Genomic DNA, 230686 nt, shown 5'->3' with positions numbered 1-230686 from the left:
TGATAGCAGCTATTTTTGTCGACTATTCAAACAACACTGCAGTGCAAGCCCAGGTAAATACCGGCACGCGGTGAGACGAAAGTTATTTGAGGTCAATAAAGCCTAAATTTTCCTGCTCACAAACAACAGAAATCCCACAAACCTTGAAAAAATAGCCCCTACATGGCTAAATGTGCCGCCTTTAAAAGTTCCTACTTTTTAATTTTTGGCCGAGGATCGCTTATTTTGCGTATCAGAACGGCACACCTACAGGGAAATTCCTATGTCTGACTCCGTATATATTGTATCTGGCGCTCGTACCCCAATGGGCGGCATGCTCGGTTCACTTAGCTCTCTGACCGCCGTTGAGCTAGGCACGACAGCCATTACCGCAGCCGTCAAACGCGCAAATATTGATACCGCCAAAATCGACGATGTCATTATGGGATGTGTACTACCCGCTGGCTTAAAACAAGGCCCTGCTCGTCAAGCCGCAATCGGTGCCGGTATTCCAGAATCTACTGGCGCAGTAACCATTAACAAACTGTGTGGCTCAGGTATGCAAGCCACCATTTATGCTCACGACCAAATTAAAGCTGGAAGCTGTGACATTATTGTCGCTGGCGGTATGGAAAGCATGACCAATGCCCCCCACCTTGTCTTAAATGCCCGCAAAGGTGTCGGCACCGGCGGTAAAGGCTTTGAAGACCACATGTTTTTTGACGGTTTACAGGATGCCTACAGCGGCCGCATGATGGGCAGCTTTGCACAACAAACAGCTGACGAAAACAATTTCACCCGTGAAGAAATGGACGCTTACGCCATTGAATCAACAAACCGCGCCTGCAACGCCATAAAAAATGGCTATTTAACTGCAGAAACAGCGCCTGTCACGGTTAAATCCAGAAAAGGTGAAACCATTGTTAGTGACGATGAGCAACCTCTCAAAGCGTCGCTAGAAAAAATTCCAACACTTCGTCCCGCTTTCGCCAAAGATGGCACCATCACTGCAGCTAACGCCAGCTCCATTTCAGATGGCGCCTCGGCAATGGTGTTAATGAACGAAAAGGCCCTGAAAGACACAGGAGCCACTCCTCAAGCGCGTATTATTGCCCACAGTCGCCAATCTATGGCGCCAGACTTGTTTACTGTTGCTCCCGTTGGCGCAATGCAAAAACTACTCGCCAAAACAGGCTGGACCAAAGACGATGTTGATCTTTGGGAAATTAACGAAGCTTTCGCTATGGTAACCATGCTGGCTATTCGTGAACTGGATATTGACCACGCTAAAGTCAATGTACACGGCGGTGCTTGCGCCCAGGGCCATCCAGTTGGTTCTACCGGTTCAAGAATTATCATCAGCCTGGTGCACGCGCTACAACAATACGGCAAAAAACGCGGTATTGCCTCGCTCTGCATCGGTGGTGGTGAAGCCCTCGCCGTCGCGATTGAACTCATCTAATGCGACTCGTGGCCAGTGTTAGCACTGGCCACTCACTTTATTCATCGCAACCTACCAGCCCGCTTACAAGCGAAAATGACGTACTGGTAAACCCTAGCGTATAATCACTCATTATTCTTATCTGAAATAATGAGGACACCTCATGACCGCAATCGGTCGTATCAGCCGCCTTAAAATTCATCGCCATAGCCAAGCCGGATTTTATTTGGATGGTGGCAAGCTTGGCGATATTTTCTTAAGCCGTAAAAACGCTCCAGACAACTGCAATATCGGCGATACGCTAGATGTATTTGTCCTTCACCATAGCGATGGAAGTTTAATGGCCACAACGCAAACCCCGCTTGGCCAAGTCGGCGATGTCATCTCCTTAACCGTTTCACAAATTAATGATACCGGCGCCTTCTTAGATTGGGGCCTAGATAAAGAGCTATTGCTCCCCTATGCAGAGCAAATGGGTGAAATCACAGCCCAGAAAAAAGTATTAGTGAAAATCTATCTTGATAGAAGTTATCGTATTGTCGCGTCAATGAAGCTCGACGAGTTCATAGAAGACACCGCGCCGCAACTCCAGCGCGGCCAATCATTTATTGTCACTGTCGCGAATAAAACTGAACTAGGTTATAAAGCCGTTATTGAAAATCAATATTGGGGGCTGCTATACGATAGCGACCTCGTTCGCCCCATCCGTAAAGGTGAAAAGCTGACCGCCTATATTAAAAAAGTTCGTGATGACGGCCGCATAGATCTGAGTATCCAGCCCATTGCTACAGCCGGCAATACCGACATAGCTAGCAATATCATTCGCCAATTAGAAGCTAATAATGGCTTTCTTGAAGTCGGGGACAAAACCCCTCCAGAGAAAATTTACGCCCAATTTAATGTCAGTAAAAAGGTTTTCAAACAAGCCCTTGGTCGACTTTATAAACAACAACGTATCACAATAGAAAATAACGGAATTAAACTAGTCACCGAATCGTAAGCTAGCCTACACAACTAATAATTAAGGATACAAAAATGGACGCCATGACATTTCTGAGGGAACAACACAGCCCCATAAGGTTGGCGGTTATTGATAAAGATGGCTTTCCAATAGTGTGCTCGTTATGGTTTATGAGCGATGGTCATAAAATATTTTGTGCCAGTCATGCATCCGCTAAAATAATTCGCGTTCTGCGTAACAACCCCCATTGCGCCTTTGAAGTCTCGGTTAATGAACCTCCCTATAAAGGTGTAAGGGGAAAGGCGCTAGCAACGCTTGAAAAAGATAATAAAGGCTATGTTCTTGAGCAGTTAATTAACCGCTATATTGGCGACTCCCGCCCCCGCTTAAAAAGCTGGTTAATGAGCCGCTGCGCTGACGAGTATGCCATCCATCTATCAATAAAAACCCTAACAACATGGGACTTTAGCGAGAGGATGCAGAGCAGTTAAAACCTCTGCATCACGAATCCCCCCCCACTACGCCATTAGTTTTTTACTTTAAGCCGCTGCCCCAACGACGCCAGCAATACATAAAACAAAGGTACAAATACCGTCGCGACAAAAGTCGCTATTAACATGCCGCCAATCACACCAGTGCCTAATGACATTCGGCTAGCCGCACCTGCACCGCTAGAAATGGCTAGCGGTAAACACCCTAGTGTAAAAGCCAAAGAGGTCATCACAATAGGCCGAAAACGCAAGCGAATAGATTCTACCGCTGAATCTATTATGGTCATGCCCTGCCGCTGCTTTTGCATCGCAAACTCAACGATCAAGATAGCATTCTTACTCGCCAAACCGATCAAACACACCAAGCCTATTTGGAAATAAATATCGTTTTCTAGACCCCGCATCCATGTGGCTAAAATTGCCCCCAACAAGGCAAATGGCACCGCAAGAATAACCGCAGCTGGAATGACCCAGCGCTCATACTGAGCCGCCAAAATTAAAAACACCATCAACACAGCCAGTAAAAACGCCTGGCTACCAGAACCGTCAGACGCTTTTTCTTGGTAGGCACTACCAATCCAGCCCAAACTAAATTGTTGCCCTAGTGCCTGAGCCGCCACGCGCTCTAATGCCGCTAACGCATCACCTGAGCTGTACCCCTCTGCAGGGTTACCCAACACCTTAGCAGCCGGAAAACCATTGAAACGACTAACCGTGTCAGGACCAACGATACGTTCGATTTGAATAAGAGAGCGCAACGGCACCAAGCTACCTGAACTCGCTCGAACAAACACTTTGCCTAAATCATCTGGCGATGTTCTGAAATCTTCTTCGGATTGTAAGTTCACCTGAAAGCTGCGCCCATACAAGGTGAAATCATTAACGTACAAGCTCCCAAAGGTTGCTTGCATGGTGCTAAATACATCTGCGACTGGCACACCTAAACTCATTGCCTTTTCTCTATCGAGGTTTAAACGATATTGCGGCGTATTAATATCAAAGGTTGAGTAAACCCCTACCAGCTCAGGTTGTTGATTGGCTAGGGCAAGAAACGCATTCAATTGCTCATTCATTTGCACAAAATCTGCATCGCCACGATTTTGGACAAAAACTTCAAAGCCTCCCGTGGTACTCAAACCAATGATAGGGGGCGGGTTAAAGGCAAACATTTGACCATCTAACAAATCACCACCAAGTCTAGGCAAGCTAGCGGCTATTTTTGTTGAACTCTGTTCTGCTTCCTGCCGTTCTGACCAGTCTTTTAACATAATAAATGACACGCCAGAATTCGTTTTTTGAGCAGACGACAATAGATCAAAGCCGGAAAAAGTAATCAATCTACTCACGTCATCCTGCGCCAAAACACGCTCATTCATAACATCAGTGACCGCCTTGGTTCGCGACAAAGAGGCCGCTGGCGGTGTCTTATAGGCCATAATGACATAGCCCTGATCTTCGCTTGGCACCAGGCTCGTTGGAACAATCTGGAATAAATACCACAACAAGCCCATTAAGCCAGCAAACACACTAAGCCCAATAAAACGGTGCTCTATAATCGCCTTAGTAACAAATACATAGCCATTACGCATCACTCCAAACCAACGGTTGAAACCACCGAGAAACCCCGTAACGGCAGGCGGGTGCACCTTGTCCTTTAATAACATCGAACACAAAGCAGGCGTTAACGTTAAAGCGACGATGCCAGATAAAATAACAGAAACGGAAATAGACACCGCAAACTGGCGGTACATCTCTCCCGTTAGTCCATCCATAAAAATAACCGGTAAGAACACGGCACACAGCACTAATACAATGGCAATCAATGGCCCAGACACTTCTTCCATTGCACGCTTAACAGCCGTGTCTGCATCAACATGCTGCTCTTCCATTATTCGTTCAACGTTCTCGATCACAATAATGGCATCATCAACAACGATACCAATGGCGAGGATCAAACCAAATAAGGTTAACAAGTTGATCGAAAAACCGACAATATAGAGCCCGGCAAATGTGCCAATAATAGACACCGGAATAGCAAGCAAAGGAATAATCGTTGCCCGAACATTCTGTAAAAATATGAACATCACCAGAACAACCAGTACCAGCGCCTCAAAAAAGGTAACAATCACTTCTTTTATTGAGTGTTCGACAAACACAGTGGTATCAAAGGTTAAATTTAGCTTCACACCATCCGGTAATTTTTCACGCACTGTCTCAAGCACTTCCTGTGCTTGCTTAGCCGTTTCTAGCGCATTAGCTCCAGGCTGCAAATACATGGCAATAGGAACCGCTGGCTGACCATTGAATGCCCCCTGAAAAGCATAATCTTGTGCACCAAGCTCTACCCTTGCCACATCTCCGAGATGCAATGTTGCACCGGAGTTGTCAGTCCGCAATATAATGTCTTCAAATTCTGCAACCGTAGTCAAGCGCCCTTGAGTCGTAACGGTATAAGTGAAGGCTGCATCTTGAACAAGGGGTTCTGCGGCAAACTTACCCGCCGCAAAATTGGCATTCTGCTCACGAATGGCTTGCGCTACATCTGAAGGGGTTAATGAAAACTCAGCTAAACGATCTGGCTGAAGCCAAACTCGCATAGAGTAATCTTTTGCACCCAACAAGCGTGCATCACCAATACCGGGTAATCGCCGCAATTCATCGACAATATTCAATAAAGCATAATTACTTAAATAAATTGAGTCGTACTGTGGGTGATCCGCCGTTAAGGCATATATCATCAAAATACTCGTAGAGCGCTTACTTACCTGAATCCCCAAGCGGGTGACCGCTTCGGGCAAACGGTTTTCAGCCACTGCAACACGATTACTTACATTAATAGCAGCTTGATCGGGGTCGGTTCCAGTCGCAAACACTACGTTTATTGTTACAACCCCCGACGCAGAAGCCTGGGTGGACATATACAACATGTCATCCACGCCGTTAATCTGCTGTTCAAGTGGCGCGGCTACCGTGTCCGCAATGGTTTCTGCACTAGCACCTGGGTAGGTGGCAGTCACGACAATTTCTGGCGGTAAAAACTCAGGATATAAAGAGATAGGTAAGCGACCCATTGCCGTCGCACCACCCAACAAAATCATTAACGAAATAACAATTGAGAGTACGGGGCGGTCTATAAAAAAACGAGCATTCACTGGGGGCTGCCCTCGCTTTCAGACTCAGAAGCTGTGGGTGTATCACCTTCTTCTTGGTTTACTACTTTACCCTCAGCTTGCGAAGGTGGTTTTTTGGTTTCACTCGGCTCCAATACCGCCCCAGGCTGTATTCTCGATACTCCATCAACCACAACGACATCACCCGCGGTGACGCCCGATTCAATAATAACGCCGTCGACAGCATCCATCCCCAGTACCACATTCGCTATTTCAGCACGGTTACCTTCAACCACTTTATAGACATAGGTGCCTTGCGCCCCTTGTAAAATAGCGCGCTCAGGTAAAACAATCGCGTTTAAACTCATTAAGCCATGTAGTTTGACGCGGAGAAATTGGCCTGGAAGCAATTTTCCGTCAGGGTTTGGAATAATCGCACGGATTTGAACTGTTCCGGTTCGACTGTCAATGGCGCTTTCTGTGAAATTAATCTGTCCCAAGTATGGATATAAATCATCTGAACCCAGCATGACCTCAACTTCTTTTTTACCATCGGTGAAAGCCGCTTCGCCACGTTCTATCATCTCACGTATACCCAGCACCAACTTATCCGGTAGCGACACATTGATCCACAGAGGATCAAGCTGGGTAATGGTTGTTAGCAAACTATTGCTAGGCCCAACCAAGCTCCCTTCTGAAACTTCTTCACGGCTAGTCACACCTGCAATGGGTGCTCTCACCCGGGTATAACCCAAGTTAATATCCGCAGCCTGCACCTCTGCTTCTGCCAACTGCACTGCAGCTTTGGCAAACTCTAAATCAGACTCGGTATCATCAAGCTCTCGGCGGCTAATTGAGTTCGTCTTAATTAGCTCTTCCGCTCGATTCCAACGCCGCTGTGCCGCAGACAGACTTGCATTAGCCTGTGCCAATTGTGCCTTTGCTCTATTTAAGGCAACCTCAAATGGCGCTGCATCTATTTCAAATAATAACTGCCCCTCACTGACAGCCTGGCCCTCAGTGTAAGTACGTCGTATTAAAATCCCCTCAACACGGGCTCTAATCTGCACTTCTTTCGAACCCACCGTTCGCCCGGGATAATGGCCACCGATTGGCACCGTGCGCTCCGCAACAGTATGCACATTCACCTTAATGGGTGGCGGAGCAGCGCTAACTGGCAACTCATCCGTACAGGCGCTTAAAGTGAATACACCCAACACAGAAATCATTAGAAAAAATACACGGCACTGCCCTGAAAACGCTTGCACTTGAGACAACCTTTACTGATCAAATTTGATACCAAGTACTTTACATACATACACGCATGTATGTAAAGTACTTGGAATAGTAATCATAACAATCTCTAGGCTAGAAACATGAAACGATGTAAAGCGGATTCGGAACAGACACGATCAAGCATTCTTGATGCCGCTGGCGAAATATTTGCGCAAAAAGGCATCACACGAACCCGCCTTACTGACGTTGCTTCCGCAGCAGGTGTCACGCGAGGCGCTATATACTGGCACTTCAAAGATAAGGAAGCGTTAATAGAAGCGATGATGGACAGGGTCGGCGCGCCCACCGACGCAGCTCTAGAAGCATTAAGTAACCGTCAAGACAGCGAAATACAGTCTCTCGACATGCTCAGAGACGTGATCATTGAGGCATTCATACGCACCAACCAACTCCCCGCATTAGAACAAATCACACGGTTTGTTTTCCGTTACGCATTATGTAACGAGTCAGAATCATTGAATGCACGGATAGATCAAGATCGAGAGCTCGCCCTCGACCGCCTGCAACGATTTTTTAGCAAAGCTCAAAAAGCCGGATTGGTAAAAAAAGACATTAACCCTCAATGTTTAGCAATCCATATCCGTGCGCATATTCTGGGTATATTCCAGCATCACTTGAACACCACACCTACCGGCTTATCAGTAGAATATGTTGCCGCTTCCTTGGATTTATTATTTGAAGGTATAAAACCAAGTTAAACTTTGATTTATCCGCACAAACTGCTTAACAGCGCTACGATATTGATCCTGCATGCTCATCAAGTTGATTGATAGCCATCGGCAAGACAATCTCAAAACTTGTTCCTGACACGGCCTGATTCACAATAGAAATACGCCCTTTTAATTGACGATTAACAATATTGTAGACCACATGTAAACCCAAGCCGGTGCCACCACTACCGCGCCGTGTCGTATAAAATGGCTCAAACACTTTCTTTTGATTTAACTCAGAAATGCCAATACCATCATCACTAAATCTAATGACAACATTGTCTTGCTGACGAGTCACACTTAAATGAATATGGCCCTTTTCACTATGGGGAAAGGCATGAATCAAACTGTTATTCAATAAATTGATGACCACCTGTGCAATTCCACCAGGAACCGTTCGGATACTAATATCTGCTGGGCAATCAAGAACCACCTCATGGCCACTGCGCCGGTAATTGGGTGACAAGTGCATTAAGACATCGGTTAAATACTCATACAGATTGATCGATCTGGTTTCTGTCGTCGCCTGATCAACTGACACTTGCTTAAAGCTAACGATCAAGCCTCCTGCACGCTGCACATTCGCCAAAACAATTTGCGATGCTTCTCGCATCCGTGCCAAGACGCTACTGGTCTCCATATTGGCAGAACTTTCCAGCGACGCAGTTAATTTAGCAATATCATCCTGAAGTGTAGATTCCGCCGTAATTGCAATACCAAGCGGGGTATTAAGTTCGTGTGCAAAACCCGCTACCAAGCCCCCCAACGACGCCATTTTTTCTGACTCAACTAGGTGATCTTGAGTCTCGCGAAGTTGTGCCAACATTGCCTTTAACTCTTGCCCCGCCATCTCTGAGCTGTGCTTCTGCCCAGTTAAAACTAGAAATGTCATACCCAATAAGCCGGTAAACAATAGCCCTGCCACCAGCATTCCCCAGGGCGTAATTGATCTAGAGCCAGCTAAAAAGCGTTGCCCCGCCTCTAATTCAATCAAAAAATCAACGCCGCCAAAATGCAGAACACCATTACCAGCAAACACCCGGGAATCGGAAGTATCTTTTTGCGTTGAATAAATTACCCCTCCCCTCTCGGTTGAGACCGTCGCAGTTATATCTCCCAAATATGCCGGCGGCAACAATACCGCCATCAAGTCAGGAATACGAAAAACGCCGGATACAAACCCTCTTAAGCTGTCACTTTTAACGCTTGGGTCAGTCGATTTCACTGCCAAATACACAACAAACCCGTACCCGGCTTCTTGCTCCTGTATTAAGCGAATCACATCAGTGCCTTCTGGCCGACCCGACATGACTGCCCGAGTAAAGGCGGCCCGCGCAAAGCTATTAGAGCTTATATCGTATCCCAAGGCAGCGACGTTGCCCTGCAGCGGTTCAATATACCGAACCATCATATATTCACTTTGCTTGCTTTGCGGAAGCAGCTTATTACTTTGGTCACGTCGAGTAATATGCACATCTCGACCGTTTTCCGCACTCATTTCCAACTCAAGGTCAGCGCGATCTACATCCCTGACCAAAGGCGTCCAAGTCACTGCCTGAAAACCACTATTACGCTCTAGAAAACCGCCGACAAAAAATTTAAATTCCGCAGCAGAAACATGATCCGATACTTCCATTAACGCCCGTAGGGCATATAAATTTTCAATATAAGTATCAACAATGACCTGAGCCCGACTTAAGGTCTCATCACTGTAACTGTGAAATTCATCTTGCTGACGTGACAATTCCCAGCGGCTGCCGAGAAAAAACAAGGACATCACAATTAAAGAAACACCAATAAGTATCATCGGCAAAATGCGCCGCCGACTGCGCCACACATCTTCTGGCTGGCCAAAATAAACAAAAGCCAAAATTGTGGCGATCATCACACCTAGACCATCGCCAACCCACCACGTCAGCCAGTGAAATATAAAATTCTCGGCAGACACGATACCCGTCACCAAGAGGGTGATGGTTCCAACGCTCGCACTAACAACACAACTTAAACCACAGGCAAATACGATAAAACGCAGCACTTCACTAACGCTATCAAGCCTAAGCTGATAGCCAATATAGCGGCGCACCAACCATGTCCCGACTACAGCCTGTAATGCCGCCCCAGCGCCAATCACTAGAGGGACAACAAAGCTAGAAACCAAGTCTAATAAAGGCTGAGAAAAGTCGGGTAGAGCATAAACATTGACAAGAAAGGAGCCCAATAAAACACCAGGCCATAGACGATAACCTTTCAGCATTATTGCAGCCAAGGCGATACCAGCCGAAGGCCAAATTGCAGTAGCGTAGCCAGGAGGAATGGCAAGTAACAATGCCGTTTTACCAAGGACAAAGTACGACATCGCCAACAGGAATATCATCGGAATTACGCGTGCGGTCATTATTGAGCGATCGTCTCTAAAAAATTAGTTATTCCACTAGCTGAACTCAAGCCCCTACACCTCATTTAGAGTACAGTGTATTTCTATTCTCCTCCGCAGTGTAATGCGCCATAGAGATCACTCACCATAAGTAAAACTGCCTAAAACCACGATTATCTCACTCACTATTAGTAGGATATATGTCGCTATCACCTTAATTTATGGGGGATTTTGTTTTCAGTGACTACTTTGTTAATCCACACTTTTATCGCTTCTTTGAGCCAGTTGTAATATCCTACGCCGTTTATTCACAAATAAAATTGTTAACCACAACGGATCTACAAAGATGCTCATAGGAATCCCCAAAGAACTCGCCAGCGGTGAAAACCGTGTCGCGATCATTCCGACAGATGCCAAAAAGCTAATCAGGGCCGGTGCAACGATTCAAATCGAAGCAGGCTTGGGCTTAGGCAGCGGCTTTAGCGATGAGGAATACAGCGAGGCTGGCGCTTCGGTTATTGCAGATCGCAATACTGTTTTAGCCAGTGCTGACATTATTTTACGTATCAGCAAGCCCACCTTAGACGAAATTGGACAGATGAAGTCTGGCTGTATTCATGTCAGCTATCTTGATCCATTTAATGAACATGATCTTATTAAGGCCTTCCGTGATCAGGGTGTTAGCGCGATCAGTATGGAAATGATTCCCCGCAGCACCCGTTCACAAAAAATGGATGCATTAAGCTCACAGGCGAGCTTGGCTGGTTATGTCATGGTATTACTTGCCACCACCAAACTGCCCCGCATTTTACCGATGATGATGACCCCTGCCGGAACATTGAAACCGTCTACGGCCTTTATCATCGGCGCCGGTGTTGCTGGCCTTCAGGCCATTGCAACTGCCAAACGCCTTGGTGCCAAGGTTGTTGCTTTCGACACGCGCTCAGTGGTTGCCGAGCAAGTTCGCTCTCTAGGCGGCAAGTTCTTAGAAATCGATCTAGGTGAAACCGGCCAAACTAAAGATGGCTACGCGGTTGCACTCACCGAAGAGCAAATGAAGTTACAGCTAGAAGGTCAGAAGAAGCAAATTGCCGAATCTGACATTGTCATTACCACGGCACAGCTTTTTGGCCGTAAACCCCCCGTTCTGGTTACCAGCGACATGATTAAAGGCATGAAACCTGGCTCAGTAATTGTCGATATGGCTGCTGAAAGCGGCGGCAATGTCGAAGGTTCTGTTGCTGGCGAAACCGTCGTTGTTGATGGCGTCACTATTATTGGTGATGGCAACTGGTCTAATTTTGTTAGCCGTGACGCTAGCCAAATGTACTCAGCCAACCTTTTCAATCTTGTTGATGAAGGCTGGAACGGCGATGACAAGAAAATGGTTATCGACATGGAAAACGATATTTTGCAGGGCTGTGTCATTACTCACGGCGGCGAGATCGTTAACGAAACCATTAAAAACCTGATTAACTAGGAGAAGATGATGGAAATAGTCTTTCTGGCTTTCATCTTAATGCTGTCTATATTTTTAGGCTTTGAGCTGATTAACAAAGTCCCCGCTACGCTACACACGCCATTGATGTCCGGTTCTAACGCGATCTCGGGTATTACCTTGGTTGGCGCACTCACTTCGGCCGGCGCAGAACACACTGTTCTAGCCACAATTCTTGGCACCGCAGCCGTTGCCATGGCAACCATCAACGTGATTGGTGGCTATATGGTTACTGACCGTATGCTAGCCATGTTCAAGAAAAAAGGAGGCTCTAAGTAATGGGCATCGAATTACTGGTTAATCTGTCTTATGTGGCAGCGGCCGTCCTATTTATTTTTGGTCTTAAAATGCTGGGCTCACCAGCCACTGCCCGCAAAGGCAACTTGGTCTCTGCGCTGGGTATGTTTATTGCGGTCGTTATTACCCTACTTGACCAAAGTATTATTGATTACAAATGGATCATTGCCGGTATTATCGTCGGCGGTCTAATTGGTGCCACCATTGCACGCCGAGTTGAAATGACTGGCATGCCTGAAATGGTTGCTCTATTCAACGGCTTTGGTGGCGTAGCTAGCTTATTAGTAGGCTGGGCAGCGCTTTATGGCTTTGAAGCTAACACCTTTGAAATGATCACCATCATCCTGTCAATTCTCATCGGTGGTGTGACGTTCTCGGGCAGTATGGTTGCTTGGGGCAAGCTCAGCGAGCGCATCTCTGGTAAACCCATGGTCTTTGGTGGCCAGCGCGTGTTTAACATTTTACTGATCGCCGCCATTATTGCAGCGTCAGTTATGTTCACCGTTTACCCAGAAGCCCATATCTACCTGTACGTGGTAATTGGCTTGGCACTGCTGCTTGGCATCATGCTGGTCATCCCCATCGGCGGCGCAGATATGCCTGTTGTTATCTCCTTGTTAAACAGCTATTCAGGCCTAGCAGCTTGCGCAGCGGGTTTGGCAATCAACAACATTATATTGATCGTAGCCGGTGCACTGGTTGGCGCCAGCGGTATTATCCTTACTCAAATCATGTGTAAGGCAATGAACCGCTCACTCAGCAATGTATTGTTCAGCGGCTTCAGCGCAGTTGCAACGGGCGGCACTGCTGCCAAGATCGAAGGCGAAGCCAAACCTATGACGGCGGAAGATGCCTACTACGTTCTGGAAGCGGCAGCGAGTGTTGTTATTGTTCCTGGATACGGTATGGCTGTGGCGCAAGCACAGCACGTTGTCAAAGAGCTCCAAGAGCTACTTGAAAAGAATGGCGCAGAAGTCGTTTACGCTATTCACCCCGTTGCTGGTCGTATGCCTGGTCACATGAACGTATTGCTTGCAGAAGCTGACGTGTCTTATGACCTGCTACTAGAAATGGATGCAGTCAACCCGCGCATGGAAACCTTCGACGTGGCGATTGTTATCGGCGCCAACGACGTCGTTAACCCTGCTGCACGTGAAATGGAAGGTAGCCCAATTTACGGCATGCCGGTCATCAACGTCGATATGGCCCGTAATGTGTTTGTTATGAAGCGCTCTATGGCTTCAGGGTTTGCCGGCATCGACAACCCACTGTTCTTTAAAGAGAACACGCGGATGTTATTTGGTGACGCAAAAGAAATGCTGGGCAACATCATTAAAGCATTCAGCTAACACCTTATTGCAACATCAAGATAAAAAAAACGGGCTCTTATGGGCCCGTTTTTTTATGAGGAACAAAATCAAAGTTCGACGTCATTTCAGCTCTGCGGCCCGACTTAAGGCGGGTAACAAACGGCTCATAATTTCTTTAAGCTGGATTAATTCATCAGTCTCTACATCTAACTTACTCAACAAAGCCTCAGGAACACATTCGCAGTCACGCTGTAATTTTTTTCCCTTATCGGTTAAATGCAGCATAACCACGCGCTCATCATCAACTGAGCGCTGGCGAATGACAAACCCCAAGGACTCCAATCGTTTTAACAAGGGCGTTAACGTATTGGTATTCAATAAGGCCCGCTCACTCACCACTTTAATGGCGCACGGTGCCCTCTCCCATAAAATCATCATGACAATATATTGGGGGTAGGTTAAATCTAATGCTGCTAACTTTTCTTGATACAAGCGCGTAATCAGTCTCGATGCGGCGTACAAGGGAAAACATAACTGATTATCGAGCTCAAGCTGAGGCGGCAATTCACTTAGACCTTCAACACTCATACAGCCAGTGCCGCCTCAATATCTGCAACGAGGCTTTCCGGCTTTGCTGTGGGCGCAAAACGCTTTACAGCGACACCGTCTTTACCAATCAAAAATTTTGTGAAATTCCACTTAACAGCATTACTTAAGGTGCCAGGTGCCGCTTTTTTCAAATACGCAAATAAAGGGTGAGCATTCTTTCCATTTACATCAATTTTTTCTGTAATAGGAAAACTCACTCCATAATTCATTAAGCAGCTCCCCTCAATTGTTTTTGCGTCGCCCGGCTCCTGATTTGCAAACTGATTACAAGGCGCACCCAAGATCACCAAGCCCTTATCTTGATACTGATCGTAGAGGGCTTGCAAGCCCTCATACTGCGGCGTCAGACCACATTTACTCGCGGTGTTAACAACCAGTACAACTTTTCCTTTATAGGCTGATAAATCCAAGGGTTTGCCTTGAAGGTTAGAAATCTCAAAATCATACAAGTTAGTCATAATAAATCCTCTGGGTATTTTGATGTCATCAAATATATTTGCTCACTAAACATCATTAAAACAAAAATTTATGTCGTGTGCAAATATATCGTGCACGATATATAATTGAAAAGTTCTCAAGTGACGCGATTATTTACCGATAGAATGTAAGACTATATCCACCCAAAAAATCTGCAGAAGCATTGTTAAGTATGGTTATTATCAATCCAAGCTTTGCCACCCAACCTGCTGCCGTCAATCGGCCAGCGGGGCCCGCACCCGTATTGGCTATAGGCCGTGTACTCGCAGCAGTCGTTGCTGGCCAGCGCGCCGACCACCTCTACGAACTTGCCTCAGGTAACTTAAGGATGATGGCTGAAAGCCAAACTGCCCTGCGTCACGGAGAAAAACTCTTACTTCAAGTAACGGGTAAGGACCATAAACACCGACCTCAACTCCAAATACTTTCTCCTAGCAGCAAGCCAATTAACGACCAGCTGCGCGCCGCACTGCCCCAACAACAGAGTGTTGGCCAGCTTTTAGCCAACCTCAACAAATTGGCTAAGATGCCCCAACAATCAAATATCACAGAACTTGCTAGGGACTTTATCAGCGCTATAGCTGGAAAATCCCAAACCTCTGACCCCGCTGGCTTACGCCAGGCAATATTACAAAGTGGCCTTTTCCTGGAGAGTCAAATAGCCAAGGGAGAAATCCCCCCAAAGGATCTTAAGCGCGCACTGCTCAAATTAAGCCAGGATATCAGTCATCGCTTAAATGACTTAAACCAAGCGAGCATCAAAACAGGGAAAGAAACGCCCTTGCCTCGTGAATATTCACCTTTATCCCGCAGCAACCTTGCCAACACCCCAAGTATCACCAGTAATCTTGGTGCTGCGGCCTATCCCCAAACAACGACCAAGCCCAGCAGCACGTCTCTACCAGGCGAGCTGATTCCACAAAGCCGCCAAGCAGCAACACTAACCCCATCAGATACTGAGCTTGAGGTACTACAACAGCTATTGCGCGATGTACGTGGCAGCATTGCCCGCCAAGAATCGCACCAATTACTCCACTTACAACAAAGTGACAAATCACAAAGTCAGTATATGGTTGAAATACCGGTGCGCGATAATGATGATATTGATGTTTGGCAACTACACCTACAGAAATTCAATCGTGAGGACGCCAATGAACAGTCCCCACAAACTTCCCCCACAGCCGATAGCCAACAACATAAATGGACAATCACACTCAGCTTTGATCTTCCCGGCTTAGGTCCAATTCGTGCAAAAGTTAGTCAAAACCCTGATATCAACATTCAGTTTAGTGCTGAGAAAAAGGCAACATCGTCCCTAATAGAATCTCAATGTCATCAATTAATACAAAGCCTTAGTGATCAGGGCATCACTACCGAAAATATCCAATGCCGCAGTGAAAACATCACGGTAAATACCTCAGAGATATATGCCCATTCATTATTGGATACCCAAGCATGAATAAGTCGCCAGGAGAAATTGCCGTATCACTGCATTATGACGGGCACAAGGCCCCCGTGGTGAGCGCTAAAGGGGAAGGAGAAACCGCCAGACAAATCTTGGAGATAGGCACAGAATATGACATCCCCATTTACCAGAATAGTGAATTACTACAGTTACTTACACGGGTAGAACTCGACAACGAAATACCAAGAGAGCTTTACATCGCTGTCGCCGAAATTATTGCCTTTGCGTATCGCTTAAAAAACCAAACGCCCGAGAACTGGTAGTGAAGCACCACCCTCTTTTACTTAACGGGTAAGCTTCCATGTAAATCGCACTTGCGCCAATGAGCTAATCGCATTGCCATTCACTCTTTCTGGTTCAAATTTACACCGTGACAAAGCTGATAACGCGCGATAATCAAGGCGGCGCGTACCACTTGTTTCCACGATCTTGCCCTCGCTAGGCTGACCATTAGCATCAACCGTAAACGCCATTGTCACCGTGCCTTGCTGACCAAATCGAACCGACTCCTCTGGGTATTCAGGTCGTGCGCAACTATTCCAATCAATACTTGCCGGCACCCTATCTTCGACGGCCAGATCAGCAGCTCCGGACTTAGTCTTAGAATCCACCGCTGAAGTATTTGCAGCCAAAGCCTTCTCTTCAATCTTTGCCAGTGCTAATTGTCGCTGTTGTTCTGCGTTCCGTGCCCGAGCTTCAGCCACCTCTGCCGCCCTAGCGGCGGCCTCTGCTGACGCTTGCGCCATAGCAAGCGCTTCTGATTGCTGTTGCATCGTCACTAATTGGGCTTGTTGCCGCATATTTTGCTCACGCTGGCTAAATTCACCATCTAACCGTGCCTGCCACTCAGCTAACACCGCCTGCTCTTCTGTAAGTATCTGCTCCTCAGCCTGAACTGCCGTCACCTTTGCCAACTCACCTTGCTCAGATAGGGTTATTGTTGCCTCCTTCCCCGACAACAACCACGCCGCTATACCTGCCGCAGCACATACACATAACAAGGCAATGGCTATCACGGATTCAGCAGACTGCCCTAAACCCTGCTTTTGATCTGGCGTACTCATAGTATTGCTCATGCCGTGATCCCTTGATTACTCATGCCGTCAATCCAAACAAACGACCAATTCGTTGAAACACGCCACGACGATCTGACTCCGGAGGCGGTGGCGGCGTGGCCTCTGCGGCAATGCGTAAAGTTTGTGCTGGGTGTTTTTGCAAAATTTCAAATCGACGCATTGCTAAATTCACACTGCCACGCAATAAACCTTCACTAATGGGCTTACTCAAAAAACGATAGATTTGTCCTCTATTAATAAGATCAATGCCCTGCTCGGCATCTGACTGCGATGTTAAAACTATTGCGACTAAACTAGGGTAATGCTGCCGAAGTGCAGTCAGTAATTCAGTCACTGGCTCCCCGCCAACGCTAACCTCGGTGACAATAACACCCATTTTATGCCGCTCAAGCAGGTTGAGGGCCTCATCTAAGTTTGAGGCACAATAAACTGACCGCTCACGCCCTAAAACTCGCTGTAAGGTGCTTCTTGTTGCTTCGTCATCGTCCAATATCAAGGTGCCAACATCATCAACACCGGGAATATGAACGCGCTCAGTTAAATCCTCTTCGGGTGCCTCCGGCGCTTTAACATAATCAACAGTAGAAGCCTTTACTGCCGCTGCAATGGTTGAGCGCAAGTCAACATTGGACCAAGGTTTGTTAATAAACCTGAATATTTCACCCTCATTTATCGCTGCCAAAATAGCACTCAGGTCTGAATATCCAGTTAGCAAAACTCGGATAGCACGAGGGCGAAGATCTTTAGCTTTTCGAAGCACCTCAACACCGGTCATTTCCGGCATTCGCTGATCACTCACCACAACGTCGACATCGCCTTCACGCAAAATTTCAAGTGCCGCCTCGCCTGAAGCTGCAGTGACTACATCGTAATCACGCCGAAAGAGCGCCTTTAAGGCAATGAGAATTCGAGGTTCGTCATCAACAAACAAAATGCGAGCACGTTGCGGCTCTGCCCCAGTCTCTAAGCTTGTATTCATACTTTACGCATCTCCAAGTACAACTACATCTGGTGTCGATTGCCGGTCTGCATTGCTGCTATTACCGCCAACTGGTAAACGAATAATAAATTCTGTTCCTTTGCCTATCTCAGACTCTACCCGTATTGATCCACCGTGATCTTCAATGATTCGAAATACAATCGACAAACCTAGCCCCGTCCCTTTGCCGATCGGCTTAGTGGTGAAAAATGGCTCAAAAATATGAGCTTGGGTTTCTTCATCCATGCCGCTGCCGGTATCACTAATCGCCACTTCGACCTCGTCATCGATTAAACTTGTACGGATAACAATCTGCCCTTCACCGTCCATAGCCTGCGCGGCATTGGTAATAAGATTGAGAAATACCTGATTTAATTGCGATGGCGCACAGCTGATCTGCGGCAATTCGGCGAATGCTCGAGTTACCTTTACTCGGTCTTTAAGCTCGCTGTTACAAATTTTAAGTGCGGTATCAACACCCTCATTTAAATCAAAAAGCTGTGATTGTGATCGATCTACGCGACTAAAATCTTTCAGACTCATCACTAACTCGGCAATCTGCTTTAAACCAAACTCAGTATCGGCGAGCAACATATCGAACTCAGCGATACTCTCGGCGTCAAGCTCCTCGTCTGTAGCCTGCAAAGATTCTCGTACAATCTCTACATTGCTAGACGCGTAACCTAGAGGCGTATTAATTTCGTGCGCAACACCGGCGACCATTTGCCCCAATGAGGCCATTTTTTCTGACTGAATAAGCTGACCTTGCTGCATTTTCAGATCATCTAAAGCCTTACTAAGGGCCTGCGTACGCTTATCAACAATTTTCTCTAAATTGACATTCGCATCCTGTAACTCACTATTAAGCCGATCCAAGGCAGAGAAACTTGATCGTAAACGGACGGCAATCACACCAAAGGCCAGTAATAGCGCCACTGCATAAACCGCGAGTGTTTGCCGGTAACTTTTAGCCGTGGCTTGCAGATTATTGAAATGTTTCTCATACCCAGCCCGCAGATTATAGAGGGCCGTGCCAGTGGCAATCGTGTCAAACTGAACGGTTAGCGCTTGTAATTGGTCTGCTGTACTGCGCAATTCATCTACGGTGGAGAGTAAATGTCGCAGTGCGCCGCGCTCACTATCGCTATCCAGCTGATCTTCCGCAGCACGAATATTCCTTGCCAAGTCATCTAAGGTGTAGGCGTTGCTAGGCGTAGATTGAATTGCGTAAGCCGTAGCTTCCCGTAATAACGCCATCAAGTTCTCGCGTAAACTTTCTGAACGATTAACCGCGGGCACATTAAGCATTGAGATACCGGCTACACGCATTATTGAAAAATGCTGTGCCAAGCGCGCTAGTTTTGCCGAATATTCATTTAATTGGCTTAACTTGTCAGCGGCGGTTTTATCATACTGCGTTAAGTCACTATCAATCTGTAGAGACAAGCCCTGCAAACTTGCTTGACCACGGCTTATAGCTTCTTTGGCTGCAGAAAAGCGATCTCTTGCTAGCTCAATCCGTTGCAGGCCAGAGTCCAGCGACAATCGTCCACGAGCAATTTGTTGATTGAGCTCAGCATCCGCATTTTCAGCCGCGTCTAATTGCTCCAAACGTATAATATGCAAACCCGTTTCAAGCGGGTTACCTAGGGTTTTCCATAATAAAAAGGCAATTACCGTAAGCGCTAACACTACGGCCAAAAGCGCAAGCAAACGTTGCACAGCAAAACCTTGTGAATTGCGCCTAGACACACTCAATCGAAGCATAGAATTCTTCTTATTATTTTTGCATTACCAATGCCGCCCAGCTTGCCACGTAAAACGTGCAATCAATCAAAGGCAACGATGAAACACAGTTCTTTGTAAATGAAGCACCCGTCGTATTGTTATAATTTTAAGCAAGGCGAAGAATAAAAGCTGTTAGCGCAAATGTCTAGTATCTCAGGCCATATCTAACGAGTAATATTAGTGATTTTACAAGTACTTACCGCTAACATTTAAACCCAAACGCATCATTAACGTCGCTTTCGGCGATTTTTAAGCGTTGTAAAACGGCATTCAGAAGCAATTTGAATTGCAAAATGCAAAACCTCTTCCTATTTTGCCAAAATGGAAATTTATAAATTTAATTAAACCTTATAAAACAATAACTTAAAAACACAAAACACTGGCTCAATGATTGCTTTATAGTGTCCATCAAGCCGTAACAACGGTTAGCCATTATTGGAATCACACCATGAGTGAACACCTAGGATTCATAAAAAACCTGAGCTGGATTGCCGCCGGCGAAATGATGGTTCGCGTCTCTCGACTAGTGACGACACTCATACTGGCACGTTACTTGAGCCTCAATGACTATGGGGTGGCAGCACTTGCGGTGGCTAGCGCAGAGATTATACGAATTCTTGCCAGCAACGGTATTGGCAATCTCATTGTGAAAGCTGAAGATTCTAAACTAGCAACTATTAGCACTACCGTGTTTTGGTTAAATCTAAGCTTAGGGCTAGTCATGTTTGGCCTTCAATATTCGCTGTCCCCACATATAGCGACACTTTACGATGCGCCAGTACTTACCGATCTCCTACGCACCCTCGCCTTTACTCATCTCATTTACCCCTTTGCCATGGTGCAGTTCAATTTACTGCAACGCAGCAATCGCATGAAAGAGGCTGGGCTTATTATGGGGCTAACGGTAACGGCAGATAATATTATTGCCGCTGGGCTGGCAATATCAGGATTCGGCGTTTGGTCCGTAATTTGGCCAAAGATAGGGGCAGCATTAATCTGGGTAATCATTATTAATCGCCGTGTGAACTGGCAGCCTACATGGCAATTTGCCGTGGCAGAGCTGAAAGCAATGCGTCGCTATTCCGGCGGCGTACTCTTAGCCGAGTGCTTAAAAAATGGACGCAACCAAATCGATCTATTTATTCTTGGCCGCGTACTCACCCCGGATCTATTTGGTCTATATGCGTTTGCACGAAACGCAGGCCTTGGGATAAGCCTATCATTAACGCAAGGGTTTAATACCGCACTCCTACCTAAGTTATGCGATATTCAGCGTGCAGGTGGTAATCTTGTCGAAGGCTATATTGGCGCTTTAAAAACCGGCATGGCTTTTATCGCCCCTATCATTCTCCTTCAAGCCGCTCTTGCTCCCATTTACGTGCCAATTCTATTTGGTCAACAATGGGCCGATGCGAGTATTCTTATAAGCTGTCTATGCGTTTCTGCACTACCTCGCATGATATTCGAATCTGGCAGTATGTTCTTTAGGGCCAGCGATGACTTACGGAAAGAAAATATGCTCGCCACGGTCTTTACAGGCTTATTCTGCCTAGCCGTTGCCTGTGCAGCTCCTTGGGGGGCACTCACCGTATCCATGACCATGATCGTTCTCTACGCCCTAGCAGCAGTAGCATTGATCACCGTTATTATTTCATATCACCAAAAATTAGCGCGTGTAATTACCTAGCAACTACTTTAAGCATTCTACAGTTTTACAAATCACCCCTTCTTGAACACTTCCCTGGCGGGTGCCCCAGCACTCCGCCTTATCTAGCCTTTTTTGAGCCTCTATGGTGTTAATTTGCAGTTTAAAAACAAAATTTGTTTTATGCGTTGCAATTTGCAAATCAAAGTACTTATGAACATCAAAAGAAAACCTCAAAAATAAAAACAAATACTTCAATATCAACAACTTATAAAATAAAAACGCGCTGGCACAGCGGTTGCTCTATTAACAACAAAGGCAAGTTAACGGACTTGCCAACACATTGTTTATGGAGCTCAACCATGTTGCTAATTAAAAAACACTTTTCAATATTTCCACAAAACACGGTGAAACTCCTGATCGCTTTGGCGTCACTCCCTACTTGGGTTTTCCGTACTGGATACAAAAGAATTTACGACATTGCCGGTAGCTTCCTGCTCATCATCGCACTGTCTCCATTACTTCTAATAACCGCCATTGCCATCAGTTGGGAAAGCCGTGGCGGCGTATTTTTCCGGCAGCAACGTGTAGGCAAAAATGGCCAACTATTTGGCATGATCAAATTTCGCTCAATGAGTACTGATCAGGCTCTACACGAAAAAGTTGCCGCCATGGAAAGTGACCGTGATGGCGTCTGCAAAAAGTTCGTCAATGACCCACGAGTTACCAAAGTTGGCAATTTGATTCGCAAACTATCTATTGATGAGCTTCCACAGTTAATTAACGTTCTGCGCGGTGAGATGTCATTAATCGGACCGCGTCCAGCGCTCACCACAGAGGTTGAGCAATACACTGATTACGACCGTCGCCGCCTACAGGCTCTTCCTGGCATATCAGGCCTTTGGCAAGTTTCAGGACGCGCAGACCTAAGCTTTGCTGAGCAAATTGATCTCGACCTTCGTTATATCCGCGAACGCAATCTACTTACCGACATCACCATCACATTAAAAACCATTCCCGCGGTGCTATTAGGTGCTGGTGCATATTAATCGCTAACGAATAACAAAGAGGACAGGAACATGGATTTTATCAACAACGATTTCGCCAATAAACTTCAAACCGAGCTAGATAAGCTTACTAACTTGCCACTTGTTAGTGTTGTCATCCCTATGTACAACGCGGCAAAGTACCTCCCAGCATGCTTGGAATCGGTACTAACGCAAACGTATAAAAATTTGGAAATCATTTGTGTTGACGATGGTTCACCAGACAACTGCGCAGACATTGTTTCGTCATACAACGATGAGCGCATTAAGCTAGTTAAGCAAGCTAATAGAGGACTAGCCGGTGCTCGAAATACAGGTATTCGCCATGCAAACGGTGAATTTGTTGCCCTATTAGATGCCGATGACATTTGGTTTCCAGAAAAAATTGACGCCCATATCTCACACTTAATCGCTAATCCAAGTATTGGTGTTAGTTATAGTGGTTCACAATTTATCAACGAAGAAGGCGTCGATATGGGTATTGGCCAATACCCTAAAAACGACAACATCGAAGCTGATGAGATTTTTTGTCGCAACCCTGTTGGCAATGGCTCTGCACCAGTACTTCGTTGGGAAGTATTAAAGGCCATCAAATTTTTCCGCCCCGAACAAGGCCATACCGATGCCATGTATTTTGACGAGAGCTTCCGCCAATCGGAAGACGTGGAATGCTGGCTGAGAATCACATTATCAACTGAGTGGAAATTTGAAGGTGTTAATAAAGTCCTCACCTACTACCGTGTAAATGGCGGCGGACTCTCTGCAAACTGGCCTAAGCAACTCGCGGCATGGGAGCGTTCAGTAGAAAATAACAGAGGTATTAATCCCGAGTTTATCGCCAAATGGGAAGCACTGGCTCGCGCATATCAATATCGCTATTTAGCGCGCAGAGCAATCCAGTCTCGAGATGCTCGCAGTGCAAAAATGTTGAGTGCTTTGGCACTGAAAGCCGACAGTGGCATTTTACTGCGCGACTTTTCTCGCACTGCCGTAACCTTAGCTTGCACATTACTACTGTCCATTTTGCCCAAGCCACAATACGAAGCGCTAGAACGTCGAGCCATGGCAATAGCGGCCTAAAATCACCAATAAGGGCACCATATTATGATAATCATGGACAAGCCAATGGCACATGAAAAATTAATTATTCGTCGGCGTTCTGATATGACTAGCTACAATACCAAGCGACTACAACGACCATTAATTATCTGCGTCCTGGTTATTCTAGTGGCGGTTATCATTAGTCAAGCCACTGGGCTGAGTTTTGAAACCTTGAGCGAAGATGCCAGCATGTCAAGTTCGAGAACATGGTTAACAGGCGCGCTTTCCACTTTAGGTATTATTTTGTTTGCAATGGCAGCAGGCATTCTATTTTTTGCCGTTAGCATTCGTAAACGCATGGGTATATCCAAACGTAATAACCCCGCATTTTGGCTTGCGGTGTGCTCATTCCTACTTCTCTTAGATGACGCCTTTCAAATACACGAAACCCTATCCTCACATGTTTTTAATATACCCGACTGGGTCATCCAGATTGCTATCGGGCAAATAATCATTTTGACCTTAATAATTTTCCGCAGTGCAATACAAAGTTCTTTCGTCTTCGCTTTACCTGCAATATTTTGCTGGGCTGCCTCTGTACTGATCGATTTACTTTCTGATCAATTTGCATTGTCACTCATACTGCTAGAAGACAGTTTGAAATTACTTGGCATTTTCTTTTGGTTACAACTGGCAATTGATATTGGTCGGCGTAGCCTAGAAAACGCGATTAACAGTAATGCAAAACTGCTTGAGCCATCGTAAGGGGCAAGTAATATGTCGAAAAGCATGATATTTAGTTTAGCGCTAAACGGTTATCACTGGCGTTATCGCCAATGCCTTAAATCACAGCAACAATATGCCGCTCGCTTGGGCATTGAATATGAGGCCGTTCATCGCCCGAGTCTAAGCCGCCTTGGCGGCGAAGTAGCTTGGCTAAAACTATATCTCATTCGCGCGGCGCTACTTGCTGGCTACCAACACGTTCTGTTTATCGATGCCGACGCTGAAGTCAGTCAGTTTGCTCCGGATTTTCGTCAATTATTAAAAAATGATAAATCCATTTACGCTGCAAATGGATATTCCGGCCGAATAAACTCTGGCGTGCTTTTATTCAAAAACAGCCCAGCAGCCCTAGAGTGGTTAAATACAATTATTGCTGAAAAGAACCGCCCCATTCCCGACGACGACAATGTTGGTTGGGGTGAGAACGGTCACGTTATTCATTTTTTACGCAGTTTTGATGAGTTCGAATTACTTGATTCACGCTGGAACAATAATCACGATATCACTCTGCGTGATTTCATTCGTCATTATAGTGCAGGTCCTATACGCCATTACTTCAAGCCTAGCTTGCTCGAGCAAATGATGTTTAAAGCGATTCAATACGCTGTTAATAGCTATAAAAAGATCACCCTCCAACGGCATTCCGATAACGTCATGTTTAACCGTATTCTTGACGCCACATTAAACCACTACCCACAATTTACGCACTCATAGATAAGCCCCCGCTAGGCCTGACACCGTCCTTAACATTACGCCGTCAATTACCCCCGCCAATTCCTTGCTGCAAATGTCTTTGCAATTTGCAAATCGATATAAAAACCGGTCAACCTTAAATAATATAAGCTTTTGAATTTATTGACATTTCCTGTTGGCATCAGTTTTGCCACTCCATGCTTATTATTAGCACAAAACGGCACCGAGCCTACCGAGGAGCACCTAATGCCTACAAGGAATTTTACCAGCAACACACTACGACGCAGCCTGCTTGGCTGCGTAATTGGCAGTGCATCTATAGTCAGTTATGCATCACCATTTACCCAATGTCCCAGTGAAGCCTTCTTGGTGCAAGACCGCACAGCTCAACTCTATAGCGTCCAACTAGCTACCGGTTATAGTAGCAAAATTAACCCAAGCCCTTGGACCTCAGCCAAGTACAACGCCCTAGCCTTTAGTACGCACGACAGCTACCTCTACGCTTTTAATTACGAAACGGGCAGCTTGGTGAAAATTTCGTCAGATATGCAGCTGGAACAAATAAACGTAGATATGCAGGGTAAATCCTTTTATGTAGGTGACATCGCTCTTGATGACAACGCTTATTATCTTTATAAGTCTAATACCACCGGAGGGCTTTACCGAATTAGCTTAGACCCCACTGCAGACGACTTTCTCAAATTTGAAAAAGTGGTTAGTGGTAATAAGCTAGGCATAAGTATATTTGATATGGCATTTCACCCATATAACGGCTTACTTTATGCCGTCGATAAAAACGGTGTTTTGTGGCAAATAGACAAGTTAAGCGGTGAAAAAGTTAATTTAGGCTCGGTTGGCGAATCCGGCACCTTTGGCGCCGCCTATTTCGATGTGAATGGCTACCTTTATATGTCTCGCAATAATGACGGCAAGGTCTTCCAAATTGATGTGGAAGCATCATCACCGCAAGCTGTCTTTTATGCTGCTGGCCCAGCCTCATCTAATAATGATGGAGCACGCTGCGCCCTAGCACCCATTGTCTCTGAAGAATTACCCACCATTGATTTTGGTAATGCACCCGACAGCTATGCAAGTTTGCTTGAAAATAACGGGGCGCGTCATGACATGGGAGATGGCGAACTGTTTCTTGGCAGCAGCGTTAACTATGAACCCAATGCCGAAATTAACACCAGCCAAGCTGCGGATAACGATGGCGTAATATTTATCAACACGCCCATGGCGGGCAGCGCGGGGTTGCTAGAGTTAAGCACATCCAAAAACGGTGGCTATGCGAATATATGGGCAGACTGGAATCAAAATGGCGAATTCGAGGATGACGAGCAGATCGTCATAGGCCTTTCTGTTTCATCTGGTAGCAACTTACTTAATTACACCGTACCCAGCGATGCTCAAAGCGGTCAAACCTGGGTTCGAGTGCGCTTAAGTAGTATTCCAACCCTCACGTCGGATGGTGGAGCGCCAGACGGTGAAGTAGAAGATTACCAAATAGATGTAACAGCAACAGAAGCCAGCTACCGTTACTATCCATCAGAGTTTAGTTCTGCCACCTTGGTCTTTGAGGATAACTGGCCACTCATGGGCGATTACGATATGAATGATGTCGTTATTCAATACCGCTTATCGGTACAAGAGCTGTCAGGAAATATCCAAGAAATTACCATAGAAGGCGAAGTCGTCGCCCACGGTGCGAGTTATCACAACGGCTTTGCATTTAGATTGCCTGGACTACTTGCCAATGACATTGACGGCGAAAATATTGATTATCAAATTAATGATGTCGCACAAGTGTCTCCCCTTGAACAGGGTAGAAATGAAGCCATTGTTATCATTGCCAATGATATGCACGACTACACAACACCGGGCGAAGATTGTAAATACTATCGCACTGAGAAAGGCTGTGGATCGCAAATTCAAATGCGGTTTTCTATGACCATCCCTGTTTCCGGACGAGTGTCTGTAGATCAACTGGGCGACTTCCCCTTTGATCCCTTTATATTTGCCAGCCCCGGATATACTCGTAACTACTTATTCGGTGAAGCACCTGGACGTCGCTTTGAGATACATCTTAAAAACCAGGCTCCAACCGAAGCATTTCAAGATAACTTTTTCGGACGTGGTGACGATGCCAGCGAAATCGGAAATGGCGAGTACTTTGTCAACCAAAATGGCATGCCTTGGGCTCTCAATATCCCTACAGAATGGAACTACCCACTAGAGTACATGGATATTAAGTTTGCCTATCCTAATTTCCACAGCCACGTGCAATCCGGCGGTGAAGATCATCAAGACTGGCATATACGCAGCAACGCAATTATTAAAAACCTTTTTGTTAATTAAGTTTTGAGGATCAAGACAATGAAGATCAACACATTATATTTATCCACGCTGTTTTGCCTGAGCCTCTTAACTGCCTGTGGTGGAGGCGGCGGTAGCGGTGACAAAGACAGTGCAGATACATTGACTGACAACAGCAATGTCGTCGAACAAACAGAGCCAGAAACAACGGTTAATGATAACGAGATAACCACAGAGGCTGAGCGCACTGCGGAATTGCGTGTTCCCAGTGAGTTTGACCTTCAGCAGGACTACGAGTTAATTGTTGACACCATTGCAAGCAGTACAAACAAGGGAAAATACTTAACACTGTGTAGCGAATTTTCTAAAACGGAGACTGGCTACGAGATTAATCATCGTAGCTGTATACTCAAAACATACTTGACCGAAACTGCAAGTTACACCTTAAGAATTGCCAATACGACAACGCAATTACTTGCCACGGTCTGGGATTTATCTGCACAGGATGTTCCACAGTACAGTCTCTGGGAACGCAGCAATAATGATGCTTACCTAAGTATTCAATAAGAGATGACGCTGCCTGCCTTAAGGTAGGCAGCAATTTAATCTAAGCAGCAGTATCAGGGATAAAATAAAAAGTTACTATTTTTATAAAAATAATGAAACGATCTATTTGAGCAGCCGCTTTATTTCCCATTTAAGTCGTTTTAAAGGAAGAAGCCGCGTTCTTGAATCACGGAGTAAAACCAAGGCTGCCTCGTCATTACCCGCCAGAATATTTAATTGTGCAATATGCAATATATGATTCGCAGTTAGACGCAACATATCTCGCTTGCGTGGATCATTACTGTTATTCGCGGCCACTAATAAACGTTGACTAAACGGGCACTCTTCATTGGGTGGATTAGTAATACAGGCACGATTCTCTGCATCTTGTAAATAAAACGCGCTAACACGGCGCGAAAAGGCCATTGAGTAGCGATAAGCTATTCGCACCCACAAATCTTGGTCTTCCCCCATTGGCTCCCCTTCTGGAAAACCACCAACCTCTTCTAAGACCTTAGCTGGCACACAGGCACAGGAAGGCATTATAGGTAATTCACCACGGCTGGCCACGCCAAAGAAATCATATTCAAAATGCACTTTGCGTCGCTGAGAAAAACTAAATTTAGGCTCAATAACCTGATCATCACCGTGTAAATAACGATGAGCATAGGCCGTTGAATATGCCCCGCAGTGCGGGAAAGCGCTTAGCAATGCATCAAACTCGGACAATAAATGTGGCGCCCAGAGATCATCCCCATCTAAAAAGGCAATATATTCACCGTTGGCTTCCGCGATTCCTGTATTACGCGCTTTAGACACCCCGCCATTGGCTTGAGAAATAAGCCTTACTCTTTTTTCACGAAGAGCATAGTCACGCACAATGGCTGGACCATTATCAGAGGAGCCATCATCGACAACAATGATTTCAAAATCTGAGACCGTTTGTAAAAGGATCGAATCAATGGTGTCACTGATGTGAGCGGCCTTATTGTAGAGCGGCACAACAACACTATAACGTGGGCTAATTAGGGCTGTCATGACAAGGGGCTCCAATTACTCATTGCCTTTTCAGCAGCAGCACTTACAGGTAAATCAGGGTGGCTATAGTTGCCCGCTAATATTTTAGCAAGGCCCTGTCGTAATTTTTCAGCATCTAAATTAGCTGTCTCCACACTAAACTCCTCTCCCTGCCCGATGTCTCGACACCAGTTATTACACTTAGGGTGGTAATTTAAAGCAATCACGGGGGTATCGCTTAAATAACCAAAAACTGCGGCATGCAGACGCATTGCCAATATGCCACGTAAACGGCTTATCTGGTTTACGGCGTAAAACGGATCCGCAACATACTGGAGAATTTCGCAGGGTATACCGTCTAGTTTCTGTAGAAGATCATGGTGAACAATATGGTCTCCCAAAGCAGAGTGGCCGTTAAAATCTATTAGTCTGACCTCAAAGGCTTCCTGCTGGTACAAATTACGCAGCGTATCGGCAATTACTGTATTGCGATCCAGCTCTGCTTTTTCATTTCCCTTAAAGCGCTCTACTGGACACAATGCTACGCCTATCGCATTGTCGCGCTGCAATGCTAGGGAAGATTTAAACGCTGGTTCTAGGCTCATTCCTGGCGCCAAATCGAAGGTCAGCGCCACATTAGCATTAGGGGCAATACTACGCGCAATATTAAAACTATCCTGATCCCGCACACCGGTAAACGTGCACCGATTTAAAAACGTTGCGCAGGCACGTTCGGCAGCCGTATTAATAAATGGCCCTAAACCAACCCCCACAGCACAATGTGTTTGGCTTGCGGCAAGCTTTAAGTATTGCGTTTTTTGCTTTATATCTTTTTCGGTATGAAAAACTGAGCCACCACCAATGACAATATGTTGACTACGCTTTGCCGCAAGATACTTCAACAAGCGATCTTGCCCCTTAAACTTTTGCACCGAACTTTGAATTGCAGTCAAATTCAATGAGGTACATATCTCACTTCCCCGCGCTGCGGTAGCGGCAATTTTTTCTGCACCAAAACTACGTTTGGCTCCGGCCGCAGCCGCTGCCATTAACATATCATCTCCGGTATTGTGCATACCGTAATAGCCAACCAAGAGAGCATCATATCGTGTCATACTTTTGATATCCTTATACGCGGTTAATACCACTCGTTCGTTGCTGCTTAAGTATTATCGCCTTAGAGAGGGTGTCATTACGAAACGCAATACCAATCATCACTAGCGCCGGCCAAAAAAGGTAGGCCAGTATTTCTAAGTTCTCACCAAAACTAAACATAATTAAAATCAATACACTAGACAGTGCAGCTTGGGCCGTACGGCAATGCTGGGCTTGCGCCACTAATAACACCAGTGTCACCAACATGGGTATCAACAGCGCCAAAAAACCCACCATACCTTTAACAAATAAAAGACCATACCAACTGTGATGTGAACCTATAGGCATATACTCAACGAGATGAGGGCCACGTTCTACCACACCATGCCCCCACACCGGCGCCTCATCGCGCCAGCGTTGAATAGCAATGCGAGCTAATGCGGCTCTTACTCGACTTGAGCCAGCTCTCGCAGCCTTGAACTCGGCAACTGACGACTCCGCAAAATCCATAAGCTGTGTTGCAATCACCGCCATTGCAGATACACCAACACCGCCACTAATCCACAACGCAGGAGAATTTAATCGGGAAATAAAAAATACCGCGGGAGATACAAAAAGCATAGCCACTAAACCTGCGCGAGACTGACACATAAGCACCATGGCGATACTGCCCAGAATACCAATCCATCGCCAGCGTATATTTTTTTCTTTTAAGGCAAAAACAAAATAAAAGTTAGCAAGTAAACCCGCCGCGGGAGCCCACGGTGTAAAAAAGCGCCAGCGCGGTCCCAAAGACTCAGGATTAATTCCGTATAGCTGAAATTCAAAAAATTCCGGACCCGGCCCACCAATCACTTTAAGAGGTGAAATATATATCGTGCCGGGTATTGGAGTGTACGCGGCCACCACAAACAAGGGGATGAGTAATAAGGTATGTAAACAAATGACACAACAGGCTCGGTACACTAACTCAGGCCGTATGGGTAACGTAGCGCCAATCATTATAAATAATGCCAATAGCGCCCAGCCCTTAGCCCAACCAATGCTGGACTTGATCATGGCTGGAATACCCAGATAAAAATCCATATGCCCAATTAACAGGGCAATCTCCATGACAAGCATGCCCGCTAGCCACAACATAACGATCGGATGTGGCTCTACCTGAATACTTTTTGCCCGCAGTGGTTTAGGCAACCAAAAATTGTAGGCCCAGTACATAATTAACAGCCAGGCGAGCACCGGCGCAACAAGATAAACGGCACCCAGCATGTAAAATGGATAGGTTAGAATTAAAGCGTACCAAATCCACTTTTCGATAATATTTTCTGGATTAACTGTTTGCGTTTCCATAATAGGAATAGTCCGAACAGGGCCATACCACTTCCTAGCACACCACCTACAATTGCTAAAATTTTGTTTGGTGATGCAGGCCGCTGTGGCAAAGAAGGAGCCGCCAGTACTTGAACCAAGGGATAGGAGGCAAATATATCGGTCTTACTTGTGTCTATTTGAGTCACCGCGGAGGTATACACTGCTTCAGCAATTTGATAATTACGTTCTAACTCTTCAAGCTTAGCAGCCTCTTCAGCAAACAGCTTAAGATTGTTTTTATGATCCGCAATGGCAATATCTAACTGTTTTAATTTTCCAATTAAGCCTTCAATTTGGGCAAATGATACAAGTAAATCTTGAAACAATGAGCCCTGCTCGCTTGAGTCATTCATATTAATGAGTTTGATGGTGCTCATATCTTTATGGCCCACCAATTCAAAACTACGCTTTTGCAGTGCTGATAAAGTCCCATTTTGCCGAGCTTGTTCTTGCACAACCTGAGGATGGGCGTCGCCCCATTTTGAACGATACACCGCAAGCGTCGCGGTAGCATTTTGATAGTTTTCCAAGTTCTCACGAAACTGTTGATCGGCATTAAGTATAAACGCGCTAGCAGCAAGCTGTGGAGTAATCCCCAAATTACGAGACAGCTGATCTACGTAACCGCTGACTCTATCGCGTTCCGCAATACTACTCACCCTATCTTCTTTTATACGTTCAAGGCGTAAACTTAACTCTTCATATTGTCGGGCAGAGACATATTGCGAACGTTGTTTATGGTCGATTAATTCTAATTGCGCCTCTTCTAAACGCGTTTTATACACGGACAAAGCCTGTGATACGGCCTCCTCTCGACTCGCTAACTCGTCCATGCGGAGCATGGCAATTCGATCATTAAATGACTCAATCAACGCTGCAGCTTGTTGCTGTGCAAATTCCGGACTGTAGGCTTTCGTAGATACTTGAATGATGGCGGTTTCATCAACCAATTTTATGACGGGTTTCTTAAAATCTGCGTATTCAATATCCAAAGACTTTGAGGCAGCACCGATAACCGTTGCACTCAGTAGCATTTCCTTATAATTAACTCGAGGATTAATCCCCTTGGTACCAAAGGGCGAGGTACTACTGCTACTAGCCTCACCAATGCTCTCTAAATTCACTTTACTTGACCCAGATTTACCGGGCAAAACAAAGGCAAAATTACTGACATACTCAGGGGCAGAGCTTATATAAAGTCCGACCAAACCCCAGATAAGCACTAATGAGATAACGCCGACAATGAGATAACGCGTCCAGCGAGGCTTATCAGCAGCCTCTTTATAAAGCTGTATTTCGCGTTGAGGGTCGACGCCTTGTGTCATAAATTACTACTCCAGCAATTATCGTAGAATCGAAAAGGGTGATGCTACATCTACTATTGCTCTGGCTATATCACGTATATTAACAATGTCTGAGTCGTAACAGCTTACCGTATCGTTAGGAAGCAAATAAGGATTATTTCCAGGTGCGTCAGGGTTTCGCAATAACTCTTCAATATTTCGCTCAATAACTTCATTTTTACCCGTTAGAGGATTAACACCAACCAGCACTGCATAACGCGACGCATTGGTCATTCGTGTGCCACCGCTGCAGTTACCTGAAACCACAGCCTGAAGCAATCTAGACCCATAAGGCATACTACTAGCATACTTCCCTACAGCCGCTGCCGCGTTGTTCTGGGCGCTGTCTGTTAAGTTAGATATGAAGACTCGAATACCTTTGGGTGTTAGCTGGGTTGGACGAATCAGCTCCGCCTGCATACAACCTGCAGAGGGAACAATTATTTGATCACCTGCAATTAAGGGTACATCTGCCGCACTGTGGCCAGAAAACACCCCAGCAAGATTCACCTCTTGCTGCCAACCATCTCGAATTAAAATCACTTTATCAACGCGTGCATCAGGACGCACCCCACTTGCAGAGCGCAATGCTTCGCTTAAAAAGCGCTTAGTAGGATAATCACCACTGATATTGTTCTTATTTTCATCAACCTGTTGAGGCAAAAGATCATTGATCAAAACTCGACCTGGCTCATAAACCGCGCCAGACACGGATACCATAACGGGCGCCCACTGTAATGGACGAACACTGACTCGAAGCGTGTGCGCAAGGAAAATTTGTTTTGTAATCAGCATCATGCTCAAACGTGATTCAACTTCCTCGGTATCCAGACCAACAACATGTAAGGGTGACAAATATGGCAGTTCAATGTTGCCGTCATGGTTAACAAGGTATTCACCGCTAAACTCTTCGCCATCGTGAATGCGAATATCAATTTTATCACCGGGCGACAGGGGAAGTAGTCGACTACTAGTGGCATGCTGACTGCGCGGGGTACCGGGATTGCGAAAAGCTTGTGGTAAAGGCTCATTTACCGAGTAGTTGCTATGATTGCCTTCAAAATGGGTGGTATTGTCGGTACAGCTTTGTGCCTGTAAGCGCCCAGGGCCTTGTTCAGCCATAGTATCCATAGACATTTCACCTCGCGTAGAGGCCATTTGAAATTGGGTATGACGCTCTTCTGGGGTGCTTGCACAGGCAGTAACAAGGCTCAACAATAACCCTGTAGCCACTGCCGAAAACACCTGTTTAACAGGAAGACGCTGGTGATTTTTTTGGCTATTTGCATTCATCATTCTGATATTCCTAACAGGTTATCACTCACTAGACAGAAACTGCATTTCTCGTTTCCCTATTAATTGCAGTCGTCGTGCCAAGCCAGAAAAACCATTTAAAACCCTTACAAAACAATGAGTTAATAAAAAAATACAGCAAAACAAAGTTTGCATTTTGCGAAAAACACCACGCATTTGCATTTTGCAAATCATATTGCGTATTGGTTTGCGTAATAGCGAAAAGAGTAAGAAATGCAAAGCGGGAGTTTTTAAGACAAGACTGAACAGCAATTAGATTTTCAGTTGACTTGCAGTGCTGGTAATCCTGATACCAGCGCTGCTTTCATGGTGTTAATTAAGCCGCATTGCGCAAGCGTAATAAGAATAATGGATTACCAATAATGTAACGCTTCCACATCCGCCCTGGCTCCTGCATCAAACGCCATGTCCACTCCATACCTAACTCACGCAGCCAAATAGGTGCCCGCGATACTTTCTCTGCATAAAAATCAAACAAGCCACCCACAGCCATTACCACAGGCACCGTTAATTTATGACGATTTTTTGCCACCCAGTCTTCCTGAAGCGGCTGCCCCATACCGACAAGTAGAATATCTGCCCCACTGTTATTAATTTGCATGATCAAGTCGTCGCAATCATCCTTATCAAAGAAGCCATTGCGGGTGCCGGCGCTTTTAAGGTTTTGCTGACCACGCTGCATGGCAGCCATGGCTGACGCCGCTATACCTTCTTCACCGCCGAGCATGAAAATCTTTTGTCCTCGCTTGGCAAGCTGCGCGCATAGTAGTGGCAGCATGTCTGTACCGTTTATATTGCCTTTGCGACGAATTCCGGTTCTGCGGCAGGCAACTTCAATACCGCTACCATCAGGAAACACATAGTCCACGTCGTTCAGGGTGCTTCTAAACAACTGATCGTTATAAGCTAGGTTTAACGTGTGTGCGTTTGCGAAGAAAATTGTTTTTTGCGCATTAGCTTTAATATCTTGATCTATATGCTGTAAAGCCCCATCCATGCTGACGTTATCTATATTCACACCAAAGATTTCAAAACGATCGGCGTCACGAAGCTCAGTCTTAGAGCTATATAACATCCCAGCCAATAACGACTTAATAACAATAGCTAGGTCAGATTTTACACTCGATTTTTCGCAGTATTCTTGGTTGCACGCCGCTTCATCGATAAAATCTAAACCAGAGATACGACGTAACTCAAAGAGTGAGAACATACCAGGCAGCGATTCACCCACTGCAGGCGACGACGATGTATCGATAGCGGTTATACGGTGCCCCACTAGAGAAAAGTCACCACGAATAACATTAAGCAGTAATAGTACTCGGCTTAACGTTGCTCGATTTGGCAAGAAAATTCCACGTACCGGCGCATTTGATGCACTGCGCAGTGTATGAATATCAAACATTGCGCGACGTCGTAAAAGCTGGACAAGAATATGCGCTAAAATGAGTGGGCATAGAGCCACAAGGACGATTGCGGCAATAAGGCGTTCACCCATACTATTGGTGCTACGGCCTAAAGGTGATTCTTTCAAATTTGCTAAAGTAGTCATGGCGGCTCTCCGTGTTGTCTACTGACATGTATCGCAACCGGTGTGCCACACCACAAAAATGAATATAAGCAACTGATTTATATGGCTTATTTGAAATTTTTAGAAGATTTCACAAAGATAAATTTACGGAAAAATTGCGGGATGATTCGCAAAATGCGAAGCGAGCTGCGATACATCAACAAATCAGCCAATAATTATTGGCCGGAGCAACACAGCATTGACTGACGTAAAGCAGAAGAAACCAATAACTCAATCACAAAGCGCTTGGGAGTACGCATTCACACGCTCTGGAGCTGCAATTATTACGCTGACCCTGTTCGCCAGCCTGATTTGGGCGGGTTGGTTTCTTGAAGCCCAACAAACTAGCCGCCTACGGATAGAACAGGAAAATGAACTGCTTCGTGACCTTTCAATATTAAGGGCAAACTTAGAATCCGCGCTGAATGCCAAGCTCTACCTAGTACAGGGGATAAGCGCGATGGTTCACGCCAACCCCAAGTTTAGCGACGCAACATTCCAAAAATTTGCGCGGGAATTAGGTGATGGGGTGCATTCATTAAAAAGCTTACAACTTGCCAGTAAGGGCGTGGTTAGCCACGTATGGCCATATCCTGAAAACAAGCAAGCCATTGGTCACGATCTACTAGCAGACCCTGGCCGACGCGAAGCAGCAGAAAAAGCCATCATATCGCGCGATATTTGGCTGGCTGGTCCACTTAATTTACTACAGGGTGGCGAGGCCTTAATTGGTAGACTACCCATATTCCTTAATGAAAATGACCAAGACTACTTTTGGGGCTTTGCGTCCATCCTCATCGACTTCCCCTTACTACTCGAAGAAATTGGCTTATCTGAATTTGCAAACAAAAACCAAGTGGCAATACGCGGCCGAAATGGCAAAGGGGCTGACGGTGATGTATTTCTCGGCGATGCTTCTATTTTTAACAACGGCGCCTTACTTAGTACCATCCAATTACCCGCTGGACAGTGGCAAATAGCCTCACTGCCCAAGAACAACTGGAGTAAAGAAAGCCCAAACCTCTCCCGCAATCGCCAGCTAATCTTCTTTATATCTATGCTCATCTCACTTATTGCCTATTCTCTATTGCGTATTCCTAGCGTATTGAGGCGCGCGGTGAGTCGTGCCACTGAAGCTCTCAGCAAGAGCGAAAGACGGTTCCGAGATGCGATTGAAGCCCTCCCTGACGGCTTTGCCATCTTTGAGGCGGATCAACGCCTAGCGGTAACAAATAAACAATTAGAAAATCATTTTCACGCTATCGATCCCAATATTGGTATTGGCAACCGCTATGAAGACCTTTGGAATACAGAGGTTCGCAATGGGCAATATCGTTTCAAAAGCCCTGAAGAAGCCGAGACCTTCCTGACCCAACAGCTCGCCCAACATGCACGACGAGAGCAAAATGATAGTCAGCAATTAGAAAAGAGCGATGGAAGTTGGCTGCAAATCTCTGAAAGCTTAATGCGCGATGGTGGGCTTGTAGCCTACTACCGGGATATCACGGAGCTAGTCAAAAAAGAACAGCAGTTGATCGAAGAGAAAATCCGCGCAGAGACTGCCAACCGCGCTAAAAGTGATTTCCTTGCAACCATTAGTCATGAATTACGTACGCCACTAAATGCAGTACTCGGTTTACTAGGGCTATTAAAAGAAGACAACAACTTAAATACGGAACAGCAAGAATTTATCAGCACCGCTCACTCTTCCGCGACCCATCTTTTAAGCTTGCTAAACGAACTTCTTGATATTAGTAAAATGGAAGCGGATAAATTAGAGCTAGAAGAAGAGAACTTCAGTTTGTTAGACATTCTCTCAAATGCCGTGACATTGTTGTCGGCTAATGCAAAACAAAAATCCTTACTACTCGAATATACTGTGGACCCGCAGCTCAACCTGCCACTCATTGGTGACCAAGGCCGAATTCGTCAAATTATCCTTAACTTACTCGGTAATGCCATTAAGTTCACCGACACAGGTAGCGTAAAATTGAATGCCCGTTGTTTGCAACGCCATTCGCAGTCGATAAGCCTAGAAATTAGCATATCCGACACCGGCATTGGTTTTAACCCCGCACTCTCTAAGCAACTATTTGAGCCCTTTTCGCAAGCTGACAGCAGCGCCGTAAGGCGTTTTTCAGGCACCGGCCTTGGACTGGCCATTTGCAAACGTCTTGTTGAAAAAATGCAGGGGGAAATATGGGCTGATAGCACACCGGGGGAAGGCTCAGTATTTACCGTTCACCTAACCTTACCCCTTGCCGAAACGCCAATCGAGGTAATTAGCAATACCAGCGACACCGACGTATTTGCTACGCCTCGGGAACTTGGCTGGGGAGTAAAACGGATATTACTTGCCGAGGACAATGCGACAAACCAGCTGGTCATACAAGCAATGCTAAAAGATAGCGGCTACCAGATCGATATTGCCAACAACGGATTAGAGGCCATTCAAGCTGTGACAGAACAACCTGTTGATCTCATTTTAATGGATGTACAAATGCCCCAAATGGATGGTCTCACTGCCACAAAAGTTTTGCGTGGAAACCAAAAATTCAACAATATTCCCATCATTGGTCTCAGTGCAAATGCAATGTCGGGCTACAAAGAAGATATGCTCTCAGCCGGCATGAATGCCTACCTCACCAAACCGGTCAATAAACAAGCCCTCATCAACACCATGCATCGCTGCCTTTCTGACAAGGAGCCGGTCAATGGTGGACCCAGCGATTAGCCCTGCCCGCTATAGTTACCCCAATGATGTAATAAAATCATTTAGGGCTTTTAATCCAGAGCTAATCACGCTGTCTGCTTCATTGAGTAAGGCATCAAGCTCAGCGTCATCTTTTAAACCGGCCGCTATTTCAAGCTTCTCACAAAACTGCTGCACGACCGTCACGCCACAATAACCACAACTGCCCTTACTGGCGTGAGCTAACTCTCGCAGTTGAACGTAATTTATATTTTCCGAATCAAGCCCCTCAATTTCATCACGCAATTTATTAAGCTCATCAACAACCATTTGCATAATCATTTTAACGGCGTCTTCAGAGGTATCATTGAGTAGTTGATTGACGATAGAGATATTCAAGCCTGTCACGGGAGCCTCGCTATTTGCGCTAGCAGTAGAACTTGCTTCAGCATCGCCTTCGGCTCCCAGCCAACGCGCCATACACCTTAGTAATTCATCACGATTCACAGGTTTTGCCAGAAAATCATTCATACCCGCTTCTTTGCACCGCTCCCTATCACTGTCAAATGCATTTGCGGTCATGGCTATAATAGGAATATTGGCAGAAGCTAAATCAGATTCACGAATAATCTGTGTTGCCTGCAAGCCATCAAGTATCGGCATACGTAAATCCATTAGGACCAGTCCGTATTTGCCATTTTTCACCGCAAATACAGCTTCTTCACCATTACTCACAATATCCAATTCATAACCTGCCCGATTGAGCATTGTCTTGGCAACCAATTGATTAGCGCTATTATCTTCAGCCAATAAAATTTTATAATTTTCACCATCGCGCTTAACATGAGGAGCCGACATCATCGTATTTTCCCGCTGACTTGAATTATTTAAATGGTTCACAAAAATACTTGGACGAAACGGTCGATTTAATAGCTGTTGATAACCCGCTTGCCCAATGTGAAGTAAATCTGTAGTTGATAAATGTCTGCCGTAAAGTAGTGTTTGTTCATTGGTCAGACCATACTGTAATAGCACATTCAAACTGTCTTCCAATGATGCTAGGTTTGCGATATCAACAAATAAAAAAGCATCACGACTCAGGTCTGCACTCATGCCTGCACTTAGCTCGTCAAGCGAGCTCAGTATCAACGTAGACAAGCCCAAACAACGAGCCTGCTGCTTAATCGTTGCCTGTAAAGACTGGTTGTCAGTACAGACTATTAGCGTACGCCACGACTCTCGGCCGGCCTTCAAAGCAGGTTCATTTTGTGTATTTACATCAACCGGAATAATTGCTCTAAACAAACATCCCTGACCAACATCGCTTTCAACTGTAATATGCCCATTAAGTTGCTCAGCCAATTCACGGCAAATGGCCAAGCCCAAACCTGTTCCGCCATATTCAGTACTATCACTGCTATCGACTTGGGAAAATTCTTTAAACAACTTACTTTGTGATGCTTTCGGAATACCAATACCGGTATCTCGAACCTCAAAGAGAAGGTCTATATGCTGACTAGACGGGTCATTATCTCTGCAACACACCCACAGGCTTACCCCGCCTTTTTCAGTAAACTTTACGGCGTTGTCCAATAGATTAGTAAGAATACGTCGAATAAAACCCTGATCGCTTGCTATTGTCGCTGGGATAGTTGAATCAAAGCTCATGGAAATATCTAAATCTTTGCTCGTGGTACGAATCGTAATTACTTCAAGTAACTGCTCACACAATTCGAGCAAATTAAATTCTTCTATATTTACATTTAACTGGCCGGCCTCAATTTTAGAAAAGTCGAGTATATCTTCAATAATTCCCAACAAACCCTGACCTGCGCTTAGTGAGGTTTGCATTAAGGTCCGCTGCTCATCATTCTGCGCACTGTCTAGTAATAAATCCAAACAGCCAATAACAGCATTTAACGGTGAGCGTATTTCATGGCTCATATGAGCAAGAAAGCTAGATTTTGCTAAATTACTTGCCTCAGCAATTTTACGCGCCGACTCCAAAGCCTTCTCTTTGGCCTTGCGTTCGCTAATATCCCGAATAGTGGCAGTAAAAAACACCTCACCTTCATACGGGTCTGTAGACACTACCGTTAATTCACAGGGGAATTCACTGCCATCCCGACGCACCGCGTTTACTTCAATACGGGTATTTATCACTGGGCCAATATTGGTCTTATGGAAATGGCTCATCCCGTCGTGATGAGCCTGCCGGAGACTAGGAGGTATCACAATCTCGGCAACGTTTTGTCCAATTGCTTCCTCTCGTGAATAGCCAAATAACTTTTCGGCTGATTTACCAAACTCACGAATAATACTCTCACCATCTATGGTAATAATCGCGTCTAGGCTAGACTCATAAAGGGAGTGCGATATAAATTCAAATCTCTTTTCGCGCCGGTAAAGATGACTCAAACCCAACTCATCGGGGAATATATTTAATGTATACCGCGGTAATTCGGCTGAACCCGAACGCACATTAACAATTAGCTCATTGCTACCTAAACAAGCAGGAACACTAAGCATACCCTCCTCTGTCAGCAGGTTTTCACCCACGATAGTTAAAAGTAGATCCGGAAATACTGATGCAATATTTCCTCCCTCTGACAAAGCTGATAACTCAGATTGAATAGGACTATGGGCAACGCTGGACGACACAATCACACCCGCCCCATCGATTTCCACACAGGCATACAACTGTAAGCCGCTTGTAGCTTGTACTTTATCGCCCTGCATAACGCTCCGCCTGTGCCAAAAGAGTTCCCACCTAAGTAGTCTAAGTATTTGGCACCCTTAGCGCCGCGACAATTTTCATCCCGCTGTTACACCGTGGCTAATGCAAAATGATTTGCAATATGCAATACATCTTATATGCTCTACCTAAAAGCAGTGGATAATCAGCAGCTATTACTATACGGGTATTGATCATCCATACGGCAATTCTTCATAAAAAACGCAATATACAGACACTTTTTGTATTTTTTTAAGGCCAAGTAATCGCCAATTACAAGCGTAATATGCAGTTTCTTACAGGATGAGTAAATGGCAAACGCCAAGCTCCACAAATTGAACATTCTCATCGCTGACGATAGTCTTCCCAGCCTAATGGCGGTAAAGGCCATGCTAGAAAAAATAGGCCATAGTTGCACAATCGTCACTGATGGTATGCAAGCACTTAAAGAAGCTCAGCAACAGCCTTATGATCTTTTACTGCTAGATGAACAAATGCCCGAATTATTGGGATCATCGGTCTGCAAACAATTACGTAATCAGTCAGGGCTTAATCAACAGAGTCGTATTATCTCCCTTAGCGGAGAAACTCGTCCTGAAGCTAATATCGTCATGGCTGACGCTGGGTTTGACCACTTTCTAAAAAAACCTGTCACTAAAAAAGCGCTTGAAGCATATTTAGCCGATGCACTACCAAGTGAAACTATACCCCAAACTAACACGCCGCAAACCAACTTACTTAATCTCGCTGATCTTGAAAATTTGAAAAAAGACCTTGGTGTGGCGACTGCAATAAAACTATTACAACTTTTTGATCAAGAATTACAAGTGATGATAAACCGCTTGGAAAACGCCTTAAGCAACAAAGTATCCAGTGAAATATTGGCAGTCGCTCATATATTAAAAAATTCAGCGGTTTTGTACGGCGCAAACCTTCTAGCAACTGAGGCACGCAGTCTCAACGACCAAGACGGCAACAACGTCGACACGATCTTACTCGAAGGCCGTTTATTGCAGCTCCGCTGCACTCAGACCCAAACCGCTGTATGCAAGTACTTAGAGACACTAACATCAGATTAAAGGGATATAGGGACATACCATGACAATGGCATCAGAAAAGCTGGTTTATGTTGTCGAAGACAGTATATCTAGCGGCGCACTCTATAGTAGCTATCTAGAGCAAGCTGGCTACCAGACCCGTCATTTCACCGATGGCCACTCAGCCCTACTCGGCATTAAAGAGCAAATGCCCGATGTGTTATTACAAGACGTTTGTTTGCCGGACATAAGCGGCTTAGAAGTCATGCGGTTTGCCAAAGAACGTGGCGATGTTCCTGTCATTATCATCACAGCCAATAGCTCAATTGATATTGCCGTTGATGCGATGCGTCTTGGCGGTTTTGACTTCATAGAAAAACCTTTTTCAAAAGACCGCTTAATGACATCCGTGGCCAGTGCCTGTGAACAGATTCAAGCAGAACAAACAGGTAGACTCAAAAAAAATCGGAGCGGCTCAACAACGAATAAAATGAAATCCGTTCGCGATCATTTTGTTGGCGATTCCTCTACGATGAATGCCGTTTACAATTTGCTCGAAAGCGCCGCCCGCAGTAAAGCAAGCGTCTTTGTCACAGGAGAAAGTGGCACCGGTAAAGAAGTCTGCGCTCAATCACTCCACAGTGCCAGCGCAAGAGCTTCTGGCCCCTTTATTGCCATTAACTGCGCGGCCATACCCACCGAGCTCTTTGAATCAGAAATTTTCGGGCACGAAAAAGGCGCGTTTAGTGGCGCCGTTTCCCAGCGAATTGGAGCTGCAGAACAGGCTGATGGCGGCACACTATTTCTCGACGAAATATGCGAAATGGACCTGAGCCTTCAAGCAAAATTACTGCGTTTTTTACAAACAGGCTCATATCAGCGTGTTGGCGGGCAAAAGACGCTTCACTCTGATATTCGTATTGTGTGCGCAACAAATCGCGATCCCGCACAAGATGTTGCAGAAGGCCTCTTCAGAGAAGACCTATATTACCGTTTGAATGTTATCCGTGTGCAACTCCCACCATTACGGGCGCGCGGCAATGATGTAATCACGCTGGCCAATCATTTTTTACGTGAAAAAAATGACAGCAATGATAAACATTTCTTAGGTTTCACCAATGATGCCGAAGCTCAAATTAAAGCATATCCCTGGCCGGGCAATATTCGAGAGCTACAAAATGTTATCGAAAATATTGTTGTTATCCATGACGGAGATTATATTGAAGGTAGCATGCTTGAGAGCCTCAACAACGTGGCTCAACAACTCAATAACAGCCCAGGCACGCCCCCAGCTCCACCACTAGCGCAAACGATGCCCACCAGCATCAACGGAGTCCAAAACATTAAACCGCTATGGCAAGTCGAAAAGGAAGCGATTGAATCAGCAATCAGTCAATGCGGAGACAATATTCCGCTAGCAGCAGCCTGTCTCGGCGTAAGCGCATCAACAATCTATCGAAAAATTAAGGGCTGGGAAAATAGCCATTGAGGCTGAGTGTCTATGATCAATCAAACACGTATGTCTATCGGAGCAGTAAAACGGCCCCGTACCAAAAGAGATGATGGCAAACGTATTTTTTACACAGCAAGCTTGATCTAATCACTCGAGGCTGAACCAGCTATGTTTAACAAACTAAGCGGTCATGCGATCTCTACGAAGCAGCGTATAGAAGCCAAGTTAGTAACCCAAGTTCACAAAAAAACGTAAACGATGAAGCAAGCATGGTACTAATTATTGCGTTCAACGCTTTTGCCTCATTTTATATCGCTATACCTTTAGACTACGCTACCTAACTATCGATTGTTCACAGCGTGACTAGCCTTACGTACCGATAAGCAATGGGGCAAGCAGCATAAAAAACTATTTCCTTTCTCTTCGCCTACTCCGGTACCAATGAACGATACTATGCCCTAGGCAGCGCATAAATAAAGATAAGAGTATTGAGTCAAAATCGAACTCATCAAATTTCATTTTCAAAATCTCCGCAAAAGACAATACATATTTGTGTCTACATATTGAAACGCGGAAAACAATCGAAAGAAATATTGGATTTTACCTAAAGCACTGATCCATACCGGTAAGCGAAGCGATATAAGTATGAAACCAAAATCTGCAAGCCAATGATAAAAGAAACATTCGAGGTCTTGGTAAGTACCGTTAACGTGCGCTAGTGAGTAGGAAAATAGGTTATTCCCAGCTGCATATTCCACCGAAAACTTTGTAGAAGTGATTTAGATATTAATGACGTGCAAAACTGACATTGGATTAAAATATTGTCGGAACAGCAGGCCTCCTAGACAGCAAAGTACTCGTGCCAGAATTGTGCTTTAGTAATCGGCTGTGGATGAGTTCATCAAATCCTCGGGGGCAAAACCCGGAATGTAACAAAATGAACGACACCGTTTTAGACGAATTCTATTAATCGCTTACCCAACAACAACCCGCATAATCACTTTTAAAGATAAATGAGAGATATTCATGAGTCGTTATAACACAATGGCAATTCATCTGGACTTCCCCGAGTTAAATAGACAGCTCCGCGCTATTCTATGAGCACAGGAGAAAGCCCGATGAGTAGTCAACGTTATACCCCAGAATTTAAAGACGAAGCCGTTAAACAGGTAGTAGAGCGAGGTTATTCGGTCGCTGAAGTATCAGAACGTTTAGGCATATCAGCCCACAGCCTGTACAAGTGGATTAATGCTGTTAAACCCGATAAATCTGAAGCACAGGCTAAGGAGCTTCTTGAAGCTAAGAGCGAAGTTCTCAAATTACGCGCTCAACTCCGACGCGCCGAAGAAGAGCGAGACATCTTAAAAAAGGCGGCAAGGTACTTTGCCAGAAACCCCGAGTAAAGTACCACTTTATCAATGAGCATCGAACGCAATATAGCGTTCTTGTCATGTGTCGATTACTAGATGTCGCACGCGCTGGCTTTTACCAGTGGCTGCATAAGCCATTATCAGATCGGGCGATTGAAGACCTGCGATTGCTGGAGCTGATACGTGCCTCTTACGCTGCTAGTTCCGGCGTCTATGGCTCTCCTCGTATCTTTCTCGACCTTCGGGAGATAGGTGAGGAATGCGGTAAACACCGAGTCGCTAAAATCATGCGCAACCATAAAATAAAGGCCATTCGCGGGTATAAGGCACCGCGTAATATTGCTGGCCGCCCATCTATTATTGCACCGAATCATCTCAATAGAGAATTTACTGTTGCGCAGCCCGATCAAGTTTGGGTGACCGACATCACATATTTACGCACATGGCAGGGGTGGCTCTATCTCGCGGTCGTCGTCGATTTGTTTTCTAGAAAAGTGGTCGGCTGGTCGATGAAACCGAGTTTGGAAAAAGGCATTGTACTTGATGCCTTACTCATGGCCGTCTGGCGACGGCGCCCCAAAATCCGTGTGCTGGTGCATTCAGATCAGGGATCACAATATAGCAGCGACGCCTGGCAGCGCTTCTGCAAAGCCCATAACTTACAACCCAGTATGAGTCGTCGGGGAAACTGCTGGGACAATGCCGTCGCCGAGTCATTCTTCAGCAGCTTAAAAAAGGAGCGTATAAAGAAAAGAATCTATAAAACCCGCGATATGGCCCGCGCCGACGTATTCGATTATATTGAGATGTTCTACAATCAAAAACGTCGCCACAGCCATCTTAATGGCGTCAGTCCGGAGGCATTTGAAGCAGCCTCAAAAATGCAGCGCTGAGTATCTATGTTAGACAGGGAAGTCCACTATGAGCACAGGAGAAAGCCCGATGAGTAGTCAACGTTATACCCCAGAATTTAAAGACGAAGCCGTTAAACAGGTAGTAGAGCGAGGTTATTCGGTCGCTGAAGTATCAGAACGTTTAGGCATATCAGCCCACAGCCTGTACAAGTGGATTAATGCTGTTAAACCCGATAAATCTGAAGCACAGGCTAAGGAGCTTCTTGAAGCTAAGAGCGAAGTTCTCAAATTACGCGCTCAACTCCGACGCGCCGAAGAAGAGCGAGACATCTTAAAAAAGGCGGCAAGGTACTTTGCCAGAAACCCCGAGTAAAGTACCACTTTATCAATGAGCATCGAACGCAATATAGCGTTCTTGTCATGTGTCGATTACTAGATGTCGCACGCGCTGGCTTTTACCAGTGGCTGCATAAGCCATTATCAGATCGGGCGATTGAAGACCTGCGATTGCTGGAGCTGATACGTGCCTCTTACGCTGCTAGTTCCGGCGTCTATGGCTCTCCTCGTATCTTTCTCGACCTTCGGGAGATAGGTGAGGAATGCGGTAAACACCGAGTCGCTAAAATCATGCGCAACCATAAAATAAAGGCCATTCGCGGGTATAAGGCACCGCGTAATATTGCTGGCCGCCCATCTATTATTGCACCGAATCATCTCAATAGAGAATTTACTGTTGCGCAGCCCGATCAAGTTTGGGTGACCGACATCACATATTTACGCACATGGCAGGGGTGGCTCTATCTCGCGGTCGTCGTCGATTTGTTTTCTAGAAAAGTGGTCGGCTGGTCGATGAAACCGAGTTTGGAAAAAGGCATTGTACTTGATGCCTTACTCATGGCCGTCTGGCGACGGCGCCCCAAAATCCGTGTGCTGGTGCATTCAGATCAGGGATCACAATATAGCAGCGACGCCTGGCAGCGCTTCTGCAAAGCCCATAACTTACAACCCAGTATGAGTCGTCGGGGAAACTGCTGGGACAATGCCGTCGCCGAGTCATTCTTCAGCAGCTTAAAAAAGGAGCGTATAAAGAAAAGAATCTATAAAACCCGCGATATGGCCCGCGCCGACGTATTCGATTATATTGAGATGTTCTACAATCAAAAACGTCGCCACAGCCATCTTAATGGCGTCAGTCCGGAGGCATTTGAAGCAGCCTCAAAAATGCAGCGCTGAGTATCTATGTTAGACAGGGAAGTCCATTCAGGTGGTATAGATAGGCCTCAACATACTGGACTCTAAAGTCTTTCGGATACTGTTGATTTTTGAAATACATTTCGTAATTCAGTGGCTGAGCGTCTTCTCTAAATTTGAAAAACACCTTGGGCTATTCTACCTAACATAGACAGATCTGCATTGAAGCCTTAATAGCCAAGCAAGGTCTCACTTCACGCTAATCTTCATACGGGGTATAATGACCATTAATACAAATAATAATACTATTGTCATTGCAAATTTTCTTAGATTTCTTAGTGCATTTATCTGCTCGCTACAGGGGAAAGAAACATTGGAACTGATCGAGCTAGATGACCGTTGTTCACTCAAAGGACGACAGAAATGAAAACCGCTACGAGTCCAACAACGCCACTCTTTAATCGCTATTGCGTCACAGCCTAATGGAAGAAAATGCCCCTAAGTTAACGGCGATTTTGGGCCCTGAAGTCCGAGAGTCACTGCTCTCCAGCGAACAACGTAAGCACTTCAATTGTGGGCAAACCATTTACTATCAAGGTGACGAAGCCAAAACCATGATCGTGGTGTACTCAGGAAGCGTGCGAGTGGCTCGTATGACGGCAGACGGTCGTCAAGTGATCACTGGCGTATTCGGCCCCGGCCACTGCGTAGGTCTGGTTGGCTTGATGAGCGGCAAACGGGAACAGGATGTCATTGCCAACGGTGACACTACTGTAGGGTTTATTTCCCGAAGTACCTTCGACAAGATTCTGCAATCAAAACCTGAGTTTGCAGTGCAACTGCTGCCAGTGGTACTCAGCCGCTTTCAAGCAGCGCTGAATTTTATTGATGACCTGAAAAATCAATCAACAACCGTGCTTACCGCCATTATCATCGAGCAGTTCCTTGAATCATCAGAGCAACCCAATGTGCTTGCATGGAAGCAGGAAGACATTGCGCTTGCCGCAGGTAGCTCTAGAGTGTCTGTAGGCAAGGCCCTGAAAGAATTGGAACGCCGAGATCTTATCGAGCTCGGCTATGGTCAAATTATGGTGCCAGATGTGAAGCGTTTGACGGATTGGATCAAAGAACAGCGCGGTTAGCTTGCGCCGCTATGCTTTTCCGCGAGATTCGAGATCAGTACAAACATCCTCCAGATTCTCGGTGCTTTTCTTCAACGTGAAATTCAGAATGGAACGTGGGGCAAAGCTGCGTAAAAACTGCCAAGTCCCATGCCAGAATTCAGCGCGACCTAGTCGCTTCTCTGTGACCTTCCAGTCCTCAGCACTGAGATCTTTATCGGCGACAGCGATCGGTCCCGCAGTGAGTGCCTGCTGGATCAACACGTCATTCACCTGATCCACGTCCTGTGCAGCACCCTCAGGCTGATCGAACTGTATCGTCATAGCGCGCCGGTCTCTGTCCGCGCCAGCGCAGGCCGCATCTCGTAACAGAAGATCATGACGAGCTACACGGAACTTCGTATAGCCCCCACGTAACGGTTCGCCGACACCAACAATAGCCCGAGCGATAGCCCTTCGAATGGGCGAATTACTGCTACCAATAGAACCGTCGGCAAACACGGTATTGGCACCTACGCTCTCTTCGTCGCCCTCAGCAAACCAACGTAGCTCCCCCGTCTCTCTGTCTAGCAAGCCCATACCCGCAACCGCCGCGACAGTGATTTTCGTCCCTGGCAGCTTTGGACCAGCTCCCGCTTGAATCACCACACCATTGGCAACCGGAGAATTGTTTAACATCGCCATGTTGAACCAGCCCTTTGGCAGGTTCTCATACATATCAAGCTTCGTGACCCAGGCGATTTCGCCATGATCACCGCGGTCAATAATTTTTGCAGCCTGGTCGCCTGCGCCAATGAATATCTCATTGTTATCAACAGAAATACCCGGTGAAGCCACTGCAGGAGCACCCAAGCCCACAGTCCAAAGGGTTTCACAATTACTGGTGTCCACCGCAAGTGCTTCACCAAAGCCGTCAGACAAATAAATGCGCGTTCCATCTGCGTTCATACTGGCGGTTGTACCGGTACCCCCCGGAAAATCAGCTCGGCAGGCTATCTCTAATTCTAGCGACCCATCTCGGCGATGAACGTCCACGCCGTATAGCCCGCCATATTCGGATACGCCGTCCACCTTTCCGTCTACCTCGTCAGGCGATGTTCCTGCAAACCATATACGCCCCGTGCGTGGGTCAATAGAAAAGAAATTTGCAACTTGAATACTTGAACCAATGAGGATATCGATGAATTCACCGATGCTGAAATTTGGATCTAATGCAGCCCCTGGAATCAAAGGCTTCAACTCTTGATAAACCTTTTCAAGCACCGAAGGGGGTAAGGGAAGACTGGACTTTGGCGACGGCGAACCGGGAAGCTGAAATGGCTCATCCAAGAGGAGTTCGCCCGACACTCGGTCTACCATCCACACCAAACCGTCGCTTGTAACACTGATAAGAGCATCGAGTTGCCGGTGATAGTTTGGCCCCCAGTTGCGTAAATCACCCTCAATGCGCTTAATTTTGGATGCCGTGCGCCACAGTACCTCGCCTTCGGTGGTAAAGGCTACCGCTTCACCGCGTGTAGCACCGTATACGATTTCCCGCTCTGCGTTGTTAGGATCATTCATAATAAGCGGCACAGCACCCGCTCGGCCACCATCCTTGCTTGAGATCAAAAACCGCTGAGAGCCGTCCTTACCGTCCCAAGCTACAAAGGATGCTGCATCGCCTTCGCCAGGTAACAAGGGCGCGCCATACACATTGCCTTTACTGTCAACCGTCACGCCGGTGGTAACCATACGACCACCACTATAATCAGCAACATAGTCCATTTCGAACACCGGGCCGACCGCAATGGTGTACTCATCGGAGTTCCAGCTTTCTGAATGGCGGCTTCGGGTAAAACGGTGATCACCTTCCGCCGTATGGGTTGCCCGCACTCCCCGAAGTCCCTCCGGTTTCCACTGAGTACGCTCAGGTAGAGAGAATTCACGGAGATTCTGAGCTGTCGCAGATTGTAATGCCGCAAGGCCAATCGTTAGTGTTAAAGCAAGTTGGGTAAATGTTAACTTCATGATCAATGGTTTCCTTCCAGTCGAATGCGGTTCGCAACTCGATGGTTTTACTTTGTTAAAAGAGCCCAAATAGGGCCCTATTCGTTCTTAAAAGTAGGCCGCGACACTAACACCTACAGTACGTGGAGCGCCTGGATTACATCGCACCATTGTGCCCCCAGTTGCAGAATCGGTTACACCCAAAGCCGCACCAGAAGGCTGGTAGTAGCGCAGAGCGCAGTAATCTTCATCGGTTAAGTTATCGCCAAAGAGAGCAAGCTCGTATTTTGCTTGGGGAGAGATAAAGGTAAGTCGGCTAGATGTAAGTACATAACCGTCCTCTATCATCTGCGGGTTGTTGTCTATAGCGCCACCCAAAAACTGTTCGCCGATGTAACTTACACTCAAGTTGCCACGCCAGCGCCAGTTACCAAGGTCGCCTTCCAGATTGGCGCGCACATTCCCAGTGTACTCAGGAGCAAAGTGGTTTTCACCGCCGGTAAGATCCTGCACTGTACGATCCTCTCCAACAGGGCCACAGCCCGCAATATCAGGGCTGTTATCATCACAGCCAGGCAGTGCTGGGGCACCCACAAAGTCGGTAAATTCTGAATCCAAATACGCGAAACCGCCGGCAATGGTCAACATCTGCGATGCAGCCCAGCTCCATTCAGCCTCCAAGCCCTGATGACGAAGTTCACCAGCATTTCTGGTATTGAATGCACTGCCATCAAAACTACGTGCCTGAAAATCTGAAATTTCCATACGGTAGAGGGTCACCGAGGCATCAAACCGGCCAGCAAAGAAACGTCCTTTAAAGCCTAGCTCCATATTCGTCGCTTCTTCCGAGTCGAAGGTACGAGTCGACGCATCGCGAGCCACCACTCCGCCACCCGAGTCAAAACCGCCCGACTTGTAGCCAGTGGAGTAAGACGCAAAATAGAGCCGGTCATCCTTGGGCGTGAAGTTCAAACCAATACGGTAAGTTGGCGTATCGTCAGAGAAATCAAGGTCGGTATCTTCCAAACCTCGTAGCGCCAACGCGGCAAAGCCATTTTCAGCTTGCTGATAAAATCGCCCGCTGCGGTCATCCGATGTATAACGTCCGCCCACCTGTAGGGTCAGCGTATTACTCAGGTCGTAATCAGCTTGAAAATAACCCGCAAGACTCTCTGATGTCTGTGTGAAAACAAGATCCGTGGCGTCCTCCAAGGGGCCAGCCGAACACTGGGCTTGCAAAGCTGGCGGCGCAAAAGAATCGCAAAACAAGGTTGTCAAAGACAGTTGCTCACTAATCGTTGCGTCTTCTTCATAATAATACAAACCCGCGACATAGCTCAGGCGACCGTCAGAGAGACCTTCAGGCGAAATCAGGCGTAACTCCTGAGACCAACTTTCGCTTTGTAAACCTGAGGTGCGCCCCACAAGAGAGAAAGGCAGAAAAAATATATCCTCATCGTCCTGTAGGTTTTCATAATCACGGTAACCGCTGATCAAGCTCAGGGTAAAACCGTTATCGAGATCCCACGAAAGATCACTACTTATCCCCCATTGCTTGTCTTCAAGATCACCGCCCACCACATGATTTACACGAAAATCCGTGGGGTCACTCAGCTCGGGTAAATTTTGAGGGCCACCTACAACTTGCGTGAGGTTGGCAAGTCCGGCAGCGGAGAGAGAACTGCCAACCACTTCATTTGCGTTTTGGCCGTCTCCCGTTATGTTGGCGGCATCGACTCGCACATCCCAACTCACGTTATTATCAAAGTTGAAGGCGCCGCTGCCGCGCACGGTCCACGACTCCTCATCACCAAAGTTACTCCCGTCTGAAATCACCGTTCCATAACCGTCTCGAGACTGCGTTTGGGCAGCTAAACGGAAAGCTGCCTTATCGCTGACCACGACGTTTCCAATCACCTCGGCCAGTTTGGAATTGTAATTGCCTGCTTCCAGGCGACCCTGAAACTCATTATCCATGGTAGGCCGTACGGAATTTAAAATAATACCGCCAGCCGTCGTGTTTCGACCAAACAACGTCCCCTGCGGGCCACGCACAACTTCAACGCTCGCAATATCCAGGAAACTGGAATAAATCGCTGAGGGGCGCGCAATGTAGATACCATCTAAAAATACAGCAATGCTCTGATCAACTGCCGTGTTTCCCGCCGTGCCAATACCGCGCATAACAAAGCGCGTATTCGACACGGTTGAGCCGCGCGCGGCATAGAAGTTTGGCACCAATCGCTGTAGCTCCAAAGCACTGTCTACGCCGTTTTGCTGAAGGTCGTCAGCCGTAGCCAATACAATGGACAGCGGCACGTCCTGAATACTTTGCTCACGTTTTTGCGCCGTAACAAGGACTTCTTCCAGTGTGGGCGCAGTTTGAGACTGCGCAAATGTAGCGGTAGCAAAAGATGCTATCAGTGCCGTTATGGCCTTGATGCGATGTTTATCTATCATGGTGGAGCTCCTCGTTAGTATTCTTAGTTTATAAGCGGAGACTGGTTTTACTTATCGTAGTTACTTCCCCATACAAGGGAAAAAGGCTTCAACTTGGTTAGTCTGCAAATAGCGTGTGCGCGGCATATAGTCACCCATCACCTTTTCTATTTGATCCTGTGTTTCAATGCGGTCAATCGAATGGGCAAAGTTCTCGGCCGGCAGCATATGCCGTATCTGCACAATACTCACGTCGTCATCAAACATGCCATCACCGTCGGCCGCCATCGGTAGCCAGCCAATACCACACCCCAAATTGGCATTGCGAGGGCGATCTTCTGGCCGACTCACAACAACCGTGAAGTAACCGAGGGGATCACGGGGAAGCTCTTCGTCGTACAGACAGTCATTCACACGGGTATTTACAAAACTCTGATTAGAACAGATCGACCAATACCTGAGGTCTCCGTCCCCCATCGACTTATCGCCAGAAGCGGTATGCGGTGTTGTCGGCGCTTTAGCGCGCACTAAAAAAACCGGACCATGGCGGCGATTAACAATCGTGCGGATGTAAAAGTTGTCAGGATTAGGAAAGAACCCCCCCGTTGAACGGCGAGCGTCTTCATTGATTTCACCAGTATAAATGCCGAGAAGGCTTTTCCGGTCAAGCTGAATATGCCAAGAAGCAGGGTTCTTAGCAGGCCAAGTATCGGGCTTGTCCGGTTGATTTATCAGCGAACGATAAACCTCTGTTTTGATACCCATCGCGTCGGATGTCAGCAGTGCTAACTGGCTCGTGCGAAGCGCCTTACAGGCAGCCTCATTATCAAGCACACGCCCATCTTTCAGATGGAGGCGAGGCTGAGGTAACGCCACACCACCTGTGGGCGCCGTCCCCGTATCGGGAAGGTAAATTCTATAGAGAATAGATTGCTGCTTGCCTTTACCGTAGGGCGGTGTGAACAGGCGATTGTTGTCGCCGGTACTCTGCCTTGAACCAATTCCCCTTTCGGTTTCTCTCGCTTGCCCTACAATTTCTACGCGATAGCCACCATTAGCGGCAAAACGAGTCGAGCCAGACTCAAAGGGGTTCAAACCAGACTCAGGGTGAATAAGAAAGTCCGGAAGAGAATCCATCGGGCGGCCTCGCTCGTTGTACGATGCAAAGGACATATAGCGACTGGCGGGATAGTCACCGACCAACTCCAATCTGGCGCCTGGCGGCGTAGTAAATCCCGCCCCCCAGTAATACACATTGGCATCTGGATAGGCAACGTTAATGTAGGGATCAGCACCGAAGGGCCCCCTCTGCCAGAAGCAATTCCGGGGACCGGGAATGGAAAGTTCTGCATTGGACTCTAGAGAAGCCCCGTATGCTTGAGCACCCAGTTGAGTACTAACTAAAAACAGAACGATGAAGATTGTGTGAAGTTGTATTTTTAACATGGCTGATTATCATTTTATGGCTCACGAATAACAGCATGTTGTCATGGTCTACATTCAAACTCTGCCAAGTTTTTAGCATTCGTAGACTGAATACCATCCCTTCGAATTAACAGACTCGCCTCACCGCTTCACGCCCAAGCTCCTCCGTTCAGAAAGTTGGTTTCCGAACCAACCCACCGCAGCGAACATCTACAAAGCTATATTGAATAGGAACAGACAGTCGCCCAATATAATCCCCAGAGTCGCAGCGCCGTGAGCAAAATCGTCGCGCAGACAGCTCACAGTGACCAACAAAACACTGCTACTGAGTATAAGTAATGGCATCAGAAGGCTGCCACAACGAAATGGAATGATGTCTCGTAGAGCGTATGGTTTCAGAAACGTTGCGAATTACAGATTGAGAGTGTTGGCCCGTTGTGGATGGGGCGGAATAATCAACCGTTAAGGTTGTAGAGCCCTAGGACTTTGGAACGTTGCTGGACTACAACGAATTTGATAATGGTCGGAACGGCAGGATTCGAACCTGCGACCCCCACACCCCCAGTGTGGTGCGCTACCAGACTGCGCTACGCCCCGAATTTAGGGGCTGCATAATACCCCAAGATGACAGTTGAGTGAACTATCTTTTCAATAGTTTCATCACTTCTTCTAGCTCCCCCAGCATTTGCCGAATAACTTGCCGAGTCTGGGAGGATTCGTCTTTAGCCGTGTCACCCGACATGCGTTGGCGAGCACCACCAATGGTGTAACCCTGCTCATAAAGCAGGCTGCGTATTTGCCTAATCATCAACACATCCTGATGTTGATAATAACGTCGATTGCCACGTCGCTTGACGGGTGCCAGCTGAGGAAACTCCTGCTCCCAATAACGAAGAACATGAGGTTTTACACAGCATAAATCGCTTACTTCGCCAATGGTGAAGTAGCGTTTTCCCGGTATCGGTGGCAATTCATCATTATGACTTGGTTCCAGCATAGTCCTCTACCCTGGATTTGAGTTTTTGCCCTGGCCGAAACGTCACCACTCGGCGCGCGGAAATCGGAATTTCCTCGCCGGTTTTGGGGTTTCGACCTGGACGCTGACTTTTATCCCTAAGGTCAAAATTTCCGAAGCCAGATATCTTTACCTGCTCATTGTTCTCCAAGCAGTGACGAATTTGTTCAAAAAACAATTCGACCAGTTCCTTAGCCTCACGCTTGTTAAAGCCCAGCTCTTCGTATAATCGTTCAGCCATTTCTGCTTTGGTGAGGGACGTCATCACACTAGTTCCTTAAACTTGCGCCAAATGCCTCCTTCAAGGCCAGTACAACCGCGTCTACCGATTGACTTACCTCTTCTTCGTTAAGGGTGCGTGATGAATGACGGAAGGTCAAGCCCAGCGCCAAACTTTTTCGTTCAGGATCAATACCTTTTCCCTGATAAATATCAAATAGCTTCAAGTCGCTCAGCATTTCACCGGCCGTCTTTTTAACCACCGCCAACAGCTCGGCAGCAGCTAGTTCTTTATCGACAATCAGCGCTAAATCGCGACGTACTTCGGGAAAGCGCGATAATTCCATAAATTCAGGAACACGCTGATCTAACAATGGCTGCTGATCGATCTCAAACAGATATACAGGATTCACAAAATCCCACTCGGCTTGCAAGCTGGGATGTAACGCGCCAATACGTCCTACGCATATATCATTACAATAAATATCCGCAGTTTGCCCAGGGTGCAATGCGCTATATTTACCTGCAGAAAATGAAATATCCGCCGTTGATACTGACAATAAGCTTTCTAAATCCGCTTTCAAGTCATAGAAATCAACCAATTCCCCATTTTCTGTCCAGTTTTCTGGCTCTCGGCGTCCGGTAATTAACCCCGCAACAGTAGGTATTTGTTTTACGCCATCTTCCGATTTTAAAAACCGCAGTCCCGACTCAAATAGGCGAATACGAGATTGTTGGCGTTTAGCATTATGCATGGCTGTTTTTAACAAGCCTGGTAACAACGTCGTCCTCATTATCGACATGTCAGCCGATATTGGATTAAGCAGTTCCACACCAGCTTCACCCTCTGACATCGCCTCATGCATGGCAGGATCAATAAAACTATAGGTAACCGCTTCTTGGTAGCCTCGAGCAACAAGTTGTTGGCGAATCAGGGGCATTCCTCGCAAACTTTCTGGCGCTGGACGAATCGTAAGAGTGTCGTGAAGTGGTGTAACGGGTAAACGGTTATAACCATAAACCCTTGCCAGCTCTTCTAGCAGGTCTACCTCTATACCAATATCAAAACGCCAGCTTGGCGCAATAACACGCCAACCGCCATCTACCTCAGTTACCAGCATGCCTAGCCCAGTTAATATGGACACGACCTCGTCGCCGCTAAGGGCCATGCCCAATAATTTTTCTATGCGACTCTCTCGCAATACTATTGGTTCGCGTGCTGGCAACTCACCCTCAGCTTCGCTAATTGGTCCCACGTCACCACCACAGATCTCAACAATCAAGGCAGTAGCACGCTCAATCGCGCGTCTAGGCAATTCAAAATCAACGCCCCGTTCAAATCGATGCGAGGAGTCTGTATGCAAACCATAGGAACGAGCGCGACCGGCTATTTTTTCCGGTGTAAAGAACGCCGCCTCTAAAAACAAATGCGCCGTATTCGTCGTCACAGAGGACGGTTCACCGCCCATAATACCGGCCAAAGCAAGAGGCTGCTGCTCGTCAGCGATGAGCAATGCCCCCTCATTCACTTCGATAGTTTGGCCATCGAGTAAGCTGAGTGACTCTTTGGCATTGGCGTGGCGCACAACCACCCCACCTTGGATTTTATCAAGATCGAATGCGTGCATTGGCTGGCCGAGTTCTAACAAAATAAAATTCGTTACATCAACCACCGCATCAATACTGCGCAAGCCACAACGACGTAGCTTTTCTTGAAGCCACAAGGGACTAGGAGCAGACACGTCAACATTTTTAATAACACGACCCAGATAACGTGGGCAATCACTTGGGGCTTGAACTGTTATTGGCAACACATCACTAATTGTTGCCTGAACCTCACCGTTTGCAGGCTCAGTAAATGAGAGGTCACTTAATACAGCAGCTTCACGAGCAATACCGCGAACACTTAAACAGTCGGCACGATTTGGCGTCAAGCCCAGCTCAATGGTGGCATCATCCAAATTCAATAACTGACGAATGTCTTCTCCCAGTGGTGCGCTGAGGGGGAGCTCCATTAAACCATCAGATTTTTCGGCCAAACCAAGTTCTTCTTCTGCGCATAGCATCCCAAAAGATTCTACACCGCGCAGCTTCGCTTTTTTGATTTTAAAATTACCGGGTAATATTGCACCCAAAGTTGCCAGAGGAACTTTTATACCTGGTCTAGCATTTTTGGCGCCGCAAACTATTTGCACCTCTTCAGTACCGTTATTTACACGGCACACTTGAAGTTTTTCAGCATCAGGATGAGGCTCCGCAGCCACTATCTCAGCCACCACTACACCACTAAATTCTCCGGCCACAGGATCAATTGCATCAACCTCTAGACCCGCCATGGTCAACCGTGCGGCTAATTGCTCGGTATCGACACTTGGATTAACCCACTCACGCAACCACTGCTCACTGAATTTCATATTCTTTCCGTCTTAAAACTTTGGGGCAAAACTGTTCTTAGTAAATTACCCGTATCAAATTACGTTTACTTAAATTGACTTAAAAAATGAAGATCATTTTCAAAAAACAATCGCAAATCATTCACGCCATATCGCAACATCGCAAGACGCTCTACACCAATACCAAATGCAAACCCAGTAAATCGCTCTGAATCAATGTTTGAGGCTTTAAAGACACTAGGGTGAACCATGCCGCAACCAAGAATTTCAATCCATCCGGTATGGCTACACACCCTACAGCCATCGCCACCACACATCACGCACTGAATATCGACCTCTGCAGAGGGCTCGGTAAACGGGAAGTAAGAGGGTCTAAACCGCACGCTTAATTCTTTTTCAAAAAAGCTACGTAAAAAGGATTCGAGCATTCCTTTTAAATCCGCAAAACTGCTGTTTTCGCTAATTAACAAACCTTCAACCTGATGAAACATTGGCGTGTGAGTTAAATCAGAGTCACAGCGATAAACACGTCCAGGACAAATTAATTTCATCGGCGGTTCACTATTTTCCATCACCCTCACCTGTACTGGCGAAGTGTGGGTACGCAATACCGTAGACTCATCAACATAAAATGTATCGTGCATTGCCCTAGCAGGATGGTGCGCAGGAATATTTAAGGCTTCAAAATTATGGTAGTCATCCTCAATTTCTGGACCTTCCACAACCTCAAAACCAATGCTTCCGAAGAAAGCGCTAATACGCTCGATAGTACGAGTAACAGGATGGAGACCACCAGCCGGCTGCCCCCTGCCAGACAAGGTAACATCTATTTTTTCAGCTTCTAACCGCGCATCGACAGCAGCTTGTTCTAAGCGCTGTTTAGACGTGGCAATTTGCTCAGACAACGCCTCTTTAACACGGTTAATCTCTGCACCTGCCGCTGGCCGCTCTTGTGGCGACAACTTACCCAAGCCTTTTAATAGCGCAGTGATATGCCCTTTTTTACCAAGATACTCTACTCGCACTTGGTCTAGTGCCTGAGCATCTAACGCGGCGCTAATTTTTGCCGCTGCCTCCGCCGCCAAACCTTCAAGATTTTCCATTCTGCGCTCCCGCTCTCTGCGCTGCCATCACCACCAACAAGTCAATTTCGACAAAGCTTGGTAGCAACTTAAATTAGTGTCTTAAAAACAAAATAGGGAAAGGGCGCTAGCCCTTTCCCTATAAATAAACTAAGCATCAAGACCGCCACGCAACGGCCAATACTTTTAAGCTAAGGCTGATTTCGCGCGTTCTACGATCACAGCAAAGGCTTCTTTATCATGTACAGCCAAGTCAGCAAGTACACGACGATCCAAAGCGATATCCGCTTTTTTCAAACCGGCAATCAGGCGGCTATAGCTAAGGCCATTAGCGCGTGATCCAGCATTGATACGAGTGATCCACAATGCGCGGAAAACACGTTTCTTTGCACGACGGTCACGGTAAGCGTACTGACCAGCTTTAATTACAGCTTGTTTCGCAACACGATAAATACGTGAACGAGCGCCGTAATAACCTTTGGCTTGTTTCAAAATCTTTTTATGACGACGGTGTGCAGTCACACCACGTTTTACGCGGGGCATAGTATATTCCTCTTAATCTCGATGACGTTTATCAGATGGCGCGCAACATGCGGTCTACTAATACTTTGTCCGACTTATGGACAGCACTAGTACCACGCAGCTGACGCTTACGTTTGGTGGTCATCTTGGTCAAGATGTGGCTTTTATGGGCACTTTTACGCTTATAACCGCTACCGGTTTTTTTGAAGCGTTTTGCTGCCCCGCTGTGTACTTTTTGTTTTGGCATCGTTAGATACTCCGCATTCACAATGTAAATAAATTCAAGTAGGCCCTACGAGCTCACTACTTTTTCTTTTTCGGGGCGATGACCATGGTCAATTGACGGCCTTCCATTTTTGGAAACTGTTCTACTGCACCGTAATCCACAAGGTCTTCTTCAACCCGCTTCAACAGTTGCATGCCCAGTTCCTGGTGAGCCATTTCTCGACCTCGGTAACGCAAGGTCACCTTGGCTTTATCCCCGTGCTCTAGGAAACGTATCAGGTTGCGCAGTTTTACCTGATAATCCCCATCTTCCGTACCCGGGCGGAATTTTATTTCCTTAACCTGGGTTCGAACTTGGTTTTTTCGAGCCGCAGCTTGCTGCTTTTTGGCTTCGAAAACATGTTTTCCATAATCCATCACTTTACAGACGATTGGGTCTGAATCAGTAATCTGGACCAGATCTAATGTCGCTTCCTGTGCGGCTTGCAATGCTTGCGCAAGCGGGACAACGCCAACTTGGTTGCCTTCTGCATCAATTAAGCGAACTTCATTAGCTTCAATTTCGTGGTTTATCGGCGCTCTTTTGCTGCGCCCTTTTGCGTTATCGCGTTTAATTGCTAGTTCTCCGAATTTGCGCGGCTACGTTTAGCTACGCTGTCTGCGAGGAGTTTACTGAGATCTGCTATTGCTACCGACCCCAAATCTTCGCCACTACGTGCACGTACTGAAACCGTCTGAGTTTCGACCTCGTTGTCACCTACGACAAACAAGAACGGAACCTTCTGAATTGTGTGCTCGCGGATTTTAAAGCCGATCTTCTCATTTCTCAAGTCCGCATCGACCCTAAAACCACTATCTCTTAGTAAATCTTGCACATTAGTCACATATTCAGCCTGTTTATCCGTAATATTACAGACCACAGCCTGAACAGGTGCCAACCAAACTGGAAACGCACCTTCGTAATGTTCGATTAAAATCCCAATAAAACGCTCAAAGGAACCCAGAATAGCGCGGTGTAACATTACCGGCGTTTGGCGCTGGCCTGCCTCGTCAACATATTGAGCACCAAGGCGACCCGGCATGGAAAAATCGACCTGGATTGTACCTAACTGCCATACGCGACCGATACAATCCTTCAATGAAAATTCGATCTTGGGACCATAAAACGCCCCTTCTCCGGGAAGCTTCTCCCACGGCAAACCTTTACTATCCAAGGCTAGCGCCAACGCCTCTTCAGCACGATCCCAATCTTCATCGCTGCCCACCCGTTGCTCAGGGCGCGTCGATAAACGATAGATCACCTCACTAAACCCAAAATCTTCATACACCTCATGAAGAAAATCGATAAATGACGCAACTTCTGGTTGTATTTGGTTTTCGGTACAAAAGATATGGGCATCATCTTGCGTAAAACCGCGCACCCGCATAATGCCGTGAAGTGACCCCGAAGGCTCATTCCGATGACAAGAACCAAACTCCGCTAATCGTAACGGCAAATCACGATAACTACGTAAGCCCTGGTTAAACACCTGAACATGACAGGGGCAGTTCATTGGTTTAACCGCAAATTCCCTATCGTCGGCATGTAAAGTAAACATACCATCACTAAATTTATCGGCGTGACCTGATTTTTGCCACAAAGAAATATCCACCACCTGTGGTGTGCGAATTTCTTGATAATCATGCTTGCGCTGCTTATCACGCATATACTGCTCTACGGCCTGATAAATACTCCAGCCCTTTGGATGCCAGAACACCATACCTGGCGCCTCTTCCTGCATATGGAAAAGGTCTAATTTTTTACCGACTTTACGGTGGTCTCGCTTTTCAGCCTCTGCAATGCGGTTTAAATACGCCTTAAGCGCTTTTTTATTGCCCCATGCCGTTCCGTATATCCGTTGCAACATGGCATTAGCTTGATCACCACGCCAATAAGCTCCTGCAACTTTAGTTAACTTAAACGCGCCCAATTTCCCGGTACTTGGCACATGAGGACCACGACACAGGTCCATCCAATCGCCTTGCTTATATACCGAGATATCTTCGTCGCCAGGCAGGTCTTTAATGATTTCGACCTTATACTCTTCGCCCAACTTACTAAACGCACTCACCGCCTCTTCGCGACTCATCACCACTCGAGAAACAGGCAAATTTTCTGAAGACAACTCACTCATTCGCGCTTCAATTTTTGCAAGATCTTCAGGAGTGAAAGTACGCTCGTAGGCAAAATCGTAATAAAAGCCATCTTCGATAACTGGGCCAATGGTTACCTGAGCGCCAGGGAATAAATCCTGTACAGCCATAGCCAACAAATGCGCCGTAGAGTGACGAATAATATCAACACCCTCTTCGTCACGCTCTGTAATAATGCCAAGTTCAGCATCATCAGCCATGACAAAGCTGGTATCCACCAAAGCACCATTAACGCGCCCCGCAAGTGCCGCCTTTGCCAAACCGGGACCGATATCTAAGGCGACATCCGCGACAGAAACTGGGTGGTCAAAAACGCGTTGACTCGCGTCGGGAAGAGTAATAACTGGCATAACACTATCCTTTCAGTGGTGGCCCCTACCAAAGGTCACGTGACATATAAATACAGCTGTAAATCTGCAAAGAGTTTAGGCGCGCTATTATGGCTATAGGATCAGCGCTAATCAAGCCAAAACCTACCGTAAATCAAGTACTCAGCACAAAATACTCATTTGAACTTAATCTGAAACAAACAGACTTAATACAAGACAGCTCCTGCGTAAGTAGTGGCGAGAAATCCAGCTACCCACTATGCTAGACATCAAGCCCAAAAGCCCCATTCAATTCAAATGAGATTCCCTAATGAAAAAAGCATTATTCATCACGCTGCTTTGTTCCCTCAGCCTGCAAGCCAATGCCGGCTTCTGGGATAGTATTAGCAGCATTTTTGGCTCAAGCGAGACAGAAACCAAGGAGACCACACAAACGGACGGTGGCACTACAGCTAACACCACGGCAAACATCTCAGCAAACAGTGAGGTCAGCGTTAACAATGGCGTATCACTTAATGCCGCCGCCAACGCTAGCGGAGAGTCTGCAAGTAGCAGCATGATTCAAACCGGCATTCAACTACTCCCGCTTTTAACACAAACCTTGGGGATTAGTACCACACAAGCCACTGGCGGTATGGGCGCTCTTTTGCAAACAGCACAAAGTCTATTATCTGGCGGCGACTTCAGCGTTATAGCCAACGCCATACCCGGTGTTAGCGATCTACTCGGTGCCGCACCTGACGTTAGTGGGTCGGCTAACAGCAGCTTACTTGGCAGCGCAATGAGCATGGTAGGCGATGCCAGCCCCTCTTTAAAAGCGGGTGCAGAGCTTGTGTCCCAGTTTAAATCCCTTGGCATGGGTGCTGAAATGATCCCCAAGTTTACTGATGTAGGTAGCAATTATTTAGAACAAAACGGCAATACTGAAGCGAGTATTTTACTAGACGCGGCCATTTCCGGCGCACTGTAACTGACTTAAGCCGATAAACGGTGAGAGATTAATCAGCGCAGTTCAGCTCGGGTCTTAAATTCAGCGCCTCTTAGTTTTAAGACCTGGGCTGCTTTAGCAGCACAGCCCATCATCTTTTTAATGCTTAACCCACAAGCTTTAGCAAACTTTTCAATCTCCCCCATCCCAAGACCGATCATTCAAAAGTAGACAGCGAAAAGATTAAGATTGCAGCTTGTAGACAAATTATTTTTCGTCATCACAATCAAGTGGAAACTTTATTCCCATGAGCAAAAAGTATTACTGAGAATCCGGTTACTTTGTTGGTACTTCAAATATCCCCCCTATTACCAACAAACTTATCATTACCTATCGAGAGAACATGACTTCGTCAGCAGGCGGAACATAAAGCGCGAAAACTTGGCTATAAGCAATGAGGTAAATAGCAATACCAACTCAAAACAAAGCAAGAAGAAATAAACACTGGCGAACAGAGTCACCATATCGCATTTGTGAGCGATGGAATCATGTGCACAACTAACAACTTATACCTTTAACGCTAGCTATATTACGCACACAAAAAAGCCCGCTATTTAGCGGGCTTTAAAATTTGGTAGGACTACCCAGATTCGAACTGGGGACCTCTACCATGTCAAGGTAGCGCTCTAACCAACTGAGCTATAGTCCTAAAAAGGACGCGCATTATAATCACGCTAAACTCACAGCACAAGGCTTAATAAAGATATTACGCGGCAAAGAACCGCTGTTTTATTTCCGTTAATTTATCTCTGACATTGGCAGCCGCTTCAAACTCTAAATTTTTAGCGTGACGCTGCATATCTTGCTCCAAGGTTTTTATCAGTTTAGCCAGTTCGTTATTCGACATCCCCGCTGCATCTAATAAATAGTCACCAGAAGGCTCGGCCACTTTCTGAACATTACCACGCTGCTTTTTCTTGGAGCCAGGTATTGCGCCAGCATCAAGGATATCTTCCACTGACTTTTTAACACCAATAGGCGTTATATTATTTTTTAGATTGTGAGCAATTTGCTTTTCTCTTCGGCGCTGGGTTTCATCAATAGCCCGCTGCATTGAACCGGTAATACGGTCGCCATACAGGATGGCTTTGCCGTTTAAGTTTCGTGCCGCTCGACCTATAGTCTGAATTAAAGAACGCTCTGAGCGCAGAAAACCCTCTTTGTCGGCATCTAATATAGCCACCAGCGACACCTCAGGCATATCTAGACCTTCCCGCAGCAAATTGATCCCAACCAAAACATCAAACTTACCCAGCCGGAGATCACGAATTATCTCTACCCGCTCAACCGTGTCTATATCAGAGTGTAAATACCTAACTTTCACGCCATGTTCATCTAAGTATTCTGATAAATCCTCAGCCATCCGCTTTGTTAAGGTTGTCACCAACACGCGATCTCCAGCTGCGGTACGTAACACAATTTCCGATAACAGGTCATCGACTTGTGTTGTAGCTGGGCGTACTTCAATATCAGGGTCAACCAAGCCAGTCGGCCTGACAACCTGTTCGACCGTTCTCGCCGAGGTTTCAGCCTCGTAGTTACCTGGTGTCGCCGACACCAAGATAATCTGCGGCACAAGGCGCTCCCACTCGTCAAACTTCATGGGCCGGTTATCCAAAGCGGATGGCAAACGGAACCCATACTGAACCAAGGTTTCCTTCCGCGATCTATCCCCTTTATACATCGCGCCAATTTGCGGAATCGTAACGTGGGATTCATCAATAACCACAAGCGCGTCTTCTGGCAGATAATCAAATAAGGTTGGCGGTGCCTCACCGGGATCACGACCCGACAAATACCGCGAATAATTTTCTATCCCATTGCAATATCCCAGCTCACGAATCATTTCAATATCATAGCGGGTACGCTGCTCCAACCGCTGCGCTTCAACCAACAATTCGTTGCTACGCAGCTGTGTTAAACGCTCAACCAACTCCTCTTCGATAAAATCTACCGCTTTAAGCAGGGTTTCACGCGGTGTCACGTAATGACTTTTGGGATAGATAGTAATCCGCGGATACTTACCGTATGACTCTCCTGTTAAAGGATCAAACGCCGTAATGGAATCCACTTCATCATCAAACAGCTCAACACGAACCGCATTTTTATCGCTTTCTGCTGGGAAAATATCAATCACATCCCCCCTCACTCGGTAAGTACCACGCTGAAAGGCCATATCATTGCGGGTGTATTGCAGCTCAGCTAAACGGCGCAGTAATTTACGCTGATCAATTCGCTCACCGCGCACCAAATGCAATATCATTTTAAAATACTGCTCTGGATCACCCAAACCATATATCGCCGACACCGATGCCACAATAATCGCATCAGAACGCTCCATTAACGCCTTGGTAGCCGACAACCGCATCTGTTCTATATGGTCATTAATGGAAGAATCTTTTTCAATAAACGTATCAGAGGCAGGAACGTAGGCTTCCGGCTGGTAATAGTCATAATAGGAAACAAAGTACTCAACCGCGTTATTCGGGAAAAACTCTTTGAACTCACCATACAATTGAGCAGCCAACGTTTTATTGGGTGCCATCACAATGGTAGGCCGCTGCAAGGCCTCAACAACATTGGCAATCGTGAAGGTTTTACCGGAACCGGTCACCCCAAGCAAAGTCTGCGCGTGCAGACCCGCATTCACACCCTCAATTAATCCGGCGATAGCGCTAGGCTGATCACCTGCGGGGGCAAATTTAGACACAACCTGAAAAGGCTTACTCATGACTCTGCTCGCCACAAAAGCCCCCATAGTAACGCGCAGGTAATCCTGCCGCAAAATAAGTGCTTACCAAAATGATGCTAAACCGTGGAAATTGCTCATAAAATCATCAAAATAAGAAATTCTTCTGCCAGGGGTTGACGCCCCAAGGAAACATCCTTAATATGCGCGGCCTCAGCTGTTAAAGCTGTTCCGCCTTAGCTCAGTTGGTAGAGCAAATGACTGTTAATCATTGGGTCGCTGGTTCGAGCCCAGCAGGCGGAGCCAAACAAATCAAAGGGTTACCGAAAGGTAGCCCTTTTTTGGTTTTCAGAACCAAGCAAATAAACAAAGCCTCGTGCTACTCACATTTTGCACACACTGATCACTCTTCCTTAACGCTACCCCCCAAACCATTCTCCACCTTGTATCGCTCTCAATTAGTTTAAAAAAATCATAAATCAATAATTCAGGCTATGATTAACAGGCTCACACGCTGCGCTTTGAGCACTTAGCATCAATATTGAGGATCATGCTGTGCATGCAGAACAACTAGAAATTGCAGGCTTCTTACAACAACACCCTCCGTTTAATGAGCTACCGGAGCCGAACTTAAATCAACTCGCTCAACACATAGAGATTGGCTATTACCGTGCGGGACGAGATATTCTGCAATTTCGCGAGCCGATTCAGGACCTTTATGTGGTCCGCAGCGGGGTTGTGGAAACCTTTCGCCGCACAGGAGAGCTATATAACCGCTTAGGGGAAGGCGGGATTTTCGGCCACATGGGCTTAATGCTGAATCACCGTGTGCGCTTCCCGGTGAAAGCACTTGAAGACACACTTGTCTACTGTATCCCGGTGGCGCAATTCAACGATCTTTGCGAGCGCTTTGACGCTTTCGCCGACTTTTTTGAAACAGAAGATAATGCACTGTTGCGCCACGCCATTTCGGCACAAGCTGAAAGCAATGACCTCACGACCGTTAAAGTTAAGGCGCTGATCACCCGGGAGTTAGTCACGTGCAGCTCCAACACCTCGATTCAGGACGCCGCGCTGCAAATGACAGAGCAAGGCGTTTCAGTGCTATTGGTAACGAACGCTGAACCGCCCTCTTCTGGCGATAGCGACTCACACACAGTGGGGATCCTCACTGACCGCGATATACGCTCGCGAGTAATAGCAGAGGGCCTCAGTTTCGACAAAGCGGTCGGTGAAGTCATGTCGGAAAATCTCATCACCCTTGATGACAATACCTATGTGTTCGAAGCTATGCTCTCTATGCTGCGCTTTAACGTCCATCACTTGCCGATCATGCATGACCGACGCTGTATTGGCGTGGTTTCAATGTCGGATATTCTTCGCCATGAGTCACAAAGCAGTATCCTGCTGGCCCGTGGCATTTTTGCTCAACAGAACATTGAGGGACTACAACACTACGCCCAGCAGCTGCCAGCGGTATTTGTTCGCATGGTAAACGAAGATGCAAACTCCCATATGATCGGCAATGCAATGGCGGTGATTGGACGGAGTTTTAAGCAACGCCTACTGGAACTCGCTGAAGAGGAATTGGGGCCACCACCTGTACCTTATAGCTTCCTAGCCTTAGGATCGATGGCCCGTGACGAGCAGCTGCTCGTTACCGATCAGGACAATGCCATCATTCTGCACAACGACTTCCAAGAAGATCAACACGGTCGCTATTTTGAGAACATCGCCAAGTTTGTCAGTGATGGCCTAGCCGAGTGTGGTTATCCTTACTGCAGTGGTAATATCATGGCGACCAACCCGGAGTACCGCCTAAGCCTTGATGAATGGAAATATCAATTTAGCAACTGGATCGAAAAACCCCAACCCAAAACTTTGCTGAACAGTTGTATATTTTTCGACCTTGATAGCGTCTGGGGTGAAGAGAGCTTAGCGGATGAATTGCGCCGGTTTGTCGCTAACAAGGCGCCCAAGCATCGTGTTTTTTTGGCCAATATGGCGCGCAATGCCTTAAATCGAACACCGCCACTGGGCTTTTTCAAGGATTTTGTATTGGAACAAGATGGTAAACACAAAAAATCAATCAACCTCAAGCGGCGTGGAACAGCGCCCCTAACGGATGCCATCCGAGTACACGCACTGGCGATCGGCTCTAGAGCACAGAATTCCTTTGAGCGCATTGAGGATATCAAGCAGGCCGGCCTACTCCCAGCTGGTAAAGCACAAGATCTGAGCGACGCCCTCGAGTACCTCTCCATTGTTAGAGCACGGCACCAAGCACAGTCTATTCAAGCAGGGGAAGAACCCGATAATAATGTTCAACCCGATATGTTATCGAGTTTTGAAAGGCGCAATCTAAAGGAGGCGTTCAGGGTTTTGGACAACGCGCAAAACTTCCTGAAATTCCGTTACAAAGCTAGCGCCTTAGTTTAGGTATTTCATGAAACCGCGTGAGAGCAAACCAATAGATTGGGAAAGATACTTTAAGCAACTGCGGCAGAGTAGCCGCCATGAACACCTACAAACCTATTACAGCCAAGGTATGGTCAGCGGCGACACGCCAATGGATACAGTACCCCTCGTCGCCCTAGACTTTGAAACCACTGGGCTTAATAGCAAGCAAGACGATATTGTCAGTATTGGCCTAGTGCCATTTAGTATTCAGCGCATCCGCTGCTCCCAAACCAAGCACTGGATTGTAAAGCCAAACTGTCCACTGGAAGAAAAGTCAGTGGTCATTCATCAAATCACTCATTCCGACATTGTCAATGCACCGGATCTGACTCAGGTTCTTCGCGAGTTACTACACGCTCTAGCTGGAAAAGTTGTCGTAGTGCACTATCGTCACATTGAGCGTGATTTTCTAACTAGCGCATTGATGCAACGAATAGGTGAAGGCATTCATTTTCCGGTGATCGATACAATGGCACTGGAGCAGCATTTACTGCGAGGCAATCGCAGTCTAGTAGCAAAACTGTTGAATCAAGCCCTACCCTCAGTGCGCCTGCCGGACTGCCGGCAGCGCTATGGGCTTCCTACCTATCAACTTCACCATGCCACCATCGATGCCATCGCCACCGCGGAACTACTTCAAGCACAATTGGCGCATCACTTTTCGCCAGATGTACCAGTCAGTCAGCTATGGTGTTAGCGGCTATTAAAAATCCGACTAACACCATTCATCACTCTCCCGATTAATCATTTACTGACGCGACGACATCGGCTCTGTGCGAAAGCCCATAATCAGGCTGATGCACATAAGTAACAGCACAAAAGTAAAAGGTAGCCCAGTTGAAATTGAGCCTGCCTGCAAGGCCTGTATGGCCTCCGTGCCACCAATCCACAATAAAGCGGCGGCGATCAAACCCTCAATGCTCGCCCAGAAAATACGCTGAGGCACTGGCGCATCGATTTTTCCACCCGCAGTAATACTGTCTATAACCAATGAGCCAGAGTCGGAGGAAGTAACAAAGAACACCAAGATCAGTACCACCGCGATAATAGATAACACTGTACTCATCGGCAGCTCATCAAACATCTGAAACATAGCCAAAGGCACATCGGTAAGCCCCTCTTTACCCAAAGCACCAACGCCGTTTATCACCTGATCAATGGCAATACCGCCGTAGATTGACATCCACAACACAGTCACCAATGTGGGCACCACCAGTACCGCGATTAAAAATTCCCTAACCGTACGGCCAGACGAGATTCGAGCGATAAACATGCCGACAAAAGGAGACCAGGAAATCCACCATGCCCAGTAGAATACCGTCCAACCCTGTAGCCAACTCTCATCCTCGCGCCCGTGAGGGTTGCTCAGCGGAATGATATTTTGAAAGTAACCGCTTATCGTTGTGCCCAAATTACCCAAGGCCATAGAAAAGCCGACTAGCCCAACAAAGGCAAGTAGAACAAAGGCTATAAGCATATTTACGTTACTGAGTACTTTTACACCACCTTCAAGCCCTCTTACGACAGAGATAATTGCCATTAAGGTTACGCCGACAATTACTAAAATCTGAGAGCCAAGACCACTAGAGCTGCCAAAAACATGGTTAATACCCGATGCGGCCTGTTGTGCGCCCAAGCCCAGCGATGTTGCCAAGCCAAACAGAGTCGCCAACACGGCGAGAATATCAATGAAATGCCCAGCCCAGCCCCAGGTGCGGTCACCTAAAATAGGATAAAAAACGGAGCGAATGGAAAGCGGTAGACCTTTATTAAAGGCGAAAAAAGCCAATGACAATGCCACGACAGCGTAAATCGCCCAGGCGTGTAAGCCCCAATGGTACATGGTTGCCCCCATGGCCAAACTCGCCGCCTCAGGGGTATTAGGCGCAACTCCCAAGGGAGTTTCATACCATCCAGTGAAATAAGCTACCGGCTCGGCAACCCCCCAAAACATCAAACCAATACCCATACCTGCGGCAAACAACATCGCCAACCACGATAGTCGTGAGTGCTCCGGTTTTGCCCCTGCACCACCGAGACGAATTTGACCAAAGGGCGAAAAAATCAGAACTAAACAGAAAACCACAAACAGATTGGCAGACCAAACAAAAAAAGCATCAAATGTACCAATAATGTCCCATTTAAGGCCATCCAGCGCGGCTTTCGCAGTTGCTGGGTCGGTAGCCAACGCGGCGATTAAAAATAGCAAAATCAATCCCGCACTGATACCAAAAACGGGGTTGTGAACATCGAAACCCCATTTCTCAATATTGTCCTGGCCAACCGTATAATCAGTATTTTCTATGCTGTACTTATCGTCGTCATATGACATATTAACCTCTTTTTCGTGCAGCGTTGTCATTCAGAAATTTCAGATGAAGTGATCGCTCGAACTAAAAATAGAAATCAAAGGAGAGGTAAAGTGAGCGGAAATCGCCCTCCCCCACATCGCCAAAACTATTGATAAATCCATCCTGCCAGAGGTACTCAAGATAAAGCCAGCCAGGCCCATAGTTGTAGCTCATACCCGGTGCAAAAGCCTTAACCCTACCTGCTGGGTTGCCTGTAGTTTGACTCTCTGCAGCGGTCGCTTCCAAGTAAAATAGCCAGTTGTCCTTCTTGTAATCAATATGTGCCGCATGACGTTGATTCTCCACCTCCCCATTAGGGCAACGAAGAGCAGCAACACAAGCATCAAGTTCAGTGAAGTCACGCATGACATCAATAAAGCGGTATTTAAAGGTCACATTGTTATAGGTGTAATAATAATGTAAATCTACTGCTCGATGTTCGCCGTCGTCTGAAGTACTGTCATTGGCAGCGAAAGCAGTAAGATCTTCAAGCCGACCTTGTTGCAAAGAGATGCCAATGGTATGACCGCCCGCAAAGGGCAGATCAGCATTCACAACAAGGGTTTCACCCTTGCGGTAAGTTTCCGCGCCAGAGGCTGCACTGCCCCAATGGCCGTTGTCATCAACAGTATCAGTGCTGGTTTTTCCCCAATCATCCTGAGTGTAATAAGCAATATCATAGTGAATACCCGCCGACTGACCAGTCAATTTGGCGCCGATATCCATCTGATCCCCATAACCCCCTTGCAGCATATCGCCAGGCCAGAAGTTGCTGGTCTTCCAACCGAAAGGCACTTGGCTTTTACCAACTGTGACTTTATGATGCTCGTCCAGCTGATAGCTAATCCATGCCTTGTGCATGGTAAAGTTATCACCACTGTTATTACTCGCTGGGTTAGTGAACGAGCCAGTCCCAATGCGCATTTCGGCGCTGAACCCCCACGGGCCATGGCTACCATCGTCATCGCCATAAATAATCAGCGCAGGATCGGCAAACTCCCCATCTCCATCACCCTCTGAGGCATTCTGGTAGACCCACCATACACCCGCACTGATTTCAGCTCCCGCAACACTTGCACCAGAAACCATTAAAGCCAGAAAGCCTAAGACAAGCCCGTGTACCATCCTGCCATAATTATTCAAAAGCATACGCATCCCCCATCTACCCTGTTGATCATTATTTATAATCTTATATTTATTTTCTGTTAGCCTAGGCTATACAAAATTTGATGCATCTGCACCCTATCATTTTCGTTAGAATAATCTAAACAATAAGCACACTAATATTTGCTCACCCCACTCCCTTCGCAATGGCCCATACCCGTCTAAGCCAGCGGCTATGATTTACTGAGTATAGACGCTCAAGCAGCACCGTGTTAAAAGTCATAGACAATGACATCATCATTTTAATGTCATCACGTCCTTCCTCGGTTTAACACACGCTATAATGCTGAGCACCAGCTAACTGTAGAAATGTTTCACTACATGAATAACAACAGGAAGAGGTTATGAAAGCGCACACTATCGCTAGTGTTGTCATTATTATTTTACTTTTCAGTGTTTGCAGCACAGCGCAAATAAGAGACTTTAGCACCGCTCACAAGAAGATTGAGCGCGCCCTAGAAGGCAGAGCAGGGTTTCCTGGCAGCGACGCAATTTGGGTAGCTCATAACGTATTAGGCATCACCGTAATAAAAGATGTCATTAATGAAAAGAAATACGCTAAAGATGTTTGTAACTTTCTCGCTGAAAATGGATTTTCCAGCCAAAAAGTCACTGTTAATATCGTTGATCAAAATGAACTGCGCAGCTACAACCGCTGGTCACAGCTTGCTTCAGTTCAATGTAAAAACTAAAACGGCCATATAACGGGGGCTATTAACACGGTTACTACCCCCACAATGATTGTCAGCGGCACACCCATCTTAAAAAAGTCACTAAAGCGGTAACCACCGGGGCCATATACCATGAGGTTGGTTTGGTAGCCTATTGGCGTCGCAAAACTTGCTGAAGCTGCCATCATCAGAGTAACCGCGAACGGTAGCATGCTCACATCAAGTTGTTGACTGGCTGCCAGTGCAATGGGGAATACGATTACTGCGGCGGCAAGATTTGAAATTACTGCAGAAAAAACCGTCGTGACAACAAAAATAGCCGCCAAGGTAGCCATTGGCGAGCCCGATGCAAGCGCAATGATTTCGTGGGCGATTACCGATGCAGCTCCCGTTGACTCCAATGACCCACCCAATGCGATAGATGCAGCGATCACCAACAATATTTGCCAATCGACACTGCGGCGTGCATCTACCGCCCTAATACAACGCGTTACCACCATGAGTCCGGCTGCCAAAAAGGCTGCCTTGAGCATCGACAACCAACCCACAGCGACAACCAAGACCATTGCCGCCATTATTAACCCCGCTCGGCCACGATGCTCATGGCGAACGGGACGAGAATTTTCTATAGCACTAACTAATAAAAAATCACGTGAATAACGCTGGTTGGGAACAAAGTCCTCATAGGCCTCAAGTAATAAGGTATCCCCCGGCTCTAACTGTAAATCTCCAATCCGGCCCTTTAGGTGTTCACCGTTACGTGAGATAGCAATAATGGCAGCGCCATAATTATTTCTAAATCGCATTTCACGGATAACGCGACCTAAATGTGGGAAGTTCGGAGATATCACAACCTCAACCAAACAGCGCGACAAATTATTCCCACCCAATTTAAACGCTTGATCCTCGGCTAATCGCAAACCATGAAAATTCTTTAGATCCACCACAGAACGAACATCGCCAGCAAATATTAGTCTGTCGCCGGCCATCAAAATTTCTTTGGGCGACACCACCGTCATAAGCCGTTCGTCACGAACAATCTCAATAAGAAACATCGCCGGCAACTGTCTCAGGCCAGCCTCTTCAATTGACTGCCCAATCATTGGACTCTGCGGTTCAACCAACATCTCGACAATATACTGTCGAGTATCACCAAAACGTTCATCTTGACTATGGTTAATTGGCAGTAGATAGCGGCTGGTCAAAAGAGTAAAAATCAAAACTAAAATAACACAGGGCAAACCTATCCACGCTAAATCAAACATACCTAAAGTCTGATCTGGCAGACTTTCTATCATCATCCCATTCACGACTAAATTAGTGCTGGTACCCACCAAAGTGCACGTCCCGCCCACAATCGCGGCGTAACTTAATGGAATCATTAATTGCGATACTGCAAGTTGGTTTCGCTTAGCCCAATCACGTACAGCGGGAATCATCATTGCCACTACAGGGGTGTTATTTAATATAGAGCTGAATATTGCAACGGGTGCCATTAATCGAAACTGCGCCATACTCGTCGACTTAGGACGCCCTAAGACATTCAACGATATCCAATTAACAACCCCCGTTTCAGACAAGGCTTGGGCGACGATAAACAAGACCCCAACGGTAACCATACCCTCATTAGCCATTCCCGCCAGCGCTTCTTTCGGCGTTAACACTCCAAGCAGCAGCAGTATCACAACACCACCACACAAAACCATATCAGGAGGACGCCGACTAAAAATTAAGGTAAGCAAACATCCGGCAATGACACTCAGGGCAATCCATGCTTCAGTAGTGAACATAGTTAGTTAGACAAACCCCGATAGAACGACTGAAATTGCGTCACAAAATTATTTAGATTCGTGCCCGACAAATCATTAATACCCGCCGCAGCTGCGCGACCACCACCGGTAGGAAACTGTCGACAAAACTCATCAGCACCACGCTTGTTATTAAGCGGTGCACGAATACTAACTAGATAGTTGCCGTTATCCTTTTCAGTAAGCACCGCATGGGCCCGATCAGGAAAATCATTGGCTAAATCGTTGCTATATACACCACTAACCCGTCTGGCCCAGCGCTCATTTGGCAAGATAAATACAGCAGCTACATCGTCGGCATGTAATGCGGGTAACTGACTCGCAGCACGCATATCATTTTTATACCCTTCTTCAAGTTGAGAAAAGGTATCCGCCGCTTCCTTCATAAATTGTCGCGGGCTCGCATAAAGAGCAATTCGACGATATAAATCGGCGGGGTCAAAATGAAGATCGTCTATACTTGCCCCATAGCCATTGTAATTAAGATATATACCTAGGTTTTCAAGCTGTTCCAGCTCCACCTCGCTTAGTGCTAAATTCTTTGCGACTGCCATTGCGCTATTTCTGAGGTTATCTCCAAATGCACCAACGACCGCCCATTCGGCATATTGCCCCTTTAACATGCCATTAACGAGTAAGCTTGTACAAACGTCGGCGGCAGGATTGATATTTACGGTTAAATTATCATGCTCAGGGATTTCTCCAGCAAAATGATGATCAACGTAAACTACCTCAGCCCCAGCCTCTAATGCCAAGCCCAATCCATCACGGTTTTTATCCAATGACACATCTAACACTGTCAACTGATCACCCGGTTGCGCTTCTACACGAGCTAGTAAATTAATATCTCTCTTTACGCCGGTAACCAAAACACTGTCCTGTGGACTGGCATTACGCAACTGGACCAATGCACACAAACCATCAGCATCGCCATTAAATACATCAATTACTGCCATGGAAAATTCCTTTCTTTAAATGATTTATAACTAATTAATAGCCTAAGGAGGCGTTGATTTCTTTGAGAGTAGCCAGCGGGTCGGCACTGCGAGTAATCGGCCTACCAATCACCAAATAATTGCTTCCTTGAGCAAGCGCTTCAACGGGCGTTGCCACTCTTTGCTGATCTCCCCGCTCACTGCCCTCAGGTCTAATACCTGGGGTAACAAGCAAAAATTCCTTAGGAACAATATTGCGCAACACAAACACTTCTTGAGCAGAGCAAACAACACCATCTAAACCGCTTTCTGCCGTCAAGGATGCCAACCGGCTCACCTGGTCCACAGCCTCATTATTGACACCAACAGCCCGTAAGTCCTCGCTTTGCATTGACGTTAACACAGTAACTGCAATTAATAAGGGCGCATCATTTCCAAACGGGAGCAAGGCCGATTTTGCCGCCGACATCATCTTAGCCCCACCGGACGCATGGACATTCACCATCCACACTCCCAGATCTGCTGCAGCAGCAACAGCCGCGGCTGTCGTATTGGGAATATCATGAAACTTTAAATCAAGAAAAATCTCGAAACCACGTTGCTGAAGGTCTCTTACCACCTCAGGCCCATACAAGGTAAAAAGTTCTTTGCCTACTTTAAGGCGACATAAGGATGGATCAAGCTGCTCAACAAAGGCATCAAGCTCGGTGCGAACAGCAAAATCTAACGCAACAATGAGTGGAGATTTTTCAGTCATAATAATCGTTTAATCACCTTGTATACCACGAATGGGCGCAATGGTACCCCACTGCTCACAGCTCGGACACAGCCAGTGCAGCTTTTGCCCCGAAAAACCGCAATGTCGACACCGATAACTAGGCCGCTCTGCCTTAAGTTGTTGCAAAAACTGCTGGGTTAAAACAGTCGAACTTAGCTCATTCGGAGAACGCTCAAGCACCGCAGCCAATAAACCCGTAGTTGGGCGTTGCATTGATGCCTCGTGTAAATATCGCTCAGCAGCCTCTGACCCATCGCACTCAGCTATAACATCTGCGCATTCAATAATAAACGCCGTGCAGTTCACCTTCTCGACAATTCTTCGCAGAGCATGCAGGTATTGAGTTCGGTTACCGAGATGTGTAAAGGCCTCTCGAAATAAGGGTAGGACTTCACTTGCATACGCTGGCTGATTTTCTAGTATTGATTGAAGAAGGTCGAGAGCAAGTTGAGGCTTTTTTTCTTGAATCGCAATATGTGCAGACAACAGCAAAGACCTAACATTTTGATTATCGAAATAACGGGCGTCCTGCAGCTCTTTAGAAGCCAACTTAAAATCGCGCGAGTACACTAAACGTTGTGCTTTTTCACAATAATAATGACTCAACGAGCACTCTACGGCTCGATCTGCCGCGGTCGCAACAGCCTGTTTTTTAAGCCAATGCTTCTGCGGTAGACGTAAACGTGCCACTGCGATAGCTTGATCCCAGTCTTTTTCACTTTGATAAATATTTTGTAAATGCGTCAAAGCCTCAGAGCGATATAGCGTGGACTCATCCACGACATCCCTAAGTAAGCGCTCTGCACGATCAAATAAGCCCGCAGATATATAATCCCTCGCAAGCTCAAGGTGAACCTGATACAACTTATCTTTAGGTAAACTTGGTCGCGACAATAAATTCTGATGAATACGTATCGCCCCTTCTACTTCACCCTTGCTGCGCATTAAATTGCCTAGCGCAAGGTGCGTGGGGAGGGTTTCAATATTCACGGGTAATTCATTGATAACGGTCATCACCGCTGCGCCAGCTTGCTCGCTTAGCAAGTAATTCAGGCCCTTATAATACGAGCTTGCAGTGTCATCCGTGACCGAGCCTTTCTGTTTTGGACGATACCAATACCCTAGTAGCCACCCACTCGCCACCGCAACTAGAATGATAAAAAATTGAACTATTTCCTCACTCATCCCTGATTAGCTACTGGTCACCTGTGTTCGGGGTTTAGTTTTAGGAGCATTAACTAGACGACGTAAACGAAGCCGTGAAGCCTGTAAACGAAGAATAACAACCGAGCTAGCAGCTAGACCCGCAACCCCACCGACAAAGAACGCCAAAATTATCCAAGTAGATAAACGTTGCGCAGGAAGTTCTGCAACCAGTACGTTCAACGGTACAAGGGCATCATTTTGGATTGTAAACAACAAGCCAACAGCCAGTACCATTATCAAAAGGATTAGCACTAAAATCGTACGGATCAGGCGCATCTAATCACTTCCCAAAAAAAAACGATATGATCAATGACCATACCGTTTCTATAAACATAACGCTAGCAGCACTGGCATCAAGAGCCAGACTGCAGGCTCAAATTAACGCGTTCACGCAATTCCTTACCTGGCTTAAAATGCGGAACATATTTACCGGGTAGCTCTACCGTATCACCCGTTTTGGGGTTGCGCCCCATTCGTGGTTCTCGGTAATGCAGAGAAAAACTGCCAAAGCCTCGTATCTCAATACGATCACCAGTAGCCAAAACCGTCGACATATGTTCAATCATGGTTTTCACAGCCAACTCAACATCCTTATGGGACAACTGAGGCTGACGCTCGGTAATCAATTCGATTAATTCAGATTTGGTCATTGCTTGTTCCCGTTGTTTCCAACCCTCAAGCCTAGCTTAGCATTTTTTTGCATATAAGCCAGATAGTTACGAGCATTTAGTGAAACTAAATGCTCGTAACTTCAGTTCAGACCAAAGAGATTAGTCTTTGCTTTCCATCTGAGCTTTGATCAAGTCACCGATAGTTGCTGGAGCAGCAGTTTCGACTTCTTTCTCACGTAGTGATTTAACCGCTTCCTTCTCATCGTCAACATCCTTCGCCTTAATAGACAAAGTCATTGCACGATTTTTGCGATCCACACTGATGATTTTAACTTCAACAGCATCACCAACTTTTAAGACGTTACGTGCATCTTCAACTTTGTCACGGCTGATTTCAGACGCTTTTAGTACGCCCTCAACTTCTTCACTCAGCACAACAACAGCAGCTTTTGCATCAACTTCTTTAACAACACCATTTACAATGGCGCCTTTGTCATTTTCTGCAACGTAATTAGAGAACGGGTCATCTTCTAGCTGCTTAATACCTAGAGAGATACGCTCGCGCTCAGGGTCGATTGACAGAATAACTGTTTCAATCTCATCACCTTTCTTGAACTTACGTACGGCTTCTTCGCCAGTTTCGTTCCAAGAAATGTCTGACAAGTGAACCAGACCGTCGATGTTGCCATCTAGACCGATAAAGATACCGAAGTCAGTGATCGACTTGATCGCACCCTTAATTTTGTCACCTTTAGTGAATTGACCACCGAAGGCATCCCATGGGTTTTGTTGACACTGCTTGATACCCAAAGAAATACGACGACGCTCTTCGTCGATATCCAAAATCATCACTTCTACTTCATCGCCAACTTGAACGACTTTAGATGGGTGGATGTTTTTGTTAGTCCAATCCATTTCAGAAACGTGAACCAAACCTTCAACGCCTTCTTCGATCTCAGCAAAACAACCGTAGTCAGTAAGGTTAGTCACCTTAGCTTTAACACGAGAGTTTTCTGGGTAACGCGCTTTGATAGCAACCCAAGGATCTTCGCCAAGTTGCTTCAGACCCAATGATACGCGGTTACGCTCACGGTCAAACTTAAGAATGCGCACGTCAATTTCTTGACCTACTTCAACGATTTCACTTGGATGCTTAATACGCTTCCAAGCCATATCTGTAATGTGTAACAGGCCGTCAATACCACCCAAATCTACGAAAGCACCGTAGTCGGTCAAGTTTTTAACGATACCTTTAACAACCATACCTTCTTGCAGAGATTCCAGCAGCGCTTCGCGCTCTTCACTGTTTACACTCTCAAGAACGGCACGACGCGAAACAACCACGTTGTTGCGTTTCTGGTCCAGCTTAATGACTTTGAATTCAAGCTCTTTGCCTTCCAAGTGCGCGGTATCGCGAACTGGACGAACATCAACCAATGAACCAGGTAAGAAAGCGCGAATGCTGTTGATATCAACAGTGAAACCGCCTTTAACCTTACCATTTATAATACCGACAACAGTTTCTTCAGCTTCATAAGCTGCTTCAAGTGTGGTCCACGCTTCGGCGCGCTTAGCTTTCTCGCGTGACAGTTTAGTTTCGCCAAAGCCATCTTCTACAGACTCTAGAGCAACTTGAACTTCGTCACCAATAGCCAGAACGAATTCACCGCTCTCGCTCAGAAACTGCTCGCGAGGAATAACACCCTCTGATTTCAGTCCCGCATGGACAGTAACCCAATCACTGTCGATATCAATAACAACGCCGGTCACAATTGAACCGGGTTTCATATCAATGGTTTTTAAACTTTCTTCAAATAGATCAGCAAAGCTCTCGCTCATTAGTCATTACCTGAGTATTTAATAGTGGCAACGCCACCGTATCGCCGTGTATCCAGCTTACACGGGTCAATTCATATTGCCTCAATACAACGCCAGCTGGTATTTGCGCTGTTTGCGACGGTTTTTTAGTTTGCTTTTTTACAAACCAATAAGACGAGCGTTGACTTCCGCCAACACTCGATCAAACACTTCATCTATACCCAAACCACTGCTATCAAGCTGAACAGCGTCTTCTGCGGGCTTTAAAGGAGCCAGTTCGCGCTCGGAATCACGCTTGTCGCGCGCGCGGATCTCCCCTAAAAGGGCCGCGAGATTAACATCATCGCCCTTTGATTTCAACTGCAGATAGCGTCGATCAGCCCGCTCTTCGGCACTTGCCGTCAAAAAGATCTTGACTGGCGCACTGGTAAACACCACCGTCCCCATATCTCGACCGTCAGCAACCAAACCTGGCGCCTGTGCAAAATCGCGCTGGCGACCTAATAAAGCACTGCGCACAGCGGGCAATACAGCCACTTTAGACGCCAACATACCGGTGGTTTCAGTGCGTAAATCGCCGCTGACATCCTCACCTTCCAGCAATACCCGCGTGGGTTCTCCCGGTTCACCGGCAACAAACTCGACATCTAAATTTGCAGCCAATTTTGCGATAGCGGCCTCATCATCAAAGGCGCAGCCATGTTTATCTGCCGCCATCCCGACTAGACGGTATAAAGCACCGCTATCCAACAAATGCCAGCCCAAGTGCTGAGCTAACTTTTGGCAAAGCGTCCCCTTGCCAGAACCACTAGGACCGTCAATTGCAATTACCGGCGCAGACAATGAAATCTTTTCGCTCATGCTTGCACTTCTATGTTCATGCCCAAACCCGAGGCCAAGGCGACAAAGTTAGGAAACGAGGTTGCCACATTGTCGCAGCCTGTGACTTTAATAGGCGCTGTCGCGCGCAACGAGGCTACCGCAAAAGACATCGCAATACGGTGATCGTGATGACTATCAACCGTTGCCCCAGTAATTTGACCACCCTGAATGACAACGCCGTCGACAGTTGGCTCAGCACTAATACCCATCGCTTGCAGCCCGTCTGCCATTACTTGAATGCGATCGCTTTCTTTAACTCTCAACTCTTCGGCACCGGTGAGCACGGTTTGCCCCTCAGCACAGGCAGCTGCCACAAACAGCACCGGAAACTCATCTATTGCCAGAGGTACTTGATCTTCAGGAATATTGATACCCTTAAGCTGGGCGTAACAAATACGGATATCCGCCACCGGCTCGCCGCCGACCTCTCGCTCATTAAAGACGGTAATATCGCCACCCATGGCACGCAGAATATTAATCACACCAACCCGCGTTGGGTTAATTCCAACATGCTCCAAAGTTAAGTCTGCATTCGGTGTAATACTTGCCGCCACCATAAAGAAAGCCGCTGAAGAAATATCCGCTGGCACATCTATATGCACCGCACTTAAACGTCCACCACCCTGTAACTTCGCTACCGGGCCATCAACGTCAACTTTGTAACCAAATCCGCGCAACATACGCTCACTGTGATCACGTGTTGGCGCTGGCTCTGTCGTACGGGTCTCACCTTCGGCATATAAGCCCGCCAACAACACGCAAGATTTCACCTGCGCGCTCGCCATCGGCAACACATAATCAATCGCTTTTAATGACTGACCACCCCGTAAAGTTAGAGGCGGACGCCCACCTTCAGCGGTTTCTACCACTGCGCCCATTTCTCGCAAAGGCGCCGCAACCCGCTCCATCGGGCGCTTGCTTAATGACACATCGCCGGTCATCGTCACATCAAATTGCTGCCCCGCTAACAACCCCGCCAGCAAACGCATAGATGTACCGGAATTACCTACATAGATATCGCCAACCGGGGCCTTAAGCCCGTCCCTGCCCACACCGTGAATGACCACTCGACCATTTTCTGGGCCTTCAATTTCTACCCCCATTGCCCGAAAAGCATTAAGCGTTGACAAGGCATCTTCACCTTCAAGAAAACCATCTACCGTGGTCACGCCATCGGCAATCGAACCAAGCATAATGGAGCGATGAGACATTGATTTGTCACCGGGGACACGGGCCTTGCCACGTATTTGACCACCGGGTTGCATTAAGAAATCCACGTTAATATTCTCTTTAAATTAATCAGGAAATTACGATGAAGGCGATTTTTTTTGTCTAGCCAAATATTGGCCCAAAAAATGTTCATCACGAGCGCGCTTGGCACGATCAAAAGTAGCAAAAATAGCATCACCATCGCCTGAAGCAATAGCGGCACGAACCTTATTTAGATGAGCACTAAAGCCATCAATACCGTTCAATATCGCAGCTTGATTTGCTAAAGCAATATCATGCCACATGGTTGGATCACTAGAGGCAATTCGGGTAAAGTCCCTAAAGCCACCAGCTGCAAACCGAAAAATATCCGCGGCGGCTCCATTTTGGGCAAGTGCATCAACCAAAGTGTAAGCCAAAACATGAGGAAGGTGGCTCGTCGCCGCAAGCACTGCATCGTGCTCCGCCACATCCATACGAACGACCTCTGCGCCACAGGCCTCCCACATCGATTGAATAAGGGATAAGGCGGCACCGGATGTATTTTCTAGTGGCGTTAAAATAACCCGATGGTCAAGAAACAAATCTACGGTTGCAGCATCTACACCGCTTTGCTCTGAACCCGCGATAGGATGACCCAGCACAAAATTTGACGGCACTTCGCCAAAGATTTTCTCCGCTGCGCGCTCAATATTGCCTTTTACGCTCGCCACATCAGTCACGATCATATTGGGCGTCATCAATGGTGCCAATTCCAGCATGATTTTTTCAGCAATCAATGTGGGCGTGGCAATTACTACCACATCAGCGTCGGCAACAGCCTCCGCCATATCTAAACTATAAGAATCAATAACCCCAAGCTGCAAACCACGCTCAAGTGACTCAACACGACGTCCAGTTGCAACAACCTCGCTAACAGCTTGTTGCGCCTTTAGCGCTTTGGCCAATGAACCACCCATTAGGCCTAAACCAATTATGGTGAGTTTATTTATCAAAGCAGCCCTCATTTATTAGATTTTTTAATGCGGCAAGAAAACGCATATTTTCTTGTTCAAGACCAACAGAAACTCGTAAGTGTTTAGGCATTTGATACACCCCCACCGGCCTAACAATTACACCTTTCTGTAACAGCGCTTGGTAAACAGGCATGGCATCGCAGGGCAACTCAACGGCAACAAAATTACCCATAGATGGAATATAGGGTAATCCTAAGTCATCAAATCCCGCGCAAAGCTGTTTCACCCCAGCGGAGTTCACTTGCTGACTGCGACGCAAATAATCGTGATCATCAAGCACCGCCAAGGCCGCCGACATGGCAGGAATACTGACATTGAACGGTGCCCTGACACGGTTCAGTAAATCGGCAATTTGCGGACTGCTAACGCCGTAACCAATACGCAAGCCCGCCAAGCCATAGGCTTTAGAAAAAGTGCGGGTCACAATGACATTGGAATATTCAGCAAGAAACGTTAGCCCATCGGGAAAATCATCAACCTCAGCGTATTCAATATAGGCCTCGTCGAGAACAACGATGACATGCTCAGGCACCTTAGCCAAAAAAGCAGCCAAGGCATCACGATTAAGGTAGTTTCCGGTAGGATTATTTGGGTTAGCAATAAAGACGACTTTTGTGTCTGCCTCGATAGCCGCCGCCATCGCGTCTAAATCGTGGCCCCAATCTTTGGCAGGCGTAATAATAGCGCGAGCGCCAACAGCCTGCACAGCGATGGGATAAACAATAAAAGCGTACTGAGAAAATACCGCAGAACTACCTGCACTTAAAAATGTGCGTGCAATTAAATCCAAAACATCATTTGAGCCATTACCCAGCGTGAACTGATCCACGCCCACAGATAATTTTTCAGCAAGCTTATTTTTAAGCTCAAAACCACTCGCATCAGGGTATAAGTGCAGTTGTTTTAACGATGCCTGCGCCGCTGCCGCTGCCAACGATGATGGCCCGAGCGGGTTTTCATTACTGGCCAGTTTAACCACGCTGTCCAAGCCCAGCTCACGCTGAAGCTCTTCGATAGGCTTACCCGGCTGATAGGGATGCAAACCCTGAACACCTACATTTGCTATCGCAAACACATCGCACGTCACTCGCTCATACCCTCACAATTAAGCCAAACAACATCTTAAATGGCAGCCTTGGGATAAGAACCCAATACTTTAAACATAATAGAATGCTGCTCAATATCATTAAGAATATCAACAATGATGGCATCGTCACGATGACCTTCAAACTCAATAAAGAACACGTAAGTCCAAGGTTCGGTACGCGATGGTCGCGTATCGATGCGGGTCAGCATGACATTCGCTTTTTGAAAAGGCGCCAGCAACTTCACCAGCGCACCCGGCCTATTCCTAGCCGAAACAACTAATGAGGTCTTATCACGCCCACTGGCTGCGACATCTTCTCGACCTATGATCAAAAAACGTGTCGTATTATCGGCTTGATCTTCAATATTCGCGGTAAGCTGCAATAAACCATATTGCTGTTGAGCCATATCGCCAGCAATCGCCGCCACACCCTCTTCTTCGGCTGCCATCCGTGCCGCTTCACCATTGCTACTAACCGCAGAGCGCTCAACACCGGGATAATGGGCGTCTAACCAGCGGCGGCTTTGCGCCAATGCTTGTTGATGAGCACAAATACGTTTTATTGGCGTTTCTTTACCCTCTTTACCGACCAATAAATGCAGCTGAATCCGCAATTCCAATTCACCACAAATCTTTAGTGGAGAATTAATAAACGCATCCAAGGTATGAGATACCATGCCTTCGGTAGAATTCTCAACCGGTACGACTCCATAGTGGCAGCTACCATTGGCAACCTGGGCAAACACTTCATCAATGGACGCTTGCGGCACACTAACCACAGCGTGGCCAAAGTGCTTAAGCGCCGCGGCCTGACTGAAGGTGCCAAGCGGCCCCAAATAGGCAACTTCCATCGGCTTCTCTAAAGCCAAACAAGCCGACATAATTTCACGAAAAATAAACGCCACAGTATCATCTGCAAGTGGCCCTTTATTTGCCGCCTTAACTCGCGCCAAAACCTGCGCTTCCCGCTCAGGACGATAAAACAACAGCTGTTGTGAACTGCTGCTATCCGTGCTCGACTCAAACTGCTGGGCTAGGGCAAACTCCCGCAACTTGACCTCGGCCACTTGCTGCGCGCAAGTGGCACGACGATTCAGCAGATCGTGAATCTGAGTATCGATACTATCGATGCTTTGACGTAGATCATCAAGGCTTACTGGCGGCGTGTTAGATTCGCTCATAATCTCAGCTGTTTTCTTGTGCAAAGTCTTTCATGTAGGCAATCAATGCATCGACAGCCTCTTCTGGGACGGCGTTATAAACGCTTGCGCGCATACCACCCACCGAACGGTGGCCCTTCAAGTTCAGCAAACCCGCTTCGTCTGCCCCAGCAAGAAACGCTTTATCCAAACTGGCATCAGCCAACACAAAGGGAATATTCATCAATGACCGACTGGCAACCTCAACCGGATTGCTATAAAAACCACTGGCATCGATATAACTGTACAATTTTTCTGCTTTACGGCGGTTAATGACTTCCATCGCCGCTAAGCCACCTTGGGCTTTCAGCCATTTAAAAACCAAACCTGCCAAATACCACGCCAAGGTTGGCGGTGTATTGTACATAGAGTCATTATCAGCAGCCGTTTTGTAATCCATCATTGTCGGCGTCATTGCATTCGCTTTACCTAGCAAGTCCTTACGAACGATGACAATGGTTAAACCGGCTGGACCGATATTCTTTTGAGCGCCAGCGTAAATCAAACCAAATTTATTCACATCGATAGGACGCGACAAAATAGTGGAGGACATATCGGCAACCAATGGCACCTTGCTATCCGGCGTCCAGAAAAACTCTAAACCGCCGATGGTTTCATTTGGCGTGTAATGCAAGTAAGCCGCATCGTCGCTTAATTGCCAGCTATCAAACGCTGGGATAGTAGTGAAATTTGTGTCTTCAGATGACGCGACCACATTCACATTAGCATAGCGCTTTGCTTCTTTAATTGCCTTTTTTGACCATTCTCCGGTGTTGACGTAATCAACAACCTTACTCTCCCCCATCAGATTGAGAGGCACTGCAGAAAATTGGCTACTGGCACCACCCTGCAAAAACAACACAGCGTAATCGTCGGAAATGCCCATCAATTCACGCAAGTCAGCCTCAGCTTCCTTGGCAATCCCAACCACCTCTTCAGAGCGGTGACTCATTTCCATGACGGACAAACCACGCCCCTGCCAATCCAGAAGCTGCTCACTGGCTTCTGCCAATACTGACTCAGGAATTGAGGCTGGGCCTGCACAAAAATTAAAACGACGCGCCATTTTGAATCGTCACTCCGAACGTTTAAAAAACAAAAAATAAACGGCGCCAGCGGCGCCGCTACACGAAACTACCTAACGACATTACTGAATTACAAAAAACTCAGCAAAACAGCGTATAAATCACTCTTCACCACTGTCATCCGCTGGCGCAGCTGCATCACCTTCGCTGCCTGTCGCCTCTCCAGCAATCACATCTTCTGGCGACGCTGTTTCAGCATCTTCATCAATCTCAAGCAGCTTTTCATCTTCTTCATCAACGCGCTGCACGCCCACTAGATGCTCGTCTTCTTTTAGACGAATAACACGAACACCCTGCGTATTGCGGCTCAGAATCGACACTTCATCCGTGCGGGTACGCACTAAAGTACCTTGATCACTGATCAACATTAAGTCATCGCCTTCGAAGACTTGAACCGCGCCAACCAAAGGACCATTACGCTCACTCATTGCCATCGCGATAACACCGCGATTGCCACGGCCTTTCGCGGGAAAGTCCTCTACAACAGTACGTTTACCGTAACCATTCTCGGACACGGTAAGCACGCGACCCTCTTCCTGTGGAATAATCATAGAGATAGCACGCTGGCCTTCATCCATGCGAATACCGCGTACACCACGGGCGGTACGCCCCATAGCACGCACATCTTTCTCTGCAAATCGCGCGGCTTTACCCGCACTAGTTAGCAGCAAAATATCATTTTCGCCATTTGTGATTGCTGTACCAATAAGTACGTCGCCTTCATCTAATTCAATGGCTCGCAATCCTACACTGCGCTGACGAGAAAAGGCTTCTAATGGGGTTTTCTTTACGGTACCAAAACTGGTTGCCATAAAGATGAAATACCCTTCTGTGTATTCATTTACTGGCAAAATCGACGTAATACGTTCGTTTTCATCCAGTGGCAGTAAATTCACCATGGGGCGGCCACGTGAATTGCGGCCAGCTACAGGGATTTGGTAAGCGCGTAACCAGTACACTTTACCAATATTACTAAAGCAAAGAATCGTGGTGTGGGTATTCACAACGAGTAAATGCTCAACAAAATCTTCGTCTTTTACCGAGGTCGCCGACTTACCCATACCACCGCGCCGTTGCGCTTGATAAGTATCCAAGGGTTGCGACTTGGCGTAACCGCCGTTAGAAATCGTCACGACCCGATCTTCTTCTGGAATAAGATCTTCGTGATTAAGGTCAAGCTGTGAAGCGACAATTTCACTGCGGCGCTCATCACCATAATCGGCAACAACTTGCTCTAACTCACCGCGAATCACCGCAATCAACACATCTGGATTGGCCAGAATATTTAAGTACTCAGCAATTTCCAACAACCGCTCTTGATACTCACCTAGCAGCTTCTCATGCTCTAACCCCGTCAATTTCTGCAAGCGTAAATCAAGAATTGCCTGCACTTGAACGGGCGACAAGAAATACTCGCCATCACGTAGACCATATTGATCTTCAAGATCATCTGGGCGGCAGGCATTTTCGCCAGCACGCTCTAACATTCCCGCTACATCGCCCAATTTCCAAGAGCGCGAGATCAAACTTTCTTTAGCTTCTTGGGTTGTTGCCGATGCTTTAATTGTCGCGATAATTTCATCAATATTTGAAATTGCGACCGCCAAGCCTTCAAGCACATGGCCGCGCTCACGCGCTTTACGCAATAAATAAACCGTACGGCGTGTTACTACCTCACGACGGTGGCGAATAAAATACTCAAGCAGTTGCTTGAGATTCAAAATACGCGGCTGATTGTCAACCAAGGCCACAATATTAATGCCAAACACATTTTGCAGCTGGGTTTGAGCGTATAAGTTGTTTAGTACAACTTCACCACTTTCGCCGCGCTTCATTTCAATGACTACACGCAAACCATCCTTATCAGATTCATCACGAAGCTCAGAAATGCCTTCTATCTTTTTCTCTTTAACTAATTCAGCAATTTTTTCTATTAAACGCGCCTTGTTAACCTGATACGGCAACTCATGGACAATAATGGTTTCTCGATGCGTTTTTTCATCAACAATAACTTCTGCACGAGCACGAACGTATATGCGTCCGCGACCGGTGCGATAGGCCTCAACAATCCCTGCGCGACCATTAATGATCGCCGCGGTTGGGAAATCTGGACCAGGAATATGCTCCATTAACTGATCGACGGAAATATCCGGATCATCCAGCAAGGCCAAACAGCCATTAATAACCTCTGTTAGGTTATGTGGCGGGATATTTGTTGCCATACCAACCGCAATACCCGATGAGCCGTTAATCAGCAGCGCGGGGATTTTAGTGGGCATAACAGCAGGAATTTGTTCTGTGCCGTCGTAATTTGGCACCCAATCGACGGTTTCTTTATCCAAATCGGCCAGAATTTCATGGGCGATTTTACGCATCCGAATTTCTGTATAACGCATTGCCGCCGCGTTATCGCCATCAATAGAACCAAAGTTACCCTGACCATCAACCAACATATAACGCAGAGAAAAAGGCTGCGCCATCCGAACGATGGTATCGTATACCGCAGAATCTCCATGGGGATGGTATTTACCAATAACATCACCAACTACACGAGCGGACTTCTTATAACCCTTATTCCAGTCATTGCCTAATTCGCTCATAGCGAATAATACTCGGCGGTGAACAGGCTTTAGGCCATCGCGGACATCAGGTAGCGCTCGTCCCACAATGACGCTCATTGCATAATCAAGGTAGGACTGCTTAAGCTCGTCCTCGATATTTACCGGCAGAATCTCTTTAGCTAAATCAGCCATGAACGGGGTAGTTCCTTATTATGGATAGTCGTCACGCGGCAGTGTCGCCTCGAAATCGGCCTTATCCGGTATTTAACTCATCACTACAGCCATCTCCGCCGACGGCGTAGCTAATCTAAGCGGAAAATAAAACGGTAATCATAGCATAAACCTCAAGCCCGTAGACAGTTCAAAATCGCCGCAAATCAATGTACTACCGCAACAATTCAACCGACAGATGGGTCGTTAATAGGTATACTTAGGCCTTTTCGTAATTAGACACGGACAGCCCCATGCCTGCCCACAGCCAACAGCCCGTCGACACCTTGATATTTGCACGCTGGATAATTCCGGTTGCCCCAAGCTGCACGCCACTCGAAAACCATGCTTTAGCGATACGCAACGGGGAAATATGCGCAACACTTCCCGCCAGTGAAGCCGAAAATATTCATGCCGATGAGGTGCTTAGACTAAACAAACACGCACTACTTCCGGGGCTCATCAACACCCACGGCCATGCCGCAATGAGTTTATTTCGCGGGATGGCCGACGACAAACCACTTCACACTTGGCTAAACGACCATATTTGGCCTGCGGAGGGTCGCTGGGTAGACGAAACCTTTGTTCGCGATGGCTGCGAACTCGCTATTGCTGAAATGCTTCGTAGCGGCACCACAACGTTTAGCGATATGTATTTTTTTCCAGAAACTGTTGCCGGCGTAATCCGCAAAGCGGGTATTCGCGCCCAACTTAGCTTTCCGATATTCGACTTCCCCTGCGCATGGGGCAGCGGCCCCGACGAATACTTCCGCAAAGGCCTTGCACTGCGCGACGAGCTAAAGCATAGCTCATTAATTACCGTTGCTTTTGGTCCACACGCTCCTTATACGGTAAGTGACGACGTCATCCAACGCGTCGCCACCCTCGCCGCCGAAGCCGATATGGCCATTCAAATCCACCTCCACGAAACTCAACAGGAAGTTGACGACGCCTTAGCCAGCAGTCGTAAACGGCCCATTAAGCGCCTCGCCGAACTCGGTTTATTAGGCCCCAAAACGCAGTGCGTTCACCTAACCGCGCTCAACGACGAAGACATTGCCACCTTAGCTAGCTTTGGATGCCATGCGATCCACTGCCCAGAATCGAATATGAAACTCGCCAGCGGCTTTTCTCCTGTAGAAAAAATGCGCAGTGCCGGTATTAATGTTGCCCTCGGCACCGATGGCGCGGCCAGCAATAACGACCTTGATATGTTTAGTGAAATGCGCAGCGCCGCACTACTAGGCAAAGTGGTATCCGGCGATGCCAGCGCACTTCCGGATTACTACGCGCTAACCATGGCCACGCTGAATGGCGCAAAAGCACTGGGGCTTGATCACCTTGTAGGAAGCTTAGAAGTTGGCAAGCAAGCAGATATTATTGCCGTTGACCTATCTAACTTAGCCCAGCAACCCGTATACAACCCCGTATCCCAGCTTGTTTATACCAACCTCAGCCATGAAGTTAGTCATAGCTGGATACTTGGCCGCAAGGTACTGGATAATGGCCAACTAACAACGCTAGACAGCCGAGACATTATCACTCGCGCAGAACTCTGGCGCGCCAAAATTAGCGGAGAATAGAATGCAGCACGCAGAACAGCAACATAACAACAATGTAGACCCGGCCGAAATTGCCAAGTTTGAAGAGTTAGCCCACCGCTGGTGGGATCGTAATAGCGAATTCAAACCGCTGCACGACATCAATCCACTGCGCGTCAATTATATTGATGAGCGCTCGCCGTTGGCAGAACGCCGAGTTGTGGACGTAGGTTGTGGCGGCGGCATTTTATCAGAAGCCATGTTCCAACGCGGCGCTCAGGTCAAAGGCATCGACATGGGCGAAACCCCGCTTAGCGTTGCCCGCTTACACCAGCTTGAGTCCGGCGCAGAGGTAGAATACGTACAAACAACGGCAGAACAACTTGCCGCAGAGGAAGCCGGCAAATATGACATCGTAACCTGCCTAGAAATGCTGGAGCACGTTCCCGATCCTTCATCGGTAATTCGCGCTTGCGCAGCCCTATGCAAGCCCGGCGGCGACCTCTATTTTTCCACCATCAACCGCAACCCCAAGGCCTTTATGTTCGCCATTGTCGGCGCCGAGTATCTGCTAAAAATGCTACCCAAAGGCACCCATGATTTCAGCCGGTTTATTCGCCCCGCTGAACTGGGTAACTGGGTTCGCGATACCGGCTTGCAGATGCAAGATATGACCGGCTTAACCTATAACCCACTGCTGCGCCAATACAAGCTCAACGACAAAGATGTTGATGTGAATTACATGATCCACGTAAAGAAGCCCATCTAATGTTACAGGCTGTATTATTCGACTTAGACGGTACGTTATTAGATACCGCGGTGGACTTTACCACCGTGCTAAACCACATGCTCAGCGAGCGCGGGCAAGCACTGCAAGATTATGCCGCCGTACGTCAGCGTGTTTCAGATGGTGCACGTACTGTGGTTCAACTCGGGTTTCACCAACAAGATGACCTTGCAGGGCTTCTAGACGAATTCCTAGACCGCTACCTTAAACAAGTATCGGTAAGTACCACCTTATTTCCTGGCATGACCGACGTGTTAAACCATATCGAAGAACGCGGTTTAAGATGGGGAATTGTCACCAATAAACCTCTGAGATTTACGACACCTCTGCTTGCGGCCATGCAGTTAACTGAGCGCTGCTCAACCGTAATATGTCCAGACCACGTCACACATAAAAAGCCCCACCCAGAACCCATATATCTAGCGTGTAAAGAAATAGACTGCTTGCCAGTCAATACCATTTATATTGGCGATCACCAGCGAGATATTGATGCTGGGCGAAATGCCAACATGAGAACTGTCGCCTGCCGGTATGGCTACATCTCGGCGGCCGATAACTTAGATAGCTGGGGCGCTAATTACATCGTCGACACCGCTACAGATCTAATTCCATTGATTACTCAATTACATCAGTCATAAACCAGAGGATTTTTCGTGCCTTTAACTTTGCCGCAAGACTTCACTGCCACACCACAATGCCTAGCAGGAAAAGTAATTTTAGTGACAGGAGCCGGAGACGGCATCGGGCGCGCAGCAGCCCTAAGTTATGCACAGCACGGCGCAACAGTGATTTTACTGGGTAGAACCATCGATAAGCTGGAAGCCGTTTACGATGAAATTGAAGCAGCCAAATTACCGCAAGCAGCAATATATCCAATGCATCTTCGCGGCGCCGCAATGAAAGATTACGAGGATTTAGCCAACACGATAGAAAAAGAGTTCGGGCACTTAGATGGGCTACTCCACAATGCTGGGGTTCTCGGCGAACGCCGCACTCTAGCGCAAACCTCTGTAGATAGTTGGGATGAAGTGCTACAGGTCAATCTAAGCGCCCCCTTCATGATGACCCAGGCACTTCTTCCTTTGCTCGCTGCAGCAAAGAATGCCTCGGTTATTTTCACCTCTTCAAGCGTTGGCCGAAAAGGCCGAGCATTTTGGGGGGCTTACGCGATCTCGAAATTTGGCACAGAAGGCATGATGCAAGTTTTAGCGGATGAAGAATTTGCGCTTAACCAAACCCGCGTCAACAGTATCAATCCTGGCGCAACCCAAACTGTCATGCGCCGTACTGCCTACCCAGGAGAAAACCCTCAAGACAACCCGCTTCCTGAAGCGATTATGCCCCTTTACCTCTATTTAATGAGTGACGATAGTAATGCGGTAAACGGGCAACAATTTGATGCCCAAGCAAAATAAGTATCGAGTTAAACCACAAAGACCAAACCAAAATGTACCATAATGCAGCGCTTTAACTGCTTTAACCCTGCAGGGCCTGCTGCATGGCTTCAATTTGCTGGTGATAGCCGTCACTCATATCAGGGGTAACTGGCAACCCTAAACGGGTAAACGCGCTGACAGTAGACCAATCAACACTCGCCAAAGGGTGTTCGGTACCCACATAGCTGTGCAAATTAGCCACTGTAACCAAATCGACGTAATCGCCAGCAGCTGCCTCTCGATTAAAGTCCATATGTTGCATGGGCACGGCAACTAGCTCATCGGCAAATCCCCATGCCTCCAAGATACGGCTTCCCACTTCTGGACTTAAACTAATTAAAATTTGATCGAGAAGCTCCGGGTGATCTCGCAAAAAGCCTCGCCCTACGGCGTAAGATAAGACTGGCAAAGTGCCAACCTGATGAACAATACCAGCCAAGGTGGCCATTTCTGGCTTTAGCTGTGTCTGCGACTTGGCAAGGGTATGGCAAATGGCCGCAACATCGGTGCTGTGCATCCATATTGCCCGCATACGTTGATTTAAGGCTTCTTTCGTTGACAAGAAAATTTGCTGCATGGCCAAGGTCGTCACTAGCGTGCTGGTGTAACCCAAGCCAATACGGCCTATAGCAGACTTAACATCATCGATAGGCTGAAACCCACGCAGCAGGGAGCTATTGGCGATACGTAAAATGCGTGTTGCTATCGAGCTATCATTCTCAATAATTGTCGCCAGCATTCCCACATTCACATCGGGATCACTGGCTGCTTCACGAATTTCCAAAGCCACCTCCGGCAGCGTTGGCAATACGATAGAATCATTTTCAATCGCATCTAACAAATCTAGCCGAACTTGTTCGACCAAGGGATTGTTTACCGACACATTTATTAACTCTTTGCGGAACATTAACCAAGACTAGCAGAAGCCACTATCTGCGATTAGTGCTGAAACTACTTATGTCGCCAATGTAAAAATGCCGAGGTAGTAACACCTCGGCATTTTTACATGTGAGTCTTTTAAACTTTACACTCAGTTACTTCAATGCAGCCTCAGCTGCAGTCACCGCTTGCTCACCACTGCACTGATAACCTTGTTCAGTCATTGCCGCGGCAAGCGCCTTGAGCAACAAAGTAATATTTTCCATTCTGGCACTGTAACCCATCAAACCAATGCGCCACACTTTTCCGGCCAAATCACCTAGGCCAGCTCCAATTTCTAGGTCATATTTTGCTAATAAGAATTGACGAGTCGTTGCGTCATCCACGCCATCAGGAATATACACGCTATTCAGTTGCGGTAGGCGCTGCCCTTCCTCAACAACAAACTGGATACCCAGCACGTCTAGGCCTGCAGCTAAAGCATTATGCATTGACGCATGGCGTTGCCAGGCATTTTCTAAGCCCTCTTCTTGCAACATGACCAGTGACTCATGCAAACCATACAAGGCATTAACAGGGGCTGTATGGTGGTAAGCGCGCTTACCACCCTCCCCCCAATAGCCAAGAATAAGGTTCATATCCAAAAACCAGCTTTGAACCGGATGTTGCCGAGCTTTAATCGCTGCAACAGCAGCATCACTAAAGGTCACTGGTGACAAACCTGGCGTGCACGACAAACATTTTTGACTCCCTGAATACACGGCGTCAGCCTGCCACTCATCAACCAACAACGGCACCCCACCCATAGAGGTAACCGCGTCGACAATACTCAAAGCCTTATATTTTTTTGCTAAACCACAAAGGGCTTGGGCATCACTCAGCGCCCCAGTAGACGTCTCTGCATGCACAAAGGCCAGTACTTTAACATCCCCGTGCTCCTTCAGCGCCGCCTCAACCGCTGCTGGCTCAACAGCACTACCCCATGGAAAATCGACACGAACAGCCGTAGCTCCACAGCGTGTTACATTTTCAATCATACGATTTCCAAACACGCCATTAACACAAACTAAGACCTTGTCGCCCGGCTCTACAAGGTTAACAAAACAGGCTTCCATACCCGCTGAGCCCGGCGCAGAAATAGGTAGCGTCAATTCATTTCGAGTCTGAAAGGCATATTTAAGAAGTTCTTTAGTCTCATCCATCATCCCTACAAACAATGGATCTAAGTGCCCCAGAGTTGGCCGCCCAAGCGCACTTAAAATACGTGGATGCACATCGGAAGGACCTGGCCCCATCAGGGTACGAACAGGAGGATGAAATGAAGAAATTGCCATAATATATCTCTCGTTAATCTGCCGAAAAACCAATAAATCCAGCTTAAAGCTCGGCGCCATCAATAAAGTTGACGGCGATTATACCTGAATAATTACTGGGATTTGTAACCTATGCCAGCTATTTGATCGTCGTCATTTCCGAAAGGGGTATACACGTCAAACGGCTCATATTTCGATGAAACAAGCGGTAATGCTGATAGTCAAAGTCAATTCCCTGCTCACACTTTAGCCTTGCAGCTAAAACACCTATCCAGTCGCCGACGCCAGATTCAGCCTTATCAAGTTCACAAAACGCTTCTTGAACAGAGTCCCAATAATAGCTGCCGTAATAGCACCAGTGATTAACTAAATGCCATTCAACAAAGCCATTTCCATTGTCCTCGCGGATAACAATCGGCTCCTGAAATGGCCAAGGAATATACAGGTACTCTGTAAACGCGGCCAATAGCCGAGAGTTTAATTTAACGACGGCGTCTTCACTGTGCTCAGTACCCACATCGCCCGCTTCACAGGCGCTGCAGGTGCACTGATCTCGTTCTGACACTATATTCAATGCGTGCATACACAAGTCACACAGCCTCAGCTGTTCCTCAATGCATTTTTTAGCCTGCTGACGATCTCTGAATATTGCAAACGACTCACTCGCCAAATCAACTTTAGCGGGCAAGCCAGACCGCAACCGTAACCGTGTAACAGCGCCGGTTGTTGCCACAAAACGAACACTACACGGCTTGCCTAAAGTTTTCGCTCGCCGTTGCATTTGAGGCACGTGCTGACGAAGCAGAGGATTCAATCTAAGCCCCACTGATAACTCACCCGCAAGCAACTGCCACTCGACCCGCCCAACACGTCTCGCCAGCTTTGTCGCCTTGCTATCACCAGCACAGGATGAAAAATGAGCAAGCACCGCCTCCTGCAATGACGTAGCACCATCCATATAAAGCAACTCACCAATCTCACTCAGTAAGCGATAAATACCTGGCTGACAGGGAATAAGGTCTATATCACTCTGGGTCATTAGTGGCGGTAATACCGGGAATCCAAGCTGCAAACCCAGCTCAAAGTTAAAGACGGCCTCACCTTTATCTAAACGGGCGTAGTCAAAAAAAGCCTTCATGGCATCGACATCCGCCATAGCTCGGTGATGGACCTCGGAATGAAAGCCAATTTGCTCACAAATCGCCTCTAAACCATGTTTCGGCCATTCCGGATACAAGGTCCTGGCCAACTTTAAAGTGCACAATACTCGTGGCGAATATTGCCTCCCTTGGCGGGCGAAATTGGCACGTAAAAAGCCCGCATCAAATCGTGCGTTATGGGCGACCAATACCGCATCGTCTAACAACGCCCAAAGTGTATTCTGAACATCAGTAAAGGTAGGCTTCCCCTTTAGCATTGCCGGTGTAATACCGGTTAAACCCTGAATAAAGCGTGGTACACCACACATGGGGTCAAGCAAAGATTCCCAATGGTCGTTGACACCCTCGCCCACTAACCTCACTGCAATTTCCATTATCTGATCATGCGAAGCCTGACCACCGGTGGTTTCAAGATCAACCAGGGCAAAACAAACGTTATCTAACATGTAAAGTCCTAGAATTGGACAAACCAAACTCCCTTATTCAGAATTTCACAACCGCATTAAACATTGCCACACCCTACCATTGATCACTGCGTTGCTAACAACGTACAGTAAGGCAAGACAATCCCTCAATAACTTGGCCGTATCACGGCGGGGCCAGCATTTTTTTGCGAATGGGCCATGCAAGAAGGTAAGAGCTACCATGCTTAAAATGACAGCATTATTACTAACCTCCATTGCCACAATATCGACTGCAAATGCCGCTGGCAATGAATGGCAATGCCCTAGCAATTTAAAACAATCTCGCCCCACTTTAGAAGCAGGCAGACTGGATCTTTGTGACACGGTTAAACATACCAAAGCCCTGCTTGTCGTAAACACCGCAAGCATGTGTGGGTTTACGCCACAATTTTCGGGACTAGAAGCACTTTATCAGGAATTTAAAGATCGAGGTTTACTGATATTGGGTGTACCAACGGCAGATTTTGGCGGGCAGGAATATGATGACGCCAGCAAAACATCAAAAGTCTGCCATGCTAATTATGGCGTGAGTTTTCCTGTTTTTCACAAATCCTGTATCCATTGCGATAAACCAGACCCTCTCCTCACACTTGTCGCTACCGCTAGCGGTGTCACACCAGAATGGAATTTTTATAAATATATTTTCAATCCAAGTACAGGAGAATCAATAGGCTTTGATTCGGCAACCACACCAGATGCCAAACCACTGCGCGACGCAATTACCAAGTTCCTCGGTGAACACTAATGCTTACCGCCCCGTGGCGGCCCTTACTCGCCGCTGTCTTTGCCCTTGTAGTTATCGTTATTTGCTCTGGATGCTCCGACAAAAACCAATTAGAAAGTAACTGGCAAACCTACATCACGCGATTATCTCGTGTTCTCGACCGAAGCCCAGCAAGTAAAGCCTTAGATAGCCAAGCTTCCTTTCCTCGCCAACGTGGTTTGACGATGAGTTTTACTGCTATCAATATTAATCTTGTCGAGTTTTTGAGTATGCGACACTGCGCGTTGCGTGAAACCATTTCCCAACGCAATAGCATTTTAGGTAAACATGGAGATGCCAGCGCACGATTAATTTTCGATTTACGGTTTTTAAACCAAGCACAAGACTGCATTCACCAACTTACCGATGAAGGTAATCACAAGCTTGCCATAGAGTTACAACAAGCCGTAAAAATTAAAACCCGCGAATTACCTGCCCGCTTGTTTTCTGCAAGTATTGGCGGCCCCGAATTTCGCGAACTCTGGCAGCCGCCCCCAAGCTTAGACCACTATCCAACTAAGGGGGACGACCCTAGTATTATCGCCCTAGCTCGCTGGAGCCAATGGCAACACCAATGGCTCAATGGGAATTGGCAGCATGATAGCGACGCCATATTATCAACATTAGGCGAAATACGTTTAGGTGGTGGTGGTTCGTTACTAAAAGCACAGCGGCTGGCGGTCACCAAACTTCACGACGCAAGTAGTATTATTAACCAACGCATTTCAACACGCCCCTTGTGCCTAACAGGCTCACCAACGCCCGCAGCCAAACAATTCCAAAATGTTTTGTTGAGCCAATTTATTGCTAAGATTCAGCAACAAGCTAGTCTCATCAATCACCACCAGTACGCCTTAATGTCCCAAGTAGAATCCATTGAAGATGAGCTATTAAGTGCAATGCGAAAGCATGAACTGCATACGCCACCAAGTTATATTAGCTGGCAACACGAACGCAAAACCTTGCTAAAGGAGGCAATGCTTGCACATCGCCAACATGTCGAAATAGCAGGTGAATTACTTTCTCAATGCGGCCTATCGCCAGCTGACTAAAGTGAAAGCCGCTTAACGACGACGCTGCGCCATACGGCGTAAAAACACCTCCATGACAGAATCGTAAAGCCCGTCACCAAGAAAGAGGTCTTCAACCCCCGAATCTATACTCGGATTATCATTCACTTCAATGACCACCACGCGACCATCCGACTGCTTTACGTCCACCCCATAGAAACCGTCACCAATCAATTTACATGCTTTGATAGCAACATCTAATACTTTTTTGGGCACCTCATACGTTGGCATGGTATCAAACCCACCCGACTGACTTTTATTATTTCCGTGCTTATAAATCTGCCAGTGATTCCGCACCATATAATATCGACAGGCAAATAACGGCTTTCCGTCAAGGACACCAATTCGCCAATCGTAATCGGTGAACATAAATTCTTGGGCAAGCAATAAGGCAGATTTGTCTAGCAATCTTTGACTTTCAGAGCCTAAACTCTGCCAATCTTCCACCTTAACAACTCCCCGCGAAAAAGCCCCATCAGGTACCTTAAGGACAATGGGGTAGCCCAATGTAGTGGCAATACGTTCAAGCTCTTCAGGCTTGTCTCGACGCAAGAACTCCGTGCGTGGTGTAGGGACCTTGTGGCTAGCTAGCAAATCGGCCAAATAAATTTTATTAGTACAGCGTAAAATCGAACTTGGGTCGTCCATCACCACCAAGCCCTCAGCCGTCGCTTTTTTCGCAAAACGATAGGTGTGGTGATCCACAGCCGTGGTCTCTCTGATAAACAAGCCGTCGTATTCGGGTAAACGCAGATAATCCTTCTTGGTAATGAGCTCTGCCGATATCCCAACACTGCCAGCCGCTTTAATAAATTTTCGTAATGCAGCCTTATTACTGGGCGGTAATGCCTCTTCTGGATCAACCAAAATAGCTAAGTCGTAACGAAAAGATTTCCGCGCTTTAGGCTTGCGCCACATTTTGCTACTGAAACGTTCAAAGGTGGATGCAAACGCCTCTTGCTCAAGCCCAGGCTTTAGGGATTTAAGTGCAAGAATTTGCACCTTTTTAATTTGCCAACGCTGTTTATATTCTAGGCTAATCTCAAGCAAAGGCGCCGGAAAGCGCTCAAAGACCGCTTTTGCAATAGCGCTATATTTCGCGTCCAGGCACTCGCCAAACCAGCACCTCACAACGGTATTCAATTCGGTTGAAGCGGCCGCCAACTTAGCCAACTGAGGCTCTACACCTTCTAATAAAATATCAGATAGCGATTTACGAGCTAGCTCACTCAAGGTACTCACCGATGGTAAGACATTGTGGCTGCGCGCTTCTGCCAGCAATGAACAATAGTAACCCGTACCTAAATAACGGTAACTCCGACATAAATTGATAACCCGAACCCGCTCTCCACTTCCTTGGGAGATACGCTCAAGATAATCATCAAATGTAATAACATCCTGACTTGGGTAATACGGTGACCAGTCTTTAATATCATCAACCACAACAAAAAAACGCGACATCGGCCAGATCCTAGGGTGTAGATAATGAGCGGCATTCTGCGGCCAATTTATACCATTAACAATACGCTACTAATGATTGTATCTAGTAAATATTGCGCAGTATGATCCACACTTTAGCGGCGAGTATTACAGTCATGTCTTTTGTCATTTTTCTGGCTAGTTATCAGCATTTAGAACAATCGCCACACAACGTCGAAACCTTGTATGCGGCTGCCGCTGAATGACGCCAACGAGCACTATTCGCGCAGCTGTCCGCAGCGATCTTGACGCACTTGAAAACATAGAACAACGGTGTTTTAACAGCGATAAACTTTCACGCCGCAGTTTTACAAGCCTCATAAAACCGGGACCTCACTCAAGCTCAGTAATCGTTAACATGAACCGAGTTTGTGGTTACAGTATTGTGTTGTATCGGACGGGCACCAGTCTGGCAAGACTCTATTCTATTGCCTTAGAACCAAGCGTCCAAGGTCAAGGCCTTGCGCGGAAATTGCTTAACCATGCCGAATCCCAAGCTCGCAAGCAAGGCTGTCTATTTATGCGCTTGGAAGTTCGCGTTGACAACCCTAAAGCCATCGCCTTATATAAGAAACTTGCTTACTCCGTTCTAGATATCATCGACAACTATTACCAAGATGGCTGTGCTGCCCAACGTTTTGAAAAACGTCTACAGCTAGAACACGGCTCAGAGACCACCAAGCCACTCATATATTATCGACAAACTACCGATTTTAGCTGCGGCCCATCGGCTCTGATGATGGCATTGGCATCTATTGATAATCGCTACCAAACTAGTCGCCGAGAAGAGCTGCAAATCTGGCGCGAAGCCACTACCATATTTATGACCACGGGCCATGGCGGCTGCTCCCCGCATGGACTGGCACTGGCCGCCTTCAAACGTGGATTTTCTGCTCAGCTTTATATCAACCGTAGCGATCCGCCATTTATAGACAGCGTCCGCAGTGAAGAAAAGCGGCAAGTAATTCGTTTAGTGCATCAGGATTTTTGTGAGCAATTACAACAATACCCCAGTAGCTCTGAAATTAACCCCTTAGGTCCCACTCAATTTAAAGAGATTTTAGAGCGTCACGAGCATATCATCGCCTTGATTAGCACATGGGCCCTAAACCGTAATAGGGCACCCCACTGGGTTTATGTGAGCAAATCTGACCAGGACTTCGTCTATATCAGCGACCCAGACACCAATGATAGCCGCTGGCAAAGCGAAACAGACTTTACCCATGTTCCAATTACTATCGCTGCGTTCATTAATATGGCTTGTTTTGGACGAAATCGACTCCGATGCCTACTTGCCATTCACCCTAAAGACTTGGAGTAAAGCCGTGATAACGAGTATTAGTTCAGATCACCAATACCAAGCTTCGCTAAAAGCGCTTTCCGAATCATTAATTACCATACAACGGCCAATATTAATTCTTGATGCCATTAAATGGCCACAATCAGTAGAGAAACAATTCTTTTACGATAAAGCCAAAAAATTGCCCTCGGTTGACCGTGATTTCTACTTACAAAACCCCATAAGCTTCGACCCGAGCTCTAAACGAGCCGAGCTCAGCCACTTACATAAACAAGTTCATCAACGCCTTGGGACCAATGACCCATTGGGCAATATACTTGCCGAAACAATAGAGCAATACCTTACCGTCATTTCCTTGATTGAAAGCCGTGGCACACCAGGTTTTCTCACAGCTAGTCGTGAGCTATACGGTTCGGCTCGAGATCATTTACGAGGCGATAATCTTAGCCTCATCGAAATGGGGCAACGGCTTTGCCATATCTTTTCGCTTCCTGCTGCAAAACACTTAGCAGCCGCCTACCCCAAAAACATCAACGCCAAAACAGCCGTTGAACAGTTACAACATCGCCTAGACCCTTATTTCTCTGCCGATACTTTTACCGTAAAAGAAACCGACGGTATTGTTTCTGACGCCTCAGCTGGTGGTGACTGTATTAAGGTCAATACCCACTCCACTTTTTCAACGCTCGACTTACAGGTTCTTGAAGTTCATGAGGGCTGGGTACATGTTGGCACCACACTGAATGGCCGCAAGCAAACAAGTGCGACATGGCTAAGCGTGGGTTCCCCACGCATTACCGCGCTTCAGGAAGGGCTAGCAGTACTCGTTGAAACCTTAACGTTCAGCTCATTTCCCGACCGGGCGAGACGGATTAGTGATCGAGTTGTCGCAATAGACATGGCTGAGAACGGTGCCGACTTCTTAGAGGTATACCGGTATTTTAGCGAACAAGGTTTAAGCCAGCATGACAGCTACAAAGTCGCACAACGGGTATTTAGAGGTGGGATGGTCAATGGAGGTAGTTGCTTTACCAAAGACTTATCCTATGTAAAAGGCTTTGTCGAAACCGTCAATTTTATTAAAAGCGCCATCTTAGCTGACAAGCCTGAACTCTTACCCATGCTGTTTGTAGGTAAAGTCGCCTTAGATGACATCCCCATACTCCACCAATACCAGCAGATAGGGCTGATACAAGCGCCACACTACCTACCCCCCATGTTTAGAGACCTAAATGGTCTTTATGTCTGGTTTGGTTTCTCCAGTGGCATGTCGCTTTTGGATATAGAACGTGTGCAAGCACATTTCAAAAATTTATTTGATCAAGCAACTGTAAAAACTTAGTCCAATACAACAAAAGGCGGCCAAAGCCGCCTTTTGTTGCCACCATACTGGGGCATCTATCTACATTTTAGTGCAAACCAAAAATATAGCACTTTATCTTGATGCACCAATATGCCGCACTCAATATAACTTAACTTCCAACCCGAGTTATTGTTTGATCACCCTTATATGAGCTAGTCGTTTGTCCTGGGTATACAGGAGATTCAGTTACCACGTATTCGCTAACAGCAGGCTCGACAACGATAGTGCCGTTTGCATCTTTGTGTACGCTGCAACGGTAGGTATATGTACCAGGATTATCAAACTGAAGACTGTAGGTATTGGCCTTCCAGCCTTGAGTCCATATACGTGTACCATCAACGCCATCAAAACTAATATCGTGAGAAATCTCATCATAGTTAGTCCACGTAACTTGTGAACCCGCAGGGACAACCAGCTTGCTTGGAACCGCATGGAAAGTAGAGATATAAACATTGGTTGCTACTGGCTCAGAAAGCACTAACGTACCGACCATTTTCAACTCTACACGACGGTTAACTGCCCGCCCCTGTGACGTAGCGTTATCCGCTAGAGGCTCTGTTAAACCAAAGCCCTGCGCCATAAGCTGGTCAGGATTAACGCCAGCAGATACTAAATAATAGCGAACTGACTGAGCGCGATTTTGTGAAAGACTCATATTGTAATCAGCAGCACCAATTGAATCAGTATGCCCCTGTACAGCCACCTTAATGGTTGGATTTTGTTTTAGCTCACTGGCCACTTGGCTTAGGAAGTCAAAAGACGTTTCTTTAATGCGCGCAGAGTCCGTATCAAAATGCACTTCGCGTAAAATTAACGTATCTCCAGATTTACAACCATCAAGTTCCAAAGCAGCATTTGCCGTTGGCGCCTGGCAAACTCCATTTGCTGAAACACTGAAAGGCACTAAAGCCAGTATTCCCAACGCTATCATAAAACCATACTTTGTTTTCTTCATATGACCCCCGTCATGAGGCGCCGCCACAGATCATCATTAAAAATGCTAACCTGAAAAGCTGAACGCACTAAAAAGCTTCAATTAAATTGATGTTGAATGTGCGATCCAAAATAGATCACACAAGGGAATAGCAAAATACGAGCCGATTTCACAAATATATACGTATATGCCGTAATCATTTATAAAATCGGTTAAAACATGGTGGGATATAAACTGAGAAAAACAATAAGGTCAGGCCGCTGAGCGGCCTAGGGAGCAGAGCCTGCTTTACCCATACGTGCAAAGGTAGGCAGTATTTGTTGTGACTTTTAAATCAAAGTGGCTATTTTCAGGAACATCAAAACCCTGGCCTGCTGAAAATGTTTCCCAATTTGATTGACCGGGTAACAATACCGTCAAGGCACCCGTGATCACTTCCATTCTCTCAGCAGCCTCAGTACCAAAACGATACTCGCCAGCCGCCATTACACCCACTGATGCCGGTTTTGTATCTGTAGCAAAACCTAGAGACTGAACTTTATCATCAAAATAACTAGTGTGCTTAATCATTAACTTACCCTCACGGCGCCAAAAAACGCGCCATCATACGCGGCCGATGCTCACCACACCAGCGATTCTAATTACTGGCGAGAGCTTTCGCTGATTGATGCTGATGATCTCTTCCCAAATAGATATACATGGCGGGCACCACAAACAAGGTAAACAATGTACCGATGCTCATGCCTGACGCAATAACCATTCCCAATGAAAACCGCGAGGCAGCCCCTGGTCCTGTAGCAAGTAATAGCGGAACCATTGCCACGACCAAAGCCGCGGTGGTCATCAGGATAGGTCGCAAACGAATAGATGTAGCTTCTTCTATTGCATCACGCTTAGATAAACCCTGCTCTTGCAGGTTATTAGCAAAATCGACAATGAGAATGCCATGCTTAGAAATGACGCCAATTAACGTTACCAGACCGACCTGGGTATAAATATTTAAGGTCATACCTGAAAAGCTGGTCAGCTGCATACCGTTGGTCATGGAAAATATATTCAATGTCAGTAAAGCACCACAAATCGACATCGGCACGGTCACCAAAATAATCAGGGGGTCACGATAAGATTCAAACTGTGCCGCTAGTACCAGATAAATAATAATGATCGCAAAGCCAAATGTAGCCAACAACGCCGAGCCTTCCTGCATAAATTGACGAGAACTTCCTGCGTAATCAATTTTAAACCCTGCTGGCATTTCCTCGCGGGCGATTTCTTCCAACAAGGCAAGCGCTTCGCCTTGTGACACATCCGGTCTAGGTACAGCGACAATGGTGTTTGAACGCAATTGCTGGGCATGAGACAAAGAACGAGGTTTTACTTTTTCCGAGAAAGTCGCAATGGTAGATAGCGGCACCAGCTCGCCTGTGCCTGTGCGAACATAAAAATCTTCTAATTGATTGGGGTTTAACCGCGCCCCCCTCACTACTTGGGTAATAACTTTATAGGATCGACCTTGCAGTGCAAAACGATTTGCCTCTGCACCCGCCATCATTGCGGCTAAGTCTGAGCTCAGAGAGCTCATATCAATCCCTAAAAGGGCGGCCTTATCACGGTTAAGCTCAATCGCTGTCTCAGGTCTATCTATATTTAAGCCTGGCGCTGCAAAAAAGAAACGATTACTTGCCATTGCACGCGCAACAACTCTATCCCCAACATCAGCAATGGTTTGAGGATCAGCGGTAGATTTCAACACAAACTCTACGGGGTAACCCTGTCCCGGTGTAGGCAGTGGTGGCGGCTGGAATACTGCTGCACGTATACCAGGATTGCTTTGAAATTTTGCATTTACCTCATCAGTAATCTGCCCCATGGTTTTATCACGGCCACCCCACTCTTTCGCAATCATACCGATGAATGCCGAATTCGTGCCGCCGGTCATATCGGCGGTAAAGGCGAAGGTATGATCAATATCTTCATGCCCCAAAGCGGCATCTTGGTTTTGCTTCAAATACTGCTCTAAATAGTTTAGCGATGAATAGCCATCGGTCTCGTGTAAAGACCCTGCAAATCCAAAATCCTCTGCAGGAGCCAATTCTGATTGAGTGGACGCAAATAAAAAATAACAAGAAATTAAAACAATAAGCCCAAAGACACCGATCACATGATGCTGATCCAAGGCGCCATGTAATCTTTTACGAAATCCTTGCCGCCAGTGGTCAAATTTCTCATCAAGAAAACGAACCAAGCGACTTCCGGGTTCACCATCGCCTCGCCCTGGCTTTAATATTTTCGCGCACATCATCGGCGTTAGCGTCAATGCAATAACACCGGATATCAGCACAGCACCCGCCAGGGTAAATGCAAATTCAGTGAACAAGGTGCCCGTTATTCCCGTTAAGAAACCTATCGGCGCATACACCGCTACCAGCGTAATCGTCATTGAAATAACGGGGCCGACTAACTCACGCGCCCCTATCACGGCCGCCTTCGTAGGTTCTAAACCCTCTTCAATATGCCGATGAATATTTTCTAGAACAATAATCGCATCATCGACCACCATCCCTATCGCCAACACCATAGCAAGTAGTGTTAATAGGTTGATGGAGAAGCCTAAGCTAAACATGAGAAATAAAGCACCAACCAGTGACAATGGCACCGTCACTGCCGGTATGAAAGAACTCCTAAGCGAACCCAAGAAAAGGAAAATAACAACAACCACGATAACAACGGCTTCAATCAAGGTTGCTTGTACATCACTTATTGCATTGCGCACATAGACAGTACTGTCAAAGCCAATTTCACCCTCCAGCCCCTCTGGCAAAGCATTAAAAATGCCGGGTAAAACATCACGCACTTCTTCTATAACATCGAGTAAGTTAGCGGTGGGGCGCACGGTAATGGCCGCAAATAAGCTCGGGCGAGCATCCCATTTTGCACTACTATCATAGCTTTCCGAACCCAGAACAACATCGGCAACATCTTGTAAACGCACCAGCGTGCTACTGCTTGAACTTACCACCATGTCACGAAATTCATCAACGCTACGTAAATCGGTCGCCGCTGACAAACTAACTTTCACATAGTTGCCATTCGTGGTGCCCACTGCCGACAACACATTTTGTTTACGAATTTCAGCAAACACTTCGCTAGCGGTAAGGTTATAGGCAACTAGTTTTTCTGGTTTAAGCCATACCCGCATCGCATAATTTTGGGCCCCTAAAATTTGTATTTGCTCAATACCGGCTATCGCCGCTAGCTCAGGCTCAACCACACGAACTAGATAATCAGTGATTTGGCTTTCATTTAATGTCTCAGAGAAAAACGAAACATACATGGCAGCAGTACCACTGCTGTCCGCCAATTTTACAACCGGATCCTCAGAGCCTTCTGGCAATTGAGTTCGTAGCTTTCCAACTTTCGCAGATATCTCGGTTAAGGCTTCATTGGCATCTTTATCAAGGCGCAAATTCGCGGTAATTGTCGATGCGCTCTGTACTGACTGCGAGGTTAAAAAGTCGATACCGTCACTGGAGGCAATCTCACGCTCTAGGGGCGTAGTGATAAACCCCTCTATCAATTCCGGATCAGCACCGGGATAGGCAACAGAAACCGTAATCTGAGCATTTTGTAATTCTGGGTATTCTCGCACGGTCAATTCCATGCCGGCACGAAGACCCAGAAACAAAATAACCAAACTGACCACGACAGCCAATACTGGCCGTTTTACAAATATATCAGTGAAATTCATTGCATCTCTCAGCTGCTGCTTTTACGACCATGCTTGGATATTCTCTACTAACGATTAATCGCACGCTGTAGATCACCCCTGCGGTGGATTGGGGGCCACCTCGGGCAAGGGTGCATTGCTATTATCCACAATGACTGGTTGTTTATTTCTCAGCTTAAGTAAACCAGTACTCGCCACCTCATCACCCGCGCTAAGTCCCCTGCTAACAACAATAAAGTCGCCGCGCGCGTCACCTAAGGTCACGAAGCGCTGTATCACCTCTTGATCCGTATAAGGGCCAAACATGGGATTTGGTTCCTCAGGTGGCGGTGGCGCATCTGGGTTTTGCTGCACAACAAACACGGAGTCACCATACGACGTGTAATTGACAGCTGAGCGCGGAATAACCACTACTTCGTCATTGCTCGGCAAGCTAATTTCAACCGTCGCGAATAAACCTGGTTTTAAATGGCCATCCGCATTAGCTAAACGCGCCCGAACATCAACATTGCGTGTTTGCGAATTCACTTTTGGCTCTATGGCAAGAACCTCGCCTTCGTAAGTTTCATTATTGTAGGCGTCAACAGTGACCAAAACTTTAAGACCCGGCTCTAAAATAGACAGGTAACGCTCAGGAATCGAAAAATCCACATCAATGGGGTCTAACTTCTGGAGAGTTGCTATCGCAACACCCACGCCAAGATATTGCCCGATATTTACCCGACGAATACCAAGCTGGCCGTCAAAGGGGGCTTTAATCGATTTTTGTTCTAAACGCCCCTTCTGGGCCTGTACTGCAGCCACAGCCACATGCGTCTCGGCAATGGCAGTATCGTACTCTGCTTTAGAAATTGTTTTCCGCTGATACAAGGTCTCACTGCGGTTACTATTAAGCTCAGCAAGCTCAGCCTGGGCCTGCAAGCGCGCTAGCTCCCCCTGCTCACTTGCCGATGCCAGACTAAGTAAAAGGTCCCCACGCTTAACAATATCACCGGAATCAAAATAGATATTGGTTACAACACCATCCACCTCAGCGGTGAGATCGGCACCGTTAACGGCGACCAAGCTACCCACAGATTTTAATCGATTCTCCCAGGCAACATCCTTAGCCTCACTAGTGCTTATCGTTACCGCGGGAGTCGGCATAGCATTCAGAAACTCATTCATTTTCTGATTGCCAAACCACTTCATGCCAAATACACCGCCAAACAGTACCGTGCTCAGCAACAGCATAATTAACATCCGCTTACTCATAATATTTCCCTATGTAAATCTAGGATTGGGGCGTACGCACATGCAGTGCAATCCACCACAGACATAATCTGACAAACATGCACAAATCAGTAACTTAGCTGGGCGGAAAAAGTAGCATTGTCCCTGACAAAGGTCGAGTATTAACATTGAATATTACGGTAGCGTAATTGTTAATACCGTGTAACTAGCTTTATTGGAAAGAGAGCCGACTGCGGGTATTTGTCCACTGCGGCCAGCTGGAACAAAACCATTACAAATAAAAAAGCCCCAGTCTCTCAACTGGGGCTTTTTTATTTGTAATGGCGGAGAAGGAGGGATTCGAACCCTCGATGCAGGATTAACCGCATACTCCCTTAGCAGGGGAGCGCCTTCAGCCACTCGGCCACCTCTCCAAAATCTATCACTTTCTGATCTTACTTGAACAAGAAATGATCAAAAAGTGTAACGTTAATCAGAACATAGCTCTGTTCAACGAATCGGGCGGCATGATACCACACTGACAAAATAAGCAAAGACCTAGAGCATCTTTTTCGCTGTATTACTTATTTCCATCCTTTTCGGTCTGGATACGATCGTAAATTTCTTCACGATGAACAGCAATATCTTTAGGTGCATTAACACCCAATCGAACTTGATTGCCTTTTACCCCAAGTACAGTGACAGTTACTTCATCACCAACCATCAAAGTCTCACCAATACGACGAGTTAAAATTAACATTATGGCTTCTCCCTTTAAGAGCCCATCGCCTTACCCTGATACCAATCCCTGTAGTACAGTGTAGATAGCGCTTTAAATTAAATACTGGGCTCCGAATCCAAATCAAACGCTGTATGCAGCGAACGAACGGCCAGCTCCAAATACTTCTCATCGACCACCACCGAGATTTTTATTTCGGATGTTGTGATCAACTGTATATTGATTGACTCCTCTGCCAAGGTTTTAAACATTTTGCTGGCAATACCAGCGTGGGAGCGCATTCCTACGCCAACCAAAGAAACCTTAGCAATCTTGTCATCCGTTTTGACTTCTCGCGCACCGGTTTGTTTCACCAAATTACGCACAATGGCTTCAGTCTTTGCCATATCTCCTCGACTTACCGTAAAAGTAAGGTCGGTCGTATTATCTTCTGCCACATTTTGGACAATGACATCGACCTCGATATTAGCATCGCTAACTGGGCCGAGTATTTGATAGGCCAACCCCGGGGTATCCGGTACGCCTAACACAGTAATTTTTGCTTCATCACGAGTAAACGCAATACCCGAAATTGCCGGGTTTTCCATATCCGAGTCTTCCTCTAAGCTAATCAATGTCCCTGGGCCGTCTTGGAAAGCATGCAACACCCGCAAAGGGACATTGTACTTGCCTGCAAACTCCACTGAGCGAATTTGTAATACCTTTGATCCCAAGCTGGCCATCTCCAGCATTTCTTCAAAAGTAACACGGCTCAATCGGCGCGCTTTACTCACTACTCTTGGATCTGTGGTGTACACACCGTCAACATCCGTATAAATCTGACATTCATCTGCTTTTAAGGCCGCAGCCAACGCAACGCCGGTAGTGTCTGAGCCACCGCGGCCCAATGTCGTGATATTTCCGTTTTCATCGACACCTTGAAAACCGGCTACAACGACGACATTACCCGCTGCTAAATCTTTGCGAATTTTATCGTCATCAATATCCTGAATCCGCGCCTTGGTGTGCGCCTCATCCGTTAATATCCGGACCTGTGTGCCGGTGTAAGATTTGGCACCCTGCCCTAAATCATGTAAAGCCATACATAGCAATGAAATAGTGACTTGCTCGCCCGTCGAGACCAGCACATCCATTTCACGCGGCGTTGGCTGTTCTTGCATTGCCTTCGCCAATTCAATCAGACGATTAGTCTCACCACTCATTGCCGAAACAACAACAACGATATCGTGTCCCTGTTCGCGAAAGCCAGCAACTTTCTTTGCCACCGCCTTAATTTTGTCAACAGTACCTACTGAGGTACCGCCAAATTTCTGTACTATCAAACTCATGATTCAATTCTACTTAATAAACACCCAGTGCAGAGGGCGCTCATTAAACACCAGATCAAATTTAAAGGAAATGACTCAATGAAGGCTATACGTGATTTACGTAGTACCAGACTACTTTGCAAGGCAATAATCCCGAACTGATTGCAGTGCCGCCGGAATTGCGTCGACATCACTACCGCCACCTTGAGCCATATCCGGCCGCCCACCACCCTTACCACCAACAGCTTCCGCGGCTAATTTCATCATTTCACCAGCCTTAAAGCGAGTAGTAAGATCCTTGGTCACACCGGCAACTAAGGCTACCTTTCCACCCTCATCTGTAGCTAGCAATACAACGCCTGAACCCAGCTTATTTTTTAACTGGTCCGCCGCATCACGCAACGATTTAGCATCCGCGCCATCCAGCTTGGTAACTAACACTTTAATGCCGTTAATTTCTTCCAGCTTGCTCATCAAATCATTTCCCGCTGAGCTCGCTAACTTTCCCTTTAAGGCACTAACTTCTTTTTCCAATTGTTTTTGCTGCGCAAGAAGCTGCTGGACTTTAAGCCCAACCTTATCTCGACCAGTTTTTAATAACCCCGCCAGCTGAGCCATCTCATTTTCGGCTTGATCAAATGCCGCTAATGCCGCCGCGCCGGTTACCGCCTCAATACGGCGAACCCCTGCTGCAATCCCCGACTCGGCAGTAATACGCATCAATCCAATATCACCGGTTCGCTGAACATGAGTGCCACCACAAAGCTCTATTGAAAAATCGCCGCCCATGCTTAAAACACGCACACTCTCTCCGTATTTTTCACCAAACAACATCATGGCGCCGCGTTTGCCGGCACTTTCCATATCCATGATCTCGGTTTGAACGGCAGTATTAAGACGAATCTGTTGGTTTACCAAGGCCTCGATATCTGCAAGCTCTTGCTTGCTTACCGCTTCAAAGTGAGAAAAATCAAAACGCAGACGCTGAGAGTCAACCAATGACCCCTTCTGGCTTACATGCTCTCCCAGTATTTCACGTAAAGCTGCATGTAATAAATGTGTCGCCGAATGATTTAATGCCGTCGCCTGCCGAACATTGTTGTCGACCTCTGCGAACAAGGTTTCACCTTCAGCAATAACCCCTTCCAAGACAACACCGTGATGTAGGTGGTGGCCACCTGATTTGTGGGTGTCTCGCACCTCAAAGCGCACGCCTTCTGCGCTCAAATAACCGCTATCGCCAGCCTGGCCGCCAGACTCACCATAAAATGGCGTGCTAGCTAAAATAATGACGCCAACATCACCTTCTTTTAAAGATTGCACTCGCTCGCCATCACGCAGTATCGCGGTCACGGTCACGTCTTCAGCAAGCTCGGTATAACCATTAAAAACCGTTTCACCCTCTAACGCTAACTCATCACTCAATTCAACTTTAAAATTAGACGCTGAACGTGCACGCGTGCGCTGTGCTTCCATAGCGGTTTCAAAACCATCGAGGTCTAAGCTCAAGTCTTTTTCACGGGCAATATCAGCTGTGAGGTCAACAGGGAAACCGTAGGTATCATAGAGACGAAACACGATCTCACCGGGGATTTGCTGTGTATTCAAACCCTCTAGAGATTGCTCTAGTATTTTCATTCCCTGCTCAAGCGTCTTAGCAAATTGCTCTTCTTCTTGAAGCAATACCTTCTCAATTTGCGCCTGCCGCGTAACTAACTCTGGATAGGTCTCCCCCATTTCCAAGGCAAGCGGAGCTACCAATTTGTGGAAAAATGCGACATCGGCACCAAGCTTATTACCATGTCGCGCTGCGCGGCGAATAATTCGGCGCAACACATAACCGCGCCCCTCATTAGACGGCATCACACCATCTGACACCAAAAACGCGCAGGAGCGAATATGGTCAGCGATGACTCTCAGCGAGGTATGCTCTAAATCGCTGACATTCAATATTTTTGCTGTCGCAGTAATTAAATTCTGAAATAAATCAATCTCATAATTACTGTGCACATGCTGCATAACGGCTGAAATACGCTCCAAGCCCATACCCGTGTCGACAGAGGGTGCAGGAAGTGCTGTCATCGTGCCGTCAGCATCACGATTAAACTGCATGAAAACATTATTCCAAATTTCGATATAGCGATCGCCATCTTCATCGGGGCTTCCTGGGGGGCCACCAAAAACGTCTTCACCATGATCATAAAAAATTTCTGTACACGGACCGCAAGGCCCGGTATCACCCATCGACCAAAAATTATCCGAGGCGTATTTCTCACCCTTGTTATCACCAATCCGAACCATCCGTTCAGCGGGAACACCCACTTCCTGATGCCATATTTGGTAGGCCTCATCGTCATCGGCATAAACCGTAACCCACAATTTCTCGGCCGGAATTGCCATCCACTCTGGTGATGTTAAAAACTCCCAAGCAAACGTAATGGCATCTCGCTTGAAATAGTCTCCAAAACTAAAATTACCAAGCATTTCAAAGAAGGTATGGTGACGAGCGGTATACCCTACATTTTCTAAATCATTATGCTTACCACCGGCTCGCACACACCGCTGCGAGCTAACGGCACGAACATAATTACGTTTTTCACGTCCCAGAAATGCATCTTTAAATTGCACCATCCCCGCATTGGTAAATAACAAAGTAGGATCGTTACCCGGCACCAGTGAACTACTGGCAACATGGGTGTGTCCTTTGCCTTCAAAATAGCGGATAAAGGCTTCGCGAATGGCGGCGCTTTTCATTGAAACGATCTCACTCCGTGGGTACATTAAGTTTGTTAGTAATCATCACATGCCAAACATTTGCCACAGACTGATCTGCAGCGAAAAAACGTTAAGTATATCGAAACTACAAGTATTTGTATCTGATTTGAACGGATAGCGCAGCTATTAAACCGGCATAAAACTACGTAGGCAAAGACCAGATCAACCGAGTTTTTCATCGGTCGTCAGCACTCGCGCCTCTGACTCCAACATCACAGGAATGCCATCCCGAATCGGGTAGGCCAAGCCACTAGCACGACACAGTAATTCATTGCGCTGCTCATCGTAGTCTAATGGCGCCTTACTGACAGGGCACACTAAAATTTCTAATAATTTTTTATCGATCATCGCTATTTTTACACTCAATATACACAAATTTTCGGCATCAACGTGACGCCCACTAACAGCAAAGGGGGCCACCGTAGCTCACCGAGACTACAAGCCATCAAGCTCTGGCATAGACCCTATAATCAAAGCTGGGTCAAGGCGTTGCTCCAGCCAATTTATTCGCCAGTCCAAATGTGGCCCGGTTGCCCGTCCGCTTGCTCCAACCTTCGCAATGGCATCCCCTTGTTTCACCAACTGCCCTTCTTCAACCAGTATTTGGCTTAGGTGGATAAAAGTTGAGGACACACCAAGCCCGTGGTCAATAATTAACGTCCCACCGGAATAGAACATGTCAGAATGGGCTAATGTAACCACTCCATCTATAGGCGCAGACACTGTCGTTCCAGTTGGGCGAGCAATATCTAAACCATAGTGTGGGCGACCTGGGCTGCCATTATAGACACGCTGACTACCGAATACACCCGTGATCGGTCCAAGCAGTGGCCACGAAAACGTTTTAACAAAATCCTGTCTAGTAGAGACCAAGCTGCGAGCCTTGCTCACCATCGCCCCTTCACGTCGAATTCGATCTAAAACGCTAGCAGGAGGCGTCACTGTTTTTTGCGGCACACCATTAACTCGCTGAACATTGTACTGCCGCTGAGCGATCGCCAAAAGTTGATCTTCACAACCCCCATCAGGCTTACACACAGTGAGCGTGACCGAAGGCTTGGCATCTCGGCCAAAACCCGCCACAAACAAACCATTTTCGGCTACGACTAAGTCCCTATCGCCCAAGCTAACACGACTGCCCGGCTCTACCATCGCCCAAATCAGTCCACCTTGGGTTAAACTGCCATTCAAATCGAGAGCGCTGTAGCAAACCGAAGGTAATGCAAGCAAACCAAGAACGGCAAAACACCACTTATTCAACATCCCACTATCCTTTATTAGTAACAGCTGCGCTAATATAAGGCGCTATGATTCCTTAAAAATGCTTTAGATACCACCATATATGAGCCGTTATCGACCACCACGCCCCAAAGGGTCGTGCTATATCACCCCTGAAGGTGAAAAAGCCCTTCGCGACGAAGTCCGTCAACTATGGAAAGTTGAGCGCCCCCAAGTTACAGCCACCGTACACGAAGCAGCCAAAAACGGTGATCGCTCAGAAAACGGTGACTATATCTATGGCAAGCGTCGCCTGCGCGAAATAGACAGCAGGGTTCGCTTTCTCTCTAAACGCTTAGAAGAAATCACGGTGGTATTACACACACCCAAAGATCAAAATAAAGTCTACTTTGGCGCTTGGGTGACCGTTGAAGACGATAACGGAAAAGAAACGGAATACCGTATTGTTGGCCCAGATGAATTTGACTTAAATCAAAACAAACTATCAATGGACTCACCGCTTGCCAAGGCGATGCTAAGCAAGCACTTAGATGACGAGGTTGTGGTTAATACCCCAAAAGGCCAGCAAACCTACTATATCTGCGCTATTCGCTACGACAAGTAAAGTCTGAACAAGCATTAATATGACCTCTCTTGAAACATGCCCTGTGGAGATCCCCACAAAGTTACCCTATCATCATGACTAAAAATTTTGCTGCATCAATATAAACAGAGAACTGGCTATGCTGCTTTTATCACTTATTTGGGCTTGGACGGCGTGGAACGTCTACCACCCCTATAAATCAACACCAGAATTAATTGGCGTCTTCAGCTTCATTATAGGGATGATCACTGGCGAGCTCGCGCTGCACGTCATCACGTTAGAAGTGGGCTTAACCCTCCTTATTATTTTATTTGGCGAACTAAGCGGCATAGGAGACGCGCTCGGCCTAGGTATTGCCCTTTGTAGCTGGACGGCCATTGCGGTATTTTACTTTAGAGCCCAACGCGCTGATCCCATCATGGCGCAAGCTGTACGTTACGCCTTAGAAACTCCTTCTGAGCAAACAATAGATAGCAGTGAGTCGATATTGCTAGAAGCCACCGCAAAACGACTCGCCAAGCCCTTCAATTATCGCCTGGACAATGTAAGGCGCCACAAGAATATAGAGTACGCTCAATGCAATGGCCGCTCGCTACGAGTCGACATTTACCACAGAGGTGATACCCCAAAAAATGCGCCTGTACTCTTTCAAATGCATGGCGGAGCCTGGCTAGAAAAAGTCGGAAGCAAAAACGAGCAAGCCCTACCACTCATGAACCAAATGGCCACCAATGGCTGGGTCTGCGTCGCGGTAGAATATCGACTCAGCCCTGGCGCAACGTTTCCTGATCATATTATTGACTGTAAACGGGCGCTTTGCTGGATTAAAGAAAACATTGCTGAATACGGCGGCAATCCAAATTTTGTCATCGCCACTGGCGGCTCAGCAGGTGGACACCTATCCAGCTTACTTGCGTTAAGTGCCAACGCGCCAGAATTTCAACCAGGTTTTGAGCATATCGACACCACAGTACAAGCCTGCATTCCTTTTTACGGTGTCTACGACTTCCTTAACAGTCAGGGCCAACGTCATAGTGAATCGTTAAGCCAATGGATTTCAGCCAAGGTCCTCAAACAAACCAGAACAGAATCCCCCGAGCTATGGCGACAGGCTTCACCCTTATACTGGGTAAGCGACAAAGCACCTCCCTTCTTAATCATTCATGGCGAGGCCGACACACTGGTGCCAGTAGAAGAGTCCCGCGTGTTTTACAAAACCTTGCAAGCAGTTTCACAACAGGCCGTTAGCTACGCAGAACTGCCCGACGCGCAACATGCCTTTGACATTCCCGTGTCACTAAGGACGCAAATTGTTGTAAACCATCTCTGTGTGTATTTAAACGAGCTTTATCGACGCCATCAGCAAAATGTAGATAAGCAAACGGCATCAAACCAAGAAGACAGTGAACCTGAGCTGAGCGACAACTAAAAGACAGATAAACTAGAAATACAAACGGGGAGCAAGCTCCCCGTTGTACAAATTTATTCTAGTTCAGAAAGGTATCCATGATTTTTTCTGACTGTAGTGAACGTAACCAACACTAGCGCCCGCCCTCAAACCAACACCTGTTCTTATCGGTGCCAAAATTAGGTCGCCTGTCTGCTGATAATTCACACTGACACCCGCCACCACATAAAAACTACCATCGACACCAGGAATGCGCTGCATCAATTGCTGCATATCATCTAAATGATAAACAAGGGTAAAAACCTTAGACGCATTTGCCCCCATATCAAAGCCAACAGAAGGACCTTGCCAAAAGATCGGCGCAACATCACCACCGTGGCGCTGCACTTCGCCCTGCCCGTAACGGACACCCACCCCTATGGCTGCAGAAACCTCTTCACCAGTAATAATAGCGTTTGGGCTACCCTGCTCTTCAAAGACTTTTTCAATGGCTTTGGCCAACCCCGCTGTGGTTTCACCAAAAAAACCATTAGCTTTTTCCAGTACCTCTTCCTTTGTAAAGCCTACCGTTGATTTGGTCTCCGACTTTTCATCCTCTGCAAAAGCAGCGGGCACTCCTCCTAAAAGAAACACCGTTAACATCACACTCACGACAAACCTGATTTGAGCCGAAAAATAAGTCATTTACTTCCCCTTAATCGCTATAAAAAAGCCAGCAAGAATATTTAAATATTGCTTATAAAGCCTCTACACTTAATGATGCGAACACATCCTGCAAGCCCCCAGCACAGGTTAACGTTAACACCTGCAGCTTCAGTAACGCAGCAACGCTGATTCCGTCGGTAATACGACCATCCATTGCCATGGCAATCGCATCATCCAATGGTAATCGCAACACTTCCAAATCTTGCTCGGAAGACTCCAAGCGGGTCTCTCCTTGCTTTAATTCCTTCGCCAAAAACACTTCTGCGCGCTCATCCGTCACAGAATTTGAGGTGTGTAAATCCATTAACTTTACCCACCGATTTGCCGATAAGCCTGTCTCCTCTAGCAGCTCCCTTTTAGCGGTTTCTAATGGCAACTCCCCTAAGGGGCAACCACCCTCAGGTATCTCCCAGCTATCTTGCTCTAATGGGTAACGATACTGTTTGACTAAATAGGTATAGCCCTCATTGTCTATTGGCACAACACCTATCGCTATACTCTGAAAGCAAACTTTGCCATAAATTCCATTATCGCCACCAGGAGTCTTAACCTCGTGGTGCTCTAACTTTAGCCACGGATTTTGGTAGATCGTTTGACAGCTTAACTGCTGCCACGGGCCAAGCATTTTGCTCATGGGGTCTCCAATATTTCATTGATACGCAGCCGAAGCCGCGGCACCACAACTGACTCAAACCAGGGGTTACGCCGCAACCACATTTGATTTCGCGGTGAAGGGTGAGGTAATGGAAAAAAATAACTATCTGCAGGATGCTTTTCTACACGCTCAGTTAACGTTTTAAACTCGTCGTGTAAATAATATTTCTGGGCATATTGCCCAATCAGCAAGACTAGCTCCAGCTTAGGCATATGACTCAATAAATGTTGATGCCAAAGCGGGGCACACTCTTTTCGCGGTGGCAAATCGCCAGAACGGCCCTTGCCAGGATAACAAAAACCCATTGGCATAATTGCCAGGCGTTTATCATTGTAAAATTGGCATTTGTCCATGACCAACCACTGACGCAATCGATCTCCGGATGGGTCATCCCAAGGAATACCGCTATCATGGACGCGCGCACCCGGCGCTTGACCAATGATGAGAACCCTTGCAGCCTCATCAGCCACCACCACTGGGCGCGGTCCCAGCGGCAGACTTGCTTCGCAAGCACGGCAAGATCGAACCGCAGTTAGTAATTCCGGTAAAGATTCCATGCTGCATTTTGCGCCGCTCTAGCGGTTATCAGCAAGCATCTCTTTATACAAACTACACAAATCACACCACACTCATTGACTAGTCGTATTTAATCCCAAGGCTAGTAAGCGTCTCAGACGACAGCCGTCCTGTTGCCAAGCCCTGCTGCTTTTGAAAACCATGCACAGCAATTAAGGTGTATTTACCCAATATTCCATCAACCCCACCCGTGTCATAACCTCGCTGCTTTAATGCACGCTGCACGCTATAAACGAGCTCTTTGGTAATATCACGTTCACATGGCAACATACGCCAACCAAGCTCCGCGTCACTCACTTTTTCTCGATACTTATACTCTTTGTAAACCGGCGCAATTTGATGAACGATTTCACGCTCAGGCTCAACCACACGCTGTACTTGTACGGTTTTATACTTGGCTGGAATTCGCTCTTCGATAGTATGCTCTGCAACATCAACCACCTTCTTGCGAACAGTCTCATAAACCGCAGGCTCAACTACTTTTCGGTACTTGGCGGGTTCAACTAGCACTTGTTTTTTAATCTTCCGATATCGCGCAGGCACGCGTTGCTGGTGAACGATCTCACCCGTTTCCTCATCAATTTTCTCTATCTCACCGCGGCCAGGCTGCCATATCCACTCTTCAGGAGATTCAATCACTTCTTCAATAACAGTTTCATAACGGGCCGCACTCTCTAAAACCTGGTGACTACGCGAAGGCAATACCTGCGTTCGCTCTTCCAGCCACTTATACGTTGCCGGCACAACCACAAGCCGAACAGACGCCTCGCTAACCAGCACCTTCTCGTCGACCCATTCCAGCGTTGCCGGGATCATCTCCCTGCGCTCACTAGCTTCCTTAACAACACGACGTTCAACGCGATCAACATAGCTAGCTGGAACAAGTAATTTGGCGTAGCAACGTCCCGTTTCAGCATTAGGTGGAATAGCCGGTAAGCCATCACCACCTGCACTTGGCGTCCGGGCCTTCATTTTTTCTATTTCAATAAGCGCATCAGCCAGCGCAACCTCTAAAGACGATATGCGCTCTTCTTTTGGACCAGGCTCAGAGGCAATCTGGGTAATCTGAGGCCGAGACACTCCGGTACACGCCGAAATTACAAACAATGCTCCCAACAAAGTCACTACTCTAAGCATCTGAGAGTACTGCTTTTGATCTATCTTACTGCACTTTACCGGCTCCACGGACAACCTCTTAAACCTAGCGTTAGAGCCCTATATCTTATAATGCAAGCGCTAAGCTTATCGAGAGGGTAAATCACTAAAATACCCTTATTTTCAACGGCTAATGTACAAGAAATAATTATGTGCCTTACTGCTAAGCAACAATATGCAGGTCTAATACAAAAACGCTGCAAGCCATCCACAATACAAAAGCTGAATACATCGATTTACCAAGTGAATGACAATAACATTTTTCAGGAAAAATCTAGTTAAGCGCGAAATATTGCCAAACAAAAGAGAGCCGAAATATGATTTAATAACGCCCGAAAATCCGACGACGCAGGCACCCCTAGAATGACCCACAATCTTTCCAAACTATCGCAAAGTGATGACTTTCTAAACCGCCATATCGGCCCAGATGCGAGCCAAACCGCCGCCATGCTCCATACAATTGGCGCAAACTCTCTGGACGATTTAATTCAACAGACGGTTCCTGCCTCTATCTTACGCGGTGAAATGCCTCTTTCTGCACCACAAAGTGAAACCACAACGCTTAACCGCTTACGCAAGATCGCTGCTAAAAATCAAATTGCACGCTCCTTTATTGGCGCAGGCTACCACGGCACCATCACCCCACCAGTTATTCTCCGCAACGTGCTGGAAAATCCCGGCTGGTATACAGCCTACACCCCTTATCAACCTGAAATTGCCCAAGGTCGCCTAGAAGCCCTACTCAATTTTCAACAAATGATTATTGATTTAACTGGCTTAGAATTAGCCAATGCCTCTCTGCTCGACGAAGCCACTGCCGCCGCCGAAGCCATGGCAATGTGTAAACGCTCTGCCCGCAAGAATAAAAGTAACACCTTCTTTGTCGACCACAACTGCCACCCACAAACTATTGCCGTGTTAAAAACCCGCGCACTCTCTCTTGGCTTAGAAATAACAGTGGGTAACGCGGAAACCGAACTTGCCGACACCCCTTGTTTTGGCGTTCTTATTCAATACCCAGCCACACAAGGTCATGTTAGCTCACTAGCAGAGGTTGCTAGCCAAGCTAAATCACAAGAGGCAATGACCGTCGTTGCCGCTGATATTATGAGCTTGTTATTACTCACCCCTCCTGGTGAACAAGGCGCGGATATCGTTGTAGGGAGCGCCCAACGCTTTGGTGTGCCAATGGGATTTGGCGGGCCACACGCCGCCTTCTTTGCCACTAGAGATAGCTATAAACGCTCTATCCCTGGCCGCATTATTGGTGTATCCATCGATAGCCGTGGTAATAAGGCACTACGCATGGCAATGCAAACCCGCGAACAACATATTCGTCGCGAGAAAGCCACTTCCAATATTTGTACATCACAAGCACTACTCGCCATTATGGCGGTGTTCTATGCGATTTATCACGGCCCCGACGGCCTCAAAACAATCGCTCAGCGCATCAATCGTATCGCTGGTATTTTTGCCGCAGGCTTAAATCAACTGGGCTACAACACCAACACAACTTTTTTCGACACCATTTGTATAGCCACTGACTCCGCCAGTACCGAACTTGCCGACAAAGCAGAAGCGGCTTTGCTCAACGTTAGACGCGGCGACAAACAGCTGAGCGTCAGCTTTGACGAGACATCAACCGCCGAAGACATTGAACAACTGTGGCAGATCTTTGCTGGTGACCAAGCTATCCCGTCGGTAGATCAAATAGACAAGGAGCTCCAAAACCTTCCCGGCATCCCAACGGAGCTTCAACGCAACAGCTCTGTTCTGACCCACCCTGTCTTTCATCAATACCGCTCTGAGACTGAAATGCTGCGGTATATGAACCGATTGGAACGCAAAGACATCGCCCTAAATCACTCAATGATTGCGCTTGGCTCCTGTACCATGAAGCTTAACGCTACCACGGAAATGATCCCCATCACGTGGCCTGAATTTAGCAATATTCACCCCTTCGCACCCCGCAGCCAAACCACGGGGTATTTAGAACTAATTGACGAGCTCGAACAGCAGCTAATGGCCTGCACGGGTTACGATAAATTCTCAATGCAACCCAACGCCGGCTCACAGGGCGAATACGCCGGTCTTCTGGCAATTAAGCGCTACCACGAAAGTCGAGGTGACACCGCGCGCGACATTTGCTTAATCCCAAGCTCAGCTCACGGCACAAACCCCGCGTCTGCAGCCATGGCAGGCATGCGCGTTGTCATTGTTAGCTGTGACGCCCTAGGCAATGTCAATATTGACGATCTAAAAGAAAAAGCAGAACGACACGCCGATCAACTTGCCGCGTTAATGGTGACCTACCCCTCTACCCACGGTGTTTTTGAAGAAGGAATTCGCGACATCTGCGACATCACCCATCAATTTGGCGGGCAAGTCTATGTCGACGGTGCCAATATGAACGCCCTCGTCGGATTAGCCGCACCTGGTGAGTTTGGTGCAGATGTTTCTCACCTCAACTTGCATAAAACTTTTTGTATACCTCACGGTGGCGGTGGCCCTGGTATGGGACCAATAGGCGTTAAAGCTCACCTCGCGTCTTTCCTACCCAATCATCCGGTCTACCCAATAGAAGGGCTTGATCAAAACAACGACACCATTGCTGCAGCCACCTTTGGTAGCGCCGGCATCCTCCCCATCTCTTGGGCCTATATATCATTAATGGGGGCAGCCGGACTAAAACAAGCCACACAAGTCGCTATTCTAAGTGCAAATTATGTGGCTACTCGCTTGAACGAGCACTACCCAGTGCTCTACACGGGTCGCAATGGCCGCGTAGCTCACGAATGCATTATTGATTTACGCCCGCTAAAAGAAAGCACAGGCATTAGTGAAGAAGATATTGCCAAACGTTTAATGGATTATGGCTTTCACGCGCCAACAATGTCGTTTCCCGTGCCCGGCACATTAATGATTGAACCGACCGAAAGCGAATCGAAAGTGGAGCTAGACCGCTTCTGTGAAGCTATGATTCATATTCGCCGTGAAATCGGCCGAATTGAAAGCGGCCAGTTGCCAGCTGACAACAACCCACTAGTCAATGCGCCACACACACTCGCCGATATCGTTGGCGAATGGAACCGCCCCTACTCACGAGAAGAAGCTGGATTTCCCGTTACCAATCTATCTGAAAACAAGTATTGGCCAACCGTAAATCGCATTGATAATGTGTTCGGTGATCGCAACCTAATTTGCTCCTGCCCACCAATTGAGAGCTATTTACAAGACTAAGACCTCGCCCCCATTGGGGGCAAAACCCTTTCTAAATACAGGTTTTTACTGCCTTTTTTTGGAGCAAAAGCTTTTTTTTATAACTACTTCACAGAAATTTTCACATTTTTGCCTCTAACATGGCGACCTAGCTGTATAGAGTGTTGTTTTTAAACATTACATCCGTGAAACTACGTAAACTTAAATTTCCACCATTCCTGTAATTGTATTTCGGCTTATCTCTCCCGGAGGGAAATAAATGAAAACGAATACCCTAGCATTATCGTTAACACTAGCCGCGAGTCTTCTCGTTGCCTGCGGTGGCGGTGGCGACGCCCGCAGTCCAGACCGCCCAGGCGCTGGTCTTGACCCCGACTCTCTCCGGGTCGACTTTCCCCTTGGCAATCAATTAGCGGGAACAGGTACAAACTTCATTCCAGTACGTATGCTTGCCACCCAAACGGACGGTGTTGAAATCAATTTAGGCCCCGAGTTAAATGTTACCGCCGATACCCAGTGGTCACTAGGTGGCAGTGTAGGCAGCCCAGCGATAGCCGAACTCGCCGATGAGATACGTGATGCAGGTGAGCTACGAGATGTGCAAGATATTCTCAGCACAGTCCGTCTAGCCAGCACCGACACCCTCAAAAATTTGACCATTACCGGCCTTTATAACTTCCAGGGCACTGCGTATTCGGTCACAGAGCCATTCACGATAGTCCCTCCTATCGTCAGTGGCCCAAAATATATTAGCGGTCAAGACGTTATTGCATTAAATCCGTCTGACCCAACAGATACCGAAACAGTTAATTACCAGCTGCTACAAAATTTACAAGGTTTACCTGGCGTAACTGAAAACTCTACTGTAAATGCAACTTTCTGTGCGGATAACAGCCACTTTGTATTTGGAGAGACCCAGACACCCTCAACGGGTGCAGTGGCTCCCGCAACCATTACCAACCCTTTTACGAGCAGTGATCAAAATCAAATTGCGGTAACCGTTTTCGCCATTGAAAATGGAGAGAGCTGCACAGACGATACAGTTGATAAAATCGCATCACTTATCGTCACTTTAGTTCCTGCAACTGTCAGCGAGATGGCAATTTGCGCGGTAGCAAACCCGGCAGCCGATGCCTGTGACACTAGCGATCAAGTCTTTTTTAACACCGACTACTTAGATCAATGTAAGGGCTTAACTGAAGATTCAATTGATGTGCCCGCTGCGCAACGCCTGCAAATGGTTGCCAAGCTGACCTATACAAACCCCAGCAATCCAAACCAAGCACCCTTTGACAAGTACCAATGTTCAGGCCCCGGCATTTTGACATGGTCTGCGGATCCAACAACCATATTCGCTGAAGGCCCTGATGAGACTACCGGTGATGCCTCATTAATTAGCCAGGCAGATTATGAAGCAATCGCTGATCAAGACCCTGCTAGCACTGTTACTGGTATCTATGAAGATGACAGCAACGCCGCCATTCAAGATACATTAGAACTTAAGCTAGTTGATGCCGAAGTCACTGCCATTTCGATTGTTCGCGCCGACGGTACAACGCCAGCGGAAGACACAATCTACTTAAATGTATTTAATGATGGCATTGACTACGTAGCCATGTGTACTTTTGTTGATTTTGATAGCAGTGACACCATCGCCTGTCCTGCAGCGAATGTTAGCTGGACTATTGATCAAGGAACACTAGTTACCGTTGACCCGGCCAACAATAGCAATAGCACTACCGTTGACCCAATTAGCGGCGCAACCGTTGATGTACCGGTAGTTGCCACACTGACAGCCACTTACGAAGATGGTATCTCTGACGTTAGTGATAATCGCACAATAAATGTTGTAGCCGATGAAGTTGTCGAACTACACCTTTACCAAGTTTCTAACGCCAATTCACCAGACGATATCTACATTGATGAGTTCTCTTGTGTAGGTCGCACAGACTTAGTGGGTGACCTTGCCGATGGCGAGACCTATATACGCGGCAACCAACAGTTCTATGCCTACGCTGTATTTGAAAGCGGCATAGATGATGTGACCGATGCCTACCTAGCCAATCCTAAGCTGAATAGTGACTCACCCCTCAAAGACGTCACTGATCACGAGCGCACAATTTTTAGCGCTGTATCCGGCTACTGGTCTGGTAATGCAAGTGATTCACCTAGCTGCGTGTCTAGTGCGATTGAGATTCCCGGTGCAGACCAAATACCCGGTGCCGACGAAATCCCTGGTTTACCTGAAATATCTAGCGAACCCGCTGCAAGCTTTGGTCAAACTAAAGGATCCTTAGAGTCTCGTGGTCTCTTACGCCTTAGTACTGTATGTGTACAAGCCTTTATTGATAGCGATGATGACGGCTTTACCGAAGGTGACATAACGACTGAAGAAGGTTCCACCGTATTGGTATTACCTGCTGCCGACGATGACTTGCTAACTTACACCAATGAGTTATGTGAAATCTTGGAGCCGGTTCTTACCTTGGGCGGTAACTTCCCAGGTTTAGAAGGCCCTGGCTTAGTTCTTCCACTGGTGTATACAGTTAGTACCATTGTTGATCCTATCTTAAGTACACTGGCCACTAATGATGATGGTGGCTACATCCCTGTGGAAGGTCTAGTTGACGCGCTTATTACAGGTAACTTCTCCTCTATCAACGAAAACCTCCCTGATAGTCCAGTTGGCCTAGGAACAATAACAAGTGGCCTCATTGAAGGTGTCGATGCCGTTCCGGGTCTTGGCATCATCGTTGATACCCTTGATGCCTGTTTGCTGGCTCCTGTTACTTCAACAGTAGGAACCTTATTAAATGGCATTCTTGGCCTCAATCCAGAAGCATTTGGCGACTTAGCAAACATTAGCTTTGATGACTGCCAAGGCATATTTGGCAACCTAGCACCGTAGAAGTAACCCCCACAAACGCGACCGCAAGGTCGCGTTTTAATATATGCACACACATGGAGAATATGTTAATGAGTCAAATGCGTAATATAACGCTTGCTCTAGCTGTAGGGTGCAGCGCTTTTTCTGCCTTTGCTGCAGATGACGAAGTAGTAATCGATACGCGGTGGCGCATGCATGGCATGATAGGCTCCACGTTTGCGGACCAAAGTGATTTCGACTCTGGTAATGAGGGAAAAATTGGTCTTGGTAAACCAATAAGTTCCTACGTGATGATCGACAGCCATATCAACTACGGTGAATTTAAAAACTCCAAAAATGATACTTACACCCGTACTGCAGGTGGCCTAGACTTATTATACTTCCCTCGCGGCGCATTTATGCTTGACGCCGACGCCGTACAGCCCTACCTCGGGGTGGGTGTAACCTACCATGAAGTCGAGTACGAAGCGCCAGGTATTATTGCCGAGCAAACAGATTATGGTAGTGATTTAATCGGTGGTTTTACTTACGAACTTGATACCGTCGCAATTCGCGGTGAAGTACGTTATCAAATTGACAGCATTAAGCGTCAAGCACCACTCTTTCCCGATGACGACAATTTTTATACCTACGCTGTACTCATCGGTATTTCGATTCCCTTTGGCGACAAACCCCTGCCATACAACTATGACTCCGATGGTGACGGAGTTCCTGATCGCTTGGACAAATGCCCAAATACACCTCGCGGCACACCTGTTGACTCAACCGGCTGCCCACTTGATAGCGATGGTGACGGCATACCTAACTTCCGCGACCAATGCCCCAACACGCCTCCTGGCGCACGCGTAAACGTCAATGGCTGCTCTATTGATGATGACGGTGACGGTGTACCAAATGACATTGACCAATGTCCAAACACACCTCACGGCGTACCGGTTAATGCTCAAGGCTGCCCTCTCGATAGCGATGGCGATGGCGTACCAGATAAGATTGACCAGTGCCCAGGTACCTTACCTGGTCTGAAGGTGAATTCACGTGGTTGCGTGATATCACAAACGGTTGAACTAACTGGTGTACATTTTGAGTTTAACAAATCGCGCTTAATGCTCGACTCTCAGACCATCCTAAACAAGGTAGCTGAGTCTCTAGGCAATGAGCCGGATGTTAGTATCATTATTATGGGACACACTGACTCTATCGGCAGTGACAGCTATAACCAAACTCTATCGCAAGAGCGGGCGCAATCAGTAGTCAATTACTTGACTACTAAAGGCATTGCATCTTCTCGTCAGCAAGCGAAAGGGTACGGTGAAAGCAAGCCGGTAGCTGACAACAATACTGATGAAGGCCGTGAGCGCAATCGTCGTGTTGAGTTACAAGTTATCAGCCCTAATCAATAAGGCTGAACCACAATGAATAAGGGCGGTTTTTACCGCCCTTTTTTACGTCTTAAAGTTCTTACTCATCAAAGCTACACAGGATTTATTTAAGAAAATAAATCCAATTGTTCCTCACGGACCACCTTTGATACCGTGGTTTTTTCCACCTTAGAATCAAAGCGAACACCAAGCCCAATTAAACGTAATGGAGAGGCCATTCTCGGCCACGCTTCCTCTAATAATTGCTCAAACAATACAGTTGTTAATTCGCCTTGGTAGCGGCGATCAATGGTAGTTTGACGAAAATCGGCCGATTTAAGCTTAACAAAAACACCGGATAAGGGCTTATTCTCGACCCGAAGCAGTCGTTTCTCTAACTCTTTAAACAAATCCACCACTTGATTTTTTGCCGTCTCAATTCCCTCAAGGTCTTGAGCAAAAGTAGTTTCGACACTCAGAGACTTACGCTCTCGGTGAGGTTTAACGGACCGAGAATCCACACCACGCGCATAATCATATAACTGCTGACCAAACTTACCGAATAAGCCTTGCAGCTCCTCTAGGGTACGCAGCCGTAGATCGGCACATGAATATATCGCCTGATCCGCCATACGCGCTGTCATCACCTTACCCACTCCATGTATTTTGCTTACAGGAAGGCTAAGAACAAATTCATCAACTTGTGCCGGTGTAATCACCGTCAATCCGTCAGGCTTATCCCAGTCACTTGCCACTTTCGCTAAAAACTTATTGGGGGCTACCCCAGCCGAAATAGTAATACCCACCTCGTCACGCACATGCTGTCGGATTGCTTGAGCAATACGGGTTGCACTACCTTGAAAAGCATCGCAATCCGTCACATCCAAATAAGCCTCATCAAGAGATAAGGGTTCAATTAATTCCGTATAACGTTTAAATATACCCCGTATCTGCAAAGCAACTTCACGATAGGCCTCCATCCTCGGCGTAAGTACAATGAGGTTGGGGCAGCGCCTTAATGCACTCGCTGTCGGCATCGCTGAATGGATACCAAACGTTCGCGCCTCATAATTACACGTGGCGACCACTCCCCTTCGCTCTGCAGCGCCACCTACAGCGACAGGCAAGCCCTTCAAGCTTGGATCATCTCGCAGCTCAACAGAGGCGTAAAAACAATCACAGTCGCAGTGAATTATCTTGCGCAAACAGCACCACCCATCGCCCCAGCCTACATAACTGTATAAATAGCCAGCAAAATACCAAATACCATCACGCAAGTCACCTAGCAATGTGCGCTATAATGCCTGCACTGTATGCAATATGAGTTTTAAAAATGACAATCGGTAGCTGGATTCCTGAAACAGAAAAAACCACTATGACAATAGACCAAGAGTGGCTGAAACGCTGTATTACAATTAGTACGGAAGACCGCCTAGATGCATTGCCAACCCCCTTTACTACTGAAGAACAACAAAAATACAGTGTTGTTATGCGCCTTCCTCAACAACAGTGGCAAGACGCTGCCGTGGAGCTAAGCAATGACGATATTATTGCCTTGATACGTTTTTTTACCAAGGCAGAGAAGTTAATTGACGGTTGGGATGCTGGTAAAGAATCGCCCGCCATTTGGCTCAACAAGGTTTTGCGCAAACGCGGCGAAAAATTAGACCGGGAATTATTACTTTGGATTCGCAATAACACCGACAATAGATTTATTCCCAATGGCGGCCTTTAAGGCCGCACTAAGGTTAATTTAACACCTTATTCTTGTGGCTTATTTTTTGTAAAACTAGCAAGCTGCTCTGCACTCGCCTCTGCCTGAAACTCAGCTTTCCATTGTGGGTAGGGCATACCATACACCCGCTCCCGAGCGGCCTCGTATTCGACTCCAACACCCTCTTGTTCTGCTGCCGCAACATACCATTTTGACAGACAGTTTCGACAAAAGCCGGCAAGGTTCATAAGGTCTATATTTTGAACATCTTTTCGCTGATCCAAATGCGATAATAATCGACGAAAAACTGCCGCCTCTATCGCATCACTTTGTGCTTTATCCATTATTAGCCCCTTTACGCTCAAGTTTAACTGTGCATTATCGCAAAATTTGCTATGTTATGAAGGTTACTTGTAGTGAAGTTCGTCGATTAATGACAAATCACCTTTACTGAGGCTCGCTGATATGACAAATAAAAAAATGGATCCGGTCGCATTGATCCGCAAGGAAATGGAATCATTAGAATCAAAAGTTGAAATACTACGTGATCGCTTAATAGCCGATGCCCACAAAGCCATTGATAAAGCAAAAGCTCAAGCGGAACGCGCCAAAGACAAATTAAAAACCGAACAAACTAAGCTCAGTGATTTACAGAAAAAAGCCAAAGCCAAAATGGACAGCCGTATCCAAAAGCAAGTGGATCGAGCCCACTCTGCCGTTGATAGCGCCAAAGAGCTCGAGTTAGATGCTAAGGCGGTGATGATTATGGCCAAAAATCAGCTTACTGAACTAAAGGCCGATTATCAGCATGCCAAAGCCATGGCTAAAGCCGCACAAGAGGCCGCTAAAAAATTCGATTCCAAAAGTAAAGTTACAGCCAAAAAAGCGGCAGTGAAAAAAACCACTGCTAAAAAAGTGGCTGCAAAGACCACAGCGATTAAGAAAGCCCCAGCGAAGAAGGCCGCGGCTAAAAAAGCTGTCGCCAAAAAAACGCCAGCTAAGAAAGCCGTAGCGAAAAAGGCTGTTGAATAACAGCCGCTAGGTTATTCAATACGCTATTGAGTTGAAATGACTTAATAGCGTATTCAAGTAATGTAAAAGAATAAAAGCAGACTGGTCGGTCAAATCACATTTGCTGGCAGAGCAACCATCAATGTGGCAAATACTCGCCACCATTGACATCTAAAGCGGCGCCGGTAATAGCGCAAGCATAATCAGAGCCCAAAAATATCGCGGCTTTCGCACAATCGGCATCATCTGGAATATGACCAATAGGGATATTTTTTGATATTACTGCCGCTTGCTCCGTGACACTAGGGCCTCCTGCACTGGCATTCATTTGCAAGTATCCTTCCACCGCAGGGCCCCACATCCACCCCATATACGCTGAGTTAACACGGATATTGTAACGCCCAAGCTCTAAGGCTAAATGTGAGGTTGCATTGGCTAAAGCTGCCTTTGATGCCCCATAACCTCCCTGCGTATGAAGTGGCTTGCGAGTTACCATGGTATTAATCATGACTATCGCGCCACTACCTTGCTTTTTCATTTGTGGTATAGCTTCCAGCGTCAGTGCCATCGTGCCGAATAAATTCACATCCATTGCCGCTCGCCAACTATCTAAATTAGCAGACTCTATGGGACCAAACTCACCTGGGTTATACGCACTATTGAAGAGTACATCGATACGACCAAAACGCGCTACTGTTTGCGTAACCAAGTTTGCACACTGCTCTCGATCACTAATATCTGTAGCAACCTTGAGCACCTCGATTCCTAAATCTAAAGCAGCAATTGCGGCCTCTGCCTGATCTAGCTTACTCATTGTTCGTGCGCACATTGCCACTGACGCACCTTGTTTAGCGGCTTCTACCGCGAGCTCTTGCCCGAGCCCAGGGCCAATACCTGACACGATGACCACTTTGCCATTTAAAAGCATAATTAATATCCTGTTATTTTAATTTATGGGAATAATTTTGCTTAGCTTAACCAAGCTAGGTTTGTTCAACACCCCCCATATGGATGGGGTCAAGCTTAAAAGTTAGAACCAGGGAAAGTAAAAGAAGGAAACTTAGGCTTTCAATACAAGGACACGCCTAATATAAAATTGTGAGGCAGGATTAGTCGCTATTTTTCTCAATCTGTAATGACTTACGCATGTTGCCAGCGATCACCGTGGCTATTCGTTTCGCCTTTTCGGTATTTTCACCAGCAAAGCCACTATCCGCAGCTTCAATAAAATACATCAACCATTGATCAAAATTTTCCGCTGTTAAGCGTTGCTTGGCGTCAAGTTGGCGATGAATGTTCATTGTATGTCGCTGATACTGTCTATCCCCGAGTAACAGCTTCTGCCAGTATGCTTCTATCCTCGGAAAATGCTCGCGAATATTTATGGCGGCCACATCGGTAAACAGGGGCGCTAACGTTTCATCTTTTAGAAGACGGGCATAGAAAGCCTCAACAAACGTGGCAATATGTTCAGGCTTATCTAGATCAGGTTTTTTGCTTTCCGAAATTGGTAGAGACATTACGTAAACAGAAATAGTAGTGAATGAAGGCTATACCCCAGCATACAACTCAGCGCTTATTCATTATTTTTTCTTTCTCGCTGTTTTTGCCTTAGCAAAACGCATTAGGCGTTGCTTGCGTTCAATTTGACGCTTGCTAAGCTCATTTTTCTTTCCTTCAAAAGGGTTTTCCGAGGTTTTAAATTCAATTTTAATGGGCGTACCCATCATGTTTAATTCACGACGAAAAACCTTCTCTAAATACCGCGTGTAGCTATTAGGTACTTTTTCAGTCTGGTTACCATGAATAACAATAATCGGAGGATTTTGTCCGCCCGGATGAGCGTAACGCAACTTGATACGACGGCCATTTATCATCGGTGGCGAGTGATCGTGTACAGCACCCTCCAAAATCGTTGTTAGCATTCGTGTTTGTAACTGTCTTGTTGCTGATTCATACGCCTTTTCAACAGACTCGTACAAATGCCCAACACCTGTGCCATGCAAGGCAGAGATAAAGTGAATTTCGGCAAAATCGATAAATTGTAAGCGCCGATCCAATTCTTTCTTTATATGATCTTTTTGCTCTGTTGTCAGCCCGTCCCATTTATTAATGGCTACAACTACAGCCCGCCCAGAATCGACAACTTGTCCAAGCAAATGCAAATCTTGATCAACAATACTTTCCCGGCCATCCATGACTAGAATAACCACATTGGCGTCGTCGATGGCTTTCAAGGTTTTCACAATGGAAAACTTTTCAACGGTCTCAGATATATGCTTACGCTTACGAATACCTGCAGTATCTATCAAGGTGTAGGCTTCGCCTTCACGCTCATAATTTATATAAACACTATCCCGTGTCGTGCCGGGCTCGTCGTATACCACTACTCGGTCTTCACCTAGCATTCTATTTACTAATGTAGATTTTCCTACATTTGGCCGCCCAACTACGGCAATTTTTTTACCCGTAGCCAGCGATGCTTGCTTGTCTTCATCCTCTTGAGGAAATTCAGCAAGCACATCATCCATTAATATTCTGACCCCCTTACCTTGTGTTGCAGTCAGTGGGTAAATTTTCGCGGCGCCAGTTTTGTAAAATTCTGCCTTAGCGACTTCGGCATCAGTACCATCAACTTTGTTAGCAACAAAAAACACAGGCTTGGAGCAGCTGCGTAAATGCTTAATTAAGCCTTCATCTGCCGGCATTAATCCCGCTTTAGCATCTAGCATGAGTAAAACCACATCAGCTTCATCAATTGCCAACATGGACTGCTGTGCCATGGGGCCATCAATACCCACTTCATCGCCATTAACACCGCCGGTATCAATAACAATATAACGGCGTTTATTGTGGTTGGCCTCGCCATATTTTCGATCGCGAGTTAGTCCTGGGAAATTCGCCACTAAGGCATCGCGACTTTTTGTCAGCCGATTGAACAGAGTTGATTTTCCGACATTAGGTCGGCCTACCAAGGCAATAACAGGAACCATAATTCTATTTAACTCTGATCAGCGCACGGCTGAATAACAATAGTAATACTCAACGATCTTGTAGCTTATAAGCCACTAATTTGCCGCTATTCCCATAAACGTATAGCAGTTTCTCGTCAGCAATCATTGGGGCGCGCAGTCCATCACTGTCAACACGGGTACGCGCGACTAGGCGACCATCTTCCCGAGCGAGTAAGTGTAGATATCCTTCAAAATCACCAACACCAATAGTATCGATAAATACCACAGGCTCAGTCAGTTCACGGCGAGCCAATACAGTTTGGGTCCAAAGTGCACCCTGGCCATTATCATCAATTGCATTCACGCTACCATCAGCAGACACAATATATACTTTACCCAAACTATCAGCAGCGCCAACATAACTAGACGCCTCTTTTACCCACAGCGGGCGGCCACTGCGAATATCAATCGCCATTACTTGGCCTTGATAAGCTGTCGCCACGACGGTTTGGCCATCTTCCATGACCCGTAAACGGCCATCCACATCTACTAATCGCTCAATTTCTGTACTTCCCTGAGGCACAGAAATACGCTGATCCCAAAGCTGAGAACCGTTTTCAATATCAAAGGCAATAACGTGGCCGTTAGCAAACCCTATCATTGCAATATCTGAAACCACTGTTGGCGTACTTGTGCCGCGCATAGTCAAGCGTGGCAATTGCGAGGAGTAACTCCATAATTGCTCGCCATCAGCAAAATTAAGCCCACGCACTTCACCGCTATAAGTTTGCACGACCACGACTGAACCATTACTTTGAGGTGCTGAAAGTACCTCGCTGTTAAGCGAAACACGCCATACAATATCACCAGAAATTCGGTCTATCGCAACGACTTCACCATCTGAGGTGCCAACAAACAAGAAGGTACTTGAGACCCCAACACCACCAGAAATACGTAAATCGTAAGATTTTTTCCAAACTTTCTTACCATTCGATTTGTTAAGGGCAGCGATCTTACCGTCTGACGAGGCAATAAAAATTTCATCACCATCAACGGTAGGTGCAATGCGGTGATAAGCTTCTGCTTGGCCGTCACCAAGGGAATAGGACCACTCTTTCTTTAATTTTTTCTCTGCATCAAAACTTGTTAAATTGGCCGGCTCACGGCTAGTAGGCTCTGAAGCACACGCCACCAGTAACGCACTTGCCAACACCATACTTATTACAGAAACAAACTTCATTACTCAGCCCCTTCGACAGCCGCGGCAGACAAGTCATTTATCTTCATTTCAAGCATCGGGTTATTCACCGGTGCTTCCTGTTCACGCGCCAGTTGACGAGCACGCTGGTAAGCGGCTAAGGCAGCCGTTTTATCATTTTGGGCGAACGCAATATCACCCTCTAGCTCTGCAGCATCCGGCGCGTAACCCGTGTTTGCTAAAGAACTTAAATACGTTTTTGCTTGATCGTACTCTTCAGTCGCGTACAAAACTTGCGCCAAATGCATTTCGGCCTGTGCCTTAATTGATTGACTTGGGCCTTGATCCAACACCCACTCAAGTTCAGCAACCGCCGCCTCATAATCATCGGCATTAACAGCATATTTCGCTTTATATAATCCGGCAAATTGCCCATAACTTAGGCCCGCAAAACGGTCTTTTAAGGTATCTGCCAAGTGCTGGGCGGTATTCAAGCTCGTGCCATCACGTTGTACTGCTGAATCCGCAATCAATAAATTATCAAATATTGCAGATGCTTCTTGCGCCTGATCTAGCTGATGCCCCTGCCACCCTTTCCAGCCAAAAACGATAGCTAACGCGAGGGCAATACCAAAGACGGTCGATTTGCCATTTTCCTGCCACCATTTTTTTATAGCTTCGATTTGCTCTTCTTCTGTACGATACGTTTCCACTAACCTTCCTCTTCGACTTGTCTAGTCGCGTTTAAAAATAATTTTTTGAAATATGATTAACCAATTCAGTCAGCGCGACAAACTGTTGTTCACCCTGCCCAGCCCGTAGAGGCTTCACGGCCGCTTCACCACGTTGAAGCTCATCTTCACCTAAAACGACAGCAATGGACGCACCGGATTTATCTGCTTTTTTAAACTGACTCTTAAAACTGCCACCGCCGCAGTTAATAACCACTTTTTGCGCTGGTAGCGTATTTCGTAACTGCTCACCAATTTTTAAAGCCGCTATATCTGCTTGCTCACCCATAGACACAATAAAAATATCTGCCTGTGTGTGCTCCTTTGGCGTCACTTGCAAGGTCTCTAACATCAACACCAAACGTTCAATGCCCATAGCAAAGCCAACCGCGGGCGTTGGTTTTCCACCTAATTGCTCCACCAAACCATCATAGCGACCACCAGCACATACCGTACCCTGAGCACCCAATTTATCAGTTGTCCATTCAAACACTGTTAAGCCGTAATAATCCAGCCCTCTAACCAATTGAGGGTTGAGTCTGTAAGGAATGCCGACCGCATCTAATCTCGCACATAAACCGTCAAAATGCTGCTTTGAAACATCATCTAGGTAATCACTCAGCACAGGCGCATCCGCTAATAGCGCTCGTGTTTTTGGATCTTTGCTATCAAGAATCCGCAACGGATTACTGTTTAAACGACGTTTGCTATCTTCATCTAGCTCGTCCATAAAACCAGACAAATAGTTGACTAGCGCCTGCCTATAATTCGCTCTAGACTCAGCATTACCAATACTATTTAGCTCAAGAGTCAAAGCATCGCTAATACCAAGATCACGCCAAAGCCTGGCCGTAAGTAAAATTAACTCAGCATCGATATCAGGCCCAAGCATCCCAAAGGTTTCGACACCAATTTGATGAAACTGACGCAACCGACCCTTTTGAGGACGCTCATGACGAAACATCGGCCCGGTATACCACAGTCTCTGAATTTGATTGTGCAACAATCCATTTTGATCACAGGCGCGAACGCAGCTCGCCGTGCCCTCAGGACGCAACGTTAAACTATCACTGTTGCGGTCTTCAAAGGTGTACATTTCCTTTTCTACAATATCGGTAACTTCGCCAATAGAACGTTTAAACAGTTCGGTATGCTCGACTATTGGGAAGCGAATTTCGCTGTAACCGTAGCGGCTCAGTACATCACGTACACGCGCTTCTAAATACTGCCACAACGGGGTTTCAGTGGGCAGAATGTCATTCATGCCGCGGATGGATTGTATTCGTGCCAAAACTAATTCCTATCAACCAAACTTAATTTAGAATGAGAAAATACCTAGCTGCGCGCAATAAGGTCTTTTTCTTGCTCCTGCTTGAGAGCGACCTTTTCACGAATCAACGTTTCAAGATGGTCGATCAATACATCATTTTTTACTTTATGATCAGGTTTTCCTGCTACGTAAACGAGATTATTTGGCGTGCCGCCAGTTAAGCCAATCTCTGCCTCTTTTGCTTCACCTGGACCGTTTACGATACAACCAATAACGGCCACATCAAGAGGGGTGGTAACGTCATCTAGACGCGACTCCAACTCATTCATCGTACTTATTACATCAAAATTTTGTCGAGAACAGCTAGGGCACGCAATAAAGTTAATCCCTTTGGTTCTCAGCTTGAGACTCTTTAATATCTCATAACCCACTTTGACTTCTTCAACGGGGTCGGCGGCAAGGGAAACCCTAATCGTATCGCCAATACCATCCATCAACAATAAACCTAGGCCGACTGAGGATTTCACCGTACCGCCGCGTAAACCGCCTGCCTCGGTAATCCCCAAATGAAGAGGCTGATCGATTTGGCTAGCAATCTGTCGATACGCCGCAACAGCCATAAATACATCAGACGCTTTTACACTGAGCTTAAAGTTTTGAAAATCGAGTTTATCGAGAATATCGATATGGCGCATTGCTGATTCGACCAATGCTTCTGGCGTCGGTTCGCCGTATTTGCGTTGCAACTCTTTCTCTAGGGAGCCTGCATTTACACCAATACGGATTGGAATATTATGATATTTAGCTGCATCAATTACGGCCCTAACCCGATCTTCACGACCAATATTACCTGGATTTATACGCAGGCAATCAACGCCATATTCCGCCACTTTTAAGGCAATTTTATGATCAAAGTGAATATCTGCCACCAAGGGAACAGACACTTGCTTGCGAATCTCTCTAAAAGCCTCTGCTGCCTCCATACTCGGCACAGACACTCTGACAATATCCGCACAAGCGGCCTCTAAACGCTGAATTTGAGCAACGGTTGCTGCCACATCACAGGTTTCTGTATTCGTCATGCTTTGTACTGAAATTGGTGCATCACCACCAACTGCAACATTACCGATATGAATTTGCCGAGAAACCCGACGCTTTATCGGGGATGCCATTTTCATAATTCACCTATTTGCACACGCACTGCGTTGCTATTTGCCAAGCCATTTACTTCAACTAATTGATCATTGTAATACATGGTAACGACGGGCCAATAGGCCATGCTTACAGTGACGGGACTGAGAACGTTGAAAGATAGTGTCTGCCCCTTTGTTTGCACACCACTTAAGACGGCATTATTGTTTGCATCCCGCAATTCCAACCAAACATCTTCACTAATAATAAATTTGAGCTTTGCAGGCGTACCTTCATGTACTGGAGAAATCACCTCTTCAGCTGGCTTTACAAATTCGCTAGACAATAGCGCCTCACCTAGCGAGGGTGCTTTCGCCAAAAGAGGCAATGGAGGTAATTGCTGATCCAATACCGATACTGATAATTCTTTAGACTCACTGCCATCAAATATCCAGCAAGATATCGCCCAAACAATCACCGCCGCTATTAAGGCGATAATAAATCCCGCATGTCCTGGCGCTTGTACCTTACTTTGAACATGAAGATGCTGACGCTGAACACTCTCCTCTTCGCGTCGGCAAATTCGATCGCAATCACGTAAGAGTGGCGCTTCATCAAGCCCCATGTAACGCGCGTAACTTTTAATATAACCCCGCGCAAACAGTGGCGAATTAAAGCGAGAATAGTCGTTTTCTTCCAGCGCCTCGACGTAACTATTCAATAAATTAAGCGCTTCGGCTGTCTCTAATACCGTTTTACCTGCGCTAACTCGCGCATCGTGCAATACGGAACCCGGAGGCCCGGGGTAAAGCTGTGTCGTTCCCGGCATAATGGATTCCTAGTTATTACCCTGCTGCATATACGCTTTATAAAGCAGGTATTCTTCAGATTTTGGGTATAAATTTTTCAATGCCAAAGCAAAACTGGCATGGGTATTTTTATCATCAAACTTATCCGCCAAGCGTATTCCTAGCCATAAAGAAGCAGCGGATTGATTGGGGGTTTTATCGCGAAAGGCGTCGTAATAACGCTGAGATTCAGCAAAACGCCCCATGCGAAAATACACTTCCGACAGTGACATTAATACGCTGCTGTCGTTATTTTGCATCAGGAAGGCACGCTTAAAGGCATCTTCGGCTTTAGCTAATTCGTTCAACTGCATATAGCAGCGCCCCAAATTTACAAATGCTTCAACACGACGCTCATACAATAGTTCCTGAACAACAATTTCGAGCTGTGTTGCCGCTTCTTCGTAGCGGCCACGAGCATAAAGGAACGCCGCATAATTATTTCGTACCCGCGATGCACCGGGAGCCAAACTAATTGAACGGAGGTAATATTGCTCTGCCAGCTCAAGTTCACCTGTATTCTGAAAAACCAGCGCTAAGGCCTCTAGTGTTTCTGGGTTATTTTTATCTTCCGCTTCAACATATTGTAAATGACGCTTAGCCTGATCCCAGTTTCCTTTGGCAATGTAACTACGGGCAAGCTGTAATGAGGTCTCAAAAGCCTTATCGTCATCTGTCTTAGAGGCAAAACCACCGCTTTTAGTCGTCACACAGGCGGACAATGACGCACCTATTACCAGCATCACCAAAATAGAGGGTAATACCTTGATGCCTTTTATTCTCAACAACGACATACAGTGTGCTCCCAATATTTATACCAAACGAATAGGCTGCTCTAACTCCGCACGTTGGCGATGGCGCGCGCTACGTTTAGTGCGATCTTGTACTTGTCCTGCCAACTGACCACAGGCGGCATCAATATCATCACCACGTGGCGTCCGTACTGTGGTTACGTAACCAGCCTCGGTTAAGGTTAACCAGAAGCGATTAATCGCATTCTTACTTGGGCGTTTATAGTTTGATAGTGAAAAGGGGTTAAACGGAATCAAATTGATTTTACAAGGTACATCACGGAGCACCTCCGCCAATTCTTTCGCGTGCTCGACACCGTCATTTACGCCCGCAATTAAGGTGTATTCTATGGTTACTACTCGATGCGTATCTTCTTGCTTATCGATATAACGCTGACAAGCAGCAAGTAATTCAGATATCGGGTATTTCTTATTGATAGGCACTAATTCATTTCGCAGTCTATCATTTGGAGCGTGCAACGAAATAGCAAGTGAAACGGTGGATACGTCGCCCAATTTATCCAGCATGGGCACGACGCCAGATGTACTTAAAGTAACCCGACGCTTGGATAAACCATACCCAAAGTCATCTAGCATTAAGCTCATCGCGTCAACTACATTATTAAAATTGAGCAGTGGTTCGCCCATTCCCATCATGACCACATTGGTAACAATACGTTTATTACCAGAGTTAAATCCATCAAAAGATTTTATCGCCAACCAAACTTGACCAATGATTTCAGACGCTGTTAAGTCGCGCATGAAACCCTGTTTACCGGTAGCGCAAAAACTACAATCTAAACTGCAGCCAACTTGAGACGAAACACACAAGGTGCCCCGTTGGCCATCGGGAATCAGAACAGTTTCAACCAGATTATTACCACCAACTTCTACAGCCCACTTGCGGGTTCCATCGGTAGAGTCTAATTGTTTTACCACATTGGGAGGACGGATTTCGGCAAGCTCCTGGAGCTTAGCGCGCAAGGGCTTGCCAAGATTCGTCATCTCGTCAAAATCATCAACCCCCGAGTGATGTATCCACTTGAGGATTTGCTGGGCACGAAAAGGCTTTTCACCAATGGAAGTCAGATATTCTTCCATTTTTTTGCGCGACATCCCAAGCAAATTAACTTTGGTTTGCTGAACAGTCGCTGTCGTTGTTTCCATTTTCATGCCCCGCAATGAGCGTAAACGCGATTAAACGCGCTCACACAACTCACTGGTAGAGAAAAAGAACGCTATTTCACGCGCCGCTGACTCTTCAGAATCAGAGCCATGGACTGCATTAGCATCAATAGATTCAGCAAAATCAGCACGGATAGTGCCGGCAGCCGCTTCTTTGGGGTTGGTTGCCCCCATTAGCTCACGATTCTGTAATACCGCACCCTCGCCTTCAAGCACCTGTACAGTTACAGGTCCAGATGTCATGAAATCAACCAAAGCGGGGAAAAATGGTCGACCTTTATGCTCAGCATAAAAACCTTCCGCCTGCTCACGGCTTAAACGCAACATTTTCGCCGCAACTATGCGTAATCCTGCTTTTTCAAAACGACTGTAAATTTCACCAATAACATTTTTGCTAACGGCATCTGGTTTAACTATGGAAAGGGTGCGTTGAACGCCCATCGGTCTTTCTCCAAAATATAAAAATCAAAAACAATCTGAGCAAGAATTTTGCCCATTACGAAAAATCGTCGAATTATACGCGCATTAGCTTCAAATAGGTACGCGAGCGACAGTATGACATCGAGTTCTGATCAGTGTTTCTTGAATCACCTCAGAAAGTGTCACTTTTGATCCAATGCTAACAAGCTAACTCACGGAAAATTGGCAGCAATAGCGCGATCAGTCCTGTTCTTCGATCCACGCAGCCTGGATCGCTTCAAGAATCTTCTCCCCACAGCGCGCAGGATCATCAGCAAACCCCTCCAAGCCCATCACTTTATCCCGCAAATCGACAAAGTTGATATGCACAGGGTCTGTATCCGGATATTTTTCAGCAAGCTCGATACCAATATCCAATACATCCGTCCACTTAAGCTCCATATCAATACACCCTTTTCTATAATCTGCGATTAATGACGCTCAGACACCATATTGATGGTATATCGTGGCACTTCAACAACCAAATCTTCATCACCAACAACGGCTTGACAGCTCAGACGCGACTCTGGCTCAAGACCCCATGCCTTATCCAACATATCTTCTTCGAGCTCATCAGCCTCATCCAGTGACGGAAACCCCTCTCTAACAATTACATGACAAGTGGTACAAGCACAGGACTTCTCACAGGCATGCTCAATATCAATACCATTAGCCAGCATGACGTCACATACCGTCTCGCCTGACACCGCGTCCAAAACCTCACCTTCAGGGCAAAGTGCTTCATGGGGTAATACTACAATGCGTGGCATTTCGGCTTCCTTAAATTTCATCAACTTGCCGACCGGCAAGTGCTTTATTAATACTGGCATCCATACGGCGCTCTGCAAAGACTTCACTGCCTTTACCAACAATTTCTATATGCTTAGCAATACTCGCAGTGGTGCCATTTTCACGCTCGTGATGCAAAGCTTCCATCTTGGCTAGCAATTGACTTTGCTCGCTCTCACTCAACATCGCCTCGCCGTCTTGCAGCAGGGCAGCAGACAACGCTTGCAATAAAGCCTCAGCCTCTACTTGTTGCTCTCTTAATGCCCTCGCCTCTTTATCGTCCACCGCAGATGCCCATGATGCCTGCAGCATATCGGCAATATCGGTATCACTTAGTCCATAAGCCGGCTTCACTTCAATACGACTTTCAGACCCAGTGCTTTCTTCACGCGCAGTTACTCGCAAAAGACCGTCAGCATCCACTTGAAATGTCACTTTAATCCGCGCCGCACCCGCCACCATTGGCGGAATCCCTTGTAGCTCAAAGCGGGCTAATGAACGGCAATCTTCAACCAACTCACGCTCCCCCTGCACCACATGGATTGCCATACCAACCTGTCCATCTTTAAATGTGGTAAATTCCTGAGCCATTGCGACAGGAATCGTGGTATTACGGTGGATAATTTTCTCCGTTAATCCACCCATGGTTTCAATCCCCAGTGACAACGGGATTACATCCAACAACAACATCTCGTCGCCACTGCGGTTACCAACCAACTGATCCGCTTGCAAAGCTGCCCCTAAGGCAACAACTTTATCCGGATCCAAATCTATCAAGGGCTCCCGCCCAAACCATTCAGCAACACGCTCGCGCACACGGGGAACGCGGGTTGAACCACCCACCATAACCACATTGTGAATATCATCACTGCGCAATTTCGCATCACGCAAGGCCCGTTTACAGGCTCGAATTGCCGTATCGATTAAGGGATCAACTAAAGTATTAAATTGCTCGCGCGTTAGCGTTGACGACAGCTCAGCCAATGCTAACTCCACCTCGTCAACATCAGACAAGCCTTCTTTGGCTTGTCGCGCCGCAGTTAACAGGGCACGTTGCTGATGCGCATCTAAATTTGTCAGCTCGTGCTCAGCAACAAACCAATGTGCAATGGCATGATCAAAATCATCACCACCTAAGGCTGAGTCCCCGCCAGTAGCAAGAACTTCAAACACCCCTTTCGTTAATTGCAGTACGGAAACATCAAACGTGCCGCCACCCAAATCAAAAACAGCTATCGCCACCTCATCCTGTTGATCAAGGCCGTATGCGACCGCCGCCGCGGTGGGCTCATTGAGCAAGCGCAAAACATTTAGGCCTGCTATTTTTGCCGCATCTTTAGTGGCTTGACGCTGCGCGTCATCAAAATATGCCGGGACGGTAATCACCACCCCTGTTAATTCAGCGCCAAGGGTTTGCTCTGCGCGCTGAACTAAGGTTTTTAAAATTTCCGATGACACCTGTACCGGAGAAACATCGCCCACCTGGGTGTGCACCTTCACCATATCCTGACCTAAATCAAGCAACTCATACGGTGACATTTTACTTGTCGCACTTGCCATCACATCTTTATATGAACGCCCCATGAGACGCTTTATAGACAATAAAGTATTGTGAGGATCATTAGTCGCACCCTTAAGGGCCGATTCACCCACGCTTATGCTGTCACCTTCTCCATAGTGCACCACTGACGGCAGTAGGTGTACGCCATCAATATCCGCCAATGTTTGTGCACGACCATTGCGAACAGTGGCAACCAAAGAATTGGTGGTCCCCAGGTCAATGCCAATTCCCAACTTACGCTGGTGCGGCTCTGGGGTCTGTCCTGGCTCTGAAATTTGCATCAACATAAGTGTTCTATGGACTCCCGGCGATATCTTCGCCTATCTTAATAATCGAGTAATTCACTCTCTTTTAATTCAGCTTCGCTACGTAATTTTTCCAAAAACTGTAACTTGGCGTATGTCGCCAATGCATCGTCGAATTGACGCTGCGTATACTGCTCTGAGAACCGCAGTTTCTGCTGGTCTGCAGCAGTATCTATATCACCGTAAAACTGGTCTAAGGCTAACTCAGGGTCACTCGCTTGCTGCAACTCAGACAACTCTTCACGGAGCTCCATTTGCTGCATTAAAAACTCAGGGTCTTGAAAGGTAGTTGAAGACATATCGCTCTCCACCCCAGCTAAACTTAATAAATAAGCCGCTCTTCGGGTAGGTGAAACCAAGGCTTCATATGCTTCATTAATTTGCGAGGAGTATTGCACAGCTTGTAGGCGCTCTCGCTCAGTCCCGCCAGCGAATCGATCTGGGTGAGCATCGCGCTGAAGCTCCCGATAACGGCGAGTCAAATCAGGGACACTCACCTCATAGCGCTGTGGTACCGCCAAAAGAGAAAAGTAGTTTTCATGGGGGTTAAATTCAGACATAGCAAGTAATATGACCGGCCGGCGAGGCCACTAAACAGTGAAACTTTCACCGCAGCCACACTCAGCCGACACATTAGGATTATTAAATTTCAAGCCTTCGTTCAAGCCTTCTTTAACGAAGTCCAACTCGGTGCCATCTAAATACACCATGCTTTTGGGGTCTATATAAACTGCAGCGCCATCGCGCTCGAAAACTTGGTCCTCAGCTTGCGGCTCATCAACAAACTCAAGGACATAAGCCATACCTGAGCAGCCGGATGTACGCACGCCAATACGAATACCCAAACCACGACCACGACTCTCTATCTGCCGTTTTATATGACCGGCGGCTGCACCGCTAACTAAAACTGGCATCTACCTCTCCCCACTGCGCCTCAAAGCGCAGCTTTTTTCTTGCGGTAATCTGATACCGCCGCTTTGATAGCATCTTCAGCCAATACCGAACAGTGAATTTTCACTGGCGGCAAAGCCAACTCCTGAGCTATCTCAGTATTTTTAATATGCTCTGCTTCTTCTAGCGTCTTGCCTTTTACCCACTCCGTTAAAAGTGAGCTCGACGCAATAGCTGAACCACAGCCATACGTTTTGAATTTGGCGTCTTCAATAACACCTTGCTCGTTGACTTTGATCTGTAGACGCATCACGTCACCGCACGCTGGCGCACCGACCATACCGGTACCAATTTCCTCAGCGCCATCGTCAAATTTACCGACGTTACGTGGGTTTTCATAATGATCTAGTACTTTTTCACTGTAAGCCATAATCCTATCCTCTTGCGCTACATTGAGTTATTTAGTGCGCTGCCCATTCAATACTGTCTAAGTCGATACCATCTTTATACATATCCCAAAGCGGCGACAATTCTCGCAGCTTATCCACGGCACCACGAACCTGTTTAATAGCGTAATCTACTTCTTCATTCGTCGTAAAACGGCCAAAAGAAAAACGCAGAGAGCTATGCGCCAACTCATCATTTAAACCAAGCGCACGCAGTACATATGAAGGCTCCAAACTAGCAGAAGTACAAGCAGAGCCTGACGATACTGCTAAGTCCTTTAATGACATAATCAAGGACTCACCTTCAACGAAGGCTAAACTAACATTCAAATTACCCGGCAGGCGCTGCTCGAAATCTCCGTTGATATGAACTTGCTCAATATCTTTCAAGCCATCCCAAAAACGATTCCTCAACGCCAAAGAATGCTCTGCATCTTTAGACATTTCTAAGCGCGCAATTTCGCAGGCCGCCCCCATCCCAACAATTTGATGGGTTGGCAGCGTTCCTGAACGCATTCCCCGCTCATGCCCGCCACCATGCATTTGTGCCTCTAAACGTATGCGTGGCTTACGGCGCACATACAATGCACCAACACCTTTTGGACCATACATTTTGTGGGCCGACATGGACAACAAATCTACTTTCATTGTCTCCATATCAATAATCACTTTACCTGCTGTTTGCGCGGCATCAACATGAAATACCACACCGTTAGCACGACATACTTCACCAATACCGGCAATATCATTAATTGTGCCGATCTCGTTATTGGCGTGCATGATACTAACAACAACAGTGTCATCACGAAGTGCCGCAGCAATCGCCTCGGGAGTAATTAGGCCTTTATCAGTCGGGTCTAAGTATGTCACCTCAAAACCTTCTCGCTCGAGCTGCCGGCAAGTATCCAAAACTGCCTTGTGCTCAATTTTAGAGGTAATGACATGCTTACCTTTTTTACTATAAAAATGCGCCGCACCTTTAATGGCAAGATTGTTTGATTCGGTTGCTCCCGACGTCCACACGATTTCACGAGGATCCGCATGCAATAAATCAGCAACTTGCCGGCGAGCATTTTCCACGGCCTCTTCGGCTTTCCAGCCAAACAAATGAGAACGCGATGCAGGGTTACCAAACACACCCTCTGTCGTTAGACAGGCCATCATCTTCTCGGCAACACGAGGGTCTACTGGTGTTGTGGCTGAATAATCCAAATAAATTGGCAATTGCATACATTTCTCTCCATATTCCCAGCTTTTAGCTGGAAAAAAACACTAATCTACCGCAGTTAAAATAATTGACTGCGTGTTGCGCGCCCGTTGAAGTTGACGCGCCGATACATTTTGCACTTCTCGTCGCTCGACTAAACTTGCCAAGCTAATATCACTCAAAAAATGATGGATCTGATCACTCAGGTCAGACCATAAATTATGGGTCAAACACGTCTGCCCATCTTGGCAGTCACTATTACCCGAGCAACCTGTCGCATCCACCCGCTCATCAACCGCGTCAATAATCTCAGCGACAAAAATGGTCTCACTGGATCGGCTAAGCCGGTACCCACCGCCGGGGCCACGGATGCTGCACACCAAATCTCGGCGCCGAAGCTTTGCAAATAATTGCTCCAAGTACGACAAGGAAATATCTTGCCGACCTGAGACATCTGCCAAGCTAATTGGGCCTCGATCGCCGTACAGTGCCAAATCCAACATAGCTGTCACTGCGTAACGGCCTTTTGTCGTTAATCGCATAAGCTCACCTAGGTTTTTTCACAATCTAATTATGCAATAACCTAGCAAAATGGTCAACTTTATACCCGATGATTTTAGTAGGTTTTAGGGCGCCCATGCAGCGGCATTATAAGGACTCCCCGCCACTGCCGCCATCTTTTGACTTAGCCTTGCGCACCCAATATTGAGTCGACGTTAAAACTCCCCTCAGAATATTGACCTCCATCTCATCTAGGCGCGTGCGCTGATAGAGGCGTCGTAATCTCGTCATCAACTTCTTAGGCGCTTCTGGCCGTAAAAAATTAATATCACGTAACGTCTCTTCTAAATGGACTAAATATCGCTCGAGATCCTCCGCCCCGGCAACAGGCACATCCCAGTCCGCCATATCATTGTGACTTAACTCGCCGCTAAGCTGAGCCATACGCAACTCATAGCTCAAAACCTGGACCGCCATGGCTATATTCAAAGAACTGTAATCTGGATTGGCTGGGATGTGGACATGTAAATTGCAACGCTGCAACTCATCATTGGTTAAACCGCGGTCTTCCCGGCCAAATACCACCGCCACTTTATGATCCGCGTTCGCCTCTGTATACGCACGCTCCATACAATGGCGAGGGTCCAGTAGCGGCCAAGGTACCGTCCTTTCTCTCGCACTTGTGCCAATAACAAGCTGACAACCCGATATCGCATCCGCCAAAGTTTCACAAACTACAGCAGAGTTAAGGACATCATCTGCACTGGCGGCACGCCAAGTTGCTTCATCGTGAGGGTATTTTCTGGGTTCTACCAAATACAGCTGAGACAGGCACATATTCTTCATAGCACGCGCCACTGCACCAATATTTCCAGGATGGGAAGTATTTACCAATACTATGCGAATATTGTCTAAGGGGCTTACGGAGGTATTTTGCGGATTCAAAGTCTGCGAACTCATAATTAGGGCTCTTTTCAGGAGCCGCGCATTCTAACAGAAGCCTTCGCTTAGGTCAGCGATTCCAACGCCACCGCAGAGCGATACCGCACTCGCCCGGCTTAACTTTATAGCCTTCACAAATGGCCAAATCTGCAATCGCCGCAATCTGCCCACCACAATATATAAGTGGTAGCCGTTCCCGCTGCCAAGGTGGCACCATCAACTCTTGAAGTACTTTTTTCAAAGATTTGCTATGGGCGTGGCCAGCAAGGTGACAACGCTCCCCCCCCTGCCGAAATCTTATAGTTATTTTACCTCTAGGCACAAAATCACCACCAGATTCAGCACTGAGCTTTCCTACCCCGCCCACCAGGCAATCTTGTAAACTATCCCAATCCCACTCTGCACTGGGATCAAACACCTCTCCCCCTGTGCCACGCTCACAATACAAGCGCCCACTAAATGCTCTTAAGGTGAGATATTTACCAAGAGAAAACACCGGCTGACTATCTTGACTGGATTTCAAAAACTGATCGACAAGCTCATCACTTTGCGCTTTATCTAAACGCACACCGAAGTGCAGATAAACATAATGCCTAAGTATCGCTCGCTGCCGTAGCCTGTCAAAATCAGCCAAGCCAAGGAGGTCGAGACTACCATCACCACCTCTGAGTCGATCAATATCATCATTAAGGTAGCTAGATAACAAATCTGCCGCCTCTGATTGTAATTCTGCCGCATCAACAATTTTACTGCGGTAACCCGGCCACACTTCTGCCAACACTGGCATCACCTTATGACGCAGAAAATTACGTCGATAATGAACATCTTCATTACTAGGGTCATCAACCCACTTAAGCTTATAAACGCTAGCATAGCGTTCAAGCTCAGCTTTAGGGACATCCAATAAAGGCCGATACAATATTCCACGCCCCAAGCCACGCATTACGGGCATTGCCGCCAAACCTGCAACACCACTTCCACGCATCAAGCGCAATAAAAACGTTTCCGCCTGATCATCTTGATGATGAGCCAATAATAGTGCCCCATCTTCACCTAGTACCTCTTCAAAAACACGGTATCGCTCAGCTCTGGCAAGTGCCTCAAGCCCCTGCCGTCCAGATCCTACCTCAACCGAGCGAATGTCGATAGGGATACCGTAATCGCTACATTGTGCCGCACACTGCACAGCCCAATCCGTCGAGCAATTATGTAACTGATGATCCACATGGATAGCAGATAACACTGGAAATGGTTTATTAGCTAGATGCGCTTGCTCGCGCATACGCCAAATAAGATGAAGTAAAACGTGAGAGTCTAGACCGCCGCTATAGCCTATCAACCAATGCCGGCGGCCTAGAAAAGGGGATAATACAGAAGTTATGTGGGACAGCAGTTCTGTCATAGCAAGCTCCGCGCCCCAACATACATCACTATACTATTTTAACTAACACCGTAAGACATTAAACGCGCATAGCGGGTTTCGAGCAGCTCTTCTTCCGACAAGGTTTGTAAGCGGGTAATTTGACTCGCAATATGGTCTCGAACACGAGCCGCACTCAAGTCAATATCACGATGAGCACCGCCTTGTGGCTCTGGAATTGTCGCATCAACAATACCCAACTCTTCCAAGACTGTTGAGGTCAACCCCATCGCTTCAGCTGCATCCGGTGCAAACTCAGAACTTTTCCAAATAATATTCGCACATCCCTCAGGAGAAATGACAAAGTAGGTAGAATATTGAAGCATGGCAATATGATCGCCAACACCAATCCCCAAGGCGCCACCAGAACTACCTTCGCCAATTACGACACAGACAATGGGTGTTTTCAAACGTGACATTACAGCCAAGTTTTGAGCAATTGCCTCACTAATACCGCGCTCTTCACTATCAATACCGGGATAAGCCCCCGGCGTATCAATCAGAGTTACAATTGGTAGGTGGTAGCGCTCAGCCATTTCCATCAGCCGCAGCGCTTTACGATACCCTTCAGGTTTTGGCATACCAAAATTACGTTTTACTTTTTCGGTAACACCCCTACCTTTTTCCTGACCAATCACCATCACAGGCATATCATTAAGCTTACCAATACCTGCAACAATGGCAGAATCATCACCAAAATGACGATCGCCATGAAGTTCGTCAAAGTCGGTGAAGATTCGACGAATATAATCAAGGGTATAAGGTCTCATCGGATGCCGAGCAATTTTGACTACATTCCACGGCGTCAAATTTGAAAAAATCTTTTCGGTTAGCTTGCTACTTTTTTCTCTTAGCTTGCTAATTTCTTCGTTAATATTAAGGTCGTTGTCACTTCCGACTAGCTGCAGCTCTTCGATTTTGGCTTCCAGCTCGGCAATAGGTTGTTCAAAATCAAGAAAGTTCGGATTCATCGCTCTGTAATATTCACTCGTCAAATTCCGGAAACACCCATACATTAAAAACAAATGGGCCCATTTATTAGCATGATTATACGTTAATCATAATTGATCACCACGTTATTTGCGCCACACTCATCACGCAATCGCAGTAACAACTCATCATTTGGCAGTATTCTCCAATCCTCACCCAAGTGAATACGCCCTTTGCCCTCTTCCCGCTTGTAGTCAATCACAACAGGACAGCGCCCTCCCTTAGCCACAGATAACGCTCCTTTTAAACGCTCTACACCCTCATTCTCTAGCGTGCTAGTCGTCACTGATATCTGAAGCTCTTTTGCGCTCTGCTCTCGGGCTTCGGCAATACTTCTCACCGCCTTTACGCGCATTTTTTTGCCACCGCTATACTCATCGTTTGAACATGTTCCCTCGACAACAATAACGGCGTCCTTCACTAACTTATCACGGCATTCATCATAGGCATCGCTGAACAAAGCAACCTCTATTCGGGCACTCCGGTCATCTAATAGCACAAAGGCCATTGTATCCCCACGCTTGGTTTTCATGGTACGCATACTCATGATTAACCCAGCAATTGTCTGAGGGTATTTTTCAGGGTTGAGATCAACAATTTTCTTCGGCACAAAACGTCGTAATTCGGCTTCGTATTCGTCAATAGGATGCCCTGTAACGTACAGCCCTAGCGTCTCTTTTTCACCATGTAAACGCTCCTTACTTGTCCACAATCGAACATTTTTAAAGGGGGCATAAACATCTCGACTGACCACTGCAAGCGTTTCACCAAACAAATCACTCATTCCGCTTTCAGTGTTTTTTGCCGACTGCTCTGCGGCTTGTACAGCCTCGGGCATGGCGGCCATCAAAATAGCTCGATCTTCGCCCCAATCATCGAATGCGCCAGAGCGAATAAGCGCCTCTATTGCCCGCTTATTTACTTTGCGGGGATCAGTTCGCTCACAAAACTCAAACAAATTTATAAAGGGGCCGCCCTCGTTACGGGCGGCAATAATATTCTCTACCGGGCCCTCGCCCAGGCCTTTAATAGCACCTAAGCCGTAAACAATCTGACCTCGATCATTGACCGTAAACATATACTCACCTTCGTTTACCGAAGGCAATTTATAATCCAAGGCCATCTCACGGCATTCTTCAATGAAGATGACGATTTTGTCAGTATTGTCCAATTCCGAGCTCATTACCGCCGCCATAAATGGCGCTGGATAATGTGTTTTTAACCAAGCTGTTTGGTAGGACACCAAGGCATATGCTGCTGAGTGGGATTTATTAAAACCATAGCCGGCAAACTTTTCCATCAAATCAAAGATATTGGAAGCTAGATCTTCGGCAAAGCCTTTTTCTACTGCACCAGCCTGAAATAGTACCCGCTGCTTTTCCATCTCTTCAGGTTTTTTCTTACCCATTGCCCGACGCAATAAATCTGCGCCGCCAAGGGTATAGCCACCCATTTCTTGAGCGATCTGCATAACCTGTTCTTGGTACAAAATAATACCGTAAGTTGGTCCTAATACAGGCTTAAGGCAATCGTGCTGGTATTGAGGGTGAGGGTAAGCTAGCTCTGCCCTGCCATGTTTACGATTGATAAAGTCATCAACCATTCCCGATTGCAGCGGGCCGGGACGAAACAGGGCCACCAATGCAATAATATCTTCAAAGCAGTCTGGCAGCAGGCGCTTAATTAAATCCTTCATACCCCGGGATTCAAGTTGAAATACCGCCGTCGTTTCTGCCCTTTTTAGCAAATCGAAGGTTGGCCTATCCTGCAGAGGAATAGCCATGATATCCAAGGGATCTTCGCCTAACTTAGCCCGCTGCGCATTAATAATTCTTAATGCCCAATCGATAATTGTTAAGGTTCGAAGCCCTAAGAAGTCAAACTTAACTAGCCCAGCATCTTCAACATCATTTTTATCGAATTGAGTAACTAAGCCTCCCCCAGTATCATCACAATACAGCGGAGAAAAGTCTGTAAGTTTCGAAGGGGCAATAACCACACCACCGGCATGCTTACCAACACCGCGAACAACACCCTCTAGCTGTACCGCCATCTCCCAAATTTCATGCGCAGACTCATCATTGCTTAGAAACTCCCTCAGCACCTCTTCTTGTTCATGTGCTTTAGACAGGGTCATACCAACTTCAAAGGGAATCATTTTCGACAGCTTATCAGCAAGGCCATATGCCTTGCCTTGCACCCGAGCTACATCCCGTACAACCGCCTTCGCCGCCATGGTGCCAAAGGTGATTATTTGACTTACCGCATCTCGACCATAGTTATCAGCAACATAATTAATAACCCGATCACGCCCATCCATACAAAAGTCGACATCAAAATCCGGCATAGATACCCGCTCAGGATTCAAAAATCGCTCGAAAAGTAAATCGTATTGTATAGGGTCAAGATCAGTAATTTTTAAGGCATAGGCCACCAAAGACCCAGCACCAGAACCCCGCCCGGGGCCGACGGGAATATCATGATCCTTGGCCCATTGAATAAAATCCATAACGATCAAGAAATAGCCGGGAAAACCCATTTGAAGAATAACGTTTAGCTCAAAGTCCAACCTATCTTGATACTCTTTTTGATAAGCCGTAAACTCAGGCGCACCACTATCAAAAAGAAACTCTAAACGCTCATCCAAGCCTTTGTGGCAAAGCTTTCTAAAAAAATCTTCTTGCGTTAGCCCTTCTGGAATTGGGTATTCCGGTAAATAATAAGTACCTAGTTGAATGGTTAAATTACAACGCTTGGCAATCTCAACAGTATTTTGCAATGCCTCCGGTATGTCAGAAAACAGTAACTGCATGTCTTCCGCGCTGCGCAAACACTGCTGATCACTATAATTTCGCGGCCGTCGCGGGTCATCGAGCACACGACCTTCGCGGATACAAACGCGCGCTTCGTGAGCATCAAATTCGCTAGAATCTAAAAACCTCACATCATTAGTCGCGACCACGGGACAGTTGGCCTCCTCAGCCAAGATAATGGCCGAGTGCAAGTAATCATCTTCGTTCTGTCGTCCAGTTCGCTGCAACTCTAAGTAATAGCGATCAGGAAAAGCCTTAAGCCAACGATCCAGGCTCGCTGCAGCTGCATCATTTTTCCCGGCCAAAAGAAGTTGACCTACATCACCCTCACGACCACCAGAAAGGGCAATAAGCCCCTCACTGGCTTGCTCTATCCAACTTCGATTAACATAGGCGCGACCTTGATACTGACCTTCCAAATAAGCCCTTGACATTAATTCAGTCAAGTTACGATAGCCAGTTTGGTTCTGTGCAAGTAAACAAAGAATGCTTGTCTGATCGGGGTCCTCATCATCTCGAACCAACAAATCACTGCCAAAGATTGGCTTTACACCCGCAGCAATCGCCGCTTTTTGAAATTTAATCAAGGCGTAAAAATTATTGAGATCTGTTAAAGCCACGGCAGGCATATTCAAACTAGCTACACGTTTTGCCAGTTCTTTAACTCGAACCAAGCCATCAACTAATGAATATTCTGAATGCACCCGCAGATGAACAAATTGATCGGATATCATTACTGACCCGCCTCAAGAACCGCGCGAACAGGTGCATAGCTACGGCGGTGAATCGGTGTGACACCCAGTGACTTCAGAGCTTCCAAATGCACTTTGGTTGGATAGCCTTTATGACCAGCCATACCATAGCCGGGGTATATTTTATCCATTTCGGCCATCTCACGATCACGCGTCACCTTTGCGAGAATAGATGCAGCAGCAATAGCAGGAACTCGGCTATCACCTTTTACAACGGCCTCAGCCTTATAGGGCCAATTCGGTACACGATTGCCATCAACTAATACATATTCTGGCTGTATCGCCAAACCAGCAACCGCCCTATGCATGGCCAACAAGCTAGCTTGTAAAATATTTAATTCATCAATCTCAGCCACGGATGCGCGAGCAATACAAAAGCTTAACGCTTTATTTTCAATCTCTGAATACAGCGCCTCACGTCGTTTCTCGGTTAACTTTTTTGAGTCATTCAACCCCAGAATTGGCTGATCTGGATCCAGAATAACCGCCGCTGTCACAACATCCCCACAAAGCGGACCTCGACCAACTTCATCAACACCCGCCGTCAATACAGGAACGTCAAACTCGGCAAATAAGTCATTAATTTCCGTCATTTGTTACTCCCGCGCAACGTAGCACAACATCAGCCGCGCGATCGCTAGCACCACGGGCTAACTGCTTATGAATGGTTTGAAAATCAGCGATTAAAGCATCACGGTGGTTAGCATTATTCAACTGTTCCAGTAACAGCGGTCCAATAACCTCCGCACAAACTTCGTCTTGCAGTAATTCAGGAACTAATGCGCGCTGCGCTAGTAAATTAGGCAACGAGAAAAAAGGCGTTTTTACCAATCGAGAAAACAGTTTGTATGACCATTTTCCAAATCGATAGGCAACCACCATTGGGCGTTGCAGTAGCAACGCTTCTAAACTGGTAGTACCTGATGCCATTAACACAACGTCTGACGCGGCCATTACTTGACGAGATTGTCCTAGCACAACCCGGACTGGTAGATCGCGAGATAATGTCGCTATGGCTGTTAAAATTTGATGCTTACGGGCCATATTTGCCGCAGGAATAAGAAACTCAATATTCGGCTGAATACGACGCAACCATTGTGCAGTATTCAAAAAGGGTTCGATTAGCTGCGTTACTTCCCCTGCTCGACTACCAGGCAAAATGGCTAGCACTGGGTGACCGTCATCGACTTCGAGGCTCTCTCTTGCCGCTATACGCTGATCACTTAGCGAAATTTGATCCGCCAAAGGATGACCAACACAGGTCACGGGTACCCCATGTTCCTGATAGAAATGCTCCTCAAAAGGAAATAAGGTCAGCATATGATCAACAGCTTTGGCGATTTTTTTCACCCGCCCCTGCCGCCAAGCCCAAACAGAAGGGCTCACATAATGTAAGGTTTTAATGCCCCGCTGACGAAGAAATAACTCAATATTTAAATTAAAATCTGGAGAATCAATACCAATAACAATTGCTGGCTGCCAATTAAGAAAATGCGACTTAAGCATCCGTCTAAGTCGAAGCAGCTCCGGTAAACGCTTGAGAGGCTCAACAATCCCCATTACCGACAATCGATCCATATCACAGAGGCTCCGACACCCCTGCTCAATCATCAACGGCCCACCAATTCCCTCAAAAACAACATCAGGATATTGTTGCTTAATTGAGCGAATTAAATCAGCGCCCAAAATATCGCCAGATGCTTCTCCAGCGATAATACCGATTCGTAAAACAGTCATAGAATAGCCATTTTTCGCAGCCGAATGGCACGAGATTAACGCACAATACCGCGCTGAGATTGTTTCAATGAGTCTGCCAGCAATTGTACTTCTGGAAAATCTTTAATAATTGGCGCCAACGCTGCCAATGCTTGTTCCACAGTATTATTCTGGCGATAAATTACTTTGTAGCTACGGCGAATAGCCGCAATGCATTCAGGACTAAAACCTCTTCGCTTTAGCCCTTCACTATTGATCGTTTTCGCTTCTGCGGGTGTACCACTCACCGTGATATACGCAGGAACATCTTTACTGATAGCACAGCCAAAACCCGCAAAGCTATGAGCACCAATATGACAAAACTGATGCACCAAGGTAAACCCACTCAAAATCACCCAGTCACCCACAATCACATGGCCAGCTAAAGACGCATTGTTAACCAAAATACAGTTATTACCGATAACTGAATCATGACCAACATGCACGTATGCCATGAGAAGATTTTTATTGCCAATTACTGTTTTCCCGAGGTCTTGAACGGTTCCTCTATGAATCGTTACGCCTTCACGAATGATATTTTCATCACCAATAATGAGTTCGGTCGGCTCACCTTGATACTTTAAATCGGGTGTATCGTCGCCAACTGTAGAAAACTGATAAATGGTATTTTTTTTACCGAGTTTTGTTGGACCTTTTAGGACAACATGCGAACGAATATCACAGTCATCCCCAACCTCAACACCCGCACCTATTATAGTCCAAGGCCCCACTTTCACGCCGGCACCAATCACCGCGCTAGGATCGACGATCGCTCGCGGGTCAACTTCAGCTGTTGGGTGAATATTCTGTATCACTATTAACGTGGCCGATCGATGCACAAAATTGTTGCTGAACAAGCTAATTTATCATCGACAAGTGCCTGACAATCAAACTTCCACAGCCCCTTTTTATCTGACACATACTGCGCCTTCAAAATCAGCTGATCTCCAGGAACTACCGGCCGCTTAAATCGTGCTTTATCCACACCAGCGAACATATAGATAGAGCCCTCTGAAGGTTTCTTGTCCAAAGTTTTAAAACCCAAAATACCCGCAGCCTGTGCCATTGCCTCAATAATCAAAACACCGGGCATAATGGGTAAATCAGGAAAATGACCATTAAAGTGATCTTCATTTCCTGTTACATTTTTAAGCGCGACAATAGACTCGCCAAGGTTCAACTCTAAGACGCGATCAACCAATAAAAACGGGAAGCGTTGCGGCAGGTATTCCTTAATTTCATTTAAATCCATTAACATGTCTCAGCCTTCACTTTCATCATTTAACTTCAATTGTTTTTCTAACAATGCAACACGCCGATATAGCTCATCGAGCTTTCTAAAGCGCGCAGCGTTTTTTCGCCACTCAGTAGACGCTGACACACCAATCGTTCCTGAATATGAACCTACTTGTAGAATGGACTTACTGACCAAACATCGTGCGGTAATATGAACATTATCCGCGATTGTGATATGCCCGACTACCCCAACATTACCTGCCAAAGTACAGTTTTTACCAATAACTGCACTGCCTGCTATTTGGCAGCCTGCAGCCATAGCTGTTCCGTCGCCCACAATAACATTATGACCAATCATAATTTGATCATCCAGAATGACATTATTGCCAATCACTGTATCTTCGAGCGCACCTCGGTCGACACAAGAGTTAGCGCCAATCTCAACCTGAGAACCAATTTGCACACCACCAAGCTGGTGAATTTTTTCCCATCGGCTCGGCCCAGGAGCAAAACCAAAGCCATCAGCACCCAATACCACACCAGAATGAATTATGCACTCATCACCGACACTGATATTATGATAGAGCGTAACATTGGCATGGATATAACAGTTTTTACCGATTCGACTATTGCGACCAACAACAACACCCGGCGCAATGACACTGCCCTCGCCAATGGTCACATCTTCTTCAATAACACAATTTGCCCCTATCGATACTGAATCATGGATATATTCAGAAACGACTACAGCGGTAGGGTGCACCCCAGCCCGCGGTTTCAAGGTAGAATCAAATATTGCGCTTGTGCGCGCATACATTAAATACGGATTTTCAGATAACAAACAATTGCCCGTAAAGCCCACCGCAAGATCAGGGTGGAGGATAACGGCACCAGCTAATGTGTTATCAAGAAAGGGCTTATACTTAATGTTCGACAAAAAACTCAAATGCTCTGGGCCAGCCAAACCCAGCGATGCTATTCCCCTGAGCTGCGTATCCGGCTGCCCTCTATATTCGATCCCTAGAGCAGCCGCAATTTCAACCAGGCTATACGTTTTTCGCCCAGACATTACTTAGCTTGATTTAGCTTGTCTGCAACTTTGGCAGTAATATCAAAACTCGCATCAGCATGGAGAACCTGCTTGCGCGGTAGCAACAAACCAATATTTTCAGCTTTGATTAAGTCCGGCAAGAGTTTTTGAAGCTTTGGCCCCAGTTCTTGCAAAATAGACTGCGCTTCTTGCTGATTCGCCGCTTCAATTTTACGCGCAAGATGTTCACCATCATCACGAGCTGTGTCTATTTTATTCTTTGTCGCTTGACGCTGCTCTGCACTCAAAATATCAAAATCACGTTGGAACTGTTCAACTTGTTTATCGTAATTTTTCTTAAGTGCTTCCAACTCAGAGACGTTCTTTTTATATTCAGCTTGATTACGCATTGCGGTTAACCGCTTTTTAGCCACGTCAGTATTAAGAACGGCAGCCTCAATATCAAACACCGCAATCCGACCTTCCGCTGATGCACCACAAACCCAAAACACCATGACTGCCGCGGCGATCAATTTGGAAAACTTCATATACAACTCCTACTGATTATTTATTGTGTTTCTACACTACGTTACTAAAATCACGCCTTAAAAAGTACGCCCCAAGGAAAACTGAAATATTTCAGTTTCATCAATTTTCTCAGCATTTAGAGCACGCCCCAAACTAAAGGTAAGCGGACCAAAGCCGGTAATCCACGTTGCACCAACACCAGCAGACATACGCAAACTAGAGAAATCTGGCGTTGAGCAATTTAGCTGACTTTCTCCACACTGGGTACTAAAAACGTTACCGACATCAAAAAAGAAACCACTGCGGACAGATCGTTGATCTTTGACAAAAGGCAGAGGGAATAACAATTCCATACTACCTTCAATCAGTACATTACCACCAAACGGATCAGGGTCATTGCTATAGGTATTCGCGCTATCAACAACCAATAAACCGGTTGAGGGGTCTAAAACGTAAGCGCCTTCTGCCGATAAAGCCAAAGCGTTGCCCGAAGAATCAATCGCCGTTGCCGCTTGGCTGATGCTATAAATATCAGCATACGTGCTTCGCGGACCGAGTGTATTACTCTTATACCCTCTGACAGAGCCGAAGCCACCAGCATAAAAATTTTGATAGAAGGGCAAATTTTCAAGCTCGCCGTAACCGTCACCGTAGCCTAACTGTGTTCTAAACCGAAGCGTAAAGCTATTAGAAACAGGAACATAGACCTGACCTTCATAACCTAATTTAAAGTATTCTAAATCAGAGCCTGGAACCGCCACTTCTAGTGAGACAGACTGGGATACCCCCCGAGTAGCGAGTAAGCCTCTGTTCAAAGTAGATTGGCGCCATGAAATTCCTGCAGTGAAGTTATTAAACTCTTCACCGTATTTATCCAAGAACCCTTCTTCGCCGGGGTCAGTCAAAGCACTCGCGGGTAAGTTATCAAGATCCTCTAGCACCTCAGCTACGTTATAAGTTCCCGTGCTTGAATCTAGCTGGCTAACAAAATAATTGTCGATAATATCTAGTAAGCGCGGACTGCTTTTAATTTCCTTGACCGCACTCACACCTGCATCAATTAATGTCCGGTTGAAACCGATATTAAAGCCCAAACGCTCTGTTTCGGAGATCGGATAACCAAATGTCACAGCCGCACCATAGCTATCAGTGGTATAGCTCGCGACGTTGATTTCTTCATAGTCGGTAGTACGGTAATACACATTAAAACCGCGACTAACACCATCTTCAGTAAAATAAGGATCAGAATAATTGAAACTGGCACTGCTAGCGAAATCACTGCGCGAAATACCAAATCCAACCTGCTTCCCCGTACCAAAAAAGTTATTTTGTTGAATGTTGGTGCTCAACAATAAACCACTGTCTTGGGAAAAGCCGATGCTCGCTCCCAAACTACCTGAGCTCTGTTCTTCAACGGTATAACGCAAATCAATTAAATCATCAGTACCCGGTACCTCTAAGGTATCGACTTTTGCTTCTTTAAAATAACCTAAACGCTCTAAACGAATACGTGATAATTCGATTTTATCCGCCGACGCTGGCGCACTTTCGATTTGGCGCATTTCACGACGCAATACTTCATCCGAGGTTCTTGCATTTCCTTCAAAATCGATACGACGAACATAGGTACGCTTACCTGGGTCTATAAAGAATTTCAAATCAACTGACTTATCTTCTTCATTGGTCTCAGGAATTCCGCGAACTTTGGCAAAGTTATAGCCTTCATTACCCAGGCGCTTAGTAATAAACTCTTCCGTGCTGGTTACCAAGGCCTGAGAGAAAACTTGTCCCTCACGCACTAACACAAATCGCTTTAGATCATTTTCTGGCAATACTAGATCACCTGAAAGTTCTGCGCTACTGACCGTGTATTTATCACCCTCTATCACATTTACAGTGATATAAACCGATTGTCGGTTAGGACTGATAGCCACTTGCACAGAGTCTGAATTAAACAACAAATAACCACGATCCAAGTAATAAGAATTCAATTTCTCAAGATCACCCTTCAGTTTTTCTCGAGAGTATTTATTACTACTACTAAAAAAGGAAAATAAACCACCGGTCTTTAATTCGAATAAATCTAATAGCGTTTCATCATCGTAAACGTTATTACCAACAATATTGATGTGCTCAATCGTGGCATTGCTACCTTCATCAATGTTGATACTAATAGACACTCGGTTGCGGGGCTCAGCCACTACATCGGTCTCGATACTCGCGTCATATCGACCTTGCGACACATACTGACGAACCAGCTCCATTTTCATACCATCAAGCGTAGAGCGCTTAAACACTTGGCCTTCGGCCAAACCGGAATTCTTTAAGCCATCCAGAAGTGCTTCAGTAGCCAGCGCTTTATTACCCTCAAGGTTAATTGTGCTAATTGCGGGGCGCTCAACCACTTTTACAACGAGAACATCGCCATCCATACCAATTTGGATGTCATCGAAATTTCCCGTGCCAAATAAAGCTCTAGACGCATTAGCTACTGTGCGACTACTAACCCTATCACCAATACTTATTGGTAAAGCGGAAAACACCGTTTCCGACGATATACGCTGTAAACCTTCTATGCGCACATCAGAAATCGGCAGTGAATTTTGGGCCGCAGCAAGCAAGCTCACTGACCACAGGAAAAAACCAAATGCAAAAAAGCGTATCATCAACAGCTAAAAACCAAGGCTTTGGGCTTACGCCATATTAAACTGACGCCGCCACTGTGTAAGATTAAAAGCATTGCATTATCAAAAAAGACTAAAGGCGCAACACATCGTTATATATAGCAAAAACCATTACAAATACTACTAATACTAAGCCCAGCTGATTAGCCCAGACTTGAACCTGCTCTGCCACAGGCTTACCTGTCAACCACTCTACAAGAGCGTAGACAATATGCCCGCCATCTAATACGGGAACCGGCAACAAATTTAAAACCGCAAGACTGATGCTCAACAATGCTAAAAAGGTTAACCAAGCAAAAAAGCCGTACTGTGCTGAGGAGCTCGCCACTTTAGCAATGGTTATCGGCCCACTCAAGTTTTTCGGCGACAACAATCCAATTAGCATCTTTTTTATTGATGATAAGGTAAAAGCACTCATCGTCCAGGTTTTGTCTACAGCAGCTATTGCGGCACCAACAAAGCCATAAGTCATCGTTCTCTGCATAGACTCAGGCCACGTTGGCATTTGCACACTAACTCCAACATATCCATACGCATGATTGCTGTCGTCTAGCTTTCGTTCAGGAGTAACTGTAAGAATTATACGCTGTTTATCACGCTCGATAACAATCGGTAGCGACTGTTCCGGCAACTCCCGCACTTGCTCAACCCACTCTTGCCAAGTCCGAACTGGCTCACCATTGGCTTCAACCACCAAATCACCGGCTTGCATACCCGCTCGCTCTGCGGGACTACCTGCTACCACTGTCTCAATACGCGGCACAACTTCTGGCACAAATAAGGTGACCCCTAATTCACGAACGGGGTTTGGCTCTTCAACATCGTGCATCCATTCCTTCAGAGCCACAACATTTTCAGTTACTAAATCAGAATCTAAGGAGCGCATTGAAATCCGAACTTCGCCGTCTTCCCCAATACGATCCAAAAGCTGAAGCTGCAATGCCTCCCATGTCGGGGTGGCTTCACCATCAACCGATAAAAACTCTTGCCCAGCTACAATGCCAGCCTGCTCAGCTAAAGAGTTCGGCTCAACTTTAGCAACCACGGGGGCGACACCACTAACGCCATTCAAAAACACAAGCCAATAAACAAAAATGGCTAGGAGAAAATTTGCCAAAGGACCAGCGGCAGCAATGGCAATACGTGATCGGGGCGAAGCACGATTAAAAGCTTGATCCAGCAAGTCGTCAGGAACGGGGCCTTCACGCTCATCGAGCATCTTTACATAACCACCAAGCGGAATTCCCGCTACCACATATTCGGTCCCGCTGCGGTCAGACCACGATAGAAGGGGCTTACCAAAGCCAACGGAGAAACGTAAAACCTTTACGCCACAACGTCGTGCCACCCAAAAATGGCCGAACTCATGCACCGCAACCAAAATAGCTAAGGTTAGCAGTGTCACAAAAATAGTTTGCAGTATATCTAGCAAGTTTTTCGCCCTATCGCGCACCACGACCTATAAAATAGGCCATATCCAAGTTTCTATTTATCAATTACTTAAGTAAATTTTTTAGCAATAATATCCATCGCACAAGCGCGAGATTGCTGATCCGCATTTTGGACATCGCGGAGTGAATGGGGTTCAACAATTTCTACCTGCCCCATTACCTCTTCAATCACCACCGGTATACTAACAAAACTTAAGTGACCATTGAGGAATGCATCAACAGCCACCTCATTAGCCGCATTTAAGACAGCCGGCGCCGTTCCAGCTCTTAATGCCGCCTCCCGCGCCAATCGTAAACACGGAAAGCGCACTTCGTCGGGAGCTTCAAAATCCAAGCGAGCTTGAGTAATAATATCTAATCCCGCAACACCGGACGCAATGCGCTCTGGCCAAGCCAATGCATGAGCGATGGGTGTACGCATATCTGGATTTCCAAGCTGCGCCAATACCGAGCCGTCAATATACTCAACCATCGAGTGAATAACACTCTGCGGATGAACAATAATATCAATATTCGCAGCATCTGTATGAAATAACCAACAGGCCTCAATTAACTCTAAGCCTTTGTTCATCATAGTCGCTGAATCAACTGAAATTTTCCGACCCATAGACCAATTAGGGTGGGCACAAGCTTGATCAGGTGTTACTTCGGCCAGTTCTGCTAACGGCGTGGCACGAAAGGGTCCGCCCGAGCCGGTTAACAAAATACGCTGCACACCTTTTGAGGCGAGACCAACCTTTTCAGCTGCTTGACCTGCCGCGGGCAAACACTGAAAAATAGCATTGTGCTCGCTATCAATTGGCAGCAAGGTTGCCCCATAACGCTGAACGGCCTCCATAAAGAGAGGGCCGGCCATGACTAGCGCTTCTTTATTTGCTAACAAAACCTTTTTCCCAGCCTCTACTGCTGCCATAGTTGGCATCAACCCTGCTGCACCAACTATTGCCGCCATCGTCACATCGGCTTGGCTAGCAACCCTGCAAAGTCCTTCCTCGCCACTAAGCACTTCAGTTGATAAGCCCGCCTCCGCAATCCGCTCAGAAAATTTAGACGCTAAACTCGTATCAGCGACAACGGCAAAGTGAGGTGAAAACATTTCAACCTGCTGGAATAACGCATCCAAACTGCGATTAGCGGTTAAGGCGTAAACGCTATAACGTTCAGGATGCCTCGCCAGTACATCGAGGGTACTAACGCCGATAGAGCCGGTAGAGCCCAGCACTGCAACAGACTGCATCACACCCATCCCGTTGCAATCAAGCCTAATGCAAACACTGGGGCGGCAGCGGTAATACTATCCACTCGATCCATAATGCCGCCGTGACCGGGCAACAACTGTCCGCTATCTTTTATTCCCCGATGACGCTTAACCATACTTTCCAGCAGATCCCCAAGCACTGAAGCTAATACGGTGATGGTAACTAAACAAAGCAAGGGCAGTAAGCCCGTCGGAATTGCTGCAGGTGCCAAGCGCGCTAATACAAACCACAGCAGAGCAGAGAGGGCTGTACTACATGCTACCCCACCCCAAAATCCCGCCCATGATTTTCCTGGGCTCACTGCCGGAGCAAGCTTAGCTTTACCAAATGCACGGCCAACAAAGTAGGCACCAATATCCGCCGAAGCAACAAGACCAACCACCGCCAGAATTAACCACACACCACCGTCTAAGCTACGCATGTAACAGAGGGCTAGCCAAGCGGGCACCAACACCATCAAGCCCATAAACGCCCTCATCCACTGAGAACCCCATAAGCTTGCACTCTGTGGATACGATTTAACCCAAAGTAGGGCAATCGCCCACCACACGCTGCCGGCTGAAACAATATTTTTGACTTCTTCTTTATTAACGTCACTAAACAAACTGGCCTGCCATGCCGCAGCCAACATTAAGGCGCCGCACACCACAACATACGAGAAACGTGACACGCGGGAAGATAAGCCACTAAGATCAGACCATTCCCAGGCTGCCAGCAACACAATCAGGGCAAATAACACGGACAACCCCATCAATGGCAAGAATGCCAAAGAAGCCAACAACGCGACAACGATCAACACTGCGGTGATGATCCGCTGCTTTAGCATAAACTCATTCCCCTACTCCGGAGCTTCTTCGTTATTATCACTATCTCTGCCACCAAATCGCCTATCTCTTTGTGCGTAAGCGGCAAGGGCTTTATCTAACTCTTGTGCGTCAAAATCAGGCCAAAAACAATCGGTGAAATATAGCTCGCTGTACGCCAGCTGCCATAACAAGAAATTGCTGATACGCTGCTCGCCTGCGGTACGTATACAAAGATCAGGCTTAGGTACGTCAGCAAGCGCGAGGTGTCTATCGAAGAGTTCAACACTGAATTCATCAGTAGCCAGCTCCCCCGCCTTAACTTTTTCAGCTAGTGCTTTAGCAGCGCTCACAATATCCCACTGGCCACCATAATCGACTGCAATCACCAACTGCGTTTCACGATTAAAGCGGGTTAACTGCTCGCTGTAATCCATTTGCTTGCGCAATGCAGCAGAGAACTGGTCACGCTCACCAATAAAGCGCATTCGCACACCGTCAGCGTGTAACTGCTTGGTTTCACTATCGAGATAACTTGAAAACAGCCGCATTAGGGCTTGAACTTCGAGGGTTGGACGCTGCCAATTCTCACTAGAAAACGCAAACAAGGTGACGATTTCGACACCTCGCTCACGCGTTTTCTTTAATAAGGGCCGGATCACTTCAACACCGGCTCGGTGTCCCGCAGACGATTTCAAGCCCTGCTGCTTAGCCCAACGATTGTTGCCATCCATGATAATGGCAACATGTCGTGGAACACTTATTGGCGCGGATTCCCGCGTTGATACTGCCATCGAAACAAGTCTGCTCGCCGCTTAGATTTCCATCAGGTCGGCTTCTTTAGCCACCAGTGCTTTATCAACTTCAGCAATAAACTGATCAGTTATTTTTTGCACATCATCCTGCGCGCGACGCTCTTCATCTTCGCTAATATCTTTCTCTTTGAGCAGCTCTTTAACATCTGACAACACGTCGCGGCGTGCATTGCGAATTGAAACCCGCGCACTCTCTGCCTCTTGACGAGCCTGCTTTATATAGCCTTTACGGGTCTCTTCAGTCAGCATGGGCATTGGTATACGAATAACACTACCAGCCGTACTTGGATTCAAACCGAGATCAGACTTCATAATCGCTTTTTCGACATCAGGGACAATATTTTTTTCCCATGGCGTAACCGTCAATGTTCTCGCATCTTCAACACCAATATTCGCCAACTGGGATAGCGGCGTATCAGTGCCGTAATACGATACTCTTAAGCCATCTAATAGGCTGGGGTGAGCACGCCCCGTGCGAATCTTATTAAAATTGGTGCCCAAGGCCTCGATAGTCTTAGCCATACGCTGTTTAGCGTCATCTTTTAACTCATTTATCATGACGTTTCTCCTCGCGGGTTGCAGAGGCACCGACTAGAGTTCCCTCTTCGCCACCTACCACAATATTCAATAGCGCGCCCTGTTGCTCCATGGCAAATACACGCAATGGCATTTTATGGTCACGACATAAACAGATCGCAGTCAAATCCATAACTTCGAGCTTTTTATCCAATACTTCATCATAGCTTAGATAGTCATATTTCACCGCATCTGGATCGCGCATCGGATCTGCGCTGTAAACGCCGTCTACTTTTGTTGCCTTCAATACCAAATCCGCATCAACCTCAATACCGCGTAAACACGCTGCAGAATCAGTTGTAAAAAATGGATTCCCCGTACCGGCAGCAAATATCACTACCTCACCGCGTGAAAGCGCGCGAATTGCCTTGCGGCGATCATAATGATCAACAACCCCACTCATGGGTATTGCAGACATGACAGATGATTTGATATTACTGCGCTCTAGAGCATCACGAAGCGCCAAGGCATTCATGACGGTTGCCAGCATACCCATGTGATCGCCAGTCACTCGATCTAAGCCAGCTGTTTGCAACGCGGCACCGCGAAATAAATTCCCGCCACCTACAACCAAACCAACCTGAACACCAATGCCAACCAATTGACCGACTTCAAGCGCCATTCGGTCTAACACCTTAGGGTCAATACCAAACCCCAGACCACCCATCAAAGCCTCACCACTTAACTTCAGTAGTATGCGCTTGTATTTCTTATCCCGACTTTGGCTAGACATTCTCTTACCTCACCACATTACACGATATTATAAAGACATCTGCATATCGCCTAAAGTAAAGCGGGGCCCGAAGGCCCCGCAAACTTAGTGGCTTAGCCTTTCAGCTGAGCAGCCACCTCGGCGGCAAAGTCCACTTCTTCTTTCTCAATACCTTCACCTACCTCAAAACGAACAAACGTTTGGATATCGGCGTTATTATTTTTCAGCAATTTCCCTACAGTTAACTCAGGCTCTTTAACAAAAGCTTGGTCAACTAGCGAATTTTCAGACAGGAACTTGCGAATACGGCCTTCAATCATCTTTTCAATAATTTCTGCCGGCTTACCACTTTCTGCCGCTTGCGCAGTGAAGATCTCACGTTCTTTCAGAATTTCTTCTTCTGGCATATCCGCAGACTTTGCAACACGAGGGTTAACCGCAGCAACATGCATTGCAACATCACGCGCTAATTCTGCGTCGCCACCTTTCAGTGCTACCAATACCGCAATGCGATTATTAGAGTGCACATAGCTGTCAACCACACCGTCTTCGGCGCTAACAACTAATGAACGACGAACAGAGATATTTTCGCCAATTTTCTGAACCAAGGCTTCACGCGCCGCTTCTAACTCACCATTCATCAGCTCAGCAACATCCGTAGCCTTGGTGGTAAAGGCCTTATCAACAACCTTAGCTACAAATGCGAGAAAACCTTCATCACGAGCAACGAAATCAGTTTCACTGTTAACTTCAACAGCAACACCATAACTACCATCTTCAGCAACTTTCGTGCTAACTACACCATCTGCCGCAGTACGACCCGCTTTTTTAGCTGCTTTCATACCGCTAGACTTGCGCATTTCTTCTATCGCCAAGTCGATATCGCCATTAGCATCATTAAGTGCTCTTTTACACTCCATCATGCCAAGTCCAGTACGGTCACGAAGCTCTTTAACCATTGATGCTGTTACAGCCATCCTAAAATCCTCTTAATTACCTTAAGTGTGTTAACTCAAGTCCAGATCAGATACAAAATCGTGCACCTGCTCGGTCAATATCCAAAAAAAGGGGGCCGTGCCCCCTTTCGCAGACTGCTTAGCGGCCAAATTACTCGGCAGCGCTTTCGCCTTCCGCTGCAACTTCAACTTCCACAAATTCGTCTTTGGCAACAACGTCATTTGCAGCAGCATTTATCGCCACGTCAGCAACAGCAGTCACATACAATTTAATTGCACGGATCGCATCATCATTACCAGGAATAACGAAATCTACGCCATCTGGGTTGCTGTTAGTATCTACAATACCAAATACTGGAATACCCAATTTGTTGGCTTCTTGAATAGCGATACGCTCGTGATCAACGTCAATAACAAACATCGCATCTGGCAAGCCAGACATATCTTTAATACCGCCAATAGAGCGCTCTAGCTTCTCCATATCACGGCGACGCATTAGCGCTTCTTTTTTGGTCAACTTGTCAAAAGTACCGTCTTGGCTCTGAGCTTCAAGCTCACGCAAACGACGCACAGATTGACGAATAGTTTTATAGTTAGTGAGCATACCGCCCAACCAACGATGACTAACAAATGGCATGCCGGCACGCGCTGCCTGCTCGCCAATAATTTTACTAGCTGCACGCTTAGTACCAACAAACAAGATTTTGTTCTTGTTTGCTGCCATTTTAGCAATAGCATCTAACGCACTGTTCATCGCAGGAACAGTGTGCTCCAAATTGATGATATGAATCTTGTTACGCGCACCAAAAATGAAAGGAGCCATTTTTGGGTTCCAGTAACGAGTCTGGTGACCAAAGTGAACGCCGGCTTGCAGCATTTCACGCATACTTACATGAGACATGATATTTCCTTAATAAACATCGGGTTACAAACTTGCAGAGATCCCATAACCCAACCCCAACCTTACGTTGAAGCACCCGGGATTACGTGCCGATTTCTGCGCGTCATTAGTCCAATAACAAATTGAGCCATTATTGGGGCGCGTATTTATACCACAGAGACCTACCCACATAAAGCATAAACCGCTTTTAACACTAAAATTCCGCTATGCCTTAGCTACCCATAAAGCGATGGTTTACAATGACCGGCTTAAAATCGCCAGACACAACTGTACACCGGTAAAGCACTATGAATGTTAGTATCAAAACACCAGACCAAATTGCCGCCATGCGTATCGCCGGCCGACTCGCCGCAGACGTGCTAGAAATGATCACCCAATATGTAAAGCCAGGCATTAGCACCGGTGAGTTAGATAAAATATGTCACGACTATATTATCGATGTACAAAATGCCATCCCAGCACCACTTAATTACAACGGTTTTCCAAAATCTATTTGCACCTCTGTTAATGAGGTCATCTGCCACGGCATCCCATCGGACAAGAAAATCTTAAAGGATGGCGATATTCTTAATATTGACGTCACCGTGATTAAAGACGGTTGGCACGGCGACACCAATCGTATGTACTACGTTGGCAATGTGCCAGAACACGCTAAGCGCCTTTGCGAAGTCACTCAAGAGTGCTTATATCAAGCCATCGCCCTTGTGAAGCCTGGTTGCACCCTAAGCGACATTGGAACCATTATCGCCAAACATGCCCGAGGCAAACATTACAGCGTCGTAGAAGAATACTGCGGGCACGGTATTGGTCTAGTGTTTCACGAAGACCCACAAGTGCTTCACTACGGCGAAGGCTACAACCGGCGCAACGACCTAGTATTAAAAGAAGGCATGACGTTCACGATTGAGCCCATGATCAATGCAGGTAAAAAACAAACCAAGCTCAACACCAAGGATGGCTGGACGGTAACCACGCGAGACCGCCGCCTTTCTGCACAATGGGAACACACCATGGCCGTGACCGCTGACGGCGTTGAAGTCCTGACCGCCCGCCCTGACGAACCTTTTTACCGAGAGCTATAAATGAGCGACGCCGCACTCCCAGACATTCATGCCCTAGCGTCACCGGGGCAATCTATCAAAACCTACAAATCATATCTCAACACACTATCCGAGGACCTTAAAGCACGCTTTGAGGCCAAGGAAAATATTCGCAGCCTAGTCACCTTGCGCGCTCAGCGGGTCGACGAGTTATTACAAGGGATATGGCACAGTTATCAATGGGGCGATGACATTGCCTTAATTGCCGTTGGAGGCTATGGCCGAGGCGAGCTTCACCCCTATTCAGATATTGACCTCCTTATTCTCACCACCGACGACAAACATGACTACCAAGAAAATATTGAAGGCTTAATCACCTTACTCTGGGATATCAACTTAGAGATTGGCCACAGTGTGCGCACCCTAAAAGAATGCTGCCAGACCGCCGCTGAAGACATCACGGTGGCGACTAACCTGATGGAATCACGCACATTGGCAGGCAACCCAAGCCTGCATGAAAAATTAATGGACAACGTTGGCCCAGACAACATTTGGCCAAGTAGCGACTTCTTCCGGGCAAAGTGGGACGAACAAATAACTCGCCACCGTAAATTTGCAAACTCCGAGTACAATTTAGAACCCAATATCAAAAGCTCACCAGGTGGCCTTCGCGACATTCAAATGATTGGCTGGGTGGTAAAGCGTCATTTCGGAGCCCAGTCCATTGATGAATTGGCCGAGCGCCAATTTTTAAGTAAAGAAGAGCTAGATACCCTTAAAGAAGGCCAAGACTTTCTATGGAAAGTCCGGTTTGCACTGCATTTACTCGCTGGGCGAGAAGAAGACCGTCTTTTATTTGACCATCAACGCACCCTAGCTGAACAATTTGGCTTTAACGATGGTGACGGCAAACTTGCCGTTGAACAATTTATGCAGCAGTACTATCGCTGGGTTATGCATCTTGGTGCCCTCAATGATGTACTTATGCAGCATTTTGACGAAACCATACTTCGCGCCTGTGAGGCAGAAACCGTTTTTGAGATCAACAGTCGTTTCCGCGTACGTAACGGCCACATCGAAGTGTGCAATGCCAAGGTCTTTAATAAAACACCTTCTGCATTGATGGAAATCTTTGTATTAATGGCCAACAATGAGGGTATTGACGGCGTCCGGGCCAGCACCATTCGGCTTATTCGTAAATCCCACCATTTAATCAACCAACAATTCCGAGACGACCCAAAAAACAAACGTTTTTTTCTCGAGCTACTAAAGTCGCCCCAGCGCGTAGCACTCAACCTAAGGCGCATGAGTCGCTTTGGCATTCTCGATAAATTTATCCCAGCCTTTGCGGGGATTGTCGGCCAAATGCAACACGACCTATTCCATATTTATTCGGTCGATGCCCACACCTTAGAATTAATCAAAAATATTAGCCGCTTTCGCTACCCGAGCATGGTAGAAACCTTCCCCATGGCCTGCCGTATAATGCAGCGCCTGCCCAAGCAAGAATTACTCTACTTAGCAGGGCTATTCCACGATATAGCCAAAGGCCGAGGTGGAGACCACTCCAGCCTAGGGGCGGTTGATGCAAGAGAGTTTTGTGAGCACATCGGTTTAAACAAGCGTGACGGCAACCTTGTGGCTTGGCTGGTAGAAAAACACCTAGAAATGTCATCCGTCTCTCAGCGCAAGGACATTCAAGATCCTGAAGTTATCCGCGACTTTGCACTCACCATGGGTGACATCCAGCATTTAGACTACTTGTTCTGCCTAACCGTTGCTGATATCAACGCCACCAACCCCACACTTTGGACTTCATGGCGCGCCTCTCTGATGCGCCAACTTTACGCCGAAACCAGGCGCGCCTTACGACGCGGCCTAGAAAACCCCATCGACAAACAAGAGTGGATAGCTGAAACCCAGCTTGGTGCCATAGAAAAACTGGAAGATTACGGCTTTACCGAGAGTGAAATACGCACACTTTGGGCAGACACCGGCGAAGATTATTTTATCCGTGAACAAATCGACGATATTGTTTGGCACACCCGCGCCATTGCCAGCCGTATTAAAGCCAACGCGACCGTGGTTTTAATTAAAGAAGGTGGCTTGCTGGACCACGCAGGCGTCAGCCAAATATTTGTCCATACTCGCGCTCGCGTAGGTTTATTTGCCTTACTTGCAGAAGCCATGGAGCAACTCGATTTAAGTATTCAAGATGCCCGTATTTACAGCAGTGGCACCGGCTATACACTGGACACGTTTTACGTATTAGGTGCCGATGGAGAATCAATTGGCGACAACCCAAGCAGAATAGCGCACATTATAGAATTTATGCGTGAGCACTTAGAAAATCCTGAGCAATTTTCTGCCGGCAACCGCCGCACTCCACGTCAAATGCGCTTATTTTCAACTCCTACCCGTACCAGTATCACCACCGATTTAAACAAAGGCCAAACGGTACTGGAAGTAATCACCCCTGACAGACCGGGTCTATTAGCACGCTTAGCGCGTATATTTAACGATTTTCACATACAACTACAAAATGCAAAAATCGCCACGCTAGGGGAAAGAGTAGAAGATGTTTTCTTTATTACCGATGAAAACCAACGCCCTATCGAAGACCCTAAGCTCTGTGAAGACATTCAGCGGGCTATCTGCCTAGAGCTAGACAAAAAGGCCAAAAACAAAACACTATGAATCAGCACCTTCATTCATTACAAGCCTACCCATTTGAAAAACTGAGAGCTTTATTCGATGGCATTGCCCCACCGGCTCTGTCACCGATTGCCCTCTCTATCGGCGAACCCAAGCACGCATCACCGCAATTTGTCAGCGACGCAATAACTCAAAACCTAGACAAACTAAGTAATTACCCAACGACCAAAGGCCTTCCAGCGTTACGTCAGGCCATTTCAGACTGGGCCTGCCAGCGCTTTGCATTACCAGCACTTGCCCCAGATACTCAGGTGCTACCAGTCAACGGCACCCGTGAAGCCCTCTTTGCCTTCGCCCAAACCGTTGTCAACGCAGGCCCCGACGCACTGGTCTGCAGCCCAAACCCCTTCTACCAAATTTATGAAGGAGCAGCACTGCTTGCTGGAGCCCAACCTGAGTTTTTAGCGTGCCGCACAGAAAACGGATTCATTCCCGACTTTGACAATGTTAGCCCCTCAATATGGCAACGCTGTCAGTTGCTCTTTATCTGTACGCCGGGCAACCCAAGCGGTGCGGTAATGAGTAGCGAAGAACTGCAAAAATTGATCGCACTGGCAGACCAATACGATTTTATAATTGCCAGCGACGAATGTTATTCAGAACTGTATTTTAATGAAGACCAACCACCGCCAGGGCTTCTGCAAGCCTGTGCCGAGATGAATCGCAACGACTATCATCGCTGCGTGGTATTTCACAGCTTATCAAAACGTTCTAACCTACCAGGGCTTAGATCAGGTTTTGTCGCGGGTGACGCTGCCATACTTAAAGATTTTCTGTTATATCGCACCTACCACGGCTGCGCGATGCCGATACAACACCAGCTAGCCAGCATCGCAGCATGGAACGACGAACTCCATGTTATTGAAAACAGGACACTTTACCGGCAAAAATTTGAAGAAGTCCTCAGCATACTTGATGGCTGCTTAGACGTTAGCATGCCCGATGCATCATTCTATCTCTGGGCGAAGACTCCGATCACTGATACGGATTTTGCACGAGGCTTATTCGCCCAGCAGCATGTCACCGTATTGCCCGGTAGCTACCTATCAAGAGAAGTCGATGGCTTTAACCCCGGTAGCAACTACGTACGTATGGCACTGGTCGCTGAACCCGAGCAATGCGCAGAAGGAGCGCGACGCATCAAAGCCTATGTAGAAAGCCTTCAAGAACACAATATAAGCAGTAATCAGTCATGTTAAAAAAAGAACGAGCCGCCTTTATTGCTCAACGCCTGCAAGAACTCTACCCAGAGCAGCCGGTACCTCTTGATCACAAAGACCCCTACACCCTGCTGGTTGCGGTCTTACTTTCTGCTCAATGTACCGATGCGCGGGTTAATCAAATCACCCCCGCCTTGTTCGAGCTAGCCGACAACCCCTTTGATATGGCAAAGCAGAACGTTGAAATTATTCGCGCCATAATTCGCCCATGCGGTCTATCTCCGCAAAAATCCAGCGCGATAAAACGCCTATCAGAAATTCTTGTTGATAAATATAAGGGCGAAGTACCACAAAATATGGCGGCCTTAGAAACACTTCCCGGCGTTGGCCACAAAACCGCTGGCGTGGTTATGTCTCAAGCATTTGGGGTTCCAGCCTTTCCCGTAGACACGCATATTCACCGTCTTGCCCAGCGCTGGGGACTCACCAACGGTAAAAATGTAGTGCAAACCGAAAAAGATTTAAAAGCACTATTTCCAAAAGAAAAATGGAACGCATTGCACTTACAGATAATTTTCTATGGCCGCGAATTCTGTAGCGCTCGGGGCTGCGACGGTCGAGTATGCGAAATTTGTACAAGCTGTTACCCGCGCCGCAGAAAACCAAAACTTGTGAACAAACCCTAGCCAGAGCCTCAATAAAGGGCAGGCTTGTGCCGTGCTCAGGACAAGAGAATTTGTTATCCTTCGGGGCTTATTTTTCTCAGCCTTAGCAATAAAGAGAATATCCATGAGCACAACCCTCTACGGCATAAAAAACTGCGACACAGTTCGCTCAGCAAGACGCTGGCTAGAAGAGCACCAGGTCGACTATCTTTTCCATGATGTTCGCGACACACCGCTGACCACATCACAGCTAACAAGCTGGACACAAGAACTCGGCCTTGCCTTGGTTAACAAGCGCAGTACAACGTGGAAACAACTATCCGATGAACAACGTGAATCGCTCACTATCGACAGCGCCATTGAGCTACTCCTTCAACACCCTACGTTGATGAAGCGCCCCTTACTCGACACCGGTAGCAGCTTGCATCTGGGCTTTAAGGCTGCAGATTATCAAGCGTTGTTCACTCATCACACCCTTTAATTCACCACAAGAGACATCGTAATGACACAAGCAGCTTTTGCATTTGGCCTTGGCCTTGGCACACAAAACAATAAAGGCGAATGGCTAGACTCGTTTTATCCAAGTCCGCTATTAACCCCTTCATCAGCACTCATTAGTGCAGTTCAAACCGTGATTGCCCCGCTCAGTGGCAATACCAGCATTGCGATAAGCAACGAACAAATGGCGCAACTTGCCGAAGCACTTGCCGCCACGGATAGCACTCAAGCCGCTATTGCCGCACAACTTGCCAGCGGCAACCAACCTTTATTGCTTACCATGCTCAGCAGTGACGACGCTCCAAGTTCAGTACCAGAGGGGTATTTAAAGCTCCACCTACTATCTCATCGCCTTGTTAAGCCTCACAACATTAACTTGACCGGCTTATTTGGCGTGCTGCCCAATGTGGCTTGGACCAGCGAAGGTGCCGTAGACATTGCCGAACTCCAAGATCGACAGCTGCAAGCCCGTCTCAAAGGGGCGATGCTCGAAGTGATGTCTGTGGACAAATTCCCCAAAATGACCAATTACGTTGTCCCCACGGGTGTGCGTATAGCTCACACTGCACGTGTACGCCTTGGCGCTTACTTGGGCGAAGGGACAACAATCATGCACGAAGGCTTTGTAAACTTTAACGCCGGCACCGAAGGCCCCGGTATGATTGAAGGGCGTATATCTGCCGGTGTAATGGTTGGCTCAGGCTCAGACCTTGGAGGTGGCTGCTCCACAATGGGCACGTTATCAGGTGGTAATAATATTATTATCTCAGTGGGCAAAGAGTGTCTTATTGGCGCAAACGCAGGTGTTGGCATCCCGCTGGGAGATCGCTGTACTATCGAAGCAGGCCTGTACATTACTGCTGGTTCAATCATCACCATGATTGACGCAAATGGCACGATTGCAGGCACAACAAAGGCCAGAGAGCTTTCTGGGCAGTCTGACCTATTATTCCGCCGTAACTCTAAAAACGGTGCAATTGAAGTTTTAACCAACAAATCTGCAATTGCCCTTAATGAAATGCTACACGCTCACAACTAGACCTTTTTAAGGTTCTGCGCCCCGTTTTTCGGGGCGCGCAATTCCCCAAAATGAACTCCTCGCTCTAAAATCACTCTACTATCACGCGTCCCTTAGCTCACCATTGCCATTGTTCTATAGCCAATAATTGAGCAAGCAACACAATATTAAGGAGCATGACATGGAATTACAGATCACCGGCATTTTTGGTTTTTTGATATTCATCGCTGATATTTGGGCTATTCTCAACATCATACAAAGTCGCGAAACCTCCACCACCAAACTGTTATGGATTGTATTGATCTTATTTCTGCCCTTCATTGGCTTAGTCATCTGGTGGTTTACGGGACCACGTGAGCTTCGCTAAAACGCATCTGACATCACACTCTTAATCAACGCAGCGTGTCCAAGTAACGGGCACGTAAACCAATTCTCCTAAATACACGTAACTTATATACACGAGTCATAGACGAAGAGCTGAAATACTTTTGAGTAGCCGCGAAAAACAGGAGCTATAAACAACATCATGGATGCCAACAAAGCTAACTGGGCGACTAAAACCATTGCATTACTCGCGATACTTTACACACTGCAGGTCGCAAGAGATGTGATGCTCCCTATTACCCTTGCACTCATTTTTGCGCTACTACTTGCACCTGCTGTCAGCCGCTTACAGACGCTGGGCTTACCGAGAAGTGTTGGTGCCGTATGCATTATGACCATTGGCCTAAGTACAATTGGTGTGGGTATTTACGCCCTGGCGACACCGGCCAATGAATGGCTGCAGCGAGTCCCAGAAGCCGTCGATGTACTGCGAAACCAACTCAGCAGCGTCAACACTGACAGCACTAACGTCGATGCGGCCAGCCGCAGCATCGACTCCTTAGCCAAAGAGTTCAGCGCTAGCGACCCTCAAATCACTCAAGTTGTCATAGCCGATGCGGGCTGGCGCTCTGAGCTGGGCGAAATAGCCAAGAATTTTGGCGTATACGGCACCCTGAGTATCATTCTACTATTCTTTCTCTTAACCTCAGGGCACGCCTTAATAAAGCGCTTCATTCATAGCCTGCCCAATCAAAAAGACAAAGCAACAGTCACCCAAATTGCAGAGTTAGCGCAAATTCAAATGTCACGCTATCTTTTAACAATTACAGCGGTAAACGCCGCTGTTGGCAGCATTACCGCTATCGCACTTTGGTTTGCAGACTTCCCAGACCCCGCACTATGGGGTGCCATTGCCGCCCTGTTACGCTTTATCCCCTATCTAGGGGTAAGTATGACCCTACTGCTTTTCACTATTGTTAGCGCCGTAACGTATAGCAATCCTGCTGCCATACTTGCTGCACCGCTTCTATACGGCTTATTTACGGCTTTCACCGGCCAGTTCATTGACCCTTTCGTGCACGGCTTACGTTTTAGCCTCAATCCAATTGTGGTGTTCTTATGGATCTTTTTCTGGGGTTGGTTATGGGGTGCTCCTGGGGTGCTACTCGCGGTTCCCCTTTTGACCCTATTCCAAGTCGTCTGCCAGCACACCGAGCGTTTACTACCGCTTGCCCATATCATTGGAGATAACAATGAATAAATCATTAGACAGCTACCGCCAATCGCTTTGGCCAATGCCCGTGCACAGCCAGACCAAAGCGGGGGAAACTCGTCGGCTTGGCGTAGAAATCGAATTTACAGGAATGGAAATAAACCACATTGTAGACACCATTATTACGCTCTATGGTGGTCAGGCAAAACCGATTTCAGACTACGAAATTAACGTTGTCGACACCTCGCTCGGCACCTTTGGTGTCGAGCTAGACTTTTCTTATATAAAACGTATTAGTCGCGAACGCCATGAGTCTGACGACAACAATGAGCTAGAAGAATTAGCAGAAACCATTGTCGGCACCATCGCCAAACAAGTCGTCCCGTTTGAGATCGTGGCGCCGCCAATCGCCATGAATAACTTATGGCAATTAGAAACACTGTTTAAGCAGCTACGCGCATCCGGTGCACAGGGTACCCACGCCTCGGCAAAGAACGCCTTTGGCTTACAGCTAAACCCCGAAATGCCAGATTGCAGCGCAAACACCATTCGTGACTATTTACGGGCTTTTCTTTGCCTATACGATTGGTTAAAAATACGTTGCAATGTGGACTTTAGTCGCCGCCTTACCTCTTACATCGACCCCTATGGCAAAGATTATTTATTGCTATTGCTGCACAGCGAATACGAGCCAGATATCAATCAATTGATGGACGATTACCTGAAACATAACCCCACCCGTAACCGCGCCCTCGATATGCTTCCGCTGTTTTCATTTGTTGATGACGAAAGACTTCGCCGCACAATAGATGATGATCGCGTCAAGCCGAGACCAACATTACACTACCGCTTACCCAATAGCCTGATCGACGACCCTCAGTGGGGGCTCATCCACCCTTATCGTGACTGGTTACAGGTCGATGCGCTGGCAATGGATAAAGCGCGCTTGGATGTAGCCTGTCAAAGCTATCGAAAATACCTAGACAGCCCCACAACTAACCTCTTTACCAACTGGGCAAACAACGTTGACCCTTGGTTAATTCCGGAGCTACTGTGAAAAAACCGCTTATTGGGGTGACTGGCGACGACACTAAATTACCGCTCGCCTGGTGGTTTATCCGCTGGGCATTACATCGCTGTGGAGCCACCGCGTATCGACTCACGCCCCAGCGCTGCGTTATTCCAGAGCAACTCGATGGCATCATCATCAGTGGCGGTGACGACATTGACCAGCGCTTATATTTGCCAGATGCACCAGACACCGCTCCCATAAACCGCGAACGGGACCGCTTTGAAATGATGGCGCTGGAATTGAGCCTACAAAAAGACCTTCCCATTCTGGGTATTTGTCGAGGCGCACAATTATTTAATATTGTGCTGGGTGGCTCCCTACACCCTGACTTACAAACTCAGCGCCGTATCACCTCCAACAAACGCATGCTGATTCCGCGTAAAACACTTAATGTTGATACAGGTACAACGCTGCACACCATTTTGGGCAGCGAACACTGCAAAATAAATAGCCTGCACCATCAAGCCATTAATCGATTAGGCGACGGGCTAAAAGTCGCTGGACGAGATCTAGACAACATCGTACAGGCGGTTGAAGCACCAAATCACCGCTGCCATATTGGCGTACAGTGGCATCCTGAATACCTTCCTTTCCAACACGGCCAATTGCGCCTTTTCAAACACCTGGTAGCCAGCGCCACCCATGATTAGCCAATATCTATTGATGTTCGCGACCGCCTTTGGCGCCGCCACGCTGCTGCCCTTTTATTCAGAAATATTACTAATCGCGCAGCTCAACGCTGGCTTGCACCCCGCGTGGTTATGGCTAGCAGCCACAACGGGGAATACGCTCGGCGCCGGTGTGAATTGGTGGATGGGCATGAAACTCAGCGAATACTCAGACCGTCGGTGGTTTCCTGCCCGAAAAGCAGATCTTATCCGCGCGCAAGGCTGGTTTACACGCTACGGGAAATGGACATTACTAATGTCATGGATGCCCATAGGCGGTGATGCACTTACCGTGGTCGGCGGTATCATGCGCATCCCCGCCACACCTTTTTTCATTCTGGTTGCTATTGGCAAAGGCATTAGATACGCGCTGGTCATTGGCGGCGTCAGCGCATTATAAAGATAACCCTGCTACTTAAATTTCTGCGTACAATAGCGCTCCCAAATCGCAAGCGAAATTGACCATGGCCTTGAACGCGACACTGTTTAAAACCACCCTCGACATTAGTGATCTTCGCCGCCACTACTATCAACGCCATCAATTCACCGTTGCACGCCACCCGTCAGAAACTGACGAGCGTATGATGCTACGTATTCTCGCCTTCGCACTTTATGCCAACGAACATCTAGAATTTACCAAAGGCTTAAGCACTGATGACGAGCCAGATTTATGGGAAAAGTCCCTCAGCGGTGAAATCGACACCTGGATAGAAATGGGCTTACCCAGCGAAAAAAGGGTCCGCAAGGCGCGAGCAATCGCCAAGCAAGTTATCCTCTTTATTTACGGTGGTCGCACCGCCCAAATGTGGTGGCAGGACAACGGCCGCAAAGCAAGACAGCACGGTAACGTCAAAGTCTTTGAAGTCTCCAACGACGACTCTACAGCATTGCAAGAGTTTGCTCAGCGCACCATGAGGCTGCAGTGCACCATAGATGAAGACTCGATTTGGGTTTCCGATGCTGATAATAACCTAGAAATCAAACTTATCGAGCATCTTTAAGTAAAACGCTGATGCACACCGTATCAACGATACACAGGGAGTAAACGCTAACCGGTAATCACTGACACACAACTGTCACATTACTGCCATAGTATCTACCCCTCATATTCTATGAGGGTAAAATGGCATGAGCTCCGACGCTACAACATTGCCGGCCAACGCACAAAAATCCGCCGCCGCGCAATGGGCATCTTGGTTGTTAGTTCTCACCCTCATCTATCTTTTACTTGCCGCTGTTGGCGCAATTGGCAGTGGCTTCAAAATGGCCACTGGTGACAACGCTAAAGAATTATTTGCTTTTGCCACCAACCCCTTTATAAGCCTCATGATTGGAGTGGCGGCAACGGCACTTATTCAAAGTTCTAGCACCGTCACCTCTATTATTGTCGGCATGGTCGCAGGCGGCTTACCCATTCCCATTGCCATTCCCTTAATTATGGGAGCAAACGTTGGCACCTCACTAACCAGTACCATTGTCAGCTTAGGTCATGTGAGAAACGGCGAAGAATTCCGTCGTGCCTTTTCCGCTGCAACTATTCATGACGCCTTCAATATTTTAGCTGTCTTCATACTACTGCCCATTGAATTGGCCTTTAGCCCACTGCAACATACTGCTCAAGCATTGGCCGGCCTAGTGGCGAGCGACACTGGCGTTGACATGAAAAGCATGAACGTCATGAAAATGATTTTGGCGCCGGCATCAGACTTTTTGAAATTACTCGTCAGCTGGATGCCCAACAAATTATGGCAAGGAGCCGCACTCATTATTATTGGCATTGGCATGATTTTGTTTGTGGTGTCAGCTATAGGGAAGGTTTTACGCTCGGTTATGGTGGGGCGTGCAAAAACAATCATGCATCGTAGTATTGGTAGAGGTCCAGTGTCAGGTATGGCATCTGGTATGGCAATTACCGTATTGGTCCAGTCATCCTCAACCACCACATCATTAATTGTGCCACTGGCCGGCACAGGGGTTTTTAACCTCAAACAGGTTTATCCTTTTACTCTGGGGACCAATATTGGCACCTGTATTACGGCCTTGCTAGCAGCCACGGCTATAAGTGGGCCTACAGCCATCCTTGCCATGCAAATTGCGTTGGTACATCTTTTCTTTAATATTTTTGGTATTCTTTTAATTTACACCTTGCCATTCTTACGCGGTATTCCTCCCAATATTGCCACCAAATTAGCAGAGCTCGCGCAACGAAATAAACTCTACGTGTTAGCCTACATCGGCGGCGTATTTTTTCTCTTACCGCTGCTAATGATTGGGGTTACACAGCTATAAGGAGCCGAATCATGCCTACTAAAAAGCATTTAGAAACCGAAGCTAAAATTCGTGAATTGCGCCAATCCATTGACGAACTAGAGCAACAACTTATGGTCACTCGGCAAGCAGAGAGGGCCCAACACAAGACCCTTGACCACCTTGATGAATACATCGATGCCGTCGACACAAAAACCAGCAGTCTTAAATTATTCTGGGCTGAACTAAAGCGGGAATGGTTATCCCTGTAAAAAACACCGGCGCCTTATACATTCGCAAGCACTTGTAACACACTAGCCACCGCCACCTTCTATGCAGCTGGCTGTTAAACCTGTGGGCAGCTTGTCTTGGACACTGCCCACGTCCAAAATTGACTCTAGTACAGTTCAGGTATAAACATCTCCTTTGGCACGGGTTCACGTACATAATCGGCATGATTTTCTCTATCTGGCAACGCCAACAAAGGCCGCTGCACTTCCTCATACGGAATTTGGCTTAAAAGATGGCTGATGCAATTTAAACGCGCTTTTTTCTTATTAACCGCCTCCACCACCCACCATGGTGCCTCATCAATATGGGTTCGAGCCAGCATCACTTCTTTGGCCTTGGTATATTGCTCCCAGCGTCGGCGCGACTCCAAATCCATTGGACTTAATTTCCACTGTTTAAGCGGGTCATGCATACGACTTAAAAACCGCGAATACTGCTCCTTATCAGAGATAGAGAACCAATATTTAATTACTTGAATACCCGAGCGCGTCAACATCCGCTCAAAGTCGGGAACACTATTAAAAAACTCTTCATATTCCTCGTCACTACAAAACCCCATTACCCGCTCAACCCCAGCGCGGTTATACCAGCTGCGATCAAATAATACGATTTCACCTGCCGCCGGCAAATGAGACACATAGCGCTGGAAATACCACTGTGTACGCTCCCGTTCATTGGGTGCAGGCAGTGCGGCAATACGGCAGATACGCGGATTTAAGCGTTGGGTAATACGTTTTATAACGCCCCCCTTTCCCGCCGCATCGCGGCCCTCAAAAATAACCACAACTTTGTGCCCAGTATCGGCAACCCATTCCTGTAGCTTCACCAACTCAGTTTGCAAACGGAATAATTCTTTAAAATACGTGCGGCGCTCTAGTTGACGCTTACTATTGTCGTCGTTATCAACGCCATCAGCCGCCTGCTCCGCACTGAAATTTTTCCCCAGCTCCATTTCTAGCTCTTCATCAAAACTGTCGAGTAAATCATTTTTAATACGTTCCATAACCATGTGCTCATCTAAATTCATGTCAGCGCCACCCCACAGAAAATTACGTTTGGAGCAGTTTATGGACTTTTTATTACATTTTTAAACAATGCTGGCAATAGCAAGCATAACACGCTGAAAATAGAGGGTAGAAAAGACCTACCTTATCCCAGACTTCAACCATCAACACAACATTGAGACAACTATGAGCACATTACTAAGCAACAGCACCGCCATCCCTGCCGCCCTTCTAAGCGCGATACTGCTTGCAGCCTGCAGCACATCGCCACCACTTGCACAAAGAACACCTTTTCCACCCTGCCCATCAGCGCCACACTGTGTTTCCAGCACGACAACCGAGCCGAGCCAAGCCATTGCACCAATAAAGGTTCAGTCGATGCAAGAATGGCAGATGTTACAAGACCTACTGCTAACCAGTCCCCGCACCCAAGTTGTTAATCGCACTGAGCATTATCTTCATGCAGTCAGCAGCACAGCCGTTATGCGATTCAAAGACGATATTGAATTACGCTATTCACCCCAGCAGCAAAAAGTAGATATTCGCAGCTCATCGCGCATTGGCTATTACGACTTTGGCGTAAATCGCAATAGGCTGGAACAACTGCGCAAGCAATTCCAAAACATCACCGCAAACAAATAAGGCCGTGTTTAATTCTGCATTTGAAATTGTCGGGGGGTAACACCGGTTTCGCGTTTAAACGCCCGACTAAATGCACTCTGCTCTGAGTACCCCAGTAGTAGCGCGATCTCGCTCTGCGTCAATCGTTTATCGGCAAGGTATTCCCGCGCAAGCTGCACTCGGATCTGCGACAAAACCTGCTTAAAAACTAGACCTTGCTCATTCAGCCGTCTGAACAAGGTACGCTCCGACATATTAAGCATTGCTGCAACGGCAGCCGAACCCGCCCTGCCACTTTGTAAGCCACGCAACAGCGCCCCACGTAATGCCTGAGTGAAATCTTCATTTTGCGGCAATATCGCAAGCGATGCCTGCGCTTGTCGCTCAAGTAAATCCCGCAGGCCTGGGTCACTATTACTAATTGGCAGACTCAAATACTCGGCGGGAAAATGCAATGCGGTATGGGCTCTCGAAAAGAACACCGGCGCACCGAAGGCCAACTCATAGGCCGCAACATTAGGTGGCTCCGCAAAAGTGAAATCAACGTGAATCGGTATCAACGAGGGCTCACCCGTCATCACCCTAATAAAGCTCAAAAGCCCCATCAGTAACACCTCATCAGACAATTTTGTTGATGGGCCGTAGTCACTACTCCAAAATAGGGTCATTGTGCTGCCATTTAACGCAATAGACGCCTTATCACCGTCATGTAAAAGACGTTGATAGCGTTGAAAGGCAGCCAAAGCATCAGCCACAGTATCGCTGGCCAGTGTCAAATACCCAATTACACCTAAATGTGCCGAACGAACTCGCTGCCCCAATTCCAGCCCTACTTCACGCCCTGGAAACCGCTGTTGAACTTTCTCAAGCAAGTCCCACCACTGGCCAAAACTCATCCGATTGCTTGCGCTGAATGACTGCAAATTAGTGTATAACTCGCAATGGGTATCTCCCTGGTCACTCAAAAAATCACGTAACAGCCCGGCTAAGTCACCATTTACTTGCAGCTGGTCAAGCATCATCATCCCCTTACTATTTAAGACACATCATCAGCAACATGGCGTAAAATGTCAAAAACCTGGCTTTAAGAGTCAATCTAACTTGGTGAATAGTCCATAGAATGCCAATATTAGATTAATAATTGAGAGGTGCTTCGGTGCAAGACGTACTCCACGCCCTATTTTTTGTCACTGCGTTTGGCGCGGTGTTTTTAGCTGTTATTGCAGCAGAATACCACTATGTCCGCCGCAGTGGGCAAACCGGCATTTACCACCCACGTGAGACAGTCGCTAATTTAGCGGCCGGTTTCTCTTATAAAATCGTCGACGGTGTTGCTGTCGCCTTGTTTATTCAAGCCTTTTACCTGTGGGTCTACCAATTTGGTCTACAGTGGAACCCCAGCGTGTCGGTGCTCAGCATTTTGGCTTTAATCGTTTTTATTGATTTTTGTTTTTACATCAATCATTACATGATGCACAAAGTCCGTTGGTTCTGGAGTGGCCACATCACTCATCACTCATCCGAACACATGAATTTCTCTACCGCGCTGCGCCAAAACTTCACCTTTGCCTTTTCAGGCAGCTGGGTTCTCTGGTGGATTCCTGCTGCATTGCTCGGCTTTGACAAAAACTGGGTACTGCTCGCCATTGAAGGCAATTTAGTTTACCAATTTTTTCTTCATACCGAGCAAGTACGTAAGCTAGGCATATTAGAGAAAGTAATGAACACCCCCTCTCACCATCGAGTACATCACGGCAGTAACCCCGCACAAATTGATCGTAACTTTGGCGGCATTTTCATTTTTTGGGACAAGTTATTCGGCACATTTAGGGATGAAAATGATGCTGGAGAAATTAAATACGGTGTAAACCATATGCCGACAAAACCTTACAACCCATTTCATCTGCAAGTGCATGGCTGGGTAGAAATGGCGCAAGATGTATGGAAGTTTAAGGATTTACGTATTCTTTATAAACACCCGGAATGGGTAAATGAACAGTACCCCCATCACGAACAACCACTCTCAGAAGGAGTGGCGGCTGAAAAACTATAATTTCCTTTGGTCCAGCGGCATTCTCTAATCCGCTGGTACTGACCACACTGCGAATTCATTTCCATTAGGATCTGAAAAGTGGAATCGACGCCCGCCGGGAAAATCAAAAACTTCTTGTATTATCGTGCCACCCGACATCACCACTACATTTCGAGTCTCTTCAAGGTTATCGCTGTAAAAAACAATTAAAGCACTGCCATTCGCAACACTGGCTGATAAATTGGCGCGGTAAAAACCGCCATCTAGTCCTTCATCAGAAAACGCCGTGTAATCAGGCCCATAATCAGTAAATGACCAACCAAAGGCTTTAGTAAAAAACATTTTAACCGCTTCAATATCAGCAGCAGGTAACTCAATGTAATTTATTTTTCCATGTATATTCATATCGCCCCCAAAGTAGCCTTGCTAGAGTGAGCCTAAAATCATCGATCTAAATAACGGCGAAAGCCAAACAACTAAAACATCTATACTACATTTCCACCGCTATCATCACTGCTTACCCCCCCATTAAGACTCTCAAAGAAACAAATAGTGCAGTAATCGCACTTTCTAAGAATCTACGCCATACGGTCCTTGCGACTAGGGGTTAGCCCACGTAACATTCTAGCCACACTGCAATTCACACATCTAGTTTGTAATGCGTAAAAACGATAAAAAAATAGACAATGCTATTCGTACTCAACTCACAGAAGTGTGTGAGTTCGCCCTAGACCATAATAACGGATTTCTGTGGTTAACCCATACTGTCGACTATATGCGCTTTCCACACAGCCTTGCCATCCGCTGCGTATTTACACCAGAGACACTCAGTGCAGCCATTCAGGCAACACCGCTAAATTCACTCATCATCGCCAAACTTAATGAAATATCGATTAATATAAAACCACAGCAAATATCATACACCTTAGAAAAAATACATTAACAAGAAACTGTAATCTTCTAAGACTCAAACCAGATCAGTTACTTCTACAATCAAGCCGCTAGTCTAGCGATGATACGTAGTATTACCCCACCTATTGAGGCCTAACAATGCTGCAGCACTCCCCCATACTCACCCCAGTCATCATCTTGGTTTTATGGACCTTCGTGATGATGACATGGATGGCTATTTCTCGCTTTTCGGTGTTTCCGAAGTTAAAAATAAAACCAAAGGATGGCCAGAGAACGAGTGAACTCGCCTTAAAAATGCCCGCTAAAACACAGTGGAAGGCAGATAATTACAATCATCTTCTTGAGCAGCCAACTTTATTTTATGCCACTGCAATAATTCTGGCTTTAGTCGGAGGGGATAGCGGATTGAACCTAAGCCTCGCATGGGCTTATGTTTGTGGTCGTATTTTACACAGCTTAGTGCAAGCTACTGTAAACAATGTCTTGGTTCGTCTTACGCTGTTTTTCTTAACATCTATCGCGCTTTTTATTATGACAATCAATGCAGCAATACTACTGATCGGCTAAGCGTTAGTAGTAGCTATGGCACAGCTCTAAACCCAACGCTGTGCCAGTAGTATATATCCCGTACTTATAATGCTTCAGAGACTGAGGTATTAGTAATGCGAACAGCGCGGTGAGGGAGGAACTGAGGGCCGCTCAACTTCTCTATCTTACCTCCTTTACCTAAGTATTCTTCTATTTGCCTAGAGATCTCGGCTCTAGCATGTTGCTGGTGCAAATTGGAGTAAGTGCCATGCTGCTTAATATAACGATTCATATCACAACCCTTCTAGCTCATCTAATATTTGGAAACCAACATTCAAATGCTCAAGTGCCATGCTTTTCAGCACAACAAATGCTATACCCCACAGATGACAAAATAAGTATGGTTTTATGACAAGTCCGCAACAGCCTGATTAACACAGATTCAAATAGCGGTAAGACCTTAATCTGGAACTTAGCATGAAAGATATAGCTCGTTTCCAGCAAGAATGAGCACAATAGTACCTAAACCCCATATATCCTTTACTAACCAAGGTGTAGAAAAATTAAGTTTTTCATGTAAATAATCCGTCCCACCTTGGATTTATATATCTCGACTGCCGTATTTGATGGCAGCCATTTTTAAGCGCCGAGATCAATATATCACCGCTTTCATCCTAGAACAGCGCTATATTGCCATAGCTACGCTCATTTACACGCTAACAGCGCCCGCATTACCATAACGCCATAGCTTTTCGATGTTGTGAACTATGCAACACATCATCCACTGGCAGGTCACCTTCGCTTTGCCTCTCAAGGTGAGCTTATTGATGCCTTTATTACTGGTGATATTTCCAAACACTGGCTCGATTGTCCACATGCGACGAGAATAATTTTTCCTTCCCTGTTCGCTGTCAATTTTTCGCTTCATTAAATCCAAATAACTTACGTTGTCTTCGCCATCGACGACAAAAGAAACTTGGCGACCGTGCTCCTTTAAAGGCCGCTTCATACACTCGCTTTGCAGCGGGCAACCACGACAGTTTTTTAAATACGATTTGAAGCGCATATAGCGTTTGTTGTTTATTACAAAATGATCGCCGTGGTACATCATTTCATAGCCATTGGGGCAGATGCAGGTCTTGGCGTCTTTGTTAACTGCAAAATCTGCAGCAGGTATTTTCGCTGTTCCCTTGCGTTGATCTTTACGGGTTTTCTGCCGATGCGCTTTATGTTTTGCGACTGTTTCAGAACCCGCTATTTTTGGATCACGCTGGCGGAAGTTGGTATCAGGAACAACAGCATTGATACCTTCATCAAACAGGTACTTCATGTTGTCTTCACTGGAGTATCCCGTATCTGCCGTTAACAATACGTTTCCGCTTAAACAATCTTCACCAAGACTTTCACGAATTCTTTCCACCATGGGTTTTAACAATGATTGATCTTGGCCAACACCAAAGGCTTCGGTGGCAACCACAATCTGATGTAATTCATCAGCGGCTGTCTGGCAGTTATAGCCTTGTATAGTGCCTTTTGCGGTGGTCATTTTGGTGCTGTCATTATCCGTTGTATTGCTCTGCACTTCCTTTTTCTGCTTGCCTACACCTTGCCGCTTGTCATTGCTTTTCAAAAACTCATCAATCTTAGTCGCATTTTTAATAAGGGTGTCGGCAGTTTTAAGCTCTCGCCCCTTTTCGCCGGTATCTTTAGCGGAATCATTGGATTGATGGCGTTCGATAATTTTCTGAGCAGTGGCTTTTAACTTATCTGATTTCTTTCGCAAATCGGCATGTGTGCCGCTCCATTCTTTTGACGCATCAGACGGTAGCTTGCAACCATCAATTGCAAAGTGCTCTTTACCCACCAGTCCGCTCTTACAACAAATCATTAGCACTTTATGAAAAACCGATTTCATTTCTTCCGCATAACCGCTGACGAAATCAGCAATCGTCGTAAAATGAGGCGTTTTTCCGGCGGCCAGTGCCATGAATTTTAAATCTGTTCTACAGCAGCGCTCGATAGCGCGGCTTGAGGTGATACCTCGGTAATACGCATAGAAAATAACGCGCAATAAAATCGCTGGAGGATACGCTTTGCGACCCACTTTTTTGTTTTTATACCGCGCATGAAACGCATCAAGATCGAGCGTGTGAGTAATCAACTGATAGAGACAAAACTCAAAGGTATTTTCACCAAGCACTTCCAAATAATTAATATCGAGAAACACACTTTGGTTGAGATTGTCATCAAGGTAATTGGCCATAACCGAACCGATCAGCGGGTGAAGCGTCTATTTTACAATACGAATCGAGCGCTGGAGTGGGTTTGAGGTATTATTCTACAGCCTGAACGCCCTCACCAACAGAGTGGCATCCCACAGCCATTCCCTTTACATTATCAGTTCATCCCAGTGCCCTCGTTTAAAATAAAAACGGTGTAAGCAAAAATTGTGTCCTGAGTAATATCAAATATGAAAATCGTAACGTGGAACTGCAATGGCGCGTTAAGAAAGAAACTCAATGAGATAGAGGCTCTTAATGGAGATATTTTAGTTATTCAAGAATGTGAAGACCCTGCTCAATCTACACAGCTATACCGTGATTGGGCTGGTAATTACCTGTGGGTTGGCACATCAAAAAACAAGGGCATCGGCGTTTTTCCCAAGAAGGGTTTTTCAGTCAAACCATTGGCTTGGCACGGCGAGTTTAGCCTTCAGGGCCTACCCTCAAAAAGCCAGTCGCTAAAATGGACAAGCTCAGAGGTAAACCTATTTCTTCCATTCCGCATAGATAACACAATAACCGTGCTTGGGGTTTGGACAAAGGGCAATGATTCGCAGGCTTTTGGCTATATGGGCCAATTCTGGAAATATCTTCAAATCCATAGGCAGGATTTAAGCGGTGATAAAACCATGATTCTTGGTGACTTTAACAGCAATGTTAAATGGGATAAGCCAGATCGCTGGTGGAATCACAGTGATGTGATTGCGGAGTTAAACGACATAGGTATTTCCAGCCTGTATCACAAACAATATAAAGAAGACCAAGGACAAGAATGCACCCCTACCTTCTATTTACAAAAGAATGAAAACAAACCCTATCACATCGATTATGCCTTCATCGCTGATGATTTAATCAATAGCCAAAAGTTGACAGTGGGCATAAGAAAAGATTGGATAATTGTCAGCGACCATATGCCGCTGACAATTGAAGGTAAGGGCTAAATAGTAGGCGCTGGTCATTATCAGACCCGTCATCACCACCAAGTAAAGGGTGGCGAGTCACCCAACAAACAGCCGTTGGCTTGTAGATTAACCAGGCTAGTACGTTACCCGTTCATTGACCTTTTGAATCCACCGCAGACAGAAGCCGTTGAGTTCAACACATGATGGCGGGTGCGTGCCAAAAGCCGTCTAGCATCCTTTTAAAATAATCAGCGATTACTTTTGCACTTATTTAATATTTACCCTTGCATCACTTACCCATGTTTCGCTTATTGCTTGATCTTTTTTATCGGCTAAGTAAGCACGTATACTCACAGGATTATTATTAACTTGTTTATAGTCAAAGGTTAATCGCCATTGGTTTGTCCCGACAATCGGATAGGCGCGAATAGGCTCTAGTATTTCGCCGTTGCGGGCTTCAACAATAGCTTGGATACCACTGTCTCGATCGAGGCCTTCTAGTACTGGCCCTTCAAAATCAATGACCATTTTGTTGATCTCTTCAGGTATCGGCTGCCCTGGAATCCCCCCTAAACCTTGTCGGGTATTGACCACACTTGCTAAGGCTTGAGATTTTGGATCCTGTGGGCGCCACTCAATATCATAAGAGAAGGTAAACTGATCGCCTTTACGAGCAGGTTTTTCGGGTACCCAGTAAGCGACAATATTATCGAAGGTTTCATCTTTTGTTGGTATTTCGATTAACTGAACAGCACCTTTACCCCAGTCGCCATTTGGTTTAATCCAAGCTGAAGAACGCTTATGGTAAAACACGCCATCGTCTTGGTAGTGGTTGAAATTACGATCTCTTTGAATGAGTCCAAATCCTTGTGGATTTTCATCGATAAAACTATTGGTCGATACTGACTGGGGGTTATTTAGTGGGCGCCAAATGTGTTGGCCTATACCTGTATGGATAGCCAAACCATCACTGTCGTGAATTTCAGGGCGCCAGTCCTTAGCGATGGTTTTATCTGTTTCTGAATACCAATACATACTGGTTAAGGGAGCTATGCCTAATCGTTCAACATCCTTTCGCATGTATAAATGCGCGGTCACAGAAGTAATATGCCCTTTGGCATTTTTGTTATCTTTGCTCAAGCCAAAACGATAGGCTCCGGTAATAGAGGGGCCCTCAAGTAATGCCCAAACCGACAAGCTTTCTCCTTCTTGCTCTGCAGGGCCAAGCCAAAATGCTGAAAAGCGAGGAAATTCTTCAGCTTGGCTCATGCCAGTATTGATAGCGACACCTCTGGCTGATAATCCATATTGTCCCTCAGGTCCATCGGTACGAAAATAGGATGCACCGAGAAATGATATCCAATCTGGTTTCATATCAGGACGCATTATTCTAAAACCTGAAAACCCGAATCCTTCGGGGAGATTATGTGCTGGGCTATCAGCAGGCATCTCAAATTTTTCATTATCAAAAGGCACAGATTGCACCAAACTTTTATCATCTCTGATGTAAATTCTCACTTGGTCTGGAAAATATCGACCGGGATAAAACAATTGTACAGGTGCATTTTTTCCACTTGGGTAGAGGGCCTCTTCTTCTTTAAAGCGTATTTTCCAATGTTGATCATAAGTCATCTTATCGATTAACTCAGGAGCTGGATTGACGGATGGGGAGTACGGTTTACTTGCAGAGGATTTTGCCAAGGCTTTTAAATCTTCGAATGTAAACTCCGTTCGGTCTAACGCTTCTGCAGCGTAAGATGAGAGCGAGGTAGAAAGAAGAATTGCAACCACTAACCTCAATTTCATAAGAAACTCCAATAAGCTGAACCTAATAAATGTATTCAATTCACGCAACAGTTAACTAGCTGAAGACGTCATGGCAAAAAAAATAGAAGGGAGCATTAGTACATTAATTAAGCATCAGCTAAACCCATGACTGATACCGGTGTATCTATGTAAATTCGATAATGCTTTAAATAAATCAGGCGTTCCCAACACATAGGTTTTTTCCTGTTTATTAAGGTAACTAACCGCTTCACTTACACTGTTTGCATCGTATATTTTCATGGTTGCTGTTGCTTCTATCACGTCTACTTGCCCAGCAACTCTTAATGGAATAGGGTCTATCAGTGCTAGATGTCTTGCACGGCATTTCGGGTCTGAAGCCGTTACAACCAAATCAGGTGCATTATGCACTGATTCGTCATAAATACCTCTTGTCTCATTCATTGCTTTGAGAATGTTCGGCTCTTCTTTTTCATACGGGGTCGATAATATTCTGCATCTTTTAATGAAATGCCCAATGGCCCATGAGCCCGTTAACATAGATAAAGGCACGGATAACAACATGCCGACAATGGCAGGCGATAACCACGCCAACAAAGCCAATGAATTAAGGTAACCTGCAATGGTTAATAACAATCCTGCAACCATGTGCCAACGATGCCTATATATCAAATGCTTAATGGGTAAGCTGCCATCGTCGCGCCGTTGTGGATTCCAGCCTGAGTCTTGCCCCATTAAAATCGAGAATACAGCGCCGGTGTGGATAAGCATCATAATAGGGGCAACCATCGCCGATAAAATCACTTCCACCATAAAGCTGATTATCAACATGAAAAAACCCCCGCAACTTTTTCTTAAAGGGCTATGAATCATGTATGACACCAGCCCCAAGGTTTTTGGTGTAAACAGTATCACCATGGTAAAAGCAAATAAGCTTAAGGCTCGAGCAGCATCCATTTGTGGCCAAGTAGGAAATAAAGAAAACTCATCACCAAAGTATTCAGGGCGAATAAACTCAGCCTGCAAAGAGAGTGCTAATCCCACTAAAATTAACATTAACCATAAAGGAGACGAGATGTATGACATGATTCCCGTTAATAAATGCGTGCGACTTACCCAATGCAAGCCCTTCGCCGTTATAATACGACCATGTTGTAAGTTACCTTGACACCAGCGACGATCACGAATGGCTAAATCTGTCATGGAGGGGGGGCATTCTTCGTATGAGCCGTAGAGATCAGCTGCAATGGTTACACTCCAGCCAGCTCGTCTAATTAATGACGCTTCTACAAAGTCATGACTTAAAATATGACCACCAAATGGTGGTGCGCCTTTAATATTGGGCAAGCCGGCCGCAGACATCATCGCTTGAGTGCGTATAATCGCATTATGGCCCCAGAAGTTACCTTCTTTATGAGTCCACCAGGCAAGCCCACTGCCAACAATCGGGCCATAAACACAAGCGGCAAATTGCTGTAACCTTGCCATTAATGTTGTGCCATTAATTAACTGCGGTATGGTTTGAATTAAACCTGAATCTGAGTCAGCTTCCATCCGGCGAGCTAACTCAAGTATAGTATCTGCTTCCATTAAACTATCAGCATCTAACACTAGTAAATGATCGTAACTTGCCCCCCAACGTTTACAAAAATCAGTTACATTACCGACTTTTCTCGCTGTATTTTTTTGACGTCGGCGATAATAGACATTAATAGAATGACCTAACCGTTCACGTAAGGTATGAAAACAAGCCTCTTCTTTTAACGCAACATCCGGATCAGTGGTGTCACTGATGACAAACCAATCAAATGCTTTATTTTCTCCTGCTTGAGCAATAGCCGTTGCCATAACTTCAATAGATGCATAAATACGGTCTGGATCTTCGTTATAGGTTGGCATTAATACTGCGGTTCGCCCCACTAATGCATTCATCAAACGTTTTGGAATAGCGCGACGTTGTGAGAAAACTAAAAAGAAGCCAACAATCGAGGCACTAAAAGAAATGGTGATCCAGCTAAACGTTAATGCAAATAAAACAAGAAATACATATTGAATAAAGGTCATGTTATTAGCACCTAAAACCGCATGCATTTCATTAATGCCCCATACAGACAGTAACAATGATGAGCCAAGGACTAACCATCTTCTACCTGCTTGAGAGCGAACACCATTAACATTAACAGGCGAGCGCTTACTATTAGTATCAAAGTGACTTAAAGATTGAACAGGCATTTCCTTATGATGTTCATCTGGCATACCTGATTCAATACAGGCATGCTCTGATAGAGCTGGCTCATCCAACATTATTTTGTCCATTGATACATCCAGCTTTCCGCTTTTCTTCCATCGGTAAACTGTAAATCTAATTTCAATTCGATTAATTCTGAATCAAGTGGATCTAACTCAAAAGTGACTCGGTATCCATTAGCCTGATTCTCTGCGACAACCACGTTATGAATTTTACCTGCTGTATTTTCGATTAGTGCGGTTGGCTTTTGAAGGTCAACCTTATCTGTAGGGATTGGAAAGCGGTAGTCAATAACAAATAAGCGTTTTTCAGTTGGACTATTGATGCTCGCACGACCACTTCGAGTTGCCTCAACAATAGCTTCACCTTTAGCAAATGATGGTGCATGCCCCCACAGTAGACGATAAGAAAAGTGATATTCAGAACCTGCTGGAATCACTTCACTTGGTGACCAGTAAGCAACAATATTATCGTTAACTTCAGAGTCTGTCGGGATCTCAACTAATACAACCGACCCTCTTGCCCAATCACCAACAGGCTCTACCCATAAACTAGGACGTTGTTCATAATTAGCTTCTAAATCTTGAAAGTTATTAAAGTCGCGGCTGCGTTGTATTAAACCAAAACCAATAGGGCCGTTATCACTAAATGCACTGACCTCTAAGTTGTTAGGGTTACGCAAAGGACGCCATAAGCTATCACCTCTACCATTAACCATTAACAAGCCATCCGAGTCGTGAACACGGGGACGGAAGTCATCAACTTGATCTCGTTCATAAGAAGAGAACATGAACATACTGGTTGCTGGCGCTAAACCTACCTTATCTAAATCTTCACGAGGAAATAGAGTGGCTTCGACATCCATCACGGTATCCTCACCTGGACGGATAGTGAAGCGGTAAGCACCGGTGGTACTTGGACTGTCCAGTAACGCATAAACGACGATTGAACTGCTGTCATTAGCTGGTTTTTCTATCCAAAATGCCCGGAAAGCTGGAAATTCCTCACCTTCCGGATCTGCGGTTTTAAGCGCCAAACCCCGTGATGACAAACCATAACCTTGGTTTTTTCCTAGGGAACGAAAATAACTACCACCTTGGAAAACGGCCACTTCATCGTAATAATCAGGGGTATTTAACGGATTATGTAAACGAATTCCTGCAAAGCCAACATCCGCATTGGGCAGTGGTTGTTGCATCACTTCTCCTGTTGTAAACATATCAGGACTGTATCGTAAGTGCTGTGATTGACCATTTTCTACGATAGCCACTTCTACGGTTTCTTTAAAATAAAAACCACGATGAAAAAGCTGCATTTGAAAGGGTAATAACTCATTTTTCCAAATAGACGCATTTGGATTAAAGCGTATATCCCGGTATTGGTCATAGCTCAGCTCTTGTAATGCAGCGGGTAATGTAATACTTGGCTCTTGATATGGTTTTTTAGCCAATTCACGAGCTAAATCTGCAACCGTATTGCGATTAAAGTCACCATCAACGGCATAAAGAGCTTTAGTGTCATCTTTTGTTTGTATTGAATCGTCATTAGTATCAAAAGGCACTTTAGATAACGCTAAACTTGGCAATAAGCAGCCTAAAAAGACTAACTTATTCAAAGTAAAGGGGCGTAACGTTTTAGCTAACAATGGCATATAATTAAAATCTCCAGTGGTTACTAAAAATAAAAAACATACTTAGGCAACACTTTATATGGTGATATTATATTTTTTATAAAAATCCCTAAGTCACTTTATGATTTTTTTTACATGCCACTTCGATTTAAAAAATATAAATCTTTCATTTAGTTGATCAGATCTCATTTCGTAGACAACTAGCCACCTCAATAGTTTCAGCTTAAATAGCGGCTAGATTACTCGCCATTCATTAACTATGCGGTAACTTGCTGATATCAAACTCAGATTTCTATGCAGGTCATTGTCATTTGGTGTAGATACAAAGCGAGGTTTCTGTCGTTAATACGAATTAGACCTATCCATCCACATTATTAGGAGCAAGCTGTACTAGGTACATCGCATATAGGTGGCAGAAGCTATGCATGGGAACATTAGCAATAAAAGCTTGTGACGCTTCTCACTGAGGTGCAAGAGCAATAAACAGGACCAATGACGGCTGCATTACTTGGCTCACAATATTGAGAAGATCGCGCATTATGGGCAGTCGTTGCAATGATGGGATACGTGATAGCAGGTAGTATCACGATGGGTTTGAAAATCGGGAAATCACTCTTACTGACAAATAAGAAAATTCTCAACTTCATTGTGGATTTAGAAATACCAGTATTTAAACGTCCATTCTTTCAATAGAACCATTAATTCACTCAGGCCTGAACGACAACTTTTTACCAAAAGCAGCAATCAGGTTGTAAAAGCTGACAGCGTATGGGTGAATTGATAAGGGGCTAAAAGAAGCCCCTTTCTACGTAGATATTGATCTCACAGGACCAACATCCCTTTTAGCATCACGGTCTCAATGGATAATAGCTTTACTATCTGCTATTTCACGGAGCTTATTCTTTGCGACTTTTTCCAAGGTTGCGCGAGGGAATTCGTCAACAATATACACCGCCCTCGGTACTTTAAAATCAGCAAGGTTGGCTTTGCAATGTTCGATAATCGCTTCACTAAATGCCGCGTCATCCTCTGGCGCACCCCAGCCTTTTATCACAAAGGCGACCGGCACCATATCCAACATATCATGGGATTTTGCAACAACAGCGACCTCACCTACCCCACCACCGGGCACTTGCATACACACTTCTTCCACCTGCCTAGCGGATACATTTTCGCCACCGACTTTAAGCGCATCCTTATCGCGGTCAGTAAAGAAGAAATTGCCTTCGTCTCCCACACTCACCATATCGCCGGTTTTAAACCAGCCATTGGGTGTGAATGATTTGGCCATGGCCTCTTCGTTTTTATAATATTCAAGGAAGAGATTAATCCCGCGTGTACCTTGTACCCACAACTCGCCAATCTCGCCCTTTTTACATAATGCGCCCGTCTCTGGATTGACGACCGCCAGATGATAACCCGGTGTTGGTTTACCAATTGAGCCTTGAGGCCAATCACTCACAAAGTCAGAACGGGTCGCGTGGGTGACTGTTTCTGTCATACCCCAACTAGCAAAGGGCTGCGCTTTAAGCCAACCCTCAATTTCCTTCCAGATAATCCCCATCGGCATCACTTTTAAGCTGTGGTTTTCTGGTACAGCCTGCACACCAATCGCTTTAAAGACGAAGGGAATCATTGAGCAGTGACTCACTTGGTGCTTGTCAATAACTTCCCAAAAACGACTGGCTGAAAACTTGGGCTGAAGAACGGCTGTGCCGCCAACGCCTAAAGAACCCCAAAATGCCCAACTTTGGCAATTCACATGAAAGAAAGGTAAAAACCCTAAATAGACACTATCGGTAGTCATTCCCATACTTTGCGAGCCCATATTGCCAGACCAAAGCGCATTGGCATGAGTGTGTACCACCGCCTTGGGTAATGAGGTGGTACCCGAAGTAAACATAATTCCCGCCGGAAGCATAGGTTCTGCTGGGCGGGCCGGAAACGCGTCGGGGTCGCCATAGAGCTCGCTAAACATCACCGCACCATCAACGGTTTCTTCGGCTGTTTCACCCGCGTTATTATCAGTGACGACAATCCATTCAAGACTGACAGCGCTTTTGCGAATTTCCTCTAAGAACTTTGGCTGGGTGATCGCACCCACAGCGTCAGTGTGCCGTGCAAAATAGTCAATCTCGCCCCCCACACTGCGGGTATTGGTGGTAACGCCAACCGCACCAATTTTAGCGCAGGCATACCACGCCAAAACCATCTCTGGGCAATTCTCTGCATGAATCATGACTTTGTCGTGCTTGCGCACACCTTTGGCGAATAAGCCTCCAGCAATCCTGTTTGTCTCTGCGTCAAAATCAGCATAGCTCCAGCGTCGATCCTCTCCTGAGCGCGGCTCCCATATCATAAAGGGATGATCTGGTTTAACACGTGCCCAGTGCCGCAAACGCTGAGGTATATCCTGGTCAGCAAAATCAAATTCGGCGGCCGCCACCGCCACGTCCAAATCCACGCTCATATCTTTTCCTCTAATTATTATGGTCTAAGCCTTCACGCCACCACACCGTCAAATTTCGGGTAGCCTGACCATTTACAGAATTTGATCATAGCTAAGCTAGACTAGGCTCTCTATGACATTTCCACTCATTTGGACCTGCAATGAGTGTTTCCGTCAGTCATCGTCTTAACAAGCTCTTGTACCTGTCAGATAAGGTAGTTTCTGCTAGAATAGCGCGCTGATTAGTTCAGCCACTTTTTCGTTTATCCACTAAAAAGCCGACCCCATACCTATGACAAGCCTCTCGCCTACGATTCAACTTGCCTGCGACTTAATTAACAGGCCCTCTGTGACACCACTAGACGCCGATTGCCAAGCTATGATGATGGCTCGATTAGAGAAAATTGGCTTTAAGTGTCAATCATTGCGGTTTGACGATGTAGATAATTTTTGGGCCGTGCACGGCGATAGCGGCCCCATATTTTGCTTTGCCGGACACACTGATGTGGTGCCCACCGGTCCCGAAGCCAATTGGCAAACCCAACCCTTTAACGCCGTGATTCAAGACGGTATGTTACGTGGGCGTGGCGCCGCTGATATGAAAGGTAGCTTGGCAGCCATGATTACGGCCTGCGAAAACTTTGTTAGCGCACACCCAAACCACAGTGGCCGTATCGCGTTTTTAATTACCAGCGACGAAGAAGGCCCCGCCATAAATGGCACGGTAAAAGTTGTTGAATGGCTTGAACAGCAGAACGAAAAAATCACCTGGTGCTTGGTGGGCGAACCCTCCTCAACCGACAGCGTGGGCGATGTGATTAAAAATGGCCGTCGCGGCTCGCTTGGCGCCGTTATGACGGTTCGTGGTGTTCAGGGCCATGTCGCCTACCCGCATTTAGCCCAAAACCCCATCCACCTCGCGGCGCCCGCGCTAGCGGCACTGGCAGCGGAAGTCTGGGACGAAGGCAATGATTTTTTCCCTGCAACCTCGTTTCAAATATCCAATATCAACGGTGGTACCGGTGCTACCAATGTAATCCCCGGTGAACTACAAGTGATTTTTAATTTTCGCTTCTCTACCGAATTAACCGCCGACATCTTAAAAAGCCGCACCCAAGCCATACTTGATAAACATGGCCTTGATACCAGCATTGAATGGAATTTGAGTGGCCAACCCTTTTTGACCTCAGAGGGTCCCTTAGTTGAAGCGGCCCAAACTGCCATTAAAGCGGTCACCGGAACGGACACCATTCTGTCGACGGCAGGAGGCACTTCCGATGGTCGTTTTATTGCCCCAACCGGTGCACAGGTTGTGGAGCTAGGTCCTGTGAACGCAACCATTCACAAAGTGGATGAGTGTGTGAAGGCGGAAGACTTAGATAAGCTGTCGCTAATGTACGAAGGCATGCTGAAAGCGCTGTTAAGCTAATACCCTTTAGGAAACGCCTTTAAAGGGTATATATCAAATCGTACCGCTTTACCGGTAACCGATAATTGCGGTTTTCGCTCCGCCAAATAAGGTGCTTTTGGCGGACGTTTTACCACGACGCGATGACGGGCCCGCTGCAAAGCAATTTCCAGTAGCGCATCGCTGTCTTGATCTAGCCCGACCAAGCTATGAAATAAGCGCATCTCTTTTTTTACCAAGGCAGATTTCCCCGACACCGGAAACATCGGATCTAAATACACCACATCGGGACAGTCCTGCTCAGACAAACTCGCCAAATACTCGGCTCCACTACCATGATGCAACTGCATTCTGCTGGCAATCTCAGCACAATCACTGCTCTTTTCAGCTCGCCGTAAGCCATCAGCCAATAAAGCTGCCACCACCGGCATGCGCTCACAGAGAGTCACCGTGCAACCATGGCTCGCCAATAGAAAACTGTCCCTTCCCAAACCCGCCGTGGCATCGACCACACTTGCGCGATGACGGCTCCCTCCAATGGCCTTTAGCAATAGCTCTTTACCTGGATGACGCTTGCGCAATGCAAGCTCAAAATCAACCGCGACAGGGTGTTCACGATTCACCGGCGGCAAGCCTATAACAAGGCGTTGATCGTGATAGAAAACATGCACTTGATTTGGATCATCACTCCAGTCATTGACCAAGCTAAGATCCAAGTGTTGCGCGAGCGCGTCACTACTGGCGTCGGTTTTTAATACAACAGGGGTTAACACAACACTCACACAAGCCTTTGTACTTTAGATAAGAGACGTGATGGTAGGCCATTTAGGAGAATGAGAACAGTCAATCTCCGAGCCTATCCCTAAAGATATCAGGCGAAGAAAAGGCCCAAACCAGCTATAATCGATTTAGTACCAACTATACCCACTGCAATGGCAACACCATGAAATTATTGATTCGTAATTTAAACCGCACCACCTCAGAAGCTGAACTTTTAGACCTATTTGAAGAATTTGGCAGTGTGCAATCCTTAACCATCGTCAGAGATGAAAATGCAGATCTGTCCAAGGGTTTTGGTTTTGTAAATATGCCCAAGGCCGGCGAAGCCAAAGTCGCAATGCAAAACCTGAATGGAAAAATCATTGCTGGCTTTAAAATTCGTGTCAAAAAAGCTGACCCCAGCCCTGCGCCAAACAGCGATGACAGCGCTGCACTTGATGATAGCGATGAACACTAAACCTCCCAGCAACGCTGAAAACAACGCCGGTGCGAAAGACCCTCTGCACGGCGTCACCTTAGCCATGATAATGACGGAGCTTGAAGCCAGTCTTGGCTGGGAAGAGCTCGGGCGGCGGATAAAAATCAAATGTTTTACCGACAACCCCAGCGTGGCGTCTAGCTTAAAATTTTTGCGCCGCACCCCTTGGGCACGGCAAAAAGTTGAAGCGCTGTATATTCGCCATCAGCGCGCTAGCCGTAAAGTGTAATTACTACTCCTTACGCACTAACCGCCTCATTCATAGACATGGACTCAAGGGTGACGGGAACGCCATTTAGCACGGCATTTCCTGACAGCTCATCAATATGCATTTCATCGGTAAGGTCATTAACGCTAACACCGGCATGAGCTTCTGCTGTCTGCCATTGCGTTCCGCTCAGGCTATGCCCCCAGCCATGCGGGATGCTAATCACCCCAGTCATCATCTCGTCACTGAGCTGCGCGGCTAATTCAACACTTCCCACCCGTGAGCTCACTTTGACCATATCGCCATCGGCAATAGCCAATGCCTGAGCATCAAGCGGGTTAATTAAGGCCGTGCAGCGCGATTTACCTTTTACCAAACGGTGACTATTGTGTAGCCACGAGTTGTTGCTGCGAACATCGCGGCGGCCAATCAATAAGAATTTTTCTGGTACGCCATCATTGTCAAAGAATTTACTATCTACCCTTGCCAAATCTTTAAGGAAAAACTCAGCCTCAAGATGAATCTTTCGATCTCGGTGGTATAAACCTTTAGGCAATGCCGGTTTCAGCGCACCAAGGTCTACACCGTGAGGTGACCGCTTTAATTTGCCCAAAGACAAACCTTTAAAGGGGTTTAAGCCACCACCGTAAGGGCCCTGACGCAGTAAAAAGGTCAGTAGCCCAGCTGGGCCAGCACTTCGCAGCAATTGTCGACTTAGCTTTTCTTTCAGCCCCTTTGGCGGCTGAAGACGATCGCGCAAGCTCAGTAAAATTTCCCAGTCGTGACGAGCGTCAGCCTTTCGCGGAAATAAGGCCTTGGCGTAACGCGCATTATCACGCACGGCTAAGACATTAAAAATCACATCGTAATGCTCCCGCTCCAATGGGCTGACTGGCGGTAAAATAAAATCGGCATGACGACTACTTTCATTTATGTAGAAGTCGATTGCCACCTGCAACTCCAAGTCCTTGAAGGCGCGATCTAGCTGCTCGCCATTAGGCGTTGATAACACTGGGTTACCGGCAATCAATATCATGCCCTTGATTTGCCCCTCGCCGGGCGTGGTAATTTCCTCCGCTAGGGCCGCCACAGGTAGCTCGCCATTAAATTCGGGTAGCCCCCGAACTCGGCTGTGAAAACGGCCCATATTGCCACGACCACTCTGGGCAAGAATATCGACAGCAGGCTTGGTAAACATTAAGCCACCCACGCTATCCAGCCGCCCGGTGAGCATATTAAACAGCATAATAAGATACTGGCTGAGCGTGCCAAATTCCTGCACCGACACGCCAAGACGGCCATACAACACCGGTGCTTTGGCACTGCAAAAATCACGAACCATATCACGGATAATCGCGGCAGACATACCGGTTATCGGCGCTACTTTTTCGGGACTGTACTCAGTAAATTTATCCGCCAAGCTCATTGGTCCCTGGTCGAAATGCTTGGCTACATTTCCGGTATTGACCAAGCCCTCAGCAAACAGCACATGCAACATAGCTAATAACACCAGCACATCCGTACCTGGACGCACAAAATGATGGGCATCGGCCAACTCTGCCGTGGCAGTGCGGCGAGGGTCTACCACTACCACCTTGCCCCGTTTACGAACGTCCTTTAGCCGCTGTTTAACATCGGCCACGCTCATAATACTGCCATTTGAGGCTAGCGGATTAGCGCCAAAAATAAGGAAATGATCGGTATTATCTATATCGGGAACGGGAATTCTGAGCTGGTGGCCAAACAATTTCCAAGACACAATATGGTGAGGCAACTGATCAACCGACGTCGCAGAAAACTTATTTTTGGTATTTAACGCTCGTAATACACTGCCACTCATCAGTAAGGAGCCGGTATTGTGAACATTGGGATTGCCTAGGTAGACACCAAGTGCATCATTGCCATGTTTGGCCTGCAAGGATTGGATACGCGCCACTACTTTATCGAATGCCTCATCCCAAGACAGCTCCCGCCACTCACCATCCACTTTTTCCATGGGCTTGCGAATTCGATCGGGATCTTCATACAAATCTTTTAAGGCGATGGCCTTGGGACAAATGTGACCGCGACTAAAACTATCTTCTGCGTCGCCCTTAATGCTGCTAATTTTCTCGTTCTCTACCGTGATTTCGATACCACACATCGCTTCACATAAATTACAGGTGCGGTAATGTTTTTTTGCTTCAGTCACGGGATCACCTCTCTCAAGCATCATTATTGTCATGGAGTGCGTCGCAATAGCGCACGCGTTATAGTCGATGTTAGCAGCGAATACAAAGAATTACCTCTTTATCGCTACAACACAGCGGTCTAGTGGAGCAAACTGCCCCAATAACTTCGCATCAGTTTGAGGCACAGCCATAACAGCATAGTGCAAACTAGGCATATATTTTGCTCGCAATGAACAAAAGGATATAACGACAATATGGGGAAACGATGAAGCCAGCACTAACCGAAGACGATGACGTACTCCATGCTCTTCATGCCGCTTGTAAGGACCTTGGCATTGATTTAAAAGACGTTCTAGTAAAACTGCAACTGTCTGAAAAATTATTATCTCAAGCTGGCCAACTTGTCCCCAGCCACTTGCTCAATATAGTGTTGGAGACCATTGCCAAAGATTTTCACTGCCACGATATCGCCCTACACATTGCCCGCAAACTGCAATCGCCGCAGCTGGGCCTTCCCACCATGCTCATGGCTTTAAGTTCGGATGTTGCCGCCGGTCTAAACCACGCCAGCCATTACACGGCGTTTTATCATGATACCGGCTACTGGCAAAGCCAAATCAGCGGTGATCACGTAACCCTGTTCAAATCCACTAACAGCTTCAGTCAAAAATACTACCGCCAACGCAATCTATTAGGCACTGCACAAATGTTTTTACTGCTGAGCAATTTGTCAGGCCATTTATGGCGCCCCGATAAAGTGGATTTTAGTTTTGCTGACCCCGGTGCAAATTTTTCTAAGACCTTCCACGACTTTTTCGATTGTGACATCCGCTTTGACCAAGCCAATGACGCCATCCACTTTCCCGTCGATTATTTGGAATTTAGCATCCACAGCAGCGACCCCACGCTGTTACGAAGCATGGAGCTACACATTAAAAGCCTGCACGAGGAGTTACTTCACAACCGTAACTTTATTGAGCGCGCTCGCTTACTGCTTGATGAACGCCTGCGGTTTTCCCATTGCAGCGAAGATGAGCTTGCGTTTTATATGGACCTTTCAACAGCGGATTTAAAGCGCGAATTGCAAAGCGCTAACACAGATTTCGATAGTCTCTTAGAGCAGCAGGTTTGTAAACGGGCAAGCCACTATCAATCACAAGTTCATGTGCCAAACGACGTCATTGCATCGATGCTAATGCCAGACAATACGCCCCATTTCTATGAGCTTTTTTACAGCGAGTAATCTCACTTAGAATATCCCGCTCAACATTTAATACATCCAACAAAAAAGCCGGTGCTAATTTAATAACACCGGCTTTTTGTGCAAACTACCTTTAGAACCTTAGCGATTACGCCTTGGCATCTTCAATTTGGTAGTAGTCCATCAGGATTTTCGCAACTTCAGGGCGTGAAAACTCAGGTGGTGGCGCAATACCATTGCCCAACATTTCACGGACTTTAGTACCCGATAGCAAAACAAAGTCTTCTTTGCTGTGATCAGGTGCATCACGCATCATGACAACTTTGTCTAGCTTCTTAGAGTAAGCCGTGTGGTCGGCACGATAAATTTCGATATCCAATGCGCCAGCAGGAACTTTCTCATCGAAAATAGTTTGCGCATCAAAACCACCGTAGTAATCACCTACACCAGCGTGATCACGACCAACAATAAGGTGAGTACAACCACAGTTTTGACGGAACAAGGCGTGAAGGACCGCTTCACGTGGGCCGGCATATAACATATCAAAGCCGTAACCCGTGATCATCACAGTATTTTTGGGGAAATACACATCAACCATTTTACGAATAGATGCATCGCGTACATGAGCTGGAATATCGCCAGGCTTCAATTGACCCAGTAGCATGTGGATCAAAATACCGTCGGTGCCAAGGTCATTCATTGCCATGCGGCAAAGTTCTTCGTGGGCACGGTGCATTGGGTTACGGGTTTGGAAGGCAACCACTTTTTCCCAGCCACGCTCTGCAATTTCATTGCGAATTTCTACCGCAGTACGGAAAGTATCAGGGAAGTCCGCTTGGAAATAAGAGAAGTTCAGCACCTGAATAGGACCAGACAACAAGGTGTTACCCTGCCCTTTAAAGGTTTGCACACCTGGGTGCTTATCATCCAGAGTGCCAAAAATATTCTCAGCCATAAAGTCGATCTGCTCAGCGCTCACAGTCTCAACTGCGGCAACATCCATGATCGCTAAGACAGGATTACCTTCAACATTGGGGTCACGAAGTGCAATGCGCTGACCAGCAGTAATACCTTGAGCATCTTTCGTTAAGTTAACGATAGGAACGGGCCAGAACAAACCGTCAGTTGTACAAAGATCTTTGGCAACCGCCAAAGAATCTGCCAAATTCATATAGCCTTTTAATGGGGTAAAGTAACCCGCACCCAACATTACCGCGTTCGCCGCCGCAGCAGAGCTAACGAGTAGTGAAGGCAGTGTTTCTGCTTCTGCGCTAAGTGCTTTATGTTGTTCTGCGTCAGCGACAAATAATGGGCTTAAGGCGTCAGCGCCATGTGGCTTAATCATTTTTAATGCTCCGTGTACTTAATAAATTCGTGATGTGTCAATGATTGCCGACGCCGACAGGCGCCGCGCAATTTAGATAATGCCGCGCTCGGCCATCATCGCTAATAAAATTTCTACTTCTTCTTCCAAGCTTTGCTCATGGCTGTTTAAGACTAGCTCAGCCTTCAAAGGTGCTTCGTACGGATCGGAGATGCCGGTGAAATTTTTGATCTCGCCTGCACGTGCTTTTTTGTACAAGCCTTTGGGATCACGCTCTTCTGCTACATCTAATGGCACATCAACGAAAATCTCGAGGAAATCCATTTCGCCAGCGTCGTGTAATTCACGAACGATATCGCGGTCTGCGCGGTAGGGGCTAACAAAACTAGACAGTACAATCACACCGGTATCGACAAATAGTTTTGAGATCTCACCGATACGACGAATGTTTTCAGTGCGGTCTTCAGCACTAAACCCAAGGTTCTTATTGATGCCAAGACGGATATTATCGCCGTCTAAGCGGTAACAAAGATGACCTTTTTCCATTAATGCTTTTTCTAAAGCAACCGCAACGGTACTCTTACCACTGCCTGACAAACCCGTAAACCAAAGTGTTGCGCCCTTTTGCTTTAACAATTTGTTACGGTCTTCACGGCTTACTTCACCGTCATGCCAATATACATTCGTCGCTTTAACGTCGGTCATTCATTTATCTCCCATGGGAATTTATGCTAGTCAAAATCTATATCGCCAATAGCAATACAGCTCTTTTCGAGCGCTAGCTTTAACAGGCGGCCATATTAAAAGCATTTTCATCACAAGTAAAACGGGATATTATTATAGTCAGTATCGATTTTATCGATACTTAAACAACCCCTTAGTGCGTGCGTTTTGACACTACTATCGAAGGAAATCATTGTGAATTTTACAATTCGACAGCTCGAAATATTTCTCTCGGTAGCCAAACATCAAAGCGTTTCTCGGGCCGCAGATGAACTCTGTCTTTCTCAATCAGCGGCAAGCGCCGCGCTACAAAGCCTTGAAAAAGCATATGGCGTGAATCTATTTGACCGCAAAGGCAATAAGCTCAAACTCAACGCGATTGGTCACACATTACGCAAAGAAGCCGAGACCCTGTTTGCCCATTGTCAGCAGTTTGATGATTCCCTCAAACGGCATGCGGATATTGGCCATCTGCGCGTTGGCGCCAGCTTCACCATTGGCAACCACCTTGTAGTTCGTTATCTCGCAGACTATCTACACAATTACCCCGAAGCCGACGTGCAGTTTGAAACCGCGAATACCCCAGATATTGTTGCCAAAGTGCTGAATTATGAAGTTGACGTGGGAATGATTGAGCGCGAAGTTCAGCACCGTGAGCTAGAGCTAATCCCATGGCAAGAAGACGAACTGGTAGTGTTTTGCAGTGCCTCTCACCCTCTTGCTCAAAAGGGTGTACTCAAAGATAAAGACATTAAAGCCGCCCGCTGGATATTGCGCGAACCCGACTCAGGGGCTCGTCACACCTTTGATCGGGCGCTTGCTGGGCTGCTGCCCGACATCGAAATATACCGAGAATTTAAGCACAACGAGGCCATTAAAAGCGCGGTGGAGTCAGGTTTAGGCATAGGCTGCCTATCTAAGGTGGTACTGCAAAATGATTTTCGCAACGGCGACTTAGTCCCCCTCACATTGGCCAATCGCGATATGACCCGCACATTTTACTTTGCGCTACCCAAGCAGCGCCACAAAAAAGCCGCTGTCGAATTTTGGGTAGCGCTGTGCAGTAAAATGACCTCGGAGTCTTAAGCGATGGGCGGGTATTTCTCAGCCATCATTACCCTTATATCTTTCTTTAACACCTTGCCTGTTGGATTGCGAGGCAAGGCATCAAGGTATTCCACCTTGCGTGGAATTTTGTAGCCGGCTAACTTACCTCGGCAGAACTCAATAAGCTCTTCCGCGCTGAGCTCAGGCTGACCGCCAGACACAATAACCGCAAGCGGGATTTCGCCCCATTTTTGGTCCGGCACACCAATAATAGAGACATCCTGTATTTGCGAGTGAGCCATCAATACATTTTCAATTTCAGCGGGGTAAATATTCTCACCACCGGAAATGATCATATCTTTTACACGGTCTTGAATATAAATATAGCCTTCTTCATCCATGCGGCCGGCGTCACCAGTGTGTAACCAACCATCGGCCACCGTCTTTGCAGTGGCTTCTGGATTTTTCCAGTAACCCTGCATTACCTGCGGGCCTTTGGCAACGATCTCGCCTATCTCTCCCAGTGGTAATTCTTGGCCATCATCTCCAACAATTTTGACTTCAGTGCCAAACACTGCACGTCCACAGGAGCGAAGTAACTCTGGGCGACCAGCTAAGGCTTTTTTATGATCCTCGGCAGTCAGAAAGGTCAACGCCATGGTGGATTCAGTTTGACCGTAGCCCTGAATAAAATCACAACCAAAGGCCTCCATACCTTGCTGCAGCAGGGTTTCTGAAATGGGTGACGCTCCGTAATTAATGGAGTGCAACGCAGAAAAATCGTAGTCTTTAATATTCGGTACCATTGCCAAGGAGAACTGTAGCATCACCGGAATCACCGCCACTGTGCTGATACGCTCTTTGGCTAGTGTTTCTATCATGCCCACAGGGTCATAATCTCGATGAATGATCATAGACCCACCATAAATAACCCCAAGCAGTGAGCCCACAAGACCGACGGCATGAAAGGTAGGTGCAATAACCAAGGCAACCTCACCAACCCGCCCCCCCACGCCAGTGGTCATTGGCGCTTGGTAGGTATTTGCCAGCACATTGTAATGGCTCACCAAGACCCCTTTTGGTAAACCGGTAGTGCCACTGGTGTACATCTGAAACAAAATATCGTCGCCGTTTATTTCAACTTCATTCAAGTTTGCGGGACTTTGCAGCCAGTTTTCTAGCAGCGGTGCGGGTTCAGCGCTGTCAAGACACACACAGGGTTTAGATCGCAAATACTCCCCGCGAAGCTCATCAAACTCCTTGTCAAAAAATAACATTTCGACATCGGCATTGCTCGCTATAAACTCGACCTCTGCCGGTGCAAGACGGTAATTTAATCCAACCACCACCGCGCCGATACGTGCGCAGGCCAGAAAAACGCACAGATTGTCTACCGAGTTTTTAGCTAAAATCGCTACTCGATCTCCCTTGCTAATACCCCCACTTTGAATATGAGCGGCAATGGTGTTGATGTAGTCCCAAGCTTCTCCGTAATTCAGGCTTTTTACACTATCGCTGGCCATCATCATGTCGCCGCGAACCCGTGCATGAAACCCTATATGGTCATTCAGATTATTAAATAGCTTCATTACATCCCTCTGCTGTTATATTTATTGTTTATTTCTAGATAACTTATTTGTACCGCATATCACAAAAGCGCCGACGATGAATATCTGAACCACCAAAATACATATCAATCATCATCAGTCTTTTTAAATAATGACCAATGGGCATCTCATTAGTAACACCCATACCGCCGTGCAATTGCACCGCCTCTTCTGCCACTTTACGACCGTATTTACCGACCATCGCCTTTAATACAGCAATATCTTGGCTGCGCTCATCACTGCCATCCAAGATGGCGCATTGCGCGCGAATCAACAATGAGCGACACTGCTCTGTCGCCATAAACATATCGACCATGCGGTGCTGCAAAGCTTGGAAGCTACCTATAGCCACGCCAAATTGCTTGCGTGTGTTCGCGTACTCCGTGGTAGCTTTATACAGATAGGTCATGGCGCCCACCGCTTCAGCACACAAAGCCACCAAGGCCTCGTCAACAACCTCAGCGATTAACGGATAAGCGTCACCTTCAGTGGTTAGCATATCGTGCTGCGCAACAAACAAATCAGTAAACGTGATATTACAAGCGTATTGACCATCCATTAATCTAACACGCTCAATATTTATGGCAGGGTTTTTAGCATCCACAATAAACAAACAAAGACCTGATTCGCTATTAATATCGCCACTGACACGAGCGGCAATGATAAATTGATCGGCTGCGGCGTTTAGCACTAATCGCTTAGCCCCAGTCAAGTTATAACCTTCACCGTGCTTGGTAGCTGTTGTAGCCACATGACTTAACGAAAACCCAGCTTGATCCTCTAACCAAGCAAAACTCAATTGCGACTGGCCAGAAATAACTTCGGGCATTAGCCGCGACTTGAGCTCTTGATTAGAGCTGCGTGCAAGCAGTTGCCCCGTTAAAATAATGGATGACCAATATGGCTCTACCACTAATACTTTGCCAAACTCTTCCATCACCGCAGTCACATCGGCAATATTGCCGCCAAAGCCGCCCAGTTCTTCTGAGAACGGAATGGTTAACCAACCTAATTCAGAAAACGAATTCCAATGAGCTTCGCTATACCCCGCGTCCTGTTTAACTAGGGCTTCACGCTGCTCTGGGGCATAGTTGTCGGCTAAAAATTTTGCCACGCTGTCTTTGAGCATGACCTGTTCTTCTGTTAATGAAAAATCCATGATGTAATCCTCTGCGGCGCTTATAGACCGAGTGCAAATTTAGCAATAATGTTGCGCTGTACTTCGTTACTTCCACCGTAAATAGTACAAGCACGACCAAACATATATTCTCGCCTAGCCTTATTGCCCTCGCTCTCCCAGAGCACATCATCTGCATTAGGTAATACACCACCAAAGCCTGCGGCAACATCCCATTGCAGTGACTGGACGGCCTGCTGCAATTCGGTTCCCTTTAGTTTTAACAGAGATGACTCCATGCCCGGTGCACCGCCACTGTCAATATCATTAAGAACACGCAGCTCTAGAAATTCCAGCGCCATAACCTCCATTTCCACTTCGGCTAAGCGCGCACGAAAATCAGCATCATCAATCAGACGTGAACCCCTTGCTGATTCTTGACTAGCAAGTTGATAAATATGGGTGAGGCTTCGTTTACAGTAGCCGACGCCAGACAGCGCCGTACGCTCGTAGGTCAATAATGCCTTCGCATAAGTCCAGCCTTTATTCTCTTCACCGATACGGTTAGCAACTGGCACCCTCACATTCTCAAAATTAACTTCATTGAGATGATGCTCATCATCCACTGAAATAATAGGCGACACGGTCACACCCGGAGTCTTCATATCAATCAACAAGAAGGTAATCCCCTGCTGAGGTTTACCTGTGTTATCTGTTCGAACTAGGCAAAAAATCCAATCCGCATATTGTGCATAGGTAGTCCATATTTTTGTGCCATCGACAATATAATCGTCACCATCACGTACAGCACGAGTTTGTAGGGCTGCAAGATCGGAACCCGCACCAGGCTCTGAATAACCCTGACACCACCAGATATCTGATGCTTTTGTGGCGGGTAAAAAACGTGCCTTCTGCTCCTCTGAGCCGTAGCTATACAAAACCGGTGCCACCATTTTAATTCCCATCGGTACGACATCCGGCGCACCGGCGGCAGCCAGTTCAGTAGTGTAAATATACTTTTTTGTCGCACTCCAACCGCGGCCACCGTGTTCTTCTGGCCAACCATTGGCAGCCCACCCTTTTGCATCAAGCAGCTTCTGCCATTCAACAGAAGCTTCACGAAAGGTAACAGGATGGTCGATGCGGGCGGCTAGCTCCGCAGTAAAATTGTCGCGCATAAAATCGCGGACCTCTTTTTGGAAGGCCAATTCCTCTGGACTAAATTTAGCGTGCATACCAACTCTCTTTTATTTTCTTTGGTTCCAAAACTGACACGGCAGAAATACGGTCATTATCACTGCCGCCTTCTTAAATAGATCGATAAAAAGTCCACTCACTGACTTCACTTTATGTAATTAGCGACCTTGTTCACCTTTGTCTCGGGGATTCACACCACATCAGAGCTGTAAGCAATACCAGCCATATTATTCTTGTCCTGACGGGCATGATGATTTATGTAGCCTAAAGGTTCGCCCCCTGCTCCATTTTCCACAATGACCGTCAATGACATACAATAGACATTATGTTACAACTTAAGCTCAAACCCTCATCACGCTGCACCTAAAGCAAATAAGTGGTCTACAGGGATATAAGCGCCAACTTCAGCCGGTAAACCATGGAACGCAGAACCATCTCAATCGCATTTGTACGCAATATGATATCCGGTTGCGGCCTACCTAAACGCTACGGCCATGATTTACTGGAACGCGCCGGTATAGACCCTAAGAGTATTAACAGCACACGCGCACGCGTCTCACCCACACAGTTCTCCCAATTAAACCGATGGATCACCGAGGCCACGGGTGATGAAGGGATGGGGCATTTTCGACAGCCGCAAAAACGTGGCACTTTTCACGCTTTAGCTCACTACCAACAAAGCGCTAGCGACCTTCAGCAAGCCATTAAGCGTAATATTCGCTTTTATAATTTATTCGATTTTGGCTTTAGTCTGGCGCTCATTCGCAGCGGAGACTATGTTCAATACCGGCTGCAACCCGACCTCGGCGTCACTTTGAGCGACTTTGTTTACGAACAACACCTCATGATCAGTCATCATTTTTTATGTTGGTTAACGGGACGCAGCATTCCTATTTACCGAGTTAATTTTAATTACCCCGCCCCGACTCACAGCGCCGAGTACCATTATTTATTTTATAGCGACACCCGATTTGGTCAAGATCACAGTGAAATTGTCCTTCATCGCCAATACCTTAGCTTACCCATAATACGCTCCACAGAAGAGCTGGCCGAATACCTCTCCCATGCCCCACATGACTTTCTTATGAATGCAAACCAAGGCAGCAGCTATACCGAGAAGATACGTCAGATCATCAAAAAATCACTACCCTTGCTGCCAAGCTATGAAAGTATCGCCAACAGCTTGGGCTTAACACCGCAAACACTTCGACGGCGACTTCGCCAAGAAGGCTGCGATTATCGGTTATTAAAAAATGAGCTTATTCGCGACACTGCCATTGACTTTTTATTACAGGACAATCGTGAAATAAAAACCATTTCGTATCAACTTGGCTTCTCGGAGCCGAGTGCGTTTATTCGTTCATTTAAAAAATGGACCGGATTAACACCGCACCAGTATCGCGACAATCATGCCCTGAGAAGTAAGCCCACATCTTTATAGATCCAGGCTTTTCATCGCACTGATTAATCCTTACACAACTATCCTGTACTCAACTGATTGATAGTTCGCCGTTTTCCCCTCACGTTTGATAACGATGTTATTACATCTAATAGCCACAGCCAGCACAAACAAGGCGCTTGCTTGTTGTCAAGAAAATTGACCTTATATATGATAGGCTAGACATTGTATTGACGACACAATAATGACAATAAACCTCATTTAGACAGCGAGCCACCTATGACTTCATCACTCAAGCCATTACATAATATCCACCATGCGGCATACCGCTGCCGGGACGCGGAACAGACACGCTGGTTTTACGAAGACATATTAGGCCTTAAATTAGCCGCCGCATTTGAAGAAGATATCGACTTTGGAGAAGGCCTTGGTCGCAACCGCCATTTTTTGCATATATTCTTTGAAATGGGCGACGGAAATTACCTCGCTTTTTTTGATGAGCCGAGTATTTCAAAAGAAGAGGATTTTGCTCGCAAAGACAGCTTTGATATGCACCTAGCGTTAGAAGCTGAAAATATGGACGATTTACTGGCCTGGCATAAACACATAAACGATGCAGGCAAAACCTGCTTAGGCCCAGTTGACCACGGCTTCGTTCACTCTGTTTATATGTACGACCCCAATGGCATACAGGTAGAAATTACCTGTCGCGCCAGCGACCAAAGCATTATGCAGCAGCATAACGACCATGCCCGTGCCTCTTTAGCTGACTGGACACAAAAAACGCGTGCCCTCAAGGTTGATAATTTTACTGCTGCTAAAATAGATAAACGAGGACAATAACTAAACGGAATACTAGGGTTTGTATAAAATAATTTCTTTCTTCACAAACCCTGTTTTAATTTGCATCAGCTGGACAGCTTAGCAGCTAATTTAAGGTTAGCGCTGCGAATGGCGGTGCCATACCACATCAAATAAAGAGCAACACTCACATCAACCGCGGCGCAAAAAACGGGATACCAGCTAAACACAGCATCGTTAACAAAAAGACTCTGATGGTATAGATCATACACACCATGAAGCAACCAAAGCGCCGCCACTATATAGGCCGAGAACCTGAAGCCATAAAAAAGCAAAAGGGATCCCCCCGCTAGAAAAGGCAAGCCATAAACGACTTCCTTAACAACCACACCCTCACTACTGGCAAAGACGCCAAAACTAATATAAATCAAAGGCAGGCAAATCAATGCGCCGGAAAATGCCCACGACTCCCAGTGACGCTGGCGGAACACCCATACCATGGCAATAACAAACAAAATGCCTGCAACAGCTTCAAGCATAGCCAAGCCCGCTCATAAAATCAGTTTTCATAGCGGCGGCACCACCACAACAGGCCCCCAACCCTTACTCAAGATTTGCTTTAATTGTTTTAATGACGGCTTGCCAATACGCCGCGCTAACTCTTCTTCTATACCTATAATCGCTTTTTCCGCATCTTGACGAACTTTAACGGCACTAGCACTAAACCGAACGATCTTAGCACGGCGATCAGCGGGGTCTGGCACCAACTCCAGCAAGCCGTCATCACGCATTCCCTGTAATAATTGATGAATAGCCTGACGACTCACACCTAGATTGTGCGCCAAATGTGCTGGCCTATTGATCCCCACAGTTACGCTTATCATGATCATCGACTTGGTACGATTCATCCGCGTCCAACCCGCCGCCTCAAGGCTCGCTTGCAAGCTTTCGTCCATCCAGAACAAGGCATATGCCAAGGTGCCGATTAAAAAGTCCTGATGCTCTGCTATTTTTTTCATTCATTGTCCATATCGATGCCTGCCTAAAAAGGCCATGGCTTTGTGCTCAAATAAACATTTGGCAACATCGTCATTTGTAGGAAGCGGTCTATTGTAAGCGCTACGCCCACAAAACACCTAACTAAACACGGCAACATTAGTAAAGATTCTTGACGTCAGCTTTAAGAATTGCTCTACTCTCTACATCTTTTTTTATAACTGCATCGCGAGCACTGAAATGACAAATAAGAAAAAAGCGTATGAGCGAATCCCCTTTTTAATTTTTTATCAAGATAAAAGCCCTTTTAAGGAAACCTACGGAGGACCAATGGATTTCGGGGCCTTAAAGGCTCACTTGCTGCGACCGATAAAGCCAATAACGAATAGCGTTATTGTATTTATGCACCCTGTGGGCGGCGGCGAATATTTACCCATGGTGACCGAGCTCGCCAAGGCTGGCTACCCGGTTATATATTGTCAGAGTCGATATCCAGATAACGACTCTGCACTTATCATGGAAAAAGTCGTCATCGACCTAGGCAACTGTATTCGTCAAGCCAAAGAAAAATTTAATTATGATAAAGTCATTCTTGCGGGTTGGAGTGGCGGCGGCTCCCTCTCTATGTTCTATCAAAACCAAGCAGAAAACCCAACGATTACTCATACCCCCGCAGGCGACCCCATAGACTTACCACTTCAAGAGCTTATTCCCGCCGATGGGATTATGATGCTCGCGGCCCATATTAGCCGCGCCCATACTTTAACTGAGTGGATTGACGCCTCAATTTTAAACGAGCAGGACCCAAGTCAGCGAGACCCTGAGCTAGACCTTTACAACCCCGAAAATCCAAACCAAGCTCCGTATAGCAGTGAATTCATAGACCGCTACCGAAAAGCCCAAATCGCACGCAATCGCAAGATTACCGCATGGGTCAAAGACAAACTCGCCAACTTAAAAAATAACGGCCGCCCTAATGATGAATTTGCATTTATCGTTCATGGCACAATGGCTGACCCGCGTTGGCTAGACCCTACAATTGATGCCAATGATCGCAAACCGCGCTGGTGCTATTTAGGTGACCCCGAAGTTGTTAACAACGGCCCCGTTGGACTTGCTCGCTTCTGCACACTACGGAGCTGGCTATCACAATGGAGCTACGACGACTCAAATGCAGACGGCCTACACTGTGCTAAGAGTATTACAATACCCGCGCTAGTCATTGGCAACAGTGCCGATGATGCCTGCACACCAAGTCATACCTCTCGGATATTTGACGCCATTGGCCACAATGATAAAGAGAAGCACGAAATACAAGGCGCCACACACTACTATTTCGGCCAGGCCGAGCAGTTAAGTGAAGTCGTTAAATTGTGTGGTGACTGGCTGCAGCGCAAGAACTTGATATAAGCCTCACTAACTGACGCTCGCGACCCGCGAGCGTTGATTACTGGTATCAGGAATCTCTATACCGAGTACGGATAAACGCCTAACCTTCCCGTTCAGTAAAGGCCATTCGATTTCACTCCCCTGTTGCAAGCCTAAAAGCGCACAGCCTATCGGCGATAATACGGAAATTTTCAGCTGCGTAACGTTGGCCTGCCACGGCATCACTAGCATTACCCTAGTTTGAGCTGAAGAATCTAAATCGATAAACGTCACCGTCGAGTCTATGCACACAAAATCATTTTTATAATCACTATCAGCAACGATATCCGCTCTATCTATTTCAGACTGTAAATCCAATGCGGCTTCAGAGCGATTACGCTTAAGAAATTCAGACAACACTTGGAAATCTGATTGTTTAACAAAAATAGGGATATGAGTGAGATCCTGCATAATATTCTCCATAGCAAAACCCAGCAACAGTGGAAAACCATTGCTAAAAAATATAAAAAACTAGATGAAGGGTGCTGCGGGCGACTGAGAAAAACTCAATCGCCCTAGGAGAGGAAGACGGTAAAAATCCCAGCGCAGATCGCGCCGAAATTAAAACTTTTTATTGAATAAAACAAAGAAGTAGCCATATCCAAGAGACTACCACTTTTAAAAAACTTAGCAAGCTTCTTAGTCGTCTTGTGTATTAACTAATACTAGTAACAAAGCCTGTTATTAATAATCAAATATATGCTCTAATTCAAAACCTTGACGCTCTATATCAAGAATTAATTGCGATAAATCTGCAACCCCTGCCATCATAATGACACGCTGCTGACTGTCGTCAGACACGACACGAGAGCGAAATAACGCTTGTGCCTTTAATTTAGACACATCAGCATCTTGCCCAGCCAATAAGGACACCGCTATTTGATGGTTGCCTGATATATCGCTAATTGACCACTCCGTTTTAAGAAACTTAGGCATGATCTCAGTAAAGCCACCCCAACGTGGAACCGACATAATATAATCATCGCCACCTGTTGCGACGATCTCTGCACCATCAGGCTCCTTAGCTAAGCGAATACTATTTGAATGCACACGCTGCGCGGTTAAATAAATACGCTTATCGGTTTCACCATAGCTTGATTGCGCCGCGTACTTAATTAACTTGGCGTAGAGTGATTTCACACCAAATTCGGCGCTAAAAAATAGCTTACGCTCCCATTTACGGAAGAAATGTTCTCCCCACAACGGAGTCTCAGTCCAGATACGGTCACGCCAGCCACTAAAATCAAACTCATACCAGGGCTCATTAAAAATCAAATCGCTGTAAGCGCGGTGTGCCTGTTGAATTAAGACGTCTTCTGGCGTGTCATGGCCTCCAGCCAGCCAACGACTTAAACGACCAAGGCTCGCCTCATAAGCACCTTTAACAAGATACTCCAGAGTGGTACTGATGCCGATCACTCTTAACATCGTGCGGTACTCTGTATTTGCTGGATAGTTCTCTGCACTCAACGCCGTTACTCGGTCGTATAGCGTCCAGTATTCATCAATACTAGCCAGAAAGGGAAAGCGACTAGGGTCACCGCCATCTCGTAGATAATCCGCATACTCTTTGGGCTGGAATACCAGATACCACTCTGGAATCGTCAACAAGGTTTGCTCAACTGGCCGGTAGTAATTATCTATATCAGCACGGGTATGTGCGAGCAAATCATTGTTCAAAGGGTAGTACTTAGCCCACAGTAAATTGACAAAACGGTTATTGGGGTCAAGTCGGTTTTTTAAGGCAAAATACGCTTGCGAACGAGGGTACGCGGCGGCAAATTGGGTCTTGCTCGCTTGCAGCTGATACGGCAAATAATACGCGCCGCCCACCTCAGCAACAGCATCAATCATCTCGCCGCTCCAGGTTTTCACCGCCTGTTTGGCCTCGGTATCGGTGCCTTGACGATAATACACAACAAAAGCAAACACCTCTGAGCGTGCCCAAGACAATAGGGTGTGAGGATCTGCTTTGGCGTGACGAACACTAACATTAATAATATTTGCCTGATTGCGCTGAAAAATATCCCGCATTTTGGGAACAAATTCATCAAACCGCTCCACCGGCACAAAATACTCACGCAAACCATAGGTATATTCTGAGCGATCTTTTGGTTCTAATTCCGCAACGTCATAACTCGCTTCGTAATTACGCCACACAACCTTGGAAGGGTAATATAGCAATGGGTCTATCACATACTGACGGGACCATTTACCAAAATCTGAGCCAGCCACAAATTTTTCAATTGCTACTTCTAACTTGTAGCTCTGCCCCTCTGGTATCAATCTATTTGCTTCAGTGACAGGTTTGTCGCTGGCGTACCAACTGACATCCCTCATCGCCGTAAAATTTGGGGGATAAATATCGGCATTATGAAAAACAACATCACGGTTATCACGAATCGTGTTGCGAAAATACGTCGCATAATCTGTTATCGGCATTGTTCTTACACGGCGCTCAACAGGAAGATTATCTTCAAGCTGTAAGCTTGCCTCAACAATCACACCAAGACCGCCATAGCCGCCAATAGCCCCATAGAAAATATCGGCATTTTCGTTTGCTGAGGCTTGAATCAAAGAGCCATCAGCCAATACCAACTTAAGAGCTAACACCGAGCCCACTACGGGACCCTCACCGATATACCTGCCGTGCACATTGACACTCAGAGATCCACCCACCGTAAAATTGGCATAGGTTTGCATAATTTTAATCGATAAATTATGTGGATCTATTTCACTTTGTAACTGCCGCCAAGTAATACCAGGCTGCACTGTGACCTGCTTAGCCTCGGTATCTAATGCCAACACCTTATTAAACTGACGCATATCGATATGTAGACTATCTGGGTAGGCAGTTTGACCACCTTGACTATAGCGACCGCCACCGATGGACACACGCCCCTGTGTACTGGCAAGAGCTTGCTGGATTTCGTCTAAGGAGTGCGGTGTAATGAGCTCAGCAACCCGCACCGGGTTTAACTTGGTCACATCGTTTACCACTAGAGGCGTACTTGGCGTGACAAGCTCATCCACTCCAGAGCGCAGCACAACGACGGTGGTCGCTATGCCCGCCACAACAATGCCAATAACAGCAAGTACTGCTAAACTACGAATTACACGCAATATTCCACGCAGGCCGCGGCGCGATGTTGATAGCAATAATTCCGACAAGCTCGAACTCCCTTTTTAAGGTATAACAGCAGAATTCCTGTTAACGCAGTGAGAAAAAAATGAATAATCTTTCTCGACGCCAAATTATAAAATATTTATCACTGATGTCAGCGTCAGTGGTGTCACGCCAAACATGGGGATCACCCCCTGACACCAGACATGAAACCCCAACCCCGCCGGCTTCAATCACTGCGGAAGACAACGACCTTGGCGGCAATTTTTCCTATATTTATCATCGCGACGAACTTCGTGAACAGTTTTACCACTTTCTGGTCAACGTATTCCACCTATACCCCGAACAGGAATTACATAAGCTAATTCAGAGTGTTGCCACATCCTATAGTGCTGATAAGGCAATCTACCAACAACTGCAGCAAAACTTAGGCAATATTAAGCCCTTTTTATCTGAATTGACATTTGCCTTACCTGCACTGGCTAAACAAAAAGAAACCATGCGTGAGCAAACCTGCAGTTTGCTAGACACCAACCGTCGCTATGAGGGATATTTAGAAATCGGATCTACTGGTCGTTACTTAGATACACTAGAAGAATCTTTAGACATTGTAGGTGAACGCTTTTTCATTGCAGAACAACTACCAAGCTACTCGCTAGCCGACATGCTAGACCGAGGTCAAATAATAGAAGCGGGGCACTCCATCCCACTGGCTGACTATTCACCAGCTTTGGCCAGTACTATTCCAAAGCAGTCCCTGGATCTAGTCACCGTTTATATTGGCTTACACCACTGCCCTCCATCATTGAGAGAGCAATTTATTGGCTCAATTCGGGATGCCATGAAGCCCGGCGCTTATCTGGTGGTGCGAGATCACGATGCTCATAATGAAGATATGCAGGCCATGGTCGGTCTTGCCCACGACGTATTCAATATGGGCACCAATGAAAGCTGGGATTACAACAACAAAGAATTACGCCACTTTTACAGCCTTGCATTTTTAGATGACTGGCTAAGTCGCTCAGGCTTTAAGAGCAACGGTGAAAAACTGTATCAACATGGCGACCCCACTCGCAATGCCTTGATGTTGTATCAAAAAGTGTAGTTAAAAAGCCATTATAACGGGCTCCAATTACACCAAGCTTCCACAATGTAAAGGCAAAAAAGGAGGCATAAAGTGATTAAAGTTCATAGTGATACGCAGAGCGCAGAGATCACTTTGCGCCCCAACTGCTCCGCTTCGTGGCATCAAAATCATCGAATTATTGTCTCAATCGCTGCCGTCAATGGATTACTGAGTAGTGGTTTTATCGCCGCAGGTGCATGGCTAGTCATTCCAATTATCATTATCGAAACGCTTTTAATGTGGCTGCTAATGCGGTGTGTCTTTCATCGTCTACAAATACAGCAAATTGTCAGCCTCAACGCACAATTTCTCAGTATCGATATCGGCCATCATCGCCGTGAACAAGCTTGGCTCTGGCCAAGAAATACCAGCTGTGTATTAGTCTCATTACAAGCTCACCCTTGGGACCCACTAAAAATTAGTTTAAGCCACTGCGGCCGCCAAGTATTAATTGGTGAATTTTTAAATAAAGAAGATAGCCATTTACTGCTAAACGCCCTGCGCCAACATTTACCTGTCCGACATTACAGCCCAGAAACAAGCATTCATATTTAAAATAATGCCCTAAACACTAGGGCTCTATCAAAAATGACAGCTCACCCAACTCTCCAAAATAAACATAATACCGCCCAGCTGATAATGGGTGCATTTTGCCCAGTGCACCGGTGAGCAGCCACTGATCAGGATAAATAATCCACCCCTGATCAATACGATCATTGATCAGCTCCAGCAACATTTGCCACTGCCCGCCAATAACGGCGTTACTTTGCGCCGAGAAAATGGGTTGATCATCTATATGCAGACCTACCGTAATGGTATCCACATCTAGGGACGAAATCGACGTGGGTGAGCCAACAACAAAGCGATGCGCAGCAACATTAGCTCTCACAATATCAAACACCGTGGGTGCACCCTCAATATTAAAATTCAGGTCCGGCAACTCTACTGCCGGTGCCACCACATCAACCAGTCGCTTCAAACTAGCTACATCAGCAACCGGCTCTTTGAGCACTCGCTTGAGACGATAGGCCAGCTCCACCTCAACCATACCGTTTTTGAAAGTAGAGCGTTTCACGGTTTGGTTAAAATCCAGACCAGCCCCCGGCATTAATGTACCCATAATTGCGCGATCACTGCGAAACTGCCGCTGCGAATCCAAGGTTGTTAGCCCCGCCTTAAACCCTTCAGGAATACGCCCACCCAGGGTTTTATCAAGGCTTAACTTTTGTGACTGATAAGCCCCACGCCATTGCTCGCGTTTCAATGAAGCCGCGTCATAGACTTCTTCGTTGTTGCTCTCCTCATCAGCATTCAAGTGACGGCCATCGAGATTGGCGGTATCGGAAAAACTCAGACTGCACAAGCCCAGCAAACAAAGGGCCAAAATATTATTTTTTATATTCACAATTTGCCGCACATTATTCACCACACCACAAAAAACAATTCCCCCGTGTCCTCTGATTAATCAGAAAGATAGTATTCAACCGTCGATACCACTCTAACCTTTTTAATATGAGGGTTATTTTTATCTCTATCACTAATAGAAAACTGCCCTTGTGAGGCACGTTTTATTTTCCCTAATACACTGTCCGAGTCTTCCGCAAATTTTTCAGCTACCGCTCGCGCTTGGCGAGTTGCCTCTTCGACCATGGACGGTTTTACTTGATTGAGTTGAGTAAAAATATATTCCGTCCGCGCTTGGTAATCGTTGCCATTAAAGGCAATACCAGTTTTACCTAACTCAGACAATTCACGGCTCACTTGGCGAACTTTTTCAATATCATTTGTGTAAACCGTCACTGTCTGCTCGGTTGTATAACGAAATGGCGAGTTCGCATTGCCGCCATATTGCTGGGCAGATTTATCAATAATTGAGGGAGCAGACACCGAGATTTCTTCACTTGAAAACCCCTTGTCTTGTAAAAAAGATTTTATGGTCGCCACCCGCTCATCCAAAAGCATATAGAGCTTGGGCAGGTCATTGCTCGCTTCTGCAAACTGAAGTGGCCAGATGGCAACGTCAGCGGTAAATTCACGTTCCGATAAGCCCTTCACCGTCACACTTCGCTCAAAGGCGCGATACTTTGTAGCGGCTGTTCCCAATAGCAGTCCAAGCACCGCCAAAGCAACGACCAGCGAAACACCCAATATCAAGGCATTAAGCGATGAGTTTTTATTCGTCGTCATGTTCACCCTCGTATTTCCCTATTAAAATTAGTGTAGACCTTTGCGCCTACGCTATTATTGCCAATTAGATTAGGCTCTCAAATGCGGCTTGGGTTAGAACACATAAATCCTTGGGAGCAAGCTCAAGCTCCAAACCACGCCGCCCAGCACTGATAAAAATAGTAGAAAACTGCATCGCAGACGCATCAAGTACGGTGGGCAAACGCTTTTTTTGCCCCAAAGGGCTAACACCGCCCAAAACATAGCCGGTAGCACGCGCCACATCTGCTGGGGCGGCCATGGCCGCCTTTTTTACACCCAATGCCTTGGCAAGTTGCTTCATATTTAACTGGGCAGAAACCGGCAACACCGCCACCGCCAGCCCCGTATCAACAGCAACCACCAAGGTTTTAAAGACTTGCTCTGGTATTACACCCAGTTTTTCAGCCGCCTCTAGGCCATAAGATACACTGGCCGAGTCATGGCTGTACTCGTGAACAACATGGGCAATCTTGTGCTTTTTAAGTAAATTAACTGCAGGCGTCATATTAGCCCTGTGCTCCATTCAAGTCCTTGCAATTGACCACCTCAATGCTCTCTAGTTCCTATACGCCGGCGTCATTAGAGCAACCTAGCCACCCAATCTTTACACCATCACGTAATATTAAGAGTACGCAAAACACTCAAACGAATACCCATTTCGTACTATTAACGTGATCCATCAACAAAACTCCTAGCCACCATGTATGGCTTACTAGCCCGTCGTGCTAAAATTGCGCGCTTTACGACATTAACCACAATATTCACCACAACCCGCAAGGTATAAACAAGAATGAGTATCACAGACGCAAGAAAACGGGTTGGATTTGTCAGTTTAGGCTGCCCCAAGGCGCTAGTCGATTCCGAGCGAATTCTCACCCAACTGCGCATCGACGGCTATGATATTGTACCCAATTACGATGATGCCGATGTTGTCGTAGTTAATACCTGCGGATTTATAGACTCGGCAAAACAAGAATCGCTTGATGCCATTGGCGAAGCCTTAAAAGAAAATGGCAAGGTTATCGTCACAGGCTGTATGGGTGACGATGACAAAATCCGCGCCGTACACCCCAATGTACTTGCCGTGAGTGGCCCTGCAGCCTATGAAGAAGTTGTCGGAGCGGTACACGAATGGGCACCAGCCAACCAACAACACGACCCTTTTATCGATCTAGTTCCCCCTCAAGGCATCAAATTAACACCGCGTCATTATGCTTATTTAAAAATATCTGAAGGTTGTAACCACCGCTGTGCCTTCTGCATCATTCCATCAATGCGCGGCGATTTAGTAAGTCGTCCTATCGGCAGTGTGCTTGAAGAAGCAAAACGCCTGGTCAATGCTGGTGTCCGTGAAATTTTAGTGGTTTCTCAAGACACCAGTGCTTATGGACTAGACACCAAATACAAGCTCGACTTCTGGGATGGTCAGCCCATAAAAACCCGTATGCTGGAACTCTGCGAAGCACTAGGCGAAATGGGCGTATGGGTGCGGCTACACTATGTATACCCCTACCCTCATGTCGATAATGTTATTCCCCTAATGGCCGAGGGCAAAATTCTGCCCTACTTAGACATCCCGTTTCAGCACGCCAGCCCCAAAGTGCTAAAAGCCATGAAACGTCCCGCCCACCAAGAGAAAACATTGGAACGCATTAAAAAGTGGCGGGAGATTTGCCCTGACTTAGTCATTCGCTCCACCTTTATTGTGGGCTTTCCCGGTGAAACCGAAGAAGACTTTCAAATACTTCTGGACTGGCTACAAGAAGCTCAATTAGATCGTGTTGGCTGCTTTGAATACTCACCGGTAGACGGCGCAACCGCCAATGACTTAGAAAACCAAGTGCCCGACGACATTAAAAAAGATCGCTGGGAACGCTTTATGGTGGTCGCACAAGAAATATCTGCTCAACGCTTGCACGCTAAAATTGGCAGTCAACAAGAAATACTAATCGACATCGTTGATGAAGAAGGCGCTATTGGCCGCAGTGTGGCTGACGCGCCTGAAATTGATGGTAAGGTCTATTTGGATGGCGTAACCGATGTAAAACCTGGCGATGCCCTCATCGTCAATATCATCGGCTCAGACGACTACGACCTTTGGGCCGAACCCGCAGAATGAACCTGCTGCTACTGCAGCCTGAAGACCTAGGCGCGCCTTCGCAACAGCATAACCTCGTTACGCTAAGTGATGAGCGCGCTAAACATATTCGCAGCGTATTGCGCGCCAGTATTGGCGACACCCTCAAAGTGGGCCTCTTAAATGGGCTTACCGGCAACGCCGAAATACGAGCGATCAGCGAACGCTCTGTCAGCTTGGAATTTGAACTTCACACCCCGCCGCCGCCAAAGTTACCACTCACCTTATTGCTCGCCCTTCCTCGACCTAAAATGGCGAAACGCATCATAAGGGCCGCGACAGAATTAGGGGTAAGTGAGATTATTCTCTTAAACAGTTATCGCGTTGACAAAAGCTATTGGCAAAGCCCTCTTGTCAGCAATGAAAGTCTGACTGGGGCCATGCTGGAAGGCCTCGAACAGGCAGGCGATACCATACTACCTAGCATAAACCGAGAACTTCGCTTCAAGCCCTTTGTTGAAGACAAACTTCCCAGCCTTTTACAGCACAAAATGGGACTGTTCGCCCACCCCTATAGCACTCAAGCTGTACCGACTAAAATTACTCAGCCCAGCTTGCTCGCCATCGGTCCAGAAGGTGGATTTATTCCCTATGAATGTGAAAAGTTAACTGAAGCAGGTTTGCAAGGGTTTAGTCTAGGGCCAAGAATATTGAAAACAGAAACCGCAGTCTCAGCGATAATAGCGCGATTGTTTTTATAATTAATGCGCGATCAATTGCTTAAATAATACACCGCCAACTACGTCGATAGTGAGCAAATAAGCCAAAACCCATTCCCTTTATATCTGCCCTACATCAGCTTTTACCACAAGCCCTTAACTATCAATCTCAACATTTTAGTGAGTTGATACCCCTATGATGTGGTGAGGCCATCATTAATCGTTTTCACGAAGTAGCTTGATAACATCACGCCAACTGATAATCCCAATTGGAAAGTTTTGCGAATTAACAACGGGGACACAGGAGATTTGGTGGGCTATCAGCAGGTCCATCACATCCTCTACGCTTTGATGTTCTCTTACACAAATCGGATGCCGAGACATCACTTGATGAGCACGCTTATTTAATGCTGCCGCTTCCACACTATTTGCGATCTGTGACTGAGCCCGCGGGCCGATAGATTTATAAAAATCCCTGTCCGAAATAACACCAACAAACCGGTCTTCGTCCACGACCAATAAATGATGCAGCTGTTTTTCACTAAAAATTTGACTCAGCCTTGCCAAACGCTCATCGGCATCGACTGTTAGCACGGGGCTAGTCATTATGGCGCTAGCTAAAACTGAGGTTTTCAATATGGCTTTACCTGTTCAACTATATATCCTAGCTCAATATTCAAACTTGATATCAAAATTATTACAAAACACACTTTTCATACTGCGTTGCTTGCTAAACACAAGCAAAACACTCATGCCATGAAGTATATAAAACGCCAATGCAGACTTGTATGCGTAATAATACAAAGCGCTAAGCGGCAATCACTGCAGTCCTAAGAGAAGTAAAAGCGCTTAGCGCATCATTAGTGTCAAAGTCTGTATTATTTTATTGTAAGGCCCGCTCTAGAATATCTAGGCGATCTTGACCGAAAAACATTTCATCGCCGACAAAACAAGTGGGGGCACCAAATATATCGCGGTCGATAGCCTCTTGGGTTAGATCTTTTAAACGGTTTTTAACTTGAGCATCAGCACACAGTGCCATCACCTCGGCAAAATCAAAACCCGCCGCCAACAGCACCACTTCAACATCTGCGGGGTCATTCATATTTCGGCCATCTACCCATAAGGCCGTATAAACTGCGGTCATGTAATCAACAAATCGCGGCGTATCTAAATAAGCAACGGCTCCCCGCATAAGCATAAGGGTGTTGATCGGAAAATGCGGATTAAAATTAAAAGCCACGTTATAGCCTTTTGCCGCCCGCTGTAAATCCATCCTCATATAGCGCCCCTTGGAGGGGATCATTGCCGGCGATTCATTACCTGTCGCTTTAAAAACCCCACCCAATAGCATGGGTTTGTATATTAATTCCGCTCCGGTGCGCTGTGCGATTAATGGCAGCTGAGTCCACGCCACATAACTGGCTGGGCTACCTAGGTCAAAATAAAATTCTATCGATTTAGCCATTGTTTTTATCCTTCATTAGAACGTTTCAAGCCACGGACGCAAATCAAATTCGTGTGTCCAACAATCTTTGGGTTGCTGATGAATTTGCCAATATTGTTCAGCTATATTCTCGGGATCTAAAATACCAGATTGCGCTTTAGTCGCGTATTTATCTGGGAAATTATCGCGGATGAAAGCGGTATCAATTGCCCCATCAATAATACTATGAGCCACGTGAATACCTTGCGGCCCTAATTCCCTTGCCATACTTTGCGCTAAACCTCGCAACGCAAACTTAGCGCCGGCAAAAGCACTGAAACCACTACCACCCCGTAAAGATGCAGTTGCACCGGTAAAAATAATTGTGCCTTTTTGGCGAGGCAGCATAGCTTTAGCAGCTTCTCGACCAGTGATAAAACCAGCAAACGCCGCCATTTCCCACACTTTGCGATATACCCGAGTAGTGGTTTCCACAATAGGAAAAAAGACATTAGCGCCGATATTAAATATCACAACTTCAACAGGGCCAATGTCTTGTTCGATGTTATCAAAAAGGTCGACCATTTCCTCTTCATTACGCGCATCGCAGCCCCGGGCGTAAGCAACACCACCCTCAGATGTAATAGCATCTACCAACGGCATTAAGGACTCCGCATTTCGCCTTGTTGCTACAACGGAATAACCACCTTCAGCAAAGCGCCGCGCTATCGCGCCGCCAGTTGCGTCACCCGCACCGATAATGACCGCCACAGGCGTCATATTTGGTGTATCAGTCATAAACCACCTAAGTTCTTTTTTAGAACTGATGAATATAAGTTCCTTTTTGGAACTTGTCAATTTATCCTATACCCAACTTACTGATGAGGTACGCACATGCGTTGGGACCAGCTTGACCAACAACCCTGCTCTCTGGCACGCACGCTCGCGGTCATAGGTGACCGCTGGACACTGCTCATACTAAGGGATTGCTTTTTGGGTGTTAGACGCTTCGAACAGTTTGAAAAGAGGCTTGGTATTACTCGTCACTTACTCACAGCAAGGCTAAAAAAGTTAGTAGAGAATGGCGTGCTATACAAATCCGCATACCAAGAACGACCATTGCGGGAAGAATACCGACTGAGTGAAAAAGGTTTAGCGTTACACCCAATAATACTCAACCTAGTCAATTGGGGTGACACATACATGAGTGATGAACGCGGAGCACCCATTATCCATATTCATAAAAATTGCGGTCATATCATGCAACCACGCACTCATTGCTCCGAGTGCGGAGACCCTATTACCGCAAAAAATGTTCGTGTAGAAATCGGCCCTGGTTGGCAAGATCACCAAGAAGAACTATTAGCAAAATAAAACGGCCTTCCATCCCCCCCAAGGAAAAATGACTATTACCTTGGGGCTCTGTTAAAATACACCGTTGCTCACACATCGGACAGGATCCTACATGGCTTTCACTGACAAACATGCCGAACCTTATAGCGGTGAAAACCTTACACGCTATATTGATAAAGCTCTTAAGGTGTCTCCACCCAAGTCGAAGTTCAGGCATATTAGCTATAAAATTATTAAGCGCATGTTTCAACCCGAGCTAATCGATGTAGATAACATTCCGTCTCAGCCTTGCCTATTTGTTGCCAACCATGCCATGTATGCAGTGGATGGTCCCATCATTGGCCTACCTATGCTCGCCGAGCAGGGTCGGTTTATTCGCGCACTTAGCGACAAGTTTATGTGGAATTCAATTAACGAAAATGCGCTTTTGAAACAAGGTATTGTTATTGGTCATCCGGATGTCTGCTCGGCACTTATGAACAAGGGCAGCGACCTGATCGTTTTCCCCGGCGGCGCCCATGAAGCCACCAAAACCGCCGACAAAAAATACCAGCTACTCTGGAAAGAACGTTACGGCTTTATTAAATTAGCAGCCAAGCATGGCTACACCATTGTGCCTACCGCCATCGTTGGCCCTGAAGAGTTCTATGATCACCTAATAGAAGGTGAAGACCTACCTAAGACTTTGCTTGGGCGAACCCTAACTCGGTTTGGCATCATTAATGAAAATACCCGTACTGATTTAATGGGCCCCATTCCGCGCGGCCTGTTTGGCACCCTCATCCCCAAGCCACAAAAATGTTATGTGCAATATGGTAAGCCACTCGATTTGAGTCGCTACAAAGGTAAACGCCTTGCTCAAAAGACTATGATTAATTTACGGCAGCAGGTTGCTGATGATATTCATGGCATGCTTGAGCCACTATTAGTACGACGTGATGCTGAACAATCGCAAAGCGGCCTGATTAAAAAGTTTCTCACTAAGTAGGCATTAATACGGTCAAGCTATTTACGTCACTATCAATCAGGCTTGCTAGAAGCTCACTGCAAGCCTGTATCAATCAAAAAAACTAAATTAAGTGGCTTGTAATTTACACAATACCGAAGGCAAGCATTGCTTCCGCAACCTTCTTAAAACCAGCTATATTTGCGCCTTTGGCGTAATCAATATAACCACCTTGTTGCTGACCATAATCCCGACAGCGGTCGTGGATGGAGCGCATAATATCGCGAAGTAAATCATGTAATCTCGCTTCATCCCAAGACATACGAGCACTGTTCTGACTCATTTCCAGTCCCGATACGGCAACACCGCCGGCATTGGCGGCTTTCGCTGGACCAAAAGCAATTTTGGACTCCCTAAACAGTCGAACTGCTTCTGTATCACACGGCATATTGGCACCCTCTGCGACCACCTCAACACCATTATTAATCAATGCGATCGCATCGTCTTGAGTGATTTCATTTTGTGTTGCACAAGGTAACGCTATATCACAAGGGATATGCCAAGGCTTTTCAGACTGATGGAAGCTCGCTTCAGAAAACTGTTCAGTGTATTGGGCAATAGAAACTTGCTTATCGGTTTTTACCTGTTTAAGCCAATCAATTTTACTCTGAGTTAATCCACTCGGGTCGTGCACAAAACCACTGGAATCTGACAGTGTTATGACCTTCGCACCCAATGTTATGGCTTTCTCTGCCGCGTGAAGCGCCACATTACCGGCCCCAGAAACACAAATGGTTTTATTCGATATACTATCTGTACGCTGAGCTAACATATTCTCTACAAAATAAATTAAGCCGTAACCCGTTGCCTCGGTACGAACAAGACTGCCACCCCAACTCAAGCCCTTGCCTGTCAACACCCCAACATAGCGATTGGTAATCCGCTTATACTGCCCGAACATATAACCAATTTCTTTAGCGCCAACCCCGATATCCCCCGCGGGAACGTCGGTGACCTCTCCAACATGTCGATATAATTCAGTCATAAAGGACTGGCAGAACCGCATTATTTCATTATCTGACTTTCCCTTGGGGTTAAAGTCACTACCGCCTTTGCCACCCCCCATGGGTAAACCGGTTAAACTATTCTTGAAGGTTTGTTCAAAAGCAAGAAACTTCAAAATACTCTGATTCACGCTTTTATGAAATCGTAAGCCACCTTTATAAGGCCCTATTGCATTGTTATTTTGAACCCGATAGCCTCTCTGAACACGCACCTTCCCCTGATCATCCTGCCAACAAACTCGAAAAGAGATCACCCGATCTGGTTCAGCTAAACGACGTAAAATTTGGGCCTCGTGGTACGCAGGCTTATCATCAATGTATTCAAAAATATCGCTTGCGACATCATGTACGGCTTGATGAAACTCTAGTTCACCGGGATTACGACGAATGACTCCCTCCATAAATTGAGCGAAATCGACATGCTGCTTTTCTAACATAGGATGAATACCGCTATAACCATAAAATTGAGCTACAAATAACTGATATTTCTTAATCTCAGTAATTAACGCAAGCTCTCATTCAACTTATCTAACACTTTTTGTCCTGGGCATAACTCTGCAGCACTCAAGTCCCGTAGCGGCGTTTTACTTGTACCCAATATTTCGTGTAAATCCTGTGAATTCTCATCCATAAATAACAAGCCCGTGAGAATTTGGTCTTTTGCTTTATAGTCTTTTATTAATCGCAATGCCGAACGACGACTATTCAAGTCTAACTCGGGATCTGCTTTATGAAGGTGAACCACAGAGCCATCATGCAGGGTGACCTCTTTAGACTGCCCCTGCTCGTATTCTGTAGAAATTTCTTGCTTGAAAGGGACATAATCAACCGTACCTGTCGCCGCTAAATGGTCTCTCACATGCTCATAACCCTTGGTAGATTTAGGGTTGTTATTAAAGGTGACACAGGGTGAGATGACGTCGATAAAGGCAAAGCCACGATGACTAATAGCAGCTTTAATCAAAGGCACTAATTGTTGTCTGTCGCCAGAAAAACTACGCGCAACAAATGTGGCACCCAACTGCAAGGCAACACTAGCAAGGTCTATGGGCTCAAAGGGATTGGGCTCTCCTTTTTTACTCGCAGAACCGATGTCTGCTGTTGCTGAATCTTGGCCTTTAGTCAAACCATAGCAGCCATTATTTTCAACCACATACATCATATTCAAATTACGACGCACGGCGTGGGTAAACTGCCCCATACCTATCGATGCGGTGTCACCATCTCCTGACACACCAACGTATATCAATTCACGGTTAGCGAGGTTGGCCCCGGTTGCCACCGAGGGCATACGGCCGTGAACAGAGTTAAACCCGTGGGAATTACCCAAAAAATACGTTGGCGTTTTCGATGAACAACCGATGCCAGATAGTTTAGCGACTTTATGTGGTGCAATCGATAATTCAAAACAGGCCTGAACAATGGCCGCGCTAATCGAGTCGTGACCACAACCTGCACACAGTGTGGATATTGCTCCCTCATAATCTTTACGGGTAAAGCCAAGTGCATTACGTGGCAGTTCTGGATGACGAAATGCTGGGCGGATATACGTCATTAAACAGACTCCTTAGCCAGTGTTTTTTTATGTAGCGGCCGGACATTATCACTGCGCAATACAGCAATAATGTCGTCTCTGATTTTACGCGCCGTTATGGGTGTGCCGTTGTAATTCAAGATTGAAATTAAATCACGCGGTGACACTAGGCACTCGTTAACCAATAAGGTCCGCATTTGTGCATCGCGGTTTTGATCAATAACAAACACGGTATCGTGCGCTTCAATAAAGGCGTCCACCGACTTATGGAATGGAAAACCTTTAATCCGTAGGGTATCTATCGCATAGCCTTCTGCCGCCAGTGCATCTACCGCTTCTAGTGTCGCATCACGGCTGGTACCAAAATGTATAACTCCCACTTTGGAAGTGGATTTTTTAGCGGATTCAATCAGCTCTGGTATCGGTACACGGTTCTTGGCGGTATCCCATTTTTTTAACAGGCGCTGCATATTTTTCTCGTACTCATCGCCATCTTCGGTATATACCGCATATTCATCCCTAGAGGTGCCACGGGTAAAGAATGCACCCTTACTTGGGTGGGTACCGGGATAAGTTCTGTAGGAAATACCATCATCATCGATATCAAGATAGCGTCCAA

At 46.5% G+C, this 230686-nt stretch carries 204 protein-coding genes and 4 tRNA genes (2 of these 208 cut by a window edge); 76 read left to right on the top strand and 132 right to left on the bottom strand.

Going from position 1 to position 230686, the window contains the following annotated elements:
* From AELLOGFF_RS06000 to AELLOGFF_RS05985, 4 genes are all read left to right on the top strand, one after another.
* Positions 1-106, top strand: partial view of a GlxA family transcriptional regulator gene (locus AELLOGFF_RS06000; RefSeq protein ID WP_159267820.1) — the final stretch only. It extends 884 nt beyond the left edge of the window; 106 of the gene's 990 nt are visible here — the last part of the coding sequence; its start codon lies off the left edge, out of view; its stop codon occupies positions 104-106.
* Positions 107-262: 156 nt separating this feature from the next.
* A complete protein-coding gene (locus tag AELLOGFF_RS05995) occupies positions 263-1441 on the top strand; it encodes a thiolase family protein (protein WP_159267819.1) in 1179 nt (392 codons plus the stop codon).
* A 142-nt stretch (positions 1442-1583) separates the two neighbouring features.
* Positions 1584-2420 carry a S1 RNA-binding domain-containing protein gene (locus AELLOGFF_RS05990; RefSeq protein WP_159267818.1) on the top strand — a complete coding sequence of 279 codons (837 nt, stop codon included), beginning with the start codon at positions 1584-1586 and terminating at the stop codon, positions 2418-2420.
* A 35-nt stretch (positions 2421-2455) separates the two neighbouring features.
* Positions 2456-2872, top strand: coding sequence for a pyridoxamine 5'-phosphate oxidase family protein (locus AELLOGFF_RS05985; RefSeq protein WP_159267817.1), 417 nt, complete (start codon positions 2456-2458; stop codon positions 2870-2872).
* 35 nt (positions 2873-2907) lie between these two features.
* Here the strand turns inward: AELLOGFF_RS05985 and AELLOGFF_RS05980 are convergent, their stop codons facing one another.
* Positions 2908-6024: an efflux RND transporter permease subunit gene (locus AELLOGFF_RS05980; protein ID WP_159267816.1), complete on the bottom strand. Its 3117-nt coding sequence runs from the start codon at positions 6022-6024 to the stop codon at positions 2908-2910.
* Positions 6021-7250: an efflux RND transporter periplasmic adaptor subunit gene (locus AELLOGFF_RS05975; protein ID WP_159267815.1), complete on the bottom strand. Its 1230-nt coding sequence runs from the start codon at positions 7248-7250 to the stop codon at positions 6021-6023. Before AELLOGFF_RS05975 ends, AELLOGFF_RS05980 begins: the two co-directional genes overlap by 4 nt.
* A gap of 108 nt (positions 7251-7358) precedes the next feature.
* Here AELLOGFF_RS05975 and AELLOGFF_RS05970 point away from each other — a divergent pair, with 108 nt between their 5' ends.
* Positions 7359-7976 carry a TetR/AcrR family transcriptional regulator gene (locus AELLOGFF_RS05970; RefSeq protein ID WP_159267814.1) on the top strand — a complete coding sequence of 206 codons (618 nt, stop codon included), beginning with the start codon at positions 7359-7361 and terminating at the stop codon, positions 7974-7976.
* Between the two features lie 34 nt (positions 7977-8010).
* Here AELLOGFF_RS05970 and AELLOGFF_RS05965 read toward each other — a convergent pair whose 3' ends face one another.
* Entirely contained in the window at positions 8011-10383 is a 2373-nt protein-coding gene (locus AELLOGFF_RS05965) for a CHASE domain-containing protein (RefSeq protein ID WP_159267813.1), read from the bottom strand.
* A gap of 325 nt (positions 10384-10708) precedes the next feature.
* On the opposite strand from AELLOGFF_RS05965, the gene AELLOGFF_RS05960 reads away from it, so the two are divergent.
* The 3 genes from AELLOGFF_RS05960 to AELLOGFF_RS05950 are packed head-to-tail and all read left to right on the top strand — an operon-like array spanning position 10709 to position 13506.
* The gene (locus AELLOGFF_RS05960) at positions 10709-11842 is read left to right on the top strand and encodes an NAD(P) transhydrogenase subunit alpha (protein ID WP_159267812.1); all 1134 of its coding nucleotides are present in this window, start codon (positions 10709-10711) and stop codon (positions 11840-11842) included.
* Between the two features lie 9 nt (positions 11843-11851).
* Positions 11852-12139, top strand: a complete 288-nt coding sequence (locus tag AELLOGFF_RS05955; RefSeq protein ID WP_159269296.1) for an NAD(P) transhydrogenase subunit alpha — start codon at positions 11852-11854, stop codon at positions 12137-12139.
* Positions 12139-13506, top strand: coding sequence for an NAD(P)(+) transhydrogenase (Re/Si-specific) subunit beta (locus AELLOGFF_RS05950; RefSeq protein WP_159267811.1), 1368 nt, complete (start codon positions 12139-12141; stop codon positions 13504-13506). The genes AELLOGFF_RS05955 and AELLOGFF_RS05950 overlap by 1 nt, the downstream gene beginning before the upstream one ends.
* Positions 13507-13587: 81 nt before the next feature.
* Here the strand turns inward: AELLOGFF_RS05950 and AELLOGFF_RS05945 are convergent, their stop codons facing one another.
* Both AELLOGFF_RS05945 and AELLOGFF_RS05940 read right to left on the bottom strand, forming a co-directional pair.
* Positions 13588-14055, bottom strand: coding sequence for a MarR family winged helix-turn-helix transcriptional regulator (locus AELLOGFF_RS05945; protein ID WP_159267810.1), 468 nt, complete (start codon positions 14053-14055; stop codon positions 13588-13590).
* Positions 14052-14534, bottom strand: a complete 483-nt coding sequence (locus tag AELLOGFF_RS05940) for a glutathione peroxidase (protein WP_159267809.1) — start codon at positions 14532-14534, stop codon at positions 14052-14054. Before AELLOGFF_RS05940 ends, AELLOGFF_RS05945 begins: the two co-directional genes overlap by 4 nt.
* 191 nt (positions 14535-14725) lie before the next feature.
* Between AELLOGFF_RS05940 and AELLOGFF_RS05935 the strand changes: the two genes are divergently transcribed.
* Together AELLOGFF_RS05935 and AELLOGFF_RS05930 are read left to right on the top strand one after the other, a co-directional pair.
* Complete coding sequence (locus AELLOGFF_RS05935) at positions 14726-16012, top strand: flagellar hook-length control protein FliK (RefSeq protein WP_159267808.1); 1287 nt, start codon at positions 14726-14728, stop codon at positions 16010-16012.
* On the top strand, positions 16009-16281 hold the full coding sequence (locus tag AELLOGFF_RS05930; protein WP_159267807.1) for an EscU/YscU/HrcU family type III secretion system export apparatus switch protein: 273 nt from the start codon (positions 16009-16011) through the stop codon (positions 16279-16281). Before AELLOGFF_RS05935 ends, AELLOGFF_RS05930 begins: the two co-directional genes overlap by 4 nt.
* Before the next feature lie 21 nt (positions 16282-16302).
* On the opposite strand, the gene AELLOGFF_RS05925 is transcribed toward AELLOGFF_RS05930, so the two are convergent.
* Genes AELLOGFF_RS05925 through AELLOGFF_RS05915 form a run of 3 tightly spaced genes read right to left on the bottom strand, consistent with a single transcriptional unit; the run spans position 16303 to position 19840 of the window.
* Positions 16303-17094, bottom strand: a complete 792-nt coding sequence (locus AELLOGFF_RS05925; protein ID WP_159267806.1) for an energy transducer TonB — start codon at positions 17092-17094, stop codon at positions 16303-16305.
* Between the two features lie 19 nt (positions 17095-17113).
* Complete coding sequence (locus tag AELLOGFF_RS05920; protein ID WP_159267805.1) at positions 17114-18073, bottom strand: response regulator; 960 nt, start codon at positions 18071-18073, stop codon at positions 17114-17116.
* A gap of 3 nt (positions 18074-18076) precedes the next feature.
* Positions 18077-19840, bottom strand: coding sequence for an ATP-binding protein (locus tag AELLOGFF_RS05915; RefSeq protein WP_159267804.1), 1764 nt, complete (start codon positions 19838-19840; stop codon positions 18077-18079).
* A 469-nt stretch (positions 19841-20309) separates the two neighbouring features.
* On the opposite strand from AELLOGFF_RS05915, the gene AELLOGFF_RS05910 reads away from it, so the two are divergent.
* The 7 genes from AELLOGFF_RS05910 (at position 20310) to AELLOGFF_RS05880 (ending at position 27955) form a co-directional block, all read left to right on the top strand.
* A complete protein-coding gene (locus AELLOGFF_RS05910; RefSeq protein WP_159267803.1) occupies positions 20310-21548 on the top strand; it encodes an oligosaccharide flippase family protein in 1239 nt (412 codons plus the stop codon).
* A 320-nt stretch (positions 21549-21868) separates the two neighbouring features.
* Positions 21869-22555, top strand: coding sequence for a sugar transferase (locus AELLOGFF_RS05905; protein WP_159267802.1), 687 nt, complete (start codon positions 21869-21871; stop codon positions 22553-22555).
* A 30-nt stretch (positions 22556-22585) separates the two neighbouring features.
* Complete coding sequence (locus tag AELLOGFF_RS05900; protein ID WP_159267801.1) at positions 22586-23632, top strand: glycosyltransferase family 2 protein; 1047 nt, start codon at positions 22586-22588, stop codon at positions 23630-23632.
* 45 nt (positions 23633-23677) lie between these two features.
* Complete coding sequence (locus AELLOGFF_RS05895) at positions 23678-24358, top strand: hypothetical protein (protein ID WP_159267800.1); 681 nt, start codon at positions 23678-23680, stop codon at positions 24356-24358.
* A gap of 12 nt (positions 24359-24370) precedes the next feature.
* Positions 24371-25093, top strand: a complete 723-nt coding sequence (locus AELLOGFF_RS05890; RefSeq protein ID WP_159267799.1) for a hypothetical protein — start codon at positions 24371-24373, stop codon at positions 25091-25093.
* A gap of 225 nt (positions 25094-25318) precedes the next feature.
* Entirely contained in the window at positions 25319-27430 is a 2112-nt protein-coding gene (locus AELLOGFF_RS05885; protein WP_159267798.1) for an LruC domain-containing protein, read from the top strand.
* An 18-nt stretch (positions 27431-27448) separates the two neighbouring features.
* The gene (locus tag AELLOGFF_RS05880; RefSeq protein ID WP_159267797.1) at positions 27449-27955 is read left to right on the top strand and encodes a hypothetical protein; all 507 of its coding nucleotides are present in this window, start codon (positions 27449-27451) and stop codon (positions 27953-27955) included.
* A 102-nt stretch (positions 27956-28057) separates the two neighbouring features.
* Here the strand turns inward: AELLOGFF_RS05880 and AELLOGFF_RS05875 are convergent, their stop codons facing one another.
* From AELLOGFF_RS05875 to AELLOGFF_RS05850, 6 genes are all read right to left on the bottom strand, one after another.
* Positions 28058-28972 carry a glycosyltransferase family 2 protein gene (locus AELLOGFF_RS05875; RefSeq protein WP_159267796.1) on the bottom strand — a complete coding sequence of 305 codons (915 nt, stop codon included), beginning with the start codon at positions 28970-28972 and terminating at the stop codon, positions 28058-28060.
* On the bottom strand, positions 28969-30066 hold the full coding sequence (locus AELLOGFF_RS05870) for a polysaccharide pyruvyl transferase family protein (protein WP_159267795.1): 1098 nt from the start codon (positions 30064-30066) through the stop codon (positions 28969-28971). The genes AELLOGFF_RS05875 and AELLOGFF_RS05870 overlap by 4 nt, the downstream gene beginning before the upstream one ends.
* 13 nt (positions 30067-30079) lie before the next feature.
* Positions 30080-31396 (bottom strand): O-antigen ligase domain-containing protein, encoded by a 1317-nt coding sequence (locus tag AELLOGFF_RS05865; RefSeq protein ID WP_200842613.1) that lies wholly within the window; start codon positions 31394-31396, stop codon positions 30080-30082.
* On the bottom strand, positions 31336-32742 hold the full coding sequence (locus AELLOGFF_RS05860) for a GumC family protein (protein ID WP_159267794.1): 1407 nt from the start codon (positions 32740-32742) through the stop codon (positions 31336-31338). The genes AELLOGFF_RS05865 and AELLOGFF_RS05860 overlap by 61 nt, the downstream gene beginning before the upstream one ends.
* An 18-nt stretch (positions 32743-32760) precedes the next feature.
* Entirely contained in the window at positions 32761-34056 is a 1296-nt protein-coding gene (locus AELLOGFF_RS05855; protein WP_159267793.1) for a polysaccharide biosynthesis/export family protein, read from the bottom strand.
* 334 nt (positions 34057-34390) lie between these two features.
* Positions 34391-35623: a WecB/TagA/CpsF family glycosyltransferase gene (locus AELLOGFF_RS05850; RefSeq protein WP_159267792.1), complete on the bottom strand. Its 1233-nt coding sequence runs from the start codon at positions 35621-35623 to the stop codon at positions 34391-34393.
* A 217-nt stretch (positions 35624-35840) separates the two neighbouring features.
* On the opposite strand from AELLOGFF_RS05850, the gene AELLOGFF_RS05845 reads away from it, so the two are divergent.
* Positions 35841-38375 (top strand): ATP-binding protein, encoded by a 2535-nt coding sequence (locus AELLOGFF_RS05845; RefSeq protein ID WP_159267791.1) that lies wholly within the window; start codon positions 35841-35843, stop codon positions 38373-38375.
* Between the two features lie 15 nt (positions 38376-38390).
* Here the strand turns inward: AELLOGFF_RS05845 and AELLOGFF_RS05840 are convergent, their stop codons facing one another.
* Entirely contained in the window at positions 38391-41072 is a 2682-nt protein-coding gene (locus AELLOGFF_RS05840) for an ATP-binding protein (RefSeq protein ID WP_159267790.1), read from the bottom strand.
* Positions 41073-41378: 306 nt separating this feature from the next.
* Between AELLOGFF_RS05840 and AELLOGFF_RS05835 the strand changes: the two genes are divergently transcribed.
* The 5 genes from AELLOGFF_RS05835 (at position 41379) to AELLOGFF_RS05805 (ending at position 48114) form a co-directional block, all read left to right on the top strand.
* Positions 41379-42146: a response regulator gene (locus AELLOGFF_RS05835; protein WP_159267789.1), complete on the top strand. Its 768-nt coding sequence runs from the start codon at positions 41379-41381 to the stop codon at positions 42144-42146.
* Between the two features lie 19 nt (positions 42147-42165).
* Positions 42166-43593: a sigma-54-dependent transcriptional regulator gene (locus tag AELLOGFF_RS05830; RefSeq protein ID WP_200842612.1), complete on the top strand. Its 1428-nt coding sequence runs from the start codon at positions 42166-42168 to the stop codon at positions 43591-43593.
* A 1082-nt stretch (positions 43594-44675) separates the two neighbouring features.
* Positions 44676-45820, top strand: a protein-coding gene (locus AELLOGFF_RS05820; protein ID WP_235035727.1) for an IS3 family transposase whose coding sequence is annotated in 2 segments (ribosomal slippage) — positions 44676-44916 and positions 44916-45820 — 1146 coding nt in all. Because the reading frame shifts where the segments join, the coding sequence is not laid out codon by codon here.
* 49 nt (positions 45821-45869) lie between these two features.
* A protein-coding gene (locus AELLOGFF_RS05810; protein ID WP_235035727.1) for an IS3 family transposase occupies positions 45870-47014 on the top strand; the annotation gives its coding sequence in 2 pieces (ribosomal slippage) (positions 45870-46110 and positions 46110-47014; 1146 coding nt in all).
* Positions 47015-47454: 440 nt separating this feature from the next.
* Entirely contained in the window at positions 47455-48114 is a 660-nt protein-coding gene (locus AELLOGFF_RS05805; protein WP_159267786.1) for a Crp/Fnr family transcriptional regulator, read from the top strand.
* 9 nt (positions 48115-48123) lie between these two features.
* On the opposite strand, the gene AELLOGFF_RS05800 is transcribed toward AELLOGFF_RS05805, so the two are convergent.
* From AELLOGFF_RS05800 to thrS, 12 genes are all read right to left on the bottom strand, one after another.
* Positions 48124-50103, bottom strand: coding sequence for a PQQ-binding-like beta-propeller repeat protein (locus AELLOGFF_RS05800; RefSeq protein WP_159267785.1), 1980 nt, complete (start codon positions 50101-50103; stop codon positions 48124-48126).
* A gap of 87 nt (positions 50104-50190) precedes the next feature.
* Positions 50191-52542: a TonB-dependent receptor gene (locus tag AELLOGFF_RS05795; RefSeq protein WP_159267784.1), complete on the bottom strand. Its 2352-nt coding sequence runs from the start codon at positions 52540-52542 to the stop codon at positions 50191-50193.
* A gap of 60 nt (positions 52543-52602) precedes the next feature.
* Entirely contained in the window at positions 52603-53967 is a 1365-nt protein-coding gene (locus tag AELLOGFF_RS05790; RefSeq protein ID WP_159267783.1) for a hypothetical protein, read from the bottom strand.
* A 499-nt stretch (positions 53968-54466) separates the two neighbouring features.
* Positions 54467-54543 (bottom strand) — tRNA-Pro (locus AELLOGFF_RS05785).
* Between the two features lie 43 nt (positions 54544-54586).
* A complete protein-coding gene (locus AELLOGFF_RS05780; protein WP_159267782.1) occupies positions 54587-54943 on the bottom strand; it encodes a MerR family transcriptional regulator in 357 nt (118 codons plus the stop codon).
* Positions 54924-55226, bottom strand: coding sequence for an integration host factor subunit alpha (gene ihfA / locus AELLOGFF_RS05775; protein WP_103685879.1), 303 nt, complete (start codon positions 55224-55226; stop codon positions 54924-54926). The genes AELLOGFF_RS05780 and ihfA overlap by 20 nt, the downstream gene beginning before the upstream one ends.
* A gap of 4 nt (positions 55227-55230) precedes the next feature.
* Positions 55231-57594 (bottom strand): phenylalanine--tRNA ligase subunit beta, encoded by a 2364-nt coding sequence (pheT, locus tag AELLOGFF_RS05770; protein WP_159267781.1) that lies wholly within the window; start codon positions 57592-57594, stop codon positions 55231-55233.
* 65 nt (positions 57595-57659) lie between these two features.
* Positions 57660-58676, bottom strand: a complete 1017-nt coding sequence (gene pheS, locus AELLOGFF_RS05765; RefSeq protein ID WP_159267780.1) for a phenylalanine--tRNA ligase subunit alpha — start codon at positions 58674-58676, stop codon at positions 57660-57662.
* Between the two features lie 165 nt (positions 58677-58841).
* Positions 58842-59198: a 50S ribosomal protein L20 gene (gene rplT, locus AELLOGFF_RS05760; protein WP_103685876.1), complete on the bottom strand. Its 357-nt coding sequence runs from the start codon at positions 59196-59198 to the stop codon at positions 58842-58844.
* Between the two features lie 31 nt (positions 59199-59229).
* Positions 59230-59424, bottom strand: a complete 195-nt coding sequence (gene rpmI / locus AELLOGFF_RS05755; RefSeq protein ID WP_008247190.1) for a 50S ribosomal protein L35 — start codon at positions 59422-59424, stop codon at positions 59230-59232.
* Positions 59425-59480: 56 nt separating this feature from the next.
* Positions 59481-60017, bottom strand: a complete 537-nt coding sequence (infC, locus tag AELLOGFF_RS05750; RefSeq protein WP_159269293.1) for a translation initiation factor IF-3 — start codon at positions 60015-60017, stop codon at positions 59481-59483.
* Between the two features lie 2 nt (positions 60018-60019).
* Positions 60020-61945 carry a threonine--tRNA ligase gene (thrS, locus tag AELLOGFF_RS05745; RefSeq protein WP_159267779.1) on the bottom strand — a complete coding sequence of 642 codons (1926 nt, stop codon included), beginning with the start codon at positions 61943-61945 and terminating at the stop codon, positions 60020-60022.
* Between the two features lie 289 nt (positions 61946-62234).
* Here thrS and AELLOGFF_RS05740 point away from each other — a divergent pair, with 289 nt between their 5' ends.
* The gene (locus AELLOGFF_RS05740) at positions 62235-62894 is read left to right on the top strand and encodes a DUF2780 domain-containing protein (protein ID WP_159267778.1); all 660 of its coding nucleotides are present in this window, start codon (positions 62235-62237) and stop codon (positions 62892-62894) included.
* Between the two features lie 590 nt (positions 62895-63484).
* Here AELLOGFF_RS05740 and AELLOGFF_RS05735 read toward each other — a convergent pair.
* Together AELLOGFF_RS05735 and uvrB are read right to left on the bottom strand one after the other, a co-directional pair.
* Positions 63485-63561 (bottom strand) — tRNA-Val (locus tag AELLOGFF_RS05735).
* A 57-nt stretch (positions 63562-63618) separates the two neighbouring features.
* Positions 63619-65643, bottom strand: a complete 2025-nt coding sequence (gene uvrB, locus AELLOGFF_RS05730; RefSeq protein WP_159267777.1) for an excinuclease ABC subunit UvrB — start codon at positions 65641-65643, stop codon at positions 63619-63621.
* 188 nt (positions 65644-65831) lie between these two features.
* Here uvrB and AELLOGFF_RS05725 point away from each other — a divergent pair.
* The 3 genes from AELLOGFF_RS05725 (at position 65832) to AELLOGFF_RS05715 (ending at position 68758) form a co-directional block, all read left to right on the top strand.
* Positions 65832-65907 (top strand) — tRNA-Asn (locus AELLOGFF_RS05725).
* A gap of 249 nt (positions 65908-66156) precedes the next feature.
* Entirely contained in the window at positions 66157-68040 is a 1884-nt protein-coding gene (locus AELLOGFF_RS05720) for a putative nucleotidyltransferase substrate binding domain-containing protein (protein WP_159267776.1), read from the top strand.
* 7 nt (positions 68041-68047) lie between these two features.
* Positions 68048-68758: a 3'-5' exonuclease gene (locus tag AELLOGFF_RS05715; RefSeq protein WP_159267775.1), complete on the top strand. Its 711-nt coding sequence runs from the start codon at positions 68048-68050 to the stop codon at positions 68756-68758.
* 51 nt (positions 68759-68809) lie between these two features.
* Here AELLOGFF_RS05715 and AELLOGFF_RS05710 read toward each other — a convergent pair whose 3' ends face one another.
* Complete coding sequence (locus AELLOGFF_RS05710) at positions 68810-70423, bottom strand: BCCT family transporter (RefSeq protein ID WP_200842611.1); 1614 nt, start codon at positions 70421-70423, stop codon at positions 68810-68812.
* A gap of 31 nt (positions 70424-70454) precedes the next feature.
* The gene (locus AELLOGFF_RS05705; protein ID WP_235035471.1) at positions 70455-71561 is read right to left on the bottom strand and encodes a putative porin; all 1107 of its coding nucleotides are present in this window, start codon (positions 71559-71561) and stop codon (positions 70455-70457) included.
* Positions 71562-71920: 359 nt separating this feature from the next.
* On the opposite strand from AELLOGFF_RS05705, the gene AELLOGFF_RS05700 reads away from it, so the two are divergent.
* A complete protein-coding gene (locus AELLOGFF_RS05700) occupies positions 71921-72268 on the top strand; it encodes a hypothetical protein (RefSeq protein ID WP_159267774.1) in 348 nt (115 codons plus the stop codon).
* Here AELLOGFF_RS05700 and AELLOGFF_RS05695 read toward each other — a convergent pair.
* The 14 genes from AELLOGFF_RS05695 to gyrA all read right to left on the bottom strand — a co-directional run bounded on the left by AELLOGFF_RS05695 (position 72265) and on the right by gyrA (position 88634).
* On the bottom strand, positions 72265-74037 hold the full coding sequence (locus AELLOGFF_RS05695; protein ID WP_159267773.1) for an SLC13 family permease: 1773 nt from the start codon (positions 74035-74037) through the stop codon (positions 72265-72267). The genes AELLOGFF_RS05700 and AELLOGFF_RS05695 overlap by 4 nt on opposite strands.
* Before the next feature lie 2 nt (positions 74038-74039).
* A complete protein-coding gene (locus AELLOGFF_RS05690) occupies positions 74040-75011 on the bottom strand; it encodes a DHH family phosphoesterase (RefSeq protein ID WP_159267772.1) in 972 nt (323 codons plus the stop codon).
* 34 nt (positions 75012-75045) lie between these two features.
* A complete protein-coding gene (gene pyrF, locus AELLOGFF_RS05685) occupies positions 75046-75747 on the bottom strand; it encodes an orotidine-5'-phosphate decarboxylase (RefSeq protein ID WP_159267771.1) in 702 nt (233 codons plus the stop codon).
* Positions 75748-75756: 9 nt separating this feature from the next.
* Positions 75757-76953: a lipopolysaccharide assembly protein LapB gene (locus AELLOGFF_RS05680; protein WP_159267770.1), complete on the bottom strand. Its 1197-nt coding sequence runs from the start codon at positions 76951-76953 to the stop codon at positions 75757-75759.
* A 6-nt stretch (positions 76954-76959) separates the two neighbouring features.
* A complete protein-coding gene (locus AELLOGFF_RS05675) occupies positions 76960-77250 on the bottom strand; it encodes a LapA family protein (protein ID WP_159267769.1) in 291 nt (96 codons plus the stop codon).
* 77 nt (positions 77251-77327) lie between these two features.
* Positions 77328-77624: an integration host factor subunit beta gene (ihfB, locus tag AELLOGFF_RS05670; RefSeq protein ID WP_159267768.1), complete on the bottom strand. Its 297-nt coding sequence runs from the start codon at positions 77622-77624 to the stop codon at positions 77328-77330.
* A gap of 120 nt (positions 77625-77744) precedes the next feature.
* The gene (gene rpsA / locus AELLOGFF_RS05665; RefSeq protein WP_159267767.1) at positions 77745-79424 is read right to left on the bottom strand and encodes a 30S ribosomal protein S1; all 1680 of its coding nucleotides are present in this window, start codon (positions 79422-79424) and stop codon (positions 77745-77747) included.
* 138 nt (positions 79425-79562) lie between these two features.
* Entirely contained in the window at positions 79563-80252 is a 690-nt protein-coding gene (gene cmk / locus AELLOGFF_RS05660) for a (d)CMP kinase (protein ID WP_200842702.1), read from the bottom strand.
* 8 nt (positions 80253-80260) lie between these two features.
* Positions 80261-81562: a 3-phosphoshikimate 1-carboxyvinyltransferase gene (gene aroA / locus AELLOGFF_RS05655; protein ID WP_200842610.1), complete on the bottom strand. Its 1302-nt coding sequence runs from the start codon at positions 81560-81562 to the stop codon at positions 80261-80263.
* 30 nt (positions 81563-81592) lie between these two features.
* Entirely contained in the window at positions 81593-82489 is an 897-nt protein-coding gene (locus AELLOGFF_RS05650; protein ID WP_235035473.1) for a prephenate dehydrogenase/arogenate dehydrogenase family protein, read from the bottom strand.
* Complete coding sequence (gene hisC, locus AELLOGFF_RS05645; protein ID WP_159267766.1) at positions 82479-83597, bottom strand: histidinol-phosphate transaminase; 1119 nt, start codon at positions 83595-83597, stop codon at positions 82479-82481. Before hisC ends, AELLOGFF_RS05650 begins: the two co-directional genes overlap by 11 nt.
* Before the next feature lie 35 nt (positions 83598-83632).
* Positions 83633-84778 (bottom strand): prephenate dehydratase, encoded by a 1146-nt coding sequence (gene pheA / locus AELLOGFF_RS05640; RefSeq protein WP_159267765.1) that lies wholly within the window; start codon positions 84776-84778, stop codon positions 83633-83635.
* A 4-nt stretch (positions 84779-84782) separates the two neighbouring features.
* The gene (gene serC, locus AELLOGFF_RS05635; RefSeq protein ID WP_159267764.1) at positions 84783-85862 is read right to left on the bottom strand and encodes a 3-phosphoserine/phosphohydroxythreonine transaminase; all 1080 of its coding nucleotides are present in this window, start codon (positions 85860-85862) and stop codon (positions 84783-84785) included.
* Positions 85863-85982: 120 nt separating this feature from the next.
* On the bottom strand, positions 85983-88634 hold the full coding sequence (gene gyrA, locus AELLOGFF_RS05630; RefSeq protein WP_159267763.1) for a DNA gyrase subunit A: 2652 nt from the start codon (positions 88632-88634) through the stop codon (positions 85983-85985).
* Between the two features lie 272 nt (positions 88635-88906).
* Here gyrA and AELLOGFF_RS05625 point away from each other — a divergent pair, with 272 nt between their 5' ends.
* Genes AELLOGFF_RS05625 through AELLOGFF_RS05610 form a run of 4 tightly spaced genes read left to right on the top strand, consistent with a single transcriptional unit; the run spans position 88907 to position 92395 of the window.
* A complete protein-coding gene (locus AELLOGFF_RS05625; protein ID WP_159267762.1) occupies positions 88907-90235 on the top strand; it encodes a TRZ/ATZ family hydrolase in 1329 nt (442 codons plus the stop codon).
* Position 90236: 1 nt separating this feature from the next.
* Complete coding sequence (gene ubiG, locus AELLOGFF_RS05620) at positions 90237-90962, top strand: bifunctional 2-polyprenyl-6-hydroxyphenol methylase/3-demethylubiquinol 3-O-methyltransferase UbiG (protein ID WP_159267761.1); 726 nt, start codon at positions 90237-90239, stop codon at positions 90960-90962.
* On the top strand, positions 90962-91618 hold the full coding sequence (locus AELLOGFF_RS05615) for an HAD-IA family hydrolase (RefSeq protein ID WP_159267760.1): 657 nt from the start codon (positions 90962-90964) through the stop codon (positions 91616-91618). Before ubiG ends, AELLOGFF_RS05615 begins: the two co-directional genes overlap by 1 nt.
* A 15-nt stretch (positions 91619-91633) precedes the next feature.
* A complete protein-coding gene (locus AELLOGFF_RS05610; protein ID WP_159267759.1) occupies positions 91634-92395 on the top strand; it encodes a YciK family oxidoreductase in 762 nt (253 codons plus the stop codon).
* A 61-nt stretch (positions 92396-92456) separates the two neighbouring features.
* Here AELLOGFF_RS05610 and AELLOGFF_RS05605 read toward each other — a convergent pair whose 3' ends face one another.
* From AELLOGFF_RS05605 to AELLOGFF_RS05595, 3 genes are all read right to left on the bottom strand, one after another.
* Positions 92457-93299: an HDOD domain-containing protein gene (locus tag AELLOGFF_RS05605; RefSeq protein WP_159267758.1), complete on the bottom strand. Its 843-nt coding sequence runs from the start codon at positions 93297-93299 to the stop codon at positions 92457-92459.
* A 151-nt stretch (positions 93300-93450) separates the two neighbouring features.
* Complete coding sequence (locus tag AELLOGFF_RS05600) at positions 93451-94629, bottom strand: pyridoxal-phosphate-dependent aminotransferase family protein (RefSeq protein WP_159267757.1); 1179 nt, start codon at positions 94627-94629, stop codon at positions 93451-93453.
* 118 nt (positions 94630-94747) lie between these two features.
* Positions 94748-96214: an exonuclease domain-containing protein gene (locus tag AELLOGFF_RS05595; RefSeq protein WP_159267756.1), complete on the bottom strand. Its 1467-nt coding sequence runs from the start codon at positions 96212-96214 to the stop codon at positions 94748-94750.
* A gap of 199 nt (positions 96215-96413) precedes the next feature.
* Here AELLOGFF_RS05595 and AELLOGFF_RS05590 point away from each other — a divergent pair, with 199 nt between their 5' ends.
* On the top strand, positions 96414-96977 hold the full coding sequence (locus AELLOGFF_RS05590) for a glutathione peroxidase (RefSeq protein ID WP_159267755.1): 564 nt from the start codon (positions 96414-96416) through the stop codon (positions 96975-96977).
* Entirely contained in the window at positions 96977-98047 is a 1071-nt protein-coding gene (locus AELLOGFF_RS05585; RefSeq protein WP_159267754.1) for a DUF3080 family protein, read from the top strand. Before AELLOGFF_RS05590 ends, AELLOGFF_RS05585 begins: the two co-directional genes overlap by 1 nt.
* Before the next feature lie 12 nt (positions 98048-98059).
* Here the strand turns inward: AELLOGFF_RS05585 and AELLOGFF_RS05580 are convergent, their stop codons facing one another.
* Entirely contained in the window at positions 98060-99526 is a 1467-nt protein-coding gene (locus AELLOGFF_RS05580; RefSeq protein WP_159267753.1) for a RimK family protein, read from the bottom strand.
* Positions 99527-99746: 220 nt separating this feature from the next.
* Here AELLOGFF_RS05580 and AELLOGFF_RS05575 point away from each other — a divergent pair, with 220 nt between their 5' ends.
* Positions 99747-100865 (top strand): GNAT family N-acetyltransferase/peptidase C39 family protein, encoded by a 1119-nt coding sequence (locus tag AELLOGFF_RS05575; RefSeq protein WP_159267752.1) that lies wholly within the window; start codon positions 99747-99749, stop codon positions 100863-100865.
* A gap of 4 nt (positions 100866-100869) precedes the next feature.
* Positions 100870-102186: a flavohemoglobin expression-modulating QEGLA motif protein gene (locus AELLOGFF_RS05570; protein ID WP_235035475.1), complete on the top strand. Its 1317-nt coding sequence runs from the start codon at positions 100870-100872 to the stop codon at positions 102184-102186.
* Positions 102187-102316: 130 nt separating this feature from the next.
* Here the strand turns inward: AELLOGFF_RS05570 and AELLOGFF_RS05565 are convergent, their stop codons facing one another.
* From AELLOGFF_RS05565 to AELLOGFF_RS05520, 10 genes are all read right to left on the bottom strand, one after another.
* Positions 102317-103162, bottom strand: a complete 846-nt coding sequence (locus tag AELLOGFF_RS05565) for an OmpA family protein (RefSeq protein WP_159267750.1) — start codon at positions 103160-103162, stop codon at positions 102317-102319.
* A gap of 267 nt (positions 103163-103429) precedes the next feature.
* On the bottom strand, positions 103430-103711 hold the full coding sequence (locus AELLOGFF_RS05560) for a pyrimidine/purine nucleoside phosphorylase (RefSeq protein WP_159267749.1): 282 nt from the start codon (positions 103709-103711) through the stop codon (positions 103430-103432).
* A 67-nt stretch (positions 103712-103778) separates the two neighbouring features.
* The gene (locus AELLOGFF_RS05555) at positions 103779-106889 is read right to left on the bottom strand and encodes an efflux RND transporter permease subunit (RefSeq protein ID WP_159267748.1); all 3111 of its coding nucleotides are present in this window, start codon (positions 106887-106889) and stop codon (positions 103779-103781) included.
* Positions 106890-106961: 72 nt separating this feature from the next.
* The gene (locus AELLOGFF_RS05550) at positions 106962-108122 is read right to left on the bottom strand and encodes an efflux RND transporter periplasmic adaptor subunit (RefSeq protein ID WP_235035477.1); all 1161 of its coding nucleotides are present in this window, start codon (positions 108120-108122) and stop codon (positions 106962-106964) included.
* 300 nt (positions 108123-108422) lie between these two features.
* Positions 108423-108514 (bottom strand) — tRNA-Ser (locus AELLOGFF_RS05545).
* A gap of 146 nt (positions 108515-108660) precedes the next feature.
* Positions 108661-108840, bottom strand: coding sequence for a carbon storage regulator CsrA (csrA, locus tag AELLOGFF_RS05540; protein WP_103685796.1), 180 nt, complete (start codon positions 108838-108840; stop codon positions 108661-108663).
* Between the two features lie 77 nt (positions 108841-108917).
* Positions 108918-110147 (bottom strand): aspartate kinase, encoded by a 1230-nt coding sequence (locus AELLOGFF_RS05535; protein ID WP_159267747.1) that lies wholly within the window; start codon positions 110145-110147, stop codon positions 108918-108920.
* Positions 110148-110258: 111 nt separating this feature from the next.
* Positions 110259-112880: an alanine--tRNA ligase gene (gene alaS / locus AELLOGFF_RS05530; protein ID WP_159267746.1), complete on the bottom strand. Its 2622-nt coding sequence runs from the start codon at positions 112878-112880 to the stop codon at positions 110259-110261.
* 183 nt (positions 112881-113063) lie between these two features.
* Positions 113064-113249, bottom strand: a complete 186-nt coding sequence (locus tag AELLOGFF_RS05525) for a Trm112 family protein (RefSeq protein ID WP_159269288.1) — start codon at positions 113247-113249, stop codon at positions 113064-113066.
* Between the two features lie 87 nt (positions 113250-113336).
* Positions 113337-114164 (bottom strand): M23 family metallopeptidase, encoded by an 828-nt coding sequence (locus AELLOGFF_RS05520; RefSeq protein ID WP_200842608.1) that lies wholly within the window; start codon positions 114162-114164, stop codon positions 113337-113339.
* Between the two features lie 79 nt (positions 114165-114243).
* Between AELLOGFF_RS05520 and greB the strand changes: the two genes are divergently transcribed.
* The gene (greB, locus tag AELLOGFF_RS05515; protein ID WP_159267745.1) at positions 114244-114744 is read left to right on the top strand and encodes a transcription elongation factor GreB; all 501 of its coding nucleotides are present in this window, start codon (positions 114244-114246) and stop codon (positions 114742-114744) included.
* A gap of 118 nt (positions 114745-114862) precedes the next feature.
* Complete coding sequence (locus tag AELLOGFF_RS05510) at positions 114863-116152, top strand: alpha/beta hydrolase (RefSeq protein ID WP_159267744.1); 1290 nt, start codon at positions 114863-114865, stop codon at positions 116150-116152.
* Positions 116153-116215: 63 nt separating this feature from the next.
* On the opposite strand, the gene AELLOGFF_RS05505 is transcribed toward AELLOGFF_RS05510, so the two are convergent.
* The 4 genes from AELLOGFF_RS05505 to AELLOGFF_RS05490 form a co-directional block, all read right to left on the bottom strand.
* Positions 116216-116815 (bottom strand): DUF1134 domain-containing protein, encoded by a 600-nt coding sequence (locus tag AELLOGFF_RS05505; RefSeq protein ID WP_159267743.1) that lies wholly within the window; start codon positions 116813-116815, stop codon positions 116216-116218.
* A 52-nt stretch (positions 116816-116867) separates the two neighbouring features.
* Complete coding sequence (locus AELLOGFF_RS05500) at positions 116868-117470, bottom strand: NUDIX domain-containing protein (RefSeq protein WP_159267742.1); 603 nt, start codon at positions 117468-117470, stop codon at positions 116868-116870.
* Positions 117467-118048, bottom strand: a complete 582-nt coding sequence (locus AELLOGFF_RS05495; RefSeq protein ID WP_159267741.1) for a uracil-DNA glycosylase family protein — start codon at positions 118046-118048, stop codon at positions 117467-117469. The genes AELLOGFF_RS05500 and AELLOGFF_RS05495 overlap by 4 nt, the downstream gene beginning before the upstream one ends.
* Positions 118049-118127: 79 nt before the next feature.
* Entirely contained in the window at positions 118128-119204 is a 1077-nt protein-coding gene (locus tag AELLOGFF_RS05490) for a peptidoglycan-binding domain-containing protein (protein WP_159267740.1), read from the bottom strand.
* Between the two features lie 381 nt (positions 119205-119585).
* On the opposite strand from AELLOGFF_RS05490, the gene gcvP reads away from it, so the two are divergent.
* From gcvP to AELLOGFF_RS05475, 3 genes are all read left to right on the top strand, one after another.
* A complete protein-coding gene (gcvP, locus tag AELLOGFF_RS05485; protein ID WP_159267739.1) occupies positions 119586-122462 on the top strand; it encodes an aminomethyl-transferring glycine dehydrogenase in 2877 nt (958 codons plus the stop codon).
* Positions 122463-122700: 238 nt separating this feature from the next.
* On the top strand, positions 122701-125349 hold the full coding sequence (locus tag AELLOGFF_RS05480; protein WP_159267738.1) for a hypothetical protein: 2649 nt from the start codon (positions 122701-122703) through the stop codon (positions 125347-125349).
* 68 nt (positions 125350-125417) lie between these two features.
* Complete coding sequence (locus AELLOGFF_RS05475; RefSeq protein ID WP_159267737.1) at positions 125418-126728, top strand: OmpA family protein; 1311 nt, start codon at positions 125418-125420, stop codon at positions 126726-126728.
* A gap of 86 nt (positions 126729-126814) precedes the next feature.
* Here AELLOGFF_RS05475 and dinB read toward each other — a convergent pair whose 3' ends face one another.
* Positions 126815-127891 carry a DNA polymerase IV gene (gene dinB, locus AELLOGFF_RS05470; protein WP_159267736.1) on the bottom strand — a complete coding sequence of 359 codons (1077 nt, stop codon included), beginning with the start codon at positions 127889-127891 and terminating at the stop codon, positions 126815-126817.
* A gap of 128 nt (positions 127892-128019) precedes the next feature.
* Between dinB and AELLOGFF_RS05465 the strand changes: the two genes are divergently transcribed.
* Complete coding sequence (locus AELLOGFF_RS05465) at positions 128020-128421, top strand: hypothetical protein (protein WP_159267735.1); 402 nt, start codon at positions 128020-128022, stop codon at positions 128419-128421.
* Positions 128422-128447: 26 nt separating this feature from the next.
* Here AELLOGFF_RS05465 and AELLOGFF_RS05460 read toward each other — a convergent pair whose 3' ends face one another.
* Complete coding sequence (locus AELLOGFF_RS05460; protein ID WP_159267734.1) at positions 128448-128744, bottom strand: DUF1244 domain-containing protein; 297 nt, start codon at positions 128742-128744, stop codon at positions 128448-128450.
* Between the two features lie 121 nt (positions 128745-128865).
* On the opposite strand from AELLOGFF_RS05460, the gene AELLOGFF_RS05455 reads away from it, so the two are divergent.
* The gene (locus AELLOGFF_RS05455; protein ID WP_159267733.1) at positions 128866-129432 is read left to right on the top strand and encodes a hypothetical protein; all 567 of its coding nucleotides are present in this window, start codon (positions 128866-128868) and stop codon (positions 129430-129432) included.
* Positions 129433-129550: 118 nt separating this feature from the next.
* On the opposite strand, the gene AELLOGFF_RS05450 is transcribed toward AELLOGFF_RS05455, so the two are convergent.
* The 38 genes from AELLOGFF_RS05450 to rpsB form a co-directional block, all read right to left on the bottom strand.
* On the bottom strand, positions 129551-130339 hold the full coding sequence (locus AELLOGFF_RS05450) for an SDR family oxidoreductase (protein WP_159267732.1): 789 nt from the start codon (positions 130337-130339) through the stop codon (positions 129551-129553).
* 181 nt (positions 130340-130520) lie between these two features.
* The gene (locus AELLOGFF_RS05445) at positions 130521-130931 is read right to left on the bottom strand and encodes a group III truncated hemoglobin (RefSeq protein WP_159267731.1); all 411 of its coding nucleotides are present in this window, start codon (positions 130929-130931) and stop codon (positions 130521-130523) included.
* A 63-nt stretch (positions 130932-130994) separates the two neighbouring features.
* Positions 130995-132404, bottom strand: a complete 1410-nt coding sequence (gene der, locus AELLOGFF_RS05440; RefSeq protein WP_159267730.1) for a ribosome biogenesis GTPase Der — start codon at positions 132402-132404, stop codon at positions 130995-130997.
* 49 nt (positions 132405-132453) lie between these two features.
* Complete coding sequence (gene bamB / locus AELLOGFF_RS05435; RefSeq protein ID WP_159267729.1) at positions 132454-133605, bottom strand: outer membrane protein assembly factor BamB; 1152 nt, start codon at positions 133603-133605, stop codon at positions 132454-132456.
* Positions 133605-134276, bottom strand: a complete 672-nt coding sequence (locus AELLOGFF_RS05430; protein WP_159267728.1) for a YfgM family protein — start codon at positions 134274-134276, stop codon at positions 133605-133607. The genes bamB and AELLOGFF_RS05430 overlap by 1 nt, the downstream gene beginning before the upstream one ends.
* Positions 134277-134307: 31 nt before the next feature.
* Positions 134308-135585, bottom strand: coding sequence for a histidine--tRNA ligase (hisS, locus tag AELLOGFF_RS05425; RefSeq protein ID WP_159267727.1), 1278 nt, complete (start codon positions 135583-135585; stop codon positions 134308-134310).
* Positions 135586-135629: 44 nt separating this feature from the next.
* Positions 135630-136742 (bottom strand): flavodoxin-dependent (E)-4-hydroxy-3-methylbut-2-enyl-diphosphate synthase, encoded by a 1113-nt coding sequence (gene ispG / locus AELLOGFF_RS05420; protein WP_159267726.1) that lies wholly within the window; start codon positions 136740-136742, stop codon positions 135630-135632.
* The gene (locus AELLOGFF_RS05415; protein ID WP_159267725.1) at positions 136739-137524 is read right to left on the bottom strand and encodes a helix-turn-helix domain-containing protein; all 786 of its coding nucleotides are present in this window, start codon (positions 137522-137524) and stop codon (positions 136739-136741) included. The genes ispG and AELLOGFF_RS05415 overlap by 4 nt, the downstream gene beginning before the upstream one ends.
* 9 nt (positions 137525-137533) lie before the next feature.
* Complete coding sequence (gene pilW, locus AELLOGFF_RS05410; RefSeq protein ID WP_159267724.1) at positions 137534-138337, bottom strand: type IV pilus biogenesis/stability protein PilW; 804 nt, start codon at positions 138335-138337, stop codon at positions 137534-137536.
* Between the two features lie 18 nt (positions 138338-138355).
* Positions 138356-139501, bottom strand: coding sequence for a 23S rRNA (adenine(2503)-C(2))-methyltransferase RlmN (rlmN, locus tag AELLOGFF_RS05405; protein WP_159267723.1), 1146 nt, complete (start codon positions 139499-139501; stop codon positions 138356-138358).
* 30 nt (positions 139502-139531) lie between these two features.
* Positions 139532-139960 (bottom strand): nucleoside-diphosphate kinase, encoded by a 429-nt coding sequence (ndk, locus tag AELLOGFF_RS05400; protein WP_159267722.1) that lies wholly within the window; start codon positions 139958-139960, stop codon positions 139532-139534.
* A 219-nt stretch (positions 139961-140179) separates the two neighbouring features.
* Positions 140180-140380, bottom strand: coding sequence for a Fe-S cluster assembly protein IscX (iscX, locus tag AELLOGFF_RS05395; protein ID WP_159267721.1), 201 nt, complete (start codon positions 140378-140380; stop codon positions 140180-140182).
* 29 nt (positions 140381-140409) lie between these two features.
* Positions 140410-140748, bottom strand: coding sequence for an ISC system 2Fe-2S type ferredoxin (fdx, locus tag AELLOGFF_RS05390; RefSeq protein WP_159267720.1), 339 nt, complete (start codon positions 140746-140748; stop codon positions 140410-140412).
* Between the two features lie 10 nt (positions 140749-140758).
* The gene (gene hscA / locus AELLOGFF_RS05385; RefSeq protein ID WP_159267719.1) at positions 140759-142615 is read right to left on the bottom strand and encodes a Fe-S protein assembly chaperone HscA; all 1857 of its coding nucleotides are present in this window, start codon (positions 142613-142615) and stop codon (positions 140759-140761) included.
* 38 nt (positions 142616-142653) lie between these two features.
* Positions 142654-143193, bottom strand: coding sequence for a Fe-S protein assembly co-chaperone HscB (hscB, locus tag AELLOGFF_RS05380; protein ID WP_159267718.1), 540 nt, complete (start codon positions 143191-143193; stop codon positions 142654-142656).
* A 30-nt stretch (positions 143194-143223) separates the two neighbouring features.
* Positions 143224-143547, bottom strand: coding sequence for an iron-sulfur cluster assembly protein IscA (gene iscA / locus AELLOGFF_RS05375; protein WP_159267717.1), 324 nt, complete (start codon positions 143545-143547; stop codon positions 143224-143226).
* A 20-nt stretch (positions 143548-143567) separates the two neighbouring features.
* Positions 143568-143954: a Fe-S cluster assembly scaffold IscU gene (iscU, locus tag AELLOGFF_RS05370; protein ID WP_159267716.1), complete on the bottom strand. Its 387-nt coding sequence runs from the start codon at positions 143952-143954 to the stop codon at positions 143568-143570.
* 31 nt (positions 143955-143985) lie between these two features.
* A complete protein-coding gene (locus AELLOGFF_RS05365) occupies positions 143986-145200 on the bottom strand; it encodes an IscS subfamily cysteine desulfurase (RefSeq protein ID WP_159267715.1) in 1215 nt (404 codons plus the stop codon).
* A gap of 42 nt (positions 145201-145242) precedes the next feature.
* Positions 145243-145719 (bottom strand): Fe-S cluster assembly transcriptional regulator IscR, encoded by a 477-nt coding sequence (iscR, locus tag AELLOGFF_RS05360; protein WP_159267714.1) that lies wholly within the window; start codon positions 145717-145719, stop codon positions 145243-145245.
* Between the two features lie 106 nt (positions 145720-145825).
* Positions 145826-146638 carry a tRNA (cytosine(32)/uridine(32)-2'-O)-methyltransferase TrmJ gene (gene trmJ, locus AELLOGFF_RS05355; protein WP_159267713.1) on the bottom strand — a complete coding sequence of 271 codons (813 nt, stop codon included), beginning with the start codon at positions 146636-146638 and terminating at the stop codon, positions 145826-145828.
* A 52-nt stretch (positions 146639-146690) separates the two neighbouring features.
* Positions 146691-148022 carry a tRNA lysidine(34) synthetase TilS gene (gene tilS / locus AELLOGFF_RS05350; RefSeq protein WP_159267712.1) on the bottom strand — a complete coding sequence of 444 codons (1332 nt, stop codon included), beginning with the start codon at positions 148020-148022 and terminating at the stop codon, positions 146691-146693.
* A 38-nt stretch (positions 148023-148060) separates the two neighbouring features.
* Entirely contained in the window at positions 148061-149011 is a 951-nt protein-coding gene (locus AELLOGFF_RS05345) for an acetyl-CoA carboxylase carboxyltransferase subunit alpha (protein ID WP_159267711.1), read from the bottom strand.
* Positions 149012-149094: 83 nt separating this feature from the next.
* Positions 149095-152577, bottom strand: coding sequence for a DNA polymerase III subunit alpha (gene dnaE / locus AELLOGFF_RS05340; RefSeq protein WP_235035481.1), 3483 nt, complete (start codon positions 152575-152577; stop codon positions 149095-149097).
* Positions 152577-153188, bottom strand: a complete 612-nt coding sequence (gene rnhB, locus AELLOGFF_RS05335) for a ribonuclease HII (RefSeq protein WP_159267710.1) — start codon at positions 153186-153188, stop codon at positions 152577-152579. The genes dnaE and rnhB overlap by 1 nt, the downstream gene beginning before the upstream one ends.
* On the bottom strand, positions 153175-154332 hold the full coding sequence (lpxB, locus tag AELLOGFF_RS05330; RefSeq protein ID WP_159267709.1) for a lipid-A-disaccharide synthase: 1158 nt from the start codon (positions 154330-154332) through the stop codon (positions 153175-153177). The genes rnhB and lpxB overlap by 14 nt, the downstream gene beginning before the upstream one ends.
* 35 nt (positions 154333-154367) lie before the next feature.
* On the bottom strand, positions 154368-155165 hold the full coding sequence (gene lpxA, locus AELLOGFF_RS05325; protein WP_235035484.1) for an acyl-ACP--UDP-N-acetylglucosamine O-acyltransferase: 798 nt from the start codon (positions 155163-155165) through the stop codon (positions 154368-154370).
* A gap of 2 nt (positions 155166-155167) precedes the next feature.
* A complete protein-coding gene (gene fabZ / locus AELLOGFF_RS05320) occupies positions 155168-155608 on the bottom strand; it encodes a 3-hydroxyacyl-ACP dehydratase FabZ (protein ID WP_159267708.1) in 441 nt (146 codons plus the stop codon).
* 3 nt (positions 155609-155611) lie between these two features.
* Positions 155612-156655: a UDP-3-O-(3-hydroxymyristoyl)glucosamine N-acyltransferase gene (gene lpxD / locus AELLOGFF_RS05315; RefSeq protein WP_159267707.1), complete on the bottom strand. Its 1044-nt coding sequence runs from the start codon at positions 156653-156655 to the stop codon at positions 155612-155614.
* On the bottom strand, positions 156655-157164 hold the full coding sequence (locus tag AELLOGFF_RS05310) for an OmpH family outer membrane protein (protein ID WP_159267706.1): 510 nt from the start codon (positions 157162-157164) through the stop codon (positions 156655-156657). Before AELLOGFF_RS05310 ends, lpxD begins: the two co-directional genes overlap by 1 nt.
* Positions 157165-157221: 57 nt before the next feature.
* Positions 157222-159810, bottom strand: a complete 2589-nt coding sequence (bamA, locus tag AELLOGFF_RS05305) for an outer membrane protein assembly factor BamA (RefSeq protein ID WP_159267705.1) — start codon at positions 159808-159810, stop codon at positions 157222-157224.
* A 91-nt stretch (positions 159811-159901) separates the two neighbouring features.
* Positions 159902-161260 (bottom strand): sigma E protease regulator RseP, encoded by a 1359-nt coding sequence (gene rseP, locus AELLOGFF_RS05300; protein ID WP_159267704.1) that lies wholly within the window; start codon positions 161258-161260, stop codon positions 159902-159904.
* Positions 161261-161328: 68 nt separating this feature from the next.
* Positions 161329-162516, bottom strand: a complete 1188-nt coding sequence (gene ispC, locus AELLOGFF_RS05295; protein ID WP_159267703.1) for a 1-deoxy-D-xylulose-5-phosphate reductoisomerase — start codon at positions 162514-162516, stop codon at positions 161329-161331.
* Positions 162516-163364, bottom strand: coding sequence for a phosphatidate cytidylyltransferase (locus AELLOGFF_RS05290; RefSeq protein WP_159267702.1), 849 nt, complete (start codon positions 163362-163364; stop codon positions 162516-162518). The genes ispC and AELLOGFF_RS05290 overlap by 1 nt, the downstream gene beginning before the upstream one ends.
* Positions 163365-163376: 12 nt before the next feature.
* Positions 163377-164135: a polyprenyl diphosphate synthase gene (uppS, locus tag AELLOGFF_RS05285; protein ID WP_159267701.1), complete on the bottom strand. Its 759-nt coding sequence runs from the start codon at positions 164133-164135 to the stop codon at positions 163377-163379.
* A gap of 21 nt (positions 164136-164156) precedes the next feature.
* Positions 164157-164714 (bottom strand): ribosome recycling factor, encoded by a 558-nt coding sequence (gene frr, locus AELLOGFF_RS05280; protein WP_159267700.1) that lies wholly within the window; start codon positions 164712-164714, stop codon positions 164157-164159.
* Positions 164704-165465, bottom strand: a complete 762-nt coding sequence (gene pyrH / locus AELLOGFF_RS05275) for a UMP kinase (protein WP_159267699.1) — start codon at positions 165463-165465, stop codon at positions 164704-164706. Before pyrH ends, frr begins: the two co-directional genes overlap by 11 nt.
* A 92-nt stretch (positions 165466-165557) precedes the next feature.
* The gene (gene tsf / locus AELLOGFF_RS05270) at positions 165558-166421 is read right to left on the bottom strand and encodes a translation elongation factor Ts (protein ID WP_159267698.1); all 864 of its coding nucleotides are present in this window, start codon (positions 166419-166421) and stop codon (positions 165558-165560) included.
* Positions 166422-166551: 130 nt separating this feature from the next.
* Complete coding sequence (gene rpsB / locus AELLOGFF_RS05265; RefSeq protein WP_159267697.1) at positions 166552-167301, bottom strand: 30S ribosomal protein S2; 750 nt, start codon at positions 167299-167301, stop codon at positions 166552-166554.
* A 287-nt stretch (positions 167302-167588) separates the two neighbouring features.
* Here rpsB and map point away from each other — a divergent pair, with 287 nt between their 5' ends.
* The 14 genes from map to AELLOGFF_RS05195 all read left to right on the top strand — a co-directional run bounded on the left by map (position 167589) and on the right by AELLOGFF_RS05195 (position 180193).
* The gene (map, locus tag AELLOGFF_RS05260; protein ID WP_159267696.1) at positions 167589-168383 is read left to right on the top strand and encodes a type I methionyl aminopeptidase; all 795 of its coding nucleotides are present in this window, start codon (positions 167589-167591) and stop codon (positions 168381-168383) included.
* Positions 168384-171038 carry a [protein-PII] uridylyltransferase gene (locus tag AELLOGFF_RS05255; RefSeq protein ID WP_159267695.1) on the top strand — a complete coding sequence of 885 codons (2655 nt, stop codon included), beginning with the start codon at positions 168384-168386 and terminating at the stop codon, positions 171036-171038.
* Positions 171035-172255 carry a succinyldiaminopimelate transaminase gene (gene dapC, locus AELLOGFF_RS05250; protein ID WP_159267694.1) on the top strand — a complete coding sequence of 407 codons (1221 nt, stop codon included), beginning with the start codon at positions 171035-171037 and terminating at the stop codon, positions 172253-172255. The genes AELLOGFF_RS05255 and dapC overlap by 4 nt, the downstream gene beginning before the upstream one ends.
* Positions 172249-172902: an endonuclease III gene (nth, locus tag AELLOGFF_RS05245; protein ID WP_159267693.1), complete on the top strand. Its 654-nt coding sequence runs from the start codon at positions 172249-172251 to the stop codon at positions 172900-172902. Before dapC ends, nth begins: the two co-directional genes overlap by 7 nt.
* 103 nt (positions 172903-173005) lie before the next feature.
* Positions 173006-173362, top strand: a complete 357-nt coding sequence (locus AELLOGFF_RS05240) for an arsenate reductase (RefSeq protein WP_159267692.1) — start codon at positions 173006-173008, stop codon at positions 173360-173362.
* Between the two features lie 21 nt (positions 173363-173383).
* Positions 173384-174418 carry a 2,3,4,5-tetrahydropyridine-2,6-dicarboxylate N-succinyltransferase gene (dapD, locus tag AELLOGFF_RS05235; RefSeq protein ID WP_159267691.1) on the top strand — a complete coding sequence of 345 codons (1035 nt, stop codon included), beginning with the start codon at positions 173384-173386 and terminating at the stop codon, positions 174416-174418.
* 160 nt (positions 174419-174578) lie between these two features.
* Entirely contained in the window at positions 174579-174764 is a 186-nt protein-coding gene (locus AELLOGFF_RS05230) for a PLDc N-terminal domain-containing protein (RefSeq protein ID WP_159267690.1), read from the top strand.
* A 159-nt stretch (positions 174765-174923) separates the two neighbouring features.
* Entirely contained in the window at positions 174924-175982 is a 1059-nt protein-coding gene (locus AELLOGFF_RS05225; protein WP_159267689.1) for an AI-2E family transporter, read from the top strand.
* Positions 175975-176991: an amidoligase family protein gene (locus tag AELLOGFF_RS05220; protein ID WP_159267688.1), complete on the top strand. Its 1017-nt coding sequence runs from the start codon at positions 175975-175977 to the stop codon at positions 176989-176991. Before AELLOGFF_RS05225 ends, AELLOGFF_RS05220 begins: the two co-directional genes overlap by 8 nt.
* Positions 176988-177656 (top strand): gamma-glutamyl-gamma-aminobutyrate hydrolase family protein, encoded by a 669-nt coding sequence (locus AELLOGFF_RS05215; RefSeq protein WP_159267687.1) that lies wholly within the window; start codon positions 176988-176990, stop codon positions 177654-177656. The genes AELLOGFF_RS05220 and AELLOGFF_RS05215 overlap by 4 nt, the downstream gene beginning before the upstream one ends.
* Positions 177649-178074: a YqaA family protein gene (locus AELLOGFF_RS05210; RefSeq protein ID WP_159267686.1), complete on the top strand. Its 426-nt coding sequence runs from the start codon at positions 177649-177651 to the stop codon at positions 178072-178074. Before AELLOGFF_RS05215 ends, AELLOGFF_RS05210 begins: the two co-directional genes overlap by 8 nt.
* 64 nt (positions 178075-178138) lie before the next feature.
* Entirely contained in the window at positions 178139-178675 is a 537-nt protein-coding gene (locus AELLOGFF_RS05205; protein WP_159267685.1) for a YaeQ family protein, read from the top strand.
* Positions 178676-178802: 127 nt separating this feature from the next.
* Positions 178803-179963, top strand: a complete 1161-nt coding sequence (locus tag AELLOGFF_RS05200) for a Na/Pi symporter (protein WP_159267684.1) — start codon at positions 178803-178805, stop codon at positions 179961-179963.
* Positions 179964-179974: 11 nt separating this feature from the next.
* Positions 179975-180193 carry a hypothetical protein gene (locus tag AELLOGFF_RS05195; protein WP_159267683.1) on the top strand — a complete coding sequence of 73 codons (219 nt, stop codon included), beginning with the start codon at positions 179975-179977 and terminating at the stop codon, positions 180191-180193.
* 125 nt (positions 180194-180318) lie between these two features.
* Here the strand turns inward: AELLOGFF_RS05195 and ppk2 are convergent, their stop codons facing one another.
* Positions 180319-181239 carry a polyphosphate kinase 2 gene (gene ppk2 / locus AELLOGFF_RS05190; RefSeq protein WP_159267682.1) on the bottom strand — a complete coding sequence of 307 codons (921 nt, stop codon included), beginning with the start codon at positions 181237-181239 and terminating at the stop codon, positions 180319-180321.
* Positions 181240-181402: 163 nt separating this feature from the next.
* Between ppk2 and AELLOGFF_RS05185 the strand changes: the two genes are divergently transcribed.
* Positions 181403-181858, top strand: coding sequence for a DUF1499 domain-containing protein (locus tag AELLOGFF_RS05185; RefSeq protein ID WP_159267681.1), 456 nt, complete (start codon positions 181403-181405; stop codon positions 181856-181858).
* Between the two features lie 8 nt (positions 181859-181866).
* Here AELLOGFF_RS05185 and AELLOGFF_RS05180 read toward each other — a convergent pair whose 3' ends face one another.
* Positions 181867-182862 carry an AraC family transcriptional regulator gene (locus AELLOGFF_RS05180; RefSeq protein ID WP_159267680.1) on the bottom strand — a complete coding sequence of 332 codons (996 nt, stop codon included), beginning with the start codon at positions 182860-182862 and terminating at the stop codon, positions 181867-181869.
* 131 nt (positions 182863-182993) lie between these two features.
* Between AELLOGFF_RS05180 and AELLOGFF_RS05175 the strand changes: the two genes are divergently transcribed.
* Positions 182994-183890, top strand: a complete 897-nt coding sequence (locus tag AELLOGFF_RS05175) for a sterol desaturase family protein (RefSeq protein WP_159267679.1) — start codon at positions 182994-182996, stop codon at positions 183888-183890.
* Positions 183891-183914: 24 nt separating this feature from the next.
* Here AELLOGFF_RS05175 and AELLOGFF_RS05170 read toward each other — a convergent pair whose 3' ends face one another.
* On the bottom strand, positions 183915-184274 hold the full coding sequence (locus AELLOGFF_RS05170; protein ID WP_159267678.1) for a VOC family protein: 360 nt from the start codon (positions 184272-184274) through the stop codon (positions 183915-183917).
* 253 nt (positions 184275-184527) lie between these two features.
* Between AELLOGFF_RS05170 and AELLOGFF_RS05165 the strand changes: the two genes are divergently transcribed.
* Positions 184528-184812 (top strand): Fis family transcriptional regulator, encoded by a 285-nt coding sequence (locus tag AELLOGFF_RS05165; RefSeq protein WP_159267677.1) that lies wholly within the window; start codon positions 184528-184530, stop codon positions 184810-184812.
* Positions 184813-184919: 107 nt separating this feature from the next.
* Positions 184920-185348, top strand: coding sequence for an MAPEG family protein (locus AELLOGFF_RS05160; protein WP_159267676.1), 429 nt, complete (start codon positions 184920-184922; stop codon positions 185346-185348).
* 64 nt (positions 185349-185412) lie between these two features.
* Here AELLOGFF_RS05160 and AELLOGFF_RS05155 read toward each other — a convergent pair whose 3' ends face one another.
* Together AELLOGFF_RS05155 and AELLOGFF_RS05150 are read right to left on the bottom strand one after the other, a co-directional pair.
* A complete protein-coding gene (locus AELLOGFF_RS05155; protein ID WP_159267675.1) occupies positions 185413-185601 on the bottom strand; it encodes a hypothetical protein in 189 nt (62 codons plus the stop codon).
* A gap of 417 nt (positions 185602-186018) precedes the next feature.
* On the bottom strand, positions 186019-187572 hold the full coding sequence (locus AELLOGFF_RS05150) for an IS1182 family transposase (protein WP_159267674.1): 1554 nt from the start codon (positions 187570-187572) through the stop codon (positions 186019-186021).
* 207 nt (positions 187573-187779) lie between these two features.
* Between AELLOGFF_RS05150 and AELLOGFF_RS05145 the strand changes: the two genes are divergently transcribed.
* Positions 187780-188532 (top strand): endonuclease/exonuclease/phosphatase family protein, encoded by a 753-nt coding sequence (locus AELLOGFF_RS05145; protein WP_159267673.1) that lies wholly within the window; start codon positions 187780-187782, stop codon positions 188530-188532.
* Positions 188533-188760: 228 nt separating this feature from the next.
* On the opposite strand, the gene AELLOGFF_RS05140 is transcribed toward AELLOGFF_RS05145, so the two are convergent.
* From AELLOGFF_RS05140 to AELLOGFF_RS05125, 4 genes are all read right to left on the bottom strand, one after another.
* Positions 188761-190311 (bottom strand): glucan biosynthesis protein, encoded by a 1551-nt coding sequence (locus AELLOGFF_RS05140; protein WP_200842606.1) that lies wholly within the window; start codon positions 190309-190311, stop codon positions 188761-188763.
* Between the two features lie 102 nt (positions 190312-190413).
* On the bottom strand, positions 190414-192594 hold the full coding sequence (mdoH, locus tag AELLOGFF_RS05135; RefSeq protein ID WP_200842605.1) for a glucans biosynthesis glucosyltransferase MdoH: 2181 nt from the start codon (positions 192592-192594) through the stop codon (positions 190414-190416).
* Positions 192582-194177, bottom strand: coding sequence for a glucan biosynthesis protein G (locus tag AELLOGFF_RS05130; protein ID WP_159267672.1), 1596 nt, complete (start codon positions 194175-194177; stop codon positions 192582-192584). Before AELLOGFF_RS05130 ends, mdoH begins: the two co-directional genes overlap by 13 nt.
* Positions 194178-195012: 835 nt before the next feature.
* Entirely contained in the window at positions 195013-196626 is a 1614-nt protein-coding gene (locus AELLOGFF_RS05125) for a class I adenylate-forming enzyme family protein (RefSeq protein WP_159267671.1), read from the bottom strand.
* A gap of 271 nt (positions 196627-196897) precedes the next feature.
* On the opposite strand from AELLOGFF_RS05125, the gene dapE reads away from it, so the two are divergent.
* The gene (gene dapE / locus AELLOGFF_RS05120; protein WP_159267670.1) at positions 196898-198034 is read left to right on the top strand and encodes a succinyl-diaminopimelate desuccinylase; all 1137 of its coding nucleotides are present in this window, start codon (positions 196898-196900) and stop codon (positions 198032-198034) included.
* On the opposite strand, the gene AELLOGFF_RS05115 is transcribed toward dapE, so the two are convergent.
* Positions 198031-198786, bottom strand: a complete 756-nt coding sequence (locus AELLOGFF_RS05115; RefSeq protein ID WP_159267669.1) for a class I SAM-dependent methyltransferase — start codon at positions 198784-198786, stop codon at positions 198031-198033. The genes dapE and AELLOGFF_RS05115 overlap by 4 nt on opposite strands.
* A gap of 170 nt (positions 198787-198956) precedes the next feature.
* On the opposite strand from AELLOGFF_RS05115, the gene AELLOGFF_RS05110 reads away from it, so the two are divergent.
* Entirely contained in the window at positions 198957-199250 is a 294-nt protein-coding gene (locus AELLOGFF_RS05110) for an RNA recognition motif domain-containing protein (RefSeq protein WP_159267668.1), read from the top strand.
* Positions 199240-199500, top strand: coding sequence for a VF530 family DNA-binding protein (locus tag AELLOGFF_RS05105; protein ID WP_159267667.1), 261 nt, complete (start codon positions 199240-199242; stop codon positions 199498-199500). The genes AELLOGFF_RS05110 and AELLOGFF_RS05105 overlap by 11 nt, the downstream gene beginning before the upstream one ends.
* A gap of 10 nt (positions 199501-199510) precedes the next feature.
* Here the strand turns inward: AELLOGFF_RS05105 and AELLOGFF_RS05100 are convergent, their stop codons facing one another.
* Complete coding sequence (locus AELLOGFF_RS05100; protein WP_200842604.1) at positions 199511-201670, bottom strand: molybdopterin oxidoreductase family protein; 2160 nt, start codon at positions 201668-201670, stop codon at positions 199511-199513.
* A gap of 245 nt (positions 201671-201915) precedes the next feature.
* Between AELLOGFF_RS05100 and AELLOGFF_RS05095 the strand changes: the two genes are divergently transcribed.
* Entirely contained in the window at positions 201916-202893 is a 978-nt protein-coding gene (locus AELLOGFF_RS05095) for an AraC family transcriptional regulator ligand-binding domain-containing protein (RefSeq protein ID WP_159267666.1), read from the top strand.
* 106 nt (positions 202894-202999) lie between these two features.
* Here AELLOGFF_RS05095 and sat read toward each other — a convergent pair whose 3' ends face one another.
* Together sat and cysC are read right to left on the bottom strand one after the other, a co-directional pair.
* Entirely contained in the window at positions 203000-204196 is a 1197-nt protein-coding gene (gene sat / locus AELLOGFF_RS05090; RefSeq protein ID WP_159267665.1) for a sulfate adenylyltransferase, read from the bottom strand.
* A gap of 72 nt (positions 204197-204268) precedes the next feature.
* Positions 204269-204880, bottom strand: a complete 612-nt coding sequence (gene cysC / locus AELLOGFF_RS05085; protein ID WP_159267664.1) for an adenylyl-sulfate kinase — start codon at positions 204878-204880, stop codon at positions 204269-204271.
* A 213-nt stretch (positions 204881-205093) separates the two neighbouring features.
* Between cysC and AELLOGFF_RS05080 the strand changes: the two genes are divergently transcribed.
* On the top strand, positions 205094-205984 hold the full coding sequence (locus tag AELLOGFF_RS05080) for a LysR substrate-binding domain-containing protein (RefSeq protein WP_159267663.1): 891 nt from the start codon (positions 205094-205096) through the stop codon (positions 205982-205984).
* On the opposite strand, the gene AELLOGFF_RS05075 is transcribed toward AELLOGFF_RS05080, so the two are convergent.
* Genes AELLOGFF_RS05075 through AELLOGFF_RS05065 form a run of 3 tightly spaced genes read right to left on the bottom strand, consistent with a single transcriptional unit; the run spans position 205981 to position 209904 of the window.
* On the bottom strand, positions 205981-207534 hold the full coding sequence (locus AELLOGFF_RS05075) for a class I adenylate-forming enzyme family protein (RefSeq protein WP_159267662.1): 1554 nt from the start codon (positions 207532-207534) through the stop codon (positions 205981-205983). The genes AELLOGFF_RS05080 and AELLOGFF_RS05075 overlap by 4 nt on opposite strands.
* Positions 207535-207577: 43 nt before the next feature.
* Positions 207578-208711 (bottom strand): acyl-CoA dehydrogenase family protein, encoded by a 1134-nt coding sequence (locus tag AELLOGFF_RS05070; RefSeq protein ID WP_159267661.1) that lies wholly within the window; start codon positions 208709-208711, stop codon positions 207578-207580.
* Between the two features lie 20 nt (positions 208712-208731).
* Positions 208732-209904 carry an acyl-CoA dehydrogenase family protein gene (locus AELLOGFF_RS05065; protein ID WP_159267660.1) on the bottom strand — a complete coding sequence of 391 codons (1173 nt, stop codon included), beginning with the start codon at positions 209902-209904 and terminating at the stop codon, positions 208732-208734.
* 380 nt (positions 209905-210284) lie between these two features.
* Between AELLOGFF_RS05065 and AELLOGFF_RS05060 the strand changes: the two genes are divergently transcribed.
* Positions 210285-211307, top strand: a complete 1023-nt coding sequence (locus tag AELLOGFF_RS05060; RefSeq protein WP_159267659.1) for an AraC family transcriptional regulator — start codon at positions 210285-210287, stop codon at positions 211305-211307.
* Between the two features lie 237 nt (positions 211308-211544).
* On the top strand, positions 211545-212108 hold the full coding sequence (locus AELLOGFF_RS05055; RefSeq protein ID WP_159267658.1) for a VOC family protein: 564 nt from the start codon (positions 211545-211547) through the stop codon (positions 212106-212108).
* A gap of 65 nt (positions 212109-212173) precedes the next feature.
* Here AELLOGFF_RS05055 and AELLOGFF_RS05050 read toward each other — a convergent pair whose 3' ends face one another.
* Entirely contained in the window at positions 212174-212605 is a 432-nt protein-coding gene (locus AELLOGFF_RS05050) for a hypothetical protein (protein ID WP_159267657.1), read from the bottom strand.
* A gap of 27 nt (positions 212606-212632) precedes the next feature.
* Complete coding sequence (locus AELLOGFF_RS05045) at positions 212633-213085, bottom strand: MarR family winged helix-turn-helix transcriptional regulator (RefSeq protein WP_159267656.1); 453 nt, start codon at positions 213083-213085, stop codon at positions 212633-212635.
* Positions 213086-213302: 217 nt separating this feature from the next.
* Between AELLOGFF_RS05045 and AELLOGFF_RS05040 the strand changes: the two genes are divergently transcribed.
* On the top strand, positions 213303-214472 hold the full coding sequence (locus AELLOGFF_RS05040; protein ID WP_159267655.1) for an alpha/beta fold hydrolase: 1170 nt from the start codon (positions 213303-213305) through the stop codon (positions 214470-214472).
* Between the two features lie 6 nt (positions 214473-214478).
* Here the strand turns inward: AELLOGFF_RS05040 and AELLOGFF_RS05035 are convergent, their stop codons facing one another.
* Both AELLOGFF_RS05035 and AELLOGFF_RS05030 read right to left on the bottom strand, forming a co-directional pair.
* Positions 214479-214901 carry a GreA/GreB family elongation factor gene (locus AELLOGFF_RS05035; RefSeq protein WP_159267654.1) on the bottom strand — a complete coding sequence of 141 codons (423 nt, stop codon included), beginning with the start codon at positions 214899-214901 and terminating at the stop codon, positions 214479-214481.
* A 273-nt stretch (positions 214902-215174) separates the two neighbouring features.
* Positions 215175-217661, bottom strand: coding sequence for an FAD-binding protein (locus AELLOGFF_RS05030; protein ID WP_235035489.1), 2487 nt, complete (start codon positions 217659-217661; stop codon positions 215175-215177).
* Positions 217662-217720: 59 nt separating this feature from the next.
* Here AELLOGFF_RS05030 and AELLOGFF_RS05025 point away from each other — a divergent pair, with 59 nt between their 5' ends.
* The gene (locus AELLOGFF_RS05025; protein ID WP_159267653.1) at positions 217721-218719 is read left to right on the top strand and encodes a class I SAM-dependent methyltransferase; all 999 of its coding nucleotides are present in this window, start codon (positions 217721-217723) and stop codon (positions 218717-218719) included.
* 72 nt (positions 218720-218791) lie between these two features.
* Positions 218792-219295, top strand: a complete 504-nt coding sequence (locus tag AELLOGFF_RS05020; RefSeq protein ID WP_159267652.1) for a DUF2244 domain-containing protein — start codon at positions 218792-218794, stop codon at positions 219293-219295.
* Positions 219296-219311: 16 nt separating this feature from the next.
* Here AELLOGFF_RS05020 and AELLOGFF_RS05015 read toward each other — a convergent pair whose 3' ends face one another.
* The 3 genes from AELLOGFF_RS05015 to ybaK all read right to left on the bottom strand — a co-directional run bounded on the left by AELLOGFF_RS05015 (position 219312) and on the right by ybaK (position 221453).
* Positions 219312-220145: a 2-keto-4-pentenoate hydratase gene (locus AELLOGFF_RS05015; RefSeq protein ID WP_159267651.1), complete on the bottom strand. Its 834-nt coding sequence runs from the start codon at positions 220143-220145 to the stop codon at positions 219312-219314.
* A gap of 56 nt (positions 220146-220201) precedes the next feature.
* Positions 220202-220927 (bottom strand): SIMPL domain-containing protein, encoded by a 726-nt coding sequence (locus AELLOGFF_RS05010; protein WP_159267650.1) that lies wholly within the window; start codon positions 220925-220927, stop codon positions 220202-220204.
* 64 nt (positions 220928-220991) lie between these two features.
* Positions 220992-221453 carry a Cys-tRNA(Pro) deacylase gene (ybaK, locus tag AELLOGFF_RS05005; RefSeq protein WP_159269280.1) on the bottom strand — a complete coding sequence of 154 codons (462 nt, stop codon included), beginning with the start codon at positions 221451-221453 and terminating at the stop codon, positions 220992-220994.
* Between the two features lie 285 nt (positions 221454-221738).
* Between ybaK and rimO the strand changes: the two genes are divergently transcribed.
* Positions 221739-223067, top strand: coding sequence for a 30S ribosomal protein S12 methylthiotransferase RimO (gene rimO / locus AELLOGFF_RS05000; RefSeq protein WP_159267649.1), 1329 nt, complete (start codon positions 221739-221741; stop codon positions 223065-223067).
* Positions 223064-223786: a 16S rRNA (uracil(1498)-N(3))-methyltransferase gene (locus AELLOGFF_RS04995; RefSeq protein ID WP_159267648.1), complete on the top strand. Its 723-nt coding sequence runs from the start codon at positions 223064-223066 to the stop codon at positions 223784-223786. Before rimO ends, AELLOGFF_RS04995 begins: the two co-directional genes overlap by 4 nt.
* A gap of 174 nt (positions 223787-223960) precedes the next feature.
* On the opposite strand, the gene AELLOGFF_RS04990 is transcribed toward AELLOGFF_RS04995, so the two are convergent.
* From AELLOGFF_RS04990 to AELLOGFF_RS04980, 3 genes are all read right to left on the bottom strand, one after another.
* Positions 223961-224350 (bottom strand): CBS domain-containing protein, encoded by a 390-nt coding sequence (locus tag AELLOGFF_RS04990; RefSeq protein WP_159267647.1) that lies wholly within the window; start codon positions 224348-224350, stop codon positions 223961-223963.
* Positions 224351-224627: 277 nt separating this feature from the next.
* Positions 224628-225212, bottom strand: a complete 585-nt coding sequence (locus AELLOGFF_RS04985; protein ID WP_159267646.1) for a 2-hydroxychromene-2-carboxylate isomerase — start codon at positions 225210-225212, stop codon at positions 224628-224630.
* A gap of 15 nt (positions 225213-225227) precedes the next feature.
* Positions 225228-225968, bottom strand: coding sequence for an SDR family oxidoreductase (locus tag AELLOGFF_RS04980; protein WP_235035490.1), 741 nt, complete (start codon positions 225966-225968; stop codon positions 225228-225230).
* Positions 225969-226064: 96 nt separating this feature from the next.
* Between AELLOGFF_RS04980 and AELLOGFF_RS04975 the strand changes: the two genes are divergently transcribed.
* Complete coding sequence (locus tag AELLOGFF_RS04975) at positions 226065-226544, top strand: winged helix-turn-helix transcriptional regulator (protein WP_159267645.1); 480 nt, start codon at positions 226065-226067, stop codon at positions 226542-226544.
* Positions 226545-226635: 91 nt separating this feature from the next.
* Positions 226636-227511: a lysophospholipid acyltransferase family protein gene (locus AELLOGFF_RS04970; protein WP_159267644.1), complete on the top strand. Its 876-nt coding sequence runs from the start codon at positions 226636-226638 to the stop codon at positions 227509-227511.
* A gap of 103 nt (positions 227512-227614) precedes the next feature.
* On the opposite strand, the gene gdhA is transcribed toward AELLOGFF_RS04970, so the two are convergent.
* From gdhA to AELLOGFF_RS04955, 3 genes are all read right to left on the bottom strand, one after another.
* The gene (gdhA, locus tag AELLOGFF_RS04965; protein WP_159267643.1) at positions 227615-228970 is read right to left on the bottom strand and encodes an NADP-specific glutamate dehydrogenase; all 1356 of its coding nucleotides are present in this window, start codon (positions 228968-228970) and stop codon (positions 227615-227617) included.
* A 65-nt stretch (positions 228971-229035) separates the two neighbouring features.
* Positions 229036-230088, bottom strand: a complete 1053-nt coding sequence (locus AELLOGFF_RS04960; RefSeq protein ID WP_159267642.1) for a 2-oxoacid:ferredoxin oxidoreductase subunit beta — start codon at positions 230086-230088, stop codon at positions 229036-229038.
* A protein-coding gene (locus AELLOGFF_RS04955; protein ID WP_159267641.1) for a 2-oxoacid:acceptor oxidoreductase subunit alpha crosses the window boundary here: on the bottom strand, positions 230088-230686 show its end. It continues 1264 nt past the right edge of the window; only the last 599 of its 1863 coding nucleotides appear in the window; the start codon falls outside the window, past its right edge; its stop codon occupies positions 230088-230090. Before AELLOGFF_RS04955 ends, AELLOGFF_RS04960 begins: the two co-directional genes overlap by 1 nt.

The organism is Zhongshania aliphaticivorans (assembly GCF_902705875.1).
GTDB classification, from domain to species: domain Bacteria; phylum Pseudomonadota; class Gammaproteobacteria; order Pseudomonadales; family Spongiibacteraceae; genus Spongiibacter; species Spongiibacter aliphaticivorans_A.
This window is presented reverse-complemented; position numbering and strand designations above follow the sequence as displayed.

Bases quoted from the DNA above. Each gene is read 5' to 3' on its own strand.
- AELLOGFF_RS05995 (WP_159267819.1), top strand. From the start codon at position 263: ATGTCTGACTCCGTATATATTGTATCTGGCGCTCGTACCCCAATGGGC.
- AELLOGFF_RS05990 (WP_159267818.1), top strand. From the start codon at position 1,584: ATGACCGCAATCGGTCGTATCAGCCGCCTTAAAATTCATCGCCATAGC.
- AELLOGFF_RS05985 (WP_159267817.1), top strand. From the start codon at position 2,456: ATGGACGCCATGACATTTCTGAGGGAACAACACAGCCCCATAAGGTTG.
- AELLOGFF_RS05970 (WP_159267814.1), top strand. From the start codon at position 7,359: ATGAAACGATGTAAAGCGGATTCGGAACAGACACGATCAAGCATTCTT.
- AELLOGFF_RS05965 (WP_159267813.1), bottom strand. From the start codon at position 10,383: ATGACCGCACGCGTAATTCCGATGATATTCCTGTTGGCGATGTCGTAC.
- AELLOGFF_RS05960 (WP_159267812.1), top strand. From the start codon at position 10,709: ATGCTCATAGGAATCCCCAAAGAACTCGCCAGCGGTGAAAACCGTGTC.
- AELLOGFF_RS05955 (WP_159269296.1), top strand. From the start codon at position 11,852: ATGGAAATAGTCTTTCTGGCTTTCATCTTAATGCTGTCTATATTTTTA.
- AELLOGFF_RS05950 (WP_159267811.1), top strand. From the start codon at position 12,139: ATGGGCATCGAATTACTGGTTAATCTGTCTTATGTGGCAGCGGCCGTC.
- AELLOGFF_RS05945 (WP_159267810.1), bottom strand. From the start codon at position 14,055: ATGAGTGTTGAAGGTCTAAGTGAATTGCCGCCTCAGCTTGAGCTCGAT.
- AELLOGFF_RS05940 (WP_159267809.1), bottom strand. From the start codon at position 14,534: ATGACTAACTTGTATGATTTTGAGATTTCTAACCTTCAAGGCAAACCC.
- AELLOGFF_RS05935 (WP_159267808.1), top strand. From the start codon at position 14,726: ATGGTTATTATCAATCCAAGCTTTGCCACCCAACCTGCTGCCGTCAAT.
- AELLOGFF_RS05930 (WP_159267807.1), top strand. From the start codon at position 16,009: ATGAATAAGTCGCCAGGAGAAATTGCCGTATCACTGCATTATGACGGG.
- AELLOGFF_RS05925 (WP_159267806.1), bottom strand. From the start codon at position 17,094: ATGAGCAATACTATGAGTACGCCAGATCAAAAGCAGGGTTTAGGGCAG.
- AELLOGFF_RS05920 (WP_159267805.1), bottom strand. From the start codon at position 18,073: ATGAATACAAGCTTAGAGACTGGGGCAGAGCCGCAACGTGCTCGCATT.
- AELLOGFF_RS05915 (WP_159267804.1), bottom strand. From the start codon at position 19,840: ATGCTTCGATTGAGTGTGTCTAGGCGCAATTCACAAGGTTTTGCTGTG.
- AELLOGFF_RS05910 (WP_159267803.1), top strand. From the start codon at position 20,310: ATGAGTGAACACCTAGGATTCATAAAAAACCTGAGCTGGATTGCCGCC.
- AELLOGFF_RS05905 (WP_159267802.1), top strand. From the start codon at position 21,869: ATGTTGCTAATTAAAAAACACTTTTCAATATTTCCACAAAACACGGTG.
- AELLOGFF_RS05900 (WP_159267801.1), top strand. From the start codon at position 22,586: ATGGATTTTATCAACAACGATTTCGCCAATAAACTTCAAACCGAGCTA.
- AELLOGFF_RS05895 (WP_159267800.1), top strand. From the start codon at position 23,678: ATGGCACATGAAAAATTAATTATTCGTCGGCGTTCTGATATGACTAGC.
- AELLOGFF_RS05890 (WP_159267799.1), top strand. From the start codon at position 24,371: ATGTCGAAAAGCATGATATTTAGTTTAGCGCTAAACGGTTATCACTGG.
- AELLOGFF_RS05885 (WP_159267798.1), top strand. From the start codon at position 25,319: ATGCCTACAAGGAATTTTACCAGCAACACACTACGACGCAGCCTGCTT.
- AELLOGFF_RS05880 (WP_159267797.1), top strand. From the start codon at position 27,449: ATGAAGATCAACACATTATATTTATCCACGCTGTTTTGCCTGAGCCTC.
- AELLOGFF_RS05875 (WP_159267796.1), bottom strand. From the start codon at position 28,972: ATGACAGCCCTAATTAGCCCACGTTATAGTGTTGTTGTGCCGCTCTAC.
- AELLOGFF_RS05870 (WP_159267795.1), bottom strand. From the start codon at position 30,066: ATGACACGATATGATGCTCTCTTGGTTGGCTATTACGGTATGCACAAT.
- AELLOGFF_RS05865 (WP_200842613.1), bottom strand. From the start codon at position 31,396: ATGGAAACGCAAACAGTTAATCCAGAAAATATTATCGAAAAGTGGATT.
- AELLOGFF_RS05860 (WP_159267794.1), bottom strand. From the start codon at position 32,742: ATGACACAAGGCGTCGACCCTCAACGCGAAATACAGCTTTATAAAGAG.
- AELLOGFF_RS05855 (WP_159267793.1), bottom strand. From the start codon at position 34,056: ATGATGAATGCAAATAGCCAAAAAAATCACCAGCGTCTTCCTGTTAAA.
- AELLOGFF_RS05850 (WP_159267792.1), bottom strand. From the start codon at position 35,623: ATGACTACTTTAGCAAATTTGAAAGAATCACCTTTAGGCCGTAGCACC.
- AELLOGFF_RS05840 (WP_159267790.1), bottom strand. From the start codon at position 41,072: ATGCAGGGCGATAAAGTACAAGCTACAAGCGGCTTACAGTTGTATGCC.
- AELLOGFF_RS05835 (WP_159267789.1), top strand. From the start codon at position 41,379: ATGGCAAACGCCAAGCTCCACAAATTGAACATTCTCATCGCTGACGAT.
- AELLOGFF_RS05830 (WP_200842612.1), top strand. From the start codon at position 42,166: ATGACAATGGCATCAGAAAAGCTGGTTTATGTTGTCGAAGACAGTATA.
- AELLOGFF_RS05805 (WP_159267786.1), top strand. From the start codon at position 47,455: ATGGAAGAAAATGCCCCTAAGTTAACGGCGATTTTGGGCCCTGAAGTC.
- AELLOGFF_RS05800 (WP_159267785.1), bottom strand. From the start codon at position 50,103: ATGAAGTTAACATTTACCCAACTTGCTTTAACACTAACGATTGGCCTT.
- AELLOGFF_RS05795 (WP_159267784.1), bottom strand. From the start codon at position 52,542: ATGATAGATAAACATCGCATCAAGGCCATAACGGCACTGATAGCATCT.
- AELLOGFF_RS05790 (WP_159267783.1), bottom strand. From the start codon at position 53,967: ATGTTAAAAATACAACTTCACACAATCTTCATCGTTCTGTTTTTAGTT.
- AELLOGFF_RS05780 (WP_159267782.1), bottom strand. From the start codon at position 54,943: ATGCTGGAACCAAGTCATAATGATGAATTGCCACCGATACCGGGAAAA.
- ihfA (WP_103685879.1), bottom strand. From the start codon at position 55,226: ATGACGTCCCTCACCAAAGCAGAAATGGCTGAACGATTATACGAAGAG.
- pheT (WP_159267781.1), bottom strand. From the start codon at position 57,594: ATGAAATTCAGTGAGCAGTGGTTGCGTGAGTGGGTTAATCCAAGTGTC.
- pheS (WP_159267780.1), bottom strand. From the start codon at position 58,676: ATGGAAAATCTTGAAGGTTTGGCGGCGGAGGCAGCGGCAAAAATTAGC.
- rplT (WP_103685876.1), bottom strand. From the start codon at position 59,198: ATGCCCCGCGTAAAACGTGGTGTGACTGCACACCGTCGTCATAAAAAG.
- rpmI (WP_008247190.1), bottom strand. From the start codon at position 59,424: ATGCCAAAACAAAAAGTACACAGCGGGGCAGCAAAACGCTTCAAAAAA.
- thrS (WP_159267779.1), bottom strand. From the start codon at position 61,945: ATGCCAGTTATTACTCTTCCCGACGCGAGTCAACGCGTTTTTGACCAC.
- AELLOGFF_RS05740 (WP_159267778.1), top strand. From the start codon at position 62,235: ATGAAAAAAGCATTATTCATCACGCTGCTTTGTTCCCTCAGCCTGCAA.
- uvrB (WP_159267777.1), bottom strand. From the start codon at position 65,643: ATGAGTAAGCCTTTTCAGGTTGTGTCTAAATTTGCCCCCGCAGGTGAT.
- AELLOGFF_RS05715 (WP_159267775.1), top strand. From the start codon at position 68,048: ATGAAACCGCGTGAGAGCAAACCAATAGATTGGGAAAGATACTTTAAG.
- AELLOGFF_RS05710 (WP_200842611.1), bottom strand. From the start codon at position 70,423: ATGACAACGCTGCACGAAAAAGAGGTTAATATGTCATATGACGACGAT.
- AELLOGFF_RS05705 (WP_235035471.1), bottom strand. From the start codon at position 71,561: ATGCTTTTGAATAATTATGGCAGGATGGTACACGGGCTTGTCTTAGGC.
- AELLOGFF_RS05700 (WP_159267774.1), top strand. From the start codon at position 71,921: ATGAAAGCGCACACTATCGCTAGTGTTGTCATTATTATTTTACTTTTC.
- AELLOGFF_RS05695 (WP_159267773.1), bottom strand. From the start codon at position 74,037: ATGTTCACTACTGAAGCATGGATTGCCCTGAGTGTCATTGCCGGATGT.
- AELLOGFF_RS05690 (WP_159267772.1), bottom strand. From the start codon at position 75,011: ATGGCAGTAATTGATGTATTTAATGGCGATGCTGATGGTTTGTGTGCA.
- pyrF (WP_159267771.1), bottom strand. From the start codon at position 75,747: ATGACTGAAAAATCTCCACTCATTGTTGCGTTAGATTTTGCTGTTCGC.
- AELLOGFF_RS05680 (WP_159267770.1), bottom strand. From the start codon at position 76,953: ATGAGTGAGGAAATAGTTCAATTTTTTATCATTCTAGTTGCGGTGGCG.
- AELLOGFF_RS05675 (WP_159267769.1), bottom strand. From the start codon at position 77,250: ATGCGCCTGATCCGTACGATTTTAGTGCTAATCCTTTTGATAATGGTA.
- ihfB (WP_159267768.1), bottom strand. From the start codon at position 77,624: ATGACCAAATCTGAATTAATCGAATTGATTACCGAGCGTCAGCCTCAG.
- rpsA (WP_159267767.1), bottom strand. From the start codon at position 79,424: ATGAGCGAGAGCTTTGCTGATCTATTTGAAGAAAGTTTAAAAACCATT.
- pheA (WP_159267765.1), bottom strand. From the start codon at position 84,778: ATGAGCGAATCTAACACGCCGCCAGTAAGCCTTGATGATCTACGTCAA.
- serC (WP_159267764.1), bottom strand. From the start codon at position 85,862: ATGGCGCGTCGTTTTAATTTTTGTGCAGGCCCAGCCTCAATTCCTGAG.
- gyrA (WP_159267763.1), bottom strand. From the start codon at position 88,634: ATGGCTGATTTAGCTAAAGAGATTCTGCCGGTAAATATCGAGGACGAG.
- AELLOGFF_RS05625 (WP_159267762.1), top strand. From the start codon at position 88,907: ATGCCTGCCCACAGCCAACAGCCCGTCGACACCTTGATATTTGCACGC.
- ubiG (WP_159267761.1), top strand. From the start codon at position 90,237: ATGCAGCACGCAGAACAGCAACATAACAACAATGTAGACCCGGCCGAA.
- AELLOGFF_RS05615 (WP_159267760.1), top strand. From the start codon at position 90,962: ATGTTACAGGCTGTATTATTCGACTTAGACGGTACGTTATTAGATACC.
- AELLOGFF_RS05600 (WP_159267757.1), bottom strand. From the start codon at position 94,629: ATGGCAATTTCTTCATTTCATCCTCCTGTTCGTACCCTGATGGGGCCA.
- AELLOGFF_RS05595 (WP_159267756.1), bottom strand. From the start codon at position 96,214: ATGTTAGATAACGTTTGTTTTGCCCTGGTTGATCTTGAAACCACCGGT.
- AELLOGFF_RS05590 (WP_159267755.1), top strand. From the start codon at position 96,414: ATGCTTAAAATGACAGCATTATTACTAACCTCCATTGCCACAATATCG.
- AELLOGFF_RS05585 (WP_159267754.1), top strand. From the start codon at position 96,977: ATGCTTACCGCCCCGTGGCGGCCCTTACTCGCCGCTGTCTTTGCCCTT.
- AELLOGFF_RS05580 (WP_159267753.1), bottom strand. From the start codon at position 99,526: ATGTCGCGTTTTTTTGTTGTGGTTGATGATATTAAAGACTGGTCACCG.
- AELLOGFF_RS05575 (WP_159267752.1), top strand. From the start codon at position 99,747: ATGACGCCAACGAGCACTATTCGCGCAGCTGTCCGCAGCGATCTTGAC.
- AELLOGFF_RS05565 (WP_159267750.1), bottom strand. From the start codon at position 103,162: ATGAAGAAAACAAAGTATGGTTTTATGATAGCGTTGGGAATACTGGCT.
- AELLOGFF_RS05560 (WP_159267749.1), bottom strand. From the start codon at position 103,711: ATGATTAAGCACACTAGTTATTTTGATGATAAAGTTCAGTCTCTAGGT.
- AELLOGFF_RS05555 (WP_159267748.1), bottom strand. From the start codon at position 106,889: ATGAATTTCACTGATATATTTGTAAAACGGCCAGTATTGGCTGTCGTG.
- AELLOGFF_RS05550 (WP_235035477.1), bottom strand. From the start codon at position 108,122: ATGAGTAAGCGGATGTTAATTATGCTGTTGCTGAGCACGGTACTGTTT.
- csrA (WP_103685796.1), bottom strand. From the start codon at position 108,840: ATGTTAATTTTAACTCGTCGTATTGGTGAGACTTTGATGGTTGGTGAT.
- AELLOGFF_RS05535 (WP_159267747.1), bottom strand. From the start codon at position 110,147: ATGAGTTTGATAGTACAGAAATTTGGCGGTACCTCAGTAGGTACTGTT.
- alaS (WP_159267746.1), bottom strand. From the start codon at position 112,880: ATGAAAAGCGCCGCCATTCGCGAAGCCTTTATCCGCTATTTTGAAGGC.
- AELLOGFF_RS05525 (WP_159269288.1), bottom strand. From the start codon at position 113,249: ATGATCGATAAAAAATTATTAGAAATTTTAGTGTGCCCTGTCAGTAAG.
- AELLOGFF_RS05520 (WP_200842608.1), bottom strand. From the start codon at position 114,164: ATGTTGAATAAGTGGTGTTTTGCCGTTCTTGGTTTGCTTGCATTACCT.
- greB (WP_159267745.1), top strand. From the start codon at position 114,244: ATGAGCCGTTATCGACCACCACGCCCCAAAGGGTCGTGCTATATCACC.
- AELLOGFF_RS05510 (WP_159267744.1), top strand. From the start codon at position 114,863: ATGCTGCTTTTATCACTTATTTGGGCTTGGACGGCGTGGAACGTCTAC.
- AELLOGFF_RS05505 (WP_159267743.1), bottom strand. From the start codon at position 116,815: ATGACTTATTTTTCGGCTCAAATCAGGTTTGTCGTGAGTGTGATGTTA.
- AELLOGFF_RS05500 (WP_159267742.1), bottom strand. From the start codon at position 117,470: ATGAGCAAAATGCTTGGCCCGTGGCAGCAGTTAAGCTGTCAAACGATC.
- AELLOGFF_RS05495 (WP_159267741.1), bottom strand. From the start codon at position 118,048: ATGGAATCTTTACCGGAATTACTAACTGCGGTTCGATCTTGCCGTGCT.
- AELLOGFF_RS05490 (WP_159267740.1), bottom strand. From the start codon at position 119,204: ATGCTTAGAGTAGTGACTTTGTTGGGAGCATTGTTTGTAATTTCGGCG.
- gcvP (WP_159267739.1), top strand. From the start codon at position 119,586: ATGACCCACAATCTTTCCAAACTATCGCAAAGTGATGACTTTCTAAAC.
- AELLOGFF_RS05480 (WP_159267738.1), top strand. From the start codon at position 122,701: ATGAAAACGAATACCCTAGCATTATCGTTAACACTAGCCGCGAGTCTT.
- AELLOGFF_RS05475 (WP_159267737.1), top strand. From the start codon at position 125,418: ATGAGTCAAATGCGTAATATAACGCTTGCTCTAGCTGTAGGGTGCAGC.
- AELLOGFF_RS05465 (WP_159267735.1), top strand. From the start codon at position 128,020: ATGACAATCGGTAGCTGGATTCCTGAAACAGAAAAAACCACTATGACA.
- AELLOGFF_RS05460 (WP_159267734.1), bottom strand. From the start codon at position 128,744: ATGGATAAAGCACAAAGTGATGCGATAGAGGCGGCAGTTTTTCGTCGA.
- AELLOGFF_RS05455 (WP_159267733.1), top strand. From the start codon at position 128,866: ATGACAAATAAAAAAATGGATCCGGTCGCATTGATCCGCAAGGAAATG.
- AELLOGFF_RS05450 (WP_159267732.1), bottom strand. From the start codon at position 130,339: ATGCTTTTAAATGGCAAAGTGGTCATCGTGTCAGGTATTGGCCCTGGG.
- AELLOGFF_RS05445 (WP_159267731.1), bottom strand. From the start codon at position 130,931: ATGTCTCTACCAATTTCGGAAAGCAAAAAACCTGATCTAGATAAGCCT.
- der (WP_159267730.1), bottom strand. From the start codon at position 132,404: ATGGTTCCTGTTATTGCCTTGGTAGGCCGACCTAATGTCGGAAAATCA.
- bamB (WP_159267729.1), bottom strand. From the start codon at position 133,605: ATGAAGTTTGTTTCTGTAATAAGTATGGTGTTGGCAAGTGCGTTACTG.
- ispG (WP_159267726.1), bottom strand. From the start codon at position 136,742: ATGAAAATGGCATCCCCGATAAAGCGTCGGGTTTCTCGGCAAATTCAT.
- AELLOGFF_RS05415 (WP_159267725.1), bottom strand. From the start codon at position 137,524: ATGCCGGGAACGACACAGCTTTACCCCGGGCCTCCGGGTTCCGTATTG.
- pilW (WP_159267724.1), bottom strand. From the start codon at position 138,337: ATGTCGTTGTTGAGAATAAAAGGCATCAAGGTATTACCCTCTATTTTG.
- rlmN (WP_159267723.1), bottom strand. From the start codon at position 139,501: ATGGAAACAACGACAGCGACTGTTCAGCAAACCAAAGTTAATTTGCTT.
- ndk (WP_159267722.1), bottom strand. From the start codon at position 139,960: ATGGGCGTTCAACGCACCCTTTCCATAGTTAAACCAGATGCCGTTAGC.
- iscX (WP_159267721.1), bottom strand. From the start codon at position 140,380: ATGGAGCTTAAGTGGACGGATGTATTGGATATTGGTATCGAGCTTGCT.
- fdx (WP_159267720.1), bottom strand. From the start codon at position 140,748: ATGCCACGCATTGTAGTATTACCCCATGAAGCACTTTGCCCTGAAGGT.
- hscA (WP_159267719.1), bottom strand. From the start codon at position 142,615: ATGTTGATGCAAATTTCAGAGCCAGGACAGACCCCAGAGCCGCACCAG.
- hscB (WP_159267718.1), bottom strand. From the start codon at position 143,193: ATGTCTGAATTTAACCCCCATGAAAACTACTTTTCTCTTTTGGCGGTA.
- iscA (WP_159267717.1), bottom strand. From the start codon at position 143,547: ATGCCAGTTTTAGTTAGCGGTGCAGCCGCCGGTCATATAAAACGGCAG.
- iscU (WP_159267716.1), bottom strand. From the start codon at position 143,954: ATGGCTTACAGTGAAAAAGTACTAGATCATTATGAAAACCCACGTAAC.
- AELLOGFF_RS05365 (WP_159267715.1), bottom strand. From the start codon at position 145,200: ATGCAATTGCCAATTTATTTGGATTATTCAGCCACAACACCAGTAGAC.
- iscR (WP_159267714.1), bottom strand. From the start codon at position 145,719: ATGCGATTAACGACAAAAGGCCGTTACGCAGTGACAGCTATGTTGGAT.
- trmJ (WP_159267713.1), bottom strand. From the start codon at position 146,638: ATGAGTTCGCAGACTTTGAATCCGCAAAATACCTCCGTAAGCCCCTTA.
- tilS (WP_159267712.1), bottom strand. From the start codon at position 148,022: ATGACAGAACTGCTGTCCCACATAACTTCTGTATTATCCCCTTTTCTA.
- AELLOGFF_RS05345 (WP_159267711.1), bottom strand. From the start codon at position 149,011: ATGAATCCGAACTTTCTTGATTTTGAACAACCTATTGCCGAGCTGGAA.
- dnaE (WP_235035481.1), bottom strand. From the start codon at position 152,577: ATGATATCCGATCAATTTGTTCATCTGCGGGTGCATTCAGAATATTCA.
- rnhB (WP_159267710.1), bottom strand. From the start codon at position 153,188: ATGACGGAAATTAATGACTTATTTGCCGAGTTTGACGTTCCTGTATTG.
- lpxB (WP_159267709.1), bottom strand. From the start codon at position 154,332: ATGACTGTTTTACGAATCGGTATTATCGCTGGAGAAGCATCTGGCGAT.
- fabZ (WP_159267708.1), bottom strand. From the start codon at position 155,608: ATGTTAATGGATTTAAATGAAATTAAGGAATACCTGCCGCAACGCTTC.
- lpxD (WP_159267707.1), bottom strand. From the start codon at position 156,655: ATGTCTGGGCGAAAAACGTATAGCCTGGTTGAAATTGCGGCTGCTCTA.
- AELLOGFF_RS05310 (WP_159267706.1), bottom strand. From the start codon at position 157,164: ATGAAGTTTTCCAAATTGATCGCCGCGGCAGTCATGGTGTTTTGGGTT.
- bamA (WP_159267705.1), bottom strand. From the start codon at position 159,810: ATGATACGCTTTTTTGCATTTGGTTTTTTCCTGTGGTCAGTGAGCTTG.
- ispC (WP_159267703.1), bottom strand. From the start codon at position 162,516: ATGCAGTCTGTTGCAGTGCTGGGCTCTACCGGCTCTATCGGCGTTAGT.
- AELLOGFF_RS05290 (WP_159267702.1), bottom strand. From the start codon at position 163,364: ATGCTAAAGCAGCGGATCATCACCGCAGTGTTGATCGTTGTCGCGTTG.
- uppS (WP_159267701.1), bottom strand. From the start codon at position 164,135: ATGGCAGTATCAACGCGGGAATCCGCGCCAATAAGTGTTCCACGACAT.
- frr (WP_159267700.1), bottom strand. From the start codon at position 164,714: ATGATAAATGAGTTAAAAGATGACGCTAAACAGCGTATGGCTAAGACT.
- pyrH (WP_159267699.1), bottom strand. From the start codon at position 165,465: ATGTCTAGCCAAAGTCGGGATAAGAAATACAAGCGCATACTACTGAAG.
- tsf (WP_159267698.1), bottom strand. From the start codon at position 166,421: ATGGCTGTAACAGCATCAATGGTTAAAGAGCTTCGTGACCGTACTGGA.
- rpsB (WP_159267697.1), bottom strand. From the start codon at position 167,301: ATGTCTCATGTAAGTATGCGTGAAATGCTGCAAGCCGGCGTTCACTTT.
- map (WP_159267696.1), top strand. From the start codon at position 167,589: ATGAATGTTAGTATCAAAACACCAGACCAAATTGCCGCCATGCGTATC.
- AELLOGFF_RS05255 (WP_159267695.1), top strand. From the start codon at position 168,384: ATGAGCGACGCCGCACTCCCAGACATTCATGCCCTAGCGTCACCGGGG.
- dapC (WP_159267694.1), top strand. From the start codon at position 171,035: ATGAATCAGCACCTTCATTCATTACAAGCCTACCCATTTGAAAAACTG.
- nth (WP_159267693.1), top strand. From the start codon at position 172,249: ATGTTAAAAAAAGAACGAGCCGCCTTTATTGCTCAACGCCTGCAAGAA.
- AELLOGFF_RS05240 (WP_159267692.1), top strand. From the start codon at position 173,006: ATGAGCACAACCCTCTACGGCATAAAAAACTGCGACACAGTTCGCTCA.
- dapD (WP_159267691.1), top strand. From the start codon at position 173,384: ATGACACAAGCAGCTTTTGCATTTGGCCTTGGCCTTGGCACACAAAAC.
- AELLOGFF_RS05230 (WP_159267690.1), top strand. From the start codon at position 174,579: ATGGAATTACAGATCACCGGCATTTTTGGTTTTTTGATATTCATCGCT.
- AELLOGFF_RS05225 (WP_159267689.1), top strand. From the start codon at position 174,924: ATGGATGCCAACAAAGCTAACTGGGCGACTAAAACCATTGCATTACTC.
- AELLOGFF_RS05220 (WP_159267688.1), top strand. From the start codon at position 175,975: ATGAATAAATCATTAGACAGCTACCGCCAATCGCTTTGGCCAATGCCC.
- AELLOGFF_RS05210 (WP_159267686.1), top strand. From the start codon at position 177,649: ATGATTAGCCAATATCTATTGATGTTCGCGACCGCCTTTGGCGCCGCC.
- AELLOGFF_RS05205 (WP_159267685.1), top strand. From the start codon at position 178,139: ATGGCCTTGAACGCGACACTGTTTAAAACCACCCTCGACATTAGTGAT.
- AELLOGFF_RS05200 (WP_159267684.1), top strand. From the start codon at position 178,803: ATGAGCTCCGACGCTACAACATTGCCGGCCAACGCACAAAAATCCGCC.
- AELLOGFF_RS05195 (WP_159267683.1), top strand. From the start codon at position 179,975: ATGCCTACTAAAAAGCATTTAGAAACCGAAGCTAAAATTCGTGAATTG.
- ppk2 (WP_159267682.1), bottom strand. From the start codon at position 181,239: ATGAATTTAGATGAGCACATGGTTATGGAACGTATTAAAAATGATTTA.
- AELLOGFF_RS05185 (WP_159267681.1), top strand. From the start codon at position 181,403: ATGAGCACATTACTAAGCAACAGCACCGCCATCCCTGCCGCCCTTCTA.
- AELLOGFF_RS05180 (WP_159267680.1), bottom strand. From the start codon at position 182,862: ATGATGATGCTTGACCAGCTGCAAGTAAATGGTGACTTAGCCGGGCTG.
- AELLOGFF_RS05170 (WP_159267678.1), bottom strand. From the start codon at position 184,274: ATGAATATACATGGAAAAATAAATTACATTGAGTTACCTGCTGCTGAT.
- AELLOGFF_RS05165 (WP_159267677.1), top strand. From the start codon at position 184,528: ATGCGTAAAAACGATAAAAAAATAGACAATGCTATTCGTACTCAACTC.
- AELLOGFF_RS05160 (WP_159267676.1), top strand. From the start codon at position 184,920: ATGCTGCAGCACTCCCCCATACTCACCCCAGTCATCATCTTGGTTTTA.
- AELLOGFF_RS05155 (WP_159267675.1), bottom strand. From the start codon at position 185,601: ATGAATCGTTATATTAAGCAGCATGGCACTTACTCCAATTTGCACCAG.
- AELLOGFF_RS05150 (WP_159267674.1), bottom strand. From the start codon at position 187,572: ATGGCCAATTACCTTGATGACAATCTCAACCAAAGTGTGTTTCTCGAT.
- AELLOGFF_RS05145 (WP_159267673.1), top strand. From the start codon at position 187,780: ATGAAAATCGTAACGTGGAACTGCAATGGCGCGTTAAGAAAGAAACTC.
- mdoH (WP_200842605.1), bottom strand. From the start codon at position 192,594: ATGGACAAAATAATGTTGGATGAGCCAGCTCTATCAGAGCATGCCTGT.
- AELLOGFF_RS05130 (WP_159267672.1), bottom strand. From the start codon at position 194,177: ATGCCATTGTTAGCTAAAACGTTACGCCCCTTTACTTTGAATAAGTTA.
- AELLOGFF_RS05125 (WP_159267671.1), bottom strand. From the start codon at position 196,626: ATGAGCGTGGATTTGGACGTGGCGGTGGCGGCCGCCGAATTTGATTTT.
- dapE (WP_159267670.1), top strand. From the start codon at position 196,898: ATGACAAGCCTCTCGCCTACGATTCAACTTGCCTGCGACTTAATTAAC.
- AELLOGFF_RS05110 (WP_159267668.1), top strand. From the start codon at position 198,957: ATGAAATTATTGATTCGTAATTTAAACCGCACCACCTCAGAAGCTGAA.
- AELLOGFF_RS05105 (WP_159267667.1), top strand. From the start codon at position 199,240: ATGAACACTAAACCTCCCAGCAACGCTGAAAACAACGCCGGTGCGAAA.
- AELLOGFF_RS05095 (WP_159267666.1), top strand. From the start codon at position 201,916: ATGAAGCCAGCACTAACCGAAGACGATGACGTACTCCATGCTCTTCAT.
- sat (WP_159267665.1), bottom strand. From the start codon at position 204,196: ATGATTAAGCCACATGGCGCTGACGCCTTAAGCCCATTATTTGTCGCT.
- cysC (WP_159267664.1), bottom strand. From the start codon at position 204,880: ATGACCGACGTTAAAGCGACGAATGTATATTGGCATGACGGTGAAGTA.
- AELLOGFF_RS05075 (WP_159267662.1), bottom strand. From the start codon at position 207,534: ATGAAGCTATTTAATAATCTGAATGACCATATAGGGTTTCATGCACGG.
- AELLOGFF_RS05070 (WP_159267661.1), bottom strand. From the start codon at position 208,711: ATGGATTTTTCATTAACAGAAGAACAGGTCATGCTCAAAGACAGCGTG.
- AELLOGFF_RS05065 (WP_159267660.1), bottom strand. From the start codon at position 209,904: ATGCACGCTAAATTTAGTCCAGAGGAATTGGCCTTCCAAAAAGAGGTC.
- AELLOGFF_RS05060 (WP_159267659.1), top strand. From the start codon at position 210,285: ATGGAACGCAGAACCATCTCAATCGCATTTGTACGCAATATGATATCC.
- AELLOGFF_RS05055 (WP_159267658.1), top strand. From the start codon at position 211,545: ATGACTTCATCACTCAAGCCATTACATAATATCCACCATGCGGCATAC.
- AELLOGFF_RS05050 (WP_159267657.1), bottom strand. From the start codon at position 212,605: ATGCTTGAAGCTGTTGCAGGCATTTTGTTTGTTATTGCCATGGTATGG.
- AELLOGFF_RS05045 (WP_159267656.1), bottom strand. From the start codon at position 213,085: ATGAAAAAAATAGCAGAGCATCAGGACTTTTTAATCGGCACCTTGGCA.
- AELLOGFF_RS05040 (WP_159267655.1), top strand. From the start codon at position 213,303: ATGACAAATAAGAAAAAAGCGTATGAGCGAATCCCCTTTTTAATTTTT.
- AELLOGFF_RS05035 (WP_159267654.1), bottom strand. From the start codon at position 214,901: ATGCAGGATCTCACTCATATCCCTATTTTTGTTAAACAATCAGATTTC.
- AELLOGFF_RS05025 (WP_159267653.1), top strand. From the start codon at position 217,721: ATGAATAATCTTTCTCGACGCCAAATTATAAAATATTTATCACTGATG.
- AELLOGFF_RS05010 (WP_159267650.1), bottom strand. From the start codon at position 220,927: ATGACGACGAATAAAAACTCATCGCTTAATGCCTTGATATTGGGTGTT.
- ybaK (WP_159269280.1), bottom strand. From the start codon at position 221,453: ATGACGCCTGCAGTTAATTTACTTAAAAAGCACAAGATTGCCCATGTT.
- rimO (WP_159267649.1), top strand. From the start codon at position 221,739: ATGAGTATCACAGACGCAAGAAAACGGGTTGGATTTGTCAGTTTAGGC.
- AELLOGFF_RS04995 (WP_159267648.1), top strand. From the start codon at position 223,064: ATGAACCTGCTGCTACTGCAGCCTGAAGACCTAGGCGCGCCTTCGCAA.
- AELLOGFF_RS04990 (WP_159267647.1), bottom strand. From the start codon at position 224,350: ATGACTAGCCCCGTGCTAACAGTCGATGCCGATGAGCGTTTGGCAAGG.
- AELLOGFF_RS04985 (WP_159267646.1), bottom strand. From the start codon at position 225,212: ATGGCTAAATCGATAGAATTTTATTTTGACCTAGGTAGCCCAGCCAGT.
- AELLOGFF_RS04980 (WP_235035490.1), bottom strand. From the start codon at position 225,968: ATGACTGATACACCAAATATGACGCCTGTGGCGGTCATTATCGGTGCG.
- AELLOGFF_RS04975 (WP_159267645.1), top strand. From the start codon at position 226,065: ATGCGTTGGGACCAGCTTGACCAACAACCCTGCTCTCTGGCACGCACG.
- AELLOGFF_RS04970 (WP_159267644.1), top strand. From the start codon at position 226,636: ATGGCTTTCACTGACAAACATGCCGAACCTTATAGCGGTGAAAACCTT.
- gdhA (WP_159267643.1), bottom strand. From the start codon at position 228,970: ATGTTAGAAAAGCAGCATGTCGATTTCGCTCAATTTATGGAGGGAGTC.
- AELLOGFF_RS04960 (WP_159267642.1), bottom strand. From the start codon at position 230,088: ATGACGTATATCCGCCCAGCATTTCGTCATCCAGAACTGCCACGTAAT.